Source organism: Streptomyces sp. 3330 (genome assembly GCF_031456635.1).
Classification (GTDB): domain Bacteria; phylum Actinomycetota; class Actinomycetes; order Streptomycetales; family Streptomycetaceae; genus Streptomyces.
The window spans coordinates 1-224,532 of sequence record NZ_JAVDVA010000003.1 but is presented as its reverse complement, the minus strand read 5'-3'; the positions used below and the strand labels follow the sequence as shown (position 1 = coordinate 224,532).

Genomic DNA, 224,532 nt, shown 5'->3' with positions numbered 1-224,532 from the left:
ACGACCCATCCGCCCTGCTCCGAGCCGGTCACTTTGAAGGCCACCACCACGCCCTTCGCTCGCTCTAGCTCGCGGAAAACGGAAGCTGTCCCTTCGCTTCCTTGCAGCGCGGCTGCCCAGCGGCCGTGCCCCGAAACACCGAGGGAAAAACAGAAGCAGAGAGAAAGAGGCTTGTTCCAGTCGTATCCGGTCCGGTTCGATCCCTCTCTGTCGGGTACGCGCCGCCCATACCACCCTCTCGCGGACAGGGGGCGCACATTGAAACAAAGGGGCGTGCGTTGTCGGACGTGCCGACTACATTCGAGGTGACGGTGGACGCACGCTGGACACACGCACGGGCAGAGGCACGCGCACGGGTGAGGGGGCCGCATGGCGAAGAGGGACGCACCGCCCCGCTGGGACCGCAAGATGCAGCAACGACTCGCGCGCGGTGAGGCGGCCGCCCTCGGCGAGCTCTATGACCGGTTCGCTTCGCTCGTGCACGGTCTCGCCCATCGCGTGCTCGGAGACGAACGGGCGGCCGACGGCATCACCCGCGAGGTCTTCGCACACGTCTGGGAACACCCCGACGCCTACGACCCGAAGCAGGGCCCGTTGCGCACCTGGGTCGCCGCGTTGACCCACCGTCTCGCCGTGCAGCGTCTGCGCGCCACCGAGACCGCCGCACTGGCCGAGGCCGGCACCGGCTCCGCCGAGGCGACCGAGGAACTGGAGCGCAGGGTGCGGCACGCGTCCGTCGCCGCCCGCGCCGACTACATCGTCCAGGCCATGCCCGCCCCGCTGCGGGCCGCCCTGGAGCTGGCCTACTTCCAGCGGCGCGACTACCGCCAGACGGCGGCCGACCTCGGCGTCACCGAGGACGAGGCCCGCCGCCGGCTCCGTCTCGGCCTCCAGCTCCTGTCCACCGCCCACGACTCGGCGGCCCCCGGGGCACCGCCCGAATACGGGGGTGCGGCATGAGTGGCGAGACCGTTTTCCCGCCGCCCGAGGACGGCGGAGACGAAGAGGACATGAAGAAAGCCCAGGACAAGGACCAGGACAAGGACCGGGAGAACGACCGGGACCCGGGCCGGGAGAACGACCGGGACCGGGACCGGGGCTGGGAAACAGGCCCGGAGACGGGCGGAGCCGCGGCGCCCGGCGAGGACGGCACCCGACCGAGCGACCCCGGCGGCCCCGGTGACGGCGGTTCCCGTGAGGGCGGTTCCGGGGGCGGCTCGCGTGACGGCGGTTCCGCAGGCGGCCCGCGTGACGGGAGCCGTGCGCCCGTCGGCCGCGGGACCGATCGTGCGGCGCGCATCCCGTTCCCCCGCGCCTCCGTGGAAGACGGCGGGCTGCCGCTGCCGCCCGCGGAGCCGGCCGGTCCGGGGCCGCTCGCGCTCGGGCACCCGGTGCTGAAGTCGCTGCTGGGCGCCTGGGCACTGGCGGCCTGCTCGACCGAGGAGACTGCGGCCGTCGAGGAGCACCTCGGCGACTGCGGAGCCTGCGCGGACGAGGCACGGCGGCTGCGCGAGGCGGTCGGCCTGCTGCAGCGCCCGGAGAGCCTCGACCTCGACCCCGGCCTGCGCACCCGCGTCCTCGACGGCTGCCTGAGCCGGCGTCCGCCCCGGATCCCGGTACCCGTCTGGGCCGCGTCCTACGACGCCGAGACCGCGCGGCTCGACGCCCTGCTCCAGGACTTCGGGGACGCCGAGTGGCACGCGCCGGTGCGCCTGCGCTGGTTCCGCGGCGAGGGGGCCACGAGCCGCCGGACCACCGTCGCCGGGGTCATCGCCCACCTGCTCGCCGTCGACGGGCTGGTGGCCGTCGCCCTGGGGCTGGACGACCCGCTGGCCCCCTTCACCACCGGCGACAGGCCGGGCGGGAGCGACCGGACCGACCGGACCGACCGGGCTCACCCGACGGACGCGGCCGACGGGCGGGAGCGGCCGGCTGCCGGGCCGGGCGGCCCGTCGGACATGCCGGCCCGGCGCACCGAGTCGTTCTGGGCGGGCTCGCACTTCCCGCCCACCCGTTCCGTGCGCGGCCCCTGGCGCGAACAGACCCACGCCCTCGTGCGGACGGTGTCCTTCACGGGCGGGGGCACCTCCCGCGCGGGCGAAGCCGAACGCGGGGGAGGCCCCGGCGCCATGCCGGTGTCGTACGGCGGCTTCGAACTGCCCCTGCGCGACGCGATGCTGGACCGCGCCTTCGAGTGCTGGGTGCACGCCGAGGACATCGCGGAAGCGGTCGACTACCCCTACGCGCCGCCCGCCCCGCGCCACCTGCACGGCATGATCGACCTCGCCGCGCGGATGCTGCCCGAGACCCTGGCGGCCCGTCGCAGGGCGGGGCTCGCCGCCCCCTCGCGCACCCGCCACCTGGTCACCGCGGGCCGTCCCGGCCGCAGCCTGCGGCTGGAGATCGAGGGTTCGGGCGGCGGCGAGTGGCTGATCCCGCTGGACTCGCCGGGCGCGGTGGGCTCCGCCGACCACGAGGTGGCCCACGTCGCCCTGGACGACGTCGAGTTCTGTCGGCTGGCCGCGGGCCACGTCTCCCCGGAGGAGGCCGCGGCGGGCCAGCTGGGCGACCGCGAGGCGATCAGGGACGTCCTGTTCGCGGCGGCGTCCCTGAGCCGGATGTAGCCGCCGGACCGGCCGCGTCCGGCACGGCCGGATAGGCCCGCACGGCCGGATAGGCCCGCACGGCCGGAGGGAGCCCGCGGCGCGGGACCGGCGCCCCGACGGGACGGCTACGCGAAGACGACCGTGCGTCGCCCGTTGAGCAGGATCCGCCGCTCCGCGTGCCACTTCACGGCCCGCGCCAGCGCCTGGCACTCCACGTCCCGCCCGACGGCGACGAGCTGGTCCGGCGTGACGCCGTGCCCCACGCGCTCGACCTCCTGCTCGATGATCGGCCCCTCGTCGAGGTCGGCCGTCACGTAGTGCGCCGTCGCCCCGATCAGCTTCACGCCCCGCGCATGCGCCTGGTGGTACGGCTTGGCGCCCTTGAAGCTCGGCAGGAAGGAGTGGTGGATGTTGATGATCCGGCCGCTGAGCTGCTTGCACAGGTCGTCGGAGAGGACCTGCATGTAGCGGGCGAGGACGACCAGCTCGACGTCCTGCTCGCGGACGAGTTCGAGCAGCTCCGCCTCGGCCTGCGCCTTGTTCTCCCTGGTCACCGGGATGTGGCGGAAGGGGATGTTGTACGAGCCCACCAGCTCGGCGAAGTCGGTGTGGTTGGACACCACGGCCGCGATCTCCACCGGCAGCGCGCCGATGCTGGCGCGGAACAACAGGTCGTTCAGGCAGTGCCCGAACTTGCTGACCATGAGGACGACGCGCATCTTCTCGTCGGCCCGGTTGATCTGCCAGTCCATGTGGAAGGAGTCGCCGATCGCCGCGAAGCTCGCCCGGAGCTTGTCCACGGTGACCGGAGGCTCGGCCGAGAAGTGGACGCGCAGGAAGAACAGACCCGTGTCGTGGTCACCGAACTGCTGACTGTCCTCGATGTTGCAGCCGGTCATGAAGAGATAGCTCGACACGGCGTGCACGATGCCCTGCTTGTCGGGGCACGAAAGGGTGAGGACGTACTGGTCGGCGCCGGTCGCCGCGGCTCGGGTGGGCTGCGCGTTCATGCCCGACAGGGTCGCACACCGGCCGACGCCGTGGGCAATCGTTCCGCAGGGCGGAACACGGCGTCCGCCCGCTCCCCGGCCCGCTCCCGGCCCCGCTCGCGGCCTACGCGGCGCGCGTCATGATGCGCAGCACCTCGAGGGTGCGCGGCGGCGCGTCGGCGTCGTCGCCGTCGCTCGCCGCCATCCGCACGTGCGCGTCCCGCGCCGCCCGTACCGCCTCCGGCCACGCCTCGTGGTTGACGTACGCGGAGACCGGGGCGTCCGGCCCGACCTGGTGCATGATCCGCAGCACCCGCAGCACGGCGGTGTCCACGAGGGCCGCCTCCTGCGAGTCGCGGAAGATCGTGCCGACGTACTTCTCGGCGGACCAGTTGTCGAGCCAGGTGTCCTCGACGAGGCGGTACACGGCGTCGGTGACGTCCCCGTATCCCTCGACGCCGGCCAGCCAGACGTTCTGCTGGAACACCGGGTCGGAGAGCATGTGCAGCGCGGAGCGCACATTGCTGCGCCAGCGCCACCACGGCATGTCGTTGAGTGGCATGCCGCCCATGGTGGAGGAGCGACGGCCGCGACGGGAAGAGTTCTCCGAACCTTGCACGGTCGTAGATCGTACGTTTCCCTTCTTCGCGCACCGCCGGTGCCCCGGTAATTCACCTGGCCGTCACCGCCCGTTGACCGTGGGTCACTCCCGGGTTAGCGATGTGACGGAATCGTGCGTGTCCATGACCGGCAAGCGACGCACATCCACGCGAAGCACCTTCCTCCCCAGGTCCTTCCGCTGCACCAGGTCCGTCAGAGCGACCGCCCTCTCGGCGGGTGCCCTGGCCGCCTGTGCGTCACTCGCCGTCGGCTGCGGGGTCGTCCCCGGTGTCCCGGGGGGTTCCGGGGACGACCCGATCGTCGTCATGACGTGGGCGCCCGAGGGGACGTCCGCCACCAACAAGCCGGGGATGCCCGCCTTCGCGCTCGCCTACGCCCGCTGGATCAACGCGAACGGCGGCCTGAACGGCCGCAAGCTCAAGGTCCTGACCTGCAACGACCACAACGACACCGTGTCCGCGGCGGCGTGCGCCCGGCGCGCGGTCAGGGAGAACGCGGTCGCCGTGGTCGGCTCCTACAGTCAGCACTCCGACGCCTTCTTCCCGCATCTGGAGGGCGCCGGCATCCCCTACATAGGCGGCTACGGCGTCACGAACGCCGAGTTCACCAGCCCGCTGTCCTACCCCGTGAACGGCGGCCAGCCCTCGCTGCTGGCCGGCCTCGGCAAGGAGCTCGGCGCGACCTGCGGTCCCGTCTCGCTCGTGCGCCCCGACACCATCGCGGGCGACGCGCTCCCCACGATGCTCAACGCCGGCCTGACCGCGGGCGGGCACGCCGAGGCCAGGGACCAGCGGGCGCCGGAGGACGCCACCGAGTACGCGACCCAGGCCGAGGCCGCCGTGAAGAACGCGACCGGCGACTCGGCCGGGGACGGGAAGGGCTGCGTGGTGACCGCGCTCGGGGACCGCACCGCCACCTTCATGGACTCCTTCCGGCGCACCCGCGAGGACTACCCCGCCGTCCGCACCGGCACCGTCCTCGGCAGCGTCGACCAGACGGTGATCAACGCCGCCGGCGCCGCCTCCGGCCCCTTCGAAGGGGCTTACGTCACCGGCTGGTACCCGGTGTTGAGCGACCCCGCCTGGGCGCCGATGAACAAGGTGATCAGCGAGGAGGCCTTCTCCGACACCCGGATCGACCCCACGGACACCGGCGTCCAGACCACCTGGATCGCCTACACCGTGTTCCGGCAGGCCGTGGAGTCGCTGGACGGCGGCGAGGTGACCGCCGGCTCCGTGCGGGGCGCCCTCGACGACGGGCTGGAGATCACCACCGGCGGACTGACGCCGACGCTCCGCTGGGAGTTCACCGACCGGCTCGCCTCCATCGGCTTCCCCCGCCTGGTCAACGCCGACGTCACCCTGCAGGCCGTGCGCAAGGGCCGCCTGGTGGCCGCCAAGAAGGGCTTCGTGAACGTGACGAAGACCCTGGAGAAGGCCGACGTCGACTGACCCGTCCGATCCGGCCGGCCCGCCCCCGCGACGGCGCCGGCCGGCCCGCGTCTACAGCTGGGTGGGCTGGCGCTCCGTCAGGCCGTAGGTCCGCGCGATCTTGTTCCACAACTTCGCCGCCTGCGTCTTCTGCGCACTGGCGGTGCCGCTGGCGCGGTTGCCCGCCTGGGTCTCGGACGTGGTGCGGGCCGAGCCCTTCTTGCAGCTCTTGTTCTTGTTGGCGGCGACCTGGTCGGCCCAGGCCGCGTAGTGGTTGTCGGCGGACGCGGAGGCCTGCCACGCCTTGGTGAGGGCGGTGGTCAGCGCGGTGTGGTCGGGCAGCTGGTCGACCTTCAGCGCGGAAAGCCTGGTGACCAGCTCGGAACGCTGCGTCGCCGCGTCCCGCAGGTCCGTGGCGGCCTGGGCGAGATTGCCGCACGCCTTCACGTCGGCCACCGCGCTGATCACGCTGGCCCGGCTGCTGCCGCTGTCCGCGAGGAGCTTGTCGAGTGCGACGGCCTGCTGCTCGGCCGCGCCGGTGGACGCCGACGCGGAGCCCTCGGTCGCGGGGGCCGAAGCGGCGACGGTCTGGTTGTCGTCGCCCTGTCCACCGCCCCCGCCCGCCATCATCGCGCCCGCGCCGACGCCGACGACCGCGAGAGCCACGCCGACCGCCGCGAACAGCGGCAGCCGCGAGCCGGTGCGGCCGCCCCGGCCGCCGCCGTCGTCACGCGCCCCGCGCCGCCCGCCCGTCGCCGGGTCGCCGGGCGGAGTGTGGGCGGCCTGCGGGGAACGGGCGGCGGGCCCGGCGCCGTAGCCGGGTGCGCCCCCGTGACCGCCCGGCCCGCCGCGGCCGCGGCCGGGGGTGTCGGGCTCGGAGAAGCGCGGGAGCTGCTGGGTGGAGCCGGCCTGGCTGTCGCTGCCCGGCCCGCTGCGGAAGAGGTTCTCGAACTCGGCGGGCGGCTGCCGGTCGCCGTCGGCCTGCGCGGCGACGGGCGGGATGTACTGCGTGGGCTCGGAGTCGGAGTACGCGCCGGGCTGCGTTCCGGCGTTCGGCATCGGGCCCGGGGCGTTCTGCGGGGTGCGGCCCAGGTACTGGGTCGACTCGGCCGGAACCTCGGGCGGCAGGGCGCCCGGTGCGACCGGGGGTATGTACTGCGTCGCGCCCTCGTCGACGGGGGCGGCGGGGACGGGCGGCAGGTACTGGGTGGCGCCCTCGTCCGCGGCGCCGGGGGCCGCGAACTGCGGCGGGTACGGGCCCCGGCCGTCGGCGGCCGGACCGGCCGGGACCGGCGGTATGTACTGCGTCGCGGCCTCGTCGGCCGGAGCCGGGGAGACCGGGGGCAGGGGTGCGCCCTGGCCCGGTGCGTTCTCCGGCGGGAGCGGGCCCGCGCCCGCCGGGGCGCCGCCGTTCCACGGAGCCGACTGCCCGCCGTCCCACGAAGCCTGCGGCTGCTGCGGGTACTGCTGGTGCTGCTGGTGCTGCTGGTGCGGGTGCCCCTGGTCCGTCCGGCCCTGGCCGTCCGTCTGGTCCGCCGGAAGCGGCCAGCCCTGGGCGGGCTGCTGCGGGGCGGGCGCCTGCCCGCCGGGACCCCAGGGGTCTCCCCAGGTCTGTCCGCCGGCCGGCGCCTGCCGCCCGTACTCGGGCTGCCCCTGGGACGCGGGCTGTCCCTGGGACGCGTGCTGTCCCTGGGACGCGCGCTGGCCGTGCTGGCCGTGGTCCGGCTGCCCGTACGTCTGCTGCCCGTACTCGTCCTGCCCGTACTGCTGCTGCCCGTACTGCTGAGCGCCGTACCCGCCGGACGGGTGCCCCGACGGCTGGCCGGGCGGCGGTCCCTGGTGGGGCACCGGCCGCGGCGCGTCCGTCGTCATTCCCGGCAGCAGGGGTTCCCCACCGTCGGAGGGCAGCACGATGCCTTCGCGCGCGGGTTGCGCCGAGGGCTCCTCGCCCTGTCCACTCTGCGTCACCGGGACTCCTACGAATGGGGGACCTTCGGAATCGTCGGCTCACGCTACCGGGTCCCCGGAACCCCGTGCCACGCAGCTCAGGTCGTGACCTCCCTCCCACCGGTACGACAGTGACTTCGGTGACAGATCCGGAGCGCCGTGCGCTGTCTATGTCCCTCCCTCGGCACGACCTGGCCGTTCGCCGTGTGTTCACGCGACGGCGCCCCGTCCGTTCACGCCGCGGTCTGCAACTCCAGCCGCGCGCCGAACTCCCTTACCACCGACTCGTCCCGGAACGGATCCAGTCGCTGCTGGAGGTCCTCCAGGTACTCCGCGCCCCGGTTGGAGCGGAGGGTCTCCAGGAGCTCGACCGCCTTCAGTCCGGTGTGGCAGGCCTGTTCGATCTCGCGCTGCTGCACCTGCGCGGTGGCCAGCAGGACATAGCCGATCGCGCGCCGGCGCGCCCGGCTCTCCGGATGGCCGGCCAGGGACTGTTCGGCGCAGCGCGCCGCCGCGTCGGCCTGCCCCAGGTCGCGATGGCAGTGCGCCAACTCGTCGGCCAGATAGGCCTCGTCGAAGTGTGCGATCCACGCGGGATCGTCCCCGGAGGACGGCTCGGCCGCCTCCAGCGCCGCCACCGCCCGCCCGGAGGCCGCCTGGGCTCCCCGCGCGTCCCCGAGCAGCGCGTGACCGCGCGCCTCCGCCGCGAGGAACATCGCCTCGGCCCGCGGCGTGACCCGCCCGCGCGCACCCTCCTGCGCCGCGCGCGCCAACTGCGCGATCTCGCGCGGGTTTCCGAGCTGGGCGGCGAGGTGGCTCATGGAGGCGGCGAGGACGTATCCGCCGTACCCTCTGTCGCCGGCCGCCTGGGCGAGCCGCAGGGCCTGGATGTAGTAGCGCTGGGCGAGGCCGGGTTGGCCGGTGTCGACGGCCATGTAGCCGGCGAGCTCCGTCAACCGGGCGACGGACGCGAAGAGTTCCCGGCCCACCGCCTCCCGGTAGGAGCCGGCCAGCAGTCCCGAGACGACGCTGTTCAGGTAGTGCACGACGACCGGGCGCACATGCCCGCTGCCGTACTGGTGGTCCAGCTCGACCAGCGCCTGCGTCATCGCCTTGACGGCCGCGACGTCGGAGAGGCCCACCCGGGGCCCGGCGGCCCGGGCCACCTGCGCGTCGGGTGAGGAGATCAGCCAGTCGCGGCTCGGCTCGACGAGCGCGGACGCGGCCACGGACGAACCGGAGAGGAAGTCGCGTCGGCCCACGTCGCTGCGCCACAGTTCGCAGACCTGCTCGATGGCCCCCAGCACCGTCGGCGAGAACTGGAGACCCACGCCCGAGGCGAGGTTCTTGCCGTTGGCCATGCCGATCTCGTCGATCGTGACCGTACGGCCGAGCTTGCGGCCCAGCGCCTCCGCGATGATCGCCGGGGCGCGGCCCCGCGGCTGCTGTCCGCGCAGCCAGCGGGCCACGGACGTCTTGTCGTAGCGCAGGTCGAGTCCGTGCTCGGCGCCGCACATGTTGACGCGGCGGGCGAGCCCGGCGTTCGAGCACCCCGCTTCCTGGATGAGCGCCTGCAACCGTTCGTTCGGCTGCCTCGCGACTAGCGGCCTTGCGGCCATGGGCACTACCCCCTGTGGCTGCGGTGACCGGGACGGCGGGTGCCCGTCCACACACCGAGTTGACGTGTCTTCCACCGAAAAGTTCCGGCCGAGAAGATCAATGCCCCACAGCCACAGCGAAAATGCGAGGCATGTGAGGATTGCCAAGACTTGCCGAGGAATAAAGAGAATTGCCGGGTTACCGGCGGATGCCCGCCCCCCTCTTCCTGGTTACCCGCTCCCGCGCCCGTTCCTCCCGCGCGCCCCCGCTCGTGCACCCATGCGCCCCGGACGCGGAATCGATGCTCCTCCCCCGCGCAATGGGGCGGGCGTAACCCCTGGTGACGGCTAGAGTTGTGTTCATCGTGGAAGAGACCATCGCGGGCGCCGAAGCCACTCAAATCCCGAAGCAGCGCGGGGAATCGCTGCTCGAGACCGCTGTTCGTTACGCCGAGGAACGACATTGGGACGTGTTCCCCGGCACCTGGCTCGAACCCGTCGACGGACTGCAGCGCTGCTCCTGCGGCGACGGCGCGTGCGCGGCGCCGGGTGCGCACCCCGCGCGCCCCGACTGGGCGACACAGGCCACCGGCAGCGCGACGGTCGCGCGCCGGATGTGGCAGAAGCAGCCGACCGCCTCGATCCTCCTGCCGACCGGGCGTACGTTCGACGCGATCTCCGTTCCGGAGACGGCCGGGTTCCTCGCGCTGGCGCGGATGGAGCGGATGGAGCTGACCCTCGGTCCCGTCACCTTGACGCCGGACCGGCGCATGCAGTTCTTCGTGCTGCCGGGGGCGTCGGCGAAGGTGCCGGACCTGGTGCGCAAGCTGGGCTGGTCGCTGGGCGCGCTCGATCTGCTGACGCTCGGCGAGGGCCTGTACGTCGCCGCGCCGCCCACGCGCTTCGGCTCCCGGGGCGCCGTGCAGTGGGCCTGCCGGCCCACCGCCGCGAACCGGTGGCTGCCGGACGCGGAGGAGCTGATCTCGCCGCTCGCCTACGCCTGCGGGCGGGATCGCTAGCGGCGCCCCCGGTAGGGGCGCTCTTCTCGCCGTAGGGTTCCTGCATGACGTCCGTACGCGTGCGCAACCTCTGGAAGCGGTTCGGCCAGCAGGTCGCCGTCGCCGGGATCGATCTCGATCTGCCGTCCGGAAAGTTCATCGGGCTCGTCGGGCCGAACGGCGCCGGGAAGACCACGACCCTGTCGATGGTGACCGGGCTGCTGCGGCCCGATCAGGGGTCCGTCGAGGTGGTCGGGCACGACGTGTGGCGGGATCCCGTCGAGGTGAAGGCGCGGATCGGGGTGCTGCCGGAGGGGCTACGGCTGTTCGAGCGGCTCTCGGGGCGTGAACTTCTCGGCTACAGCGGGCGGTTGCGGGGGCTGCCCGGCCCGGAGGTCGACAAGCGGGCCACGCAGTTGCTCGACGTCCTCGATCTGGCCGGGGCCCAGCACAAACTCGTCGTCGACTACTCGACCGGCATGCGAAAGAAGATCGGGCTCGCGGCCGCGCTGCTGCACAACCCCGAAGTGCTCTTCCTCGACGAGCCGTTCGAGGGCGTCGACCCGGTCTCCGCGCAGATCATCCGGGGCGTGCTGGAGCGGTACACCGCGTCCGGGGCGACGGTCGTCTTCTCCTCCCACGTCATGGAGCTGGTCGAGTCGCTGTGCGACTGGGTGGCGGTGCTGGCGGCGGGACGGATCCGGGCGCACGGGACGCTGGAGGAGGTGCGGGGGTCGGCGCCCTCCCTGCAGCAGGCGTTCCTCGAACTCGTCGGGGCGCAGGGGCGGAACACCGGCTCCGACCTCGACTGGCTGGGCGGCGGGGCGGCCCGGTGAGCGAGCCGACGCCCCCGGGGCTCGTCGCCGTCGTCGTACGGCTGAAGCTGTCGCTGCTGCGCAACGGGCTGCGCCAGTCGGGCGGGCGGCGGGCCGCCTATGTCGCCTCCGCCGTCGTCACGCTGCTGTTCGCCGCGCTTCAGCTGCTCGGGCTGATCGCGTTGCGCGGCCACGACCACGCGGTGTCGCTGGTGGTGCTCCTCGCGGCGGTGCTGGGACTGGGCTGGGCGGTGATGCCGCTGTTCTTCCCCAGCGGTGACGAGACCCTGGACCCGACCCGCCTGGTGATGCTGCCGCTGCGGCCCCGGCCGCTGGTGCGGGCGCTGCTGGCCGCCTCCCTGGTGGGCATCGGTCCGCTGTTCACGCTGCTGATGCTGGTGGGGTCGGTGGTGTCCGTGGCCCACGGAGCCGCCGCGTGGGCGGTGGGCGTGCTCGCCGTCGCCTTGGGACTCCTGGTGTGCGTGGCGCTCGCCCGGGCCGTGGCCGCCGCCAACATCCGGCTGCTGACCAGCCGTAAGGGACGCGATCTCGCGGTGCTGAGCGGGCTGGTCATCGCGATCGGGGCGCAGCTCGTCAACTTCGGGGCGCAGCGGCTCGGGACGTCCGGTCTCGGGCAGCTCGATCCGGCGGCGGACGTGCTGCGCTGGCTGCCGCCCGCCTCGGCGGTCGGCGCGGTGGACTCGGTGAGCGAGGGCGCGTACGGGACGGCCGCCGCGCAGATCGCCGTCAGCGCGGGTGCCCTGGCGCTGCTGGTACGGGTGTGGACGCGGAGCCTGACCCGCTTGATGATCTCGCCCGACGGTTCCACCCTCCAGGCCGCCGAGCCGACCGCGCGGGAACGGCGGAGCTCGACGGGTCTCGGGCGGCTGCTGCCGGGCGGGCGCACCGGCACCGTGATGGAGCGCGGCCTGCGCTACATCTGGCGGGACCCGAAGACCAAGGCCGCCTGGGTGACCTCGCTGGCCATCGGGCTGATCGTGCCCGTCTTCAACGCCCTCCAGGGCACCGGCTCGATCTACTTCGCCTGCTTCGCCGCCGGGATGCTCGGCATCCAGATGTACAACCAGTTCGGGCAGGACACGTCCGCGTTCTGGATGGTGGCGATGACGATCTCCTCGCGCCGGGACGCGTACGTCGAACTGCGCGCGCGGGCGCTGGCCCTGCTGCTGATCACCCTGCCGTACGCGACGCTGGTGACCGTGCTGACAGGGGCGATGCTCGGCGACTGGTCGAAGCTGCCCGAGGCGCTGGGGCTGTCGCTCGCGCTGCTCGGCGCGATGCTGGCGACGGGCGCCTGGACCTCCGCCCGCTTCCCCTACTCGATTCCGCAGGAGGGCTACAAGAACGTCGCTCCCGGCCAGGCAGGTCTCGCCTGGATCGCGATCTTCGGCGGGATGGTCGCGGCGGCCCTGCTGTGCGCGCCCGTCATCGCGGTGACGATCTGGCTGCACGTGACCGAGGGCGGGGACTCCTGGACCTGGCTGCTGCTGCCGGGCGGCGCGGCGTACGGCACGGCGATCACCCTGCTGGGGCTGCGCCTGGCCGCTCCCCGGACGGCGACGCGCCTCCCGGAGATCCTGACGGCGGTGAGCAAGGGCTGATCGCCCGATCTCCCTGGCGCCCTGGCGCCCTGGTCCCCTGGTCCCCTGGTCCCCTGGTCCCCCTGACCCTTCCGACCGCCTGGCCGCCGGACGCCCCGGCCTCCAGGCCCTCGACCCGCCTGGCCGCCGGACGCCCCGTCCTCCAGGCCCTCGGCCCGCCTGGCCGTATGGCTGACTGCCTGAGGCCCTCGGCCCGCATGGCCGCCGGGCCGCCTGCCTGCCGGCCTGGCTGCCTGCCGCCAGGCCTCCCTGCCGCCAGGCCTCCCTGCCGCCTGCCGCCTGGCCGTCGGGGCTGAGCGGCCCCCGTACCCGCCCGGAAGGGCTTCGACGGGGGTCAGGGAGGCTCCGGGGCCACAGGGGTCAGAGAAGGGCGTCGAGAAGCTCAGGGGGCCTCAGAGGCCCCAGGACGGCTCACAAAACCGGGGACGCGGGGACCTCGGGGACTCGGGGAACCCCAGGGGACTCCGGGAACCCAGGGACTCCGGAAACCCCAGGGGACTCAGCAGCCCAGGGGACTCCGGGAACCCCAGGAGACTGCGGGAACCCCAGGGGACTCGGGGACCTCAGGGGATCTCAGGGGCTTCGGGAGTGAGTACGGCGTCCAGGAACGGTTCGATCGCCGTGCGCCATCCCTCCGGCTGGTCGTAGTGCACGAGGTGCCCGGCGTCGGCGACCTCCGCGTACGCGCCGCGCGGCAGGACCCGCACCATCTCCTGGGCCTCGGCGCGGCCGAGCTCGCCGTCCAGGCCGCGCACCACCAGCGCCGGGCACTGGACCTGGGCGAGCTCCTCCCAGTGCGCGTCGTAGACCCAGGTCTCGCGGGACTTGAGCATCTGCTCGGGCTCGAAGACGGGACGCCAGCCGTCGGGCGACTCCTGCATCACCTCGGCGTAGAACTCGCCCCGTGACGGGTTGGGGCGCTCCACCCAGGGGTCGTCCTCGCCGAACCACTTGCGGACGTCGGCGAGCGTCGCGAAGGGGGCGGGCCAGGACTTGAACCAGTCGCCCCACTCGCGCTGCGAGGCCGCTCCCAGCGCGGAGGCCCGCATGTCGCAGACGATCAGGCCCCGCACCAGATCGGGACGCTTCGCGGCGAGCTGCCACGCGGTGAGCGCGCCCATGGCGTGGCCGATGAGGACGGCCGGGGCGAGGCCGAGCTGTTCCAGGGCCGCCTCCGCGTCCTCGACATAGGCCTCACGGGTGAAGGCGGCGCCGGGCGACTTCGCGCTCTGGCCGTGGCCGCGCTGGTCGAGGGCGACCGCCCGGTGCCGCTCGGAGAGCCAGCGGGCGGTGGACGCCCAGTGCGAGGCCCGGCCCATCAGACCGTGCAGTAACAGGACGCCCGGCCTGCTTCCGGTCCCGTCGTCGAGGGGCTCGCCAAGCCGGCCGCCCCTCCGCTTCCGCCCGGACTGGGGCGGAATCACGGGCTCCGTCACCGCGTTCGCCGGGTCGCCCTTGGGCGGGTCACCGAACTCCCAGGCCGCCAGGCGTACGCCGCCCGCCCCGGTCACGTCGATGCGTCGCGCCATAGGTCCTGGCACCCCCTAGCCGTCGTACCACTGCGCTTCCGATGCCTTCGTGCTGCCTTCAATCACCCGCAGGCTATCGAATGGCCTTTCGAGAAATGCACTCTCCGCGCACAACACCCCTCGTTCGAGTGACCACACTCAAGGAATGATCGCCGCAGCCGAGGGGAGACCTTCAGCGGGAGGCGGACCGCTCGGGGAAATCGGTCCGAGGGGAATGACCCTGAGAGCTCGGGGCTCCGGGTCAGAACAGGGGAGGACAGGCCCCGGTGCCGTACGGCACCGGGGCCCTCCACTGCTCGACGGCACGGCATGCGGCCCCCCTCAGGTCATATGCCCCACGCGACAGCCTGGCACGTGAAGCGCCGGAGCGCTGCGATTCGACACAGGCAATCTGCGATTCGACGAGATCGACGGAACAGCCCAACTTCCCCACGCTCCCCAGGAGTTGAACAATGCTCAGCGTTCGGTCGACCGTGAGGGGTCGCCCCGACGACGGCCCGCGCGCCCGGACCGGGCTCAGCGCTTCGCGACGAACACGTGGGACGCGACGTCCGACTCCAGCTCGGCCGCCTCGCCACCGCTGCCCACCAGGACACCGCCCGCGGACTCCGTCACGCTCACCACCGAGCCGGGCTGCACGCCCGCGCGGCGCAGCGTGTACATCAGCTGCGCGTCCGTCTGGATCGGCTCGCCGATCCGGCGCACGACGACCGTCTTGCCCTCCAGGCCCGGGTCGAGGTCGGCCAGCGAGACCATGCCCTCGTCCAGGAACGGGTCGGCGCCGTCCTTCTCGCCCAGCTCCTCCAGGCCCGGGATCGGGTTGCCGTACGGCGACTCGGTCGGGTGCCGCAGCAGCTCCAGGACGCGACGCTCGACGGCCTCGCTCATCACGTGCTCCCAGCGACAGGCCTCGGCGTGCACCTGCTCCCACTCCAGGCCGATCACGTCGACGAGGAGACACTCGGCGAGGCGGTGCTTGCGCATCACGCGCGTGGCCAGCCGGCGGCCCTCGTCGGTGAGCTCGAGGTGCCGGTCGCTGGCCACGGAGACCAGACCGTCGCGCTCCATGCGCGCCACCGTCTGGCTGACCGTCGGCCCGCTCTGGTCGAGGCGTTCGGCGATCCGGGCACGCATGGGCACCACGCCTTCCTCCTCCAGCTCGAGGATGGTGCGGAGATACATCTCCGTGGTGTCGATCAGTCCGGACATGTGTGCCCCTCGATTAGCTCTGCTGGCTCTGCCGAAGGCTGAACGGCTCTCCGGCGCGTGCGCTGGCCCTGGACTCAATTCTGCCGGATACCACTGACAAGCGTGCCGCGCCGTGGGAACGGGGCGGTTACATCGGGGCGCGCGCACCCGCCGCGAGGCCGCCCGGAACCCCGGCCGCCCCACCCTCACCGGGCGTATTGACAGCGCACTGGTCCAGACCGCACGGTGATCCGCGACACGGACATCCGCTACGGCAAAGGGGCCCCTCGGATGAGCGACCGCAAGCTCGCCGCCCAGTTCTTCGACGCCGCGATCGCCCTGCTCCAGCGGGCCCGCGACGAGGAGGCCGGCGCCGTCGAGGCCGCCGGCACGCTCCTCGCCGACACCGTGGCCGCGGGCGGCCGCCTCTTCGCCTTCGGCGCCGGTCACTCCTCCCTCGCCGCCCAGGACGTCGTATACCGCGCGGGCGGTCTGGCCCTGATGAACCTGCTCGCGGTGCCGGGCGTCGTCGGCGTCGACGTCACCCCCGCCACCCTCGGCTCCGCCCTCGAGCGTGTCGACGGCCTCGCGAGCGCCGTCCTGGACACCTCGCCCCTGCGCGCGGGCGACGCCCTCGTGATCGTCTCGCTGTCCGGCCGCAACGCCCTGCCCGTGGAGATGGCCCAGAGCGCCCGCGCGCGGGGCGTCCGGGTGATCGGCCTGACGTCGGTCGCCTACGCCTCGGAGACGACGTCCCGGCACGTCTCCGGCACGTTCCTGAAGGACCACTGCGACGTCGTCCTCGACTCGAAGATCGCGGTCGGCGACGCCGAACTCACCCTCGACACCGTCCCCGCACCCTTCGCCCCCGCCTCCACGGTCGTCACCTCGGCCCTGATGCAGGCCGTGATGGCCACGGCGGCCGGCGTCCTCGCCGAGCGCGGCATCGAGCCCCCGCTGCTGCGTTCCGGCAACGTCGACGGCGGCCACGACTGGAACGGGCGGATCATGGAGGAGTACGGCGACCGGATCTTCTACCGCCGCTGACCGGACGCAGCCGCCCGGCGGACCTGCGGCGACCGTGGCGACCCTTCGTGATCCGCCGCGCTACCGCACGGACGCGCGCGTCAGGCGCCGTCGCCCCGGCCCGCCGCGTCGGCCGCCCCGGTCAGGTCGGCGAGGTCCAGCGCCGCGGCTATCCGGACGGCGACGTCCTCGGCGTAGGTCGCGTCGGAACGCTCGAAGGCGGTGCGGCCGCCGCCGCGGAGGAACGTCACGACCCCCAGGGTGCGGCCCCGGCTGCGCAGCACCGCGCACAAGGCGTGCACCGTGTCCTCGGGCCACAGCCGCGCCCGGGCCCACTCCCGCGCCTCGTCGGCCGGCACGGAGCCCACCCCGGCCCGCACCGAACCGGCCCGTGCCACGCACTGGAGCGCCGGATGCGTCTCGCCGTAGCGCACGGGCAGGCCCGTGTGCCCGGTGAGCGCGCTGGGGCCCGGCCCGCCCGACGGGGTGGCCGCGACCCGCATCAGCCGCAGCGGCCCGGCCCCTTCGGCGTCGGCCGGGGCACCGCCCATCACCCGGTCGACCAGGGCGTGGTCGGCGAACCCGGCGAGCGCGAAGTCGAGGTGCACGGTCGCCGCCTCGGCGGGGTCCTCGCACTCGGCGGCCGCGCGGCCGGCCCGGTGCAGCTGGTTGGCGCGGAAGCGCAGCAGCGAGGCCTCCTGCTCGCCCTGCTTGGCCTCGGTGACGTCCTGGAAGATCCAGCCGACGCCGAGGGGCACGGGCTCCTCGGCGAGCGGCGAGGCGAGGCGTACGAAGCCGCTGCGCCAGCAGCGCCGTTTCTCGCCCTCCGGGGTGCGCACCCCGACCCACAGCTCGGCGGGGGCCGGCGGGGCGCCCTCGGCGAGGACGTGCGTCAGCGCGTTCTCCAGCTCCTCGACGCCCCGCGTGAGCAGATCGCCCAGGGGGCGGCCCAGGGCGGCCGTCCGGCCCGTGCCGAGCGCGCGGGCGGCGTGCGCGTTGACGACGGCGGGGCGCAGATCGGCGTCGACCAGGACCACCCCCCAGGAGGCGTCGTCGAAGAGGGCCTCGCTGAGCGCGATGGAGCGCTCCAGGTCGATCTGGGCGTGCACCTCGCTGAACGCGAAGTACAGCCCCGCGGGCTTGCCGTCGGGCCCGCGGACGGCGGCGGACTGGCTGCGCACGAGGACGCGGCCGCCGTCCTTGGTCAGCAGCGCGAACTCGTGGACCTGGCGGCCCGGCGCGTGCATGGCGGACATCAGCCGGCCCTCGATGTCCTCGGCGTCGGCCTCGCGCACGGCCCATCCCGCGAAGCCGTGCCGGCCGACCGCCTCGGTGGCGCTCCAGCCGAGGACGCGCTCGGCCTCGCGGTTCCAGTGGGTGACGATGCCGTCGCCGTCGAACGCGCAGAGCGCCGCGTCCATGCCGTCGAGCAGTGCGGCGAGCAGATCGGTGCCGTCAGGGCCGACCGGTCCGACCGGCGGCTGCGCGCCTTCCGGGGGCGTGGGGCCGCCGCCGCCCGACCGCTCGGGCTCGTCCGGCCCCAGCTCGTCGGTGGTCCCACTACGTCGGGAAGCACTCACCTGGACCCCCTGCAGGTTCGCTCACTTGCCCTCATTCAACTCGAACGTGACGCAGCCCACATATGGTTCCCGCAAGATTGCAGAGGAATCGTTGTACCGCGCCCCGGTCACCGCGGGGGCACGAGCCGCAGGTCGACCCATTCCGCCGTCCCGCCGTCGAGCACGTACCGCTCGACCTCGGCGAATCCGCGCGCCCGCGCGAAGCGCAGGCCGTCCTCGTTCACGGCCAGCACGCAGGTCTCGACCACCTTGGCGCCGAGCACGCGCGCGTGGGCCAGCGCGTGGTCGTACAGGAGCGCGCCGTGGCCGCGTCCCCGGTAGGCGGGCAGCACGCGCGCGATGACGGTCGCCACCGCCTGCTCGCCCTCGGGCGGCCGCACGGTCGAGCAGCCGACGAGGACGTCACCGACGTAGGCGTTCTCCAGTCGGTAGCGCCCCGCTCTCTCGCGTACCTCGTCGAGGGTCATCGCGGCCGGCGGCACGACCGTGTTGTGGACGTGCCGCCACTGTTCGAGCGCGGCCTCACCGGCCACGACCTCGGTGCGCAGACGAAGATCAGTCACGCGAGCAGGGAATCGTCTCGCGGTCCGCCGAGTCAACATCCCAGAAAAACACTTGAGCGACCGGGGACGGGTTCTTAGTGTGGGCGGTACCGAAGGAAAGGAGGTGGTCCGAAGCATGTATGCACACCGGACGTCGGAGGTGGCTGCGGGCTAGTGGCCCGTCGCCCACTGAGTGCGGTGCCGGACCAGCGTGTGTGAGTGGCACGCAACCGGCCAATTCAACGCAGTCACCCGACCCGCGAGTCGCCGGTACGTCCGGCCGGCCCTCTCCACGAGGACCAGACTCGCGGGTCGCCTGCGTTTTACGGCCCCTCGTACGTCCGAATCTCCGCGGTCCGGAACCTCCGCGGTCCCGGCCCTCCCCCGTCCCTGCCCTCCCCGTGTCCTGCCGTCCCCCGTGTCCTGCCGTCCGGCGTCCGGCGTCCGGCGTCCGGCCGCAGGGTTTCCGGGACGTGATCCGCGCCACGTACGGATCTTTCGTCAAGCAGTACTCTGGGCGCATGCTTTCGCTCGTTCGACGCCGCCACGTGGACTACGTCCGCGTCACGAGCATGGGCTGTCGACGCTCCATCTGAGCTTCCGGCCCCTTCCGCGGTTCTCCTCCGCCTGCGTTCCCTCTCCTCTCTGCCCACTTGGCACCCGTGCGCCGCCCACCCATGGCGGCGGCCGGGCCCCGTACACCTGCGGACGTACCATGACGAACCCGTCGTACCAGCAACTGCCGATCATCGATCTCTCCGCCGCGGACCGCGGTCCCCAGGCGCGGGCGCTGCTGCACGCGCAGCTGCACAGCGCCGCGCACGACGTGGGCTTCTTCCAGCTGGTCGGGCACGGGGTCGGTGAGCGGGAGACCGGCGAGCTGCTGTCCGCCATGCGGGCCTTCTTCGCGCTGCCCGAGGCCGAGCGGCTCGCCATCGACAACGTGCGCTCGCCGCACTTCCGCGGCTACACGCGCACCGGTGACGAGCGGACCGGCGGGCGGCAGGACTGGCGGGACCAGCTCGACATAGGCGCCGAGCGGCCCGCCCGGACACCGGGGCCCGACGAGCCCGCCTACTGGTGGCTGGAGGGCCCCAACCAGTGGCCCGCCGGACTGCCCGCGCTGCGGACCGCCGCACTCGCGTGGATCGATCGGCTGAGCGCCGTCGCCGAGAAGCTGCTGCACGAGCTGCTCGCCTCGATCGGGGCGCCCGTCGACTTCTACGACCAGGCCTTCGGCGAGCGGGCGCATCCGCATCTGAAGCTCGTGCGGTACCCGGGCAGCGCGGGCGACGGCGCGGGCCAGGGCGTGGGGGCGCACAAGGACTACGGGTTCCTCACGCTCCTGCTCCAGGACGAGGTCGGCGGGCTCCAGGTGCAGCGCGCGGACGGGCTGTTCCACGACGTCCCGCCGCTGCCGGGCGCCTTCGTCGTCAACCTGGGTGAGCTGCTGGAGGTGGCGACCGACGGGTATCTCGTGGCCACCAACCACCGGGTCGTGTCGCCGCCGAGCGCCGTCGAGCGGTTCTCCGTGCCCTTCTTCTACAACCCCCGTCTGGACGCCCGCGTCGAGCCGCTGCCCTTCCCGCACGCCTCCGCCGCGCCCGGTGTCACCGACGACCCCGCCAACCCGCTCTTCGCCGAGTACGGCTTCAACGAGCTGAAGGGCAAACTGCGGGCCCACCCGCTGGTGGCCGAACGGCATCACGCGGAGCTGCTCAGCCCCGCGTGACGCCGGATGTGCTGCCGGGTGCGACGTCCTGGGGACGCCGGGCGGACCGGGCCGCCGCGCCTCGGCGGGCCGGTCCGACCTAGCCGCTGATGGCCTCGTAGCCCTCGATCTCCCGGGGGTTGCGGGAGCCCGGGCCGATGTAGCGGGCGGACGGGCGGACCAGGCGGCCGGTGCGCTTCTGCTCCAGGATGTGCGCCGACCAGCCCGCGGTGCGGGCGCAGGTGAACATCGAGGTGAACATGTGCGCCGGGACCTCGGCGAAGTCCAGGATGATGGCCGCCCAGAACTCGACGTTCGTCGCCAGGACCCGGTCGGGGCGGCGGGCGTGGAGCTCCTCCAGGGCCGCCTTCTCCAGGGCCTCGGCGATCTCGAAGCGGGGCGCGCCCAGCTCGCGGGCCGTACGGCGCAGCACGCGCGCGCGTGGGTCCTCGGCGCGGTAGACGCGGTGGCCGAAGCCCATGAGCCGCTCGCCCTTGTCGAGGGCCTGCTTGACGTACGCCTCCGCGTCCCCGGTCCGCTCGATCTCCTCGATCATGCCGAGGACGCGGGAGGGGGCGCCGCCGTGCAGCGGGCCCGACATGGCTCCCACGGCGCCGGACAGGGCGGCGGCGACGTCGGCGCCCGTGGAGGCGATGACGCGGGCCGTGAACGTGGACGCGTTCATGCCGTGCTCGGCGGCCGAGGTCCAGTAGGCGTCGACGGCGGCCACGTGCTTGGGGTCCGGCTCGCCGCGCCAGCGGATCATGAACCGCTCGACGACGGACTGCGCCTTGTCGATCTCCCGCTGCGGGACCATCGGCCGGCCCTGGCCGCGCGCGGACTGGGCGACGTAGGAGAGGGCCATGACGGCGGCGCGGGCGAGGTCCGCGCGGGCCTGCTCGGCATCGATGTCGAGGAGGGGCTTGAGGCCCCAGACGGGCGCGAGCATGGCGAGCGCGGACTGCACGTCGACGCGGATGTCACCGGAGTGGACGGGGATCGGGAACGGCTCGGCGGGCGGCAGGCCGGGGTTGAAGGCGCCGTCGACGAGCAGGCCCCAGACGTTGCCGAAAGAGACGTGACCGACCAGGTCCTCGATGTCGACGCCCCGGTACCGCAGGGCGCCGCCCTCCTTGTCGGGTTCGGCGATCTCCGTCTCGAACGCGACGACTCCTTCGAGTCCGGGTACGAAGTCGGACATCGGGCGGCTCCTCGGGATGTGTGCGACGGGATGTGCGGGACGGGTGTGCGGGACGGAAGCTGTGGGACGGGTGGTGCGGAACGAGGGGTGTGGACGGGAGGTGCGGGCCGAAGGGGGCGGGACGGGTGCGGTGGGACGGGTTCGGCGGGTCGTGGGGGACAGCGGTGGGGGACGGGCGGCGCCGGCGGTTCCGCGGTCCCGTGCACCTGGGGTGCGAAGACTCGCGGTCCTGGGCGGTACTCCACTGATGCCCCGTGCGGCCGTCGGTCACCCGGCCTGCACCCCATCGGGGCGGTACGGCGGCGACGGGTGCCTCTGCACCATATCCCCGAGTGCCACCTTTGGGGAGTGGTTGCGGCACTCAGTGCCACCTTCGGTGGGTCGGTCAGCGGCGGTGGGCCATACGGCAAGATGACCACGTGACCGACGAAGACGCCGTCTCCCCCGGCCCCGTCCCCGATCCCGCCGCCATGCGCAAGCAGTACCGGGCCGAGGGCCTCTCCGAGGCCGAGCTGGCCGCCACGCCCGTGGAGCAGTTCGCCCGCTGGTTCAAGGACGCGGCCGTCGAGGCCCATCTCTTCGAGCCGAACGCCATGGTCGTCTCCACCGCGGACGCCGAGGGCCGGCCCGGCTCCCGCACGGTGCTGCTGAAGCACTTCGACGAGCAGGGCTTCGTCTTCTACACCAACTACGACTCCGCAAAGGCCCGCGACCTCGCCGAGAACCCGCACGTCTCCCTGCTCTTCCCCTGGCATCCGATGGCCCGGCAGGTCATCGTGCGGGGCGTGGCACGGCGCACCGGGCGCGACGAGACCGCCGCGTACTTCCGGACCCGGCCGCACGGCTCCCAGCTCGGGGCCTGGGCCAGCGCGCAGTCCTCGGTGCTCTCCACTCGCGCCGATCTCGACGCCTCCTACGCCGAGCTGGCGGCCCGCTATCCGGAGGGCGAGCAGGTGCCGGTGCCGCCGCACTGGGGCGGCTTCCGGGTGGCTCCCCGGTCGGTGGAGTTCTGGCAGGGCCGGCTCAACCGGCTGCACGACCGGCTGCGGTACGTGGCGGAGCCGGACGGCAGCTGGCGGGTGGAGCGGCTCAGCCCCTGACGGGACCGCCCCCCACTCTTTCGGAACTCCTTCGGGGCACTCAGATCTTGCCCGGCAGGAACGCCGTTCTGTGCCCGTCCAGCAGGCCGGACACGCGGGCGCGGAACTCCTCGCCGAGTCCGGGCCAGTTCCAGAACTCGAAGCCGAGGTGGGCGAAGGCCAGGGAGTCGTCGGCCCACCGCCATCCGGACAGGTCGAGGGACCGGGCGCAGGCCGGGCAGTCGACGGCGGCGGCGCCCGTCCTGTACCAGGCGTCGGTGGCCGCGCCGAACCGCTCCGTGAGGTCTCCCTCCACCACCGTGGACTCCCCGCAGCGCGCGCAGATCACCACCGCCGGGCCGGGACGGTGGTTGAAGTCGCTGTGGAAGATGCGGTGCTCGGTGTACACGGCGAGGCCGTCCGGCGCGCCCCAGCGGGCGTCGGTGACCGCCATGTGCCAGTTCGGGCCGGGCGGGTGAGCCGGCCGCTCGCTCAAGGCCCAGCCGGGCTACGCCTCGGCGAGCACGATGCCGTCGGCCACGAGCCGCTCGACCACACGGGCCGCCGGCCGCGGCGCGTCCTGCGGGCGCGCGTCGAGATCGACGATCGTCTGAAAGGTGTCCCCCATGCCCGCACGGTATCCACGACCACCGACAACGGGCCGGAACCACCGGGCGGAGAGCCGCGCGGACCGGCGCGGACCGGCGGCGGAGAGCCGCTGGCCGTCGGCGGGGAGGCGAGGGGGGCCGTCGCCGGACGGCCAGGTCGGGCCGGCGCCCAACGGCCAGGTCGGGCCGTCGCCCAACGGCCAGGTCGGGCCGTCGCCCAACGGCCAGGTCGGGCCGGCGGCCGTGGGTCAGCCCAGTGCTTCGTCCAGCAGGACCGCCCACTGGGCCACCACGCGCTCGCGGCGGCCCCCGTCGTCGGTGAGGAGGTTGGCGAGGCCGAGGCCGCGGGCCATGTCCAGCAGGCCCTGGACGGTCTCGCGGACGCCGGGCGCGGACTCGTCGGCGCCCAGGAGTTCGACGGCTATGCGGTGGCTCTCGCGGCCCACGCGGGCCTCCAGTTCCGTCACGCGCGGGCGCAGCTGCTCCTCGTTGGAGGCGGCCACCCACAGATGCAGGGCGGCCCGGAAGAGGGGGCCGGTGTAGAGGCCCACGAGGGCGGTGACGACCGCGCGCCGGTCGACCGTCGCGCCCTGCGGGAACAGCGCGCGCAACGCGTCCGAGCGTTCCTCGGCGACGTACTCGACCGCCGCGGTGAAGAGGTCCTCGCGGGTGGGGAAGTGGTGCTGGGCCGCGCCCCGGGAGACGCCCGCGCGCTCGGCGACCACGGAGACCGTGGAGCCCGCCCAGCCGTGTTCGGCGAGGCAGGCCACGGCGGCCGCCAGGAGCCGCTGCCGGGTGGCCCGGCTGCGGTCCTGCTTGGGCACCCGGTCGGCCTGGGCGCGGTCGCCCGACGCGCGGTCGGCCGGAACGCGGTCGTCCGGGGCGCGGTCGTCCGGGGCGCGGTCGTCCGTGGTCACAACACCCATGGAGGATCCCGTCGTTCGAGGAAGGCCGTCATTCCCTCGCGGGCGTCGGGGCCGGCGAACAACGAGGCCGAGAGCTCGGTCATCGCGCCCGCGCCCTCGACGAGGGACTCCAGCACCTTAGCCGTGAGCAGCTCCTTCGTCCTGGCCAGGGCCGTGGGCGCGGCCCGGCGCAGGCCGTCGAGGACGGGCGCGAGGGCCTCGTCCAGGTCGCCGTCGCCTGCCGACCGGGTGACGAGGCCGATCCGGGCCGCCTCCTCCGCGTCGAAGATCTCGCCGGTGAGGCAGTAGCGGGCGAGCGCGCGCGGGTCGACGCGGGGCAGCAGCGGCAGGGAGATGACGGCGGGCGCGACCCCGATGCGCACCTCCGTGAACGCGAAGGTCGCCGCCCCGGAGGCGAGCGCGATGTCGCAGGCGCCGAGCACGCCCAGGCCGCCCGCCCGCACATGTCCGGCGACCCGGGCCACCACGGGCTTGCGCAGTGCGAGGATCCGCTGGAGCAGCGCGGGCACCGCGTGGGGCGGCGGGGGGTCCTTCAGGTCGGCGCCCGCGCTGAAGGTGTTGCCGGTGTGGGTGAGGACGACGGCGCGCACGTCGTCGTCCTTGTCGCAGCTCCCGAGCGCGTCCGTCAGCTCGCTCACGAGAGCGCGCGAGAGGGCGTTGCGGGTGGCGGGCGAGTCGAGGCTGAGCGTCTCGACCCCTCTGACGCGGGTCCGTCCGATCAGGGCGGTCGTCATGCGCGCTCCCTCAGGTGGCGACGCAGGATCTTTCCGGAGGCGGCGCGCGGCACGGCGTCGATGAAGGTGATACCGCGCACGCGCTTGTAGGGGGCGACCCGCTCGGCGACGTACATCGCGACCTCTCCCTCGGAGAGCCCGGGCGACGCGGGCTGCCGGACCACGTACGCGTGCGGGACCTCGTTGCCGTCGTCGTTGTAGACGCCGATGACGGCCGCGTCCGCTATGCCGGGGTGGGTGAGCAGGAGGGCCTCCAGTTCGGCGGGGGCCACCTGGAAGCCCTTGTACTTGATCAGCTCCTTGACCCGGTCGACGACGAACAGCCAGCCGTCCTCGTCGACCCGTCCGACGTCGCCGGTATGCAGCCAGCCGTCGCCGTCGATCATGTCGGCGGTGGCGTCGGGGCGCCCCAGGTAGCCCTTCATGATCTGCGGACCCCGGATGAGGATCTCCCCGGCCTCGTCGGCCTCCAGGTCCTTGTCGGGGTCGTCGAGGGAGACGATCCGCATCTCGGTGCCGGCGACGAGCTTGCCGACGGTGCCCGCGGGGGCGTCCCGCATGGCGTCGAGCGGGACGACGTGGGTGCCCGGGGACAGTTCCGTCATGCCGTAGGCCTGGCCGACCGGGGGCAGGTTCAGGCGCTCGGAGCAGGCGGCGGCGAGCGCGGCGTCCAGGGGCGCGGCCGCGCTGACGACGTACCGCAGGGACGACAGGTCGTACTGGGCGACCGCCGGGTGCTTGGCGAGGGCGAGGACGATCGGCGGCGCGACGTAGAGGCCGGTGATGCGGTGGTTCTGGATGGCCGCGAGGAACGTCTCCAGGTCGAAGCGGGGCAGCACCACGACGGTGGCACCCTGCCGCAGGGGCGCGTTCATCAGGGCGGTGAGGCCGTAGATGTGGAAGAAGGGCAGCACGGCGAGGATGCGCTCGCCGGGGCCCGCGGACATCGCCGACCGGAGCTGGGCGAGGTTGGTGGCGATCTGCCGGTGGGTGAGCATCACGCCCTTGGGGACGCCGGTGGTGCCGGAGGAGTACGGCAGGGCCGCCACGTCCTCCACCGGGTCGATGTCGACCTGGGGTTCCGGGGCCGTCGAGGCGAGCATGTCGACGAGCGAGCGGTGCCCGGGGGCGGTGTCGCAGACGAAGATCTCCTCGACGCCGCCCGCGAGTTCGGCCGCCCGCCGGGCCGTCTGGAGCAGCGGCGAGACGGTCACGATCCAGCGGGCCGCACAGTCGTCGAGCTGTTTGGCGAACTCCTCGGCGGTGGCGAGCGGGTGCACGGTGGTGACCGTGGCGCCCGCGCGCGTGGCCGCGTAGAAGGCGAGCGGGAAGGCGACGGTGTTGGGGCTGTGCAGGGCCAGCACGTCGCCCTTGCGGACCCCGGCGTCGGCGAGCGCGGCGGCGACCCGGCGGTGGAACCGGTCCACCTGGTCGTACGTGAGGGTGGTGCCGTCCGTGCCGTCGACGAGCGCCGGCAGTTCGCCGAACTCGGCGGCGCGGCCCAGCACCGCGTCGTGGATGGGCAGTTCTACGGGCGGGACGTCTGCGAACTCGCTGCGGAACATGGTTCCTCCTCGCGCGCCGGACACGACGGTTGCCGGCTGCGGTCAGTACGACTTGGGCAGGCCCAGGGTCTGGTGGGAGACGTAGTTGAGAATCATCTCCCGGCTCACCGGGGCGATACGAGCCACGCGGGAGGCGGTGATCAGCCTGGCGAGGCCGAACTCGCGCGTCAGGCCGTTGCCGCCGAGGGTGTGCACGGACTGGTCGACCGCCTTCACGCAGGCCTCCCCGGCCGCGTACTTGGCCATGTTGGCGGCCTCGCCCGCGCCGGCGTCGTCCCCCGCGTCGTACAGCTGGGCCGCCTTCTGCATCATCAGGCGGGCCAGTTCGAGGTCGATGTGGGCCTGCGCGAGGGGGTGCGCGATGGCCTGGTGGGCGCCGATCGGGCTCTTCCAGACGGTGCGGTCGCGCGCGTAGTCGATCGCCTTGGACAGCGCGTGGCGGCCCATGCCGATCGCGAAGGCGGCCGTCATGATGCGCTCGGGGTTGAGTCCGGCGAAGAGCTGGAGCAGTCCCGCGTCCTCGTCGCCGACGAGGGCCTCCGCCGGGAGCCGCACCTCGTCCAGGACGAGCTCGAACTGCTTCTCCACGCTGTTCAGTTCCATGTCGATGCGACGGCGGGAGAAGCCTTGGGCGTCGCGCGGGACGATGAACAGGCAGGGCTTGAGGCTGCCGGTGCGGGCGTCCTCGGTGCGGCCGACGATCAGGGTGGCGTCGGCGATGTCGACGCCGGACACGAAGACCTTGCGGCCGGTCAGCAGCCAGTCACCGCTCGCGGGATCGCGGCGGGCGGTGGTGGTGATGCGGTGGCTGTTGGAGCCGGCGTCGGGTTCGGTGATGCCGAAGGCCATGAGGCGGCTGCCGTCGGCCAGCGCGGGCAGCCACTCCCGCTTCTGTGCCTCGGTGCCGAAGCGGGCGATCACCGTGCCGCAGATCGCCGGGGAGACGATCATCATCAGCAGCGGGGCTCCCGCGGCGCCGAGCTCTTCGAGGACCAGGGAGAGCTCGGCGATGCCGCCGCCTCCGCCGCCGTACGCCTCCGGCAGGTTGACCCCGATGTAGCCGAGCTTGGCGGCCTCCTGCCACAGGCCGCTCTTCTCGGCGTCGGAGTCGTGGGCGTGGCTCCTGGCGAAGGACGAGACCGCCGCGCGGAGTGCCTTGTGCTCGTCGGATTCGATCAGCGTGCTCAATGTGACTCCTTCGTCTGCGGATTGGTCATGTCCGGTCGCGCCCTAGGTCTCCTGCACCACCGCCAGCAGGGCGCCGACCTGCACCTGCTGTCCCGTCGTCACCGGCAGCGCCGTCACGGTCCCGTCCACCGGGGCCGAGATGACGTGCTGCATCTTCATCGCTTCGAGCCACAGCAGCGGTTCACCGGCCCGGACACCCGATCCGGTGACGAGGCCGTCCGCGAGCTTGACGACCGTGCCGGGCATCGGGGCGAGCAGGGAGCCGGGGGCGTGCTGGGCCTCCGGGTCGGGGAAGCGGGGCAGCGCGGTGAGGGCGGTGCCGTTGACGTGGACGCGGTCGCCGTAGCGGGCGACCTCGAAGCGGCGCCGTACGCCGTCGATCTCCAGGACGACCAGCCCGGGGTCGGCGTGCACCACCTGCACCCCCTCGGCCGTGAGGCCGCCGCGGGTGTGGCGGTAACGGACCTCCGTCTCCTCGCCGGCCGTCGTGTACCGCTTCGTCTGCGGCTGGGACGGCAGGTTGCGCCAGCCGCCCAGCGGCGAACGGGTGCGCGCGTCCGCGAGGGCGGCGGCGAGCGGGGCGTACGGGTCGGGCCGCGGCACGGTGAGGTCGCCGAGGTGCCGGTCGTAGAAGCCGGTGTCCATGCGGGCGGAGGTGAACTCCGCGTGGCGCAGGGAGCGGACCAGCAGGTCGCGGTTGGTGACCGGGCCGTGCAGGACCGTGCGTTCCAGGGCGCCCGCGAGCTTGCGGATCGCCTCCGCGCGCGTGGGCGCGTGGGCGACGACCTTGGCCAGCATGGGGTCGTAGTGGACGCCGATGTCGTCGCCGTCGCCGAAGCCGGTGTCCAGACGGACGCCCTCGGGGACGGTCAGGCGGTGCAGGGTGCCGGTCTGCGGGGTCCAGTCGTTCGCCGGGTCCTCGGCGTAGAGCCGTGCCTCGACGGCGTGGCCCCGCGCGCGCGGCGGCTCGGGGTCCAGGGCGGCGCCCTCCGCGACCCGGATCTGCTCGGCCACCAGGTCGAGGCCGAAGACGGCCTCCGTGACCGGGTGTTCGACCTGGAGGCGGGTGTTCATCTCCAGGAAGTGCGCGCGGCCGTCGGCGACGAGGAACTCGACGGTGCCCGCGCCGACGTACGAGACGGCCCGCGCGGCGCGCACGGCCAGCGCGCGCAGTTCCTCCGCCGACCGCTCGGACAGACCCGGCGCCGGTGCCTCCTCGATCACCTTCTGGTGGCGCCGCTGGAGGGAGCAGTCGCGGGTGCCGAGCGCCCACACCGTGCCGTGCGTGTCGGCGAGGATCTGCACCTCGACATGGCGGCCGTTCTCGACGTACGGCTCGACGAACACCTCGCCGTCGCCGAACGCGCTCGCCGCCTCGGCCCGGGCGCCCTCCAGCGCGGGGGCCAAATCCGGCAGGCGGCGCACGACGCGCATACCGCGCCCGCCACCGCCCGCGGCAGCCTTCACCAGCACCGGCAGGTCGGCCTCCGTCACCTCGTCCGAGGCGAGCGGGGCGAGCCCCATGAGCTGCTTGGCGCGGGTCTTGGACGCCATCGCCTCGATCGCCTCGGGCGGCGGCCCGATCCAGACGAGGCCCGCGTCCAGGACGGCGCGCGCGAAGTCGGCGTTCTCGGACAGGAAGCCGTAGCCGGGGTGCACGGCGTCCGCGCCCGCGCCGACGGCGGCCTTCACCACCAGGTCGGCGCGCAGATAGGTCTCCGCGGGCGTGCTGCCCGGCAGCCGCACGGCCGCGTCCGCCACGCGCGCGTGGAGGGCGCCGGCGTCGGCGTCCGAGTGCACGGCGACGGTACGGATGCCCGCCTCACGGCAGGTCCGGAAGACGCGGCAGGCGATCTCGCCGCGGTTGGCCACCAGAACGGAAGTAATCATGAGCCTCACATCCGGAAGACGCCGAAACCGCCCCGCGCTCCCTCGAAGGGCGCGGTGTGGACGGCCGACAGGCACAGGCCGAGAACGGTGCGGGTGTCGCGCGGGTCGATGACACCGTCGTCGTACAGCCGCCCGGACAGGAACATGGGCAGCGACTCGGACTCGATCTGCTGCTCCACCATGGCGCGCAGGGCGGCGTCCGCGTCGTCGTCGTAGGGCCGGCCCTTCGCGGCCGCCGACTGCCGGGCGACGATGGACAGGACGCCGGCGAGCTGCTGCGGGCCCATCACCGCCGACTTGGCGCTCGGCCACGCGAAGAGGAACCGGGGGTCGTAGGCGCGCCCGCACATGCCGTAGTGGCCCGCCCCGTACGAGGCGCCCATGAGGACGGACAGATGCGGGACCTTCGAGTTGGCGACCGCGTTGATCATCATCGCGCCGTGCTTGATGATGCCGCCCTGCTCGTACTCCCGGCCCACCATGTATCCGGTGGTGTTGTGCAGGAAGAGCAGCGGGATGTCGCGCTGGTTGGCGAGCTGGATGAACTGGGCGGCCTTCTGGGACTCCGCGCTGAAGAGCACGCCCTGGGCGTTGGCCAGGATCCCGACCGGATAGCCGTGCAGGCTCGCCCAGCCCGTGACGAGGCTCGTCCCGTAGAGGGGCTTGAACTCGTCGAAGTCGGAGGCGTCGACGATCCGGGCGATCACCTCGCGCGGGTCGAAGGGGGTGCGCAGATCCCCGGGGACGATGCCCAGGAGTTCGTCCTCGTCATACTTCGGGGGGACGGCCGGGCCAGGATCGCGGTAGGCCTTGCGGTGGTTGAGGCGGGCCACCACGCGGCGTGCCTGGCGCAGCGCGTCCCGCTCGTCGACGGCGAAGTGGTCGGCGAGGCCGGACACGCGCGCGTGCATCTCCGCGCCGCCCAGCGACTCGTCGTCGCTCTCCTCGCCGGTCGCCATCTTCACCAGCGGCGGCCCGCCGAGGAAGACCTTCGCGCGTTCCTTGACCATGATCGCGTGGTCGCTCATGCCGGGGATGTACGCGCCGCCGGCGGTCGAGTTCCCGAAGACGACGGCGACGGTCGGGATGCCGGCGGCGGAGAGCCGGGTCAGGTCGCGGAAGACGGCCCCGCCCGGGATGAAGATCTCCTTCTGCGACGGCAGGTCGGCCCCGCCGGACTCCACCAGGCTGATGCAGGGCAGCCGGTTGGCGAGGGCGATGTCGTTGGCGCGCAGGGCCTTCTTCAGCGACCAGGGGTTGCTGGCTCCGCCGCGCACGGTCGGGTCGTTGGCGGTGATCAGGCACTCCACGCCCTCGACGACCCCGATGCCGGTGACGAGGGAGGCGCCCACCGTGTACTCGCTCCCCCAGGCGGCCAGCGGCGACAGCTCCAGGAACGGCGTGTCGGGGTCGAGGAGCAGCTCGACGCGCTCCCGGGCGAGGAGCTTGCCGCGCGCGCGGTGCCTGGCGACGTACTTCTCCCCTCCCCCGGCCAGCGCCTTGGCGTGCTCGGTGTCGAGGTCGGCGAGCTTGGCGAGCATGGCCTCGCGGTGCGCGCGGTAGTCGGGGCCCTGGGTGTCCAGGGCGGTCGTGAGAGCCGTCACAGGAGGGCCTCCGGGATGTCCAGGTGTCGGGAGCGCAGCCATTCGCCGAGTGCCTTGGCCTGCGGGTCGAAGCGGTGCTGGGCGGCGACCCCGGCGCCGAGGAGGCCCTCGACGACGAAGTTCAGGGCGCGCAGCCGGGGCAGGAGGTGACGGGTGACGGTCAGCTCGCGGCTCTCCGGGACGAGCTGCCGGAACCGGTCGGCCGTCAGCTCGTGGGCGAGCCAGCGCCATGCCTCGTCCGTCCGGGCCCACACGCCCACGTTGGCGTCGCCGCCCTTGTCACCGCTGCGGGCGCCGGCCACCAGCCCGAGGGGCGCGCGCCGTACGGGGCCCGGGGGCAGCGGCTCCGGCAGGTCCGGTTCCGGCACCTCCTCCAGGACGCGGGCGTCGGCGGCCGGGGGCGGGGCGACGGGCAGGCGGCGGCCGTCGTCGAGGACGGCGATGTGCTCGACGTCCTCCTGCGGCACGTGGGCGGCCTCGAACACCCCGTAGGGAGCGCCCCTCCCGGGTGGCGCGAGCACATGGAAGCCGGGATAGCCGGCCAGCGCCAGCTCCACCGCGGCCCCGCTCAGCGCCCGTCCCACGGCGTCCTGTTCGGGGTCGCGCACGACGAGCCGCAGCAGCGCGCTGGCGGTCTCCTCGGTGTCGGCGTCGGGACGGTCGGTGCGCACCAGCTCCCACCGCACCTCCGCGGGGCGGGACTTGAGGAAGACCTGGGCCATCTGTTCCCGCACGAGCGCGGCCTTCGCCTCGATGTCCAGGCCGGTGAGCACGAACACGACCTCGTTGCGGAAGCCGCCGAGGCGGGTGCGGCCGACCTTGAGGGTCGGGGGCGGGGCCTCCCCGCGCACGCCGTGGATCCGCACCCGGTCCGGGCCGTCCTGGGTGAGCCGCACGGTGTCCAGCCGGGCGGTGACGTCGGGGCCGGCGTAGCGGGCGCCCGTCGTCTCGTACAGCAGCTGCGCGGTCACCGTGCCGACGTCGACGAAGCCGCCGGTGCCGGGGTGCTTGGTGATGACGCAGCTGCCGTCCTCGTGGATCTCGGCCAGCGGGAAGCCGGGCCGCCGCAGGTCACGGCCGCCCTCGGCGAAGAAGGCGTAGTTGCCGCCGGTGGCCTGCGTCCCGCACTCCAGGACGTGTCCGGCGACGACGGCGCCCGCGAGCCGGTCGTACTCCCCGGGCCCCCAGCCGAAGTGGGCGGCGGCCGGACCGGTGACCAGGGCCGCGTCGGTGACCCGTCCGGTGACGACGATCTCCGCGCCCTCGCGCAGACAGGCGGCGATGCCGGAGCCGCCGAGGTAGGCGTGGGCGGTGAGGCTGCCGGGATAGCGGGCGCCGAGGTCGTCGCCCTCGACGTGCGCGACACGGGCCGGGATGCCGAGCCGTTCGGCCAGCTGCCTGACGGCGTCGGCCAGTCCGGCCGGGTTGAGGCCTCCGGCGTTGGTGACGATCCGGACGCCGCGGTCGTGGGCGAGGCCGAGGGACTCCTCCAGTTGCCGGAGGAAGGTGCGGGCGTACCCGCCGGCGGGGTTCTTCAGCCGGTCGCGGCCGAGGATCAGCATGGTCAGCTCGGCGAGGTAGTCGCCGGTGACGACGTCGAGTTCGCCGCCGGTGAGCATGTCGCGCAGGGCGTCGAAGCGGTCGCCGTAGAAGCCGGAGGCGTTGCCTATCCGCAGGACCGTCACCGGGCGGCTCCCTTCGGCGCACGGCCCCCGCCGGGCGGGCCCGCGAAGGCCTGGGCGATGTCCAGCCAGCGGTCGGCGTCGGGGCCCTCGGCGCGCAGGGCGAGGTCGGCGCGGTGGGCGCGCTGGGTGACCAGGAGGCAGAAGTCGAGGGCGGGGCCGGTGACCCGGTCCGTGGCGTTCTCGGGGCCGTACGTCCACAGGTCGCCGGAGGGGCCGCGCAGTTCCACCCGGAACTCCTCGAACGGCGTGGGCAGTCCGTGCACGCCGAAGGCGAAGTCCCGGGTGCGGACGCCGAGGCGGACGATGTGCCGGAGCCGGTCGGTGGGTGCGGGCGTCTCGCCCAGCGCGTCCGCCACGTCCTGGCCGTGGGCCCAGGTCTCCATGAGCCGGGCGGTGGCCATGGAGGCGGCCGACATGGGCGGCCCGTACCAGGGGAAGCGCGCCCCGGCGGGGGCCGCCTTCAGGGCGTCCGCCAGGGCCTCGCGCCCGGCCCGCCAGTCCGCGAGCAAGCGCTCGGGCGGCTTCGCGGCCCCGTCCCGTGCGCCGTTGTCGACGAAGTCCCCGGGCGCGGCGAGCGCCTTCTCGACCTCGCGGGCGAACGCGTCCTGATCGGTCACGGCCAGCACGGAGGAGTGGTCGGTCCAGGCGAGGTGCGCGATCTGGTGGGCGACGGTCCAGCCGGGGGCGGGGGTCGCAAGGTTCCACCGCTCGGGACTCAACTCGGCTACCAGCCGGTCGAGTTCGTCGCTTTCGGCACGGAGGTCGTCGAGCACGGGCGTCGGGTCGGCCATGGGGTGGAGCATGGCAGCGGGGCCAGAAACAAGCAAGCATGCTTGCATTAATTTCCCCGATGCCGCCTGCGGTCCGGGGCGCGAGCGGGCCGCCCCGTCGTCGTCCGGTCAGGCCGCGGGCGCCGACTCCGGGAGGACGCCCGGACCGGCGCCGGAGACGGCCGGCCGCTGCCGTTCCCCGCGCCGGCCCAGCACCGCGAGGGCCGGGCCGCCGATCGTCTGGGCCGCGGCGAAGGCGGCGAAGGCGGCGAAGGAGAGCAGGGAGGGAGTGAACTCCGGGGTGCGGAACAGGGAGCGGTAACTGCGCATGCCCGCAGTCTCGGAGCGGCCGGAGCCTCCTGGTCGCCGCTTCGCCGACACACGGGACGTGGACCGCACGTACGCCCGGACGGCCGCCCCCGAACCGCCCGTCAGGCCTCCGGGACCGCGGACTCGGGACGCCCCACCTGCGTCCGGACCGCGCCCATGCTCGCCGCGACGACCAGGGCGATCGCGGCCGCCTGGACCGTGGTCAGGGCTTGGTCGAGGATGAGGAAGCCCGCGGTGGCGGCGATCGCCGGTTCCAGGCTCATCATGATCGCGAAGGTGGAGGCCGGCATACGGCGCAGGGCGAGGAGTTCCAGGGTGTAGGGCAGGACCGAGGAGAGCAGGGCCACCGCCGCGCCGAGGCCCAGCGTCACCGGGTCGGCCAGCTTGACGCCCGATTCGGCGAGGCCCAGGGGGAGGAAGAGCAGCGCGCCCACCGCCATCGCCAGCGCCAGACCGTCCGCCTGCGGGAACCGGCGGCCGGTGCGGGCGCTGAAGACGATGTACGCCGCCCACATCGCCCCCGCGCCCAGCGCGAACGCGACCCCCAGCAGGTCGAGGCCACCGCCCGGACCGACGCCGTCCCCGCCGCCCCCGCTGAGCAGGAAGACGCCCGCGAGGGCCAGCCCGGCCCAGACCAGGTTCAGCGCGCGGCGCGAGACGACGACCGACAGCGCGAGGGGTCCGAGGACCTCCAGGGTCACCGCCGCGCCCAGCGGGATGCGGTCGACGGCCTGGTAGAAGAGGCCGTTCATCGCGGCCATCGTGACACCGAAGACGACGACCGTGCCCCAGTCCGTGCGGGAGTGGCCGCGCAGCCGGGGCCGGCAGATCACCAGCAGGACCACCGCCGCCACCAGCAGCCGCAGCGCCACCACGCCGAGCGCGCCGGCCCTCGGCATCAGCGTCACCGCCAGCGCGCCGCCGAACTGCACCGAGATGCCTCCGGCGAGCACGAGGCCGACCGGGCCGAGAGTGCCGAGACGGCCCGGGGCCCCGGGATCACCGGCCGGTGGGGCGGTGCGGGCGAGCTGGGGTGTGGCGGCGGTGTCGGGGGCAGTCACGGGCGGTCCAGGGGCTCGGCTCGGTGTGTACATCACGCTGCACTTTCAAGTCCAGGGTAATGGACTCGGTCAGGCGTGTGAACCCGTTATGCCACTGTCTCGGGCTGTGAGACGTCGGCCGGAGGGCCGGACGGGCGGGAGGCAGGCAGCGCGGGCGGGGCGGGAGACAGGGAGCGCGGGCCGGGCGGAAGGCAGGGGGCGCGGGAGGGGCGGGAGACAGGGAGCGCGGGCCGGGCGGAAGGCAGGGGGCGCGGGAGGGGCGGCTAGCGGCGTGACATGTAGAGGTCCAGCGCCTTGTGCAGCAGTCTGTTGAGGGGGAAGTCCCACTCCCCCAGGTACTCCACGGCCTGTCCGCCCGTGCCCACCTTGAAGCGGAGCAGACCCAGCAGGTGGTTGGACTCCTCGAGGGTGTCCGTGATCCCCCTCAGGTCGTAGACGGCGGCGCCCAGTTCATGGGCGTCGGCCATCATGCGCCACTGCATGGCGTTGTTCGGCTGGACCTCGCGCCTGCGGCCGGTGGAGGCGCCGTAGGAATACCAGACGTGCTCGCCGACGGTCAGCATGGTCGCCGCGGCGAGGACCTCCCCGTCGTGGTGGGCGAGGTAGAGCCGCATCCGGTCGGGATGCTCGGCGTTCAGGGCGCTCCACATCCGCTGGAAGTAGGACAGGGGGCGCGGGAGGAAACGGTCGCGTCCGGCGGTCTCGGTGTACAGCCCGTAGAACACCGGGAGGTCCTCCGCACCGCCCCGGACGACCTTCACGCCCGCCTTCTCGGCCTTCTTGATGTTGCGCCGCCACTGCTGGTTGAGACCGCCGTGGACGTCCTCCAGCGTGCGTCCGGCGAACGGGACCTGGAAGACGTAACGGGGCTGACCGGCCGCGAAGCCGTCCTCGCCGCCCGGCTCCGTCTGCTGCCAGCCGGCCCGGCGCAGCCGGTCGGCGACGTCGAGGGCGCGCGGCTCGTACGAGGTAGCCTGCGCGTCCCGCAGCCGGTGGGCGGCCGGGTCGGCGATGGCCGCCTTGACCGCCTCGGCGCTCCAGCGCCGCACGACGACGGGCGGGCCCATCTTCACCGAGAACGCCCCCCGCGCCTTCAGCCACGCGAGCATCGGCTCCAGCCAGCGCTCGACCAGATCCGGCGCGTGCCAGTCGACGAGCGGACCCTCCGGCAGATAGGCCAGATATCTGCGCAGCTTCGGCAACGGCCGGAACAGGACCAGCCCCACCCCCACGAGCGCGCCGCTCGCGTCCGTCCAGCCCAGGCTCTCCGCCCGCCAGTCCGGCTTCACGTCGCCCCACGACGGGATCTGCATATGGCTGGCGGAGGGACGGGCCGCCACGAACGCCAGGTGCTCGTCACGGCTGATGGACTGGACGCGCAGGCTCATACGCGAGGCTCCTTCGAATGACCGTTCGCATCGCCCGTACGCATCGCCGGGCGACCGTCCCGGCCAGCGTAGGAGTCGGCACCGCCGGCCCCGGCTCAGCCACGCCCGTCGCGGCCCCGGCCCCCCCGTACCGGCGGCCTCGGCCACCCCCGCCGCGCCCGTCACCCCCTCCGCCGGTGCGACCCGCCGCCCCGCCGCCCCCTCGCCCAGCGCTCCCGACCGCCGCCCTCCCCCAGCGCTCCTCGGCCCTCCCGGACGCCGCCGCCCCCTCCGTCAGCGCGCCCGGCCGTCGTCCTCCAGGCGCTCGGCCAGCACCTCCGCGAGGTGCCTCCCGCGGGTCCCCGCGAGCTGGTCCAGCTGGGTGCGGCAGGAGAAGCCGTCCGCCAGGACGACCGCTTCCCCGGGGGCGTCCCGTACGGCCGGCAGGAGCTGCTCGCGCGCGCAGGCCGCCGACACCTCGAAGTGGCCCTTCTCGAAGCCGAAGTTGCCGGCGAGCCCGCAGCACCCGCCGCTCAGCTCGCCGGTGAGGCCCGCGGCCTCGCGCAGCCGCCGCTCGGCCGCGTCGCCCAGGACCGCGTGCTGGTGGCAGTGCGTCTGACCGACCACCGGCCGGTCCAGCCGGGGCGGGGTCCAGTCGGGCGCGTGCCGTTCCAGGGCCTGCGCGAAGGTCAGGACGCGGGCGGCGAGACGGGCCGCGCGCGGGTCGTCGTGCAGCAGCTCGGGCAGGTCGGTGCGCAGGGCGGCCGCGCAGCTCGGCTCCAGGACGACGACCGGCGCGGCCGTCTCCAGCACCGGCTCCATCAGGTCGAGCGTGCGGCGCAGCACCACGCGCGCGTGGTCGAGCTGGCCGGTGGAGACGTAGGTCAGCCCGCAGCAGACCCGGCCCCGGCGGGCGGTCAGCAGCGCGGCCGCGCTTCTCGACCGGCCGTCGCCGACCGGCCGGCCCCGCATCCGCAGGGTCGGCGGCAGCGCCACCCGCAGCCCAGCCGCCTCCAGGACCCGCACGGCGGCCCGGCCGACGGACGGCGAGAGATGCTCGGTGAAGGTGTCGGGCCACAGGACGACCAGGTCACCGCCCTGCCCCGGCCCGGTGACGGGCTTCCTGCGCCGCCACCACCCGCTGAACGTCCGCCGGGCCAGCCGCGGGATGTCCCGCTCGGCCGCGATCCCGCCGAGCCGCTTGGCGACGGCCGCCGCCGGGCCGACCGAGGCGAGCGCGTTGAGCGCGGCGGCCGCCCGCAGCCGGCTCGCCCACCGCAGCCACACCGGCAGCCGCCCCATGCTGTAGTGGGCGGCCGGACGCCGGCGGCCCTCGTAGTGGTGATGCAGGAACTCCGCCTTGTACGTGGCCATGTCGACCTCGACGGGGCAGTCCGAGCGGCAGCCCTTGCAGGACAGGCACAGGTCCAGCGCGTCCCGGACCTCCGTGGAGCGCCAGCCGTCGGTCACCAGCTCACCGGCCAGCATCTCGTGCAGCAGCCGCGCACGCCCGCGCGTGGAGTGCTCCTCCCGGCCCGTGGCCCGGAACGACGGGCACATCACCCCCGGCCCCGGCGCCGCGCCCGGCACGGCAGTCGTGCGGCACTTCGCGACGCCTACGCACCGGCGCACCGCCGCCGAGAAGTCCCCGCCGTCCGACGGGTAGCCGAAGGCCACGTCGACCGGCTCGCGCGGAAGGACGGCGAAGCGCAGACCGGCGTCGAGGGGCGCGGGGCGCACCAGCATCCCCGGGTTGAGGAGGTCGTCCGGGTCCCAGACCGCCTTGGCCCGCTCGAACAGGGCGACCATGTCCTGTCCGTACATCCTCGGCAGCAGTTCGGCCCGGGCCTGTCCGTCGCCGTGCTCGCCGGAGAGGGAGCCGCCGTGGGACACGACCAGTTCGGCGAGTTCCTCGGAGAACCGGCGGAAGCGGGCGATCCCGGCCGTCGTCAGCAGGTCGAAGTCGATGCGGACGTGGATGCAGCCGTCCCCGAAGTGTCCGTACGGCGTGCCGCGCAGGCCGTGGTCGGTGAGCAGCGCCCGGAAGTCCCGCAGGTACGCGCCGAGCCGGGCCGGCGGCACCGCGCAGTCCTCCCAGCCGGGCCAGGCCTCCGCTCCGTCCGGCATGCGGGTCGCCGTCCCGCTCGCGTCCTCGCGGATCCGCCACAGCGCCCGCTGCCCGGCGAGATCCCGCACGATCCGGGCGTCCAGCACGTCCGCCGCGCGCACGATGTCCTCCGCACGCGCGCGTGCCTCGCCCTCCGACCCGCCGCCGGTCTCCACGAACAGCCAGGCACCGCCCCGCGGCAGCCCGGCCGCAGCGCCCGGCGGCACCAGGTCGGCGGCCATCCCCTCCACCGTCAGCGGCCCGAACGGCAGCAGCCCGGCGGCGGCCTCGGCGGCGGCGCCCTCGTCGGCGTACCCGAGCACCGCGAGCACACGCGCGCGTGGCGCCTCGACGAGCCGTACGACGGCCTCGGTGAGCACGCCCAGGGTGCCTTCGCTGCCGCAGAAGGAACGGGCCACGTCGGCGCCGTTCTCCGGCAGCAGCGCGTCCAGGGCGTAGCCCGAGATGCGGCGGGGCAGCTCGGGGAAGCCGGTCCGCAGCCGGGCGAGTTCCCCGTCCACCAGGGCGCGCAGGCCGTCCGGCGCGCCCGCCCACCCCTGTCCGAGCCGCAACCGCGCGCCGCGCGCGGTGACGACCTCCAGCTCGCGCACCCCGTCCGCCGTCGTCCCCCACGCCACCGAGTGGGAGCCGCACGAGTTGTTGCCGATCATGCCGCCGAGCGTGCAGCGGCTGTGGGTGGACGGGTCGGGGCCGAAGCGCAGCCCGTGCGGGGCGGCGGCCTCCTGGAGCCGGTCGAGGACCAGCCCCGGCTGCACGACGGCCGTCCGCGCCCCCGGATCGAGGGCGGTCAACCGGTTCATGTGACGCGTGAAGTCCAGCACCACGCCGGTGCCGGTGGCCTGCCCCGCGATGGACGTGCCTCCGCCGCGCGCGACGACCGGCACGCCGTGCGCCCGGCACACCGCGAGCACCGCCGCCACGTCGTCGGCGTCCCGCGGCGCCACGACCCCGAGCGGGACGCGCCGGTAGTTGGAGGCGTCCATGGTGGTGAGCGCCCGGGAGGTCACGTCGAACGCGACCCCGCCCCGGACGACCTTGCGCAGATCGGCTTCGAGATCCGTCATGGGGTCCACCCAACCAGCCCGTCCGGTGTTCGAGGAGGTTGCGGCCGAGGCCGGCGCCGCCGGCCGGAGGGCCCGGAGACGCACTCCCGGGCACCGCGACACGAACCCGTCTCACCCGACGGACCAGGTTTCCTCCAGGTTTCCCCCACCGGCTAACCTCGCTCCCGTGGCTGAGATCCAGATTCCTGCTGACATCAAGCCCGCCGACGGTCGATTCGGCGCGGGCCCCTCCAAGGTGCGGGTGGAGGCGCTGGACGCCCTGGCCGCCACCGGTACGTCCCTCCTCGGCACCTCCCACCGCCAGGCGCCGGTCAAGAACCTCGTCGGCCAGGTGCGCGAGGGCATCTCCGAGCTGTTCTCCCTCCCCGAGGGCTACGAGGTCGTCCTCGGCAACGGTGGCTCCACCGCGTTCTGGGACATCGCGACCCACGGTCTGATCGAGAACAAGTCGCAGCACCTCACGTTCGGCGAGTTCTCGTCCAAGTTCGCGAAGGCCGCCAAGCTGGCCCCGTGGCTGGCGGAGCCGACCGTCGTCGCCGCCGACCCGGGCACGCACCCCGAGCCCGCGGCCGAGGCGGGTGTCGACGTCTACGCCTTCACCCACAACGAGACCTCCACCGGCGTCGCCGCCCCGATCAAGCGCGTGCCGGGCGCCGACGAGGGCTCCCTGGTGCTGGTGGACGCCACCTCCGGCGCCGGCGGCCTCCCGGTCGACATCGCCGAGACGGACGTCTACTACTTCGCCCCGCAGAAGTCCTTCGCCTCCGAGGGCGGCCTGTGGATCGGCGTGTTCTCCCCGGCCGCGATCGAGCGCGCCGAGCGGATCCACGCGTCCGGCCGGCACATCCCGGAGTTCTTCAGCCTGCCGACGGCGATCGACAACTCCCGCAAGAACCAGACGTACAACACCCCGGCCCTCTCCACCCTCTTCCTGCTGAACCAGCAGCTGGAGTGGATCAACGGCCAGGGCGGCCTGGACTGGTCGGTGCGCCGCACCGCCACCTCCGCGCGCACGCTGTACGGCTGGGCCGAGGACGTCAAGTACGCCAACCCGTTCGTCACCGACCCGGCCAAGCGTTCCCAGGTCATCGGCACGATCGACTTCTCCGACGACGTGGACGCGGCCGCCGTCGCCAAGGTGCTGCGCGCCAACGGCATCGTCGACACCGAGCCCTACCGCAAGCTCGGCCGCAACCAGCTGCGGGTCGCGATGTTCCCGGCGGTCGACCCGGCCGACGTCGAGGCGCTCACCAAGTGCGTCGACTACGTGATCGAGAAGCTCTGACCGCCTCCGGTACCGCATGAGTACCCCTCAGGTATGACCACGAAGGGCGCCCGGTGGACACCGGGCGCCCTTCGTCGCGTCTCACGCCGCGCAGCTCACGCCGCCGTGCAGTTCACGCTCGGCGCGCCCCCGCCCCCGGGCGTGCCGCCGAACCCGAAGGTCGCCGAACCGCCCGCCGGGAGCGCCCCGTTGTGCGCGGCGTTCACCGCGGTCACGCCGGCCCCGCTCTGGGTGTACGAGGCGTTCCACATGCTGGTGATCTGCTGCGCGCCGCCGAAGGTCCAGGTCACCTTCCAGGAACCGATCGCCGTGGTCCCGGTGTTGGTGACCTTCACCTCGGCGTTGAAGCCGGATCCCCAGTCGCTGCTGACGGTGTAGGCGGCGGCGCAGGACGCCGTGCCGCCCCCGCCGCCCCCGCCGCCCCCGCCGCCCCCGCCGCCGGTCCCCGGGAAGCCCGGCGCCTTGACGCTCGCCAGGTAGCCGTCCTTCACGGTGTCGACGGTCTGCCAGTCGTCCTTGAGGATGCCTCCGGTGTCACCGGAGTTGGGGTTCCAGGACCAGAAGGTCCAGTGGAAGGAGTCGGCGCCGTACGTCGACGTCGGGCGGAGGTAGCTCACCAGGGCCGCCAGCCACTTCTGGTCCACCGTCGACTGGAGTGTGGTGCCGAACTCGCCCACCCACACGGGCGCGATGTTCTGCTGGAAGATGTAGCCCCAGTACTTGTCCCAGATCCCCGGCATGTTCGCGGGGAACGCCGGGTCGCTGAACCAGCTCTGCTGGGCGACGCTCGTCGCGTAGTCGTGGGCCGAGTACACGACCCGGTTCGCCACGTCGAGCCGCACCGGATACTGGCCGACGCCCATCAGGTTGCCGCCCCACCAGCCGGAGACCCCGTTGAAGGTCTGCACGCCCTCGACGAAGATCAGGAGGGCGGGATTGACGGACAGGACGGCGTTGCCCGCACGTTGCGCGGCCAGCCGCCAGTCGGTCGCGGTGTCCCCGCAGCCCCAGCAGGCGGGATCGTGGGGTTCGTTGTGCAGGTCGATGCCGACGACCGTGTCCTGGCCCTGGTAACGGGCCGCGAGGGCCTTGAGATCGGCGATCCACGTCGATTCGGGGACCGCGGCCGTGTACCAGAGCGCCGACTGCCCGCCCGCGTCCGGCCGGTGCCGGTCGAGGATCACCTTCAGGCCGTCCTGACCTGCGTACGAGACGATCCGGTCCAGGATCTGGAGCGAGTTCAGCCCCTGGAGGTCGGCGTTCTTGCCGCCGCTGAAGTCGATGCTGTCGGGGACGGTCGCACTCTTGAAGATGTCGTCGCTGTAGGGGATGCGGATCGTGTTGTAGCCCAGCGACCTCATCTGGTCGATCATGCTCTTGTAGTCGCGGGACCAGAGGCCGTGGACGACGTGGTTGCCGGTCTCGAAGCCGAACCAGTTGATCCCGGCGACCCGGACCGGCTGTCCTGCGGCGTCCAGGATCTGCCGGCCGCTGGTGTGCCAGTAACCCGCCCCGGCCTCGGCGACGGCGTCCGCCGCGTGGGCCGTCTGCGCTCCGGCTCCCAGTGGGATCAGAAGGGCGGCGGCCAGACCGCACAGCATTCTTCGCAAGCTGCGGAACATCTCGCTGCTTCCTCTCGGGAGGCGCGGGCCCGAAACACATGGGAGCGCTCCCATACTCCGCGCACCCCCCAGGAAACTGACACACCATGACCACGTCAAGAAGCGCGGCAACGGCGACGCGCGGAAGCGCTCAGTCGCGGCGCAGCAGCCGGCGGAGGCCGAAGAAGGCGACGAAGACCGCGGCGACCGCCAGCGCGCCCAGTTCGACGCCGCCGGTGGCCGAGGACCCGTCACCGTCGTCCGAGGCGCCTGAACTCCCCTTCCCGGACGGCGACTCGGCGCCCGGAGCGGAGCCCTCGGGCGCCTTCTCCGCCACCACGGAGCTGCCGGAACCCTCGCTCCCGTACAGGAGCTCGGTGCCGTCTGCGGAGTAGCTGACGGACTCCCCCTGGCGCTGCAGCGGCACGTCGAGCCGCCCCTCGCGCTTGATCTTCCCGCCGTTCCAGGCGTAGGAGATGCCGCCGAAGTAACCGCGGACGGCGAGTCGGGAGCCGTCCGGGGAGAAGGCGGCGTCGGTGGCCCAGAGGTCGACGGCGGCGACGGGCCTGAAGACGTTCGCCCCGGAGGCGGAGAGGTCCGCCGGCCCCTCGTAGAGGTGCCCGCCGTCCTCCTTCTTGTCGATGATGTAGACCCGGCCGGTCCTGGGGTGCACGAGGAGCGACTCGGCGTCCCGCGGGCCGTCGGAGTACTTCACGACGTACTGCGTGGCCCTGACGGTCTGGTCGACGAGCTTCGCGGGCTCGGGCAGCCGGTAGATCCACACGTACTGCCAGGTGCCGCCGAGGTTGTCGCCGATGTCGCCGACCCAGATCTCGTTGCCCGGCCCGATGGAGATCGCCTCGACGTCGCGGGGCGTGCCGACGCCGGTCAGCGTGAGCCGGGCGAGCGTCTTCCCGGTCGCGCCGTCGACGGCGTAGAGGTAGGGGCCGTCGTCGCTGTCGTTGTGGGTCCAGTAGACGCCCGGGTGCCGGCGGGAGGCGGCGAGACCGCTGGACTCGGTGATGCGCGGATCCTCGATGGTGAATCCCTTGTCGCCGTCGGCGGCGGACGCGGCGGGCGCGGCGGACGCGGCGGGCGCGGCAAGCACGGTGAAGGCGCCCGAGAGGAGGACTCCGGCGAGAAGGGCTCCGGCCCGGACGGCGAAAGATCGGCGCATGCCCACAAGCCTGCCATCCCGCCCAGCCGTTCACGGATTCGTGGCCGGTCTCACACGCCCACGGAGGGGGTGATCCCTTTCCCGATCCCTCATCATGAGCGGATGCTCAGGTTCATGCCCGTAGGCGACTCGATGACGATCGGCAGCTCGGGCGAGCACACCTGGCGTTACCGCCTGTGGCGGCACCTGTGCGCCACGTACGACGGCCCGTTCACCCTGTCCGGCCCGCGCGAGACCCTCTACGACAAGGCGACCGACGCCGCCGCCTCGTACGCCTACGCCGACCCCGACTTCCCGCGCGGTCACCTGGCCGGCTGGGGCGAGGGCTGGCTGCACATGGCCCCGCTGATCGGCGACGCGGTCCGTGCGACGGGGGCGGACGTCCTGCTGGTCTCGCTCGGCCTGATCGACCTCGGCTTCTACACGAACGCCGAGCAGACCGCGGAGAACGTCCGCGCCTTCGCCGCCGGGGCCCGCGCGGCGAACCCGCGGATCGCCATGGTGTGGCTGCCGGTCATCCCCAACGTCCGCGCCGCGGACGACGCGCCCTTCGCCACCCAGGTCGCCCGCTTCAACGAGCTCCTGGCGAAGACGGCCGCCGACCTGGACGAGCCGGGCTCCCCCCTCCTCCTGGCCTCGGTCCCGGAGTCCTGGGACATCGGCACCGACACCTACGACGGCACCCACCCGAACGCGAACGGCGAACACCGGCTGGCGTCGGCCTTCGCTGCGGCGCTGCACCAGGGGTGGGGGCTGGGCGGGGAGTACACGGGCTGAGGGCGCGCCCCCGCCCCTCGACCGGCCCGTCCCCGGCCGGTCCCCTTGCCTGGAGCGCACTCGAAGTCGTTGGCTTGTACTCCATGAAGTACACGCAGCTCGGACGTACCGGACTCAAGGTCAGCCGACTCGTCCTCGGCACCATGAACTTCGGCCCGCAGACCGACGAGACCGACAGCCACGCGATCATGGACGCGGCGCTCGGCGCGGGCATCAATTTCCTCGACACCGCAAACGTGTACGGCTGGGGTGAGAACAAGGGCCGTACCGAGGAGATCATCGGCAGCTGGTTCGCCCAGGGCGGCGGGCGCCGTGACCAGGTGGTCCTCGCCACCAAGGTGTACGGCAACATGGCCGCCGACGGCGACGCCTGGCCGAACCACGACAAGCTGTCCGCGCTGAACATCAGGCGGGCCGTCGACGCGAGCCTCAAGCGGCTCGGCACCGACCACATCGACCTCTACCAGTTCCACCACGTCGACCGCAGCACTCCCTTCGAGGAGATCTGGCAGGCCATCGACGTGCTCGTGCAGCAGGGCAAGATCCTCTATGCCGGGTCGTCCAACTTCCCCGGCTACAAGATCGCCCAGGCCAACGAGACCGCCGCCCGGCGGGGCGGCACCATCGGGCTGGTCAGCGAGCAGTGCCTGTACAACCTGGCCGAGCGGCGCGCCGAGATGGAGGTGATCCCGGCCGCCCAGGAGTACGGCCTCGGGGTCATCCCGTGGTCGCCGCTGCACGGCGGTCTGCTCGGCGGGGTCATCAAGAAGCAGGCCGAGGGCGGGCGCCGGGCCTCGGGGCGGGCCGCCGACACCCTGGCCGACCCCACCTCGCGCGCGCAGATCCAGGCCTACGAGGACCTGCTGGAGAAGCACGGCGTGGAGCCCGGCGAGGCCGCCCTGGCCTGGCTGCTCACCCGGCCGGGCGTGACCGGCCCGATCGTGGGCCCGCGCACCGCCGAGCAGCTCGACTCCGCCCTGCGCGCGGTCGACCTGGAGCTGAGCGGGGAACTGCTGGACGGCCTGGACGAGGTCTTCCCCGGGCCGGGCCCGTCCCCGGAGGCCTTCGCCTGGTAGGGGGCGCGCCCGCAGCCGTGCGGGGATCGCGCGACCGGCCGTACCCGGCCGCCACCCGGCGAACGGCGCGCGGTCCCCCGGCGCTCGGCGGCCGGGGGACGGGCCGGGACAGGCCTATCTGCCGACCGCCGCCGCCACGGCCACCACGACGAACATCAGCACAAGCGCACCGGCCATGATCCGGTTCCGGGTCTTCGGGTCCACGGGTCGAGCCTAACCGGCCCCGCCGAGCGCCCAGCGCCCGACCGGCTCGTAACGGGGCTGCTCCCCCGGAACGCCGGACCTCGGCAGGCTGCTGCGCACCAGCGCCAGCTCCCCCACCGTCCAGGTGCGGCCCTCGAAGGCGTCCAGCTCCTCGACGTACGGCCGCACGTCCACCGCGTCGCGGCTGCGGGCCAGCGTGAGGTGGGCCTTGTAGCGGCGGTGCTCGCCCCTGTCCACGCCCGCCTTGCGGGCCGCCGCCTCCGCCCGGCCGGCCAGCAGGCCCAGCGCCGGCACGTCCCCGGCGGCCCCGGCCCACAGCGCCCGCCCGCGCCCGAACTGGCCCCCGCCCCGCACGGACAGCGCGAAGGGCGCGCTGCGGTGCGCGGCCCGGCCGAGCCGCTCCGACAGCTCCGGTACGAGGTCGTCGTCGACCTCGCCGTAGAAGGCGAGGGTGAAGTGCCAGCCGGGGCGGCCCGTCCAGCGCAGCCCGTCGGCGCCGGGCAGGGCGCGCAACCGGGCGACCTCGGCGGCGAGTTCGTCGGCGATGTCGGCCGGGGGGAGCACGGCGGCGAAGAGTCTCATGCCCCCGATTTTCCCGGTCGCCGCGGCCGCGCGCCCGGCATGATGGACGGCATGCGGATCACCATCAGAGAAGGCGGGCCCGACGACGTCCCCGTGATGCTCGCCATGCTCGACAGCAGCGTGGAGTGGCTGGTCGCGCAGGGGCGCCCGGGCCAGTGGGGGACGCGTCCCCTGTCGGAGAGCCGGAAGACGGTGGAGTCGGTCGCCCGGTACCTGGAGGAGGGCCGGGCCTTCATCGCCGAGGCGGACGGCGTGCCGGCCGCGACCCTCACCCTCACCGACGCGCCCGGCGCGTATCTGGCCCACCTCCCGCCGCCCGGGGAGCCCGAGCGGTACATCCACTGGCTCGCCTCCGACCGCCGCTTCAAGGGCCGCGGTGCGGGCAGCGCCCTGCTCGCGCACGCGGCCGAGGAGACCCGGCGGGCGGGCGTCGGTCTGCTGCGGGTGGACTGCTACGCGGGCGACGACCGCAAGCTCGTCGCCTACTACGAGGCCAACGGCTTCACCCCGACCGAGGCGTACACCGTCGGCCCCCACGCGTGGCCGGGCCAGGTGCTGGCCCGGAGGGTGCGGCCCGCGGCCGCGTCCTCCGGGTGACGTCGTACGACGTCAGGCCACCGTGGCGAGTTCCCGGGCCTCCCGGGGCACGAACCGCACGCTCGGGTGGCCGTGGTTCCAGCCCACCGACAGGCGCAGATTGCCCATCCGGGCCAGGACGAGGCCGACGGTGACGGCCGCGGCGGCCGAGACGGCGCCGCCCGCCGCCAGGCCCGCCCGGACGCCGTACGCGTCGGTGATCCAGCCGGCGATCGGCGCGCCGATCGGGGCGCCGCCCATGAACACCATCATGTAGAGGGCCATCACCCGGCCGCGCATGGCCGGGTCGGTGCTCATCTGGACGCTGCTGTTGGCGGTGACGTTGACCGTCATGCCGAACATGCCGATCGGCGCCATGAGCAGGGCGAACAGCCACAGGGAGGGGGCCATGGAGGCCACGATCTCCATGGTGCCGAAGGCCACCGCACCGGCGACCAGCACCCGCATGCGGGCGGTGCCGCGCCGGGCCGCGAGCAGGGCGCCGGCCAGGGAGCCCACCGCCATCAGCGTGTTGAAGAGGCTGTAGGAGCCCGCGCCCGCGTGGAAGACGTCGTCGGCGAAGGCCGAGAGGTACACGGGGAAGTTGAAGCCGAAGGTGCTGACGAACCCGACCAGGACGATCGTCCAGATCAGCTCGGGGCGCCCGGCGACGTACTGGAGGCCCTCGCGCAGCTGGCCCTTGCCGCGCGGGGCACGCCGGACGGCGTGCAGGTCGCGCGAGCGCATCAGCAGCAGACCGGCGAGGGGGGCGACGAAGGACAGTCCGTTGAAGAGGAACGCCCAGCCGGTGCCGACCCCGGTGATCATCACGCCCGCCACGGCGGGGCCGACCAGCCGGGCCGACTGGAAGTTCGCGGAGTTGAGGCTGACCGCGTTCTGGAGCTGGTCGGGACCGACCATCTCGGAGACGAAGGTCTGGCGGGCCGGGTTGTCCAGCACGGTGGCGAGGCCCACGGCGAAGGCGGCGACGTAGACGTGCCAGACCTGGACGTGGCCGGAGAGGGTGAGGGCGGCGAGCGCGATGCCGGTGAGGGCCATCGCGGACTGGGTGAACAGCAGCGTCCGGCGCTTGGGCAGCCGGTCGACGAGCACGCCGCCGTAGAGGCCGAACAGCAGCATCGGCAGGAACTGCAGGGCCGTCGTGACGCCGACGGCGGTCGCGGAGCCGGTGAGGCTGAGGACCAGCCAGTCCTGGGCGATGCGTTGCATCCACGTGCCGATGTTGGACACGACCTGGCCCATGAAGAACAGGCGGTAGTTCCTGACCTTCAGCGAGCTGAACATGGATGACTTGCGGGTGCCCGTGGCGGGCTCCTCGGCAAGGGTCTCGTGGGTGGTCGGTGCGGGGGCGGAGTCTGCTCCGGATCCCGAACTCAAAGGGTCGCCTCCTTGTGGCTGCCTACAGGTGTGCGAGCTTCTCCAGCACGGGGGCGGCGGCGCGCAGCTTCGCCCACTCGTCCTCGTCGAGGCCGTCGACCAGGGTGGCCAGGAAGGCGTTCCGCTTGGCCCGGCTCTCCTCGAGCATGGCCTCGGCCTGCTCGGTCTTCGTGACGACCTTCTGACGCCGGTCCTCGGGGTGCGGCTCCAGCCGGACCAGGCCCTTGGCCTCCAGCAACGCCACGATGCGGGTCATCGAGGGCGGCTGCACGTGTTCCTTGCGGGCGAGCTCGCCCGGGGTGGCACTTCCGCAGAGGGAGAGGGTGCCGAGCACCGACATCTCGGTGGGGCTGAGCGACTCGTCGACCCGCTGGTGCTTGAGCCGACGGGACAGCCGCATCACGGCTGAGCGCAGGGAGTTCACGGCGGCAGCGTTGTCGCCATGGGTGAGGTCAGGCATCTCTTTAGGGTAACTCATTACTCTGGCTAAACAAGCTGGGGGGCGCCGGGATTCCCCGTGAGCCCGGCCACGGAAACCTCGCCATCACTCGAACGAGTGAGTAGGCAGCGAAAGCGACCGGACTGCGGTACGCGGCCGCGACCCTCGTCCCATGGGGACCAGTGTGCTCAGCCTGCGGATAGACGGGGAGCTGCTCGAGCGGCTCCGGCAGCATGCCGCGAAAAGGGGAATGAGCGTCCAGGACTATGTCGTCCAGACGCTCATCCGGGATGACTTCGACGAGCGGTTCCAGACCGCCGTCGAGGAGACGGAGAAGTTCTACGGGCTCACCTGAGCCGCCGCCGCACGGGCGGCGACCAGGTGAGCCCGGGGGGCCGGCATCAGGTGAGGCCGAGGGCCGGCATCAGGTAGTAGAAGGCGAAGACGGCGGCGACCACGTACATCGGCGCCGGGACCTCGCGGCCGCGTCCGGCCACCAGGCGCAGCAGCACGAAGGTGATGAAGCCCATGCCGATGCCGTTGGTGATCGAGTAGGTGAACGGCATCATCACCATGGTGATGAAGGCCGGGATGGCGATGGTGTGGTCCGCCCAGTCGATCTCCTTGACCGAGCCGGCCAGGATCAGGAAGCCCACCGCGAGCAGGGCCGGGGTGGCGGCCTGGGACGGGACCATCGTGGCGATCGGCGTGAGGAACAGCGCGACGGTGAACAGGCCGCCGGTGACGAGGTTCGCGAAACCCGTGCGGGCGCCCTCGCCGACACCGGCCGTGGACTCCACGAAGGCGGTGGTGGCCGAGGAGGAGCTGGCGCCGCCCGCGGCGACCGCGAGGCCGTCGACGAAGAGGACCTTGTTGATGCCGGGCATCTCGCCCTTGGCGTCGGTCAGCCTGGCCTCGTCGCTGACGCCCATGATCGTGCCCATCGCGTCGAAGAAGCACGACAGCAGGACCGTGAAGACGAAGAGGACGCCGGTCAGGACGCCGACCTTGCCGAAGCCTCCGAACAGGCTGAACTCGCCGATGAGCCCGAAGTCGGGGGTGGCGACGGGGTTGCCGGGCCACTCGGGGGTGGTGAGGCCCCAGGACGGGATCGTCGCGACCGCGTTGATGATCAGCGACAGGACGGTCATCGCGACGATCGAGATGAGGATCGCGCCCGGCACCTTGCGGGTGATCAGGGCCAGGGTGAGCAGGGCGCCCAGGATGAAGACGAGGACCGGCCAGCCGTTCAGATGACCGTCGGCGCCGAGCTGGAGCGGGACGGTGGTGTGGGCGGCGTCCGGGATCCGGCTGACGAAACCGGAGTCGACGAGGCCGATCAGCATGATGAACAGGCCGATACCGATGCTGATCGCCTTGCGCAGGCCGAACGGCACCGCGTTCATCACGCGCTCCCGCAGACCGGTGGCGACCAGGAGCATGACCACGAAGCCCGCGAGCACGACCATGCCCATGGCGTCCGCCCAGGACATCCGGGGGGCGAGCTGGAGCGCGACCACCGAGTTCACGCCGAGGCCGGCGGCCAGGGCGATGGGCACGTTGCCGATGACGCCCATGAGGAGCGTGGTGAAGGCGGCGGTGACACAGGTGGCGGTGACCAGCTGACCGTTGTCGAGCTGATGCCCGTACATGTCCTTCGCGCTGCCGAGGATGATCGGGTTCAGCACGATGATGTACGCCATCGCGAAGAAGGTGGCGAAACCGCCCCGGATCTCGCGGGGCAGGGTGCTGCCCCGTTCGGTGATCCTGAAGTGACGGTCGAGGGCGCCGAAGAGGGGCGTGGCTCCCGGCTGTTCAGGGGCGGGGACCTTGGCGGGGGCCGACGTGGGCATCTTTTGGCGTTTCCTACGAAGAGAAGTGGTCAGTACCAAACCGTTTCAGTATGAACATATAACGTTCGGATCGGCCATCTCCGCGCGTAGACCTGATCGCCTCGTAAGCTGAGCACCATGGAGAAGTGGATCCCCGAGCACGAGGCGCCGGAGCCCCTGGAGGGGCCCGTGGTCGCCACCATCACCGGCGGCACGATCCTCTGGTTCGTCCTCTTCCTCGTCCAGCTCCCCTTCTACGGCTGGTTCGACGACCACGGCCGTACCTGGTGGGTGTGGACGTGCCTCGCGGGCGCCGGACTGGGCCTCATCGGCATCTGGTACGTCCGCAAGCGGGACGCCGCGATCAAGCGGGACGCGGCGGGCGAACCGGCCGGGCCCGCGGGCCCCGCCACCGACTAGGGGCTCTCCCCGAGGCGGGTCCCCCGGCACTGCTCCCGAGGTACCGGGCGGCGCGGCACCCGTCCTCCCGAGGTCGGATCTTCGGCCTCCTCAGGGGGTGAACCCCCTGATCCGCACGTACCGTCGAACCCATGGCCCACACCGACGCCCCCGCCTCCGTACCGACGGCGACCGGCCTCACCGCCGCCGAGGTCGCGGACCGGGTCGCGCGCGGTCAGGTCAACGACGTACCCGTCCGCAGCAGCCGCTCCGTCGGCGAGATCGTCCGGGCGAACGTCTTCACCCGGTTCAACGCGATCATCGGCGTCCTCTGGGTGGTCATGCTGTTCGTCGCCCCCATCCAGGACGGCCTGTTCGGCTTCGTGATCCTCGCCAACACCGGCATCGGCATCATCCAGGAGTGGCGGGCCAAGCAGACCCTGGACTCGCTCGCGGTCGTCGGCGAGGCCCGGCCCACCGTCCGCCGCGACGGCACGGCCGTCGCGGTCTCCACCTCCGGACTCGTCCTGGACGACCTCATCGAGATCGGACCCGGGGACAAGGCCGCCGTGGACGGGGTGTGCGTCGAGGCGGACGGGCTGGAGATCGACGAGTCACTGCTCACCGGCGAGGCCGACCCCGTCGTCAAGCGGCCGGGCGACCCGGTCATGTCGGGCAGCTTCGTGGTGGCCGGCGGCGGCGCCTTCCAGGCCACGAAGGTCGGCCGCGAGGCCTACGCCGCCCAGCTCGCCGAGGAGGCCTCCCGCTTCACCCTCGTCCACTCCGAGCTGCGCTCCGGCATCTCCACGATCCTCAAGTACGTCACCTGGATGATGATCCCGGCCGCGATCGGCCTGGTCGTCACGCAGCTCTTCGTCAAGAACAACGACCTGAAGGAGTCCATCGCGCGCACCGTCGGAGGCATCGTCCCGATGGTCCCCGAGGGGCTCGTCCTGCTCACCTCGGTCGCCTTCGCTATCGGCGTCATCCGGCTCGGCCGAAAACAGTGCCTGGTGCAGGAACTTCCGGCCATCGAGGGCCTCGCCCGCGTCGACACCGTCTGCCTGGACAAGACCGGCACGCTCACCGAGGGCGGCATGGACGTGACCGGGCTCAGCACGCTCGACGGCTACGACGAGTCGTACGTACGCCGGGTGCTCGGCGCCCTCGGCGAGTCCGACCCGAGGCCGAACGCCTCCCTCCAGGCGATCATCGACGCCTACCCGGACGCCGAGGACTGGCGCTGCACCGAGTCCCTGCCCTTCTCCTCCGCCCGCAAGTACAGCGGCGCCAGTCTCAGCGAGGGCGACGGGGAGAGCGGCACCTGGCTGCTGGGGGCGCCGGACGTGCTGCTGGCCGACGACGACCCCGCCCTCGCCGAGACGGAGCGGCTGAACGAGCAGGGCCTGCGGGTGCTGCTGCTGGCCCGCGCCGCCCGCGACCTCGACGACCCCGACCCCGCGCGCGGCGCCAAGCCCGCCGCCCTAGTCGTGCTCGAACAGCGGCTGCGGCCGGACGCCGCCGACACCCTGCGCTACTTCGCCGAGCAGGACGTCCACGCCAAGGTCATCTCCGGCGACAACGCGGTCTCGGTGGGGGCGGTGGCCGCGAAGCTCGGGCTGGACGGCCGTGCGGTCGACGCGCGCCGGCTGCCCGCCGAGCCGGAGGGCATGGGCCGGGCCCTGGACGAGGGCACGGTGTTCGGCCGGGTGACGCCGCAGCAGAAGCGGGACATGGTCGGCGCGCTCCAGGCGCGCGGCCACACGGTCGCGATGACCGGGGACGGCGTCAACGACGTCCTCGCGCTGAAGGACGCCGACATCGGCGTGGCGATGGGCTCAGGATCCGAGGCCACCCGGGCGGTCGCGCAGATCGTGCTGCTGAACAACAGCTTCGCGACCCTGCCGTCGGTGGTGGCGGAGGGCCGGCGGGTCATCGGCAACATCACCCGGGTGGCGACCCTGTTCCTGGTGAAGACCGTCTACTCGGTGCTGCTGGCCCTGCTGGTGGTCTGCTGGCAGGTCGAATACCCCTTCCTGCCCCGGCACCTGACGCTGCTGTCCACCCTCACCATCGGCATTCCGGCCTTCTTCCTCGCCCTGGCCCCCAACAGGGAACGGGCCCGGCCGCACTTCGTGCGACGGGTGATGCGGTACTCCGTCCCGGGCGGGGTGGTGGCCGGCGTCGCGACCTTCGCCACCTATCTCCTCGCCCGTCACCACTACACGGGGGCGGGCTCGCTGGAGGCCGAGACCAGCGCGGCGACCCTCACGCTGTTCCTGATCTCGATGTGGGTGCTGGCGATCATCGCCCGTCCCTACACCTGGTGGCGGGTGCTGCTGGTGGCCTCGATGGGTGCGGCGTTCCTGCTCGTGCTGATGGTCCCGTGGCTTCAGGACTTCTTCGCGCTGAAGCTGATCGGGATGACCATGCCGTGGATCGCGGTGGCCGTGGCGGCGGTGGCGGCGGTCGTCCTGGAGTTCTCCTGGAAATGGGTCGACCGCCGCTTCCCGGCCTAGACGCCCTCTTCTCCGTCACGTCGACGAAGTCGCCCGCCGCGCCGACCGCCGGGGTCGTCGTGCGGGACGGCACGGACGGAGCAGGCCGTGCGGCGGCGGCGAGAGCCGCGGAGGAGCGCGAACGGCCGGCCCCCCGGAACAGCGGAGCCGGCCGTTCGCCGCTACGACGTCCTACTTGACGTCGATGAAGTCACCCGCGGCCTTGACCGCCGGGGCGGTCGTGGTGCCGACGAAGCTGTAGCGGTAGTAGCCGTCCACGCTCGCCTTGACGGTGGTCTTCAGACCGCCGGTCGAGGTGGTCTTGACCGACTTCACCGTGGTGTAGGTGGTGGAGCTCTTCTTGCGGAACTGGAGCTGCGCGTAGACGCCGGAGTAACCGCTGTACTTGGCGGTGTCCCAGTTGGCGCGGGTCAGGCTGCCCGTGACGGTGATGGTGGCGCCCTTCTTCACCGGCTCCGGCGCCGCGTTGACCGTCAGCTTGCTCAGCCGCTGGAGCTTGGTGGTGGCCAGGGCGTCGCCCTCGGCGTAGCCGACCTTGGTCCAGTCGATGTCGTCCTCGGTGTACGGGTCGACGTCGTTCCAGTCGATGACGTAGCCCAGCGCCTTCCAGGTGGTGGCATCGGCGTTGTAGAGCTCCTCACCCGGGAGGATGTCGATCGTGCCCTTGCACGAGGCGACCGTGGCCGAGGTGTTGGTGCAGGACGGCCAGTCGTCGCCGACGAGGACGTTGGTCGGGTCGTCGTACGCGCCGCGGTAGATGACCAGGTCCAGCTCGGTGTCGTCCGCGGTGACGTCGACGCCCGCGCCGTGCGTGACCGTGAAGGTCACCGGGGCCGTGACCTTGCCGCTGATGCCGGCGACGATCGGCTTGCCGCCGTTGATCCTGACGTTGCCGAACTTGGCGTCCAGCGCGTACGGGGTGCCGGTGTCGGCGGCGGTGGAACCGGTGAAGGCGCTCTTGCCGGAGGTGGCCGCGTGGAGGGCCTTCAGGGTGTCGACGGGGTTGTGCGAGTCGCTGCCGGTGGCCTGAGCGGCCGGCACGGCGAAGGCGGACAAGGCCAGGGCGCCGGTGACGGCGGCCACGGTGGCTCGTATGCGCATTGCGTTCCCCCTGAGGAGAGGGGCCCGGGACGGTGGCCGTTCGCACGGCTCGTCGTAGCATCCGGGGCCCAAAGTGATCGTGGAGTCTCTTGACTCACGTGATCAGATACCTGCCGGGGGCGGATGGTTGTACGCACCCTGTGAGACTCGTGGAAAAAATCTTCACACCCGTCTCCCTCCGCCCCGCGGCCGGTCGCCGCCCGCCCCCGCCGCCGCGTCAGTCGAACCAGCGGTCGCGGGCCAGTTCCGCGGTCCGGGACGGGTCCTCCAGCAGCGCGGCGACCTCGAAGCGGCGCGGCCACTGCCGTGCCGCCCAGGCGAGCCCGGCGGCGACGCCCTCCAGGGTCGCGGCGTGCAGGACACCGTCGTCGGTCAGCCGCCAGTCGATCTCCACCCCGTCCACGACGAGTTCCTCGTGCTCGACGTACGTGTCCGGCGTGCGCGGCCCGAGCAGCACCCGCACCGGCTCCGGCACGTCGTGCTCGGCGCCCTCGGAGTCGACCCGCCCGGTCACGGACTCGCTCAGCCGCCGCACCTGGAACAGCTCGGCCAGGTCGGCGGCCCGGGACGGCCGTACCGGCAACAGCGGGACGCCGCCGGTGAAGGGCAGCAGATCGGGCGAGTCGACGACGACGGCGTCGGCCGCGTCCACGACCTCGACCCGGCCGTCGACGACCGCCCGCAGCTCGTCCGGCAGCGTCACCTGCTCGGGGTCCAGCTCGGCCAACGCGCCGTAGAGCCCGTGCAATTGAGACGCCGTCACCGGGCGCTCGGGATCGGCGAGCCGGTCGAGGAGTTCGGCGGCGCCGCCGGGCTCCTCCAGCAGCGCGGCCACGGAGGTCCGCACGCCGAGGGCGCGCAGCACCTGCTCGTCGTCGAAGCCGGTGGCGTCGGCCTCCTCGTACAGCCCGTGCAGCAGCGGATCCCCGCCGGCCGCCAGCAGACCGGCCGGACGGCGGCCGTCGAGCACCGGGTGCCCGCGCAGCCACCAGGCGGTGTACGGCCGGACGACCTCGTGGGTGCCGTCGGGCAGCAGGATCCGGACGGGCTGGGTGAGGGCGTCCCGCAGGGGCGGCCGGGCCAGCAGGGCGAGCGCCTGCGGCCAGTGGTCGTCGTCCACGAGATCGAGGTCGCGGACGGCGACCAGCTCCGTGGCGACGGGAGGCACCGGACTGTCGGGGAACCGGTCGAGGATGTCCTCGCACCACACGTCCACGGCGTCCAGCAGGCCGGCGTCGTCGGGTTCGGCGAAGTCCCCCTCGCGGGGCTCCAGTTCGTCCGGGTCGAGGACCACGTCGGTGGCGCGGACGAGCGCGAAGTTCGCCAGGACGCCACAGGCGGCGAGGGGCTGCTCGCCCCACCGGTCCGCCAGCTCACCGTCGACGAAGGCGAGTTCGTCCTCGCGCACGACGGACGCGAACGCGCTGCCCGGCAGCACCAGTTCACCGGCGGGGACGAGTTCCCCCTCCTCGTCGGGCAGCGCGAGGGCGCCGAGCCAGGGTTCGTCGCCGGGGTCCAGGCCCGCGTCGCGGACCAGCGCAAGCACGGTGTCGGCGAGCTCCTCGGCGTCCGGGGTGTCCTGGTCGTCCCAGGCGCCGCGGTCGTCGTCCAGGGACGCGGCGACGGCGGCCCGCACCTGCGGAGTGGTCAGGACGGCGCGGGGCGTGGCGGGCAGCGCGCCGAGCTTCTCCAGGAGGGGATGCGCGGCGTCCGGGTGGGCGACCTTGAGGCCGAGACGGGCGAGGACCTCCGGGTCGGGACCGGCCGCCTCCGCCGTGGGCAGCAGCACCTGGCGGGGGCCGATGGTGGTCCGCACTCCCCCGGCGCCGAACGACCGGGACGAGCCCCCGGCGAGCGGCACGGGCAACCCGGACAGCCGGTCCGGGTCGACGCCGGCCAGGCTGTCGTAGAGCCGGTACCACCACTGCGGGTCCTTCTCCAGGCCGGCCAGCCGGTCCACGGCGTCGGCGAGCGGGATCCGGGCGACGCCGAGCGTGCGCAGCTCTACGCGTCGCTCCAGCCCGGCGGGGAGCAGGGTGGGGAGCACCTCCGCCAGCACCCGCACGGTGTCGGCGCCGGCGCCCTCCACGACCTCGGCGTCCCGGGGACGCAGCGCCTCCGGGAGCTCGACCGCGTCGACGCCGTCACCCCCGTCGCCTTCCGCGGCCTCGGGGCCGGGCCGGACGGCGGGCGGCAGGAACGCGGTCCGCGGCAGCCGCTCCAGGATCGCCTGGCGCAGCGCCCCGTCGAGCTCCCCCTTGCCCAGCGGCCCGGGCACGAGATCGATGATCCCGGCGCCCACCGGCCGCCAGCCGGCGAGGAGTTCGGCGTACGCGTCCGCCGCGCGCTGCACCAGGTGGTCGGTGAGTGGGCCGGGGGCGGCATGGCGGCGGGTGGTGTCGAGCGGGAAGGAGGCGATGAGCAGGGCGGGGACGCCGAGGGGCTCGTCGCTGGGGGTGGGGGCGTGCACGACGGGGGTGGTGCGGGGGCGGGCGGGCGAACCGTCGCCGTCGACCGGCACGGCCCAGGTGACCGACCAGTGGGGGCGCAGCCGCTCCTCCACCGGGCGGTCGACGAGGAGGTCGGGCGTGAGGGGGCCGTGCGCGGCGGCGACCCGCCAGCGGGTGGTCCCGTCCCGGGTGTCCGCCACGACGGTGAGGGCGGCGTCGTCGGCGTCGGTGTCCCGGCGCAGGACGCGGGGCGCCTCGTCGCCGATCTCGATCACGACCTCCTCCAGGCCCGGGAGGGCGAGCAGCAGGGCGTCGTCGACGGCGGTGAGGAGGCGTTCGGCGAGGTCGGCGGCCGCGGCGTCCCGCAGGGGCAGGATGACGGCCGTGTCGTAGGGGTCGGGGGCGGTGCCCTGGGCGGCGAAGGGGAGCCGGAGCAGGGGCACATGACCGTCCCGCCGCCGGATCTCGTCGCCGAGCCCCGGGCTGTGCCGGGCGGTCTCGGAGGCGAGGGCACGGGCCTCGGCCAGGTCCCAGCGGACACCGCCGTGCCGCCCGACGACGGCGGGCTCGTCGGTGACGGCCAGGACGGCGGCGAAGCCGACGCCGAACCGCCCGACGGCCACGGCCGACTGCCGGGCCTCGCGCTTGGCGGAGGCGCGGAGGGTGGCGAGGGACTCCACACCGGCCGCGTCCAGGGGTGCGCCGGTGTTGGCGGCGACGAGGACGCCGTCCCGGAGGGTGAGCCGCAGCCGTCCCGGCACGTCAGCCCTGGCCGCGGCGTCGGCGGCGTTCTGAGCGAGCTCGACCACGAGCCGGTCCCGGTACCCGCCGAGGACGAGGTCCTCCTCGGCGTTGGCGTCCTCCCGGAAACGGGCGGGGCTGGTGGCCCAGGCGTCCAGCACTCCGCGACGCAGGCGGGCCGTGCCGAAGGGGTCCGCGCCCTCGGGTGCCGGCCGCACGAACTTGCTCACGTTCACTCTCCTCATCGGCGTGGGCTCGAAGGTACCGCGACCCGAAGCCCCACCCGCACGTCCCTCGCTCCCGCGCCCGGCCCCCGCCCACCCTCACATCACAATCACACAACAACTCCCCCCGCGCCCCGCCCGCCCCACCCCCGACCCCCCACCCAGCACCCGGTTCCCCACGGACCGGCGCCGCCCTCCGGGACCGGGGGCAGCCCGGAGAGAGCCCCCGGGGGGCACCGCACGGAGTAAGGCGGGCGGGTGGGAGAGCGGCCCGGGCGGGTACGAGAGCGGCCCGGGCGGGCCCGGCAGGGCCGCGGGGTGGCCCCGCAGAGAGCCGAGATCGCCGCCGCACGGAGCGGGACCGGCAGGCCCGGGAGCAGGCCGGGCGGACCCGGCAGGAACCCCTGGGTCCCCCGGAACAGACCGGGATCAGCCCCGCCGGGAACCCGGCAAGCCCCCGGAAAGGGCGAGGTCACCGCACCGAGAGCGGACCGGGGTGGGCCCGGGCCCGGCGGAGGCCCCGGCGTCGCGCCCGGCCCGGCGGAGGCCCGGTGGGGTCGGGAGGGGTCCGGTGGGCTCGGGAGGGGTCCGGTGGGGTCGGGAGGGGTCCGGTGCTACGAGTGGCCCAGTTCCGCCGTGTCCTCGTCCGATTTCTCGGGGACCGAGCCCGAGTCCGGGGACGGGCGGAGGGGGAACGGGTCGACCCGGGTCTCGTCGATCACCGGGGGCGCGGGCCGCGGGGGCGTCGGCATGACCGCCGCCTCCGAGTGGCCGCCGCAGCCGTACGCCAGGGAGACCACGCGGCCGTCGGCCGGGGAGAACTCGTTGGCGCAGACGCCGAAGGCCTGCCCGAGGGAGCCGCCGATGGGAGTGAGGAAACCGCAGCTCACACAGGACGCGGGGGCCGCCTGGGCCATGGGGGTCTTGGGGCCGAAGCCGTCCTCCCAGCGGTCGGCCGCGGTGTGCAGACCGTAGCGGGAGAGGACCCGGGCACGGCGCAGGCCCAGTTCCTCGGCGACCGCGGCGATGGTGCCCCGGCGCGGGGCCGCCGGAAGGGCCGCGGGCGGGGCCTGCGTCACCTCCGCGTCCTCCGCCTCCACCAGCTCGGCCATCTCCTCGGAGAGGGGCGAGTTCGGCGTCGGCTCGTCCGAGTCGAAGTAACCCGGCTGCAGGCGCGGATCGTCCTCGCCGGTGTAGCCGGGCTCCAGACGCAGGTCCTCCGCGTCCGTGGGAAGGAGATCGCCGGGTCCCATGTCGCCTGGGCGCAGGCGGTCGCTCCACGGAACCCACTCGGGGGCCAGGACCGCGTCCGGGCCGGGCAGCAGGACCACCTCGTCGAGCGTGACGATCTTGGCGCGCGAGGCCCGGGCCACCGTCGCCGCCCAGCGCCAGCCGCGGTAGCCCAGTTCCTTGCACTCGAAGTAGTGGGTGACCACCCGGTCGCCCTCGGAGACCAGCCCTGCATGCTCGCCGACCACGCCGGGGGCGGCTGCCTCCTCGGCTGCGGCGCGTGCGAGGTCGACGGCCTCGGCGCACAGGCGGTCGGGGGTGCGGCTTCGCGTGGTCGCTGCGCTCACAGGTATCGCTTCTCTCCTACGCCGTCTCTCGATGCGCCGGCCTGAAGGCGGCGGGTGCGAACGGAGCGGACCGGAGGGCCGCGTCGACGTCCGCGCCCGATCGCGCTCGGGCGCACCTGCTGTCATCCATTCTGCGGGATGGCCGGGAGGCGCGCGGCCGAGAACAATCGCCACGGCGCGCTACGCACGCTACCTGCTCGCGGACGCTCGGCCTACACCGACGGGACGTTTCCCCCTCACAGAAGCCGCCGAACCGCCGCCGAACGCCCTCAGGACCGGCCCGGCGCGGCGACGATCACACGCCCATACGCGCGGTAACCGCACTACGTACCGCTTTTCCGGGGCACTATGACGGGGTGGCAGCCGCAAGGACACCCCAGGGCGCCACCGGGATCGGTGCGACGAAGGGGAACAAGGGGAGGAGCCGGGTGAGCGGTTCGGGCCGGATGAGCGGGTCCGTCCGCGCGATCGGCCGCGCCCTGCACTTCCCGTTCACCGGCACCGCCCGCGGAATCCGGAAGGCCACGCACGCGCACGGCGCCGGCGAGTCCGGCCTCGGCAAGCTGATCGAGCTGCACGGCGTGAACGGCGCCGGCGATGTCATGATCACCATCGCGCTCGCGTCCACCGTGTTCTTCTCGGTGCCCACGGACGAGGCCCGCGGGCGCGTCGCGCTGTACCTGGCCATCACCATGGCCCCCTTCACGGTCCTCGCCCCGGTGATCGGCCCCCTCCTCGACCGGCTCCCGCACGGGCGGCGCGCCGCCATGGCCGGGGCCATGCTGGCCCGGGCGCTCCTCGCGCTCGTGCTGTCCGGCGCCGTCGCCACCGGCAGCATCGAGATGTATCCGGCCGCGCTCGGCGTGCTCGTCTCCTCCAAGGCGTACGGGGTGGTCAGAAGCGCCGTGGTGCCCCGGCTGCTGCCGCCACGGTTCTCCCTGGTCAAGGCCAACTCACGGGTCACCCTCGGCGGTCTCCTCGCCACCGGGATCGCCGCGCCCGTCGGGGCGGGGCTGCAGGCCCTCGGGCCGCGCTATCCGCTCTACGGCGCCTTCCTGATCTTCGTGGCCGGTACGTTCCTGTCCTTCTCGCTGCCCCGCAAGGTGGACTCCGCCAAGGGCGAGGCCGTGGCGCTGCTCGCCGCCGACGAGCAGCATCTGCACGGCCCGCACCGGCAGCCGGTGAAGCGGCCGGGCCTGCGGACCGTCGGCATCGCCGTCACCCACGCCCTGGCCGCCAACGCGTCCCTGCGCTGGCTGTCCGGGTTCCTGACCTTCTTCCTGGCGTTCCTGCTGCGCGAGCATCCGCTGACCGGGCAGAGCGCGGCCGTGTCGCTGGGCATGGTGGCGGTGTCGGCGGGCGTGGGCAACGCGCTCGGCACGGCGGTGGGGGCGTGGCTGCGCTCCAAGGCCCCGGAGCTGATCATCGTGACGGTCGTCGCCGTCGTGCTGGGCGCGGCGATCACCGCCGCGGTGTTCTTCGGGGCGTTCCTGGTGGCGTGCATGGCGGCGATCGCCGGGTTCTCGCAGGCCCTGGCCAAGCTGTCGCTGGACGCGCTGATCCAGCGGGACGTGCCCGAACTGGTGCGCACCTCGGCGTTCGCCCGCTCGGAGACGCTGCTCCAGGTGTGCTGGGTGTTCGGCGGCGCGGTCGGCATCGTGATGCCGCTGAACGGCACGCTGGGCCTGTCGGTGGCCGCCGCGGTGGTCGCGCTGGGCTGGCTGACCACGGTCCGCGGTCTGCTGTCCTCGGTGCGCCACGGCAGCGGTGCGAAGCCCCGCGTGGCCTAACCGCGTGGCGTAACACACAGCCACGCCGCCCCCCGCGTAAAGAGACGGCCGGACGTGCCCGATAGCCTTCCGCCATGACCACGATGCCCCGCGGCGGAGCCGCTGATGTACCTGGCGTTGTGCGACGCCGCCGCGTCGTCGCCGCCGCCGGCGCCGTTTCCGCCGGACTGCTCGTCCTGTCGGCCTGCGACAAGCCGACGCCGCTGTCCACGATCACCGTCGGCCGCACCTCCGTCAGCTCCGAGGCCACCTGCGGCGGGGAGGGCGACACCCTCCAGGCCGCCGCGCTGACCAAGTGCCTCGCCGACAAGGACATCAAGTCGATCACCGTCGACCCGGACGAGACCGTCCGCTTCGGCGTCGACCCCGATGTGGCCGACAAGCGCTGGACGATCCTGATGAACGGTCAGCCGCTCACCGAGGACAGCGACAAGACCTACCGCACCATCCCGGGCAGCGTGTTCTTCAACGCCCAGTACGGCGCCCAGGGCGACTCCACCCTCGTCTCCATCAAGGCCGGCGACGGGAAGAAGGACAGCCAGGCGGTGACCGGCCTGTGGTCGTTCAAGCTCAAGAAGGACGACTGACCACGTCCCGCACCCGTGTCCTCGTGGCCACCGCGGTCCCCGCCGAACGGGACGCGGTGGCCCGGGCGCTGCCCGGGCCCGCCCGCGAGGTACGCGTGCCGGGGGTGACCCTGCACCGCACCGGTGAGGCCTGCGACCTCCTCGCCGCCGGGGTCGGCCCCGCCCTGGCCGCCGCCTCCGTCTCGGCCGCCCTGGCGTCCGCCGCGCTGAGCGGCGACCCCTACGGCCTGGTCGTCTCGACGGGCATCGCCGGCGGCTTCGCGCCCGCCGCACCCGTCGGCTCCCTGGTCGTCGCCGACGAGATCACCGCCGCCGACCTGGGCGCCGAGACCGCCGACGGTTTCCTGCCCGTGACCGAGCTGGGCTTCGGCGCCGTCACCCACCGTCCGCCCGGGTCCCTCGTACGAGAGACCGCGGCCGCCACCGGAGCCCTGACCGGCGTCGTCCTGACCGTCTCGACGGTCACCGGGACCGCCGCCCGGGCCGCCGTCCTGCGCGAGCTGCATCCGCGCGCCCTCGCCGAGGCGATGGAGGGCTTCGGGGTCGCCGAGGCCGCCGCCGCGCACGGCGTGCCCGTGCTGGAGGTCCGCGCGGTCTCCAATCCCGTCGGCCCGCGCGACCGCGACGCCTGGCGCATCGGCACGGCGCTCGCCGCCCTGACCACGGCCTTCGGGAAGCTCACACCCGTCCTGGAGAGTTGGAACCCACATGACCGGTGACGATCTGAGGATCGCGTACTCGCCCTGCCCGAACGACACGTTCGTCTTCGACGCTCTCGCCCACGGCCGGGTGCCGGGGGCGCCCGGCGTCGATGTGACGTTCGCGGACATCGACATCACCAACGGCATGGCCGAGCGCGGCGAGCTCGACGTGCTGAAGGTGTCGTACGCCGTGCTGCCGTACGTCCTCGACGAGTACGCGCTGCTGCCGTGCGGAGGGGCGCTGGGCCGGGGCTGCGGCCCGCTGGTGCTGACGAGGGAGGCCGGCGACGGCTCTCCCGCGGCCGGCGGCGCGGGGCTGACCGGGCGCACGGTCGCCGTGCCGAGCGAGAGGTCGACGGCCTACCTGCTGTTCCGGCTCTGGGCGGCGGAGCAGGTCCCGGGAGGCGTCGGCGAGATCGTCGTCATGCCGTTCAACGAGATCATGCCGGCCGTGCGGGACGGAAAGGTCGACGCGGGGCTGGTGATCCACGAGGCCCGCTTCACCTACCGCGACTACGGGCTGCACAAGCTCGCGGACATGGGCGAGCACTGGGAGTCCACGACCGGTCTGCCGATCCCGCTCGGCGCCATCATCGCCAAGCGCTCACTGGGCGGGCGGGCCCTCACCCGGCTCGCGGACTCGATCCGCGCCTCCGTGCGCGCCGCCTGGGACGCCCCCGAGGTCTCCCGCCCGTACGTCATGGAACACGCCCAGGAAATGGACCCGTCCGTCGCCGACCGGCACATCGGTCTGTACGTCAACGAGTTCACGGCGGATCTCGGCGAGGACGGCTATGCGGCGGTCAGGGGATTGCTGACGCGCGCGGCGGCCGAGGGGCTGTTGCCGCCCCTCGGCCCGGATGCGCTCGATTTCCCGTGACGCTCCGCGCGGATACCGATTTCCGGCCGACCGGTACCGGTCAGACGTCCAACTGATCGGCGACCGCGCGCAGCAGACCGGCGATCTGCTTGCCGGACGTCTTCTCCGGGTAACGGCCCTTCTCGAGCATCGGCGTGATGTTCTCGAGGAGGGTGGTCAAGTCCTGGACGATGGAAGCCAGTTCGTCGGGCTTCTTGCGCTGTGCGGCGGCGACCGAAGGGGTCGGATCGAGAATGACGACGGAGAGCGCCTGGTCACCGCGCTGTCCGGCGACGACGCCGAACTCCACTCGCTGGCCCGGCTTCAGTGCCTCGACTCCGGCAGGCAGGACGGAGGAATGGACGAAGACGTCACCGCCGTCGTCACGGGAGAGAAAGCCGAAGCCCTTCTCGCTGTTGAACCACTTGACCTTGCCGGTAGGCACGTCTGTCCTCGTCCTCGTACTCGTCGGAAAGCTGCTTCTCGACTCCGAAACAGCTCTGAACGGCTCTGGATAGCAGTCGGGCGGGTCGACCACGACCCGCCGGTACCAAGGCTAATGGTCTTCGGGCCGGTGACAAGACGTCCCCCGGTTGTTCCTTCGCGCAGGGAACTACCCTGGTCCGGTGCGTGACAAAACCCAAACGAATTCCGCCGCTCCCGGTGACCGACTGATCCGTGCCGGCGCCATCGTGTTCTTCGTCGGCGCCGTGGCCACACTGGTCACCGTCGCCCCACTCCTCCTCGGTACGACGCCTTTTCCGACGTACATGTTCGGCTTGAGCATGCTCATGGGCGTCGGATTCCTCATCGCGGGCGCCGGCGTCCTGCGATCGATCGGCGCCGGGCGGCGTCAGGCGCGGGGCGCCGCGCGGTAGGTCCCGAGGTGACCGGCGAGCCAGGCCGGGAATTCGGTGAGGTCGGCGAGCACGACATCCGCCCCGGCCGTCCGCAGTTCCTCCGCACCGATCGGCCCGGTCGGCACGGTCACCGACAGCGCCCCGGCGGCGCGCGCGCCGCGGACGTCGCCCACGTGGTCGCCGACGTAGACGCTCGCGCCGTGCTCGCGCAGCGCCAGTGCCTTCTGCTCCGCCCACAGGTCGCCTATGACCTCGTCGGGGCCGAGGCCCAGGTGCTCCACCTGGAGGGTGGCGTTGGGCTGGTGCTTGGCGGTGACGATGATCGCCCGCCCGCCCGCCGCCCGGACCGCCGCGATCGACTCGCGGGCGCCGGGCAGCGCGGTCGCGCCGGTGACGCCGTGCTCGGGGTACAGCGAGCGGTACAGGTCGGCGACGGCCGCGACCCGCTCCGCCGGATACCAGTGGGCCAGCTCGGTCTCGGGCGGCGGCCCGAGCCGGGTGACCACCAGATCGGCGTCGATGTACGTCCCCGTCCGCTCGGCGAGCGCCACATAGGTGGCGCGGATGCCGGGCCGGGAGTCGATGAGGGTCATGTCGAGGTCGAAGCCGACGGTGATCACGGGTGACGTCATGCGGCCCATTCTGCCTGGCCCCCGCAGCCTCCCTACCTCGGCTTCTGTGACCGCCAGACCAGGAACAGCGCTGTCGCCACGGCCGCGCCCCGGATCACCCACGGCCAGGTCTGGGCGACGGCGTCGCTCATGTGCCCGTCCGCGACGGGGTCGCCCCAGCGGCCTTCGGACCGCCCCCAGAGCCACACGAGCCCGGCGGTGAGCGCGAGCCCCGGCAGCCACACGACGGCGAACTTCGTCTCCCGCTCGGTCAGCCGGCGCGAGCCGTAGGCGATGAGCCACCCCAGGATCAGCCCGAACCAGTTCCCGAGCGCCGCGCCGACGACGAGACAGCAGGCGGCGATCAGCAGCAGCGGGTTGCTCCAGCGGGCCCGCTCACCGGAGGGCGCACGCCGCAGGACGCGGAACCGCCGACGGCCCGTCGGGGCGCCGGTCTCGTCCGCCCCCGCCCCTTCCCCGGCCTCCTCGCGCTCCTCCCGCTCCTCCTCCAGCTTCCTGGGCCGCGGGGGCTTGAGCAGGTCGGGGATCTCCACCCCGCCGACGAACCCCGGCACGTCCTCGCCGATCCCCAGCGGGGTCGGCTCGTTCAGCCACCAGTCGGGCGTCTCGCGTGCGTCGCCCAGCTCGTGCGCGGGGGCGCGGTGCGGCGGGGACGCCACGTCGGAGGGGGCGGCGGGGGGCGGGGACGCGCCGGTCCGCGGCCGCGGCACGACCCGCCGGATCCGCTTCGGCCGCTCCGGCTCCTCCCCGCGGTCGCGCTGTGCGGGGACGGAGGGCGCCGGCGTCTGCGGCGGGTCGCCGTCGCGGTCGGCCGCGGCCGCGACGATGTCGTCGGGACTGCCGAGGCGGTCGATGATGCGGCGGACGGCGGCGGGCGAGTCGACGGCCGCCTTGGCCCGGCGCCGGTCGATCTCGTTGCGCAGCTCGGCGACGAGCCGCATCCGCGTGGCCGACGACAACTGCCGCTGCTGCGCGATGTCCCCGACCCGGCTCAGATACTCGTAGACGACTTGGTCGCTCTCGATCCCCACGGGAAGAAGCTACCGCTTCCGCCCGCCCGCACCGCTTCCCCCGACCCGTCCGGCGGCGAGGACGAGAGGGGCCGGACGGGACGCGCGGTCATCGAGCACGGGCCCGGTCGGCCCGGCCCGTCCGGCCCCGTCGGCCGGCCGCGGAGCCGCCCCGCCCGCCCCGCCCGCCCTGCCCGGCCGGCGCAGGCGGCCGGTCGTGCCGGGCGGGTCTCCCGGCACGACCGGCGACCGGGGACGGGGCGCCTTCAGGGCCGGAGCGGAGGTCCGGGGCGCAGCCCCCGGGGGACGCCAACCGCTACCGTGGGCAAGATGAGCACCGAGGACCAGCGGGCCCCCCGCTCCCTAGCGGCAGCGCTCCGCGCCCGGGACGACGCTTCACTTGCCGCACTCCTGCGCGCCCGCCCCGACCTCATCACCCCGGTCCCCACCGATCTCACCCAGCTCGCCACCCGGGCCGGCACCCGCGCCTCCGTCGTGCGCGCGCTGGAGCGGCTCGACCGGTTCGCCCTCCAGACCGCGGAGGCGCTGGCCGTGGCCGGCGACCCGGCGACGTACGCCGAGCTGCTCGGTCTGATGGCGGGCGACGCCCGCGACCAGGCGGTCGCCGACGCCCTGCCCGGCGCCCTCGCGGCCCTGCGCGAGCAGGCCCTGGTCTGGGGCGACGAGGACAGCCTCCGCCTCGTGCGCACCGCCCGTGAACTGCTCGCGCCGTCCGCGCAGCACCCGTCCCCGACGGGGCTCGGGCCGAGCGTGCGGGAGGCGACGGCGGGCATGTCACCTGGCCGCATCCAGGAGTTGGTGGCGGCGGCCGGGCTGCCGTCCACGCACGACTCGGTGTCCGCCGTCGGCGCGCTCACCGCCCTGTTCACGCACCGCAAGAAGATGGCCGCCCTGCTCGCGCAGGCGCCCGCCGACTCCGTCGACGTCCTGAAGCGGCTGATGTGGGGGCCGCCGTACGGGCAGATCACGGCCGATCCGGCGGCCCGGCTGCGCTGGCTGCTCGACCGCGGGCTGCTGCTGCCGACGGCGCCCGGGACGGTCGTACTGCCCCGCGAGGTCGCCCTGCATCTGCGCGAGGGCCGGGCCCACCGTACGGCCGAACCCGTGCCGCCCGGCGTCGAGGCGGTCGCCACGCATCGTCCCCAGGTGGTGGACAGCACGGCGGCCGGGCAGGCGTACACCGCGCTGACGACGGTGGAGGAGCTGCTGAAGGACTGGCACGAGGGCGGCCCCGCGGTCCTGCGGGCCGGTGGACTCAGCGTGCGCGACCTCAAGCGGACGGCCGTCGCCCTCGACGTGTCCGAGCCGATGGCCGCGTTCTGGGTCGAACTGGCGTACGCGGCCGGGCTGCTCGCCTCCGACGGGGAGGCCGACGAGCGGTACGCGGCCACCCCGGAGTACGACGAGTGGCTGGAACGGCCGCCCGCCGACCGGTGGGCGCAGCTCGCGCAGGCGTGGCTGGCGGCGACCCGGACCTCCGGCGTGGTCGGCGGCCGGGACCTCAAGGAGCGGGCCCTGTCGGCGCTGGGGCCGGGCCTCGACCGGTCCGCCGCGCCCGAGGTGCGCCATCGGGTGCTGACGCTGCTGGCCGGGTTGCCCGAGGGCGCCGCGCCGGATCCGGAGGCGGTGCTGGCCCGGCTGCGCTGGGAGCGGCCGCTGCGCGGACAGCAGGGGCAGCCGAGCCCCCAGGCCGCGCAGGGCCCACCGGGGTCCGCGCACACGCAGAGTCCGCAGGGGTCTGCGGGGTCTCCGGCCTCTCAGGGCTCTGCGGGCGACGACGACCTGCGTTCGCGGCTGGCGCGCTGGACCCTGACGGAGGCCGAGCTGCTGGGCGTGACCGGCCGCGGCGCGCTGTCGGCGCACGGGCGGGCCCTGCTCGGGGCCCGGTCGGCGCCGAAGGCGGCCCCCGCCGCCGCGCACACCGGCCCCACCGGCACGATCGCCCCGGCCGGCCCCGGCGACAAGCTGCCCGCGCCGCACCGCGCGGCGGCCTCCGCGTCCCCGGCCACGCCCCTCTCGCCGCCCGAGCAGGCCGCGGCGACCGCGGCCGCCGCCCGGCTGCTCGGTCCGCTGCTCCCCGAGCCCCTGGACCACGTCCTGCTCCAGGCCGACCTGACCGCGGTCGCCCCGGGCCCGCTGCGGCGCCCGCTGGCCGACGTCCTGAGCGTCCTCGCGGACGTCGAGTCCAAGGGCGGCGCGACCGTCTACCGCTTCACCCCCGGCTCGGTGCGCCGCGCCCTGGACGCCGGCCGCAGCGCCTCGGACCTGCACGCCTTCCTCACCGAGCACTCCCGTACGCCGGTGCCGCAGCCGCTGACCTACCTGATCGACGACGTGGCCCGTCGGCACGGCCATCTGCGGGTGGGCGCGGCCTCGGCCTACGTGCGCTGCGACGACGACGCCCTGCTGAACGAGATCGTCGCCGACAAGCGCGCCGCCGGTCTGCGCCTGCGCCGTCTGGCCCCGACCGTGCTCGCGGCCCAGGCCGATCCGGCGACCCTCCTCGACGGCCTGCGGGCGATGGGCTTCGCGCCCGCCGCCGAGTCGGCCGAGGGGGACGTCCTGATCACCCGCGCCCATGCGCACCGCACGCCGCCCCGCACGGCTCCCGAGCCGGTGCCGGACGGCCCGCCGATGCCCGACGCCACCCTGCTCACCGCGGCGATCCGTGCGATCAGGGCCGGTGACCTGGCCGCCACGACGCCCCGCAAACCGACCGAGGACGCCGCCCCGCTCGCCCCCGGCGAACTCCCCCGGACCAGTTCCGCCGAGACCCTCGCCACCATGCAGGCCGCCGTCCTCACCGGCGAGGCCCTGTGGATCGGCTACGTCAACGCCGAGGGCACCGCCAGCCAGCGCGTCATCGCCCCGGTCCGGGTGGAGGGCGGCTTCGTGACGGCGTACGACCACACGGCGGACGAGGTCCGCACGTACCCGCTGCACCGGATCACGGGCGTCGCGGAACTGGCGGACGACTGACCCCGGCCACCCCTGCCGCGCCCCCGACCGGCCCGCCCCTCCGCTCGCCCGGGCGATCCGGGGCCGCCTGACCAGGCCCGACCGCCGGGCCGCAGGCCGCCCGGCGCGGGCCGGCCACCCCACCCGGCCGGCCAGGAGGGCGGCCGGGAAGGCGGCGGTTCAGCACTCGCCGACCGAGGCGTCCTCGGGCAGGCCGAAGTGGGCGCGGGCCGTGGCCTCCAGGGTGCGGGGGGACATCGGGTCCTGGAGGGAGGACCGGGCGAAGACACCGAAGTGGGACTCCGTCCACCGCCCGTACCCGTCGCCGTCCGGCGGCTCCTCCCGGGCGACGACCCGGTAGCCCCCGGCCGCCGCCTCGTCCCGCTCCAACCGCACCACCTGCGGATACTGTCCGGCACCGCACTCGACGAGGCTGTCGTCCTGCACCCCGTACTCGACGCACAGCGTGTTGACGCCGGCCCGCACCTCGCCCGCGTGCTCCTCCAGTTCCAGCGCCTTCGCCTGGCAGAACCAGCGGGACCGGAGCGCGGGCACGGTCTCGCCCTGGCCGCTCCCCCGCGACTCCGCCGCGATCCTCGCCTCGATCACCGGCCGTACCTCGCTCCACAGCCGCCCGTCGATGTCCTCCGGCCACATCACCCAGGTGCCCGTGGCCGCCAGCACCGCCGCGGCTCCCACGCCGACCGCACCTCTGCGGAACGACAGGACCGACATACCGTGACTCCCCACCGCGTCGCGCCCATCGCGCTGCTCCCCCGGTGAGACCGACGAACGCAGGTCAGGGTTGTGCGGGGCCGCCGGGAAGAAGCGGACCGCCGCTACGGCGCGCCGTACGGCACACTGGAGGTTTGGCCCGTGCGGAAGGGATGGCGTACGTGAACGGACCGCTGATCGTCCAGTCGGACAAGACTCTGCTCCTGGAGGTCGACCATGAGCAGGCGGACGACTGCCGTCGCGCCATCGCGCCGTTCGCGGAACTGGAGCGGGCGCCGGAGCACATCCACACCTACCGGCTGACCCCGCTGGGCCTGTGGAACGCGCGGGCCGCCGGGCACGACGCCGAGCAGGTCGTCGACGCGCTCGTGCAGTACAGCCGCTACCCGGTGCCGCACGCGCTGCTCGTCGACATCGCCGAGACGATGGACCGCTACGGCCGTCTGACCCTGAGCAAGCACCCGGCCCACGGCCTCGTGCTCACCACCACCGACCGGCCGGTGCTGGAGGAGATCCTGCGCTCCAAGCGGGTCGCTCCGCTGGTCGGCGCGCGGATCGACCCCGACAGCGTCGCCGTGCACCCCTCCGAGCGCGGGCAGATCAAGCAGACGCTGCTGAAGCTGGGCTGGCCGGCCGAGGACCTCGCGGGGTACGTCGACGGCGAGGCGCACCCGATCGAGCTGGCCGAGGACGGCTGGGCGCTGCGGCCGTACCAGAAGCAGGCGGTGGAGAACTTCTGGCACGGCGGCAGCGGGGTCGTGGTGCTGCCGTGCGGTGCGGGCAAGACCCTGGTCGGCGCCGGGGCGATGGCCCAGGCGAAGTCGACCACGCTGATCCTCGTCACGAACACCGTCTCCGCGCGGCAGTGGAAGCACGAGCTGGTGAAGCGGACGTCGCTGACCGAGGAGGAGATCGGCGAGTACAGCGGGACGCGGAAGGAGATCCGCCCGGTCACGATCGCCACCTACCAGGTGCTGACGACCCGGCGGAAGGGCGTCTATCCGCACCTGGAGCTGTTCGACTCCCGGGACTGGGGGCTCATCCTCTACGACGAGGTGCACCTGCTGCCGGCGCCGGTCTTCAAGTTCACGGCGGATCTCCAGGCCCGCCGCCGCCTCGGCCTGACCGCGACCCTCGTCCGCGAGGACGGCCGTGAGTCGGACGTGTTCTCGCTGATCGGGCCGAAGCGGTTCGACGCGCCGTGGAAGGAGATCGAGGCGCAGGGCTACATCGCGCCCGCCGACTGCGTCGAGGTCCGGGTCAATCTGACGGACTCCGAGCGGCTGGCGTACGCGACCGCCGAGGCGGAGGAGAAGTACCGCTTCTGCGCGACGACGGCGACGAAGCGGAAGGTGACGGAGGCGCTCGTCCGCCGTTTCGCGGGCCAGCAGATCCTGGTCATCGGCCAGTACATCGACCAGCTGGACGAGCTGGGCGAGCATCTGAACGCCCCCGTGATCAAGGGCGAGACCTCCAACGCGCAGCGCGAGAAGCTCTTCGACGCCTTCCGCGAGGGCGAGATCAGCGTGCTGGTGGTGTCCAAGGTCGCGAACTTCTCGATCGACCTGCCGGAGGCGACGGTCGCCATCCAGGTCTCGGGCACCTTCGGCTCGCGCCAGGAGGAGGCCCAGCGTCTGGGCCGTGTCCTGCGCCCGAAGGCGGACGGCCACCAGGCCCACTTCTACTCGGTCGTGGCCCGGGACACCCTGGACCAGGACTTCGCCGCGCACCGCCAGCGCTTCCTGGCGGAACAGGGCTACGCGTACCGGATCATGGACGCGGACGAACTGCTCGCGGGCGAGGCCTGAGTCACCTGCGGCGGCGGACGCCCGCTTCCTCGCCGTACTCGCCCAGGATGATCACGTCGAAGGCGGCGGCCGCGAAGACCTTGACGGCGCGCAGAGCGTCGCCGAGGCGGTGGCGGTGCGCATCGGACAGGGAGGTCGCGCCGGACGGGCGACCGGGGGCCGGGGTCAGGGTCGCTGCACTCATGTCTCCATGATGGGCTCCGGGGCATGAAGCGGGCATCCGTCCCAGGTCCCCGTTCGGCCTACTCCTCGGGTACACCCTCGGACGGGGGTCTCCCCTACGGGACGGAGGGCCGCCGGGCAGGGGTGCGGAGCGGTTCCGGGGGCGCGGGAGGGGTTCCGGCGGGGGCGCGGGAGGGGTTCCGGCGGGGGCGCGGCCGGATAAATGCGTTGGCACGCTCCTCTCCCGTTCACCTACAATCTCCGCTCTTGCCCGCCTCCCTTCCCGGAGTGCCGCCGTCCGGACGGAAACCGGACGGACCACCGCAGCGCCCCCCTCAGCCGGTCCGGAGGCACCCCCTTGTCCACGCCGTCCACGTCGTCCGCGTCGTACCCGCCCGTCGACGACGATCCGCTCGCCCGCGAACGCGCCCACCTCGCCTCCTCCCGGAGCGCCCTGCGTGCCATGCGCGAGGACGTCGAGGCCCTCGACATCAGCGACGTCACCGCGAACTGGGTCAACGCCCAGATCCTGGGGCGCCAGATCGAGGAGCGGATCAAGGCGCTCGCCGACCTCAGCGACACCCCGCTGTTCTTCGGCCGGCTCGACTACCTGCACGCTCCCGGCGCCGAGCGGGCGGAGGGCGCGGAGGGCGAGCAGTTCTACATCGGGCGCCGCCATGTGCACGACGGCGACGGCGACCCGATGGTCATCGACTGGCGTGCGCCGGTCTCGCAGCCGTTCTACCGGGCCTCGAAGAAGGACCCGATGGACGTCGGGCTGCGCCGCCGCTTCGGTTACACCGGCGGCGACCTGACCGCGTACGAGGACGAGCACCTGTCCGACCCGGCGGAGGCGGCACGGACCAGCAAGCTGCTCCAGCGCGAGATCGAGCGGCCCCGCGTCGGTCCGATGCGTGACATCGTCGCCACCATCCAGCCCGAGCAGGACGAGATCGTGCGCAGCGGGCTCGGCGGCACGGTCTGCGTCCAGGGAGGGCCGGGCACCGGCAAGACGGCCGTCGGTCTGCACCGGGTGGCCTATCTGCTGTACGCCCACCGCGAGCGGCTCGCCCGCACCGGCACGCTGGTCATCGGACCGAACCGGTCCTTCCTGCATTACATCGAGCAAGTGCTGCCCGCGCTGGGCGAGTTGACGGTACGCCAGGGCACGGTCGACGACCTGGTGGCCCACGTGGAGGTGCGGGGCACGGACGACGCGGCGGCGGCGGTCGTCAAGGGCGACGCGCGGATGGCGGAGGTGCTGCGGCGGGCCGTCTACGCGCACGTCAGCATGCCGAGCGAGCCGCTCGTGGTCGTGCGCGGCTCGCGGCGGTGGCGGGTTCCGGCGTACGAACTGGAGGAGATGGTCCGGGAGCTGCTGGACCGGGACATCCGTTACGGCGCGGCCCGCGAGGCCCTGCCGCAGCGCATCGCGCACGCCGTCCTGGTGCAGATGGAGCGTTCGGGCGAGGCCCCGGACGACCGGGTGCAGGACGCCGTCGCCCGCAACAGCGCGGTGAAGGCGGCCGTGAAGGAGGTCTGGCCGGCCGTCGATCCGGCGAAGCTGGTGCTGCGGCTGCTCACGGACGCGGACTTCCTCGCCGAGCACGCGGAGGGGGTACTGAGCGAGGACGAGCAGAAGACGATCCTGTGGGCGCCGCCGGGATCCGGCAGACGTCCGGCCCGGTCGGTGAAGGCGGCCAGGTGGTCGGCGGCGGACGCGGTGCTGATCGACGAGGCCACCGACCTCGTCGAGCGCACCCACTCCCTCGGCCATGTGGTCCTGGACGAGGCGCAGGACCTGTCCCCCATGCAGTACCGGGCGGTCGGCCGCCGCTGCACGACGGGTTCGGCGACCGTGCTGGGCGACCTGGCGCAGGGCACCACCCCGTGGGCGACCCGGAGCTGGGAGGAGGCTCTGGGCCACCTGGGGAAGGCGGACGCGGTGATCGAGGAGCTGACGGCCGGTTTCCGCGTGCCGACGGACGTCATCACCTACGCCTCCCGGCTGCTCCCGCACATCGCCCCGGGCCTGACGCCCGTCGCCTCGGTCCGCGAGAACCCCGGCTTCTTCGACCTGCGACCGGTCGCCGGCACCGCCGAGACCGTCGCGGCCTGCGAGGAGTTGCTGCGCAACGAGGGCTCGACGGGCCTGATCGCGGCCGACGCCCGGATCCCGGCCCTGGCCGAGGCGCTGACCGCGTCGGGCATCGGCCACCTCGCCCCCGGCGAGGAGACCACGGCCGAGACCCGCCTCACCCTGGTTCCGGCCTCGCTGGCCAAGGGCCTGGAGTACGACTACGTCGTCCTGGACGAACCGCGGGCGGTGGTCGACGGCGAACCGGACGAGCGGACCGGCCTGCGGCGGCTGTACGTGGCGCTGACCCGAGCGGTGTCGGGCCTGATCGTGACGCACGCGGCCCCCCTGCCGCCCCAGCTCGCCGACTGACCGCCTGGCGCCCGGACCGCCCGACGGCCCGACCGGCGCGCTCGGCCCGCCCGGTCTACGCGGGCCGCTCGCCGTCCACCGCCCGGCGCCACTCCTCGACGGCTCGGGCCGAGACGGGGCCGGCCCAGCCGTCCGGGCGGGCCGCGCCGCCGATGTGGAAGGCGTCGACGCCGCCGGCCCGCAGCACCGGCACATGGTCGAGGCGCAGGCCGCCGCCGACGAGGAGCCGCTGCTCATAGCCCTGTTCCCCGTGCCGTGCCGCCTCCGCGAGCAGGGTGGGCAGACCGGTGTCGACACCGGCGGCGGAACCGGCCGTGAGGTAGGTGTCCAGTCCGGGCAGGCCGTCCAGCTGCTTGCGCAGGGCGTCGCGGTCACCGGCGTGGTCGAGGGCGCGGTGGAAGGTCCAGCGGCAGCCGTCCAGTGCGGCGACGACCCGCTCCACCGCCGCCAGGTCCACCCCGCCCTCCGCGTCGAGGAACCCGAGCACGAACTCGTCCGCGCCGGCCGCCCGCAGCTCGCCGGCGACCCGGACCAGGGAGTCGACCTCCTCGGCGGCGCCCGCCGCGAAGCCTTCGGAGCGCCGGAGCATCACGCGCAGGGAGAGGTCGACGGCGGCCCGGATCCCGGCGAAGACCGCGACCGGCGGGGTGAGCCCGTCGGCGGCCATGTCGGTGACCAGCTCGAGGCGGTCCGCGCCTCCGGTCCGGGCGGCGACCGCGTCCTCGACGTCGAGGGCGATCACCTCCAGAACTGCACGCTTGCTCATGGCACCCCATTCATCGGCTACGTCGGCTTCATCGGGCGACTACAGGTCTAGTCCAATTCAGAATACGCCGGAGAACCCCGTCCGTACGCGCGACAATGGGCCCATGGCCGATCTCGACGCCCTGCGCACCCGTTTCAGCCACACCCTGGACAGGACCCGGGGCCCGGCCGACGGCCCGGACCCGCAGCCGTACGCCGACGACCTCCTCGCCCGCTGGCAGGAGCCGCAGCGGCGCTATCACACGCTCACGCACCTCACCGACGTCCTCGACCGGATCGACGTCCTCGCGGGGCACGCCGCCGACCCGGACGTCGTCCGGCTGGCCGCCTGGTTCCACGACGCCGTGTATCTGCCCGACCGGTCCGAGAACGAGGAGCGCTCCGCCCGTCTCGCCGAGCGGGCCCTGCCCGAGGCGGGTGTGCCGCCGGAGCGGACCGCCGAGGTCGCGCGGCTCGTCCGGCTCACCGTCACCCACGATCCGGCCGACGACGACCTCGACGGCCAGGTCCTGTGCGACGCCGACCTCGCGATCCTCGCCGCCCCGCCGACCGCGTACGCCGCCTACACCGCCGCCGTCCGCGAGGAGTACCACTTCGTCCCGAACGACGCCTTCCGGACCGGCCGGGCGGACATCCTGCGCCGACTCCTCGACCTGCCGAGGCTGTTCAGGACGCCGTACGGGAGCGAGCGGTGGGAGGCGACGGCCCGCTACAACCTGCGGGGCGAACTGGAACTGCTCGCCTCGTGACCGTCTCGCGCATCCCCACCGCACGCCTCACCCTCGAAAGCATCACGCCCAGCGCGGCCGCCGGACTGCGGGCGGGCGGCGGCGGAGGCTTCGTATGGCTCGACGGCGGACCGTTCGAGGGCACGCGGGACGCCGCCGGAATGCTGGTGCGGGCGTACGTGTCCGGCGTGCACCGGCCGGAGTTCGGCCTCTACGTCCTCGTGCGGCGGGAGGACGGCCGGGCCGTGGGCAGCATGAGCTTCCACGCGGCACCCGACGAGGAGGGCCGCACGGAGATCGGCTACGACCTGGTCGAGGCCGCCCGCGGTCACGGCTACGCGACGGAGGCGCTGCGCGCGCTGGCCGACTGGGCGCTGGCGCGGGACGACGTACGCCGCCTGTTCGCCGTCGTCGAGCGCGCCAACGCCCCCTCCCGCGGCGTGCTCGAACGGGCCGGGTTCGTCAGGGTCTCGGCGGGCGACGACGAGGACGCGTACGAGCGGCGCGGGCGGGAGCACCGGACGTAGGCTCCGGGGCCGACGCCCCCGCCCGAGCCTGCCTGCCTGCCCTGCGTGGCTGCCCTGCCCTGCCTGCCCTGCTTGGCTGCCCTGCCTGCCGGCACCGCCTGCGTCGCCCGCACCACCCGCCCTGGCCGCACCACCCGCCCTGGCCGCACCACCCGCCCTGGCCGCCGCACCCGCCCTGGCCGCCGCGCCCTATCCGCCCGCGCCCTTGCGGCGGCGCAGGCCGGCCGCGGTCAGCAGGCGCACCACCTCGCGGCTGCTCACCTCGACCGCCCCGGCCGCCACCATCTCGGCGTGGCGGTGCGACGGGATGTCGTAGTGATCGCGCTCGAAGGCGCGCCGGGGGACGCCCAACCCCTCGGCGAAGGTGTGCAGTTCGCCGTACGAGACATCGCTGACGAGGTGCGACCACATCCGGCCGTGTCCCGGCCAGTCCGGCGGGTCGATGTAGACGGTCACGAGGGCCTCACGAGTGCGGCTCGCCTCCCAGGGCGGGCCCCAGCGAGCCCACCGAGGCGACCTTCACGCCCGCCTTGTGGCACACCCAGTGCGGGTCGGGGCCGAGTTCGGGCTCGACCTCGAGGGCGTGCGGGTCGCCGGAGCCGCAGACCGGGCAGATCGGCCAGCGTCCGTACCGCTCCAGCAGCGCGTCCTGCACGTCCTGCGCCACCAGTCCCGCCACGTACGCCACGCCGTCCGGCCACTGCTCGACCCACCAGCGGCGCTGCACGACGGAGTCCTCGACCAGCGACACCACGTCGGCCGCGGCGACCTCGCCCGAGGCCAGATCGGCCAGCACGAGGGCGCGTGCGGTGTGCAACGCCTGTTCCAGGGGGCTGATGGGGTCCATGCACCCATTGTGCGCACTCTTGACCCCGCGCCCGAACAGAAAATAGCTTTCGGACATGACCAGGGCGGTGAAGGAAACCTTCGGTCCCGATCCTGCCGGGCTCGCGGCCAAGGTCCGCACCCTGGCGCCTTCCCTGACGCGCTCCCTGCGGCGCGTCGCCGAAGCCGTCGTGAACGACCCGGCGGGCTGCGCCGTCCTCACCGTCACCGGCCTCGCCGAACTCACCGGCACCAGCGAGGCGACCGTCGTGCGCGCGGCCCGTCTCCTCGGCTACTCCGGCTACCGCGATCTGCGGCTCGCCCTCGCCGGGCTGGCGGCGCAGCAGCGGTCGGGGCGGGCGCCCGCGCTCACCACCGACATCGCGGTCGACGATCCGCTGGCGGACGTGGTCGCCAAGCTCGCCGAGGACGAGCGGCAGACCCTCGCCGACACCGCCGCCGCCCTCGACACCGGCCAGCTCGAGGCGGCCGTCACGGCCGCGGCGGCCGCGCGGCGCATCGACGTGTACGGCGTCGGGGCGTCCGGGCTCGTCGCCCAGGACCTCGTCCAGAAGCTGCTGCGGATCGGACGCGTCGCGCACGCCCACAGTGACACCCACCTCGCGGTGACCACCGCGGTGCAGCTGGCCCCCGGTGACCTCGCGATCGCCGTCACGCACTCCGGCGCGACGCGGGACGCCATCGAGCCGCTGCGGGTGGCGTTCGAGCGCGGGGCCACCACCGTCGCCGTCACCGGGCGGCCGAAGAGCGCGGTGACGCAGTACGCCGACCACGTGCTGGCCACCTCGACCGCGCGGGAGAGCGAGCTGCGCCCGGCGGCGATGTCCTCCCGGACGAGTCAGCTGCTGGTGGTCGACTGCCTCTTCGTGGGGGTGGCCCAGCGGACCTACGCGACGGCCGCGCCGGCGCTGGCCGCGTCGTACGAGGCATTGGCCCACCGGCACCGGTAGACCGTGGAGGTGCAGACAGTTGTCCCGACCCGCACCGGAAAGAGCCCTCCCCGATGACCACCCAGCCCGACCCCAGTGAGCTGCGCGCCGCGCTCGCATCCCTCACCACCGAGGCGTTCCGTCCCGACCTCGCCGAGATCGACCGCCTCCCCACCCTCGACATCGCCCACCTCATGAACGAGGAGGACGCCGACGTCCCCGCCGCCGTCGGTGTGCGGCTCCCGCAGATCGCCGCCGTCATCGACGCGGTCGCCGCGCGCATGGCACGCGGCGGGCGGCTGGTCTACGCCGGCGCCGGCACCGCCGGGCGGCTCGGGGTGCTCGACGCCTCCGAGTGCCCGCCGACCTTCAACACCGCGCCCGGCCAGGTCGTCGGACTGATCGCGGGCGGCCCGTCGGCCGTGGTCACCTCCGTCGAGGGCGCCGAGGACTCCGCGGAACTCGCCGAAGCGGATCTGGCCGCCCTCGCGCTCACCCCGGACGACACGGTGGTGGGCGTCTCCGCCTCCGGCCGCACCCCGTACGCCGTCGGCGCGGTCCGCTACGCGCGGGCCCGGGGCGCCCTGACCGTCGGGCTGGCCTGCAACCCGGACAGCGCGCTGTCCGCCGCCGCCGAGCACGGGATCGAGGTGGTCGTGGGGCCGGAGCTGCTCACCGGCTCCACCCGGCTGAAGGCGGGCACGGCGCAGAAGCTGGTGCTGAACATGATCTCGACGATCACGATGATCCGGCTGGGCAAGACGTACGGGAACCTGATGGTCGACGTGCGCGCCTCGAACGAGAAGCTGCGCGCCCGTTCACGGCGGATCGTGGCGCTGGCGACCGGGGCGGACGAGCCGGAGATCGAGGCCGCCCTCGCGGCCACCGACGGCGAGGTGAAGAACGCGATCCTCGCCCTGCTGGCCGGGGTGGACGGGCCCGCGGCCGCCCGCCTTCTGGAGGAGTCCGGGGGACATCTGCGCGCCGCGCTCGGTGCGGCGCGCGGCTGAGCCGCACGCTCGGGGGGTGCGCATCGACTCCTCCTCCACAGCCGCCGCGATCCTGCCCCTGGTGGGCGGCCCGGCGAACGTCACGTCCGTCGCCCACTGCATGACCCGGCTGCGGCTGGGCCTCGCCGATCCGTCCCGCGCGGACGAGGAGGCGCTGCGGGCGGTGCCCGGGGTGCTCGGCGTCGTCGTGGACGACGGCTCGTACCAGGTGGTCCTCGGGCCGGGCGTGGTGACGCGGGTGACGGCCGACTTCGAGCAGCTGCTCGCCCGGCCGTCCACCGCCGACGAACTGAGCGTCCGCGGGGCCGCGTTGCGGGAGCGGCGGCGCAGGGACAACGCGACTCCGTTCAAGTCCGCCCTGCGCCGGCTGGCCGCCGTGTTCGTCCCGCTGATCCCCGCCCTGATCGGCTGCGGGATCCTCGCCGGGGTCAACGGTCTGCTGCTCAACGCCGGCTGGCTGCCCGGCCTGAGCCCCGCCCTGGCCGCCGTCGCCTCCGCCTTCATGGCGCTGATCGCCGTCTTCGTCGGCCACAACACGGCGAAGGAGTTCGGCGGCACCCCGATCCTCGGCGGCGCGGTCGCGGCGATCGTCGTCTACCCGGGGGTCGCGAAGGTGACGGCGTTCGGGGTGACCCTCGCCCCCGGACAGGGCGGGGTGCTCGGCGCGCTGGCGGCCGCGCTGCTGGCGACCCGGGTCGAGAAGTGGTGCCGCGGCCGGGTCCCGGAGGCGCTCGACGTCCTCCTCACCCCGACCCTGACGGTCCTCGTCGCCGGGCTCGGCACCCTGTACGGCCTGATGTACGCGGCCGGTCTGGTGTCCTCGGCCATCGGCACGGCGGCGAACTGGCTGCTGGCGACGACGGGCGCGTTCGCGGGGCTGGTGCTCGGCGGACTCTTCCTGCCGCTGGTCATGCTCGGCCTGCACCAGGCCCTCATCCCCATCCACACCACCCTCATCGACCAGCAGGGCTACACGGTGCTGCTGCCCGTCCTGGCCATGGCGGGCGCGGGCCAGGTCGGCGCGGCGGTCGCGGTGTACGTCCGGCTGCGCCACGACACGTCCGTCCGGACGACGATCAGGTCGGCGCTCCCCGCCGGGCTGCTGGGCGTCGGGGAGCCCCTGATCTACGGGGTGTCGCTGCCGCTGGGGCGCCCCTTCCTCACCGCCTGCGCGGGCGGGGCGGCCGGCGGCGCCTTCGTCGGCTTCTTCGCGATGCTCGGCGACAAGGTGGGGGCGACGGCGATCGGCCCGTCCGGCTGGGCCCTGTTCCCGCTGCTGGCGGGGAACCGGGGGCTGGGCCTGACGGCGGCGGTCTACGCCGGCGGGCTGCTGACGGGGTACGCGGTCGGCTTCGCGGCGACCTACGTCTTCGGCGTCACCGACCGCGTGCGGGCCGGTGCTACCGCCCTCGGGAGCCCGGCCGGGAGCGGTGTCCCGGGTGACCCGTCACCTCGCCGATCCAGCTGACGAAGTCGCCCGGGTCCAGGTCGGCGCCATGGCCGGCGTCCCAGTAGTAGGCCGTGTCGACGTGGTCGCCGAGGCCGGTCAGGCGGGTGGCGAGGAGAGCGGCCACGGACAGCGAGGTGTCGCTGTCCTTCGTGCCGAGACGTATCCACCAGTGCTTGGCGCGGTGCGGGTTGACCTTGTCGACGAGGTGGTACATCGGGTTCATCAGGTGGAGGGTGGCGGGGAGGTCGGCGTCCAGGCGGGCGCTGTCGCCGGCCTCGTGGCGGAGGCTGTACAGGGTGAAGTGGCGGGCCCTGGTCGTGCCGGTGCCGAAGAGGTTGCACTCGGGCGTGGACAGGTCGAAGGCGTCGAAGGACGGAGCGTTCTTCTTCCGGGCGCCGACATGGGTGAGGAAGTCCGCCCAGGTGAAGGTCGCCCTGCCCGCGGACCAGGTGATGAACGGGTGCGCGGCGAGGTAGGTGTCGCGGGCGGTGTCGGTCAGGGCCGCCAGGTACCTGGTGGCCGAGGGCTGGATGAACGTCTCCAGCAGATAGGTGTCCAGGTTGCGGGTGGTGAGGGTCCCGTAGCCCCGGGCGCGCAGTTTCAGGGCGGCCAGGTGGTCGGTGAACCGGGCCCGCAGGGCTGCGGAGACCGTGGCGTCGACCGTCGCGCCGGAGGCGAGCGGATTGGCGCCCCAGCACCACTCGTAGGCGGCGTCGGCGTGCTCCAGGTCGGTGATGGGGCACCAGTCGCCGCTGGCGAAGACGGCGTCGGAGGTGTCCGCCGCGCCGATCTCCGCCAGGTAGGGGTCGTACAGCGGGCTGTCGCCGGAGGCGCCGAGCAGCGCGGAGAGGGCGCCGCCGGCGCTGACGCCGGAGGAGACGATCCGCTCGACGTCGCCGGGTACGCGGCCCTTGTTGAACCTCAGGTACCGCACCGCCGCCTTGAGGTCGACGATCGCCGCGGGCGCGGTGCCGTAGAAGACGCCGTTCGCGTCGACGAGGGTGCGGCCGCGGGCGCCGGGCTCCACGACGACGTACCCGGCGGCCAGCGCCAGGGCCTGCCTGCTGGTGCCGCCGCCCATGCCGGACGCGCTGATCCCGGTGGCGTTCGCGACGGAGGACGGCAGGTAACCGCCGACGGCGTTGGCGAGGAGGATGGGCGCGTCGGAGGCGTCGACGGCGGCGCCGTCGACGGACACGGGGACGCTGACGTTCAAGGACTGGTACGCCGCGTTCACCGGTTCGGCCACGTAGGCGGCGACCTTGAAGAAGCGGTAGGTCACGCTGTGCGTGGTCCCGCTGGTGTCCTTGATGCCGATGGTCTGCTCGGTGTAGGCGGTGGGGTCGAAGACCAGGGAGGCGTCGGCCGCCGATCCGGCGGCAGCCCCGCCCCGCGCGGCCGCGGCGGCCTCCTGGGCGGACCCGAGGGCGGGCGCGGCCCCCGCCGCGGTGAGCCCCATGACCACAGTCCTGCGCTTCACTCGATTCACGTCCGTCTCTTGGGTAGGCAGCTCTTGCCGTCGCCCCTTTGCTACCACCCGCACCCCTGAATCGTCACCGAAATTGTCAACAATCACAGCCGGCGGTCGCAGTTTGGCCGAGAGCAGCCGCCCAGCGCGCCGCCCTACCCTTGGAGCCATGAACCACGCCCAGCTCACCGCGCTCGGCCGTGCCCTCCGACTCCTCGGCGAGCACGGCGAAGCGCTCACCGCCGACACCCCGGACGCCCGGCTGCACGAGGTCAAGGCCGATCTGCGGCGTGCCCTGGACCTGCTGGACGACAGCGTCGTCGGCGCCACGCCCACCACCCGCTGCGCCGAGCACCCGCACGGCCCGGTCGACGAGGCGGCCCCCGACCTGTGCCTGCTCTGCGAGACCCGCCGCCGGGCGGCCCGCCGCGCCGAGTTCAACGGCCCCGCCCCGCAGGCTCCTTACACACCCACCCCCTCGACCTCCCGCTACGGCACCCGCGCCGACCGCCCGCAGCCCCAGCAGCGCTGGCTGGCGGAGCTGTGGACCGGCCAGGAGTGGCAGCTCTGCGGGACGCCGCGCAGGGACCGCCGGGAGGCCGAGCTCTACATCGCCGCCCTGCGCCGCGGCTCACGCCCCGCGATGGCCTACCGCCTGGTGCACGAGTTCACCGACTACGAGGTGCTGCGGATCTGGGGCACCCCGGTGAAGGTCGACATCGAGCCCCTCGGCAACCTCTAGCCGCCTCCCCGTCCCTCACAGGCCATCGGGCCCGGTCTCCGACGCTCCGGACAGCAGGGGTAGCGCCGGGAAGCCGTGGCCCTCCCACAGCCGACGGGACGTCTCCTCCGGGTACGGACGCACCTCAGGCTCCGCGTCCAGGACCTGTACCAGCCTCCGCTCCGGGTCGTAGGCCGGCCAGCCCGGGTCCCCCGTCCGCGCGAAGGACGTCCACGACCGGTGGAAGCGGGCCGTCAGGGACCGGGCCTCGTCCGTCACCTCCGCCCCCGCGAACAGCAGGTTCCCGAGGTCCGCCGCGTAGGTGCCGAACAGCAGCGGGATGTCCAGGCCGTGGCATGCGCCCAGGGCGCCGCCGGCCCCCGGGGCCGGCCAGGTCAGTTCATAGACGTGGGCCCGCCCGCCGCCCGCGACCTGCGCCTCGGCCAGGTGCAGGGACGGTACGTGGAACAGCCAGTCCGACTGCACCCGCTCGTACAGCTCGCCCGCGTCCGCGTCCGGGAAGGCCGCCCGGTAGGCCTGTTCGCCCTCCGCTCCCCCGCCCGGGGCGAACAGCCGCAGCACGGCCGTCGCCTGTTCCTCGGTCACCTTGCCCAGCAGCCCGCCCAGCACGAGGAACAGCCGGAATTCCTGCGCGTTGTGACCGACGATCAGCTCGACGTCCCGTGCCGCGCCCGCCGCCAGCGCCTCCCAGGGGGTCACCGGCAGGATCTCGCCGTCGACCACGGGAGAGAACGGGGTGACCGTGGGCGCCACCTTGCCCCACCGGTCCACCCGCTGCGCCATCTTCGCGCCCAGCGCCGCACCGGCCTCGGTCAGCGTGCGCGGGTCCACCGTGCCCAGGTCGGCGGCCGTCGGACGCAGGCCCGCCTCCGCGGCGATCGCGCTCGCCAGGTCGCGGGCCAGTTCGTCGGAGAAGTAGGTGCCGGGCACGCTCTGCGCGATGGCCCGCCCGAACAGGCCCCGGGCGCTCGGCATGGCCAGCAGGGCCGCCACGGAACCGGCGCCCGCCGACTCGCCGAAGACGGTCACCCGGCCGGGGTCGCCGCCGAACGCCGCGATGTTGTCCCGGACCCACTCCAGTGCGGCGACCTGGTCCAGCAGTCCCCGGTTGGCGGGCGCGCCCTCGATCCGCGCGAACCCCTCGATGCCGACACGGTAGTTGAAGGTGACGACGACCAGGTCGCCGGCGCGGGCGAGGTGCTGGGCGTCGTAACCGGGGCTGCCGGAGTGGCCGAGCTTGTAGGCGCCGCCGTAGATCCACACCATCACCGGCCGGGCGTCCGACCGGTCCGGCTCCCGTTCCGGTGTCCAGACGTTGACCGTCAGCCAGTCGTCGCCCGCCGGGACGTCCGCGATCGCCGCCCGGCCCTGGATGCCCGCCTCCTGCGGGGGTGGCGGGCCGAACGCGTACGCCTCCCGTATGCCCTCCCAGGGGCGGGGCGGGCGCGGGGCCCGGAAGCGGGCCTCGCCGACCGGTGGCGCGGCGAAGGGGATCCCGCGAAAGACCGTCAGATCCCCCTCGCGGCGTCCCCGTACGGCACCGGCGGTGGTACGGGCGACGAGCCGGTCGGCGGCGTCGGTGGCGTCGGGTGTCTTCATCGATCACTCCTGAAAGGGCGGCTGCTCGTGGAACGGGCGGTGACCGGGGAAAGTGCCGACGCACACGACCGGAGGCGGGCGCCGGGACACGCGACCTGGACGGATCGGGCGGCCCGGGCGACGAGGCGCCGCCCCGGGTCTCAGCCGTGTCGCGCGATGATCTCCCGGGTCCGCTCCTCGTCCAGTTCGTAGACCGTCTCGTGGGCGCGCGGATCCCGGGCGTGCAGGGTGTGGAACATCGGCCCCGTCGCCCCGCCCAGCTCCACCAGGGACGCGGACGCCCCACGCACCGCCCGCTCGGTGCCGGGCGCGGTGGTCAGGTCGATGCGGTTGACGACCCCGGGCGTCACCCACACCGGTACGGCGGCCAGCAGGCCGAAGAGCTGGAGATGGAAATGTCCGGTGAGCAGCACGCGGACGTCACTCCCGCGGATCACCTCCGCCAGCCCCTCGGGATCGCGCAGCCCGAAGACCCGCTGGGTCGCCGAGAGGTCGAGGCTGATCGGGGGGTGGTGGAAGGCGATGACGGTCCCCAGCTCGGCCGGCGTGCTCAACACCTCACGCAACCAGTCCAGTTGGGCCGCGCCGAGCCTGCCGTACACCTCCCCCGGCACCAGCGAGTCCAGGGTGACGAGCCGCAGGCCGCCCACCGTGCTGACGGCGGCCCGCTCGGCGCCGGGGAAGACCAGGACGGCGTCCGGGTGGCCGCTGCCCAGCACCTTGGTGAAGGCGGACCGTTCGTCGTGGTTGCCGGTGGTGTAGAAGAGCGGCGCGCCGAGAGCGCGCGCGAAACCGCCGATCAGCTCCCGCACGGTCGTGTACGCCTCCACCGAGCCGTCGTCGGCGAGATCGCCGGTGACGACGACCGCGTCCACGTCCCGCAGATGGCGGAGCTCGCCGAGCAGGAGCCGCAGGGAGTCGGCGGCGTCGACACGGCGGCCTTCGGGCCCGTCGACGCGGCCGATATGGGTGTCCGAGAGCTGAAGGATTCTCATCTCCCGGACCCTACCCGCGCGTTGACGCTCAGCTGAGGGTGCGCAGCGCGGCGGCGTCGTACGGCTTCAGCTCGTCGAGACGGCCGGCGAGCACCTTGGCCGCCCACTGGGGGTCCTGGAGCAGCGCGCGCCCGACGGCCACCATGTCGAACTCGTCGCGCTCCAGCCGGTCGAGGAGGTCGTCGATGCCCTTGACCGGGGAACCCTCGCCCGCGAAGGCCTTGAGGAAGTCGCCGTCGAGACCGACCGAGCCGACCGTGATGGTGGGCCTGCCGGTGAGCTTCTTCGTCCAGCCCGCGAGGTTGAGGTCCGAACCGTCGAACTCCGGGAGCCAGTAGCGGCGGGTGGAGGCGTGGAAGGCGTCGACACCGGCGGCGGCGAGCGGGGCGAGGATCGCCTCCAGCTCCTCCGGCGTCTCGGCGAGCCGCGCGTCGTACGCCTCCTGCTTCCACTGCGAGTAGCGGAAGATGATCGGGAACTCGGCCGAGACGGTCTCGCGCACGGCGGCCACGATCTCGACGGCGAACTTCGCGCGGGCCACGGCGTCGCCGCCGTAGGCGTCGGTGCGGCGGTTGGTGCCGGCCCACAGGAACTGGTCCACCAGGTAACCGTGGGCGCCGTGGATCTCCACGCCGTCGAAGCCGATGCGCTCGGCGGCGGCCGCGGCCTCGGCGAACGCGCCGATGACGTCGTCCAGGTCGCGCTGGGTCATCGCCTTGCCGGTGCCCTCGGTCCCGTCGACGCGGATACCGGAGGGGCCGACGGCGGGCGCGTCCGCGAACGGCGGCTCACCCTGCTTGCGCACCATCCCGATGTGCCACAGCTGCGGCACGATCTTCCCGCCGCCCGCGTGCACGGCCTCCGCGACCTTCGCCCAGCCCGCGAGCTGCTCCGCGCCGTGGAACCGGGGCACCCGGTCGCTCTGCCCCGCGGACTCGTGCCCGACGTACGTCCCCTCGGTGACGATGAGGCCGACACCGGCGGCGGCCCGGCGGCCGTAGTACGACACCACGTCCTCGCCGGGAATGCCGTCCGGGGAGAACATGCGGGTCATCGGCGCCATGGCGATGCGGTTCGGGACGGTGAGCCCGTTGAGGGACACCGGGCGGGCCAGGATGTCGGCGGCGCGCGAAGCGGCGGGCGGGGTGATGCTCACGTGGAGGGCTCCTCGGGACGGTGGGACCGGCTGGTATGTGCACATGCATTGAGTGCCTCTTCCACTGAACCCCGCCGGCCCCCCGCGTCATTCCGAACCCGACGGGACAGCTCCTGTGATCCCGGCCACGCGGCCCGGTCGCGCGGCCCGGTCGCGCGGCCCGCGCGCGAGAAAATGACGCCATGCCGAAGCCCTCGCTGCTCGCCCCTCCCGAGCTGGAACGGTCCGCTGTCGTCGCCAACAACGCCATGAACCGCGAGCGCGGCCTCACCGGCGTCAACAGCTACGCCCGGGAACTGGGCGTCGACCTCCTGGCCCAGCTGGCGCACCGTCCCGCGCCCTCCTGGCTGGACCTGTGCAGCGGCGAGGGCCGCGCCCTGCGCGAGGCCGCGTCTGCGCTGCCCGCCGGGGCGGTCCTCACCGGCGTCGACCTGGTGGGCCCGCTCGTCCCGCGGCCGGCGCCGCCCGCCCTGGAGGAGACAGTCGCCTCCGTCTCGTCCTGGACCCCGTCCCGGACGTACGACCTGATCACCTGCGTGCACGGCCTGCACTACGTCGGCGACCAGCTCGGCCTGCTCAGCCGCGCCGCGTCCTGGCTGACCGGGGACGGTCTGCTGGCCGCGCACTTCGACCCGGAGTCGGTGCGCCATGCCGACGGATCGTCCGCGGCACGACCGGCGCTGGCGGCCCTGCGCGCGGCCGGCTGGGAGTACAGCACCCGCCGTCACCGCCTCACCCTCCGGGGCGGCCGGGCGGTGCGGCTCCCGTTCCGCTACCTCGGCGCCGATCCGGCCGCCGGTCCCAACTACACGGGTCAGCCGGCCGTCGCCTCGTACTACGCCGCCGCCTGACCCGCGGCCGCTCCGACCGGTTCCGCGCCGGGAACGCCCGAGGGCGGCACCCCCGTCGAACAGGGGTGCCGCCCTCGGTCTGAAGGACAGGCGATCGACCGGAGTCGATCAGAAGTCCATGTCACCGCCCGGCATGCCGCCGCCGGCGGGCGCGGCGGCCTTCTCCGGCTTGTCGGCGATGACGGCCTCGGTGGTGAGGAACAGCGCGGCGATGGAGGCGGCGTTCTGCAGGGCAGAGCGCGTGACCTTCGCCGGGTCGATGATGCCTTCGGCGATCATGTCGACGTACTCGCCGGTCGCGGCGTTCAGGCCGTGACCGACCTGAAGGTTGCGGACCTTCTCGACGACGACGCCACCCTCGAGACCACCGTTGACGGCGATCTGCTTCAGCGGGGCCTCGAGCGCGATGCGCACGGCGTTGGCGCCGGTCGCCTCGTCACCCTCGAGCTCCAGCTTCTCGAAGACGGCGGACGCCTGGATGAGCGCAACGCCACCACCGGCGACGATGCCCTCCTCGACGGCGGCCTTCGCGTTGCGGACGGCGTCCTCGATGCGGTGCTTGCGCTCCTTGAGCTCCACCTCGGTGGCGGCGCCGGCCTTGATGACCGCGACACCGCCGGCGAGCTTCGCCAGGCGCTCCTGCAGCTTCTCGCGGTCGTAGTCCGAGTCGCTGTTCTCGATCTCGGCGCGGATCTGGTTGACCCGACCGGCGACCTGGTCCGAGGAGCCGGCACCGTCGACGATGGTGGTCTCGTCCTTGGTGATGACGACCTTGCGGGCCTTGCCGAGCAGGTCGATGGTCGTGTTCTCGAGCTTGAGACCGACCTCCTCGGAGATGACCTCGCCACCGGTGAGGATGGCGATGTCGTTCAGCATCGCCTTGCGGCGGTCGCCGAAGCCCGGGGCCTTGACCGCGACGGACTTGAAGGTGCCGCGGATCTTGTTGACGACCAGCGTCGACAGAGCCTCGCCCTCGACGTCCTCGGCGATGATCAGCAGCGGCTTGCCGCCCTGCATGACCTTCTCGAGGAGCGGGAGCAGGTCCTTGACGTTGGCGATCTTGGAGTTCGCGATCAGGATGTACGGGTCGTCGAGGACGGCCTCCATACGCTCCATGTCGGTGGCGAAGTACGCCGAGATGTAGCCCTTGTCGAAGCGCATACCCTCGGTGAGCTCCAGCTCCAGACCGAAGGTCTGGGACTCCTCGACGGTGATGACGCCTTCCTTGCCGACCTTGTCCATCGCCTCGGCGATGAGCTCGCCGATCTGGGTGTCGGCGGCGGAGATGGAGGCCGTGGAAGCGATCTGCTCCTTGGTCTCGACATCCTTGGCCTGCTCGAGCAGCGCACCGGAGACGGCCTCGACGGCCTTCTCGATGCCGCGCTTGAGGGCCATCGGGTTGGCGCCGGCGGCTACGTTGCGCAGGCCTTCCTTGACCAGGGCCTGGGCGAGGACGGTCGCGGTGGTCGTACCGTCACCGGCGACGTCGTCCGTCTTCTTGGCGACTTCCTTGACCAGCTCGGCGCCGATCTTCTCGTACGGGTCCTCGAGCTCGATCTCCTTGGCGATGGAAACACCATCGTTGGTGATCGTGGGGGCGCCCCACTTCTTCTCGAGGACGACGTTGCGGCCCTTGGGGCCGAGCGTCACCTTCACGGCGTCCGCGAGCTGGTTCATGCCGCGCTCGAGGCCGCGCCGTGCCTCCTCGTCGAACGCGATGATCTTGGCCATGTGAAGTGGTCCTCCCGGACTGGGGTGGATTGCTCCGGACCGCGCTGGCGCCCGCGACGGACGGCTCGCCGGCCGCGTGGTTCCTTGCCCCACTTGGCCTGCGGGCCTCACCGACCCGGTCCTTCTTTGTCACTCTCACCTTCAGAGTGCTAACGCCAATGATTAGCACTCGACCCATGAGAGTGCAAGCGCCTCCGCCGGACCCGTGCCCTTCCGGACACCCTCCGCAGGCGTCCGGACGACGCCTCGGCCAGGCCTCGCGGGCGCACCCGGACAGACCGAAGGGCTCGCGCCCCGTGGGGGTGCGAGCCCTTCGTCAGTTGTACAGAAGAACGACGCTTTCAGTCGGCGCGTGCTTCAGCCGGTCGCGAGCCGGACCATGTCCGCCTGCGGCCCCTTCTGACCCTGCGAGATCTCGAAATCGACCCGCTGACCCTCTTCCAGGGTGCGGTAGCCGTCCATCTGGATCGCGCTGTAGTGGACGAAAACATCCGCACCACCGTCGACCGCGATGAAGCCGTACCCCTTCTCCGCGTTGAACCATTTGACGGTGCCCTGAGCCATGCCTAACTCCCCTATTACTGGCCCTTGCACAGATCCACACTTCGCGGATCCGGGTCAGACCTCACCCCCCGGTTGGCTTGGGGGCGTGCGCCGGAACGCGTCGACCGCGGCTGAATGTATCTGTCCAACTGCCGTCTGCAACAGGTCAGTCGGACGAGAATTCCGGACGCACGGGATCCGGAATGTGGCGAGAATTCGCCTGAATTGAGGGCAAGTCGGGCCCTGCATAAGCCTCAAAAGCCACGGAAGCGGCGCGCATATTGGCTGCTTCTTGTCGGGCTCGGGGCAGAAATCAAAGGCTCCGGATCCGGTGATCCGGACCGGGTTCCCCAACTGTACCGCGCTCAACCACGCTGAATTGCCCCCTCCGCTTCTATCGCGGAGAGGGCAATTCGATGAACGCTCGGTAATCGCTGTTACCGACGGTTACTACCGACGGGTACTGAACTACGGTCAGCCGCCGGCGACGGCCGGGATGATGGAGACGCCGGCGCCGTCCGGAGTGGCCGTCTCCAGACCCTGCTCGAAGCGGACGTCGTCGTCGTTCACGTACACGTTGACGAACCGGCGCAGCTTGCCCTGGTCGTCCAGGACGCGCGCCGCGATGCCCGTGTGGTTCTTCTCCAGGTCGGCGATGACCTCGCCGAGGGTGGCTCCCTCGGCCTTCACCTCGGCCTGGCCGCCGGTGTAGGTGCGCAGGATGGTGGGGATGCGGACGTTGACGCTCATGACGCGAGGCCAGCCTCTCGGAAGGAGTCGAGGTTCGGACGGATGGTCGCGGTCAGCCCGGTGCCGGCCACCGCGTCCAGGGTCTTCAGTCCGTCGCCCGTGTTGAGGACGACGGTCGTCTTGGTCGGGTCGAGAAGACCGTTCTCGATCAGCTTGCGCGTCACACCCACGGTCACACCGCCGGCGGTCTCCGCGAAGATGCCCTCGGTCCGCGCCAGCAGCTTGATCGCGTCGACGACCTGCTCGTCGTTCACGTCCTCCACCGCGCCGCCGGTCCGCCGCGCGATGTCGAGGACGTACGGACCGTCCGCCGGGTTGCCGATGGCCAGCGACTTGGCGATGGTGTTCGGCTTCTGCGGGCGGACCACGTCGTGCCCGGCCTTGTAGGCCACGGACACCGGAGAGCAGCCCTCGGCCTGCGCGCCGAAGATCTTGTACGGCTTGTCCTCGACCAGCCCGAGCCTGATCAGCTCCTGCAGGCCCTTGTCGATCTTCGTGAGCTGGGAGCCGGAGGCGATCGGCACGACCAGCTGGTCCGGCAGCCGCCAGCCGAGCTGCTCGCAGATCTCGTACGCCAGCGTCTTGGAGCCCTCCGCGTAGTACGGCCGCAGGTTGACGTTGACGAAGCCCCAGCCCTCGCCCGCCGGGTCGCCGATGAGCTCGGAGCAGAAGCGGTTGACGTCGTCGTAGTTGCCCTCGATGCCGACGAGTTCGCCGCCGTAGATCGCGGCCATGACGACCTTGCCCTGCTCCAGGTCGTGCGGGATGAACACGCAGGACCGGAAGCCCGCCCGGGCGGCCGCGGCGCCGACGGCGCCGGCCAGGTTGCCCGTGGAGGAGCAGGAGAGCGTGGTGAAGCCGAAGGCGCGGGCGGCCTCGATGGCCTGGGCGACGACACGGTCCTTGAAGGAGTGCGTCGGGTTGCCGGAGTCGTCCTTGACGAAGAGCTTGCCGGCGTCGACGCCCAGTTCCCGGGCGAGGTTGTCGGCCTGGACGAGCTTGGTCCACCCGGGGTTGATGTTGGGCTTGTCGGCCACGTCCGCGGGGACGGGCAGCAGCGGCGCGTAGCGCCAGATGTTCGCGGGGCCCGCCTCGATGCGCTTGCGGAGCTCCTCCGTGTCGTAGGAGGAGAAGTCGTAGGCGATCTCGAGCGGGCCGAAACACTCCTCGCAGGCGAAGACCGGGCCGAGGGGCACGCGGTGGCCGCACTCGCGGCAGCTCAACGCCGAGGCCGGACCGAGGTCGACAGCAGAGGACGTCGTGGAGTCGGTGGTGCTTGCAACAGTCTGCGCAGCCATGTGAGGCGAGGCCCTTTCTCCTCATCTTCCTCACGACGCATCTCGCCGTGAGACGGATTTGGCACCTTCCCGAGCCGGGAGCCCCGCGGAGCGATCACCACGTGGATCGGTGATCGTTACGAGACCGGCTGGAGGGTTGCCGGGGCTTCATCGGGCCGTATCCCTCTGCCCCTCTGGATGAGCGGTATGAAGTTGTGAACGGGAGGAGACCTCGGACATGCGATGGTCATCCGCGTTGTTCAAGACTGTAACCGAAGGCCAGGACAGTTGAGATAGTCGTCCGAACCGCGAGATGGATCACACGGTCACCTCCCGTGCACCCGGTGTGATCACGACAGTGAGGAGCCGCAGACTGTGCTTCGAGAAACTGAGCGCTGGCTGGCCACCCGCTCCTGGTCCGTCACCGATCGTCCGCTCCACCGGATCCTGGCCGCGAAGCGCGCCACGAACCAGTCGGTGTCCGTCGTCCTGCCCGCGCTGAACGAGGAGGAGACGGTCGGTGACATCGTCGCGGTCATCCGTCACGACCTCATGCACCAGGTCCCGCTCGTCGACGAGATCGTGGTCGTCGACTCGGGATCGACCGACCGTACGTCCGAGGTGGCCGCGGCGGCCGGCGCGCGGGTCGTCCACCGGGACGACATCCTGCCGCGGATACCGGCCGTGCCCGGCAAGGGCGAGGTCCTGTGGCGCTCCCTGCTGGTCACCACCGGGGACATCGTCTGTTTCATCGACGCCGATCTGAGGGAGTTCTCCTCGGACTTCGTCACGGGGATCGTCGGCCCGCTGCTCACCGACCCCGGGGTGGATCTGGTCAAGGGCATGTACGACCGTCCGCTGGGCGGCGCGGCCGGCCAGGGCGGCCGGGTCACCGAGCTCATGGCCCGCCCGCTGCTCAACATGCACTGGCCGCAGCTGGCCGGGTTCGTGCAGCCGCTCGGCGGCGAGTACGCGGCCCGCCGCAGTCTGCTGGAGCAGCTGCCCTTCCCCGTCGGCTACGGCGTGGAGCTGGGCATGCTGGTGGACGCCCTGCACCTGGTGGGCCTGGACGCCCTCGCCCAGGTCGACATCGGCGTGCGCAAGCACCGTCACCAGGACGGACAGGCACTGGGCCGGATGGCCGCGGCCATCTACCGCACCGCCCAGCTCCGGCTGGCCCGAGGACACCTGATCCGCCCGTCCCTCACCCAGTTCGAACGGAGCACGGACGGCTTCGAGCCGCGCACCTACTCCGTGGACACCGAGGAAAGGCCGCCGATGGCGGAGATCGCGGAGTACGCGACCCGCAAGGTCGCCTGACCGCCGGACGGGCCGTATACGGCAGGGCGCCGCCACCGGCGACACGGCCGGATACGGCCCGTCCACACAGCGCGACCGTACGTTTGAGCGTTTCCCGACCGGGCTAGGTTGAGGCGTATGGCTTCCACGCACGACACTCCCGCCCGGGCCGCCGAGGTGCTGGTCGCGTCCAACCGCGGCCCGGTCTCCTACGAACTGCGCGAGGACGGCTCGCTGCACGCGAAACGCGGCGGCGGCGGGCTGGTCTCCGGCCTGTCGGCCATCGGACCCGAGGCGGGCGCCCTGTGGGTGTGCTCGGCGCTCTCCGAGGGCGACCGGGAGGCGGTCCGGCGCGGGGTCGGCGAGGAGGGCGTGCGCATGCTGGCCGTCCCGGCCGACGTGCACGCCGACGCGTACAACGGCATCGCCAACTCCGTGCTGTGGTTCGTCCACCACCTGCTCTACCAGACGCCGCTGGAGCCCACGTTCGACGCGGAGTTCCGCCGCCAGTGGGCGTCGTACGAGACCTACAACCGGGCGTTCGCGCAGGCGCTGGCCGAGGAGGCGGCGGACGGCGCGGCGGTGCTGGTCCAGGACTACCACCTGTGCCTGGTCCCCGGAATGCTGCGCGAGCTGCGCCCCGACCTGCGCATCGGACACTTCTCGCACACGCCGTGGGCGCCGGTGGACTACTTCGCGCTGCTGCCGGGGGACGTCCGTGAGCAGTTGCTGCACGGCATGCTCGGCGCGGACCGCCTGGGCTTCCTCACCCGGCGCTGGGCGGACGCGTTCACCGCGTGCTGCACGGAGTTCACCGGCGGCCCCGGCAAGACGCAGATCGGCGTGCACGGCCTCGGCGCGGACGCCGACTTCCTGCGCGAGCGCGCGCACCGGCCGGACGTCGACGAGCGCATGGCGTCCCTGCGGGCGGAGATCGGCGAGGGCCGCAAGGCGATCGTCCGCGTCGACCGCACCGAGCTGTCCAAGAACATCGTGCGCGGGCTCCTGGCCTACCGGCAGCTGCTCGACGACCACCCGGAGTGGCGCGAGCGGGTCGTCCATGTGGCCTTCGCCTACCCCTCACGGCAGGACCTCGCCGTCTACCGCGACTACACGGCCGAGGTGCAGCGCCTGGCCGAGGAGATCAACACCGCGTACGGCACGCCCGGCTGGACCCCGGTCCTGCTGAACCTCAAGGACGACTTCGCCCGCTCCCTCGCCGCCTACCGGCTGGCCGACGTGGCCCTGGTGAACCCGATCCGCGACGGCATGAACCTGGTCGCCAAGGAGGTGCCGGTCGTCTCCGACGAGGGCTGCGCGCTGGTCCTGTCCCGGGAGGCCGGGGCCTACTGGGAGCTGCGCGAGGACGCGATCACGGTGAACCCGTACGACGTCCTGGAGACCGCTCGCGCCCTGCACGAGGGGCTGACCATGAAGCCGGAGGAGCGGGCCGCGCGCACGAAGCGGCTGTCCGCTGCGGCGACCGCGCTTCCCCCGGCCCGGTGGTTCCTGGACCAGCTGAACGCCCTGCGGGAGATTCAGCCGAGCTGAGCGGCCAGCTGCCGCAGCAGCCGTACGACGCCGGCGGGCCCGTCGACGACGAGGTCCGCGCGGTCCGCCAGTTCACCGACCTCGGTGCTGCCGCTGCACACCAGCAGCCCGGGGACGCCGTCCGCGCGGAGCTTCTCCACGGCGGCGAAGGCGGGCAGGTCGCCGAGGTCGTCACCGGCGTAGAGGACGGAGCGCGCGCCGGTCTCGCGGACGTGCTCCAGCAGGGCGACGCCCTTGTCCATGCCCGGCGGGCGCAGCTCCAGGACCATCCGGCCGGGTTCGACGATCAGGCCGTGCCGGCCGGCCAGGTCGGTGAGCGGGGCCCGCAGCGCCTCGAAGGCGGCCCGGGGGTCGTCGGCGCGGCGGGTGTGGACGGCTACGGCCCGGCCGCCCTTCTCCTCGACCGAGACCCCGGGGTGGTCCCCCGCGGCGGCCAGGACCCGCGGGAGTTCGGCGCGGACGGCGGCCACGCCCGGGTGCGGGGGCGGGGCGCTCAGGGCGCCGGTGCGGGCGTCCCAGCGCTCGGCGCCGTAGTGGCCGAGGACGGAGAGGTGCTCCAGCCCTTCGGCCCCGGCGAACCCGCCGCGCCGTACGGCGACCTCGGCGGGCCGCCCGGTGATGACGGCCACGGCGGCGACCTTCGGCGCGAGGGCCGTGAGCGCGGGGACGGCGTCGGGGTGCGCCCGGGCGTCCTCCGGGTTCTCTACGATCGGGGCGAGGGTGCCGTCGAAGTCGAGCGCGACGAGCGTGCTGGAGGGCCGGCCGGTGATCGCGTCGAGTGCGGCGCGGCCCGCCGGGGTGACCGGGACGGGAAGGGAGCGGGGTCCGGGTTCCGTGGACTGCGTCTCGTGGGTGCCCATACGCCGACGATAACCAACGCGGGCCCGCGGCTAGCGCTCCCCCCGCCTCGCCTCCCGCACTCTGCGCAGCCTGTTCACCGTGACCGGGTCGTGGGCCAGCGCGCGGGGGTCGTCCAGCAGGGCGTTGAGGAGCTGGTAGTAGCGGACCGGGGAGAGGTCCAGCTCCTCGCGTATCGCCCGTTCCTTCGCGCCGGGGCCGGAGAACCCGCGCCGCTCCAGGGCGAGGACGGCCCGCTCCCCCGCCCCCAGCTCGTCCGCTTCCGCTCGCCGCTCCATGTCCGCACGGTAGCGCCCGGCACCGACAGCGGCCCGGCGGATCAGCCGTCGGAGCCGTCGTCCAGCGTCGTGGCCGTCGTCTGGAGCTCGCCCAGGACGGCGGCCGGGTCGCCGTTCGCGGTCACGGCCCGGCCGATCCGCTTCTTGATCTCGGCGCTGACCTTGGCCCAGGAGGTCCGTCCGACGGGGTAGGTCTCGGAGAGCGGGAGCTGGTCGAGGAACGGCTTGAGGTCGGCGTCCTGCTCGGCCGCGCCCATGACCAGGGAGGCGGAGGTGGTGACCGGCAGCAGGTCGTACTCGCGGGAGAAGGCCAGCACGTTCTTCTCGCTGTAGACGTAGTCGAGGAAATCACCGACCTGCTCGGCGTGCCCGTTCTGCTTGAAGGCGGTCATCCAGTCGGCGACGCCCATGGAGACCTTGGTCGGGCCGGCGACGCCGGGCATCGGCACCATGCCGAACTTCACGCCCTTGCTCTCGGCCGCCTTCATCAGCGAGGGGTGCCCGTTGAGCATGCCCACGTCGCCGGCGGCGAACGCGGCGAACGCGTCGGCCCGGTTCAGCTTGTCCGGCGCGACCGGCCCGGTGAGGCCCTTGCCGACCAGGTCGTCCTTCAGCCAGTCGAAGGTCTCGACGTTCTCGGCGGAGTCGATGCTGTAGGCGCTGACGGTCTGGGTGTAGCCGCCTCCGCCGCTGAGCAGCCACTGAAGCGTCTCGGCCTGCGCCTCCTCGGACCCGAGGGGCAGCGCGTACGGGTACTTCACGCCCTCGTCCTTGAGCGCCTTCGCGTCCTCGGCGAGCTCGTCCCAGGTGGTCGGCGGGGTCAGGCCGGCCTCGGCGAAGAGGGTCTTGTTGTAGAACAGCAGCCGCGTGGAGGAGGCGAACGGCATGCCGTACGGCACGCCCCGCACCTCGCCCGCGTCGGCGAGCTGGGACACGAAGTCGGCCTCGACGGGGATGGAGAGCAGGTCGCTCACCTTGTAGAGCCGGTCGGCGGCCGCGTAGTCGGCGTAGGCGCCGATCTGTGCCATGTCGGGGGCCTTGCCCGCGTCGACCAACGCCTTGACCTTGGCGTCCACGTCGTTCCAGGAGTAGACGGTCACGTCGACGGTGACACCGGGGTGGTCCTTCTCGTACGCCTCGACGAGCTTGTCCCAGTACTTCTTCGAGCTGTTGGCGCTGCTGTCGCCGTAGTCGGCGGCGACGAGTCTCAGCGTGACGTCGTCGGAGTCCCCGGACAGTCCGCAGCCGGTGAGGACCGCCGCCATGCCGAGTGCGGACACCCCCGCGACCGCTCCCGTGATCGTGCCTGACTTCCGTGCCCGCCGCTGCACCGTGACGCTCCCCGATTGATTGATCATACCAATGGACCGTTATCCGGACTAAGGTCTACACCACTCATGTGGACTAGACCTCTTTCGGGTCTCCGGGGCCGCACGGTACCCCCAAGACCCGCGAGTGGACTAGACCTCTCGCGGGTCCGCGGTCCACACTGTCCCCGTGAGACATGTCATCGCCCTCGACGTGGGCGGCACCGGGATGAAGGCCGCCCTGGTCGGCGCGGACGGCGCACTGCTGCACCGGGCCCGCCGGCCCACCGGCCGTGAGCGCGGACCCGACGCGGTCGTCGCCGGCATCCTCGACTTCGCCGTCGAGCTGCGTGATCACGGCGTCCGGCAGTTCGGCGGGCCCGCGGCCGCGGCCGGCGTCGCCGTGCCCGGGATCGTCGACGAGGCGAACGGCGTCGCCGCCTACGCGGCCAACCTGGGCTGGCGGGACGTGCCCCTGCGCGCGCTGCTCGCCGACCGCCTCGACGCACCCGTCGCCCTCGGGCACGACGTGCGCACCGGCGGCCTCGCCGAGGGCCGGATCGGCGCGGGCCGGGGCGCGGACCGGTTCCTGTTCGTGGCGCTGGGCACCGGCATCGCGGGCGCGATCGGCGTCGAGGGCCGGGTCGAGGCGGGCGCCCACGGCTTCGCGGGCGAGATCGGCCACATCGTCGTACGGCCCGGCGGCATCCCGTGCCCGTGCGGACAGCACGGCTGCCTGGAGCGCTTCGCGTCGGCGGCGGCGGTCAGCGAGGCTTGGGCGGCGGCCTGCGGGGACCCGGAGGCGGACGCGGCGGACTGCGCCAAGGCCGTCATGTCCGGCGACCCGAACGCCGTCCGGGTCTGGCAGACGGCCGTGGACGCGCTCGCCGACGGCCTGGTCACCGCCCTCACCCTGCTGGACCCCCGCACGCTCGTCATCGGTGGCGGCCTCGCGGAGGCGGGGGAAACCTTGTTCACACCACTGCGGGACGCGGTCCGCCGACGGGTGACCTTCCAGAAACTGCCGGAGATCGTCCCGGCGGCCCTGGGCGACACCGCAGGCTGCCTGGGCGCGGGCCTCCTGGCCTGGGATCTCCTCGACACAACCGACGGTACGGAGGTAACACCCTGATGGCCACCCCCCTAGGGGCGCGGGGAACTGCGCAACGATCCACGACGCGCCCGCAGGTACTCACCGGCGCCAGGGTGGTACTGCCGACGGGCACGGTCCCCGACGGCCGCCTGACGATCGACGGCACGAGGATCGCCGCCGAGGACCCGCACGGTACCCCGCGGGGTACCGCCCAGGTGATCGACGTGACGGGCCACTGGCTGGTCCCCGGCTTCGTCGACCTGCACAACCACGGCGGCGGCGGAGCCTCCTTCTCCGGCACGGCGGAGGACGTCCAGAAGGCCATCCACACCCACCGTCTGCACGGCACCACCACCCTCGTCGCCTCCACCGTCACCGACGACATGGACTTCCTGGTCCGCCAGGCCGGCCTGCTGAGCGAGCTGGCCGAACAGGGCGACCTGGCCGGAATCCACTTCGAGGGCCCGTTCATCTCGCCGTGCCGCAAGGGCGCGCACTCCGAGGCGCTGCTGCGCGACCCCGACCCGGCGGAGGTGCGCAAGCTGATCGACGCGGCACGCGGCCGGGCCAGGATGGTCACCCTCGCGACGGAACTCCCCGGTGGCCTGGACTCCGTGCGCCTGCTCGCCGAGCACGGCGTGATCGCCGCCGTCGGGCACACGGACGCGACGTACGAGCAGACGGTTCAGGCCATCGACGCGGGAGCCACCGTCGCCACACATCTCTTCAACGCGATGCCGCCGCTCGGCCACCGCGCCCCCGGGCCCATCGCCGCCCTCCTGGAGGACGAGCGGGTGACGGTCGAGCTGATCAACGACGGCACGCACCTGCACCCGGCCGCCCTGGAGCTGGCGTTCCGTCACGCGGGCCCGGGCCGGGTGGCGTTCATCACCGACGCGATGGACGCGGCCGGCATCGGCGACGGCCGCTATCTCCTCGGCCCGCTGGAGGTCGAGGTCAGCGAGGGTGTGGCCCGGCTGGTGGAAGGCGGCTCGATCGCGGGGTCCACCCTCACCCAGGACCGCGCCTTCCAGCGGGCGGTGACGATCGACCGGCTGCCGGTCGAGCACGTGGTCGCCGCGCTGTCCGCCAACCCCGCCCGGCTGCTGGGCATCGACGACACGGTGGGGTCGCTGGAGCCGGGCAAGGACGCCGACCTGGTCCTGCTGGACGAGAACTTCGAGCTCAAGGGCGTGATGCGCAAGGGGAACTGGGTGGTCGATCCCCAACTGGACTGAATCGTCCCCCCGCACAGGAACGGTGGCCGACCCGCGCTCTGGGCCGGTCGCCGTCTCTTTGGCATGATCAGGCCTCCGGAAGCCGCACAGGTCCGGGACCGTTCACGTACGCATGCCATCCGGGGGAGGCCGCCAGGTGATCCTCACCGTCACCCTGAACACCGCTCTCGACCTCACCTATCACGTGCCCGCGCTGCGGCCGCACGCCTCGCACCGGGTGACCCACGTGCGCGAACGGCCCGGCGGCAAGGGGCTGAACGTCGCCCGGGTGCTGGCGGCCCTCGGCCACGACGTGACCGTGACCGGTTTCGCGGGCGGCCCCACCGGCCGCGTCGTACAGGAACGGCTCACCGCCGCGACCGGGATCGTCGACGCGCTCGTGCCGGTCTCCGGGGCCACCCGCCGCACGGTCGCCGTCGTCGACGCCCGCACCGGCGACACGACCCAGCTGAACGAACCGGGCCCGGTCATCGCGCCGGCCGAGTGGTCCGCCTTCCAGGAGGCGTACGAGGATCTGCTGGCCGACGCCGACGCGGTGGCCCTGTGCGGCAGCCTGCCGCCGGGCGTCCCGGTGGGCGCGTACGCGGTCCTGGTGCGCCGGGCCCGGGCCGCGGGCGTCCCCGTGCTGCTGGACACGAGCGGAGAGCCGTTGCGCCGGGGGGTCGCCGCCCGCCCGGACATCATCAAGCCGAACGCCGTCGAACTGGCCGAGCTCACCGGCTCGCACGAACCGTTGCAGGCGACCCGGGACGCCCGCAGGCGCGGCGCGCACGCCGTCGTGGCCTCGCTGGGCGCCGAAGGCTTCCTCGCGGTCACCCCGGAGGGCCGCTGGCGCGCCGCCCCGCCCCGCCGCCTCCACGGCAACCCGGCCGGCGCGGGCGACTCGGCGGTCGCGGGCCTGCTGTCCGGCCTGGTGGAACGTCTGCCCTGGCCGGAGCGCCTGTCCCGCGCGGCGGCCCTGTCGGCGGCGACCGTGACGGCCCCGGCGGCAGGCGAGTTCGACCGCGCCGCCTACGAGGAGCTGCTCGGCCGGATCACGGTGGCCGCGGAGATCACCGCGGCCTGAACCCGGGGGCTCACCGCTTGACTTGGCCCGCCTTCACCCACAACTGGTCCAGCAGGACGTTGCACTTGTCGCCGTCCTGGCAGGACAGGGTGAGCGTGTTGGTGCCCTTGGTGAGCGTGGGATACGTGTAGCTCGTCGTCCAGCCCTTGACGAAGTCTCCGGCGGGCGCCTTGGCGTAGTTCTTGAGGGGGAACTTGCTGCCGAAGGTCTTGCCGTTGACCGTGAGCGTCATCTCCTGGTCCTCACCCGGGACGCTGTAGTGCGCGAAGAGGGTGTAATCGCCGTCCGACGGAACGCCGTTGACCGTCCAGGTGACCGAGTTGCCGACCTGGTTGAGGTTGCCGACGTAGACCCCGCCGTCCGCCTGCGCGCCCTCGACGTCCGAGGCCAGGGCGGCGCTGCCGCCGAGGTTCAGCGCCTTCGCGTCCACCGGCGGGATCTCGGCCTTGTCCTCGTCGCCGGCGGCCGAATCGCTGGGCGAGGGGCTCGCGGAGGCGGAGGCCGAGGCGGAGGGCTGGTTGCCCGCCTCGTCGCCGTCGGAGCCGTCGTCGCCGTTCGCCATGGCGACCGCGATGCCGATCACGACCGCGGCGACCACCGCGACCGCGCCGATCAGCAGACCCTTGGTGTTGGGGCCGCGACCGCGGCCGCCGCCCTGCGGGGCCTGCCGGCCGGTGGAGGGTCCGCCGCCGCCGAAGTTCTCGGGCGCCGCGTAGTGCGCGTTCGGCTGGCCGTACCCGCCCTGCTGCTGAGGCACCGTCGGGGCCTGCCCGTACTGCGCCGTCTGCTGCTGCCCGTACTGGCGCTCGCCGACCGCGCGCACTCTGCTGACGGAGTTGGGGTAGCCGTAGCCACCACCGGAGGGCGGCTGCGCGCCGTTGGCCTGGCCGTCGGCGTAGAGGTAGCCGAACGGGTCGTCGTCCTCGGGCGTACTCGCGCCGTTGTTGCCGGACGTCATCCCTTGGTACTCCTCAGCAAGTGCGGGTCGGATGCGATGGTGCGGTCAGACTGGCGAGCCTACCCGCTTCGGATGGCCCAAACAGGTGACTCTGCTCGCACCGACCCGCTGACCTGGTGATCATCCCGCACGCCGATGCTGTTTGGGACGAGATCGTTTCTCGACGTACATGCGCTCGTCGGCGGACTTCAGCACTTCGTCCGCGGTCATCCCGCAATGTGCCCAGCCGATGCCGAAGCTCGCGCCCACCCGCACGGCCCGGCCCTCGGCGCGGATCGGCTGGATGATCTCGTTGCGCAGCCGTACCGCCAGGTCGGCCGCGTCGGCGCGGCCGAGGCCGTCGGCGAGGATCACGAACTCGTCGCCGCCGAGCCGGGCGACCGTGTCGCCGTCGCGGACCTGCCGGGAGAGCCGGCGGGCGACCTCGATGAGCACCGCGTCGCCGGCGTTGTGGCCGAACCGGTCGTTGATCGACTTGAAGCCGTCGAGGTCGCAGAAGAGGACCGCGAGCCCCTTGGTGCCGTCGTCGCGCCCCTCCTCGGGGGCGGCGGTGTGCACATGGTGGTCGTAGCCGTCGAAGGTCTCGGTGCCGGCGGGCCGGTAGTCGAAGCCGTGCCCGTTGGCGTCGAAGGCGGCGTGGCCGTAGGCCGTGTCCATGGCGTCGACGGCGGCGGGGTGGGTGGACTGGGGGCGCTGACAGAGCCGGGCGGCGAGCCGCGAGCGCAGTTCGGCGGAGTTCGGCAGTCCGGTGAGGGAGTCGTGCGAGGCGCGGTGGGCGAGCTGGAGCTCGCGGCGCTTGCGGTCCTCTATGTCCTCGACGTGGGTGAGCAGGAAGCGCGGCCCGTCGGCGGCGTCGGCGACGACCGAGTTGCGGAGGCTGACCCAGACGTAGGTGCCGTCCCGGCGGCCGAGGCGGAGTTCGGCGCGGCCGCCCTCGGCGGAGGTGCGGAGCAGGGTGCCTATGTCCTCGGGGTGGACGAGGTCGGAGAAGGAGTAGCGGCGCATCGCGGAGGCGGGGCGGCCCAGCAGGCGGCACAGGGCGTCGTTGGTCCGGAGTATTCGCCCGTGCTGGTCGCCGCCCATCTCGGCTATCGCCATGCCGGAGGGGGCGTACTCGAAGGCCTGCCGGAAGCTTTCCTCGCTGGCCCGCAGGGCCTGCTGCTCGCGTTCCAGCCGGACCAGCGCCCGCTGCATATTCGCACGTAGACGCGCGTTGCTCAGGGCGATGGCGGCCTGGAAGGCGTACATCTGGAGGGCTTCGCGCCCCCACGCGCCGGGCCGCCGGCCGTTGCGCGGGCGGTCCACGGACAGGACGCCTATCAGCTCGCCGCAGGCGCCGCCGCTGCCCGGCGCGGCGGGCATGTACATGGGGGCGAAGAGGCGGTCCGAGGGGTGCCACTCGTCCTCGAAGCGGGGCGCGGGCCCGTCGGTGTACCACTGGGGCACGTCGTCGTCGTCGAGGACCCAGCCCTCGGAGTGCGGGATGAAGATCAGGTCGCCCCAGGTCTCCCCCATGGCGAGGCGCCGGTCCCAGGAATCGCGTGAGCCGACCCGGCCGGTGATCAGGGCCTCGGCGGCCGGGTTGCCGGCGAAGGCGGCGACCACGAGATCACCGTCGGGGCGCACGAGGTTGACGCACGCGAGCTCGTACCCGAGCGCCGTGACCACGCCGTCGGCGACGGTCTGCAAGGTGTCGGCCAGACTGCGGGCCGTGTTCATGTCGGCCATGACCTGGTGCAGCTGTCGCAGGGACGCAAGGCGGACGTAAGGCTCCGACTCGGTCTCCATGTGTTTCGCCCTCCCCCCGAGACTTCGCAGCGAATCAAGGGTTGTCTTCGGCGTAACGTCGTTTCTGGTGCTGTGTTGTCGGTGTGTGTCTCCTTGTGACGCCTCCGCCACTGAATCACAGCGCGCTGCCCACTCGGTACACAGGGTCAACAATTAATGCTTCTTGTGACTCAAGTCACATGTGAAGATGAACATTTGAGTAGAGTTTCCGCGTTTTCCTGTGTGTTTCCTGAACACGGACAGACACGAAGACGCCCGGACGGGGACCGGAATCGGCGCCGGAGGTCATCGGTCCAGGGTCCTACGACCCTGTTCGGGCGGAGGTCCGATGCGCCGCCCACCGGACGGACATTAGCGTTTCGGGCATGCCGCCAGACGTACTCGCGCCGACCGCGCCCCAGCCCGTGCCCCCCTCCCTCTCCAGGCATGCTGAGGGAGTGAGCAACGACGAGTTCCGCGCCGCCATGTCCCGGCTCGCCGACGGCGTGGTCCTGGTGACCGCCCGGGAGCCGTCCCTCGACCCGGACGACCCCGGGGCGCCGGACGCCGAGGACGTCGGCATGACCGCGACGGCCTTCATGTCGGTCTCCCTGGACCCGCCGTTGGTTCTGGTCAGCCTGCGCACGGGCTCCCGGATGGACGACCTGCTCGACGAGCAGCCCCTGTGGGCGGTGTCGGTGCTCTCCGAGAGCCAGCGGCAGATCGCCGGCCGCTTCGCCATGAAGGGCCGCATCAGCGACCGGCTGCTCTTCGAGGACCTCCCGTACGCGCGCGGCGAGGTGGCCGGGGCGCCCCTGCTCGACGGCGCCCTGGCGACCCTGGAGTGCCGCACCGAACAGCGGGTCACGGCGGGCGACCACACGCTGGTGATCGGCCGCGTGCTGACCGCCTCGGTGCCGAACGCGGACAGCGGGCCGCTGATGTATTTCCGGGGCCGTTACCGGCAGTTGGGCTGACCCGGAAATGCCGTGGCCGCCGGACCGGCGGCCCGCCTAGGGTGCCCGTATGACGACTTCAGGGCCTCGTCTCGAGGACATCACTCCCGCGAATTTCGAGGCGGCGACCGGCATTCGGGTCCGCCCCGACCAGGAGTTCGCGGTGTCTCCGGTGATGCAGTCGCTCGCGGAGGCCCAGGTGCATCCCGCGGGGGTCGCCTGGCCGCGTCTGATCATGGACGGCGACCGGGCGGTCGGCTTTGTGATGGCCTTCGTCGACATCGACTGGAACGGACGCGGCGACGGCGGCCCGGTGCGTTCCGGACTGTGGCGGCTGAACATCGCAGCCGCCGAACAGGGCCGTGGATACGGCCGGTTCGCCGTGGAGTCCGTCGCCGCGGAACTGCGCCGCCGGGGCGCCGAGGAGATGTACGTGACCTGGCACGAGGGCGAGAACGGTCCCGCGGACTTCTATCTCGGGCTGGGCTTCCGGAAGAACGGCGAGACCAGCGAGGGCGAAACGGTCGGCGTCCTCACCCTGACCTGACCTGACCAGCCGGCCCGGATCCCGCCCGGCCGCCCGGCACGGCATGTCCGGTCCCCGGGACCACCGTACGGCCCCGAGGCCCGCCTCCCGTTCCCGAGCCCGGGACTAGAGCAGGGTCACCTCCAGTTCGGCGATGCGGTCGAGGTCGGCCACGACGTCGATCACGGCGATCCGGCCGCCGCGCACGAACGTGAAGCTCAGCGTCCGCTCCACCCGGTCGTCGCACAGCACCGCCAGTCCGGTGGCGCCGTCGATCAGGGCGGGCCGGGCCACGGCCCCGGCGAAAGCGAAACTGGACGCGCCCGCCACGACCGCCGCCGCTCCCGCCATCACCCCGGCCTCCGAGCGGGCCACGACGTCCGGGTCCAGCACGGCGAGCAGCTTGACGAAGTCCCCGTCCCGGGCGGCGGACAGGAAGGCGCCGACGACCTTGCGCTGCCGGGCGAGATCGACGTCCGGCTCCTGCGCGCCCCGTACCCGGCGCCGGGCCTGGCCGGCGAGCTGCCGGGCGGTTTCCGGGCTCCGGTCGACGATGCTCGCGACCCCCTCGTACGGCACGCCGAACAGGTCGTGCAGCACGAACGCCAGCCGCTCGCCGGGGGTGAGGGCGTCCAGGACGACGAGGAGCGCGACGCCCACGGAGTCGGCGAGCAGCGCGTCCTGCGCCGGGTCGGCCTCCTCGCACGGCGGGACCGGCGCCCAGTTGTCCAGCGGCTCCCGGCCACGGGTACGGCGCGAGCGCAGCATGTCCAGACAGACCCGGCCGACGACGGTCGTCAGCCAGCCCGCCAGGTTGTCGATCTCCCCGCCCGCGCTCCCGCCGCTGCTCCGGCTGAGCCGTACCCACGCCTCCTGCACGGCGTCGTCGGCCTCGGCGGCGGATCCGAGCATGCGGTGCGCGACGGCCCGCAGACGGTTGCGGTGCGCTTCGAAGCGCTCGGCGAGGAAGTCGGCGTCGCCTGTTGCCATCGTTCGTCACATCCCTGGTCGCGTTTGGCTGTCATGTAACTGACGCTTGAAGCGCCCGAGATGTGACACACGCACGCAAGGTGCCGGGAAATTCGTTGAGCACCGATCAGGAACGATCTCGTCCGGTCAGCCCCAGTCCCGACCGTTCCGACCCCGCTTCGTCTGCGCGCGCTGCTTCTTCTCGCGCAGCCGGCGCTCGTTGATCCCGCGCGGGATCCGGGTCGCCCGGCGCGGCTTGGGCGGCGGGGCGGTGGCCTCGGCGAGGAGGGCGGCGAGGCGTACGGCGGCGGTCTCGCGGTTGCGCCACTGGGAGCGGTGCTCGGAGGCGCGGACGGAGACGACGCCGTCGACGAGCCGGCCGGCCAGCCGCTCGAGCGCCCGCGCCTTCCACACCTCGGGCAGCGCCTCGGTGCGCGCGAGGTCGAAGCGGAGCTCCACCTGCGAATCACTGGTGTTGACGTGCTGCCCGCCCGGCCCCGAAGACCGCGAGAAACGCCACATGAGCTCGGCCTCGGGAAGCGAGACGGAGCCGCGGACGACATAGGGACCAGACATGCCGACCATGTTCCCGCTCACGCCGCCCTCACGTCACGCGAATATCCCCGGAAGCCCGCCACGAGCCCGTCCTGGGTAAAGAAAGTAAAGAAACGCGGAGTGGCGGGGAACCTTGAGCACCCTTCGCTGCGTTCATAGGGATAGCTGTAGCTTCGTGCCCGTACGAAGCCCCGTACGAAGCCGTACGCAACGAGGGAAGGACTCCCAACCATGGCTGTAAGCCTGTCCAAGGGTGGCAACGTCTCGCTCACCAAGGAGGCTCCGGGCCTGACCGCCGTCACCGTGGGCCTCGGCTGGGACGTCCGCACCACCACCGGCACGGACTTCGACCTCGACGCCTCGGCGATCGCGGTCAACCCCCAGGGCAAGGTCTACTCCGACGGTCACTTCGTCTTCTTCAACAACAAGCAGACGCCGGACCAGACCATCGTCCACACCGGCGACAACCGCACCGGCGAGGGCGCGGGCGACGACGAGGCGATCAACGTCAACCTGGCCGGCCTCCCGGCCGACATCGACAAGATCGTCTTCCCGGTCTCGATCTACGACGCGGAGAACCGCTCGCAGAACTTCGGCCAGGTCCGCAACGCCTACATCCGCATCGTCAACCAGGCCGGCGGCGCCGAGATCGCGCGCTACGACCTCTCGGAGGACGCGGCCACCGAGACGGCCATGGTCTTCGGCGAGCTCTACCGCAACGGCGCGGAGTGGAAGTTCCGCGCGGTCGGCCAGGGCTACGCGTCGGGCCTCGTGGGCATCGCCCAGGACTTCGGCGTCAGCGTCTGACGTCCCGCGCCCACGCGCACACCTCATCGGAGCCCCCGGCCGGACGGCCGGGGGCTCCGTGGCTGCCCGGCGAGCCCGGCCGGTTCGTCCAGCCGGGTCGGCCGCCGCGGGTTCCTCCTTGGACAGACCCGGATGATCAGCCCGCGGCCGGCGGAATCCCGCACGCGTCGGAGTAGCCCTGCGAGGTGATCCCCTGCGCCGCATTGGTCCTGCTCGACAGGTTGGCGAAGCCGATGAGCACGGTGAGTTCGACCAGCGCCGCCGGGCCGAGCCGGTCGAGCAGACGGGCGGACAGCTCGTCGGTGACGGTCGGCGGGGTGTGCGTCATCGCCTCGGCGTACTCCAGCACGTCCCGCTCCAGCGGCGTGAACACGTCCGCCTCCCGCCAGCGCGGCACCTGACTCGCCTTGGTCAGATCCAGGTGGCGGTTCACCGCCCGGAAGTAGTTGATGTCGAGGCACCAGCTGCAGCCGACCTGCGCGGCGACGGCCATGTGCGCGAAGGTCTTGAGGCTCTCGTCGACGGTGTCCCACTCAGCCGCCTTCGCCCCGAACTCCAGAGCGGCCATGGTGACCTCGGGGTTGTTGAACCCCACCTCCACGGGCTCGGGCAGTGCACCGAACTGCTTGATCAGGTTCTCCCTCAACTCGGTGGGAAGCGCGGCTTTCGGGATACGCGGTGTCATGGTGTTCTCCTTGTCCGGGCGGCCTGTCCGGCGTGTGGGCACGTTCGGCTTGCTGGGCATGAAGACACCGCCCGATGCTCGGATGTGACATCAGGTGGGACCACGGAGGGGACATCCGGTGGGACCACGTCAGCCCGTGGTCGCCCGGCTAGCGTGCTCCCCATGCTTCTCAGCCCCCTCCCCCTCACCGCCGACCACGACATCCCCGCGCCCCTGCTCACCGAACTCACCGCGCTCTACGCCTCGCAGCACGCGTTCCACGCCCTCAGCGGCGACTTCCCGGACCCGGACGACATCCGGCCGGAGCAGGTGGCCGCGGCCCTCGCGCAGGAGCTGGCCCACGAGGGTGCGGAGGTGCTGCTCGCCCGCAGTCAGGGGCGGCTGGCCGGGGTCGTGGTCACGCTCGACCAGCATCCCGACCCGGCCGATCCCGATCCGTGGGTCGGGCTGCTGATGGTGGACGCGGCCTTGCAGGGACAGGGCCACGGCAGGCGGATCGTCCAGCAGGTCGAGGACCGCTTCCGGGCGGCGGGCCGCGACGCCCTGCGGCTCGCCGTGCTCGACACCAACACCGCGGGGCTCGCCTTCTGGACCGCCCTCGGCTACGAGGTCATCGGGCACCGGCCGGACCTCGTGCTCGGCCGTCCGTGCGCGGTGCTGCGCAAGCCGCTGCGCGGCTAGAACCGGGCGGCCCGGGTCGCCGTGCGTCGATCCGCAGGGCGCCGTCCTGCACCGGTGCGGCCGCCCGGCCCCGCCCCTCTGCTCGACGGGTGGGAGGCGATGAGCGGCCGGCGTCGTCCGGGACCGGCGTGACGGCTCACGGGTGGGCGGGCTTGCCCTCCCCGTACAGCCAGTCCGCCCAGATCTCGTCGAAGTCCTCGTCCGGCGCCTGCTTCTCCACGTACGCCGTGAAGTCGGCGGTGCCGGCGCTGCCGTGGCGGTGGGCGGCGGCCCAGCCCTGGACGATGTCGTAGAAGGCGTCGTCGCCGACGGTCCGGCGGATGCGGTGGATCACCATCGCGCCGCGCTGGTAGACGGGCGTGTCGGAGACATGTGCCGCGCTCGTCGGCTTCGCGGGCGGAAACGCCCACAGGTCCTCGTACTCGTCCTCACCGTGGTCGTACAGCTCCGTGAACGTCTCCTCCGCCGTGGCGCCGCCCTCGTCCTCCGTCCACAGCCACTCGGCGTAGGTCGCCAGGCTCTCGTTGAGCCACATGTCCTGCCAGCTCTTCGGCGTGACGGAGTCGCCGAACCACTGGTGGGCGGTCTCGTGGACGAGGATCGCCATGTCGGGGGCGCCGGGATAGACGGGACGGTTCTGCGTCTCCAGGGCGTATGCGGCGTCCTCGTGACGGTCGACGATCGCTCCGGCGGAGGAGAACGGATAGGGGCCGAAGTTGTACTCCGCCCATTCCATGACCTCGGGGAGCCGGGCGAGCACCTTGCGGCTCGCGGCCACCTGGGACGGGTCCACGGCGACGTAGACCGGCAGTCCGCCCCGCGCCACCGGGCCGGCAACGGCGTCGGTATCGGTATCACCGGCGGGAGGGAGAGTGGAGCGGGTGACGGTGTAGTGGCCGATCGCGACGGTGGCGACATAGCTCGCCATCGGTTCGGCGGTGTGCCAGACGAAGGCCGTGCGGCCGTCGTCCGTCGTCCTAGCGCTGCGCAACTCGCCGTTGGAGACGGCCGTCAGGCCCTTCGGGACGGTGACGGCGATGTCGTAGGACGCCTTGTCGGAGGGGTGGTGGTTGCCGGGGAACCAGGCCATGGAACCGGTCGGCTCACCGAGGGCGAGCGCTCCGTCGGCGGTGCGCAGCCAGCCCTCCTTCGAGCCGTCCGGATCGGTGATCGTCCGCGGGCTGCCGGAGTAGCGGACCCGGACCTCGAAGGTCTCGCCGTCGGCCAGGGCGTCGGGCGGCCGGACGATCAGCTCCTGGCCGTCCCGGCGGAACCCGGCCCGGTCGCCCCCGACGGTCACCTCCTCGACCTCCATGCCCGCGAGGTCCAGGTCGAAGGCGGCGAGGTCCTCGGTCGCGCGTGCGGTGACGACGGCGGTGCCGGTGAGCCGGTTGCCCTCGGGGGTGTAGGCGAGGGTGAGGCCGTAGTGGGAGACGTCGTAGCCGCCGTTGCCCGCCTCGGGGAAAAAGGGATCACCGACCCCCGGGGCACCCGAGACGTCCCGGGCCCGGGACCCCGGGGTGTCCGGCGCGCCCGCGTCGTCGCACGCGGTCAGGGCGAGCACGAGAGTCGCGGCGGCCACCGCCGGAACAAGACGCACGGATCGGGACATGTCAGTGATCCTATGGGGACGGCCGGCCCGGGCGCGGAGGCGTGACACCATCGCCTACGTGCTCGACATCGGCTACGCCCTCTCCAACCGCTTCCCGGACCCCCCGCAGAAGGACTACCGGCTCGCGGACGTCCACAGCCTGCGCCACGACCTGTTCTGCGGCGACGTCTATCTCGCCGACACCAAGGCGGACCGCGAGGTGTCCACAGCCTGGGGATGGGTGCCGGTACTGGACTTCGCGTGGGCGCTGTGCGACATCGTGGAGCTGATCGACCAGGATCCGGCGGGCTCGCGCGCCTCCCGCCCGCAGTACGCGGAACTGGACTTCACCGAGTCCACCGACCGCATGCTGTTCGAGCGCCGCTTCGGCTGGGTGGACATCGCGGCCGACTGGATGCCGGTGGATGAGCCGCCGCTCACCTTCTCCCACGCCGAACTCCGCCGCGAGGCACGGGACTTCCTGCACGACCTCCTCGCGGATCTGACCGACCTGCACGAGGACCTGGCCGAGAACCCGGCGATCTGGACGCTGCAGGCCCGCTTCCCCCGCGTGAGCTAGCTCCCCCCGGCTCCCGGGGAGGTGCAGGCCCCCCGGACGCGTCACCCCAGCCTCCGCCCCCGGTCCTGGTCCTTGACGTCTGCCCCTCCCCCTGTCCCCCTCCCCCAGGGGCCCTGGTCCTGACCTCGGGCGGCCCCGGCCCGCCCCTCTCTCTCAGCCCCTCTGCCCCCTCTCAGCCCTCCACTCTGATCCCCAGCTCGGCCGCCAACACGGGTGCCAGATCGAGCAGTTGGGCCGCGCTGATCACCGCGCCGGACAGGCGGTCCACGCCGCCCGCGAGGCCCAGTTCCACCGCTCCGCGCAGGTCCACGTCCGCCAGGGTGGCCGCGGTGAAGTCGGCGGACTTCAGGGCGCAGTCGACGAACTCGACCCGTTCCAGGCGGGCGCCGCCGAAGTCCGGCTCCACCAGGACGCACGACTCGAAGACCACGTCCCGCAGTCGCGCCTGTCGCAGGTTCAGGTAGTCGATCTTGCCGCCGCGGATCACGACCCGTTCCAGGACGGCGCCGTACAACTGGGTGCCTCCCAGCCGGGCGTCGAGCAGCTCGACATCGCGCAGGGTCGCCTCCGCCAGGTCGGTGCCGACGCCCCGGATGCCGGTGAGGACCGAGTCGAGGAAGCGGGTGTGGCGCAGCCGCGTCTCGTCCAGCGCGCAGCCCGTCAGGGCGCAGTCCATGAAGCGGGCGCCCCCGCCGTCCTGCCCGGCGAGGTCCAGCTCACGGAACTCCACGCCGTCGTAGTCGCCGTCGGGCTCCAGCTCCGCGCCCCCGTACGGCTCCAGCGGCGGCAGCCGCAGTTCCGGGCGGCGCGCGCCCTTCACCACCGCACCCGCCCTGCCGCCGGTGCCGCCGCCGGTCCTGCCGGTCCTGCCGGTCCCTGTCCTCGCCATGCCCCCATGCTGCACCCCGCCACTGACAATCCCCCCGCCCGTCCTCCGGCGACCAGAAGACCCTTGACCTCAAGCAAGGTTCAGGTCGGAGGGTGGAAGCGGTCGGGCACGAGCCCGTCCCCGACCCGCCGCCCGCGACCCGCGGCCGGCCGCCGCCCTCGCCCATCACCGACACCCGACACCCGACACCCATGGGGGATCCCTGTGCACGCCATCCGTCTCCATGCCTTCGGCCCCGCCGAGAACCTCCGCCACGAGGAGGTCGCCGACCCGGTGCCCGGCCCCGGCCAGGTCCGGGTCGCCGTCGAGGCCGCGGGCGTCCACCTCCTGGACACGGCCCTGCGCCAGGGCTTCCAGGGCCCCGCGCCCACGCCCACGGCCCTCCCGACCATCCCCGGCCGGGAGATCGCCGGCGTCGTCGAGGCACTCGGCGAGGGCGCGCCCGACAGCTGGCTCGGCAGGCGCGTCGTCGCCCATCTCGGCTTCGCGCCCGGCGGCTACGCCGAACGCGCCGTCACCGACGTCGACCGGCTGCACGAGATCCCGCCGCACCTGGACCCCGCCCAGGCCGTAGCCATGATCGGCACCGGCCGCACCGCACTGGGGATCCTGCAGTTCGCCGAGCTCGGGCCCGCGTCCGTCGCCGTGGTCCCCGCGGCCGCGGGCGGCATCGGCACGCTTCTGGTCCAGTACGCCAAGAACGCGGGCGCGACCGTCGTCGGGCTGGCCGGCGGGCCGGAGAAGACGGCCCGGGTCGCGGCGAACGGCGCCGATCTCGCCGTCGACTACACGGACACCACCTGGCCCGCCAAGGTCCGCGCCCAGCTGGGCGGTCGGCCCGCCGACGTCGTGTTCGACGGGGTGGGCGGCGACGTCGCCCGCGCGGCCGTCGAACTCCTCGGCCCCGGCGGCAGGCACCTCGTCTTCGGCTGGTCCGCCGAAGGCGTCAGCGACGGGAAGGGCTACTTCGTCGAGGGCGTCTCCCGGTCGGTCCTCGGGCCGGTGATGATCGAGAAGGCGGGCGGGCTGCGGGCCCTGGAACTGCGTGCCCTCGCCGAGGCCGCCGCCGGCCGGCTGACCCCGGCGGTGCAGAGGTTCCCGCTCGCCGAGGCCGCCGCCGCGCACCGGGCGCTGGAGACCCGCGGAACGGTCGGGAAGGTCGTCCTGGTGCCCTGACCCGGCGCACCCGGCGCAGCAGGCCGCGGGCAGCTCCCCACGCGGCTCGCCCCGCACCCCGGCACACGGCTCGCCCCGCACCCCGGCACGCAGCCCGGCCGGGGGACCGGCATGCGGTTCGGCGACCGCCCCGGCACCCGCCCCGGCGACAGTTCCAGCCCCTGCTCCCTCCCCGACCCTCCCGCTTCCCAGCCCCTCCCTCACCCCCAAGCTCCAGGGATGCGATACACACCGATTCATGGTGTTCTGTCGGAATGAGTGTCACCCGGACAGGTGAATCCTCCGCCGACACCGCACCCGACCCCCGCCGCTGGTGGGGCCTGGTGATCATCGCCCTCGCCCAGCTCATGGTCGTGCTGGACGCGACGATCGTGAACATCGCGCTGCCCTCCGCACAGGAGGACCTGGGCATCTCCGACGGCAACCGCCAGTGGGTGATCACCGCCTACACCCTCGCCTTCGGCGGCCTGCTGCTGCTCGGCGGCCGCATCGCCGACCTCGCGGGCCGCAAACGGACGTTCGTCATCGGGCTGATCGGCTTCGCCGTCGCCTCCGCGCTCGGCGGGGCGGCCACCGGCGCGGGCATGCTGTTCGGCGCCCGCGCCCTCCAGGGCGCCTTCGCCGCCGTACTCGCGCCTTCCGCGCTCAGCCTCCTGACGACGACGTTCACCGACCCCAAGGAACGCGGCAAGGCCTTCGGCATCTACGGCGCCCTCGCGGGCAGCGGCGCCGCGATCGGCTTCATCGTCGGCGGCCTGCTCACCGAGTACCTCGACTGGCGCTGGTGCCTGTACGTCAACGTGCCCATCGCCGTCGTCGCCGTGATCGGCGCCCTCGTGCTGCTCCACGACCGCCCCGGCCACGCGGGCGCCCGTCTCGACGTGCCCGGCGCCGTGCTGGGCTGCGGCGGCCTGGTCGCGATCGTCTACGGGTTCAGCGAGGCCGAGTCGCGCGGCTGGACCGACCCCCTGGTGCTGGGGCTCTTCGCGGGCGGGATCGTCCTGCTCACGGTGTTCGTGTGGTGGCAGACGAAGGCGCGGATGCCGCTGCTGCCCCTGCACATCATCAAGGACCGCAACCGCGCGGGCTGCTTCCTGACGATGGGCCTCGCCGTCATCGGGATGTTCGGCCTGTTCCTGTTCATGACCTACTACCTCCAGGTCATCCTCGGCTATTCCCCCCTGAAGACGGGCCTCGCCTTCCTCCCGCTCACCCTGGCGATCATCATCGGCTCCACCCAGATCTCCGCCCGGCTGATGCACCGGGTGCCGCCGCGCATGCTGATGGTCCCCGGCATGCTCCTCGCCTCGGGCGGCATGGTGATCCTGACCCAGATGACCGTGGACTCCTCCTACACCAGCGAGATCCTGCCCGCCCTGCTCCTGATGGGCCTCGGCATGGGCCTGACCTTCATGCCGGTCTTCTCCACGGCCACCGCCGGGGTCGCCCCGCACGACGCCGGCGTCACGTCCGCCACCGTCAACACCTCACAGCAGGTGGGCGGCTCCATCGGGACCGCGCTGCTCAACACGATCGCCACCACCAGCAGCACCGCCTACATCACGGCGCATCTCACCGACCCCGCGCGGCGGGCCCAGGTGGTGGCGGAGGGCACCGTGCACGGCTACACGGTGGCCATCTGGTGGGCCGCCGGGATCATGCTGCTGGCGGGTCTGGTGGCGGGCCTGATGGTCACCACCGGGCCCCAGCGACACGCCCCGGCGGAGGCGCCCGTGCCGGAGTCGGTGGGCCCGCCGCCCCCGTCCCCCGACCGCCGCCGCTCCTGAGCCACGACCGGCTGACCGGCCCCTTCTCCCGGGCACCGGTTCCCGAGCATCAGCGCCTGAGCCCCGCCCCCGCCCCCGGCTCGTACGCCAGGGGCCCGGCGCAGCGCTACCCGTCGATGTCGTGGTCGCCGTCAGTGGCGTCCCGCCACCCGGTCCGCGAGCCGCGCCAGCCGTGAGGAGCCCGCCGCGTGCCGCTCCGTCTCGCGGCGGTCCGCCGCCCGGTAGGTCGCGTACATGCCCCGCACCCCCAGCCAGCGCAGCGGCTCCGGCTCCCACCTGCGCACCTTGTGGCCGACCCAGGGGAGGTCGGTGAGGTCGGTGGCGCCGTCCTCACCGGAGTCGAGCCGCACCAGGTCCCGCAGGGTCCGCGCGGCCAGGTTCGCGGTGGCGACGCCGGAGCCGACGTAACCGCCCGCCCAGCCGAGGCCCGTGGCCCGGTCCAGCGTCACCGTCGCGCACCAGTCGCGCGGTACGCCCAGCACCCCGGACCAGGCGTGCTCGACCCGCACCCCGGTCAGCGCCGGGAAGAACCCGACCAGCAGCTCGCGCAGCGACGCGGCGGTCTCCGGCTGCGTGCGTCCGTCGTTGTCCGTCCGCGAGCCGAAGCGGTACGGCACTCCGCGCCCGCCGAGCGCGATCCGGCCGTCCGCCGTGCGCTGGGCGTACATATAGGCGTGCGCCATGTCGCCGAGCGCCTCCCGTCCCGCCCAGCCGACCGCCGCCCACTGCTCGTCGGTGAGCGGCTCGGTGGCGATCATCGAGGAGTTCATGGGCAGCCAGGTCCGCCGCTCGCCCTTCAGCGCGGCGGTGAACCCCTCCGTGCAGCGCAGCACGTACGGCGCCCGCACGGTCCCGTACGGCGTCACCGCGCGCCCCGGGAGGATCTCCGTCACCGGGGTCGACTCTCGGATGTCCACCCCCAGCGCCTCCACGGCCGCCGCGAGCCCCTTGACCAGCTTCACCGGGTGCACGCGCGCCCCGTGCGGGGTCCAGCTCGACCCCACGGCGCCCGCCACCCGCACCCGCTCGGCCGTCTCCCCGGCGTCGTACAGCTCGCGGTCGTGCTCCCCGTACGACAGCTCGTGCGCGTGGAAGTCCTTCAGCCGCGCCAGTTGCGCGGGGGTCCGGGCCACCTCCAGCACTCCGCCCTGGTGGACACCGGCGTCGAAGCCCTCCGCCGCCACCGCCCGGACGACCTCGCCGACCGTGTCGTTCATCGCCCGCTGGAGCCGCACGGCGGCCTCGTGGCCGTGCAGTCTCGCGTATCGGTCCCGGCCCGCGACGCCGTTGTACAGCCAGCCGCCGTTGCGCCCCGAGGCGCCGTATCCGCAGAACCTCTGCTCCAGGACGGTGATCCGCAGAGAGGGCGCGGCCTTCTTCAGGTAGTACGCCGTCCACAGACCCGTGTACCCGCCGCCGACGATCACGACGTCGGCGGAGGCGTCACCGGCGAGCGGCTCCCGCACCGACGGAAGGCCGTCGTCCGCGTACCAGAAGGAGATGCCGCCGTTGACGACGCCGTCCGTGACACCGCTTGCCGAGCTGCTCATGGCCGGACGTTAACCCGGCTGCACGGGCGCTGTCTCCTTCGGATTCCGTTGTCTTTCGCGCCCTCTGACCAGCGGATAGCACGCCAGCCCGATGACGACGGAGACGAAATGACCGAAGTCCGTGAACGTCGGGTCGGAGGTCAGCGGGAAGCCGTAGAAGACCAGCACGGCCGCGAGATACCCGTACCGCCAGGGCGGGCGGATCTGGAAAGCGAGCACCGCGACCACCCCCGAGAGCGCGTAACTCACCCCGACGTCCAGGGTGTCGGCCGCCGACTGCGGTGCGAGCCCGTCCCGGATCGCCTTCGCCAGCACCCCCTGGCTGATCAGCGTCGCCAGCACATGCGCGGCCGCGCACACCGCCAGCCAGCGCGCGGTCCCCAGCCGGCGTTCGGCCTGGGCGTGGAAGACGGAGTACAGCACCACGTACGGCAGCCAGTGCCCGCCGTCGATCCACAGGGCGCTCGCCACCAGCACCCGCACCGGGTGCCGGGACAGCTCGTGGAGATTGGTGGACCGCTGCCGCAGGAACTCCTGCTCGAACTCCGGGGACATGTGGTGCAGGGCCACCGTCGTGACGAACAGGACCGCCAGCCACACATAGGTGCCGGGCGCGCCGCGGACGTACGCCCACACCGCCCGCCGGACGCCGGAAACCCCGCTGAGCCGTCTCACCCGGCCCAGTATCGGCGAAACGCCGGCCGGGGGCATGCGAAAGCCCAGGCCGCACAGAAGCGCTGACCTGGGCTTTTCGTCGAGCCCCCTGTCGGATTCGAACCGACGACCTGCTCATTACAAGTGAGCTGCTCTGGCCAGCTGAGCTAAGGAGGCGCCGCGCGCCACGACACGCGCGCGAGGGCGGGTCCACTGTACACAGACCGGCTTTCCCCGAGCCACGGACTTCCGCGTCCGCGCGGCCCTGACCAGCGGGCCGCTTCGCCGCACTCGAGAATTCCCGCGAAGTTCACATGCCCGCGGGTACTGACAGACCGGGAAACGCCAGGTACCGTCCTGACCCAGTTCGCTCATGTGGACTACACCAACCACCTTCCTACAACGGATCGTCCGGCACGTTCCTGCCGGTAGAAGGGGGCCCTTCACCATGGCCACTGTCACGTTCGACAAGGCGACCCGGATCTACCCGGGTTCCACCAAGCCCGCCGTCGACGCTCTCGAGATCGACATCGCGGACGGCGAGTTCCTCGTCCTGGTCGGCCCGTCCGGCTGCGGCAAGTCCACCTCGCTCCGCATGCTCGCGGGGCTCGAGGACGTCAACGGCGGCGCGATCCGCATCGGCGACCGCGACGTCACGCACCTGCCGCCCAAGGACCGGGACATCGCCATGGTGTTCCAGAACTACGCCCTCTACCCGCACATGTCGGTCGCCGACAACATGGGCTTCGCGCTCAAGATCGCCGGCGTCAACAAGGCGGAGATCCGGCAGAAGGTCGAGGAGGCCGCGAAGATCCTCGACCTCACCGAGTACCTGGACCGCAAGCCGAAGGCCCTCTCGGGTGGTCAGCGCCAGCGTGTCGCGATGGGCCGCGCCATCGTGCGTGAGCCGCAGGTCTTCCTCATGGACGAGCCGCTGTCCAACCTGGACGCCAAGCTCCGCGTCTCGACGCGTACGCAGATCGCCTCGCTCCAGCGCCGCCTGGGCATCACCACCGTCTACGTCACCCACGACCAGGTCGAGGCCCTGACCATGGGCGACCGCGTGGCGGTCCTCAAGGACGGTCTGCTCCAGCAGGTCGACACCCCGCGCAACATGTACGACCGGCCCGCGAACCTCTTCGTGGCCGGCTTCATCGGCTCCCCGGCGATGAACCTCGTCGAGGTGCCGATCGCCGACGGCGGCGTGAAGTTCGGCAACTCGGTGGTCCCGGTCCAGCGTGACGCGCTCTCCGCCGCCACCGACAAGACGGTCACCGTCGGTGTCCGCCCCGAGCACTTCGACGTGGCCGGCGCCGACGCCGACCACGGCCTCGCGGTCGTCGTCAACGTGGTCGAGGAGCTCGGCTCGGACGCCTTCGTCTACGGCACGGCCAAGGTCGGCGGCGAGTCGAAGGACCTCGTGGTCCGCGTCGGCGGCCGTGACGTCCCGGAGAAGGGCAGCACGCTGCACGTCGTCCCGCGCGCGGGCGAGACCCACGTCTTCTCGACGTCGACGGGCGCGCGTCTCTCCGACTGACCCGGACCGGATCCGGGCGATACACCCGGGTTGACGAGAAGGGCCCCGCGGCCTGCCGCGGGGCCCTTTCCCGTGCCCGCGAAAATCCCCGGCACAGCGGACATTCCGGCCGAGGTCCGTCAACCCTTTACCCAAAAGGGAGCACGGCTTCATCCCCCGTCCGGGTGACTCAATGTCGCCGATTCATTACTGCACGCTACCCTCTCACGCGTGAAGCACTCCGCGAACCACTCCACCACCCAGCGCACGCGCCGCGGCCAGGGCGGCCCAGCCCGCCGGATCGGCCGCTCGCTCGCCCTCGTCCTGCCCGTCGTCATGGTGCTCTCCGGGACCCTCGCGGTCACCCGGGTCAACTGGTCGGGGAACCCCTCGGATTCGGTGCTCACCGCCTCCGAGGTCTCCGCCGCGCACCAGTCCTCGCGCGAGGCCGCCAAGGCCCCGCAGGACGTTCTGCGCGACCAGTTGCTGACCGAGCTCCAGGAGAAGGATCCGGGCGTCGCCCTGACCCACCTCCAGGCCGCCGTGAACGGCAAGCCGTCGATGGCGAAGCACTGCTCCTCCATCGCCCGCGCCCTGGGCCGGGCCGCCGTCCGCGTGTACGGCGCCTCGCGCGCGCAGTCGTACTCCCGCCCGGTGTGCGACACGGCCTTCGCCTCGGGCGTCCTGGCGGCCCGGGGCTGAGCCGCCGGGCGTCGGCGCGGCCCGCACCGAAGCCCCGGCCCGTACCGACCGGAGCGTGCGGTTCCCCTCCCGCCGGGGGAGCCGCACGTCCCGGAACGGGCGGCACGTACAGTGCGGGCATGACCGATCCGCACGCCGCGTCCCGCCCCACGCAAGCCGTCATCCTGGCCGGTGGCCAGGGGTCCCGGCTGCGTCCGTACACCGACGACCGGCCCAAGCCGATGGTCGAGATCCCCGGCACGGGGACGCCGATCATCGGCCATCAGCTGGGCTGGCTCGCCGAGGAGGGCGTCACCGACGTCGTCGTCTCCTGCGGCCACCTCGCCGAGGTCCTCCAGGACTGGCTGAAGTCGGCCGACCTGCCCGTCAAGGTCACGACCGTCGTGGAGACCGAGCCCCTGGGCCGCGGCGGCGGCCTGAAGTACGCGGCCGCCCACCTGCCCCACCCCGACCGGCCCTGGTACGCCACCAACGGCGACATCTGGACCCGCTTCTCGCTGCGCGAGATGGCCGACTTCCACACCGAGCGCGACGCCATAGCGACCCTCGCGCTGGCGCGTCCGCGCATCCCGTGGGGTGCGGTGCAGACGGACGGGTTCGGCCACATCACGGACTTCATCGAGGCCCCGCCCACCACGTACGAGATCAACGCGGGCGTCTACGTCTTCTCCCCCGCGTTCGCCGGGCTGCTCCCCGAGCGCGGGGACCACGAGCGGACGACGTTCCCGCATCTGGCCCGCGAACGGCGGCTGGCCGGGTTCCCGCTCCCGCAGGGGGCCTACTGGCGGGCCATCGACACCGCGAAGGACCTCACCGAGGCGGCGAAGGAACTGGCCGCCCTCGGTCGCTGAGAGTCGCTCTCCACCGGGGCGGCCCGTCGCCGGCCGCGCCGCCCGTCCGGACACTCGCGCCCGGACGGGCGCCCGGGCGGCCGCTGGACCCGGCGAGAGACCCTCTCGCCGCCCCCACAGAACCGGATAGACCGGACAGACCGAACAGATCAGGGTGCCGTGTGCTGACGCGCACACGGCACCCTGATCGGTCCGGGGGGGGCGTGGGGAGGAGCGGGATCCGGCCCGCCCTCCCGCACCCCGACGAGCGCCTACCCGAGCAGGCCGCCCACCAGGCCCGGCTGGCCGGAGGACGAGGATCCGCCGTCCGAGCCGCCGCCGCCGCTCGTCGAACCGCCCGACGCGGCCGAGCCGCCGGAGGAGGGGCCCGAGCTGGTCGAGGGGGCCTGCTCCACCGGAGTGGACTGCTCGGGCGGCGCCTCGCCCGCGGTGCCCTGCGTCTGGCTGGGCGCGCCGGCGTCGCCGTCGCCGGAGGTGCCGGAGTCCCGCGCCTCGGAGGGCTCGCTGTCCGCGCCCGCCGTCGGGGCCGCCGAGGCGGCGGCGCCCTGCGTGGGCGAACTGGACGCGGCGGGCTCCCGGGACGCCTTGTGCGTGCCGGACTTCTGCGGCAGCGGCGAACCGGGCAGCTCGTTGCGCGGCGGCTCGCCCGGGCCGGGGACGACCACCCGGTCGGCGTCGCGCACGGCGCCGCCGAGCAGCGAGCCGATGAGCAGGGTGAGACCGACCGCGATCGCGGTCACCAGGGCGCCCCGACGCAGCACGTAACGGCGCAGCTCCCACAGGTCGGAGCGCGGGCCGAGCCGGCGCCACGCACCGGCGGCGAGCCTGCCGTCCACCGAGTAGACGGGGGCGCCCGCGATGATCAGCGGCGACCAGGCGGCGAGGTAGATGATGTCGGGGGTGTCGTAGACCGGGACGGTCTTCCAGCTGACGGTGACGATGAGCGCCGCCGAGAGCCCGGCGCCGACGACCGCGGCGACCCGCTGCCAGCAGCCGAGGACCGTCAGGACGCCCACGACGACCTGCAGGAAGGCGATGACGAGGCCGGAGCCGACGGGGTGGTGCAGGGCGAACTGCCGCAGCGGCTCGGCGACTTCCCACGGATGCAGGGTGTCGAGCCACTTCACCATGGAGCCGCGCTTGCCGCCGTCGAAGTAGACAGGGTCGCACAACTTGCCCATGCCGGCGTAGATGGAGATGAAGCCGAGGAAGACCCGCAGCGGAAGCAGGACCACGCCGAGGTTCATCCGGCGGCCCGGGTAGTAGGCGTGCCGGGCCGGGTCGTCGCCCTGCCGCCGGCTGCGCGGAGCCGGTTCCGGGTCGGCGTCGTCGTCCCCGAAGTCCTCGAACTGGGCGTCGTCGTAGGCGGGTTCGTCGTAGGCGCTGCCGACGCCGCGCATGTTCGGCAGGATCCGCTGCTCGCCGTCCACGGGCATCCGCTGGGCGCCGACGATCGGGGTCTCGAGGGTCTGCGCGGCGAGGTCGCCGTCATAGCCCCGGTCGCCCATGCCGACGCGGGGGATGACCTGGGTGGCTCCGGCGTCGGCGCCGGGCGGTTCGCCGTGGCCGACGCTGCCTGCCCGCACGGCCTGCAGCAGTCGGTGGGCGCCGGTGTCGTCCGGGGCGGACTTGCCGCTCCAGACGACGGCCCGGCGACGGCCACCGGAAGCGGCGCCCGCTCTGCCGGCCGACCCGACGGCGGCCATGCGCGCGGTGTCATCGATGGCGCTCACGTGCCGGGCGATCCGCGGGGATTGGTTACGCCGCGCCGACGCGCCCAGCTGCACGCGGAAGCTCGCGTGGCTGACGATGATCTGCGCCGGATCGCTCGGCACCTTCACCATGCTCAGCGCGGGAGCGTCGTCGAATCCCGACGAGCGGTCCCCCGTGGGTGTGCGGGGTGTTCTGGTGTCCACACTCATCTAACCGAGTGACGTGTGTTTAGGACACTGCTTTGACCCGCCGGATCTGTCCGGACTCCGTCAAGGTTGTACTACGCGCCGGGATTGACCCGTTCGAGTGAACTCCCCGCACACGGGCGCGGGGCCCTCAGCCGCGCCGCCGAGCCGCCTCGTACAGCACGATCCCGGCCGCCACACCCGCGTTGAGGGATTCGGCGCCACCCGGCATCGGGATCCGCACCCGGAAGTCGCAGGTCTCGCCGACCAGGCGGGAGAGGCCCTTGCCCTCGCTGCCGACGACGATGACGACCGGGCCGTCCAGCGCCTTCAGCGTGCTGACCTCGTGCTCGCCGTCGGCGGCCAGACCGACGATCGCGACACCGGCCTTCTTGTAGGCCTCCAGGGCGCGGGTGAGGTTGGTGGCGCGGGCGACCGGGGTACGGGCCGCCGCACCGGCGGACGTCTTCCAGGCGCCGGCCGTCATGCCGGCCGCGCGGCGCTCGGGGACGACCACGCCGTGGCCGCCGAAGGCGGAGACGGAGCGGACGACGGCACCCAGGTTGCGCGGGTCGGTCACGCCGTCGAGGGCGACGATCAGCGGGTCCTCGCCGTTGTCGTAGGCCGCCGACGCCAGGTCCTCGGGGTGCGCGTACTCGTACGGCGGGACCTGGAGGACCAGGCCCTGGTGGTTGAGGCCGTTGGTCATGCGGTCCAGCTCGGGGCGCGGGGCCTCCATGAGGTGGATGCCGCCGCGCTCACCGGCGAGCTGGAGCGCCTCGCGCACCCGCTCGTCGTTGTCGATGAACTGCTGCACGTACAGCATCGTCGCGGGCACGCCCTCGCGCAGCGCCTCGACGACGGAGTTGCGGCCGACGACCATCTCGGACGTGCCCTTGCCGCCACGGCCGCGCGGCGCGGGCCGGCGTGCGGCCTGCTTGGCCTTGGCGGTCGCGATGCGGTTCGCCTTGTGCTTCTTGCGCATCTCGGCGGGCGGGGTCGGTCCCTTGCCTTCCAGGCCCCGGCGCCGCTGGCCGCCACTGCCGACCTGCGCGCCCTTCTTGCCGGACATGCGGCGGTTGTTGGCTGCCATGAGTCTCTCGTCTCCGTGAGCTTTCGTACGTACGTCTTATGCAGTGTGCCGCCCGGAAGGCCGGGCGGCACAGTCGATCAAGGACAGGCCCCGGGGCCGCCCTACCGCGGACCGAGGCTCCAGCGCGGCCCCTGCGGGCCGTCCTCGATGGCCAGACCGGACTGGGTGAGCTGGTCACGGATGGCGTCCGCGGTCGCCCAGTCCTTGCGCCCGCGGGCCGACTCGCGCTGGTCGAGGACGAGTCGTACGAGGCTGTCGACCACGCCGTGCAGGTCCTCGCCCCGGCTCTCCTCGCCGGCCCAGTGCGCGTCGAGCGGGTCCAGGCCGAGGACGCCGAGCATGGCGCGGACCTCGGCGAGGCGGGCCACGGCGGCTTCCTTGTCGTCGGCGGCGAGCGCCGAGTTCCCCTGCCGGACCGTCGTGTGCACGATGGCGAGCGCCTGCGGGACACCCAGGTCGTCGTCCATCGCCTCGGCGAAGGCCGGCGGCACCTCGGCCGCGGGCTCGACGACTCCCCCGGCCTTCTCGACGACGCGCTGCACGAAGCCCTCGATCCGCGCGAACGCCGACTCGGCCTCGCGCAGCGACTCCTCGCTGTACTCGATCATCGAGCGGTAGTGCGGGGTACCGAGGTAGTAGCGCAGCACGATCGGGCGCCACTGCTTCACCATCTCGGAGACGAGGACGCTGTTGCCCAGCGACTTCGACATCTTCTCGCCGGCCATGGTGACCCAGGCGTTGTGCACCCAGTACCGCGCGAACTCGTCGCCGTAGGCCTTGGCCTGGGCGATCTCGTTCTCGTGGTGCGGGAAGATCAGGTCGAGGCCGCCGCCGTGGATGTCGAACACGGGCCCCAGGTACTTGTGCGCCATCGCCGAGCACTCGAGGTGCCAGCCCGGACGCCCGCGACCCCAGGGGGTCTCCCAGCTCGGCTCCCCCGGCTTGACGGACTTCCAGAGGGCGAAGTCGCGCTGGTCGCGCTTGCCGGTCTCGCCGTCGCCCGAGGGCTGGAGCAGGTTGTCCAGCTCCTGGTTGGACAGCCGGAGGTACTCCGGGAACGAGCGCACGTCGAAGTAGACGTTGCCGTCGGCCTCGTAGGCGTGTCCGCGCTCGATCAGCCCGCGCATCATCTCGATCATCTCCGGGACGTGCCCGGTGGCGCGGGGTTCGTAGGTCGGCGGCAGGCAACCCAGCGCCTGGTAGCCGTCGTTGAACGCCCGCTCGTTCTCGTACCCGATCGACCACCAGGGGCGGCCCTGGTCGTGCGACTTGGCGATGATCTTGTCGTCGATGTCGGTGACGTTGCGGATGAACGTGACGTCGTAGCCGCGGTGGGCGAACCACCGGCGCATGATGTCGAAGTTCAGGCCCGAGCGGATGTGCCCGATGTGCGGGGCCGCCTGCACGGTGGCACCACACAGGTAGATCGAGACACAACCCGGCTGGAGCGGGACGAAGTCACGGATCTGCCGGGCACTGGTGTCGTACAGGCGAATGGTCACCACTCCAGGGTAGTGGGCGCGGGGCGATGCCCCGAGCCCCTTCCACCCAAGGGCCACACATTCGTGACATGCCATGGCATATGTCGGGCCGGTGCGGGCGGCGCCGCTCAGCCGGTACGCGCCACCAGCGCCGTCGCGATCGCCATCAGACCCTCGTCGCGTCCCGGGAAGCCGAGCCCGTCCGTCGTCGCGCCCGACACCGACACCGGCGCGCCCGCCGCCTCAGAGAGGATCTTCTGCGCCTCGTCGCGCCGCTTGCCGATCTTGGGGCGGGGCCCGACGACCTGCACGGCGACGTTGCCGATGACGAAGCCGGCCTCGCGGACGATCCGGGCCGCCTCCGTGAGCAGGGTGACGCCCGAGGCGCCGGACCACTCGGGGCGCCCGGTGCCGAAGTGCTGCCCCAGGTCGCCGAGGCCGGCCGCGGAGAAGAGCGCGTTGCAGGCGGCGTGCGCGACGACGTCCGCGTCGGAGTGCCCGGCCAGCCCGGGGCCCTGCCCTTCCCACTTCAGGCCCGCGCACCACAGCTCGCGGCCCTCCTCGAAGGCGTGGATGTCGGTGCCGATGCCGACCTGGGGCAGCACGGGCCGCGTCTCAGAAGCCATCGTTGAGCCTCCTGCGGGCCAGGACCGCCTCGGCGAGGACCAGGTCGAGGGGCCGGGTGACCTTGAAGGCCTCCTCGTGACCGGGGACGACGACGACCGTCAGCCCCAGCTGCTCGACCATGCTCGCGTCGTCGGTGACGTTCTCCGTGACCGACTCGTGGGCGCGGACCAGGGTGGCCCGGTCGAAGCCCTGCGGGGTCTGCACGGCGCGCAGGCGGGCGCGCTCGGGCGTCGCGACGACCGGCTCGGGGTCGCCGGGGACCGCGGCCGGTTCGACCTCCTTGACGGTGTCCGCGAGCGGCAGCGCCGGGACGACGGCGGGAGCGCCCTCCCGTACGGCCTCGATCACGGCGTCCACCGTGTCGACGGGGACGAGCGGCCGGGCGGCGTCGTGCACCAGGACGATGTCGTGGCCGGGCGGCAGCGCGTCCAGGCCGAGCCGCACGGACTCCTGGCGGGTCTCCCCGCCGGGCACGACCAGGAAGTCGGTGCGGTCGGGCAGCGCGTGCGCGTCGAGCAGCGACTTCACCTCGGCGGCGCCGTCCGGCGGGGCCACGACGACGACCAGGGAGACGGCGCGGGAGGCGGCCATGGCGCGTACCGCGTGGATCAGCATGGGCGTGCCGCCCAGCGTGCGGAGCGCCTTGGGGGCGCCCGGACCGAGGCGGACGCCCCGCCCGGCGGCCGGAATCACCGCGGCCGTACGGGTGGGCGCGGGGGAGGGACGCGAATCGTCAGACATCGGTTCCTGTCAGGTTTGTGTTCCGGCCCGGCGTGGGTATGGCCCTGGAAGTGCCGGGCGCGACGCCTTGACCGGACCCTTCCGTGACGTGCCGGTCGAGGCAGCAGCCCGGGCCCGGCACACCAAGTATCGAAGCATCGGTCGCATTATCGGGGGCGGTTCGGGGGCAGTATCGACGGACCACCCCTGCGGGGGTAGGGCGTACGGCTGTTGTCCTGGCGCGAACATGCCGCAGCGCCCGGCGACGGGGAATTCGTCATCGGGCACCGCGGCATTTCGGTGTTCTTCAGTGTGCGTGTTCTTCAGCGTGCCGAGACCGGTCTCGGGCCGGCTTCAGCACGCGAAAAACGCGTCGGACTCAGGACGCGAGCACCTCGTCGAGCAGGGCTTCGGCCTTGTCCTCGTTGGTGTTCTCCGCGAGGGCCAGCTCGCTCACCAGGATCTGGCGGGCCTTGGCGAGCATGCGCTTCTCACCGGCGGAGAGTCCGCGCTCGCGCTCACGACGCCACAGGTCACGCACGACTTCCGCGACCTTGATGACATCGCCGGAGGCGAGCTTCTCCAGATTTGCCTTGTAGCGACGCGACCAGTTCGTGGGCTCCTCGGCGTACGGCGCGCGCAGCACCTCGAAGACCCGGTCCAGCCCGTCCTGACCGACCACATCACGTACGCCGACGAACTCCGCATTGTCCGCTGGCACACGTACCGTCAGGTCACCCTGGGCGACCTTCAGCACCAAGTAGGTCTTGTCCACGCCTTTGATCTGGCGAGTTTCGATGGCCTCGATCAGCGCGGCCCCGTGATGGGGATAGACCACGGTGTCGCCAACCTTGAACGTCATGTGACAGGTACCCCTTCCGTGGCTATCCAGGGTAACACGGAAACTGCGGGTTCTGAATGGCGTTTTCGCAGGTCAGGGCATATCTCGGGGCTTGACAACAGCAACAGGAACGTGCTGCGAAGGGTCGGCGGAAGCAGGTATTCGCAGGTCGGAGGTGCTCTCCGAGGGGGGAGAAACGCGCACGTTACACACATCCGGAGGCCCGCCCGAACGGCCGAACGTCCACATATGTCCGCTTCCAGGAGTGCGACTTCCGCTACTCCGTTCGGTTCACGTGGCCGGATACGAGTCGTTTCCGGAATTGATCATCGACCCCGCGACCCGGGCCGTGATCAATTCCGGGGACCACCTCGCATTCCTTCACCGAAAATCCGCGAGCGGACCTCCGGCGCGGTTATCCGAATGCGCCGGTGAGCCGGGAGAAGCCGGAAGAGGACTGCGAAGACGGCAGGAACACGAGGGGAAGGCGAGGGGAAGGCGAGAGGGAAGGCGAGGGGAAGGCGAGGGGGAAGACGGCGGGTGAAGCCAAGGTGACTCGTGGGTCGCTTGTGGCTCCCGGGACAGGTGGTGCCGGAGGCCGTTCAGCGCGTCCGTCGAGGCACGGGATCGCTCAAGAGGCGGGTCGGGTGCGGCGGCGCGAGAACGGCTCGGTAACCTAAGGCCGCTGACAGACCCTTAGGACGGCTTTATCCAAAGGAAAGCCGCCCGCGTGTACAAGGAGTTGCCGCCGCCGTGAGCAGCAGCCTTCGACGCGGCGCCCTCGCCGCTTCCGCCATCGCGTTCTCGATCGCCTCGCTCGCCGCCTGTGGGGCCGGCAACGACTCCCAGACCCTGGAGATCAAGCCGGACAACGCCGCCACCAGCGTCGGCGACATCAAGCTGCAGAACGTCATCGTCATCACCCAGCCCGACCTGGAGTCGACCGGCCCCGCCGTGATCTCGGCGACCGTCTTCAACAGCGGCAGCGAGGCGCAGACGCTGGAGTCCATCACCCTCGACGGCGGCAAGTCCGCCGAGATCTCGCCCGCCAAGGGCAAGGGCAAGCTGACCGTCCCGGCCGGCGGCTCGGTCGTCATCGGCGGCGAGAACAACGCCTCCGCCGTGCTGACGAACAGCCGCGAGGCCGTCAAGGACGGCGACGCGCAGAAGGTGACCTTCACCTTCAGCGAGACCGGCGAGGTCAGCCTGCGCGCCTTCGTCGTCCCCGCCGAGAGCTACTTCTCCAAGTGGGGCCCGAGCGACATCCCGAGCGCCGCGGAGTCCCCCTCGCAGAGCGCGTCGGCGTCCCCGTCCGGAAGCACGTCGGCGTCCCCCTCCGAGTCGGCTTCGGGCGCGGCCGCCCCCGAGGACGGCTCCACCGAGTCCGGCTCGGCGTCCCCGTCGGAGTCGGCGGCCGGTCGCTGACCCGGCTCACACCCACGCACAGCAGGAGAGGGCGGCGCCCCGGCCGGGGCGCCGCCCTCTCCTGCTGTGCTCGTCCGTCCCTCGGCACGCGTCCGGCCTACGGCTCGAACTTGTACCCCAGGCCACGCACCGTGACCAGGTAGCGCGGGGCCCCCGGGTCCGGCTCGATCTTGGCGCGCAGGCGCTTGACGTGGACGTCCAGGGTCTTGGTGTCGCCCACGTAGTCGGCGCCCCAGACCCGGTCGATGAGCTGCATACGGGTCAGGACGCGGCCGGCGTTGCGCAGCAGCATCTCCAGCAGGTCGAACTCCTTGAGGGGCAGGTCGACCTTGGAGCCGGAGACCGTCACGACGTGGCGGTCGACGTCCATACGGACCGGGCCGGCCTCCAGGGCCGCCGGGGTCACCTCCTCCGGCTCGCCCCGGCGGCGCAGGACGGCCCGGATACGGGCCACCAGCTCGCGCGAGGAGAAGGGCTTGGTGACGTAGTCGTCGGCTCCTATCTCCAGGCCGACGACCTTGTCGATCTCGCTGTCCTTGGCGGTCACCATGATCACGGGGACGTTGGAGCGACCGCGCAGCTGACGGCACACCTCGGTACCGGGCAGGCCCGGCAGCATCAGGTCGAGGAGCACGAGGTCGGCGCCGTTGCGCTCGAACTCGTCGAGTCCGTCGGGCCCGGTGGCCGCGATGGCGACCTCGAAGCCTTCCTTGCGGAGCATGTAGGACAGGGCGTCGGAAAAGGACTCCTCGTCCTCGACGACGAGCACTCGGGTCACGGAAGGACCTCCGGGGCGGAAAGCGTCCGGTACGCGGACGAATCGGGGGATGAGGCGCGGGGTGGTGTGTGGGTCGAGCGGTGCGGGGAGGAGTGACCGACCTCGTCGAGACCGTCGGCGTCGTCGAGGTCGGCGTCGTCGTCGGCCTCGTCCGGGTCGGGGTGCTGCTGCGCGCGGTCGCGGGCCACGCCCGCCTCCGGCAGCCGCAGGGTGAACGTGGAGCCCTGGTTCTCGGCGCTCCACACCGTGACCTCCCCGCCGTGCGAGGCGGCCACGTGCTTGACGATCGCCAGGCCGAGCCCCGTACCGCCCGTCTGGCGGGAGCGGGCCGGGTCGACGCGGTAGAAGCGCTCGAAGATGCGCTCCTTGTCCTTGTCGGAGATGCCGATGCCCTGGTCGGTCACGGCGATCTCGATCAGGTCCCCGCCCGGCGCGCTCACCCGGCGGGCGGCTATGCCGACCCGGGTCCGGGCGGGCGAGTAGTTGACGGCGTTCTCGACCAGGTTGCCGAGGGCGGCGGCCAGCTGACCCCGGTTCCCGAAGACCCGCAGGTCGGCGGTGCCACCGGCGGCCATGGTGATCTGCTTGGTGCCGGCCTGGTGACGGCAGCGGTCGACGGCCTCGGCGACCAGCTCGTCGATGCCGACCGGCTCGGCGTCCTCGAGGGGATCGTCGTTCTGGACCCTGGAGAGGTCGATGAGCTCCTGCACCAGGCTGGTCAGCCGGGTGGCCTCGATCTGCATGCGGCCGGCGAACCGCTCCACCGCCTCCGGATCCTCCGAGGCGTCCATGACGGCCTCGGAGAGCAGGGAGAGCGCGCCGACCGGGGTCTTCAGCTCATGGCTGACGTTGGCCACGAAGTCCCGGCGGACCGCTTCGATCCGACGGGCCTCGGTGAGGTCCTCCACGAGCAGGAGGACCAGCCGGGAGCCCAGCGGGGCCACTCTGGCGGACACGGCGAGAGCCTCGCCGCGCCCGGTCCCGCGCCGGGGAAGGTCCAGCTCGACCTGGCGTATCTCCCCGTCGCGCCGGGTGTCCCGGGCCATCTTGAGCATGGGCTCGACGCTGAGCCGGCCGCCGCGCACCAGCCCGAGGGCGTAGGCGGCGGAGCTGGCCTTCACGACGGCGTCCGCCTCGTCGAGCACGACGGCGGAGGAGCGGAGCACGGAGAGGACGGTGTCCACACCCGGCGGAAGCACCGCGTCCGTGTGCAGCGAGGTGCGCGTGGGGCGCTTCTGCTCCCGCTCGCTCCAGCGGAACGCCAGCATGGCGATGACACCGGTGAGCACCCCGGCGATCGCTGCCGCTGCGGCGACCGCCGCGTTCACGTCCATGCCACCAGGTTAGGCACGCGATCGGTCCTGGCCACAGCTGTCGAGGTGCGACCTCGAACACTCGTCGCCCAGAGTTCACCTTGGAGCCAGTGGCGGTTCATTTGGGGTGCCGGAAATCGACGCGTACGGGGCGGAGCGTGGCACCGTGGGGTTCGCAGCACCGGTTCCACGGCCGGTCGGCGCCGGTGCAGCAGCCGGTGACGACCCGGTTCGCGGCCGGTTCTGGCCCCCGGAACCGAACCCGAACCCCAAGCACGACGTACGAGAGGGAACCCTGATGCGGGACGCGTACCACGAGGAACTGGACTCGATCGGCGACAGCCTGGTGGAGATGGCCCGGCTGGTCGGGTCGGCGATCGGACGCGCCACGACCGCCATTCTCGACGCCGACCTGAAGCTCGCCGAGAGCGTCATCGAGGCCGACAAGAGGGTCGACGAGCTCCAGCACGACCTGGAGGCCCGGGCGATAGCGCTGCTGGCCCGGCAGCAGCCGGTGGCGACGGACCTGCGGATCGTGGTCACGTCGCTGCGGATGTCGGCCGACCTGGAGCGCTCCGGCGACCTGGCCCAGCACGTGGCCAAGCTGGCGCGGCTGCGCTTCCCGAACCGCGCGGTCCCCCAGGACCTGCACGCCACCATCCTGGAGATGGGCCAGCTCGCCCAGCGTCTGATGGCGAAGGCGGCGGAGGTCGTCGTCACCAAGGACGTCGACCTCGCCCTCCAGCTGGAGTCGGACGACGACGCGATGGACCTCCTGCACCGCACCCTCTTCCAGCACCTGCTGGACGACCGCTGGAAGCACGGCATCGAGACGGCCGTCGACGTCACGCTGCTGGGCCGCTACTACGAGCGGTTCGCCGACCACGCGGTGGCCGTGGCCAAGCGCGTGGTGTTCCTGGTGACGGGCGAGCACGCGGACGAGCTCCAGCCGGAGATCCAGCCCGACATCCAGCCGGCGACGGGCACGGGCACGGGAGCGGCGGCCGAGGGAGTCTGAGCCGGGCGGTGACCGGGTGCCCACGGGGTCGTCCGCCAAGGGCGCACCGGGTCTCCTCAGGGCGTGCGCAAGCCGCCGTGCGCCGTTGAGCCGTTGATGCGCCCAGCGGAACGGGCATGCAATGGGCACAGGTCCTACGCCTCCGGGAGGAACCCATGGCCGAGTCCCCCAGCACTCCCACGCCCGACCCCGCGCAGGAACGCCCGACCGAGCAGCCCGCCGAGATCAGGAACCTGATGCTCATCGGCGCGTGCGGCTGCGGCTCCGGGTGCGGCTGCGGGTGCCAGTCGGGCAACCCCTGCCAGTGCGGCTGAAGACGTACGACGAACGCCTGTGGACGAGGGGCCCGGTGCCGTACCGGTACCGGGCCCCCGTCATGCCCGGACGGACCGCCCCTCGTCCGGTCGCCGCGCGGGGAGCGTGAGCGCAGCATGGAAGTGCGGGCGCGCGACATGGAAGTGCGGGCGCGCAAGCGCGGGCAAGGCACAGGCCTGGTCACCAGGGCCCACGGGGCCACAGCGACACGCACCGGCTCAGGCACAGGCTCAAGGCCGGGCACAGGCACAGGCACGGCGATGGGAAGGGGGCGGGCAGTCATGACCCGCTTCATGGACGTCCACCACGGCATGCAGGGCATCACCGCCGATCAGCTCCTCGAGGCCCACCGGGCGGACCTCGCCGTCGAGGGCGAAGAGGGCGTGCACTTCGAACGGGCCTGGGCCGACCCGGAGTCCGGAACCGTCTACTGCCTCTCCGAGGCGCCCTCGGCGGACGCGGTGCTGCGTGTGCACGAGCGCACCGGCCACATGGCGGACGAGATCCACCCGGTGCCACTGACGGTGTGACATCGGCCGGGCGTCCGCCGCGGGGCCTCGACCCGGGTCAGGAGGGCTTGACCGCGGACACGGCGGTGACGGCCACCTTGTTGTCGCACTCCGCGATCTGACCGTCGTCCAGGGCGACTTGGTGCTTGCCCGCGCCCGGCAGCCCGATCACGAGCGTCGGGTGGACGACGGGCTCCGCACCGGATTCGCAGTAGCCGTCGGCCTCCCCCTGCACCTGGACGAAGGTGAGCTTCACCCATGCCTTGCCCTTGGGGGCCAGCGTCACCGTCGAGGCGGATCCGGTCGTCGTGACGGCGAGCGGGGAGTTCTTCCCGGGAGAGCCGTTGCCGGCTCCCGCGACGGTCGGATGTCCCTTGAGGACACAGGCCTTGGCCGAGCTGTTGGTGAACTCGACGATCGCCGCCCCGGTCCCCGTGCCGACCGGCCGCTCGGCTGCCTGACGTGCGGAGACCTTCAGGCTCCCCGCGGTGCAGACCGGCGCCGACACGCCCTGGGAGCTGTCCACTGCGGGCGTCACGACAGCGGCGCTCGCGGCGGGGGAGGCGACGGACGGCGAAGCCGCCGAAGGAGGGGCCGCGGAAGGTGAGGTCACGGAAGGAGAGGTCACGGGGCCGGGTGTCGCCGAGCCCGGGCTGACGGAGGCGGGACCGGCGGAGTCGGGAGTCGTGGCAACGCTGGGGGACTCCCCCGAACCGCATCCCGTCACCACCAGAGCGGCCGAGGCGACGACGGCCGCCATCACGGACCCCCGGATTCCGAACCTGTTCCAGCGCATGTGCACGTTCCCGTTCCTGTTCGCGTTCTCGTCCGTGTGCTCGTACGTGCTCGTGCTCGTGTGCTCGGACGCCCTCGTGCTCGCCCTCGCCCTCGCCCTCGTGTCCGCGTTCGTGGTCGCGTTGCCGTGCCGCATGTCGCCCCCCGGATCCGAATCGCCGAAGGCGTCCGCCCTCGGCGCCCACCCACCGACCCGCCGATCCACTTGCGTGTTGTCCGCCCACACAGACAGAACGGGCAGGCCCGCGGGTTCGCGTGCGGACCGACCTGCGACGCATCGGTGACGATATCCGGCCACTTCGACAGAACCGCGTAAATCGGAAAAACGGTTGCGTGTGGTGGCGGTCCGCCCGCCTCGCCGTCCGACCGCCGCCGGGTGACCATGGGTGCGGGACCGGTCCAGGGGGCGAGCAGCGCACCGGGAGGAACCCGTGGCACACACCGCAACGACCGACGTACTGATCGCGGGCGCCGGACCGGTCGGGCTGAGCGCCGCGGCGGAACTGCGCAGGCAAGGGGTGCGTTGCCGGCTCGTGGATCGCCTGCCCGCCCGTCTCCCGTACGCGAAGGCCGTCGGGATCCAGCCGCGCACCCTGGAGATCTGGGACCGGATGGGCCTGGCCCGCACGTTCCTGGAGGCGGCCGCGGTGCTGCGCGGCCAGGTGGTCTACGTCAACGGCGAGGAACGGGCGCGCATCGAGCTCACGCTGCCGCCCGAGGTGCCCTACGCGTTCGCGGTGCTGCCGCAGTACGAGACCGAGCGCCTCCTGGAGGATCACGTCGCGGGCCTCGGCACGTCCGTGGAACGCGGCACCGAACTGCTGTCGTTCACCCAGGACCCGGACGGGGTCACCGCCCGCCTGCGCACCGCCTCCGGCGCGGAGGAGGAGGTGCGGGCCGGCTACCTGATCGGCTGCGACGGAGCGCACAGCACCGTGCGCAAGGGGCTCGGCCTCGACTACGCGGGGGCGGCCTTCGACGAGGAGTACATGCTGGGCGACGTCGAGACGGACTGGGGCCTCCCCCACGGCTACGGCCTCCGCTCCAGCCACCTCGCCGCGGACGGCTCCACCGACGACATACTGGTCTGCATCCCCCTCCCCGGCCCCGGCCGCTACCGCATGTCGATGCTCGTCCCACCCGAACTCTCCACCCGCGCGGGCGCGGGCGCGGGTGCTGGTGCGGGCGGAGCTGCTGGTGCGGGGACGGATACCGCCGCGGGTGCGGGCACCGACGGCAAGGCGACCGGCGGGAACGCGACGACGCACGACGGGAACGTGCCTGCACACGGAGACGGGGTACACCTCGGCGACGGCGTGCGGCACGAAGGCGACGCGAACGGGGGCGACGGCGGCACCGGTGTGAGGCACGGGGACGATGTGGCGCACGGCCTGGAGGGCGGGCACGCCCCGGAGCTGCACCACCTCCAAGCGGTGGTCGACCGCCTCGCCCCGGAACCGGCGGTCCTCTCCCGACTGCGGTGGTCGTCCGTCTTCCGTATCAGCCACCGCATCGTCGACCGCTACGCCGAAGGCCGCGTCTTCGTCGCGGGCGACGCGGCCCACATCCACCCGCCCACCGGCGCCCAGGGCATGAACACCGGCATCCAGGACGCGTGCAACCTGGCCTGGAAGCTGGCCCTCGTCATCCGAGGGGAAGCCGGGCCCGCCCTCCTGACCACCTACGACGCCGAGCGCCGCCCGATCGGCGAGGAGGTCGTCGGCCGAACGGTCCGTCACGCCACCCAGGGCATCGAAGCCGATCCCGACGACCCGCGCACCATCCTGCTCCGCGAGGCCCAACTCCTCGTCAGCTACCGCGACGGCCCCCTCGCCCCCACCCCGGACGACCCACCCGCACACCCCTCGCCGGACGACCACACACCCGACGCCCCCACGTCGCACGACGGCTCGCCCCTGAGCCTCCGCCCCGGTGACCGCGCCCCGGACTGCGGCGGCCTGACCACCCCCGGATCCACCTACCCCTGGCGCCTGCTCGACGTCCTGCGCGGACGCACGGGCCACGTGGCATTCCTCTACGCGACGGACCCCACCACGGTGGCGACGGCAGCCGAGACCGTACGAGCGACGACGGCACGAGCGACCCCGGCCACCGGCCCCGACCTCCGGCTCATCGCCGTGCTGCCGCACGAATCGGCACCGGCCCCGACCATCCCCACCTACCTCGACACCGCAGGCGAGTTCGCCCGTCTCTACGCCCCCGCCGGCCCGACCGCCTTCGTCATCCGCCCCGACGGACACCTCGCCACCCTCTTCCCCCTCCCCGACGCCGCGACAGCCCTCCCCGCCTACCTGACAGCACTGTCCACCCCACTCCCGACCCGCGAACCCCCGAGAACCTGACCCCTCCCCACGCTCCGACTCCTCCGGATCGGCCCAGCGGGCCCGCCTGGAGTGGGCCCGCCTGGGCGGAATCCCCCGGGCGTCGCTGTCAGCCGCCCTCCGCGTCGCCTCTCCCTTGCGAACCGACCTTCACTCGTGGCGTCCCGGTGTCCGCTGCTCCGTCGGTGTGAGCCGCCGACGCACCTGAAAGCCCACAGACGGCCCAGCCCCACCAAAAAGCCCCCGCCCCGCGAGAAACTCGCAGGTCGGGGGCTTATCGGTGTCGCGTTACTTCTTCTTGCCCTGGTTCTTGACCGCTTCGATGGCCGCTGCGGCCGCGTCCGGGTCGAGGTAGGTGCCGCCCGGGGTGAGCGGCTTGAAGTTCGCGTCGAGCTCGTAGGACAGCGGGATGCCCGTCGGGATGTTCAGGCCCGCGATGTCGGCGTCGGAGATGCCGTCGAGGTGCTTGACGAGGGCGCGGAGCGAGTTGCCGTGGGCGGCGACCAGGACCGTGCGGCCGGACAGGAGGTCCGGGACGATGCCGTCGTACCAGTACGGGAGCATGCGGACGACGACGTCCTTCAGGCACTCCGTGCGGGGGCGCAGCTCCGGGGGGATGGAGGCGTAGCGCGGGTCGGCGGCCTGGGAGAACTCCGAGTCGTCCGACAGCGGCGGCGGCGGGGTGTCGTAGGAGCGGCGCCAGAGCATGAACTGCTCCTCGCCGAACTCCGCGAGGGTCTGCGCCTTGTCCTTGCCCTGGAGGGCGCCGTAGTGGCGTTCGTTCAGGCGCCAGGAGCGGTGGACCGGGATCCAGTGGCGGTCCGCGGATTCCAGCGCCAGCTGGGCCGTGCGGATCGCGCGCTTCTGGAGCGACGTGTGGACCACGTCGGGGAGGAGGTCGGCATCCTTCAGGAGTTCGCCACCGCGGACCGCCTCCTTCTCGCCCTTCTCGTTGAGGTTGACGTCCACCCAGCCGGTGAACAGGTTCTTCGCGTTCCACTCGCTCTCGCCGTGGCGGAGGAGGATCAGCTTGTACGGTGCGTCGGCCATGCGTATGAGCGTAATCCACCGCTCCGATCCCTTGTGCGCCCGCTCGCACAGCGGACACACCCCCTGACGGTTGACGGGATCTGTTAATTGAGTGGCCTCCCGCGCTTCGCCTCTCGTAAGTTCTGAGCGCCGCCTGAGCCACTTACATGAGCCGCTGACATCCCGGGGGATCCGCCATGCCTGTCGCCGTCCTGAGACGTGCCGCCCGCGAGACGCTCTCCGGGCTGCCCCGCGAGTTCTGGTGGCTGTGGACCAGCACCCTCGTGAACCGGCTCGGCGCGTTCGTCGCCACCTTCATGGCGCTGTACCTGACTCTCGACCGCGGGTACTCCGCCTCCTACGCCGGGCTCGTCGCCTCGCTGCTCGGGCTGGGCGGGGTCGTCTCGTCGCTCGGCGGCGGGGTCATGGCGGACCGGCTCGGGCGACGGCCCACCCTGCTCGTCGCGCAGACCTCGACGGCCGCCTCCGTGGCACTGCTCGGATTCGTGGAACACCCCGTGGCCATCGCCGGCGTCGCCTTCCTGGTCGGGATGGCCTCCAACGCCTCCCGGCCGGCCGTCCAGGCGATGATGGCGGACATCGTGCGGCCCGAGGACCGGGTCCGCGCCTTCTCGCTCAACTACTGGGCCATCAACCTCGGGTTCGCCGTCTCCTCCATGGCCGCCGGGTTCATCGCCGAGGTCAGCTACCGCGCCGGGTTCCTGCTCGAGGCCGGGATGACCCTCGTCTGCGCGGTCGTCGTCTTCCTCAAGCTGCCCGAGTCGCGGCCCGAGCAGGAGGACAAGGCCGTACGGGAGGACGGCGTCGGGCTGGGGACCGTGCTGCGCGACGGGCGGTTCATGAGCGTCGTCGGGCTGTCCTTCCTCGTCGCGCTCGTCTTCCAGCAGGGGGCCGTGGGCCTGCCCGTGGCGATGGGCGCGGCCGGGTTCACGCCGGCCGACTACGGCATGGCGATCGCCGTGAACGGCGTGATCATCGTCGCGCTGCAGATCCCCGTCACCCGGTTCATCGAGCACCGGGACCCGCGGCGGCTGCTGGTGGTCTCCTCGGTGCTCGCGGGGTACGGGTTCGGGCTCACCGCCTTCGCCGGGTCGGTCGGCGTCTTCGCGCTCACCGTCTGCGTGTGGACGCTGGCGGAGATCGTCAACGCGCCGACCCAGACCGGGCTCGTGGTCCGCCTGTCCCCCACCCACGGGCGCGGGCGCTACCAGGGCATGTACACGCTCTCCTGGGCCGTGGCCTCCCTGGTCGCGCCGGTGATGTCCGGCTTCGTCATCGACCGGTTCGGGGCGGAGTGGCTGTGGGGGATGTGCGCGGTCGTGGGGACGGCGGCGGGCGTCGGATACGCCGTGCTGATGCGACGCCTTCCGGAGGAGGAGGACGAGGGCACGCGTACGGGTACGGGCACGGGCCGGGGCGGGGGCGCGGAGATCGCCGGGATCAAGGGGGTCGAGGAGGTCGCGGTCGTGGCGGCCGTCCCGGGGGTGAAGGCGGGGGTCGCCGACGGGCCCGCGCGGGTCGTCTGAGCGGCGGCCGGGGTGTCAGGGGTGCATCCGTGCGCCCTTCAGCACCTTGTCCACCGCGTTCTTCGGGCCGTACACCGCCAGGCCGACGACATCCAGCCCGGCCGTCGACACGGCACGCACGGCCGCCCGGTTGTCGCGGTCGTGGCCGGTGGCGAAGAGGTCGCTCGTGAACACCGCGCGCGGGAGGGACCGGGAGAGCGCGCGCGTGTGAGCGGCGGTCAGCGTCTCCTTCGGGCCCTCGAAGACCAGCACCGGCTGGCGGAACATCGACAGGTACCGCACGCCGTCCGCGTCCTCGTACGGCTCCCCGATCACCTCGGGGACCGCCGTGCCGAGGCCGCTGACCAGGAACGCGGTGACGTTCAGGCGCTGCCAGGTCTCCAGGTCGTCGCGCAGCAGGACGGCGATCTTCGTGTCGAAGCGAACGGGAGCGGCGGACGCGGGGGTGGCTGCGGGGGTGGCTGAGGCGGTGGGGGCGGTGGGGGCGGTGGGGGTATCGGCGTTCATGGTTCGAGACTGCCGAGCGACCCGTGGTGCCGTCTTGTACGTTCTTTGCATGGCCCCGCAGCCGACAGCCGACGTCTCCGCCTGGCGCCCGGCCGTCCCGGGCGTCGTGGAGGTCTTCCACGCCCACTTCAGCGAGTACGCGTATCCGATGCACGTCCACGAGGCCTGGACGCTGCTGATCGTCGACGACGGCGCCGTACGGTACGACCTCGACCGGCACGAGCACGGCACGCCGCACGACACGGTGTCCCTGCTGCCGCCGCACGTGCCGCACAACGGCTCACCCGCCACCTCGGGCGGCTTCCGCAAGCGCGTCCTGTACCTCGACGCCGAGGTGCTCGGCGAGGACCTCATCGGGGCCGCCGTCGACGCTCCCGACCTGCGCGATCCCGTGCTGCGCCGACGGGTCGGGCAACTGCACTCCGCACTCGCCCGGCCCGGCGACGAGCTGGAGGCCGACAGCCGGCTGACGCTGATCGGCGAGCGGCTGCGCACCCATCTGCGCGCGGGGCCGCACACCGCCGCCGCGCGCCGCGACCCGGATCTCGCGCGCCGCCTGCGTGAGCTGCTCGACGAACGGATCGTCCCCGGCCTGACGCTGGACGAGGCCGCCGGGCTCGTATCGGCCCATCCGGCGCACCTGGTGCGGGCGTTCAGCACGGCCTACGGCATCGCGCCGCACCAGTACCTCACCGCCCGCCGGGTCGACCTCGCCCGTCGGCTCCTGCTCGACGGGCGGCCGCCGGGCGAGGTCGCGGCGGCGGCGGGCTTCTACGACCAGGCTCATCTCACCCGGCATTTCAGGAAGTTGGTGGGGGTCACACCCGGGCGGTACGGAGACCGGCGGAAGCCAGTCGGCCGGTGACCGGCGCACGGCGTGGCCGCCATGGCACCGCCCTCGCCGACCGGCTCGACACCCCGGCCACCCCCGGCCTCGGCCCCGGCTGGCCGACTCCGGCCACCCTGCCCCGGCCACCCCGACCCCGGCCTTGACCGCACGGGGCCCCGAAGGCCCGGACGCCACCTGCGCGTTCACCGACCGCTGCCGGGCCGGGTCAGATCGGGCCGGGTCGGGTCAGGTCGGGCCGGGTCGGGTCAGGTCGGGTCGGGTCGGCGTCAGTCCGCGGGGCGTTGCGTCAGATGCGCGAACGCGTCCAGGTTGCGCGTCGGCTCGCCCCGGGAGACCCGCCACTCGTACTCCTTGCGGATGGCGCTCGCGAAGCCCAGTTCCAGGAGCGTGTTGAAGGCACCGTCGGCGGCCTCCAGGACCTGGCCCATGAGCCGGTCGATCTCATCGGCGGTGACCGAGGCGAGGGGGAGGCGGGCGGTGACGTAGACGTCGCCGAGCCGGTCGACGGCGTAACTCACGCCGTACAGCTTGAGGTTGCGCTCCAGGAGCCAGCGGTGGACGCCGGACTCGTTCTCGTCGGGGTGCCGGACGACGAAGGCGTTCAGGGAGAGGGAGTGGCGGCCGACGATGAGGGAGACGGTCGTCTTGAGTTTCCGGGTGCCGGGGAGCTGGACCACGTAGTTTCCGGCGCCGGGGCTCTCCCACTCCAGCTCCGCGTCCTTCAGGAAACCCTCGATGACCTGTGCGGCCGTCTTCTCCACGTCACCCATACTCGGAGCGTACGCGACGGCGGTGGGACTGGGCCGCGGCCGCGTAGACGTCGGCGGTGGCGGCGGCCGCGGTGTCCCAGCCGAAGGACTGCGCGTGGGCGGTGGCGGCCGCGCCCATCCGGGCGGTGAGGTCGGGGCCGTCGGCGAAACGCGCGAGCACGCGCGCGTACGCGGCCGGATCGTGGCCCTGCACCAGGAAGCCCGTCTCGCCGTCGCGGACGGCCACCGGGAGGCCGCCGACGGAGGCGGCGAGCACCGGGGTGCCGGCCGCCTGCGCCTCTATGGCGACGAGCCCGAAGGACTCGCTGTAAGAGGGGACGACCAGCAGCGAGGCCGCCCGGAACCAGTCCGCGAGCTGGTCCTGTCCGACCGGCGGACGGAACCGTACGACGTCCGCGATGCCGAGCCGCGCGGCCAGCTTCTGCAGTCCCTCCGGCTTGGCGAGGCCGCTGCCGCTCGGGCCGCCGACGATCGGGACGACGATCCGCGAACGTAGCTCGGGGCGCTCGTCGAGCAGGACGGCCACCGCGCGCAGGAGCACGTCCGGGGCCTTCAGAGGCTGGATGCGCCCCGCGAAGAGGGGGATCAGCGCGTCCTGGGGCAGGTCGAGGCGGGCGCGGGCGGCTGCCCGGCCGTCCGCCGGGGTGAAGCGGTCGAGGTTGACGCCGGGGTGCACCACGGCGACCTTGCCGGGGCCTGCGTGGTAGTGCCGTACGAGTTCGTCGGCCTCCTCCGCCGTGTTGGCGATGAGGCGGTCGGCGGCGGCGACGATCTGCGTCTCGCCGATGACGCGGGCGGCGGGCTCGGGGGTGTCGCCGTCCGCCAGGTTGGCGTTCTTGACCTTGGCCATGGTGTGCATGGCGTGCACCAGCGGGGCGCCCCAGCGCTGGGCGGCCAGCCAGCCGACGTGGCCGGACAGCCAGTAGTGCGAGTGCACGAGGTCGTAGTAGCCGGGACGGTGACCGGCCCAGGCCTGCATCACGCCGTGCGTGAAGGCGCACAGCTGGGCCGGGAGGTCCTCCTTGGCGAGGCCCTCGTAGGGGCCGGCGTCGACATGCCGGACGAGGACCCCGGGGGCCAGCTCGACGGCCGGCGGGAGGCCGCCGGTGGTCGCGCGCGTGAAGATCTCGACCTCGATGTTGATCGCGGCGAGGCGTTGCGCGAGTTCGACGATGTAGACGTTCATGCCGCCCGCGTCGCCGGTGCCGGGCTGGTGGAGCGGAGAGGTGTGCACGGAGAGCATCGCGACGCGGCGGGGGCGGCGGTGGAGCCTGAGCCGCGAGGGTGCCGCCGAAGAGCGACGCCCGAGCCTGTTGGTGTACTGGCTCACGGGGCGTTCCTCCTTGCTGCGGGCATGCCGGAAGGAGGGGTGTGGGGCCCTCCAAGGGGCTGCAACGCCGGAGGAAGGCGTTCCCATTCCGGGCGGGTTTCGAAAAGAGGCGGTTTTTGCTCAGTCATTACCGCTTATCGCTCAACCGTTCGAGGCGGATGGGCGTCCCGAGGAGCGCCGGACGGTCGGCGCCCCGCCGCGCCTCCCCGCCCCGGAGGCCGAAATCCGGGCAGGGCCGAGAGGCCGGGCAGGCCGGGCAGGGCGGGCTGGCTGGCAGAGCCGGGAGGCAGGGCAGGCAGGGCAGGCAGGGCAGGGCAGGCAGGGCAGGGAGCGTGTCGCATTACCCTCGTGGGTATGACATCCCGCGCCCCCGCCCGCCCTGTGGGCACGGTCACGCGCGGGACGACGAATCCCAACCGGCTGCGTCGCATGGACCGCTGGATCGCCGCGACACACGGCGCCGAGCTGCGCCGCGCGGGCGAACCGCTCGCCGTCGACCTCGGGTACGGGGCGGCGCCGTGGACGGCCGTCGAGCTGCTGCGACGACTGCGGTCCGTCGCGCCACGCGCGCGTGTCGTGGGCGTCGAGATCGAACCGGCCCGGGTGGCGGCCGCCAAGCCGTACGAGCGCGAGGGGCTCGACTTCCGGCACGGCGGGTTCGAGATCCCGGTGCCCCGGCGGCCGCACCTCGTACGCGCCGCCAACGTGCTGCGGCAGTACGACGAGGACGAGGTCGCGGCGGTCTGGCAGCGCCTGTGCGCGCGGCTCGCGCCGGCCGATCCGGTGGCCGGGTCCCGCGGCGGCCTGCTCGTCGAGGGGACCTGCGACGAGATCGGGCGGCGGCATGTGTGGGTCGCGCTCGGCCCGGAGGGCCCGCGCACGGTCACCTTCGCGACCCGGCTGGGCTCCCTGGAACGCCCCTCCGACCTGGCGGAACGGCTGCCCAAGGCGCTGATCCACCGCAATGTGCCGGGCGAGCCGGTGCACGCCTTCCTGCGCGACTTCGACCGCGCCTGGGCGGCCGCCGCGCCCTACGCGTCGTACGGCGCGCGCCAGCGGTGGATCCGCACGGTGCGGCAGCTGACGGCCGACTGGCCGGTGACGGACGGGCCGGCCCGGTGGCGGCAGGGAGAAGTGACGGTGCGCTGGGGAGCGTTGGCGCCCTGGAGCCCCGCCGCGGGCTGAACCTCCCCCCGCCCCACGGCCGCCGGGAACGATCTCCGTGAGTCGTTCGTCACATCAGCGGGGAGATCGTCATGGCGGGGTGGCGCAGAGGGGAAGGACCCCTTCGGTCGCCGAGCCGCTCCGTCGTTCCGTCGCCACCTCTGTCGTTTTCGGCCGTGACGTGGCACGATCCCCCGGGCACCGTAAGTTACTGACGGTTAATCAGGGGTGGGGGGACGGGGTATGGGAACCGGGAAGCGCGGCCTGCTCACGGCGGCTGTGACGGTGGTCTGCGCGGTCACCGTGCTGGGCGCGCCCGGCACCGCGTTCGCCAGCCCGAACCCCACGCCGTCGCCGTCGGCGAGTTCCACGACCCCGCCGCTCCCCTCCACCGCGTCCAACAAAGACCTCGAGGCCGTCCGTACGAAGCTCGAAGCGCTCTACCACGACGCCGCGGTGGCCACCGACGCGTACAACGCGGCCGAGGAGGCCGCGAAGAAGCAGTCGGCGGAGATCGTCGCACTGGCCAAGAAGATCGTCGCGGGCCAGGAGAAGCTGGACGAGCTCAAGGACCGCGCGGGCGCCGCTGCCCGCGCCCAGTACCGCACCGGCGGCCTGCCGGACGAGGCGCAGTTGATGCTGACCGACGATCCGTCGGAGTTCCTGGACGGGGCGGGCCGGGCACTCCAGGGCCAGCGCGCGACCAAGGGCCTGATCGGCGAACTCGCGAGCACCCAGCAGGACTTGGAGCAGTACTCCAAAGACGCCTCCACCCAGTGGCAGAAGCTGGAGGCGGGCCGCAAGACGAAGGCCGCGGCCCAGAAGAAGATCGAGAAGCAGATCGCGGCGGCCGAGAAGCTGGAGTCGCGGCTCGAGAAGAAGGAGAAGGAGCGCCTCGAACAACTCGAGGCGCAGGCCGCGCTGGAGGCGCAGACCGCCTGGCTGGACACCGGCGTCCTGGACGAGATCGACAGCTCGGCGTCCGTCCAGGGCAAGAAGGCCGTGCAGTTCGCCACCGCCCAGATCGGCAAGCCGTACGTGTGGGGTGCGGAGGGGCCGGACAGCTTCGACTGCTCCGGACTGACCTCGGAGGCCTGGAGGAGCGCCGGGCAGGCGATACCGCGCACCTCGCAGGAGCAGTGGAAGCAACTGCCGCACGTCGCCGTCGAGGACATGCGTCCCGGCGACCTGATCATCTACTTCGACGACGCCAGTCATGTCGCTCTGTACGTGGGCGACGGCGCGATCATCCACGCCCCGCGGCCGGGCCGCACGGTCACACTCGCGGGGGCGGGCTCGATGCCGATACTCGGGGTGGTCCGGCCGGACGCGTGAGGCCCGTCGGCGGACGGCCGGGCGACGGACGGCCGGACGACGGACGGCCGGACGACGGGTGGCCGGGCGGCTCTCGGGACACCGCCCGACACCGCCGACGGCCGGTCGGCCCGGCGGCTCTGCGGGGCACCGCCCGGCACGTGACCCAGGCCACCCGGACCCCGCCGCCAAACTCCGCGCGGACGTGACGTTCGTCATCCCCGCACCACACCCGCCCTGCCCAAATGCGGGACAGAACGCGGCATATGACAGTGGCCAGAGCTCAAGCGGCCTGTCTCACACCATTCCGTTGCGGCGCCTTCTGCCGCTATGGTCCCCGTCGGTGGGTCGAGGTCCCTCGTCCCCGCCATGCCCTCGGGGGGAGGGAAGGAACTCAAGACGATGCCCGTACCCGTACCGCGGCAGAGAGCGATCCCGGCCGTGGAGAGTGGTCAGGCGCAGGCCGCGCCCGCAGTCGGCGGCCCCTCCAAGGAAGACACCGTTCGCAACGAGGCGACCACGGCCGAGAACCGGAACAACACCGCGCACGACAGCGCGCTCAACGCCACGCCCGCCGACGGCGTCCACCAAGGCGTGAGCACGACCCGTGTGAGCACGACCGACATGAGCACGACCGGTGTGAGCGCCACGGGCGTGAGCGCCGGTGGTGTGGGCACCTCCCACACCACCCTCACCCTGCTGCTGATCGAGGACGACCCCACGGCGGCGCCGATCGTCCACGACCTGCTGGACGCGGACGGCAAGCCGATCCGGGTGCGCACCGCCCGCAACCTCACCGAGGCCGAGCGGCTGCTGACCCATGACGTCCACTGCATCCTGCTGGACCTGGCGCTGCCGGCGCCCGGCAGGGCGGTCGAGTCCGACGACGAGCTCGCCGTCCTGCGGCACGTGCTCCGGCTCGCGCCCCGGCACGCCGTGCTCGCGCTCACCGCGTCCGGCGACGCCGAGCGCGGCGCCGAGGCGGTCCGCGTGGGCGCCCAGGACTACCTCTACAAGGACGAGCTGGACGGCCGGCTGCTGAGCCGCGCGATCCGCTACGCCGTGGAGAGGAAACGTTCCGACACGGCCGAGCGGCGGCTCGCCGAGGGCAAGCTGCGCGCGCAGGAGAACGCCCGTCTGGAGCGCGGTCTGCTGCCCACGCCCCTCCTGGAGGGCTCCCCGCTGCGCTTCGCCGCCCGCTACCGCCCCGGCCGCTCACGGGCGCTGCTCGGGGGCGACTTCTACGACACCGTCCGCACGCCGGACGGCACCGTGCACGCCATGATCGGCGACGTCTGCGGGCACGGCCCGGACGAGGCGGCGCTCGGCGTGGAGCTGCGCATCGCCTGGCGGGCGCTGACGCTGGCGGGCCTGTGCGGCGACGAGCTGCTGAACACGCTTCAGCAGGTGCTGGAGCACGAGCGCGACGACGACGAGATCTTCGCGACGCTGTGCACGGTGGACATCGCGCCCGACGGGCGCCGGGCGGGCCTGTGCCTGGCCGGCCACCCCGCGCCGCTGATCGCCCGCCCGGACCGGCCCGCGCGGCTGCTGCCGTACGACAACAACGGCCCCGCCCTCGGCCTGCTGCCCGGCGCCCGCTGGCCGCGGATGCAGGTCGAGCTGGGCGCCGAGTGGAGCCTGATGCTCTACACCGACGGCCTGATCGAGGGCCGGATCGGCGAGGGCCGGGAACGGCTGGGCCAGGACGGCATGGTGGAGATGATCCGTCGCCAGCTCGCCGAGGGCCTGAGCGGTGAGGCACTGCTGCGGGCCGCGGTGAACGAGGTCCGCGAGCTCAACGGCGGCGAGCTGACGGACGACGTCGCCCTGGTCCTGCTGGACCGGGTCCCGGTCCCGTAACCGAACCCGGACACCGGGGCGGGGACGCCCCGGCCCGGACCTCGGGACCTGGATGCCTGAACGCGGAGCCGGGACGCGGACGCCCCGGCCCGGACACCGGACCCCGGGCACCCGAGCCCGGACGGCCCTCTGAGGGAGGACGGGCCGGGCGCGCGGATGGTGACGCCGGGCCGGTCCCGGGCCGGACGAGAAGCAGGCGGCGCCGGGCGGGGAGCGGGTGGCGCCGGGCCGGGCGGGGAGCAGGCGGCGCCGGACCGGACGAGAAGCAGGCGGCGCCGGACCGGACGAGAAGCAGGCGGCGCCGGACCGGACGAGAAGCAGGCGGCGCCGGACCGGACGAGAAGCAGGCGGCGCCGGGCCGGGCGGGGAGCGGGTGGCGCCGGGCCGGACGAGAAGCAGGCGGCGCCGGACAGTGCTGCGCCCCCGGGCTCCTGGGAGGAGCTGCGGGGGCGCGGGAGATTTCGGGGTCAGCGGCCGCCGTTGTACGGGCCGTACGGGCCGTCGCTGCTGCTGCCGCCGCGCCTGCGGCCCCAGCCGCCGCCACCGCCGACCTGACGGAGGGCGGGCCGTACGTCCACGAAGAAGACGATCGTGGCGACGAGTCCCGCGAGCTGGAGGAAGAGCATCGGCACCAGGAGGTTCACCGCCACCGTGACGCCGAGGATGATCAGCCAGAAGCCCTTGTTCTGCTTGTCGGCGGCCCGGTAGGCGTCATCCCGGAACAGAGCGGCCATCACCAGCGCCACCACGGCGAGGACCAGCATGGCGAGGTAGAGCAGCCACACCAGCCCGGCGAAGCCTTCGATCAGCACAACGTCCACCACCCGACTCGACGCGATTCGACTCGCTCGTCCTTACGCGGTCACCGTACCCGCAACCGCACTCCCGCTACCCGTACAACGGGCCGGGCACCACGTGAGTGCCCGGCCCGTGACTGTATGTCCCTGTCCGCCGTGTCCGTCCCGGCCGTCGGTCTCACTTGGCCGGCGGCGTGGTCTTCTTCGCGACGGGCTTGCGGACCGGAGCCTTCTTCGGCGGCGCGGGCTTCTTCGCCCCGGCGGGCTCGGACGGCGCAGCGGCCGCGGCGGGCTTCGGCTCGTCCTTGACCACGACCGGCTGGACCACGGGCGCCGGCTTGGGCTCCGACTTGGGCTCGACCGCGATGGCGAGCTCCTCGATCTCCTCGGCGGCCTCGCCGCGCCAGGTCCTCACGGCCTGCTCGCCGTGCTCGGCGACCTTCTCGTACGTCTCACGGGCCTTGACGGCGTACTCGGCCGCGACGCCGACCCCGCGCAGCGCGAAGTCCTGGGCGGACTCGCCGAACTTCTTCAGGTCGGCGTCGAGGGTGCTGCCGAGCTTCTTGATGTCCCCGTCGAGGCTGCTGATGAAGTCGGTGACCTTGGCCTGGAGGGTCTCCTGCGCCTCCTTGGCCTTGGCGGTCGCCTCCTTGGCGCGGGCGCCGGCCTTCTCCTGCACCACCTTGGGGTCGGTGTTGCGGACGGCCTCGAAACGGGCCGGGGCCTCGGTGCGCAGCTGCTCCACCAGACCCGGCACCTTCTTCGCCTGCTGGAGGGCCAGATCGGCGGTGCCTGCGGCGAAGTAGAACGGAGTCGGGTCGCTGAAGGTCTTGCGCAGGTCGTCGGTGATGGCCATGGTGAAGGTCCTCCCGGATTCACATACGTCGTATTCGGCTGAGGGTCGTGCAGGTCCGCAGCGGTGCGGCCGGTCCCCTGGTCCGGTCAACCGGCCGTCTGCTGCGGGTCGGCGTCGCTCTCGTGGTTCCGTGGGGCCGCCGCACCGTCGCCGTCCGCGAATCCGTTCTCCTTGCGGAAGGACTCGTAGATCTGGAGCAGCACCTGCTTCTGCTGCTCGGTCAGCGTGGGGTCGGCGAGGACGACCGCGCGGGTCGCCCCGTCCCGGTATTCCTGCCCGTCCCGTTCCGCGTCGAGGATGCCGGCCCGCACGTACAGCGTCTCGGCGGAGATCCGCAGCGCCTTGGCGACCTGCTGGAGCACCTCCGCGCTCGGCTTGCGCAGCCCGCGCTCGATCTGGCTCAGGTAGGGATTGGACACGCCGGCGGCTTCGGCGAGTTGCCGGAGCGACAGCTGCGCGGTGCGCCGCTGCTCGCGCAGGTACTCACCGAGATTGCCGACGTTGAGCGATGCCATGACTCCACTGTGCATCAACCCTGCTAACTATTGCAAGCACCTGCTTGCAATAGTGTGTCGCGCCACTCCAGACCGACCGCCCCATCCCGGTACCCCACCCCCCGTGACCCATCCCGGCGGCCCGCTCCGGCGGGCCGCTTCAGCAGCCCGCCCGATCACTCCGTTCGATCACCCCGCCCGAGCACCCCCTCCCCGCCTTACACCTCACGCCTCCCACGGCAACTCCCGTTCGTGCACCACCTCCAACCGGGAGACCGCCCGGGTCAGCACCACGTAGAGCCGGTTCAGGCCGCGTCGCTCCGCCTGCGCGATGGCCGCCGGTTCGACGGCGACGACGTGGTCGTACTCGAGGCCCTTGACGAGGGTCGCCGGGACCGCCGTCACCCTTGCGGCCGGGTCGTCCGGGCCGGAGGTCGGGATGCCGGCCCCGGTCAGCGCCCCGCGGACCTGGTCGATCTGAGAGTCCGCGGCGATGACGCCGATCGAGCCCTCCCGGGGGAGCGCGTCGCGTACGGCGGCGACGACCGCGGCGCGCAGGTCGCCGTCGGCCCGCCGGACGCGCAGTTCGCCGTCCCCGCGCAGGGAGTCGGCGCGGGGCACGTCGGCGTCGAGGAGGTCGAGCAGGCGGCCCGCGAGGGCGAGGACGGCGGCCGGGACACGGAAGCCCGTGGTCAGCGGGACGATCGTCGCGTCCGGCTTGCCCAGGTGGGCCATCTGCGCCCGCCAGGAGTCCGCCGCCCAGGGTGTGGTGCCCTGCGCCAGGTCGCCGAGGACCGTGAGCGAGCCGAAGCGGACCCGGCGGGCGACCGCCCGGCACTCCATCGGGGACAGGTCCTGGGCCTCGTCGACGACGACATGGCCGTAGCCCTGGGGGTGGTCGAGGAGGCCGGCGATCTCGTCGAGGAGGACGAGGTCGGCGGGCGACCAGCGCGCCGACCTCGGCGAGCGCGGCGGCCGCGCCCAGCGCAGGGCCCGCTGCTCGCCCGGGTCCAGCAGGCCGTCCGCGGCCCGCGCCAACTCCTCCTCGTCCGTGAGGAGTCGGGCCAGCACCTCCGCCGGGCGGGCCTTCGGCCACAGCGCCTCGACGCACGCGCTCACCGGCCGGGCCCGTTCGAGGCGGCGCGTCCAGGAGGCCGGGCGCGGTCCGCTCCGGCGTTCCACCTGCTCCTGGATCCGGCGCACGATCCGGCTGCGCACCCGCTCGCGCCCGATCTCGTACGGCGGCCCCTCGGCGAGCACCCCGGCGACGATGTCCGCCAGCCGCTCGCCCGTGATCCGCCAGCGCTGCGAGCCGTCGGGAACGGAGAGGTCCTCGGCCCGGCCGGCCGTCACCCGCCCGTAGACCGCCCTGCGCAGCACCTCGGCCATCCGGACGTCGTGCTTGACGGCGGCGGTGCGGTCGGGGTCCGTCCCGGTCGCCGGACGGAGGGCGATCTCGTCGTGCAGGGTCGACTGCCGTACGCCGGTCTCGCCGAGAGAGGGGAGCACCTCGGCGATGTAGGAGAGGAAGGTGCGGTTGGGGCCGAGGATGAGCAGGCCGCCGCGCCGGATGCGCCGCGGGTGGGTGTAGAGGAGGTAGGCCGCCCGGTGCAGGCCGACGGCGGTCTTGCCGGTGCCGGGGGCGCCCTGCACGCACACGGATGCGGTGAGTTCCCCGCGGACGAGTTCGTCCTGCTCGGGCTGGATGGTCGCGGCGATGTCCCGCATGGGGCCGACCCGGGGCCGTTCGATCTCGCGGGCGACGATCCCGCCCGGCCGCCCCGCCCCGCCCGGCCCACGAGGCCCGGCCCGTTCCGTGCCGTCGACGTGCCCGCCCGCGTCGAGACACTCGTCCTCCAGGCCCGTGAGGTCGGCGGAGTCGCCGCGGCTGCCGGGGGCCCAGCCGAACCGGCGCCGGACGGCCACGCCCTGCGGGTCGCGGGCGCTCGCCTGGTAGAAGGCGCGGGAGACGGGGGCGCGCCAGTCGACGACGAGGGGCGGGGTGGCCGGGTGCTCGCTGATGCGGAGCCGGCCGATGTGGTGGGCGAGGCCCTCGTGCGCGCCGCCCGTACCGTGTGCGAAGTCCAGCCGGCCGAAGAACAGGGGGCCTTCGGGCAGTTCGTGCAGGGCTTTGGCCCGGCTGCGCAGCCGGTACCCGAGGACTTCGGCGTCGGCGCCGGACGCGGAGACGTCCTCGCCGGTGACGACCTGGAGGTCGGCGCCCTCGACCATCGCGGCGAGGGCGGCTCGGCAGTGGTCGTGGTGCGCGCGTTCGTGCCGCAACGCGGCGCCGAGGTCCGGCGGGCTCTTCGGGTCGCCCTCGGGGACCGGCTCGGATGTCGTCATGCGGCGAGCGTAGACGAATAACGTTACCGAGTAACATTTTCTACTCGGCCTCGAATCCGGCCTCGAATCCTGCGGAGGCCGATCGCCCGGCCGCCTACGGATCGGAGGTCAGGACGGGGGCCCGGCGTCAGGACGGGCCGAGTGCCGGGAAAGCCGCGTCCAGTACCGCGAAGGCCCGTTCCACCGCCGCCTCCGCTTCCCCGCGCACGTCCTCCACCCGCTCCCCCTCCGCGATCCGCCGCCAGTTCTCCTCGGCGAGGATCCGCCGGACGGCGACGATCTGACCGGCGGCGAGACGGGCGTCGAGGGCGTCGGGCAACTCGGCCGCCAGGGCGCCGGCGAGGGCGGTCTCCGAGCGCTCCAGGTAGCCGTACAGGCGGGCGACCAGGGAGGGCGTGCCGTAGAGCAGGCTGTGGAAGGCGCGCACCTGCGGGTGGTCGTTGAGGCCGGTGACGGGATCGGCGGCGGCCAGTCCGTCGAGGAAGTGCCGGCGCAGGGCGGGCAGTGGCGCGACCCCGTCGGCCCGCGCCGCCGTGACCACCCGGGCCGCCTCCTGCTCGTGGTCGGCGATCCGGTGCAGGACCAGGTCCTCCTTGGTCGGGAAGTACCGGAAGAGGGTCGGCTTGGAGATCTCGGCCGCCGCGGCGACCTCGGCGACGGACACCGCGTCGAAGCCGCGCTCGATGAACAGCCGGACGGCGATGTCCGACACGGCCTGGTACATCCGCTGCCTCTTGCGCTCGCGCAGCCCGGTCTCGCTCATGGACCGAGCCTACGGGGACCGGTCACCGACCTCGCTTGACCTCAACCGGGGTTGAGGTCGAAGACTCCATGCACACGCATCGGACGGCACGGCAGTGGAGGTACGTCATGCGAGCAGCACAGGTGAAGGCGTTCGGCGGACCGGAGGTCCTGGCCACGGTGGAACTGCCGGATCCGGTACCGGGCCCCGGCGAGCTCCTGATCGAGGTCTCGCACGCCGACACGATCTTCGTGGAGACCCAGGTCCGCACGGGCCGCTTCCGCGCCCACTTCCCCGTCGAGCCGCCCTACGTCCCCGGTGGCGGCGTCGCCGGCACGGTCACCGCGGTCGGCGCGGGCGTGGACGCCGCGTGGGTGGGCCGCCGGGTGACGTCCTTCGTGGCCGGGAGCTACGCCGAGCGCGTGACGGTCCCGGTCACCGCGCCGACCCCCGTCCCGGACGGCGTGGACCTGCGCACGGCCGCGGCCCTCGTCCACGACGGGGTGACGGCCGCCGGGCTGCTGGAGAAGACCGCCGTGGCCCCGGGTGACCGCGTCCTGGTCCTCGGCGCGTCGGGCGGCATGGGCACCCTGCTGATCCAGCTGGCCCGCGCCCGGGGCGCCCGGGTGGTGGCCGCGGTACGGGGGGCGCGGAAGTCGGCGCTGGTACGGGACCTGGGGGCGGACGCGGTGGTCGACGTGTCGCAGCCGGACTGGGTGGACCGGGCGCGGGAGGCGCTGGGGCGGCCCGGGCCCGGCCGTGCCAGGGATGCGGCCACGGAGGCGGCCGACGCAACCGATGCCGGAGCCTCTGCCGAAGCCGATGCCGACGCAACCGCCCGAGCCACCGCAGCAACCTCCGCCGAAGCCGCCGCCGATGTCGTGCTGGACGGCGTCGGCGGGGAACTGGGCCTCGCGGCCTTCCCGTTGACCGCCGACGGCGGGCGGTTCTCCGCGCACGGGGCGCCCACGGGCGGCTTCGCGGCCGTGGACGCGGCGGAGGCGGAACGGCGGGGCGTCACCCTGTTCGGGATCGGCGACGTGCAGTTCGGCGCGGCCGAGGCGGGCCGCCTGACCGCGCATGTCCTGGCCGAGGCGGCCGCCGGGCGGCTGCGGCCGGTGATCGGCGCTCAGTTCCCGCTGGCCGAGGCCGCCGCGGCGCACGCGGCGATCGAGGGGCGGGAACTGGTCGGCAAGGTCGTGCTCGGGATGTGAACCGGCGCCGGCGTCAGCTCCGCCCCCGGGTGAGGGCCAGTTCCAGATAGGGATTGGCGGTGCGCGAGGCCGGAAGGCCGAGGGAGGCGGTCGCCGCGGCCAGCGTCTCGGCGTAGGAGTCCACGGCGCGGCGGACGTTGGGGGCGTCCAGGCCTGTCCTGGTCACCAGCCGGTCGAGATCGACGTAGGCCGACCGGATGATCTCGATCCAGCGGTACACCGGCCAGTCCAGCCGCCAGTTCGTGCTGTACTCCGGGGGCATGTTCCGCTCCCACCGCCGGAACATGCGGTCCCGGATCTCCGGCCGGGTCGGGGTGAGGTGCATGTGCCGGACCAGGTCGTAGAGCGGGTCGCCGACCAGGGCCATCTCCCAGTCGATGATGGTCAGCAGGTAGCGGCCGCCGCGCACCAGGTTCCACGGGTTGAGGTCACCGTGCAGAAGGGCCGGAGCCCGGTGGGTGAGCGTGTGGCGGGACAGGATCTCCCCCAGCCGCTCGTGGTGGGGGAGCCCGAGGTTCCGGGCCAGCTGCATCGACTCCTTGGGCAGCGTCTGCACCAGCTTCACGAGCTGGTCCCGCAGCCACACGTAGAAACCGTCGCTGCCCGCGACCGGATCGACCAGGGTGTGGTCGACCTTCGTCAGCGCGCACAGCTGGTCGACGAGCGCGTCCGCCTCGCGCGGGCGCAGACCGTGCACCGGGTGTTCGGGGGGCCCGCCGCGCCGCGGTCCGACATAGGTGTGGATGGCGAAGGGGTCCTTGGTGAAGCTCTCGCCCAGGGCCAGGATCCGCGGGGCCTCCACCTTCACCCGCGACTTCTCGATGGCCCGCAGCACGGCGTGCTCACTGAGGATGCTGGGCTCCCTGCGCTGGACGTCGGAGAGCAGTCGGCGCACCACCACGGGTTCGGGGTGGCCGCTCACCCGGACCACCGTGTTGAGGTGCGCGGTGCCCTTGAAGACGTTCCCCGCGGGGGCGGCGCCCTCGGCCAGCAGCGCTTCCCTGACGGCGCTCGCGGGGAACTTCGGGTGCGCGGGGACGCGCCGGTCCGCCGTCCAGGAGATGGCCGGTCCGATCCAGTCCCTGCCGCTGATGTTGCCGTCCGTGCGCGAGGCGAGCCAGCGGTAGAGCGCCCCCTCGATCTCCGCCGGCCTCGGCACCTCCCGCAGCCTGAGCGGCTCGGCGGCCGTCTCCAGCGCCCTGCGCACCTCCGTCGTCGCGTCGTCCAGGCTCTTCTGGGTGAGCGACTGCTCCAGCGACTGCGCGGCCCGCATCACGTCCGGATAGACGGACTGCGCCCGTTCGAAGGCGAGATAGTGGGCGAGGTCCCTGACCAGGCCGTTGGTGGCGGCGGGCCGGACCGCCAGCATGGCCTGCGCCCAGGTGTCGACCACCTCGGCCCACTGGTGGGCCGGGTACTGCATGCGCACCAGGTGGGTGGCCAGGTCGTGCAGGGGGTCGCCGTAGGTGGCGAGTTCCCAGTCGACGCAGACGAGGGGCGGATCGCCGTCGTACGACACGATCAGGTTGTCCCGGTGCAGATCCGCGTGGAGCAGGCTGTACGGCCGCCGCGCCATGACGGGGACCCGCTCGGCGAGCCCGGTCAGGGCGTCGTCGGGGATGCCGAGCGTGTTGAACAGACCGCCGAACTTCTCCCAGTTGGCCTGGCGGATCTGCAGGTCGGCGAGATGGGCCAGCGTCCTCAGGAAGGCCTGGCTGTCGGCCCGGTCCGCGGGCCATCCGGCCGGCAGCCGCGGCAGGGCCGACGGGCGCACCCGGGTCATCCGAGCCAGCAGCCCGGCCAGCTCCCCGATCAGCAGGGAGTCGACAGGCTTACCGTTTCCGCAGACCCGGGCGAGCGGCAGTCCCTCGACATAGCTGTGCACGGCGAAGGCGGGCGGTTCCACCGGTTCCGCGCCCTCCACCCGGCCGGGAACGGCGCCGGCGGGGCGCGTCACCAGGCACCGGGGCACATGCGGCAGCACGCTCTGCACCGCCCTGAGGACGAGGGCCTCGTCCTCCCAGGTCCTGATCACGACCCGCAGGGCGTCGAGGCGCCGGATCCGCACGGTCACCGGGGTTCCGGCCTCCCGGCCCAGCAGGCGCGCCACGGGCTCGGTCAGCGGCAGCACGTGGTTGCGGTTGTGGTGGCCGCCGGACACCTCCCCCTTCTCCTCCGCGGTCCTGACGAAGGCCCGGAAGACGGCGTCGTGCTGGTCGTCAGTGGCTCGCTCCCCGGGACGACACTGGGGAACTAGGGGGTCGCGCACTGGCCACTCCGGTAGTCGCGCAGGGATGGGTAGGGCAAACGGTAAGGGGACCGTACGGTCGGAGCATGGACGAGTGAGCGCAATGGGTTGTCCGCCACTCGGCTGCGTCAGGCCGTTCGAGACCGGCTTGTTCGCCGTCTCATACGTATGGCCGGGAGCGGTTGCTCGCGCGGTGCGGCGCATGCTAGCGCAAGCAACTCGACTATTCGGCGAGATGCTCCCAGACCGAGTCGAACCACTCCTGCCAGCTGTCGACGAACACCGAACCGGGCGCGTCGGGGTCGGCGTCCCTGACGTGACTGGTGAGCCTGGCGCCCAGCCCCAGCACGTCGAGCGCCTCGATCTCCTCACCGGAGTCCAGGGTGATCCGGCGGTCGATCACCTTGTACGGGCCGTGCAGGGCGACGTCACCGTCGAAGAGGTAGAGCTTGAAGGCCGGGGTCAGGGGAGCGTGCCGGATGTGCAGTTCGGCGGAGCGGACGAGGTTCTCGGTCTCCAGGTCCCTCAGCAGGCCGCGCAGCGAGTCCGTGGCCCGGCGGGTGATGGTGTGCAGGCGGTCCCGCAGCCGTACGTCGTCCTGGTCCGCCCTGGCACGCGGGTAGGGCACGCGCAGGTCCTCGGCCGGGAGGATCATGCGCAGGACGATGCGTTCGGGGGCGCGCGGTCGGCGGCGGAGCCGCTCCGCCTGCACCCGGATGTGGGCGTAGAGCGACTCGGCTGTCAACGTGTAGACGTCGAGGACGACTTCGGCGCTGCCGAAGGCCTTGTCGAGGAGGCTTTCCAGCGTCTCCTGGGCCGGCGGTGCGGCCGGCCGGACCGGCCGGCCGCCGAGCACCCGTGACCCGCTGCCCTGCCGGGACTCGATCCGGCCCTCCTCAGCCAGCTCGCGCAGGACCCGCTGGACGGTGTCCCGGGACACCTCGAACTCCTCGGCCAGGTCGCGCTGGGAGGGCAGGAAGGACCGCACCGGATACGTCCCGTCGTCCATCCGCGAGCGCAGCGCTTCGGCGACCCGGTGAAACTCCCTGCCGCCTGTGTCACCGCCCTGCCGTTCACTCACACCGCGACCGTACCGCTCGCCGCCCGCCGGCAAACCACTTTCAGTCAAGTGCCTCCCAGGGAAGGCCTGTTGGTTAAGGGATCAAACAGGCAGGGGAAAACCATTCCAAGTCAACCGGTCCAATTGGACCGCTGGCTGCAGACTTCACCGACAATGGCAGGCAGGTGGAAGGTCATGCTCCTGTTATCGGCGCTCTGGGAGGCCCTCGGGCTCTGCGCGGGGCTGACGGCGCAGAGCAGGCTCGGGGCCGTGGGGCTGATGCTCCTCTTCACACTGGCGGTGGGCATCCGGGCCCGGCACAGCGGCCTCGCGGTCGGAGCCGCCGTCGTGCTCGTGGTCCTCATGACGCAGGCTTGAGCGGGCGTCCACTCAGAAATTCCTGACGGCCCTCAGCACCGTCTCCAGCGAGTTCACCACCGTCGTGGCGCCCGCGCCCCTGAGCAGCTTCTCCTTGCGCTCGTTACGCGCGTAGCCCAGGAAGGGCACACCGGCGTCGCCGGCGGCCAGGAAGTCGGAGGGCGTGTCGCCGATCATCAGGGCGGTGGCGGGCGCCGATCCCATGGCCCGCAGGGCGCGGTTCAGACAGTGCGGGTGGGGCTTGAGGTGGTGCAGTTCCTGGGTGCGGCCGTAGACGTGCGGCGCGAAGCACGAGGTAAGCCCGCGGCCCGCCAGGTACGTGGCCGCCACCCGCGGGGAGTTGTTGGTCGTGACGGCCAGCCGCAGTCCCCGCCCGACCAGCGTGCGGATCAGGGGGTCGGCCCAGGCCGTGGGCATCGCCGTGTCCGTGGCCTTCAGCTCCTCCTGGGTGAGGCGTTCCTCCAGCTCGGTGACCAGGTCGCTGCCCGGGTGCCGGCGGTCCACCGCGCGCAGCACGACGTGCGGGTCCAGCGACTCCCGCTCGGACTCCGTCAGCAGTCCGCGCAGACCCCGCCCCTCGAGCCACTCCACGAGGCCCTCGGCCACCCCTTCCGCCGAGTGGCCGGCGAAGAGCCGGCAGATCGGCCCGTCGAAGTCCCACAGGACGACCCTCGCGCGGGTGATCAACTCCCGCAATTCCTCGGGCCCGTCGTCCGTTCCGCTCCCCGTTCCGTTCCCCGTCCCGGTCCCGGTGCCGGCTGCCGCCTGTTCAGTCCGCGTCGTATCAGAGGTCACTAGGAGAGTGTCAGGTCCGTCGTGATGGTTTCCCAGAGGGCGTCGAACCACTTCTGGGATTCCTCCACGAACGCGGCGTCGCGCTGACCGGCGGCCTTCTCGAAGGAGAAGAGGAGGGACTCGGTGCCCCGCACGTCGTACATGTCGAGGGTTCCGCTGTCGGTGGTCTCCTCCGTGCGCGCGACCATGTAGTACGCGATCAGCGCCTCCTGCCCGTTGAGGAGGTACAGCTTCACCGGCGGGGTGAACGGCAGCGCCCGGAAGGTGATGTTCACGTCCACACCGTGCGAGCGCAGCGCCCGGAGGTTGTAACTCAGCACCTGACCCTGTGCGTTGCGCATCGACAGCCACCGGCTGTGGACCGGGTCCTCGTCCTCGGCACGGCCTTCGACCGGGACCGGGAAGGCGAGGCTGATGTCGCGGGACGGCAGCAGGATGCGGACGTCGATCTTCTGGGGCCGGATGCTGCCGGCGTGGATCAGCCGCAGGGGCTCGCCCAGGGCCGGGATCAGGCTCTCGGCGGTGAGACAGGCCGCGTCGATGCGCACGTGCGGGACCCCGAAGGCGGCGGTGAGGCGCGGGGCCAGGCCCACCATCGTGGGCTGGGGTTCGCCGCGGTCCGGCGCGGGCGGCTCCGCGATCCGCGGCGGGCTGCCCTTGCTCACGTTGGTGAGCAGCCCGTCGTCCTGGAGGGCCCGCAGGGCCTGGCGCACGGCGCCGCGCTCCACGCCGAACTCGTCGGCGAGCTCGGCCTGGGTGGGCAGCCGGTCGCCCGCCCTGAGATCCCCGACGCGGATGCGCTCGCGCAGGACATCGGCGATCTCACTCGGTGAGAGCCTGCTGCCGTTCACTGCCACGTTCTCCTGGGTCACGACCAAACGCTACAACTTAGATCCATCTGGCGGGAGTTGTTTGAAAGTTGTTTAACAGCTACTGCCAAGTGGGGACAACATACTCATAGTTGGCAACCAACTTGAGTGAGTTGGCGGAAGGTTTGCCTCCCACTCCAGTCTCGGAAGGGGGGAACCACCATGCCCGTCCTCGTCCTCCTCTGCGCCGCCTTCGTCGTCGGAGTCGAGCAGACCATCCAGTGGAAGTACGGCACCGCCGGCGCCCTCGGCCTGCTTCTGCTCAGCGTCGGCATCAAGGCCAAGAGCCCGGTCATCAGCTCGGCCGGCGCGGTGATCCTCGCCCTCCTCGCCACCGGGCCCGCCGTCAGCTCGTGAGCACCAGCTCCGAGCTGATCGTCTCCCACAGGGCGTCGAACCACAGGTGGGACTGTTCGACGAACGTCGTGTCCCTCGGTCCGGCGCCCTGCTCGAAGGCGAACAGCACCGACCGGGTGCCCTCGGCGTCGTACATCTCCAGATGCTCGTGATCGATCGTCTGCTCGCGCCGTTTGACCGTGTAGTAGGCGAACAGCGCTTCCGTCCCGTTGAGCAGATAGAGCTTGACGGGCGGGGTGAAGGGCAGTGCGCGAAAGGTGACGTGCACGTCGATCCCGTGCGTGGAGCGCAGGGTGAGCAGGTTGTGCCGCAACACCTGCCCCTGGGCGTTGCGGTGGGCCAGCCAGCGGCGCTGCAGCCGCCCGGTCTCCGTGATGTCCACCGGCGCCGGAAAGGCCAGCTCGATGTTCCGGGACGGCAACAGGACACGGACGTCGATCTTGGCCGGTTTCAGTCGCCCCGCGTGGATCTGCCGCAGGGGTTCGCCGATGGCGGCCGTCAGCGAGACCGCCGTCAGGCACAGGGCGTCGACCTCGACGTGATCGGCCGCGAAGGCCTCGGTGATCCGCGGCGGAAGCGCCACCATCGAGGGCTGCGGCGCCGCCCCGGACCCCGTCGGGAGGCCGACCGCGCCGGGACCCGCGGCGACCGTCGCCGGGCTTCCCTTGGAGACGTTGGTGAGGAGCTGCTCGGACTGGAGGATGCGCAGCGCCTGCCGTACGGCACCCCGCTCGACGCCGAACTCGTCCGCCAGCTTGGCCTGCGTCGGCATGCGCTGACCCGGCCGCAGCACTCCGGTCCTGATCCGGGTGCGCAGCTCGTCGGCCACCTCACGATGTGACCGCTGCGGCCGCACCGCCCTCCCCCGCCCATTGACGGAGGCATGTTCCGGCTCCACGTCCGCACACTACAACTTCCCGCCATCTTTGGGCAGTTCAAAGAGAGATGGTTATAGGACGCTTCCAAGCGGACATAGTTACAGTGAAGTTGGCAGCCAACTTCAACAACATGGTCAAACTTTCAGACGGTTGGCCGGTCGGGCTCCCTTCCGGAGGGGAGCCGGGAGCCCGAGCAGTCGGCACCGACGTACAGCCACAACTGAACATCGCCCGCACAGCCACAACTTCAGATCGCGCGCACAGCCACAACTGAACAGCTACGGATACCCGCATTCACAGCGACACGAACACCGGGACACTCGCGCACGAGGAATCAGGCACGAGAGCACCGCAGCGCCGGTCGGCGACGCCGACCGGCCACACCGGAAGGAGCCGTCAGAAGATGTCCGGGCACCACGGCCGCCCGGACGTACGCAGCAGGGCGTCGGCCTCACGGGCGGCGCCCGCTCGTTCTTCCCGGAGCCGGCCCAGCGCCGCCAGCCGACCCACGGACTGGTCGCCCAGCCACAGCGTCGCCAGCTCGGCGACGTCCAGGGTGAGATCGGCCTCGCGGGTGGTCGGCGTGCAGGAGGCGCCGTCGGGGGTCGCGTCCAGCAGGAAGCGGCCTCCGGCCAGGCCCGCCCGGTCGACGACCTCCAGGACCAGCGCGCCCGACGCGGCGTACGTCCGCGCCTCCAGAGCCCGCACGACGTCCAGGATCCGCACCCACAGCCAGTCCGCCTGCGTGGTGATGCGCGCCGCCCGCGGGTCCGGCAGATGGAGCGGGAGCAGGTCGTCCGGTGAACGCCAGCCCGTCTTCACCCGGGTGATCCAGTCGATGGAGCACAGGTAGTGCCACAGGGCGCGCTCCGCGGCCGGGGTCACCGCGCTCAGCCAGTTCACCGTCGCCGTGTTCAGCGGCTGCTTGCCGTCGCTCCACTCGTCGTCCGCGCGGTAGGAGGCCATGCCCTCCACCACCCCCTCCGCCGAGCGGTACACCACGAAGAACGGCTCGACCCATGGGCTGCCGAACAGCCACAGCCGTCCGGTGCGCGCCGCCCACCAGTGCTCGTCCCGGTCGATCACGCCCGGCTGGACGCTCCGCAGCCGCTCATGCAGCTCGGGGCCGAGCAGGCGGATCTCCTCGGCGTCGGCGAAGTCGATCCGGCCGCCGTCCTGCGGGACCGGCCGGTTCGGGTCGAGGCCGGTGCGCGGCACGTCGATGGACCACTCGGTCATGGTGGTCGCGGGACCGAAGCCGTACCGGCCGTAGATCCGGTACTCGGCCGCTATCAGGGTGGCCACGACGTCCCCGCGGTCCTTCGCCGCCGTCAGGTCGTCGGCCATCAGACGGGTGAGGAGCCCGCGGCGGCGGTGCGTGGGCGCGACGGTGACGTTGGAGATGGCGTCGGCGGGGACCGGGGCGCCGCCGACCGCCGTGAGCTCCTGGTCGAACGAGCGGAAGGTCGCCACGCACCGGCCCGCGTCGAAGGCGCCGGAGAACCGGGAGTCGGCGAACGCGACCCGACGGTCGGCGAGCATCTGGTCGGGGACGGTGGGCGGGCGCAGAAAGCCCGTGTTCACGGCACGGGTCCAGTCGGGAAGCTCCGCATCGGTGATCGTGCGGACTTCGAGGGGCTGCTGGATGGCTCGGCGGGTCATGGGATCACCGTAGGCAGGGGCGGGCGGGCGGCGCGAAGATTTTTCCCGCCCTCGCCGCCCGCCTCCCCCAGGGCTCCCGCGCGGTCACACCAGCAGGTCCTCCACCTGCGCCTCTCCCTCCCGGTAGCGCCGCGTGATCTCCGCGCCCGACTCGTCGGCCGTCCGCTGGAGGAGCTGGCGCCGGCTCGAGACCTGCTGCTCGTAGCGGACCAGGCAGCCCATCGCGTCGTGGAGCTCGGGATCGGTGCGCGCGCCGAGGTCGGAGAGTTCGACGTCGGCGAGCATGTCGGCGGCCAGCCGCCGGTACTCCTCGCTGTGCGGGGTTCCCAGGGTGACGTGGCGGGCCGAGGAACGGTGCCGGGCGGGAGCGTCGGTGAGGATCTCCGACAGCCGCTCCACCACGGAGGCCGCGCCCGTCGGAGAGCGGCGGGCCAGCTCCGCGCGCAGGATGTCGATACGGCCCTGGAGCAGCCGTCGTACATAGCTGAGGTCGGCCTCGTCGCGCTGGGCGTCCCGGCGCAGGGTGCGCAGTTCGGGCAGGCTCAGCCGGGTCAGGTCGTGCTCGGGTCGTTCCGCGGGCAGCACGGGGCTGTCGCTGCGCTGTGCCGGCGGCCGATGTGTCGCAGGCCGCCCGGTACTCGGTGTGCTCATGTCCTTCTACCGTCCCCTCGACCGGCGTGTGGGAAGCATCGTGCCACCCCGATCGACCGCCGGGTTACCGAGTCCCCCCGAACGGCCCCAGATGGGGGCTTAAGGATCAAAAATGGGCCCCTCGCGGGTCCGCGCGGGGGACCCGGCATCATGGTCCGCATGCGAGCGGTGGTGCAGAGGGTGGACGGCGCGAGCGTCGTCGTGGACGGCGAGACGGTCGGGGAGATCAGCGGCGAGGGGCTGTGCGTCCTGGTCGGGGTCACCCACGAGGACACGAAGGAGAAGGCGGCTCAGCTCGCCCGCAAACTCTGGTCGGTCCGTATGCTCCACGACGAGAGGTCGTGCAGCGACATCGACGCCCCGCTGCTCGTGGTCAGCCAGTTCACGCTGTACGGGGACGCGCGCAAGGGCCGCCGCCCCACCTGGAACGCGGCCGCCCCCGGCGACGTCGCCGAGCCGCTCGTCGACGAGGTCGTCGCCCGGCTGCGGGAGCTGGGCGCGACGGTGGCGACGGGCCGGTTCGGCGCGCAGATGCGCGTGTCGCTGACGAACGACGGCCCGTTCACCGTGCTGATCGAGATCTGAACCGCCCTAGGGCTCGACGACCGTCTCCTGAGCGGCCGCGGTCGTCCCGGCCAGCAGCGGCGCGTCCACCGGCACGTTCCGCTTCACCAGGGCCAGCGCCACCGGGCCGAGCTCGTGGTGGCGTACGGACGTGGTGATGAAGCCGATCTTGCGGCCGTCGGGGCCGTCGGCGGCGACCCGGAGTTCGGTGCCCGCGACCGGCAGATGGACCTCGCTGCCGTCGAGGTGCAGGAAGACGAGGCGGCGGGGCGGCTTACCGAGGTTCTGCACCCGGGCCACCGTCTCCTGACCGCGGTAGCAGCCCTTCTGCAGGTGCACGGCGGTGCCGATCCAGCCCAGTTCGTGCGGGATGGTGCGGTGGTCGGTCTCGAAGCCGAGCCGCGGACGGTGGTGCTCGACGCGGAGGGCCTCGTGGGCGAGGATCCCGGCCGGCGGCCCCGCCTGCCCCGCGAAGGCCTCCAGATCGGCGCGGGGCAGGAAGAGATCACGGCCGTACGCGGTCTCCCGGACGACGACACCCGGCGGGACGGGGGCGATGGAACCCGCGGGCAGATGCACGACCGCGATGTCGGCGGTGCGGTCGGCGACCTCGGCCCGGTAGAAGAACTTCATCGACTCCAGGTAGCCGATCAGCGCCTCCTCGGTGCCGGGTTCGACGTGCATCCACACCGTCAGACCGTCGTCGACCAGGTAGAGCGCGTGTTCGATGTGGCCGTTCGCGGAGAGGATCAGCGCTTCGGTGGCCTCGCCGACGCGGAGGTCGGTGACGTGCTGGGTGAGGAGAAGGTGCAGCCAGCTCAGCCGGTCCTCGCCGGAGACGGTGACGACTCCGCGGTGCGAGAGATCGACGAAACCGGCGCCGTCGGCGAGGGCGCGCTGCTCGCGGAACAGGTCGCCGTAGTGACCGGCGACGCCTTCGTCCACACCCTCGGCGGGGACGGCGCCGGGCAGGGACAGCAGAGGGCTCTTCATGGGCCCAAGCCTACGACTTGGTAATTGAACCCTTGAGCGTGCAGTCCTTGCACCGCCCGAAGATCGCGAAATGCTTCATGTCCGTGTCGAAGCCGAAGGTCTCGCGCAGCTTGTCCCGGAACTCCGCGGCCACCTGGACGTCCGCCTCGATGACGTTGCCGCAGTCCCGGCAGACGAGGTGGATGTGATGGTGCCGGTCCGCCAGGTGGTAGGTCGGCGCCCCGTGCCCCAGATGCGCGTGGCTGACCAGCTCCAGCTCCTCCAGGAGCTCCAGGGTCCGGTACACGGTGGAAATGTTGACCCCCGACGCCGTCTTCCTCACTTCCACGAGGATGTCGTCGGGGGTCGCGTGCTCAAGGGTGTCCACGGCTTCGAGGACAAGCTGCCGCTGCGGCGTCAGCCGGTATCCGCGCTGCCGCAGGTCGCTCTTCCAGTCAGTGCTTTCAGTGCTCACCACACCGAAGAGTCTAGAACTACTTGAAGAAGGCGATCCCGTCGTCCGGCATGTCGTCGGGGAGGGCCTTCGCCCAGCGCTCGACGTCCTCCGGGGTGACGACCTTCTTCAGATGCGCCGACATGTAGGGGCGCAGCTCGACCTCGGGGGTCTGCTTCTCGCCGACCCACATGAGGTCGCTCTTGACGTAGCCGTACAGGCGCTTGCCGCCGGTGTAGGGGCCGGAGGCGGCCGTGCGGGCCACCGCGTCGGTGACGAGGTCGATCTGCGGCTTCTTGTCGGCGAGCTCGCCGTACCAGATCTCGACCACGCCGTCGTCGCGGACCATGGTCACCTCGACCTTGCGGTCGGCGTCGACGCGCCAGAAGCCGGACTCCGACTCGAGCGGCCGGATCTTGTTGCCCTCGCCGTCCAGGACCCAGGTGTGGGAGTGGTACTCGAGGAAGTCCCGGCCGTCGTGGCCGAAGGTGACCTCCTGCCCGAAGTTGCACTTCTCCGAACCGGGGAAGTCGTGCACGCCCGCGCCCGCCCAGCTGCCCAGCAGGAAGGCGAGGGGGACGAGGTCCTTGTGGAGGTCGGACGGAATCTCGATCATGGGTGACAGTTCCTGGACGTGGTAGGTCAGCGCTGGCCCTGGTACAGCTTCTTCACGGTCAGACCGGCGAAGGCGAGAACGCCGACGCAGACCAGGACCAGCAGGGCTTCGAAGAAGATCTCCACGGGGTGCTCCTCGGATGAGCGTGCTTCGGGGTACGTACAACGGGGCCGGCCCCCAGCTTACGCGGCCGGGGGCCGGCCCTCCGTGTGAGGTACTCCCTCACGGGGGTCAGCCCAGCAGCTGGCTCTGCAGGGTGACGGTCTGCTGGAAGGGGACGGCCGCGGCGGTGCCCTTGCGGGACTGCAGGACCAGGGCGATGACGTCACCCGCGCGGAGGTAGGACTGCCGCAGGTGCTCCGCGCCGTACGGCTTCACCTCGTCGTAGGAGTACCGCATGACGCTCATGGTGTCGAAGTCGGCGGCGGTGGGGTACTTGTCGTCGAACTCCGCCGTGGTGGCGCCGCGCGCGGCGTACCGGGGGGCGCCGTAGGTGGTGAGCTCGCCGTAGAGGTTGTCGGCCACCGTCCCGGTGTCGAACTGGAGCAGGTAGACGCGGGTGCCGGTGCCGTCCGGGGTGGTCCAGCCGCGGGCCGCGATGTGCCGCAGTCCGTGGTCGGTGAGCAGCCGGCCGACGGCCTCCTGGTCCTCCTTCGACTCGAAGACCGTGAGGAAGTCCTTCGTCGGCAGCCAGCCGTCGGCGCCTCGCAGCGCCTTGTCGTCCGTCGCCCCCTCGGGTGCGGGCAGCAGCAGCGCGCGCAGGTCCGCGTAGTGGGACTGCCCCCAGTTCTTGGTGTCGAACGGGCGCGGGCTGCCGGAGGGCACCGGCGGCATGGTGAGCTCCGGGTACGCCCAGCGGCCGTCCGACTCGGTGGCGAGACCGGGCACGTCGGTGCGTTCCATGCTCGTGATCCCGTACGCCGTCCCGGCCCCGAGCGCCGCGAACACCGTGACGACTGCGGTCCAGCGCAGCATGGCCCGCAGCACCCGGCGGTCCTTCGGGACACCGGTTCCTAGGGCCGCGTTCCCGGGCTCGGCCTCCGCCTGCGTCTCGGCACCCGGTCCGGCACCCGGTTCGGGGAGCGTCTCGGCGGTCGGCGCGGCGGTCGGCGCGGCGGTGGCGGCGTCGGTGGTCACCGCAGGGGCCGGCTCGGCAGCCTCCTCGCCGACCGGCGCCGCGCTCTTGTCCTCGACCGGCGCGGCAGCCTTCTCCTCGACCGGCTCGGGGCGGGGCTCGTCCGTCGGCTCGGGGGGCGTCGCGGCAGGGCTCGGCTTGGGTGGCTGGGCGGTGGTCATACGGCCTGTCCCGGGTCGTCGATGCGGTCGAGTTGTGCGGTGAAGAACGTGGCGACGAACTTCGCGTCGAGCACGCCGGGAGCGTCCGCGGTGACGCTGACCAGCACGTCTCCCACGGAGGCGGAGCAGAGCGCGAAGCCCAGTTCCTCGGCTTTGCCCTTGGGCGTTAGGAAGCACTGGGCGTCCTTGTGCCCCGCGATCTTCGGACCCTTGCGGAAGATGTCCGTGCCGGCGAGGAAGCTGTTGAAGGACGCCGCCGCCTCCCGCACGGCGGTCCGGTTCTCCTGCCGCGACAGCGTCACGTCGAACGTGATCGCGTCCTCGGTGTTGTAGTCCGACGGGCCCACGACATAGCTGCGCATCGCCATGCCCTTGATGCGCTCCTTGTCGATCAGCTTCTCCAGCTGACGACGCGACTTGCTGGGCAGGCCCTTGACCGACTCCTTGCGCAGAGCGGTGGCCTGCGCGCCGCTGAACTCCGCGTCCGCGCCGAACTCGGCGAGGTCGGGGCCGCGCTCGAAGCCGTCGGTGCCGTACGGCACGAGCAGGGCGCTCAGCCCCTTGCCCGCGCCCTGCCGCCCGGCCTTCCCCTCGTCCGGGTCGACCGGCGGCGCGAACGTCCACGTGGGCTTGCCGGGGTCCCGGTCGGCGTCCTGGACGGTCACGACGGTGTAGCCGACACCGCCGACGAGCGCGCAGGCCAGCAGCGCGGATCCCGCCACGGCGGCGACACGGCCGGGGCGCAGGGCCCTGCGGGACGGCTTCGCGACGGCGGGTTCGGCGTCCCCGCCCTCGACGACTTCGACGCCGTCGACGACGGTGTCGGGTGTCTCGGGGGTCCCCGCGCTCTCGGGTGTCCCGGCGTTCTCAGGGGTCGCCGCGTTCTCGGGGTTCTCGGGGTTCTCGGGGTTCTCGGGGTTCTCGCTCACAGCTTTCCCACCTGCCGCTGGGCCAGGTCCATGATCTTCGCCTTGGAGATCGGCTTGCTGTCGCTGACGAAGATCTCCACGTAGATGTCGCCCCGCCAGGCGTGCGCCTCGGCCGTGTACAACGGGAGGTAGCCCGGCTTCCGGTCGGGTGTGTCGTGCACGTAGGCCGTGCCGTTGCCCTCCCCTGTGCCGGGGACGGGCCAACTGCGGGTGTCGTCCTCGTCCTCGGCCCAGTAGTGGCCGTTGTCGGCCCAGTCCGCCGCGGCCGCCGAACTCAGCTGACGGAACTGCACGAGCTCGATCTGGACGTTGTACGTCTCGCCCACCCGCCACGAGGTCTCCGCCGCGCGGCGGAACTCGTCCTCGACCAGGTTGTCGAACGTGGCGCCCGGCTTCTCGTACCGGTCCGCGTAGGTGGCCAGGTCGACCCAGCCGTCGGTCCCCAGCGGGAACAGGCTGTCCTTGGCGCCCTTGGGGCGCGTGATCAGCAGCTTGCGCAGGTCGCCGTCCGTCTTGACCCGCCGGTCCTGCGCCGCCGACAGCGGCTCGACCTCGCCCTTGCCCTGCGCGATCACGGGCTGCGAGAGCGGCGGCAGCGCGGTCGGTTCGCGGTCGGCCTGGACGAGGAAACCGGCGCAGGCCCCGGCGACGACCCCGAGCACGGCGGCTCCGGCGATCATCGCCGTCGTACGTCCGCGGCGGCGGGGGCGGGGGCGGGGAAGGGGCGCTGCGGCCACATCGGCCACATCGGCCACATCGGCCGCTTCTGCCCCGGCGGCCCCGGCGGCCCCGGCGGCCCCGAGCGTGCTGTCCGTGCCGTCCGTGCTGCTCTTGCTGTCCGCGCTGCTCTTGCCGTCCGTGCTGTGATTGCCGTCCGCGCCGTCCGTGTCTGCCGCCTCGACCGTCCCGCTTTCACCAACTACCTCTTCGGCCCTTTCAGGACCTTCCACAACATCCCCCTCAGAAGCGTGAAGCGCGGATTCCGTCTCGCGCTGCACAGGAGACCCATGGTCAACTTCGTGAGTTGTAGTGGAGTTGATTACGATTCAGGCATGGCGAAGAAGCTCGTGATCAAGGTGACGGCCGGGGCCGATGCGCCCGAGCGGTGCTCTCAGGCGTTCACGGTCGCGGCCGTCGCCGTGGCCAGTGGGGTCGAGGTCTCGCTGTGGCTGACCGGGGAGTCCGCCTGGTTCGCGCTGCCCGGCCGGGCCGCCGAGTTCGAGCTGCCGCACGCGGCCCCGCTGCCCGGGCTGCTCGACTCGATCCTGGCCGGTGGCCGTCTCACCCTGTGCACCCAGTGCGCGGCCCGCCGGGACATCACGGAGAAGGACGTCATCGAGGGCGTGCGGATCGCGGGAGCCCAGGTGTTCGTGCAGGAGGCACTGGCCGACGGCGCGCAGGCGCTCGTCTACTAGGGCGGGCTCTGGGGCCGGCGTTTCTTGCCGTCCAGCTCGTCCCACCACTCGTCGGACTTCGGGTCGCCGGACGGGTCGTCCCACCAGCGGTCCTCGGGGCCGCGCCGGTTGGCGACCATCGCGGCGAGCGGCGGGATGAGCATGGCCACCACGCACATGCCCACGGCCACCGGGATCGACCAGAGGCGCACGACCGCCCACGCCAGGACGAAGAGACCGATGCAGGTCCCCATCATGGCGAAGTAGACGTGCCGTCGCCGTGCGTACATACCTCCAGCGTAGGTCCGCGCACGCCGAAGGGCCGCGCCCCCGGTGCCCAGACCCGCGGGGTGCGGCCCTTCAGTGGTTCACGGTGTCGTTCAGACCGCGATCGCGACCTCCGCGAGACCGCCCTGCTGGGCGACGACCGTGCGGTCGGCGGTGGCCCCGGGGACGAGGGCGCGAACGGTCCAGGTGCCCTCGGCCGCGTAGAAGCGGAACTGTCCGGTGGCGGAGGTCGGGACCTCCGCGGTGAACTCGCCGGTCGAGTCCAGGAGACGGACGTAGCCCGTCACCGGCTCGCCGTCCCGGGTCACCTGACCCTGGATCGTGGTCTCACCGGGCTTGATCGTCGAGGCGTCCGGGCCGCCGGCCTTCGCTCCACACATGTGCTTCTCCAGAGGTCGTTCAGGTCGGTTCTTCGGATGGTTACTTGTTGGCGCCGAGCTCGATCGGGACGCCGACGAGGGAGCCGTACTCGGTCCAGGAGCCGTCGTAGTTCTTGACGTTCTCCACGCCCAGCAGCTCGTGCAGCACGAACCAGGTCAGGGCCGAGCGCTCGCCGATGCGGCAGTACGCGATGGTGTCCTTGGCCAGGTCGACCTGCTCGTCGGCGTAGAGCGCCTTGAGCTCGTCGTCCGACTTGAAGGTGCCGTCGTCGTTGGCGTTCTTCGACCACGGGATGTTGCGGGCGGACGGGACGTGGCCCGGACGCTGCGACTGCTCCTGCGGCAGGTGCGCCGGGGCGAGCAGCTTGCCGCTGAACTCGTCGGGCGAACGGACGTCGACCAGGTTCTGCGAACCGATGGCCGCCACGACGTCGTCGCGGAAGGCGCGGATGGACTTGTCCTGCGGCTTGGCCTGGTAGGAGGTCTCGGGGCGCTCGGGCACCTCTTCGACCAGCTCGCGGGCGTCCAGCTCCCACTTCTTGCGGCCACCGTCGAGAAGCTTGACGTTGTCGTGGCCGTAGAGCTTGAAGTACCAGTAGGCGTAGGACGCGAACCAGTTGTTGTTGCCGCCGTAGAGGATCACCAGCGTGTCGTTGGCGATGCCCTTGGCCGACAGGAGCTTCTCGAAGCCCTCCTGGTCGACGAAGTCACGGCGGACCGGGTCCTGCAGGTCCTTGGTCCAGTCGATCCGGATGGCGTTCCGGATGTGGTTCTTCTCGTACGCGGACGTGTCCTCGTCGACCTCGACGATGGCGATGTCGGCGTTGTCGAGGTTGGCCTCGACCCAGTCGGCGTCGACCAGGACGTCACTGCGGCTCATGCTCGTTCTCCTCCGGGGCAGTTGCGGCGGGGGTGTGCAAGAAAGAGGGGTGCGCGGCCGGGTCTCGCCGGCGGCCGGCGCACGGATGCCCTCGAGTGAGGGCGTCGGGAGAACGCGGAAGGCCGGCGGCGCTTCCGCTCAGAAAGTGCGACAGAGCATGGCGGCGACGCGGCACAGGTCTACTGCCCGCCGCTTCGTGAGATCCGCCTGTCGCTGCATCATGTCGACGATCGTAGGGACGGACGGGTGGGCATGTCACCAGCATGCCGAATGGTGAGACGCGATCGTCCGGATGATGGGACACGCAAAGCGCCCGGGCCGTCTCCGCACGGCTTCCGGGCGCTTGTGTCCGTCGTCACCCCTACGGTACGGACTGCGGCGTCTCGCCTGTCGGACGTTCGCCGTCCATCCGGAACCGGTCCCGGGTCTGCCCGGGGGGGGCGGTCCCGGGTCCGTCCGGGGTCCGGGGGTCAGCCCTACCCGGCCAGCCTGACGTTCGAACCCTTCACCGAGATGTCCACCCCGTCGGCCCCCGCCTGGACCTTGTCGAGCTTGATCCCGCCGGGCAGGTCGTCGATCTTCTGCTCGAAGTCGGTGATCGAGCGCACCTCGTTCTCAGCGGCCTGGACCCCGCCGAAGCTGGGCAGCGAGTCGGCGTGCACGCGGACGGTGTCGCCCTCGACGGTGACCGTGCTGAGGACGTACACCGGCTGCGGCAGCTTGGTGCCGAGGACGGTGGCCTCGACGGCGACCTTGATCTTGCCGTTGCCGCCGTCCGAGAGGCCGACCACGTTGGCGGTGACGCCCTGCATCACCCGCGTCGGCTCGGACTTCGCCGTCTTGAGCAGTTCGGCGTAGGTGATGGACGCGGTGCCGGTGGCGCTGGAGGCGGTGGCGGAGCTGTAGTCGCCGGAGAACTCGACGCCCTTCATGTCCGCCTGGAGGTCGTCGATGCGGATCGTCCGGCCGTCGGTGCCGGTCGCCGCCTCGTAGTCCTTGATGCCGACCTCGACGTCGTCGAGCGAGCCGCCGGCGACCTGGGTGAGGAACGGGAAGCCCTTGATGGACACGTCCGGGGTGGTGGCGAGGCCCTCGTTGGCCTTCAGCTTGTCGGCCGCCTCACCCTCCGCGAAGTTCACGGCGAGCCGGTCCGCGAGCACGAACAGGCCGCCGAGGACCACGACGACGACCAGCAGTATTCGAAGCGCACGCATGCGGTAGTTCCCCCACCCGGATGGCCTGAACGGTTCATTGACAACGGTTCAAGGTAACCCCGCGCCGCAGGGGCGCCGGGGAATTGTCGATCACCTGTGACAGACCATCACCGCTCGTCGCCCCTCGCCCGCGCCGCCGACGCCCGCTCGCTCCCGCCGCGGGCGTCCGCACCCTCCCCTAGGCCAGCGCCCGCCCGAGCACGTAGACCGCGGGCGCGGACGCGGCCAGCGGCAGGGCCACACCGGCGGTGAAGTGGACGAAGCGCGAGGGGTAGTCGTAGCTCGCGACCCGGTGGCCGACGAGCGCGCAGACCGCCGCGCCGGCGCCGAGCAGCGCGCCCCCGGCACCCAGGCCGGTCATCTCGCCGACCGCGATGCCCGCGCCCGCCGCGGCGAGCAGGGCCACCACGACGGAGGCCGGGGTGGGCAGCGGCAGCGCCCGGGCCAGGACGGCCACCGCCACCGCGGCCGCGCCGACCGTCACCGCGTCCGGCTCGGCGCCGAGGTGCCCGGTGGCCAGCACGGCCAGCGCGGAGGAGGCGACCGTCGCCATCAGGCCGTACATGCGTTCGTCGGGGTCGGCGTGCGAGCGCAGCTGGAGGACCAGACAGAGCAGGACCCAGACGCCGAGGGTGCCGAAGATCGCGGCGGGCGCGTTCTCCCGGCCCGCCACGAGGAGCGCCGCGTCCGAGACCAGTGCGCCCAGGAAGGCGAGCGCGATGCCCTGACGGGCCGGCCACATGCCGTTCAGCCGGAACCAGCCGGCCGCCGTGACGGCCTGGAGCGCGACGAGCGGGACGAGGAGCGCGTACGAGCCGATGGCCGCCGCGCCGGACAGGAGCAGACCGAGCAGCGCGGTGAGCGCGGCCGGCTGCATCCCCGGCTCGATGATCGGCGAACGCCCCTCCAGGCGGGCCCGCTGGGCGTCGGTGACGCGGGCGTTGCCGGCCAGGGTGGCGGGGCCGTAGGTCATGCCGGTGTCTCCGGTCGCGGGCTCCGGCACGGGGGCGGAAGCGAGGGGGGCGGCGGGCGCGGAGGGCTGGTGGGGGGCGTGCTGCGGCGCCGGGGCCGCGTGCCGGTCTCCCGCCCGGGCGTCCTGGTACGGGGACTGGTGCTGGGACTGGTTGTCGTACGGGAACGGGGACTGGGCGTGGTGCTGGGACCGTGCCTGCGGCTGGACGTGGTTCTCCGGCGGCAGGGGCGCTCCCGCCGTGGGGCCGCCGCCGTAGGCGGAGGTGTCCTGGTACGAGGCGTCGCCGTACGCGGAGGTGTCCCGGTACGAGGCCTCGCCGTACGCGGGGGCCTCGCCGTACGCGGGGGCCTCGCCGTACGCGGGGGCCTCGCCGTACGCGGGCTGTGCGCCGCCATGAACCGGGGCCTCGCCGGTCTGCGGGGGCAGATAGGCGGTCGGGGCCGGATCGGCCGGGGTGACCGGCGCCTGGACGCTCGTCTCCCAGGTCTGGCCCTGCCACTGCTGCGTGTGCTGGAGGTGGGCCTGCGGGTCCTCGTACCCCTGCTGCTGCCCGGGCCATGCCTGCTGCTGCGCGTGCCGGGGCTGATGAGCCGGCTGGGGCTGCTGGGCGTACGGGTCGTAGCCCTCGGAGCCCTCGTAGCCCTCGTACCCTTCACGGCCCTGGTGGTCGTACGGCTGGTCGGTCATCTCACCCTCCTGCGAACGGCGGGAGCACCTCGACCGTGCCGCCGTCGGCCAGCCGTACCGTCTCATGTTCGCGGGTGCCCACGGGGTCACCGTCGACGAGGAACGAGCATCGCTGCAGGACACGCACGAGTTCACCGGGGTGTCGCGCACGTGCGGCGTCGAGCGCCTCGGCGAGGGTGGCCGCTTCGTGCGGCTCCTCGGCGACTCCGGCCGCGGCCTTGGCCGCCGCCCAGTAGCGCACCGTGACCTTGGGCATCAGGTTCCTCTGTCGGTCGGCTGTGTACACGGTCAGGCTAGCCCGCCCGCGCGACCGCCCAGTCCCCGATACGGGCCAGCAGGGCGTCGTCGGCCGCGTGCTCGGCGTGGCCCATGCCGTGCTCCAGCCAGAGTTCGCCGTGGTCGGCGGCCGCCTCCGCCAGCATCCGGGGGTGGTCGAGGGGGAAGTAGCCGTCCCGGTCGCCGTGCACGATCAGCAAGGGGGTGGGCGCGATCCGCGGGACCGCCTCGACCGGGGACAGCGGAACGGGGTCCCACTCCCGGCGGTGGATACGGGTGCGGAAGCCGTAGCGGCCGACCAGGCGGCCCTCGGGACGGGTGACCATCCAGTGCAGCCGGCGCATCGGGGCGGTGCCGCGGTAGTACCAGCGGGCGGGGGCGCTCACCGAGACGACGGCGTCCACCGTCCCCTCGTACAGCGCCGCGTGCCGCAGGACCACCGAGCCCCCCATCGAGAAGCCGACGGTCACCACACGCGCGTGTCCGAGCGAGCGGGCCCAGTCCACGACCGCGGCCAGGTCGAGCACCTCGCGGTCGCCGACCGTCGAGTGCCCGCCGGAGCGGCCGTGGCCGCGGAAGGAGAAGGTGACGACGGCGCCGTACCGGGCGAGGACGGACGCCACGCGCCGCACGTGCGGGCGGTCCACGTCCCCGGTGAACCCGTGCGCGACGACGAACACCGGGTGACGGGCGGATGGCGCGGAGGCGTCGTATACGACCGCACCCGGTTCGTATACGGAATCGACGGTGATCCCGTCGGCAGTGGGCAGAAACGTCCGCAATGGTGCCCACGTGCCCGTCTCGGAATTCGGACGAACGGTGGAACGTGCCACATGACCTGCCGGACCGCTGCTCATGTGGGCTATTCTGCTGGACAGAGGACTCGGGCAGCGTAGCCCCCGGGTCCTTTTGTGCTTTCGGAAGCGTTGTATACGAAATGGGAATCGGGCGGGAAACGCCAGGTGACCGAAGGTGTACGGCCCCCCGGGATCGCAGAGCAGTGCCGCAAAAGCCGCAGTGCCGCAAACGTCCTCGCAGGGACCGAGGAGGAACCAGACGTATGAGTTCTCTGCTGCTCCTGACCAACGCTCTCCAGCCGTCGACGGAGGTGCTGCCGGCCCTCGGCCTGCTGCTGCACAACGTGCGGGTGGCCCCGGCCGAAGGCCCCGCCCTCGTCGACACCCCCGGTGCCGACGTCATCCTCATCGACGGCCGCCGCGATCTCCCCCAGGTCCGCAGCCTCTGCCAGCTGCTGCGCTCCACCGGGCCCGGCTGTCCGCTCATCCTGGTCGTGACCGAGGGCGGCCTCGCCGCCGTCACCGCCGACTGGGGCATCGACGACGTACTGCTGGACACCGCGGGACCGGCCGAGGTCGAGGCCCGGCTGCGACTGGCCATGGGCCGCCAGCAGATCGTCAACGACGACTCCCCGATGGAGATCCGCAACGGCGACCTGTCGGTCGACGAGGCGACCTACAGCGCGAAGCTGAAGGGCAGGGTCCTGGACCTCACCTTCAAGGAGTTCGAGCTCCTGAAGTACCTGGCCCAGCACCCGGGCCGGGTGTTCACTCGCGCACAGCTGCTCCAGGAGGTCTGGGGCTACGACTACTTCGGCGGCACCCGCACCGTCGACGTCCACGTACGACGCCTGCGCGCCAAGCTCGGCCCCGAGCACGAGTCGCTGATCGGAACCGTCCGGAACGTCGGTTATCGATTCGTTACCCCTGAGAAGGGGGAGCGCGCGAGCGAGGACGCGAAGGCCAAGACGGACCGGTCGGAGCGGTCAAACGCGGACGATGCGGACAACGTGGCCGCCCTCGACGCCGCAGAGGTCTCGGCGGAGGCGTAGTACCCGCCGGTAAGCCCGGGACCCGCTCGGAAAGGGCGTTGCGCGCGCACAGGCAAGCTCCTGTACGCCCTGCCCAGAGCGGGTCCATCCGCGTAGACTCCGCGCGTGGCCAAGGTGACTCGGGATGATGTGGCGCGACTGGCGGGGACTTCGACCGCTGTCGTCAGCTATGTCATCAACAATGGACCCCGGCCGGTCGCCCCGGCCACGCGCGAGCGTGTCCTCGCCGCCATCAAGGAGCTGGGGTACCGGCCCGACCGGGTCGCCCAGGCGATGGCGTCGCGGCGCACCGACCTCATAGGCCTGATCATCCCGGACGCCCGTCAGCCGTTCTTCGGCGAGATGGCGCACGCGGTCGAGCAGGCCGCCTCCGAGCGCGGAAAGATGGTGCTGGTCGGCAACACCGACTACGTCGCCGAGCGCGAGGTCCACTATCTGCGGGCGTTCCTCGGGATGCGCGTCTCGGGCCTCATCCTCGTCAGCCACGCGCTGAACGACCTGGCGGCCGCGGAGATCGACGCCTGGGACGCCCGGGTGGTGCTGCTGCACGAGCGCCCCGAGGCCATCGACGACGTCGCCGTCGTCACCGACGACCTGGGCGGCGCCCAGCTCGCCGTACGCCACCTCCTGGAGCACGGGTACGAGTACGTGGCCTGTGTCGGCGGCACCGCGGAGACCCCCTCCGTGGGCGACCCGGTCTCCGACCACGTCGAGGGCTGGCGGCGCGCGATGGACGAGGCCGGCGTCAGCACCGAGGGCCGGCTCTTCGAGGCGCCGTACAACCGCTACGACGCCTACCGCGTCTCCCTGGAGCTGCTGGCGGGCCCGGACCGGCCGCCGGCGGTCTTCTGCTCCACCGACGACCAGGCCATCGGTCTGCTGCGCGCCGCGCGCGAGCTGCGCATCGACGTGCCGGGCGAGCTGGCGGTCATCGGCTTCGACGACATCAAGGAAGCGGCGCTCGCCGACCCGCCCATGACAACGATCGCATCGGACCGCTCGGCGATGGCCCGGGCGGCGGTCGATCTCGTCCTGGACGACGGTCTGCGGGTCGCGGGCTCGCGGCGCGAGCGGCTGAAGGTGTTCCCCTCCCAGCTGGTGGTACGGCAGTCCTGCGGCTGCGCCTAGCCGTTCCGCGGGCCCTCACGGGCCTGCGGGGGCCGTGCATGAGACGCGCCTGAGAGGCTCCGCCGAACTTCGGGACCGCTCTTTATATCGGGCAAACAAGGTTCTGGCGGGCTTCTCAGGGAGCACTCAGGGAGCTCTCATGGTCGGGCGAGAAGCTTCGTTCCATGACCGAGAGCATCCGCCGCAGCGGCGAGTACGAGAACTTCGAGAACCCGTACCAGGCCCCGTACGAGGGCGCCCAGCAGCACGCCTCCGCCCCCGCGGGCTCGTCCCCGGTGAACCCGGAGTGGCCGCCGCCGCCGGCGTACGAGCCGGTCGCGCAGCCCGCCCACCCGCAGTCGGCCCACCCGCAGTCGGCGCAGCAGCAGCCCGTGCAGCAGGCGGCTCTCCACCGGCAGCCGGCCGTCGAGCCCGCCACCGTGTGGCAGACCCAGGCAGCGGCCGGCGGCGCCGACCACGGCGGCCACGGCGGCGGAACCGCTCTCCTCACCCCCGTGGCCTCCGAGCCCGCGCCCGACCGGAGGAAGCGCGCCCGCGGCCCGTTCGCGCTGCTCGCCGCGGTGGCGATCGTCGCGGCGGCCATAGGCGGCGGCACGGCCTACGGCATCCAGGAGCTGACCGGCAAGGAGGAGGTGGTCTCCTCGTCCACCACCACCAGCGTGGTGCCCTCCAGCAAGACGGGGGACGTGGCCACCATCGCGGCCGCGGTCAGCCCGAGCGTCGTCGAGGTCAGCGCCACGCTCAGCAACGGGACGTCCACCGGCTCCGGCGTGATCATCACCAGCGGCGGCGAGATCATCACCAACAACCACGTCATCTCCGGCGCCACCTCGATCAAGGTGTCGACGAGCGACGGCAAGTCGTACACCGCCGAGGTCGTCGGCACGGACAGCAAGAAGGACCTCGCGCTCATCAAGCTGAAGAACGCGTCCGGTCTGAAGGCGGCGACCCTCGGCAACTCCGACGGCGTCAAGGTCGGCGACACGGTCGTGGCGATCGGCTCCCCCGAGGGCCTGACCGGCACCGTCACCAGCGGCATCGTCTCCGCACTGAGCCGGGACGTGACCGTCTCGACCGACGAGAGCCAGAGCCAGGGCCAGGGCGGCCAGGGCGGCGACGGCAACTGGCCGTTCCAGTTCGGCGGCCAGCAGTTCAACGGCGACACGGGGACGTCCACGACGACGTACAAGGCGCTGCAGACGGACGCCTCCCTCAACCCCGGCAACTCCGGCGGCGCGCTCATCGACGCCAGCGGCAACATCATCGGCATCAACTCCGCGATGTACTCCGCCGCGACGGACTCGTCCTCCTCCGCCGACGCCGGCAGCGTCGGCCTCGGCTTCGCCATCCCGATCAACACCGTCAAGGCCGACCTCGCCACGCTGCGGGCCGGCGGCTCCGACAGCTGACCACCCACCACCGAGTCAGGGAGTACGTCATGATCAAGCAGGTTTCGCACACGGTGACCGGTTTCGGTGCGGCCGACCTCGGCCTGGCCCTCGACGTGGCGTACGAGCTGCACCCGCCGGTCGCGCCGGTCCGCGCGCCGGAGGTGGCGGCCCCGCAGCTGATGGGGCTGCGCACCACCGCGGCCCGCCCGCACCAGCGCAAGGTGCCGCTGACCCGGATCGCGGCCATGCGCGGCTGATCTCGTCCCCGAAACCGCTCTTTACGCGCACACCGGGAACCGTGCGAGGCTGAGGACACTCAGCACGTTCAGCAGGTCCAGCCTCCCGTCGTCCCACCGCACCCGAGGAATCCACGCCCATGAGCCCCGCCGAAGGCGACCGTGACACCCAGCGCATCCTGATCGTCGACGACGAGCCGGCGGTGCGCGAAGCACTCCAGCGCAGCCTCGCCTTCGAGGGCTACGACACCCAGGTCGCCGTGGACGGCGCGGACGCGCTGGAGAAGGCGACCGCCTACCAGCCCGACCTGGTGGTGCTGGACATCCAGATGCCGCGCATGGACGGTCTCACCGCCGCGCGCCGGATCCGCGGGGCCGGCGACACCACGCCCATCCTGATGCTCACGGCCCGTGACACGGTCGGCGACCGGGTCACGGGACTGGACGCCGGGGCGGACGACTACCTGGTCAAGCCCTTCGAACTGGACGAACTGTTCGCCCGCGTACGGGCCCTGCTGCGACGCAGCTCCTACGCGGCGGCGGCCGGAGCGGGCGCCGTCGAGGAGGACGAGGCCCTCACCTTCGCCGACCTGCGCATGGACCTCGCGACCCGCGAGGTCACGCGCGGCGGACGCCCCGTGGAACTGACCCGCACGGAGTTCACCCTCCTGGAGATGTTCATGGCCCACCCGCGCCAGGTGCTCACCCGTGAGCAGATCCTGAAGGCGGTCTGGGGCTTCGACTTCGAGCCGTCGTCGAACTCGCTGGACGTGTACGTGATGTACCTGCGCCGCAAGACGGAGGCGGGCGGCGAGCCGCGCCTCGTGCACACCGTGCGGGGCGTCGGGTACGTGTTGCGACAGGGCGGGGCGGAGTGAACAAGCTCGTGCGGCGCTTCCGGACCCTTCCCATCCGGGCCCGGCTGTCGATGCTCGTGGCTGCCGCCGTGGCCTTCGCGGTCGCGGCGGTCTCGGTGACCTGCTGGTTCATCGTGCAGGGGAAGTTGTACGACCAGGTCGACGAGGACCTGAAGCAGTCACGGATGAAGGGGCCGGGCCAGGCCATCCAGATGCAGAACGCACTGGACAACTGCACCCAGACCCCCCAGTCGAGCAACAACCCGTTCCGCAACGACCTCTACACGCAGGTACTCAAGACCGACGGCACCCCCTGCGTCATGGACGAGTCCGAGGGCTCGATCAAGGTCACCCAGGCCGACAAGGACGTGATCAAGAACGCGAGCAGCGGCAGCTTCCTCATCCGGAACGGCACCGACGAGAACGGTGACTCGGTTCGCGTGATGACCTCGCCGATCGCTCTCCAGAACACCGCGACCGGTGAGCAGTCCTACGGGGCCGTCATGGTCGCCGTCCCTCTGAAGGGGACCGAGTCCACCCTCAACGACCTCGCCCTGGTGCTGCTCCTCGTCTCCGGGATCGGAGTCGTGGGCGCCGGCGCCGCCGGTCTGGCGGTCGCGCGGGCCGGGCTCCGGCCCGTGGACAAACTGACCGAGGCCGTCGAGCACGTGGCCCGCACCGAGGATCTGAGCGTGCGCATCCCGGTGGAGGAGGAGTCCGACGACGAGATCGCGCGCCTGTCCCGGTCGTTCAACTCCATGACGTCCTCCCTCGCCAACTCCCGCGAGCTCCAGCAGCAGCTGATCGCGGACGCCGGGCACGAGCTCCGCACCCCCCTCACCTCTCTCCGTACGAACATCGAGCTCCTCACCCGCAGCGAGGAGACGGGCCGTCCGATCCCCCCGGCGGACCGCAAGGCGCTCCTCGCCTCCGTGAAGGCGCAGATGACCGAGCTGGCCTCGCTCATCGGCGACCTCCAGGAACTGTCCCGTTCCGAGGCCCAGCGCGGCGAACGCGTGCAGGTGGTGTCGATGGAGGACGCGGTGGAGTCGGCACTGCGCCGGGCCCGGCTGCGCGGCCCGGAGCTGACCATCACGGCGTCGCTGGAACCCTGGTACACCCGGGCGGAACCGGCCGCGCTGGAGCGGGCGGTCGTCAACATCCTGGACAACGCGGTGAAGTTCAGCCCCGAGGGCGGCACGATCGACGTCCGGCTGAGCCACGGGACGCTGACGGTCCGCGACCACGGGCCCGGCATCCCCACGGAGGAACTCCCGCACGTCTTCGACCGTTTCTGGCGCTCCCCCAGCGCACGGGCCCTCCCGGGTTCGGGCCTCGGTCTCTCGATCGTCGCCCGTACCGTGGAACAGGCCGGCGGCCAGGTCACCCTGGCGCGCGCGGACGGTGGCGGCACCGTGGCGACGGTCCGGCTGCCGGGGGCGCCGACCCCTCCGCCGGAGGATCCCGCCCTCGCCCCGTAGGAGGCGGACGGCTCTCTCCTCGCGCATTTCCGCGAGTTCGGCAACCTTTCCGATCCGGGCGGCGACCCAGCAGCGCACCACCTCCCCCCGCCCCGCACGGAACGGATGGTCGTATGAGCGCGCATCGCAGCAGCAGCAGAGGAACCGGCGGACCCCGTCACCGCAGGCGCGGCACCGCGCTCGCGTTCGGCGTCCCCCTCGCCCTCACCGCCGCCGGCACCCTCGCCTACGGCTCGGACCTCGGGCTCCTGGGCGCGGACGCGCAGGCCAGGGCGTCGGCCGCGACCGCCGCCGCGCCCGCCTGGGCGACCGCCACCGCCGACGGCTTCGCCTCCGTCGACGCGCTGGGCCAGAACGGCACGTACGGCGGCCGGGACGGCACGACCGTCACCGTGAAGACCCTCGCCGACCTCGAGAAGTACGCGACCGCCGCCGAGCCGTACGTCATCGTGGTCGCCGCGACGATCACCATGGACCCGGTCGGGAAAGAGATCAAGGTCCAGTCGGACAAGACGATCGTGGGGTCCGGGACCGCCGGGCACATCGTCGGCGGCGGCTTCTTCCTCGGCCAGGGCGTCCACAACGTCATCATCAGGAACCTGACGATCCGGGATGCCTACCAGGGCGTCTGGAACGACAAGGAGCACGACTTCGACGCCGTCCAGATGGACGGCGCCCACCACGTCTGGATCGACCACAACGATCTGCGTCACATGGCCGACGGACTCATCGACAGCCGCAAGGACACGACCTACCTGACGGTCTCCTGGAACCGACTGAGCCAGGACAACAAGGCGTTCGGCATCGGCTGGACCGACCACGTCACCGCCGACATCACCATCCACCACAACTGGATCCGCGAGACCGAGCAGCGCAACCCGTCCACGGACAACGTCGCCCACGCGCACCTGTACAACAACTTCCTGGAGGACGTGGCGGGGACGGACATCACGTCCTCGTACGGCAACTACGCGCGCGGCGCGACGAACATGGTCCTGGAGAACTCCTGCTTCCAGGGGCTGACCAACCCCGTCGTGCGGGACGCGACCGCCACCCTCGTCCAGCGCGGCAACGTCTTCTCCGGCACGACCGGCAAGAACGAGAGCGGCGGCACGGGCGCGGCCTGGGACCCGAAGACGTACTACGCGTACACCCTCGACAAGGCGGCCGACGTGCCGGCGCTCCTCAAGTCGGGCGCGGGACCGCGCGGTTCCCTCGGCACGGCGGCGCCCGCGACGACAACCGCGACAGCCGCGGCAGCCGCGGCGCAGGCGGCCGCCGCCACGACGCTCACCGTCGCCAAGGACGGCAGCGGGCAGTACACGACCGTGCAGGCCGCCGTGAACGCCGTACCGGCGAACAACGCCTCGCGCGTCGTGATCGCCGTCGCGCCGGGCACGTACCGCGAGCTGGTCAAGGTCCCGTCGAACAAGCCGCACGTCACCCTTCAGGGCACCGGCGGCAGCCGCAAGGACACCACGATCGTCTACGACAACGCGTCCGGTACGCCCAAGCCCGACGGCTCCGGCACGTACGGCACGGGCGGCAGCGCGACCGTCGCCGTCGAAGCGGACGACTTCCAGGCCCGCAACCTGACCCTCTCCAACGACTTCGACGAGGCCGCCCACCAGGACATCGCCCAGCAGGCGGTCGCTCTGCGGACCTCCGCCGACAAGGTGTTCCTCGACAGCGTCATCGTCAGCGGCGATCAGGACACCCTGCTGGTGGACACCGCGGCCAAGGACAAGCTGGGCCGCGTCTACATGACCAACTCCTATGTCGTCGGCAACACCGACTTCATCTTCGGCCGGGCCACCGCGGTGATCGACAAGTCCGTCATCACCCTGAAGAAGCGCTGGAACGGCACCTCGGCCGGCTATGTCACGGCCCCGAGCACGGCCGCGGACCGCAAGGGCATCCTGATCGCCAACTCCACGGTGAACGGCGACGTGTCCGACCGGAGCTTCTTCCTCGGCCGCAACTGGCACGCGGGCGGCGACGCGACCCTCGACCCGCAGGCCACCGTCCGCAACACCTCCCTCAGCGCCGCGATCAGGACCACTCCCTGGTCCGACATGGGCGGCTTCTCCTGGAAGGACGACCGGTTCGCGGAGTACAAGAACACCGGCGCGGGCTCGGGCGCCGCGAGCTCCGACCGCCCCCAGCTGACCGACGCCCAGGCCGCGGCCCAGGAGGTCGCGGACTGGCTGGGCGACTGGACCCCCACGGCCTCCTGACACCCCTCTGCCAGCTCCGACACAGCCCCTCGCCGCACCGTGAAGAAATGGTGATACGAACGGTGAAGGGGACGGCGGGGGCGACGGCGGGCGGGGGCGCGGCAAAGGGATCGGGCCCGGCAAGGGCAACGGCTGTCTCGGGGGGAACGGGTGGGGCGGGGCGGATACTGCTGGCCGACGACGACGCGGAGATCCGCGAGGGGCTCGGCCGGCTGCTCCGCTTCGAGGGCTACGAGACCGTCCTCGCCGGGGACGGGCGGCTCGCGCTCGACCTGGCACTCGACCTCGACCTCGCGGGATCCCCGGGCAGAGCCCCCGACCTGGTCCTGATGGACGTCACCATGCCCGGTCTGGACGGTCTGGCCGCGACCCGGCGGATCCGGGCCTCCGGCTCGACCGTCCCGATCCTGATGATCACCGGCCGGGGCGCGGTGGGCGACCGTATCGTCGCCCTCGACAACGGGGCTGACGACTACCTGATGAAGCCGTTCGCCGTGGAGGAGCTGCTGGCCCGGGTGCGGGCCCTGCTGCGCCGGGGCACGCGATGGGCGTCCCCGCCCGTGAAGGCCGCCGACGCCTCGCTGGCCTTCCACGACATCGCCATGGACCTGTCCTCCCGCGCGGTCACCCGCGCCGGCCGCCCGCTCGACCTCACTCCCACCGAGTACTCCCTCCTGGAGTACTTCCTCCGGCATCCGACGAAGGTCCTCGGCCGCGCCCGGATCCACAAGGACGTCTGGGGCTTCGACTTCGAACCGACGTCCAACACGCTCGACGTCTACGTCATGTACCTGCGGCGCAAGCTGGAGCAGTACGGCGGCACCCGGCTGATCCAGACGGCCCGGGGGCTGGGATACATGCTGCGGGTGGAGTGACACCCCGGGGGCAGCCTTCGCCGCCGCGGCGGGCGGTGCTGCCGGAACCGGCCGGGACGCCCGCGGGGGCCCGGCGGTAGGTGCCGTGGTCGGGGGCGCTGCCGGAACCGGCCGGGACGCCCGCGGGGGCCCGGCGGTCGGTGCCGTGGTCGGGGGGCGCTGCGGGAACCGGCCGTGCGGCCGGGCCGGCTCAGAGCCGCAGCACCAGGGTGTCGTCGGTGAGCCCCGTCTCCCCCGCGCGCGCCGCGGTGTTCTCCCGCGCCCGCTCCGACCACGGTTCGACCAGCCTGGTGTACGCCTCGCAGCGGGCCATCAGCTCGTCGTGCGTTCCCGCGTCCAGCAGCCGGCCGTCGTCCACGACCAGGATGCGGTCGGCGTCGGGGGCGAGGCTCAGATCGTGGGTGATCATGATGGTGGTGCGGCCCGACATGAGGCGGCGCAGGGGCTGGACGATCTGCCGGGCGGCCACCGAGTCGAGCCCGGCGGTGGGTTCGTCGAGGACCAGCACCGGGGCCGCGCGGAGCATCGCGCGGGCGATGGCGATCCGCTGGAGCTGGCCGCCGGAGAGGGCCGCGGTGCCGGGGGCGATGTGGGTGTCGTAGCCGTCCGGGAGGGCGGCGATGAACTCGTGGGCGGCGGCCGACCTCGCCGCTCGCCCGATCTCCCGGTCCGTGGCGCCCGGCCGGCCGCACGCGATGTTCTCCCGGATCGTGCCGTTGAGGACCAGGATCTGCTGGGGGAGCAGCGCCGTGTTCTCGCGGACGAACTCCAGCGGGACGTCCCCGAGCGGGACCCCGTCCAGGCGGACGACCCCCGTGTCCGGGTCGTAGAAGCGGGTGAGGAGCTTGGAGAGGGTGGACTTGCCGGCGCCGCTCGGGCCGGTGACCAGGACCAGCTCGCCGGGGTCGGCGGTGAACGACACGTCCGTCAGTGACGCGCGGGCCGCGTCGGGGTAGCGGAACGAGACCCCGTGCAGGCTGACCCGGCCCCGGACCGGCCAGGCGGGGACGGGGACCTCCGGGTCCCGCACCGACGGCTGCGCGTCCAGGAGTTCCGCGATGCGGTCCGCGCCCGCCGTGGCCGCGGTGACCGTCAGGCCGAGTCGGCCGAGGTTGCGCACCGGCGGGTAGAGGTAGCCGATGAACGCGGCGAAGGCGAGGAGGGCGCCGAGGGTCATCCGGCCGGCCGAGATCTCCCAGACGCCGAGGCCGATCACCGACAGCACGCAGAGGGTCTCGACGACCTCGACGAACTGCTCGTACATCTCGCTGAGCCGCGCCCCGCGCACACTGGCCCGCATCCACGCGCGGGCCTCCGTGTCGAGGCGCCGCTCCTCGTCGCGTCGGCGGTTGTACGCCTGCGTCAGCACGACGTTGCCCAGCGACTCCTCCACCACGGAGGTGATCGCGCCGTCGGCGACGCGTTCGTCCTGGGAGGCCTGCTTGATCCGGCCGGAGAAGCGGCGGGCGGCGAGGAGGAAGAGCGGGGCGAGGACGAAGGTGGCGAGGGCCAGGTCCCAGCGGAGCCACAGGGCCGCCGCCGCGTAGAAGACCGCCGAGAAGGCGGCGGCGATCGTGCCGACCACGCCCGACACCACCAGCTGTTCGATGGCCTCCACGTCTCCCGTCAGACGCTCCACCAGGTCGCCGCGGCGGTGCCGCTGGAAGAAGTGGGGTGGGAGGTCCTGGACATGACCGAAGACGTTCGCGCGCAGCCGGAGGACGAACCGTTCCGCCGTCCAGGTCGCGAGCGAGTTGCCCAGGTAGCCGACGAGGGCGCCCAGCGCGGCGACGCCCAGCCAGGCTCCGGCAGGACCCCAGAAGGCGGAGAGCGAGCCGGCCGCGAGGGCGTTGTCGGTGAGTTCGGCGAACAGCAGGATGGAGGCCGTCTCGGCGAGCGCGGACACCACCACGCACGCCACGATCACCAGCATCCACCCGCGGTCACCGCTGGTCAGCGGCCAGAAGCGGCGGAAGGCCTCGCGGGCTTCCCTCATGTCAGCAACTCCTCGACTCCTGCGTGTACGAAGGCACGGCCGAGGCGGGGTCACCGGCTCTCACCGGTGACCCCGCCTCGTGGCGTGCTGTCAGCCCTTGTGCGAGACCGGGCGGCGCTGCGGGGTGACCTTCTTCGCGGCCTTCTTCTTGGCGGCGGGCTTCGGCGCCGGGGCGGCGGCGGTCTTGCGGGCCTTCTTGACGGGGGTGATCTTGTGGAAGCTCATGGGAATTACCTCTCCATTTATCAGGTGCTGATTATGTTGGTTTTACGCGTGGCTTATTTGTCGCAGGTTTGCAACAGCGCCGACTTCGGCATCAGCCCTTGTGCGAGACCGGGCGGCGCTGCGGGGTGACCTTCTTCGCGGCCTTCTTCTTGGCGGCGGGCTTCGGCGCCGGGGCGGCGGCGGTCTTGCGGGCCTTCTTGACGGGGGTGACCTTGTGGAAGCTCATCGCGTTCTCCATTCGCTCTGTTCGCTTTCGCGTCGTTCGCTTTCGACATGGAAAACACTACGGGACGCCAGAGCCGGAAAAGGCCAATTCCGCTGAGACCTCGATTAATTGCGGCTGAGACGAGTTTTCAGGCGACCGCGGGAACCAACCGAGAACTCACACAGGTCTTCATACGAAGAGGCGGCCCCGTCGGTGACGGGGCCGCCTCTCGGCTGTGCTGTGGGTCGTTCTGCCGACTGTCCTGCCGACGGCGTTACTGCACGATCGCGATCCGGTTCGTGGCCGGCGGGGCGATCGGGGCCGTGGCCGAGGAGTTGGCGAGCAGGTACTGCTCCAGGGCCGTCAGGTCATCGGCGCCGACGAGGTCGTTGGTGCCCTGGCCCAGCGTGGTGAAGCCGTCGCCGCCGCCCGCGAGGAAGCTGTTGGTGGAGACGCGGTAGGTGGCGGCCGGGTCGATGGCCGCGCCGTTGAGCTTGATGGAGTCCGTGACGACACGGTCGGCGCCGCTCTTCGTCAGGTCCAGCGTGTACGTGAGGTTGGCGGACGGCTGGAGGATCTTCGGCGCGCTCGCGTTCGTCCCGCTCACCTGCTCCTTGAGGACCTGGATCAGCTGGGCGCCGGTGAAGTCCTGGAGGTTCACGGTGTTGGAGAACGGCTGGACGGTGAAGCCCTCGGCGTAGGTCACCACGCCGTCGCCCTCGGTGCCCTTGGCCGCGTAGGTGAGACCCGCCCGGACGCCGCCCGGGTTCATCAGCGCGAGGTCCGTCTCCGGGTCGAGCCCCTTGCCGTACCAGAGCTGGGCGTCCGCGATCAGGTCGCCCATCGGGGACTCGGTGCCGGTGCTGGGCACGTCCGCGGAGATGTAGCCGATCGCCCGGTTGCCGACGGGGGCCGCCAGGGTGTTCCACTTGCTGATCAGCTCGGTCATGTCGGGCGCCTTGGCGACGGTCCGGGTGACCACGTGGTTCGCCGTCTTGACCGCCGTCCGCGCGATGTCGCCGGTGAAGCGGTCGTACGTCAGCGTGGTGTCCGTGTACAGCCGGCCGAAGGACGCGGCCGAGGTGACCGTGCGCGGCTTGCCCGACGGGTCCGGGACGGTGCACGCGTACGCGGCGTGGGTGTGGCCCGTCACCAGCGCGTCCACCGACGGCGTGATGTTCTTCGCGATGTCGACGATCGGGCCGGAGATGCCGGCGCCCGCGCCCGGCGAGTCGCAGTTGTAGTTGTACGAGCCCGAGGCCGGCTGACCGCCCTCGTGGATCAGCGCCACGATCGACTTCACGCCCTGCTTCTGGAGCACCTTGGCGTACTTGTTGATCGTCTCGACCTCGTCCTTGAACTTCAGGCCCTTGACGCCCTCGGCGGACACCACACCGGGGGTGTCCTCCAGCGTCACGCCGATGAAACCGATCTTGACGTCCTTCTTCTTCCAGACGAAGTACGGCTTGAGGATCGGCTTGCCGGTCTTCTCGGACAGGACGTTGGCCGCCAGGTACGGGAAGTCGGCGCCCTGGAACCTCTGGTCCGTGTAGCAGCCGGCCGTCGGGTGGCAGCCGCCGTTCTGGAGCCGGGCCAGTTCCCTGGCGCCCTCGTCGAACTCGTGGTTGCCGACCGACGTGACGTCCAGGTCGAGCTTGTTCAGCGCCTCGATGGTGGGCTCGTCGTGGAAGAGGCCCGAGATCAGCGGGGAGGCGCCGACCATGTCGCCGCCGGCCGCGGTGACCGAGTACGGGTTGCCCTTGCGGGCCTCGCGCAGGTGCGTCGCGAGGTACTCCACGCCGCCCGCGTCGATCGTCTTCGTGGTGCCGTCCGCCTGGAGTTCCGTGACACGGCCCGAGGAGCCGGACGGGGGCTCGAGGTTGCCGTGCAGGTCGTTGAAGGACAGCAGCTGCACGTCCTGGTAGCGGCTCGGCAGCGGCTTGGAGTGCCGGGCGTCATGGGCGTCCGCCGGGAGCGCGGCGGCCATCGCACCCGCGGTGGCGAGACCCGCGGCGGCCGCGAGAAGACGGTACGTACGACGTCTGCCGTTCGGATGCGGCTGGGAAGTGGCTGGCATGCGCCCCCCTGAGGTGTCTGCCTGTGGCGTCTGCGCCCCCCGGGTCCGACCGGCCCCGGGGGGCGTATGAGGAAGTGGCCCCGTCCGGCGCAGCCTAGAGTCAACGCGCGTAGCGCGACAGGGGGTTCTTGGTTACATCCTGGTTTCCCTTTGCCCTCCGCCTACCCTCTGCTTCGCCTTTCCGGACCGCAGCCTTCCGCCTCTCCCCTTGCCGCCACTTTGACCCGCCCGAGCCTTACCCTCGTACGCATGACCAGCGACGACATCGCACGGATCCCCGGCTCCCGATCCATCGAGACGTACTCCGAGCTCACCCCCGAACAGACCGAGGCCGTCCTCGAACTGCTCGCGGAGGCCGCCCGGACGGACGGCCAGCAGGCGGTGTCCGAACAGGGCCGCCTGCAACTGCGCGGAGGCGCCCGCGAAGGCGTCTCCCATCTGGTCCTCACCTTCGGCGGCGAACTCGTCGGCTACGCGCAGCTGGAGGACGCCGATCCGGTCGAGGCGCCCGCGGCCGAACTGGTCGTCCACCCCTCGCACCGGGGCCACGGACACGGCCGCGCGCTCGGCTCCGCCCTGCTCGCCGCCTCCGGCAAGCGGCTGCGGGTGTGGGCGCACGGCGGTCACTCCGCGGCCCGGCACCTCGCCCAGGTCCTCGGCCTCTCCCTGTTCCGCGAACTGCGGCAGATGCGGAGGTCGTTGACCGACCTCGAGCTGCCCGATCCGGTGCTGCCCGAGGGCGTGACCGTCCGTGCCTTCGTCCCCGGCAAGGACGATTCCGCCTGGCTCGCCGTCAACGCCGCCGCGTTCGCCCACCATCCCGAACAGGGCTCTCTCACCCAGCGCGACCTCGACGCCCGGAAGTCCGAGCCCTGGTTCGACCCCGCCGGCTTCTTCCTCGCCTTCCGCGGCGAGCAGTTGGTCGGCTTCCACTGGACGAAGGTGCACGCCGAGGAGCAGCTCGGTGAGGTGTACGTCCTCGGTGTCGCCCCCGGCGAGCAGGGCGGCGGCCTCGGCAAGTCCCTCACCACGATCGGTCTGCGGCATCTCGCGGCGCAGGGCCTGCCCACGGCGATGCTGTACGTCGACGCCGACAACAAGGCCGCGGTGTCGGTGTACGAGCGGCTGGGCTTCCTCACCCATGAGACGGACCTGATGTACCGGACCGAGACGTGAGCGGACCGGGCCGAGACGTGAGCGGACCGGGGAGAGCCGGGACCTCACCCGGAGAGACCGCCCCCGGACGCTCCGAGCCGGCCTGACCCAGATCTGCGGGGCCGTCCCCGCAGCGGCTCCGGCGTCCACAGCACGCTCAGCGTGACCGTCGCCGCCAGCAGCAGGGCCCATCTCAGCTGCGTCGCGGCCCAGTAGGGGTCCTCGGGTGTGCCCAGCAGGCCCCACCGGTTCGGGACGAGCACCGCCACCGCGGCCGCCGTCCCCAGCCGGATCGCGGCGCTCCTGCCCGCTTCCGCCGCCGGTGTGAAGCGGACGGCGATCGTCGCGAGGACGAGGGCGGCGCCCGCCGTCCCCGCGGCCTCGAGCGTGGCCGGGCCGAGCGCGGGACGCGTCGGGCCAGGGGTCAGGAGCACCGCCGCGGCCCACCACAGGGCCCACAGGGGGACGACGGCGGCCAGCCGCAGCACGGTCCGCCGCGGGCGGCCCACCGGTGTCGTCGCCGTGGTGTTGCGTGCCGGGTCGTCCAGCAGGAAGGCCAGGCCCAGTGCGCCGGTGAGGGCGGTGAGGCGCAGGACGAGCCGCCCCAGTTCGGCGTCCGGAGCGTGGTCCGGCAGCCGGGTGGCGCCCGCGAGCAGCAGGCCCAGCCCGCCGGCGGTGGCCAGTGCCCGCCGGGGCAGGCCGCGCCACACCGGCGGCGCCAGGGACCGCAGCAGGTCCGGTGAGACCCTCTGCGCTTCGGCTCGCGCTACTCCCCGCACGGATCCGCCTCCTTCGGCACCTCGACACCCAGCAGCTTCGCGGCCTGGGCGGTCGTCGTCCGCGCGGACGTCAGTTCCGCCCAGTGGGCCTTGACCCGGGCCGTCATCTCGGCCCGCGGCCGGTCCAGCAGCTCCCGGATGACGGTCGTCTGCGCGCCCGACAGGCCCAGCCCGTTCGTCGGGGCCAGGACCGCGCCCGAGCCTTCGGTGCTGTCGTCCAGCCGTACGGTGCGGAAGGTGGCCATCGGGGTGGGGTCGTGGCCCAGGACCAGCCACATGATGGTCACGGCGCGGGCGTCGCACATCGGTTCCGTCGTCACGTCCTCCGAGCCGCCGACCAGGACCGTGGCGACACCGACCGCGAACTCGGGGACGCGGTTGCCGCCCCAGCGCGTGCCGACCGTCACCTCGCCGGGAGTGGTGGAGGGGTCCAGGGCGCCGTCCGTCTCCACTCCGCCGTCCGTGTAGACGCGCTGGCGGATCGTCAGCGCGGTCTCCGCGGCCGTGCCGCCGGCTCCGGACCTGACCCGGTCGACGACCTCCGCCCAGTCGTCGCGCACCACGCTCCACTCGGGGAAGGAGCAGTACGTCGAGCCGTCGTGCGCCGTGCACGACTGGACCTTCTCGGGGGTGTGGGACGCCGTCCTGCGCGCCGCGTCCAGAGCCGCCGTGTCGCCCGGGAGCTGGCCGATCACACCGGCCGCGGTCACGGCGAGGGCGAGCCCGGTGGCCGCCTTGACGGCCCGGGTGCGGCCACCGGCCACCAGCAGGGCCGCGCAGGTCAGCACGGCGCACAGGCCCGTCACGTAGAGGGCGTGCCAGCCGGCCGGGCGCCCCAGCAGGTCGGTGGGGACCGGGTCGCCGCCGCTGGACGTGAAGAACTGGACCGGGTCGAGCCCGGCCACCCACCCCCGGTCAGCGTCGAGGAGCCCGGAGACCAGGACCCCGAGCACGTACACGGCGATGACGAACAGTATGGGCACGAAGGGCGAGGGCAGCAGACGGGCCAGCAGCACGCCCGTGACGCCCGCCAGCAGCACGCTCAGCGGCCCGACGGCCAGCTCCCCGAAGGAGCCGTGGCCGATCGCGCCGGGTTTCAGCGCCTCCCGGGTGTACTCGGCCCCGACGACGAGCGCGGTGAGCCCCGCGTAGGGGAGCACGGAGAGCACATGGGCGAGCGTGCGCCGCCAGGGCTCCATGGCCAGAACCCCGAACTGCTGCGCCGTGCCGTGCTTCCGCGAGCGCAGCGCGGCCGCGTTGGCGCAGATGAACACGGCGAGGGCGAACAGCAGCGGCGCCGCCTGGGTGCGGCGGTCGACCGTGTTGAGGACGGGGAAGTCGTCCATGCCGTCCTTGCTCATCAGCCGCAGGACGACGAGGACGACGTACAGCGCGAAGAAGAACAGCACCGGGATCTGCTGGAGCAGTTCGCGGGCCTCGAAGCGGGCGAGGGCGAGAACGGCTCCGGTGCGGCCGCCCTCGCGCGCCGGCTGGCTGGGCGTACGGGGTTCGGTGACCGTCGGGGTCGTGGTGCTCACGCCGTCACCTCCGCGCTCTCGCCGTCGAGGGTGAGCAGGTAGCCGTCCTCCAGGGTGGGTTCGAGGAGCTCGGCGCCGGCCGGCGGATCGCCGATGTTGCGGAAGCTGCCGGTGCCGGTACGCCAGCCCGCCAGGGCGTTCGGATCGCGTTCGGTGCTGCTCCAGACCCGGCCGGCCGCGCGGGCGGTGAGGTCGGCCGGGGTGCCCTCGAAGTGGACGCGGCCGCGGGCCAGCACCACGACGCGGTGGCAGAGCATCGCCACGTCCTCGGTCTGGTGGGTGGACAGCAGGACCGTGCGGCCCTCGCCCGCCTGGGCGATCAACTCGCGGAAGCGCATGCGCTGTTCGGGGTCGAGGCCGACCGTCGGCTCGTCCAGCACCAGGAAGCCGGGTTCGCCGACGAGCGCGGCGGCCAGGGCGACGCGCTGCCGCATGCCGCCGGACAGCCGCTTCAGGCGCGTGCCACGCGCCTCCGAGAGGTCGACGGCCTCCAGCACGCGCCGTACCTCGCGCAGCCGGGCGCCGCGGTCGGTCAGCTCCTTCAGGATGGCCACGTAGTCCACGAACTCGAAGGCCGTGAAGTCCGGGTGGAAGCCGGGGGTCTGGGGCAGATAGCCGAGCGTGCGGCGCAGCGCGAGGCGGCCGGACGCGGTGCCGGGGTCGTGCCCGAGGGCCGTGAACGCGCCCCCGTCGGGCGGCACGGCCGTGGCCAGCACCCGCAACAGCGTGGTCTTGCCGGCGCCGTTGGGGCCGAGCAGCCCGGTGACGCCGCGGGTCAGCCGCAGCGAGACCCCGTCGAGGGCCCGGGTACCGCCGAAGCGCAGGGAGAGGTCGGTGGCCGTCAGGGTGGCGGGGCCGGTGGAGTCGGTGGTCATGTGGAGCTCCTGGAAGTCCGGTGGGCGGGCGGGGCGGGGGCCGGGGCGGCGCACGGTCGCGTCACGCGGTGCCGCCGTCCGGGAAGCCGCCCGGCGGGCGCGCGTCGAAGCGGTCACGCGCCTGGTAGAGCAGGAGGCCGGCGAGGAGGGCCACGGCCGCCGCGGCCGACTGGCCGGCCACCGTGAACGGGGCGAGCGTGTCGTGGGCGTGCACCTGGCTCTTCGCCACCAGCAGGAGCGTCACCCAGGCGCCGCCGACCAGGGCGGGCGCGACGACCGGGCCCAGCCGGGCGGTCAGCGCGAGTCCCGTCGCGGTGAGGGCGAGGGCGGGCAGCAGCCAGGCCAGGGCCAGCAGCCCGTATCCCGGCAGCGCCAGCGTCGCCAGGCCGTTGAACGCCAGGCCCGCGATGAGCACCGCGACCGTGCGGATCATCAGCAGCCGGAAGCCGTGCAGCGGGGCGACGACCGCCATCTCGTACGTCGGGTCGAGAGAGGGGCCGTAGGACAGGGCGACCCCGGCCAGCGGGAGCAGCGGGGCGAGCGCGAGGAACAGCGCGGGCTGGTCCGCCACACGGACCGCCAGCACCGTCATGACCAGCAGGAACAGCACCGACAGGAGCCAGGAGCGGCGCAGCACCGGCGTCGCCGTCAGCAGCCGTGCGGTGTGGTCGGCCACGCCGAGCCGCACCAGCAGCCGTTCGAGCAGTCCCTGCCGCGGCGCGTCCAGCTCGGCGTCCAGCCGCTCCCAGCCGGCGTCCAGCACGACGGGGTCGGTGGTCTCCGCGAGCCGGGCCCGGCACTGCGCGCACCCGGCGAGGTGCGTGTCGGCGGACCACAGCAGCGGCGGCGCCAACGCGCCGTGGGCGTACGCCCGCAGATCCTCTTCATCCACATGCCACGTCATGCCGCGACCTCCCTCGACTGTCCGTCGCCCACGCGCCCGCGCGGGTCTGTTCCGTACGTGTGCCGCCTCATGCCAGCGCCTCCCGCAGTTGCCTGCGGGCACGCTGGGCCCGCGTCTTGACGGTGCCGGGCGGGATACCGAGGAGAACGGCCGCCTCCCGGGTGGTGAGCCCGTCGATGACGGTCGCCTGGAGGACGGCGCGCAGCTCCGGCGAGAGCCGGGTGAGGGCCCCGGCGAGGTCCCCGTGCTCCACCCCCGCGAGCACGCGTTCCTCCGCCGAGGCCTCGTCGCGGTGGCGCAGCCGGTACAGCGCCTGGCGCATCCGGCCGCGGGCCCCGTCCCCGCGCACGGCGTCGACGAGGCGCCGGGAGCCGATGCGCCACAGCCAGCCGGCGGCGTCGTCGGAGAAGCCCTCCTGGCGGTGGCGGGCCGTTCCGCGCCACACCGCGAGGAAGGTCTCCTGCACGACGTCGTCGACCGTCCCGGCGTCCGCGCAGCGGCCGCGCAGGCGGGCGGTCAGCCAGGGCGCGTACCGGCGGTACAGCTCCTCGAAGGCGTGACGGTCCCGGTCTGCCGCGATGGCCCGCAGCAGCTCCCCGTCGCTTCTCGTTTCGCTCACATCTCCTCATCGGACGGGCCGCGTCGATCGGTTCACGGTTCGCCGCGCGATTTTTCCTTGACTTCGCGCACCTCCTTCCACCACCCTTTCACTACTCAATTAGTGAAAGGGTGGTTGTCCAGTGGTCGAATACCGCATCGACCGGCACAGCGGCGTCGCCACCTACGTCCAGATCGTCCAGCAGACGAAGCAGGCCCTCCGCCTGGGCGTGCTGCAGCCCGGCGACCAGCTGCCCACCGCCCGCGAGGTCGTCGAGGCGACCGCCATCAACCCGAACACCGTGCTGAAGGCGTACCGCGAGCTGGAGCGCGACGGGCTGGTGGAGGCCCGGCGCGGCCTCGGCACCTTCGTGCGGCGCGGGCTGAACACCACCCCGGCGGACTCGCCCCTGCGCGCGGAACTGGACGCCTGGGCCGTCCGGGCACGGGAGGCCGCACTGGACCGCGACGACGTGGCCGCGCTCTTCACCGCCGTACTCGACGAGTACTTCGCCGCACCGGACCCGACCGGCCGGACCGACCGGCACAGCCGCACCGACCGGACCGAGCTGACCGGGCTGACCGAGGCGCAGGACCGGCACGACCGGCACGACACGAACCCTGGAGACCCCTCATGACCGACACCGCCCTGGCGGCAACCGCGCTCGGCAAGCGCTTCGGCCGGCGCGGCGGCCGGGCGCTGCGCGACTGCACCTTCCGCCTCCCCGCCGGGCGCGTCTGTGCCGTCGTCGGCCCCAACGGCGCGGGCAAGTCCACGCTGCTCGCCCTCGCCGCGGGCCTGCTGGCCCCCACCGAGGGCCAGGTCAGCGTCCTCGGGACCGATGCCGCGTCCGCACGCGCGCGTGTCGGTTACGTGGCCCAGGACAAGCCGCTGTACCCCCAGCTCTCCGTCGCCGAGACGCTGCGCGTCGGCGCCGACCTCAACCCGGGCCGCTGGGACGCCGGGACCGCCGAGCGGATCGTCGCCGCGGGCGACCTCGACCCGAAGAAGAAGATCCGCTCCCTCTCCGGCGGCCAGCGCACCCGGGTCGCGCTCGCCCTGGCCCTCGGCAAGCGGCCCGAACTGCTGCTCCTCGACGAGCCGATGGCCGACCTCGACCCGCTGGCCCGGCACGAGCTGATGGGCACCCTGATGGCGCGGGCGGCCCAGTACGGCACGACGATCGTGATGTCGTCGCACGTGGTCGCCGAACTGGAGGACTCCTGCGACCACCTGCTGCTGGTCGGTGGCGGCCGGGTGCGCCTCGCCGGTGAGATCGACGACCTGCTCGCCGCCCACGCGCGCGTGAGCACCACCACGGGCTCCACCGGGCCCACCCCCGCGGCCGGCGCCCCCGACGGTCCGCCGGAACTGGCCCCGCACACGGTCGTCGAGTCCCGGGTAACCGGCCGCCAGCTCACCGCCCTGGTGCGGCCCGCGGGCCCGCTCGCCGACGACTGGCGCACCTCGACGCCCTCCCTGGAGGAACTCGTCCTCGCCTATCTGCGCAACCCGCAGGCCGCCCCGCTCACCCCGGCCGAGCCCGAGGAGGCCGCCATATGACCGCACTCGCCCTCTCACCGGCCGGACCGGGGACCGCGGAGCCCACGAAGGCCCCGGGAACGGGCTGGCTGCTGCGCCTGCACCGGCCCGCCCTGTACGTCTGGATCGGCGTCGTCGCCGTCCTCGCAGCCGGTCTGCTGTGGCTGGGGGGTCCGCTGACCGACGCGTCGGCAGCGGCCTGGCGGCAGTACCGGGAGGCGTGCGCCGACTACCGCGACTGCCACTACGACCAGGACTCGATCGTCCGCTACAAGAGCGTGTACATGTACACGACCGGCGCGCTGACCGCGCTTCCCTTCGTCGTCGCCGCCTGGGCGGGCGCTTCGCTGTTCGGCCGCGAGCTGGAGCACGGCACCGCACAGCTCGCCTGGACGCAGGGCCTGTCCCCGGTCCGCTGGCTGGCCACCAAGCTGATCGTGCCCACGGCCCTGGTCACCGCGGGCACCGGCCTGCTCGTCGCGCTGCACCACCTGACGTGGTCCGCGGGCGACGGCCGTATCGACACCGCCAAGAGCTGGTACGACAACCTCACCCTGCACGCCAACGGCCCCACCACCGTCGCCTTCGCCCTGACCGGCCTGGCCGGCGGCGCCCTCGGGGGCGTGCTGCTGCGCCGCACGCTGCCCGCGCTGACGCTCGCCCTCACCTGCGTCGCCGCCGCGCGGTTCCTGGCCGACCGGCTCATGCCGCATCTGTGGCCTGCCGTCACCCGCGTCACCGGCCTCGCCGACGGCTACCGGGGCTCGGGCCTCGGCGTCGACTCGGGCCTGGTCACCTCCTCCGGGGCGCACATCGCCGACCCCGGCTGCGGGGTGACCTCGGCCTCCGGCTGCGACGCGTTCTACGCCGACCTCGACGCCACCGGCTTCTACACGACGTACCACCCCGAGTCCCACTACTGGCCGCTCCAGCTGACCACGACCGCCCTCGTGCTGGCGGTGGCCGCCGCCCTCGCCGTCACCGCGTTCGTCCTGCTCAGGCGCTCGACCGCGACCCCCACGCGCGTCCGCGCGAAGGCCGCCGCGTGACCGCCGTCGCCGCCGGGGACGCGCCCGCCGCACCGGCCCGCCCCGCCGGCGCGGTCGGCCGCACCTCCTGGGGCACCGCCCGCACCGTGCTGCGCCTGCACCGCACCGCCCTCCTCGGCTGGGCCACCGTCGTCCTGGCGCTGAGCGGCTGGCTGGCGTGGCTCACCGAGATCGCCGTCGACGAGGAGGTCGCGGCGCGGGAGGCCTGTGAGCGTGCGGGCCAGGACCTGTGCGACATGACGGTCGGCTGGGTCGGCTACAGCGAGTCGCTCGGCTGGATCGGCCTGCTGATCTCCTACTCCTTCCTCGCCGTGGCCGCCTTCGCGGGCAGCGCGCTGATCGGCCGCGAGCTGGAGAACGGCACCGCGCGCCTCGCCTGGGCCCAGGGCATCACCCCCGCGCGGTGGCTCACCGCCAAGCTCGCCGTCCCCGCGCTCGCCCTGACCGCCGGCGCCACCGTGCTGGTCCTGGTGTACCGCTGGGCCTGGGGCGCCCACCGGACCCTGACGTACACCGGGTGGGCGGGCGACGACGCGTACCTCTCACGCGGCCCGGCCGAAGTGGCGTACATCCTCTGCGCGCTCGCCCTCGGCGTGCTCACCGCGCTGGTGCTGCGCCGCGCGCTGCCCGCGCTGGCCGTCTCCGTCGCCGCGAGCGGCCTGCTCGCCTTCGCCGTGGCGCGGTTCCGCGACTCCTTCCGGCCCGCTGTCACCCGCACCTCCACGGCGGCGCCGGTCGACTTCCCGGACAACGTGTGGGAACTGGACAGCGGTGCGCTGATCCACGGACGCCGCTCCCCGACCGTCGACCACTGGACCTGCGACGGCACCGCCGCCGAGACCCGGCGCTGCCTCGACGACCTGGGCGTCACCGGCTATTACGCGACCTACCACCCCGAGTCCCACTACTGGCCGATCCAGTTCGTGGAAACCGGCGTCGTCCTGGCCGTCGCGGCCCTCGTCACCGCCGCCGCGTTCCTCCTCCTGCGCCGCCGCACGGCCACCGCCACCGCAGCCTGACCCCGCCCGCTCCCGGGGTGGGCGGGTCCCTCCACGGAGGAGGAACCCGCCCACCCCGCACCACCAGCCACACCCGCAACACCACCGGGCGGCACGCGCCCGCACACAGCGGCTCCACGACATCGACCCCCGCGAGCCGCTCCCCGATATCCCGCACGCCATGTCGCCGTAACCATCGGTTCAGACGACCTTGCGACGCTCGGCGAATGAAGCCCGCCGTGCCCGAGCCTTCGCCGCCTCCCGGGGGAAATCAGCCCCGCGGAGAGTCCCCCGCGATCCCGCCCGCACGCTCCGACGCGCCTGTCACGCTCCTGGCGCGGAAGAATGGGTCCATGAGCCAGTCAGACGCCCAGGCCGAGGTCCAGCACGCGCAGCCCTCCGTGGGCTCCATAGCCGCGCACCGCCCGCACACCGTCTCCGCCGTGGTCTCCGATCTCGAGCCCGACATCGACGCCGACCTCGACACCTACGAGGAGGCGCCGTACGACGGCCCGCAGCTGCCGCAGGGCCGCTTCCTCGACCGGGAGCGCAGCTGGCTGGCGTTCAACGAGCGCGTTCTGGAACTCGCCGAGGATCCGGACACGCCCCTGCTCGAACGGGCCAACTTCCTCGCCATCTTCGCCAGCAACCTGGACGAGTTCTTCATGGTCCGGGTGGCCGGTCTGAAGCGCCGTATCGCCACCGGGGTCGCCACCCGTTCGGCCTCCGGCCTCCAGCCGCGCGAGGTGCTGGAGATGATCTGGGCCCGCTCGCGCGAGCTCATGGCCCGGCACGCCGCGACCTATCACGAGGACATCGCCCCCGCGCTCGCGGAGGAGGGCATCCACCTGGTCCGCTGGGGCGAGCTGACGGAGAAGGAGCAGGCGCGCCTGTTCACGCTCTTCCGGCACCAGATCTTCCCGGTGCTGACCCCGCTCGCCGTCGACCCCGCGCACCCCTTCCCGTATATCTCGGGGCTCTCCCTCAACCTCGCGGTCGTCGTGCGCAACCCGGTCAGCGGCCACAAGCACTTCGCCCGCGTGAAGGTGCCGCCGCTGCTGTCCCGCTTCCTGGAGAGCTCCCCCGGCCGCTACGTCCCCATCGAGGACGTCATCGGCGCCCACCTGGAAGAACTCTTCCCGGGCATGGAGGTCCTGGAGCACCACGCCTTCCGGCTCACCCGCAACGAGGACCTCGAGGTCGAGGAGGACGACGCCGAGAACCTCCTCCAGGCCCTGGAGAAGGAGCTCATGCGGCGCCGCTTCGGGCCGCCGGTGCGCCTGGAGGTCGAGGAGTCCATCGACCGTGAGGTGCTCGACCTGCTGGTGCGCGAGCTGAAGATCAGCGAGGCCGAGGTCTACCCGCTGCCGGGCCCGCTCGACCTCACCGGCCTCTTCCGCATCCACGGTCTCGACCGGCCCGAGCTGAAGTACAAGAAGTTCATCGCCGGCACCCACCGCGACCTCGCCGAGGTCGAGTCGGCGTCCCCGCCGGACATCTTCGCGGCCCTGCGCAGCCGGGACGTCCTGCTGCACCACCCCTACGACTCCTTCTCGACGTCCGTGCAGGCGTTCCTGGAGCAGGCGGCGCTGGACCCGGACGTCCTCGCCATCAAGCAGACCCTGTACCGGACCTCGGGCGACTCCCCGATAGTCGACGCGCTCATCGAGGCCGCCGAGTCCGGCAAGCAGGTCCTCGTCCTGGTCGAGATCAAGGCCCGCTTCGACGAGCACGCCAACATCAAGTGGGCGCGCAAGCTGGAGGAGGCCGGCTGCCACGTCGTCTACGGCCTCGTCGGTCTGAAGACGCACTGCAAGCTGTCGCTGGTGGTCCGTCAGGAGGGCGACACGCTGCGGCGCTACTGCCACGTCGGCACCGGCAACTACCACCCGAAGACGGCCCGGCTCTACGAGGACCTCGGCCTGCTCACCGCCGACCCGCAGGTCGGCGCGGACCTCTCCGACCTGTTCAACCGGCTCTCCGGCTACTCCCGCCGCGAGACCTACCGCCGTCTCCTCGTCGCCCCCAAGTCCCTGCGGGACGGCCTGATCGCCCGCATCGACAAGGAGATCCAGCACCACCGCGCGGGACGGCCGGCGCACGTCCGCATCAAGGTCAACTCGATCGTCGACGAGGCCCTCATCGACTCCCTCTACCGCGCGTCCCAGGCCGGCGTCCCGGTCGACGTGTGGGTGCGCGGCATCTGCGCGGTGCGCCCGGGCGTGCCCGGCCTGTCGGACAACATCCGGGTCCGCTCCATCCTGGGCCGCTTCCTGGAGCACTCCCGGGTCTTCGGGTTCGGCAACGGCGGGGAGCCCGAGGTGTGGATCGGCAGCGCCGACATGATGCACCGCAACCTCGACCGCCGTATCGAGGCCCTGGTCAGGGTGACCGACCCGGCCCACCGGGCGTCGCTGAACCGGTTCCTCGAAACGGGCATGTCCGACTCCACCTCCTCCTGGCACCTCGGCCCCGACGGCGAGTGGATCCGGCACTCGCACGACGCGGACGGCGCGCCCCTGCGCAATGTCCAGGAGATGCTCATAGACGCCCGGAGGCGCCGGCGTGGCACAGCGACACCATGATCTGACGGACTCCGCGGCCGGGCCCGTGTCCACCGGAGAGGCCCTCGCGGGCTATCTCCGGGGCCAGGCCACGGAGTTCCTCCGCGCGCTGCGCCTGCACCGGGAGACCGGCGGCGCCGCGTCGAACGGCTCGCCGGGCGCCTCGACGGGCGGTCCGGCGGGCGCGGAGGTGCGGGTCGACGCGGTGCGCGCCCTGCGCCGCTCGGCCCGCCGGATCAGCGGCAGTCTGCACACCTTCCGCCCGCTCCTCGAACCCGAGTGGTCGGAGCAGATCCGCCCCGAACTGGCCTGGTTGTCCGGCACGTTGGCCCTGGAGCACGCGTACGGGGCCCGACTGGAGCGGCTGCTGCTCGCGCTGAACCGGCTGTCGGGCGCCGCGCCGGTCCCCAGCCAGCCGGTCGGCGCGGCCGGCTCGGCGGGCCCGGGCCCGGAGGACCGGCCCGCCGTCCACCCCGCGGCCCCGGACCGCGGCAGCCTCACCGTGGGCGCGGCGAAGGCGGGCGCCCTCCTCGACCGCCAGCTCACCCTCGCCCGCACCCGGGCCCACTCCACCGCCCTGCAGGCCCTCGGCTCCTCCCGCTTCCACGCCGTCGCGGACAAGGTCGCCGTCCTCGCCAGCGAGGTCCCGCTCACCCCCGCCGGCCCCGCCACCGACCTGCGCCCCCTGGCCGCGGCGGCCCAGGAACGCCTCGCCGACGCGGTCACCGCGCTGCCGCTCGTCACCGCGGGCAGCCCCTACAACGCGGAGGCCCTGGTCCACGGCCTCTCCCCGGACCCCGCCCCGCACCCGCAGGACGCGCCCTGGCACCAGGTCCGCCTGCTGCTGCGGCTGCACCGCTACGCCTGCGAGGTCGTGCACGGCCGCAGCACCCCGCTGGACGTCCGCCTGCTCGCCGCGGGCGAGGCGCTCGACCGGCACCGCGACGCCTCGGAGGCGTCCTCCGCCGCCGCCCAGGCGGCCCGCACCCCCAGGATCGCGCCGGCGACGGCGTACGCGCTCGGCGTGCTGCACGCGGACCAGCGGCATGAGGTGGAGGCCGCGCGGTACGCGTTCCAGCGGTCGTGGCAGAAGCAGAAGATCGGCGCACCCTGACCGGACAGGTGGTGAGGACCAGGTGAGCACCGCGGACAACCCCGACGACAACCCCGTCCAGGCGGCGGGATGTGTGCTGTGGCGCCGCTCCCCCGCGGACGGCTCCCTGGAGCTCTGTCTCGTCCACCGACCCAAGTACGACGACTGGTCGCACCCCAAGGGCAAGCTGAAACGTGACGAGGACCCGCTCGCGGCGGCCCTGCGGGAGGTCCACGAGGAGACGGGCTACCGGGCCGCGCCCGGTACCCGGCTGCCGACCATGGACTACGAGGCGAACGGCCGCCCCAAGCAGGTCCGCTACTGGGCGGCCGAGGCGGTGTCCGGCGCGTTCGCCCCGAGCGACGAGGTGGACCGCCTGCTCTGGCTGCCGCCGCCGGCCGCCCGCGACCGGCTCACCCAGCCGAGGGACCGCGCCCTCGTGGACGCGCTGCTCGACGTGCTGCACCTGGCATAACGGGTGGGCGGAAACGGCCGGCCGTCGGAATCGCCTCGTGTCCTCGACGTGAGCGTTCCGTTACCTCACCGCACCGTCCCCAGGGGTTCACCCCCCGTTCACTCGCGCCCGTAGGCGCCTTCACCTGTTCTGCCTAATTTCGGCCTTACGCGGTGCGGCGCGCGACCCGGGTGGTCGTCTCCGTGCCGAGCAGACTTCTCACACTCCGCACGCCGCCGGATTCAGGACGGCGGCTCCTGGAAGGATCTTCCCCAAGTGAAGCTTCAGCGCATGAACCGGCGGGCTCTCTCCCTCGGTGCTCTCGCCGTCTCCGGCGCCCTGGCCCTCACGGCGTGCGGCTCCGACGACACCGGCTCCAGCAGCGGCAGCAGCTCCTCGGCCACCGCGGCCGCCGGATCCATCAAGTGTGACGACGCCAAGGGCCAGCTCCTCGCCGACGGCTCCTCCGCGCAGAAGAACGCGATCGACGCGTGGGTCAAGAACTTCACGCAGGCCTGCTCGGGCGTCCAGGTGAACTACAAGGGCTCCGGCTCCGGCGCCGGCGTCACCGCCTTCACGCAGGGCCAGGTCGCCTTCGCCGGCTCGGACTCCGCGCTCAAGCCCGAAGAGGTCACCGCCTCCAAGGCGGTCTGCTCCGGCGGCCAGGGCATCGACCTGCCGATGGTGGCCGGCCCGATCGCCGTCGCCTACAACGTCGCGGGCGTGGACAACCTCACGCTGGACGCCGCCACGATCGCCAAGATCTTCGACGGCAAGATCACCAACTGGAACGACAAGGCCATCGCCGCGCTCAACCCCGACGCGAAGCTGCCCGACCTGAAGATCCAGCCGTACCACCGCTCGGACGAGTCCGGCACCACGGACAACTTCACCAAGTACCTGATCGCCGCCACCCCGGACAACTGGAAGTACGAGGGCGGCAAGGCCTGGCAGGCCAAGGGCGGCCAGGCCGCGGCCGGCTCCTCCGGTGTCGCCCAGGGCGTCAAGCAGACCAACGGCGCCATCGGCTACATGGAGCTGTCGTACGCCAAGGACGGTCTGGGCACCGTCGCCATCGACACGGGCGCCGCGGCCCCGGTCAAGGCCTCCTCCGACGGCGCCACCAAGGCCGTCGCCGCCGCGCAGGTCGTCGGGACCGGCAGCGACCTGTCGCTGAAGCTGGACTACACGACCAAGGCCGAGGGCGCCTACCCGATCACCCTGGTCACCTACGAGATCGCCTGCGACAAGGGCAACAAGGCCGCCACCCTGCCGGCCACCAAGGCGTTCCTGCGCTACATCGCCAGCGAGGACGGCCAGGGCGTCCTCTCGGGCATCGACTACGCGCCGATCCCCGACGCCATCATCTCCAAGGTCCGCACCACCATCGAGGGCCTGAGCTGATCCCAGCGGTGCGGTCCGGTATCCGGGGAAACCCGGTCCGGACCGCACCCGTCCGGTGCACCGCCGCCAGGGGCCGCCCGCAAAGCGGTCCCACCCGAGCCGCCCCCACACCCGCAGGCGGCTCCGCAGACCGGAGACCTCCATGGACATATCGACACAGCACCCAGACACGGACGACACCCCGCCCCCCATCGCCCCGCCGGCCGTGACCGCCGAGCAGAAGCGCGCGGCGCGCGGCGCCACCCGGCCCGGTGACCGGATCTTCCTCGCCCTCTCCCGCGGCTCGGGCATCTTCCTGCTGGTGATCATGGCCGCGATCGCGGTCTTCCTCACCTACCGGGCGTACCTCGCCATCAGCAAGGACGACGCCAACTTCCTCACCACCTTCGAGTGGAACACCGGCCTCGTCCCGCCGAAGTTCGGCATCGCGGTCCTGGCCTTCGGCACGGTGGTCTCGTCGGTCATCGCGATGGTCATCGCGGTCCCGATCGCCGTCGCGATCGCCCTCTTCATCACGCACTACGCCCCGCGCCGCATGAGCGGCCCCGTCGCGTACGTGATCGACCTGCTCGCCGCCGTCCCGTCCATCGTGTACGGCCTCTGGGGCGCCCTGGTCCTCGTACCGCACATGGACGGCCTGTTCGGCTGGCTGAACGACTACCTGGGCTGGACCGGCGTCTTCTCCTGGGACGACGGCGCCCCGCGCTCGATGCTCACGGTGGGCATCCTGCTGGCCGTGATGATCCTCCCGGTCATCACCAACGTCAGCCGCGAGGTCTTCCGCCAGGTCCCGCAGATGCACGAGGAGGCGGCCCTGGCGCTGGGCGCCACCCGCTGGGAGGTCATCCGCATGTCGGTGATCCCCTTCGGCCGCTCCGGCGTCATCTCCGCCTCGATGCTCGGCCTCGGCCGGGCGCTGGGCGAGACCATGGCGGTGGCCACCGTCCTCTCCCCCGACTTCGACATCCACGCCAGCCTCCTCAACCCCGGTGGCGGCACCTTCGCCCAGAACATCGCCAGCAAGTTCAACGAGGCGACGGAGTTCGGCCGTGACGCGCTCATCGCCTCCGGCCTGGTCCTGTTCGTCATCACCCTGCTGGTCAACGGCGCGGCACGCATGATCATCGCCCGCCGCAGTGAGTACTCGGGGGCCAACGCATGAGCCACGCAGCAGCAGTAGCCGACAAGTCCCCGAGCACGCTCCAGGGCGCCAGCCTCCCGCGGTGGTCGTCCTGGGCGATCGCGGCCGGTTCGCTCGCCCTCGCGGTCGCCATCGGCCTCGCCGGCGGCCTGGACAGCAAGGTCCAGTGGGGCCTGATCGCCGGTCTCCTCTTCGTCTTCGGCACGTTCGTCATCGCCGCGAAGGTGGAAGGCCGCCGCCAGGCGAAGGACCGGGTGGCGACGAGCCTGGTCTGGGTGGCCTTCATCCTGGCCGTGGTCCCGCTGGTCTCCCTCCTCTGGACGACGATCCAGCGCGGCGTGAAGGTCCTGGACGTCTACTTCCTCACCCACTCCATGGGCGTGGTGGCGGACAGCGAGCCCGGCGGCGGCATCTACCACGCGATCCTCGGCAGCCTGGAGCAGGTGGGCCTGGCGACCGCGATCGGCGCCCCGATCGGCATCCTGACGGCGATCTACCTGGTGGAGTACGGCCGGGGCGCCCTGGCGAAGTCGGTCACGTTCTTCGTGGACGTCATGACCGGCATCCCGTCGATCGTCGCGGGCCTGTTCATCCTCAGCCTGATGCTGATGTTCGACATGCAGCCCTTCGGCTTCGCGGGCTCCCTCGCCCTGGCGATCCTGATGATGCCGGTGGTCGTACGCTCAACAGAGGAAATGCTGAAGCTGGTCCCGAACGAGCTGCGCGAGGCGTCCCTGGCCCTGGGCGTCCCGAAGTGGCGCACCATCCTGAAGGTGGTGGTCCCGACCTCGATCGGCGGCATCATCACCGGCGTGATGCTGGCGATCGCCCGTATCGCGGGCGAGACGGCGCCGGTACTCCTCCTCGTCTTCGGAAACCCGTTCATCAACGCGAACCCCTTCGAGGGTGCGCAGGCGTCGCTCCCGCTGTACATCTACCAGCAGTACGCACAGAGCGCGGGGTCGACAGCGGCCTACGACCGCGCCTGGGCAGCCTCGCTCACCCTGATCGCCTTCGTGATGATCCTGAACCTCGTGGCCCGCGGCATCGCCCGCTGGAAGGCCCCCAAGACCGGTCGCTGACGCAGCGATCAGCGGCTGCCGCCGCACGGGGCCCCCTCAGCGACCGACTGGAAGTGAAGTAGAAGAAATGGCGAAGCGAATCGACGTAAGCGGGCTGACCGCCTACTACGGATCCCACAAGGCGATCGAGGACATCTCGATGACGGTCGAACCGCGCTCGGTGACGGCCTTCATCGGCCCGTCCGGCTGCGGCAAGTCGACGTTCCTGCGCACGCTGAACCGTATGCACGAGGTCACCTCGGGCGGCCGGGTCGAGGGCAAGGTGCTCCTGGACGACGAGGACCTGTACGCCGCGGGCGTCGACCCCGTCTCGGTCCGCCGCGAGGTCGGCATGGTCTTCCAGCGCCCGAACCCGTTCCCCACCATGTCGATCTTCGACAACGTGGCGGCGGGCCTGCGGCTGAACGGCAACTACAAGAAGGCCGAACTGGCGGACGTCGTCGAGAAGTCCCTCAAGGGCGCGAACCTCTGGAACGAGGTCAAGGACCGCCTGAACAAGCCCGGCTCGGGCCTGTCCGGCGGCCAGCAGCAGCGGCTGTGCATCGCGCGCGCCATCGCGGTGGAACCGAAGGTCCTGCTGATGGACGAGCCCTGCTCGGCCCTGGACCCGATCTCCACCCTGGCGATCGAGGACCTGATCGGCGAACTCAAGGAGCGCTTCACGATCGTCATCGTGACGCACAACATGCAGCAGGCGGCGCGGGTCTCGGACCGCACGGCCTTCTTCAACCTGTCCGCCGTCGGCCAGCCCGGCAAGCTGATCGAGATCGACGACACGGAGCGCATCTTCTCCAACCCGTCGGTCCAGGCGACGGAGGACTACATCTCGGGCCGCTTCGGCTAGACCGACCCGCCCCCCGAACCCCTCGCGGTGCTGCATGGCGGTGCCACCGCGGGGACGCAGAAGGGCCCGCCCCCCGGTCGGGGGGCGGGCCCATGCGTGATTTCGGGGGGGTGCGCGGTCCCCGCCGGGGACCGGGGCGGCGCCCCGTGACGGGAGCACCCCGCACCGGGTCGGGCGGGTGGGCGGACATCCCCTACAGGAACGCCACGTTCACGACCCAGAACGCGCACGCCGCGACGAACCCCGCCGCCGGCATGGTGATGAACCACCCGAGGACGATGTTCTTGGCGACACCCCAGCGCACGGCATTGATCCGCTTCGTCGCGCCGACACCCATGATCGCCGAAGTGATCACGTGCGTGGTCGAGATGGGCGCCTTGAACAGGAACGCCGTGGTGAACATGATCGACGCGCCGGTGGTCTCCGCGGCGAACCCCTGCGGCGGATCGAGCTCGATGATCTTCCGCCCGAGCGTCCGCATGATGCGCCACCCGCCCGCGTACGTCCCCAGCGAGAGCATCACCGCGCAAGCGATCTTCACCCACACCGGAATCGGATCGTCGGCCCCCTGCACATCGCCGATGACGAGCGCCATCACCACGATGCCCATCGTCTTCTGCGCGTCCTGGAGACCGTGTCCCAGCGCCATGCCCGCGGCCGAGACCGTCTGAGCGATCCGGAAGCCCCGCTTGGCCTTGTGCGGGTTGGCCCGCCGGAACATCCACAGGATGGCCGTCATCACCAGATAACCGGCGATGAGCCCCACGACCGGCGAGAGGAACATCGGAATGACGACCTTGTCGAGGACGCCGGACCAGATGACGTCGGTGCCACCGGCGAGCGCCGCGCCCACCATGCCGCCGAACAACGCGTGCGAGGACGACGAAGGCAGCCCGAAGTACCAGGTGACGAGGTTCCAGACGATCGCCCCGACCAGCGCGGCGAACAGGATCCCCATGCCCTTGGACCCGTCGGGCGTCTCGATGAGGCCCTTGCTGACGGTGTGCGCGACACCACTCCCGAGGAACGCGCCGGCGAGGTTCATCACCGCCGCCATGGCCAGCGCCGCCCGAGGCGTCAGCGCCCGGGTCGAGACGGACGTGGCAATAGCGTTCGCGGAGTCGTGAAAGCCGTTCGTGTAAGTGAATCCGAGCGCGACGCCGATGGTCACGATCAGAGCGAAGGTGTCCATTAAGTGCTCAGGACTCCTTGACCGCGATGGTCTCCACCGTGTTGGCCACGTGCTCGAAGGCGTCGGCGGCCTCCTCCAGCACATCCACGATCTGCTTCAGCTTGAGCACCTCGATGGCCTCGTACTTGCCGTTGAAGAGATGCGCGAGCAGCTTGCGGTGGATCTGGTCGGCCTGGTTCTCGAGCCGGTTGACCTCGATCCAGTACTCGGTGAGGTTCTCCATGGTCCGCAGGTTCGGCATGGCCTCGGCCGTGAGCTCGGCCGCCCGCGCCAGCACCTCGATCTGCTGCTCGACGCCCTTGGGCAGTTCCTCGACGTTGTAGAGGACGACCAGGTCGACGGCCTCCTCCATGAAGTCCATGATGTCGTCGAGGGAGGACGCGAGGTTGTAGATGTCCTCGCGGTCGAAGGGCGTGATGAACGAGGAGTTCAGCTGGTGGAAGATCGCATGCGTGGCGTCGTCACCTGCGTGTTCCGCGGCCCGCATACGCTCTGCGATCTCGGCCCGGCCGGCGGGGTCCGCCCCGAGCAGTTCCATCAGGAGTTTCGAGCCCGTGACGATGTTGTCCGCGGATGCGGCGAACATGTCGTAGAAGCTCGTCTCCCTGGGGGTCAGACGAAAGCGCACGTGGGGTCCTCAGGATGCATCGGTTTCGGTCAGGCTGATGCTAGGCGCATCATCCGGCCACGGCTAATGGGCCGTCCACCAGTGTCGCCCATGGGGCAAGGCGACCGGGAGGGGGGCGGCCGACCGCTGCGCGGCCGGCGAAGTCCCTGCTCGGGCCGTGTACCCACCGAAGTTCGGTACGATATACCCAGTAGGGGTATAGGTGCGGAGCCGGAGCGCTGGAGGACACGATGACGACCACCGAAGCCGGCGAGCCCATCGCCGAGACCGGCGTCGGGGCGGACCACGCGCCCGGGGCCGTGCACGGCTACCACAAGCAGAAGGACGAGCACCTCAAGCGCCTGCGCCGCATCGAGGGCCAGATCCGCGGCCTCCAGCGCATGGTCGACGAGGACACCTACTGCATCGACATACTCACCCAGGTGTCCGCCTCCACCAAGGCCCTGCAGTCGTTCGCGCTCCAGCTCCTGGAGGAGCACCTGCGCCACTGCGTCGCCGACGCGGCCCTCAGGGGCGGCGACGAGATCGACGCGAAGGTGGAAGAGGCGACCAAGGCGATCGGCCGCCTCCTGCGCACCTGATCACCTCCAGGCCCGGGAGCGCGCCCGCGCACCTGGTCGGCGCCCCACCCGGGGGAGCGCCTCCGCGCGGCGGATCAGCTCCGCGCGCCGGGTCCCGCCCCGGGCTCCTCCGCCGTCCGCTCCTCCCCCACCCGCAGCACCTGGTCGATGCTCGCGAGACTGAGCCGTTCCTCCCCTGCCGCCGAGGCCGCGATGATCAGCTCCCCGCACAGCTCGATCTCGGCGAGGGCCTCGTGGTCCTGAACTGCCGTACCGCCGCCCGGAGCCACGCGCATCACCTCGTCCCTGCCGTCACCGACTTCCTAGAGTAGGGAGCGCTATACACCGCGCGCATGGCACGGACGGGCTAGTCCTTGTGTCCACCCTGTGGCCGAAAATGCTCGCCCAGGGCCGCCAGGGGCCGGGTCATTCCTCCGCGATCCGCCCCGCGTAAATGTCGCCGGCGGCCGGCAACCGCACCTCGACGGGCGCCCCGAAGTCGTACAACAGGGTCGTGGAGGCCACCGCGACCGCGTCCTTGCGCTGCCCGTTCACGAAGCTGAAGCGGTGCCGGACCTTGCGGATGCGCCCCTCGTCGTCGAGGTAGACGTCGAACGGCACCCGCGCCGTGGCGAACCCTTTGGCCGCCGCGCGCAGCGCGTCCCGTCCGCCCGCCGAGGCGTCGGCGGCGGCCACCGCCAGATCGGCGGTCCCGCGGTAGTGCCGTACCGCCGTGCCGGCCACCTCGGTCCGCCCCACGTACGTCGCCGTACGCGTCCCCCGCAGCACCTCGGCGGCGGCGAACGGATCGGTGGCCCCGCCGGTCACGAGGTTCCCGTCGGACAGGGCCGCCGTCTCCACCCGCACCCACTTGTCGTCCGGCACCCCGGCGCCCCGGTTCTTCATGAACAGGGCTCCGGGCGCCAGGAGTTCGGTGATGGGGCGGTGCTCGCTGGTCCCGGCCGGATCCTGCGGCAGCAGCACCTTCAACTCACCGAGCTGCTTGCGGTAGTCGTACACACCCTGGCCCCGGATGGTCACCCGGGTCCCGCCGGTGGCCATCTCCATCGAGGTGCTGGCCTTGGACGTGCCCGCCGCGACGAGGGTGTCGGCGGCCCGGTGCAACGTCTCGACGGGGTCGGCCGCCCGGTCGTCCCCCGCGGCGGCCCCGTCGGCGGAACAGCCGGCGGCGCCCGCACAGACCCCCGCCGCGAGCCCCGCAAGGACCATCGCACCCCTCAGCCCGCGCCGACGCTCCGCCATGGCCTGTGCACCCCCAACCGGTACGTCCGTCACGGGTCTCCTGTCGTCCCGGATAACGACGGGTGAGTGCCGCCGTCACGCCGGCCCGAACGCCTGCGACCGCCATACGGGTTTATTGCCGATCCTGGGTACCGTTGTCCTTGTGACGCAGCAGGACGGATCGACCCATCCCCGCGCCGACGGGGAGCACAGCACCACGACCGTCGAACAGGGCAGGTTCTGCCTCGCCCGCTGCACCTGCGGCTGGCGCGGCCCGGCCCGCAGGGCGAGAAGCATGGCGAGAACCGACGGGGAGCTGCACACGGGCGGCTGACCGGCCGACACCGGTCGTCCTCCCGGCGGACGTCACCGTTCCGTCACCGGCGGATCCTGCTGGAACCCGCGGTCCCACGACCCCGTCTCGCTCCATGAAGCCGCGTGCAGCCGACAGCGGCCGAGGGAAGGCGCAAGAACATGGAACGGCGTACGTTCATCGCGGGCGGCACGGCCGCGGTCGCGGTCGCAGCGACCGCGTGCAAGGCGAACGGCGGCAGCGCGGGCGCCCCCGCCCCGGCCACCGGCGGCAGCACCACGGCTCCCCTGACCACGACCAGCGTCGCCGCCCCCGCCAACTGGGCCGCGCTCGCCCGCGATCTGGACGGCACCCTCGTCCGCCCCGGCGAGGCCTCCTGGGCCGCGGCCCGCCAGCTCTACAACACCCGCTTCGACAGCCTCAAGCCGGCGGCGGTGGCGTACGTCGCCCACGCCGACGACATCCGCACGGTGCTGGCGTACGCCCGCGCGCACCGGATCAAGGCCGCGATCCGCAACGGCGGCCACTCCTACGGCGGCTGGTCCTCGGGCGACGGCCGGCTGATCGTCGACGTCTCCAAGCTGAACCGGGTCCGGGCGAGCGGCACTTCGGCGGTGGTCGGCGCGGGTGCGAAGCTGATCGACGTCTACCGGACGCTCGCCGCGAAGGGCGTGACGATCCCCGCGGGCTCCTGCCCGACGGTCGGCGTCTCCGGCCTGGTGCTGGGCGGCGGCCACGGCGTCGTCTCCCGCGCCTACGGCCTGACCTGTGACAGCCTCACCCGGGCCACGATCATCACCGCGAACGGCAAGCAGCTCACCGCCGACGCGGCGACGAACAAGGACCTCTTCTGGGCGCTGCGCGGAGCGGGCAACGGCAACTTCGGCGTCGTCACGGAGCTGGAGTTCACGACCCACCCCGCACCCCAGGCGGTGACGGGCTACCTCACCTGGCCCTGGTCGAAGGCGGCCGCGGTGGTGAAGGCCTGGCAGGAGTGGGGCCCGTCCCAGCCCGACGAGATCTGGTCCTCCCTGCACCTGGCGAACGCGACCGGAGGCACCCCGACCGTCTCCGTCGCCGCGTTCTGCATCGGCACCTACGGCCAGCTCCAGAACGCGGTCGACCGCCTCGCCGACCGGGTGGGCGCCCCCGCGACGAACGTCTCCCTCCGCCGTCGCACGTACGAGGCGGCGATGGAGATCTACGCCGGCTGCTCGTCGTTCTCCTCCGACGCCCAGTGTCATCTGCCGGGCTCGACGCCGGGCCGCTCCCCGCAGGGCGCACTGGGCCGGGAGACCTACGCGGCCCGCTCGGACTTCTTCGACGTCTCGCTCCCGGCGGCGGGCATCCAGACCCTCCTCCGGCAGATGCGGTCGGTCCAGGGCGGCTCGGGCAGCATCGCCCTCACCGCGCTGGGCGGCGCGGTGAACCGGGTCTCGCCGACGGCCACGGCGTTCGTCCACCGCCGCTCGCGCATGCTGGCGCAGTACATCGGCGCGTGGCGGGCCGGCACGGCGGGGACGGCGGCCCAGTCCTGGCTGAACACGGCGCACAAGGCGATGGCCCCGTACGCCTCGGGCGCGGCCTATCAGAACTACGCGGACCCGACGCTCACCGACTGGCGCAAGGCCTACTACGGCGACGCGCTCCCGCGCCTGACCCAGCTGAAGAAGCAGTACGACCCGAACGGCTTCTTCAGCTACCCCCAAGCCCTCTGACGCCTGCCCTCAAGCCCGCTGACGGCCCCCCAGGCCCCGCGGCGGCCCTGCCTAGGCCGCGAGGTCGCGCTCCTCGGCGGCGACCTCGGTCCGCGCGCCGGGGACGAAGCCGTCCCGCTGTCCGGCCCGGGCGTCCCGGCTGCGTACGACCCAGCCGAGCCGGGGCGACCGGTCGACGGCCTTCAGCACCGGGGTGAGCAGCATGGAGGCGATGGGCGACAGCAGCAGGGCCACCGCGGTGCCGAGCGCGAACCCGCCGACGACGTCCGTCGGATAGTGCACCCCCATGTAGATCCGGCAGAACCCTTCGAGCAGGGCGATCCCTATCCCGACGAGCCCGAACCTGCGGTGGGCGACGAACAGCCCCACGGCCATGGCCATCGTGAGGGTGGCGTGGTCGCTCACGAAGGAGTAGTCGGTCTTGCCGGAGACGAGCACCTCCAGCCCCTGATGGTCGAGGAAGGGCCGGGGCCGTTCCACGAAGCCCCTTATGGGCACGTTCACCAGCACGGCGACGCCGGCGGCGAGCGGCGCCCAGACCAGGGCGGCGACGGAGGACGCGGCTTCCTCGGCCCCGCCGGGCCGCCGCCTGACCCCCCACCAGCACCACACGATCAGCAGGACCATGGCGAGCAGCAGTCCGTACTCGCCCACGAACTCCACGGTCCGGTCGAGCCAGTGCGGAGCGTCCTTGGCTAGCCCGTTGATGTCATAGAGCAGGTCGACGTCGGGGTTCGACCCGGATTCGGCGAGTCCAGCCATGGCGCTGCGGCCCCTTCGTCGTGATCTGCTCGGCACACCTCACATGCGCCCGTCCAACAGGAACGCACGGCCCCGGTTGATACGTTCCACTCTCCACTGAATGATCACTCAGACGTTATCGAAGAGAGACAGATCCCCGCAGCTCAGGGGCCGGGTTCGCGGGCCCTTCAGACGGTCGTGGGCAGCGCTTTCGCGCCATCTTCGGTGACGCGCGTGGCCCCGAAGTACTCGGCCGTGTCGATGGGGTCGAACCGGATGACCGCCCCGGTGTAGGGCGCGTTGATCATGTACCCGCCTCCCACGTAGATCCCCACGTGGTGGATGGCCCGCGAGTTGTTCGGATCGGTGGAGAAGAACACCAGGTCCCCCGGCAGCAGCTCGCTGCGCCGCGGATGCGGTCCGGCGTTGTACTGGTCGTTGGCGACCCGGGGCAGCGTGATCCCGACGCTTTCGTACGCGGCCTTGGAGAGTCCGGAACAGTCGAAGCGTCCGCCCTGGTCAGCGGTGCCGTTGCCACCCCAGAGGTAGGGCGTGCCGAGCTTCTTCTGAGCGAAGTAGATGGCCCCGGCGGCCTGCTCGGAGGGGTCCACCCGGCTGACGGGCGCGGCGAAGGACTCCGCCAGCGTCGTGATCGTCTTCACGTAGTTCCGGGTCTCGCTGTACGGCGGTACGCCCCCGTACCTGATGACCGCGTAGGCCCCCGCGTTGTAGGCGGCGAGCATGTTGTGCGTGGCGTCCCCGGGGACGTCCTTCACGTACGAGGCGAGCTGGCAGTCGTACGACGCGGCCGACGGAATCGCGTCATTCGGGTCCCAGACGTCGCGGTCGCCGTCACCGTCGCCGTCGATTCCGTGCGTGGCCCAGGTGCCGGGGATGAACTGCGCTATGCCCTGCGCGGCGGCGGCGCTCTGCGCCCTCGGGTTGAAGCCGCTCTCCTGGTAGAGCTGGGCGGCGAGCAGCGCGGGGCTGATGGCGGAGCACCGATTGCCCCACTTCTCCACGAGCGTCCGGTACGCGGCGGGCACGGCGCCCTGGGCCAGGGCCCGGCCCGCGCCGCCCACCCCGCCGGTGGCGCTTCCGCCGACGAGGTACACCCCGATGACGAGCGCCATCATGAAGGCGGCACCGGCACTGACGGCAGCGGTCGCCACGATCCAGGTCTTACGCACCGTCAACCGCCCCTCACCGCACAGGAGTCCGCCCCCGACAGTGTAGAGGCGGCTCCCGTGCCGCGGGGTGATCACGAACAAGGAGAAACCGCACGTGGCGGCCGCACCCACCACGCACTGGGCCCCGCACCCCGACTCGCCGTCTCCGCAAGGGGGTTACGCGCCGAACCGGCACTTCATCCGGTCAGCACGCCACGCGCCGGGCCCGGGCCGAGGAGGGCGAGGCGTCGAATCGACCGTCGACGCCGACGTACGAGCCGTCCGAGCCGTCCGCTCCCGGCCCGTCCACCGCCTCGCGTGACGTCTCAGGAGCCCGTGGCCGCGTCCCGGTAGAGCTCCGCGGCCTCCGGCCCCAGGACCACGCTGTACGAGGTGTCGGCCGTCGCTCCGCCCTGTTCGTGCCCGCCGAGGACGCCGACCACCTCCCCGTCGCCGTTGACCCAGGGGCTGCCGCTGGTCCCGCCGGTGAGGTCGGGGCAGTCGATGCGCTGCTGGGTGGAGGTGTGGACGGTGGGCCGGTTCGTGCAGCGGACCGGCACCTCGCGGGAGTCGGGGTAGCCGGTGACGGTCACGGCGGTCGCCCCGGTGGCGGTGCGCGGGGCGAGCCGGTTGCCGCCGACCACGTCCTCGACGCCCTCGCCGTCCCGTCCCTCGAGGACGGCGAACGCCACGTCGCTGTCCTCGTCCTGCCCCTGCGCCCACCCGTCGGGCAGGAAGACCCGCTCGACCCGCCAGACCCCGTGGGGCGCCCTGCCGTCCCGGTACCCGGGGACGAAGGCCAGCTCGCCCGTCCCGCCGAGGCAGTGCGCGGCGGTGACCACGAGGTCGCGGTGCGGGCTGTGCACCACGGAGGCGGTGCAGAAGTGCTCACCGGCGAGCCGGCCCGCCTCGGCGTCGGCCGCGGCGAACAGCGCGCCGACCCGCTCGGACTGCGCCGTGGGAGCCGCGACGGCCGTCACCCCCAGGGGGCCGGGCCCGCCGTCGGCGGCCGCCTCGGAGGCCGAGGTGACGGCCAGCAGCACGACCGCACCGAGCAGGGCGTTTCGCTTCATCGGGTTCACTGTGTCCCACGAAGGTGAGAGAAACGTCAGACGCATGCTTCTCCTACGACGCTACCCGCACTCCACCCACGGCACCTGTCCACCGGGGCGGGGATACGGTGGGCGGGTGGCTGACATCCCCTGCGACCTCATCTGGACCCGCGCGGCGACGCCGGACGCGACCGGTCCCGGCCCCTGGATCGAGATCGCCTTCGGCGAGGGCGACGACGGCGAGGCCCCCGTCCATCTCCGGGTGACCGACGACCCGGAGAACGTCGTCACCACGAACCGCAGAAAATGGGACGCGTTCGTACTCGGTGTCCAGGCCGGGGAATTCGACCACTTCGTCGAGGGTGTACTGGAAAACGACCGGAAAGATTAGCGCGGCGGTATACCGCGATATACGGCGCTCTACGACGCCGGGCGGCGGTACACCGAAGGGCCCCGCGGACAACGGCCGACGGGGCCCTTCGTACCGGTGTCCTGATCTACCAGCGGTACCAACGGCCCTTGCGGCCGCCGTGTCCTGCGGGCCGGACCACGAAGCCCACCAGCCAGACCGCCAGGACGATGACGGCGATCCACCACAGGGCCTTGACGGCGAAACCGGCACCGAAAAGGATGAGCGCGAGAAGCAGTACAACAAGCAGGGGAACCATGATTATCAACCTCCGAACAATCATGTGCCCCACGAAATCCCCTTCACTCCCTCAAATCTTGATTGCATGAATACGGTAGGACCGGGAATGCGGATCGGCCTCGAATACGGTCCCGCCGAAGACCCGCCGGAGCCGAACCGAACCGAAGGACGGTCGGAGCCATGCGGAAGGCCTGTTGAGGGCCGACCGAAGGCCGGCCGAAGACCTGCCGGATTCACAGGAAGCGGCGGATGGGCAGGACCGCGGCCTCGCGGGCCCGCTGCAGCGCGGAGCGCCGCTTCCAGCGGCCCTCCCGGATCAGCTCGGCGGACTTCAGGTCGTCGTCGAAGTGGCTGTCCAGCGTGGCCGTGAACTCCTGGTCCAGCACGGCGAGCATGATCTCCTCGTCGTGGTCGAGGGACCGGCGGTTGAAGTTCGTCGAACCCACCAGAGCGGCCACGCCGTCGACGGTGATGACCTTGGCGTGCATCATCGTCGGCTGGTACTGGTAGATCTTCACGCCACAGGCGGTGAGGTCCTCGTAGTAGTGCTGACCGGCCAGCTGGCAGACCCGCTTGTCGGTGTACGGACCGGGCAGCAGGATCTCCACCTCCACCCCGCGCCGCGCGGTGGCACACAGCAGTTCGATGAAGAAGACGTCCGGCGAGAAGTAGGCGGTGGCCAGCCGGAAACGCTCCTCGGCGGAGTCCAGCATCACCCTGATCAGGGTCTGCATGTCCTGCCAGCCGAAACTCGCCGAACCGCGCACCACCTGCACCACCGCGTCGCCCTGCGGGTCGTGCGGCACGAACCGGTCGCAGTCGTCGAAGAGTTCGTCGTGGCATTCGGCCCAGTTCTGCGCGAAGGCGGCGGCGATGCCGTCCACGGCCGGCCCCCGCACCTCGACGTGGGTGTCGCGCCACTCGCGCTCGTTGCGGGCGTTGCCGCACCACTCCTCGGCGATACCGACACCGCCGGTGAAGGCCGCCTGCTCGTCCACGACGAGGACCTTGCGGTGGCAGCGGTGGTTCTGTTTGAAGGGCGACAGGGTCAGGGGTCTGCGGAACCAGGCCACCTGCACCCCGGCCCGCTCCATCTCCTCCAGCAGCTCCTTCTCGATCAGCCGGCTGCCGAACCCGTCCAGCAGCAGCCGCACCCGCACCCCCGCCTGGGCCCGGTCGGCCAGCGCCCGCGCGAACTCGCGGGCGATGTCGCCCCTCCAGTACACGAACGTCATCATGTCCACGGTGTGCTCGGCGGCCCGGATGGCCGCCAGCATCGCCGGGAAGATCTCGTCCCCGTTGCGCAGGGCGGTGAGCGAGTTGCCCTCGGTCGCCGCGATGCCGATCAGCCGCTCCAGGCGGCGGCGTATCCGCACGGCGCGCTCCTCGACGCGTTCCGTGCCCGTTTCGTCGGCACCGGAGGGGGTCAGCTCGGGCCGTTCCTGCGTACTGGTCATGACATCACCTGGCCGGCACCACAGAGGAAAGGGAGCCGCGCCGACCGGTCCGGCACGGGGCGCGGCGAACGGACTGCCGGCCCGCACCACAACCCTCCCGGTGGGGGCGACACCCGCCCGACCACCCCCTGTACCCCCGGCGATGTCCCGTACGCCTGGGCGAGCCCCGGCGTGTCCGCCGTCACCCGCCGGAAGGGAGGGCTCTGCGAGAATGAGTCGTATGACTGCGCGTCGCGCGACCGTACGGAGCGGAACCCGGCCGGTCCCCCCGGACCCGACCGGCCACCGCCCCCGGGTCCCCGCACCGGAGGGAGCGGCTGCCGCGATCACCCGCCTCGTCCCGGCCGCGCGATGATGTCCGGGACCGGCGACGGCGGGAGCGGCGCGCACCCCCCGCCCGTGGAGCGGCCCGGCGGCGACCGGGCGGCGCCCTCCGCGCTGCCGGAGGACAGCGCCGAGGACCTCTACGAGCACGCGCCCTGCGGCTTTCTCTCCACCCTGCCGGACCGCACGATCACGAAGATCAACACGACCCTGCTGGACTGGCTCGGCCACGCCCGCGGCGACCTGGTGGGCCGCCGGACGTTCTCCGAGCTGCTGACCGTCGGGGGCCGGCTCTACCACGAGACCCACTTCGGCCCGCTGCTGAGCATGCAGGGCGAGATCAGCGGGATCGCCCTGGAACTCCGGGCGGCCGACGGCAGCCGGCTGCCCGTCCTCGTCACCTCCACGGTGAAGACCGACGGCGACGGGCAGCCGCTGCTGATCCGCACCACCGTCTTCGACGCCCGCGACCGACGCGCTTACGAGACCGAACTGCTGCGCGCCCGGCAGCAGGCGGAGAGCGAACGCGAGGAGCTCAAGCGCCTCAACGCCACCCTTCAGCGGACCCTGCTGCCCCCGACGCTGGTCAGCGTGCCCGGACTGGACGTGGCCGCGCACTACCACATCGCCTCCCCCGACAAGGTCGGCGGCGACTTCTACGACCTCTTCCCGCTGGCCGCGGGGACCTGGGGGCTGTTCCTGGGCGACGTGTGCGGCAAGGGCGCCGCGGCCGCGGCCGTCACCTCCCTGGCCCGCTACACCCTGCGCGCCGCCGCGGTCTACGACCCCGACCCGGCGGCCGTGCTGCGGAACCTCAACACCGTCCTCAACCACGAGTACAACGGCGACGACCCCCGGTTCTGCACCGTCATCTTCGGGCTGCTCACCCCCGACACCGTTCACGGCGGCTTCCGCGTCACCCTGGCCGGCGGCGGCCACCCCCCGGCCCTGCTCCTGCGGGCGGACGGCAGCGCCGACCACCTGGACACGCCCGGCGGACAGCTCATCGGGGTCCTGCCCGACGCCCATATCGCCACCACCTCGGTCCACCTGGAGGCGGGCGACACCCTGCTGCTCCACACCGACGGCCTCACCGAAGCCCACACGGTGGCGAACAGCGACGACGACCGCTACGGGGACGAGGCCCTCCTCGACTTCGCCCGGGATCTCGCGCCCACCACCGCGACCGACGCCGTCGCCGCGATCCGGAACCTGCTCGACACCTTCGGCGCCGGCGTCGACGACGACACGGCCGTCATCGCCCTCAGCGTGCCCCGGTCCTGAGTCGGCCGCCCACGGCCCCCGCCGCCCCGGCCACCCGGCCGCCCGCACCGGATGACCCTCCGTCAGCGGGGCCGCCCTGAAAGGCCACCCGCGGTGACGGGACGCCCGACCTCGGCGACCGGCCATGGCCCGTTCGCCATCCCCGGTGTGCGCAACGTCATGAGAACATCGAAACGTACGCTCACCCGACCAGCCGTCAGAAACGGTGCGGGGCCGTGAAGTGGGCTAACGACGGAACCACACCACAGGTTCCGCTCCGGCCTCATTGCCCGGCGTGACCTGCCGTGATACACAGAGTGACCATACGAGCTATTCGTACGACTCCCGTCCGCCAATGACGCCAAGTCGACATACGACGGCGACTTTGTCGGCGAGAATGAGGCGTGACCTCTGCACACCCGCAGAGGACTGCGGAACTACCCATCAGGGGCGGTGACTTACATGCTGTTTGCGGCCGACAAAGGCGATATCAACACCATCATCGGTGGGATCGCTCCGGACTGGGGGCCCTTCGGCAGCCTGGGCAACGAGGCCAAGGTGATGATCGAGGTCGTGATGGCGGTCGCCATCCTCCTCTGCCTCGGCATCGCCATCTGGGGCGCGGCCAAGCAGCGCATCGGCGCGACCGCCCTGCGGGACACCTTCAGCGCGGAACAGGGCAAAGGCCTCATCATCGCCGGGCTGACGGGAGTCTTCATCATCGGCTCCCTCGGGACGCTGTTCACCATCGTGTACGGCATGGCCGTGTAGCCGCGGCCGCCGCACCACCCCCAGTCACGTCCGGGCACGCCCGGCCCGCCATCCCCACCCATCTGTCGTGCCCACCGGCTGAGGTTGCGTTTCCCTGATGTCCCTGATGTCGAGTCACCACACCGCGCCCGCGCGGGAACCAGCACGGCTACCGTCGTACTTGTACGCGTCCCGGTACGGCAGCGAGGGGGCCTACGCGGCATGACTCCCGGCGACGAAAACGACTACGGCGATCCCGCACGCTCCGACGAGGGGCACGGCTACGGCCGGACCCGCCTCCGGCTGCCCGAGAACGACCCCTACGGCGGTGCCCGCAGAGGCGGCCGATCGTCCTCGCGGAGCCTGGTCACGGTGGTCGGCGTCGTCGTCCTCCTCATCGCGGCGATCGCCTTCGCGAACCGTGGAGGAGACGATTCCTCCACCACCTCGGCAGGCGGCCCGGCCGGCGACAAGCCGGACGCGACCAGCACGGCGGCCACCGGCACGAAGCCGGTCGACGCGAAGACGGGCGGCATCCCTACGGGATACGCACACGACGCGCAAGGCGCTCAAAGCGCCGCGGCCAACTACGCCGTGGCGTTGGGCTCGGCGGACATGTTCATCACGGACCTGCGGCACCAGATCGTCGACACCGTGTACGCGCCCGCCATCGCCGTCTCGAAACAGACCGCGCTGGACACCGCGTACGCGAGCGAGACCTTCCTCGGCAACATCGGGCTCGACAAGGACGGCACCGCCCCGGACGGCCAGGCCTTCGTGTCCCGGGTCATCCCCGTGGGCACCAAGGTGACGGCATCCACCGCGAGCAACGCCACCGTCGAGGTCTGGTACACCTCGCTCTTCGGTCTCTCGGGCGAAGCCTCGACCAACCCCGTCTCCGAGAGCTGGTTCACCACCACCTACCAGCTCCAATGGACCAGCAACGACTGGAAGGTCACCGACTTCCAGCAGAAGGACGGGCCCGTGCCGGTCGGGCGCGATCAGCAGGCCTCCACCGCCGACGACATGACGAAGGCCGTCGAGGAGTTCGGAGGGTTCACCTATGCGCGCTAAGCACCTCTCCCTCAAGGTCACGGCCGTTCTGGCCGCCGTTCAGACGACCGCGGTGCTGACGGCCACGCGCGCCTTCGCCGCGCCGACGCCCAGCCCGTCCCCGTCCGCCTCCCCGAGTGACAGCGCCTGCAGCGAACTCATCCGGGGCCCCGCCAGGGACTACTGCGAGAAGGGCGAGAACCCCTCGTCCACCACCGACCCCGGCGTCTCCGACACCCTCGACCCGCTCTCCTCGCTCGCCAAGGGCTGTGCCGACGCCGCGTCCTGGACCGTCGACAAGCTCAGCGAGGCCGTCAAGGACACGGCGAACGTCGACTTCACCAACGAGCGGTTCCTCAAGCAGTACGCCGTCGTCTTCGCCGCCTCGACCGTCCTGACCCTCCTGCTGTGGCTGCTGGCCGTCGCCAAGCGGGCGGTGCGCGGAGTCCCCCTCACCACCGCCATCGGCGAAGCCGTCGGCTTCCTCTGGCTGACCGTCCTGGCCTCCGCCTTCACCCCCCTGATCCTCTACACGGTCGTATCCGCCACGGACGGCATCACCGACGTCCTCGCGAAGACCACCGGCAACCAGACCGACACGTTCTTCGGCACCTTCTCCGCGGCCCTCTCCAAGGGCGAGGACATCGGCGGCGGCCCGATCATGCTGATCGTGGTGTCCCTGGTGTCGATCCTCGCGGCCGGGGTGCTGTGGCTGGAGCTCGTCATCCGGGCCGCCCTGCTCTACGTGGGCGCGTTGCTCGGCACCGTGGTCTACGCGGGCCTGGTGGACAAGAACCTGTGGAGCCACGTCCGCCGCTGGGCCGGCATCATGATCGCCGTCATCCTGGTCAAACCGGTGATCGTGATCGTGCTCGGCCTCGCCGGGGCGCTGTCCTCCGCCGACGGCCCGAACGCCTTCTCCGCCGTCGTCTCCGGGCTCTCCATCATCCTGCTCGCCATCTTCGCCAGCGCGATGATCTACCGCTTCGTCCCCGGCTTCGGCGACGAGATCGCGGGCTCCCGCAACAACCGCATCATGCAGGGTGCCGAGGGCAAGGCGGCGGCCGTCATCAGCTCCCCGGCGACCCTCGTCGCCCAGGGCATCAAGGCGCACAGCACCCGTGCGGACAACAACGGCGGTCAGTCCGGTTCCTCCGGCGCCCGCCCCTCCAACCCCGCGTCCGGCGGAGTCGCCGCGCACAGCTCGCGCACCTCGAACGGAGGCGGCGGATCTGTCCCCTCCGCCGCACCCGCCCCCCGCGCGAGCAGCCCGGTCAACACCCCGCACGCGAGCAACACCCGCAACAGCAGCAACAACCGCACGGGAGGTGAAGGGCGTTGACGACCGAGTCCCACGTGTCCCACGCGATCACGCCCCGCCGTACATATCTGATCGGCCGCGCCCGGCCGAACGCGATCGTCGGCCGCAACCGCGAGACCGGCGAGATCGCGCTCATCGTCGTCGGCGCGTTCCTCGGCATGATGTGCGGCCTCCTCGTCCCCGTCCTCGCCCTGCGGATCGTGCTGCTGAGCGGCTTCCCGATGATCGCGCTGGCCGCCGTCTACGTGCCGTACAAGCACCGCACGTTCTACAAGTGGTTCGAGATCAACCGCAGCTACAAGCGCACCCTGCGCCAGGGCACGGCCTACCGCTCGACCGTCATGGAGGCGGGCACCCGGCTCGACGGCCAGGAGATCGAGATCGGCCCGCCCCCGGGCATCGGCCGCATCAACTGGCTGGCCGCCCCGTTCGGCCCCGACGAGATCGCCGTACTCCTGCACGCCGACCGCCGCACGGTGACGGCCGCCATCGAGATCGAGGGCCCGGGCGTCGGCCTGCGCGACAGCGAGGACCAGGAAGCCCTCGTCGACCGCTTCGGCACCCTCCTCAAGCACGTGGCGAACGGCGACGGCTTCGTCACCCGGCTGCAGATGCTCGCCCGCACCCTGCCCGCCGACCCCGACGCCCACGCCAAGGACGTCGCCGTCCGCGGGGACGAGAAGTCCCCCGACTGGCTGGCCCGCTCCTACGACCAGCTCCAGTCCATGGTGTCCACGAGCAGCGAGCAGCACCGCGCCTACCTCGTCGCCTGTATGCACTTCACCCGCGAACTGGCCGCCGAGGCGCACGCCATGGCCCGCGCGGCCCGCCCCCGGTCGGGCCGCAAGCTGGACCGGGACGCGGGCCTTGCGGTGGTCATGGCCCGCGAGCTGACGGACATCTGCTCCCGCCTCCAGGAGGCGGACATCCGCGTCCGCCAGCCCCTGGGCCAGGGCCGGCTGTCCTCCCTCGTCCACTCCATGTACGACCCGGACCACCCCATCGACCACATCCAGGCGATGACCAAGCGCAACGCCTGGCCGGCCGAGCTGGACGCCATGGAGCCGACGTACCTCCAGGCCAAGACCCGCGAGTCGTCCACCCGGGCCCCCTGGTGCCATGCCACGGCCTGGGTGAAGGAGTGGCCGATGACCCCGGTGGGCGTCAACTTCCTGGCACCCCTCCTCGTCCACACCCCGGACGTCATCCGCACCGTCGCCGTGACCATGGACCTCGAACCCACCGAGGTCGCCATCGAACGCATGCTGACGGAGAAGACCAACGACGACGCCGAGGCCAGCCGCGCCGCCAAGATGAACCGCACCGTCGACCCCCGCGACGTGGCCGCCCACTCCCGCCTGGACCAGCGCGGCGAGGACCTCGCGTCCGGCGCGGCCGGCGTCAACCTGGTCGGCTACATCACCGTCTCCTCCCGCAATCCCGAGGCCCTCGCCCGCGACAAACGGACGATAAGGGCCTCGGCCGGCAAGTCGTACCTCAAGCTCGAATGGTGCGACCGAGAGCACCACCGGGCGTTCGTGAACACCCTCCCGTTCGCCACCGGAATCCGAAGGTAGGGGCTGATGAGCTGATGCGGGATCCGCTGTCCGTCCTCACGGACGCCTTCACCTCGTTCCTCTTCGGCAAGGTCGAGACGACCCGGCTGCCGGTGCGCACCTCCACGGGCCAGGCCCAGGCGGTGTACCTGCCCACGGCCGCCCCCGGCCTCGGCGACTCCGGCGTCATCATCGGCCGCGAGGTCTACTCCGGAAAGGGCTACATCTACGACCCCTTCCAGCTGTACGGCCAGCAGCTCCCCGCCCCGCACTGGCTCGTCCTCGGCGAGTCCGGAAACGGCAAGTCGGCGCTGGAGAAGACGTACGTCCTGCGCCAGCTGCGCTTCCGCGACCGTCAGGTGGTCGTCCTGGACGCCCAGGGCGAGGACGGCGTCGGCGAATGGAACCTCATCGCGCAGGCGCTGGGAATAACTCCCATCCGCCTGGACCCGACGGCCGCCCTGGACCACGGGATCCGCCTCAACCCGCTGGACCCGTCGATCACCACGACCGGCCAGCTCGCGCTGCTGCGCACCATCATCGAGGTGGCGATGGGCCACGGCCTGGACGAGCGCTCCGGTTTCGCGCTCAAGGTCGCGCACGCCTACGTCAACGAGACGATCGTGGAGCGCCAGCCGGTCCTGACCGACATCGTCGAACAGCTGCGTCACCCCGAGCCGGAGTCGGCGGAGGCGATGAACGTCGCCATAGACGATGTACGGGCCTGGGGCCTGGACGTGGCACTGGTCCTGGACCGCCTGGTCGACGGCGACCTCAGGGGCATGTTCGACGGCCCCACGACGGTGGGCATCGACCTGGACGCTCCGCTGATCGTGTTCGACCTGTCCCACATCGACCGCAACTCGATCGCCATGCCGATCCTGATGGCGATCGTCGGGGTCTGGCTGGAACACACCTGGATCCGCCCCGACCGGAAGAAGCGCATCTTCCTGGTCGAGGAGGCCTGGCACATCATCAACAGCCCCTTCGTGGCCCAGCTGTTCCAGCGCCTGCTGAAGTTCGGCCGACGCCTCGGTCTGTCCTTCGTGGCGGTCGTCCACCACCTGTCCGACGTCGTGGACGGAGCCGCGGCGAAGGAGGCGGCGGCCATCCTGAAGATGGCGTCGACACGGACGATCTACGCCCAGAAGGCGGACGAGGCGAGAGCGACGGGCCGGGTCCTCGGCCTGCCGCGGTGGGCGGTGGAGATCATCCCCACCCTCACACCGGGCATCGCGGTCTGGGACGTCAACGGCAATGTGCAGGTGGTCAAGCACCTGATCACCGAGACGGAACGGCCACTCGTCTTCACCGACCGGGCGATGACGGAGTCCTCCACCGACCGCACCATGTCCGACGACGACGCCCTGCTCGCCGCGGAACTGGAACAGGAACGACGGGCGGCGGCCTTCATGGAACAGCACCTGGCCGACCTGGACGGCTCGTCCGAGTCGACGGTGGCGTAGCGCGGAAGAGGGGGTCGTCATGAGACCGGGAGACGAGCAGCGCCGCGACCACCCGGGCCACGGCCAGGGAGGCGTCCCCGACGGCCTGCTGGTCGGCATACTCGCGTTCCTGCTCGGCATGGCCCTGCTGGTCTGGACGGCGACCGGCCTGGCGGCCCTCTTCGCGCACGGCTCGTGGCCCGCGGGCGTGACCTTCACCCGCACCCCGCCGGCCATGCGCCATCTCATCGCCAGGCCCCACGACATCCCCGGCGCCTGGCCGGACGCGGAGCCGGCCGACCTCTCGGGCTACGGGCTGTTCTGGGGCCTGTTCATCGGCCAGGTCATGATCCTGCTCGTCCTCACGGTGTTCGTGATGGGGACACTCGCCCGGTGGCGCGCGGTACGGGCGAGCAAGCGCGTCGCCCTGGCCCGGACGCCGGCGCCCGCGCAGGAGGCCGTGCCGCCGCCGACGCACCAAGAGGTACCGACCCAACGCGTCGAGACGACCGGCCACAGGCCCGAGACCGAGCCCCCGGCGCCGACCCAGCCTCTGCAGCCGACGGCGGCCGCGCCGCACATCACCCCGCCCGCACCGCCTCTCCACCCCCAGCAGGCACCACAGACACAGCAGCCCCACGGGTCCTCGACATCCGCTGCCGCCGCCCTGTTCCCGGCCGCGGCGGGTGAGCGGGCGGTCGGATGGGAAGCCAACCGCCTGGAAGGCGCGGTCCGCTACGCCCCGCCGGAGATCCGCACGGCGACGGCGATCCAGGCCGTCCGGGACGCCGAGGGCCCCGCCCTCATCCTCACCTCCAGCCCCGCCCTCTGGACGGAGACCAAGGACGCCAGAGCCAAACTGGGCCCGGTCCACCTCTACGACCCCGGACACCTCTGCGACACCCCGGCCCGCCTCCACTGGTCCCCCACCACGGGCTGCGAGGACAAACAGACGGCGACCGCCCGCGCGACGGCACTCCTCGCCCCCGTGCGCCCCGCCTCACGCCTCGACCAGGCGGTCAGCGACACCGCCGAGACCCTGCTGCGCAGCTATCTGCACGCCGCGGCCATCGACGGCCGCACCATCCGCCACGTCCACCGCTGGTCCCAGGGCACCGGCATCCAGGAAGCCGTCCGCACCCTCCGGACCAACCCCAAGGCCGCCCCGGGCGCGGCGGGCGAACTCGAGGCCGCCCTCACCGCCCACCCCGAGCGCCGGGACATCGCCCAGGAACTGACCTCCCGCGCCCTCTCCGCCCTGTCCACGGTCAACATCCGCGAAGCGTGCACTCCCAACCGAACTGACGCCCTCGCCTTGGATTCCTTCGTGGACGAAGGGGGAAGTCTTTATGTGCTCGGTGAATCAATCGAGGACCCCAGGAGCAGTCCCGGCGCGATGCCGCTCCTGACGGCCCTCGTCTCCAGCGTGGTCGAGCGCGGCCGGCGCATGGCCGAACGGTCATCCTCCGGTCGCCTCGACCCACCAATGTCCCTGGTGCTCGACGACGTGGCGGCCGTGGCCCCCATCCCCCAGCTCCCGGACCTGCTGGCCACCGGCGCCGACCGCGGCCTGCCCACCCTGGCCCTGCTCCGCTCCCGTGAACAGGCCAAGGCCCGCTGGCCGCACCACGACCTACCGGTCTGACGCCTCGGGACGCTCGAGCACGAACTCGTACTCGTCCTCCCCGTTGTCCTGCCCCAACGGCACGGTCCGCCCGCTCGGTATGAACCCCGCCTTGCGGTACGCCCGCTGCGCCCGCAGGTTCTTCTCGTGGACGATGAGCCGCACCCGCCCGAGCCCGAGCTCCCAGGACCAGTTCACGGCGGCGTCGAGAAGCGCTCGCGTCAGCCCGCTGCCGCGCCACTCCTCCCGCACGAAGACCCCGACCACGTGTCCCTGCCGACGCTCCACGGGGAAACCGGCCCAGTCGTCGGTCCCCGCCTCCTCCACGAGCACGGTGGCCGTCCCCACCCACTGTCCGCCCTCGGACTCCGCGACGAACTGCCGTACGCCGGTACCCCCCTCGGCCGCGCCGGCCGCCCGCTCCTGCCAGAAGGAGTCGGGCCGCGCCGCGGCGGCCTCGTACGTCTCCAGAAAGGCGAGCGGTGCCACCGGATCCCTGAGGGCCAGCAACCGCAGGTCCTTCACCGAGGCCCACTCGTCGGCGCGTACGACCCGAACCGCATACGTGTACATAGAATGCACCGTAACGCAGAAAACCCCCGCACCGTGAGGTGCGGGGGTTTCCCGTAATATTTGTTCGGCGGTGTCCTACTCTCCCACAGGGTCCCCCCTGCAGTACCATCGGCGCTGTGAGGCTTAGCTTCCGGGTTCGGAATGTAACCGGGCGTTTCCCTCACGCTATGACCACCGAAACACTATGAAACTGTCCAGCCGCACCATGTGTGGCACATGGGGCTGTTCGTGGTTTCAGAACCAACACAGTGGACGCGAGCAACTGAGGACAAGCCCTCGGCCTATTAGTACCAGTCAGCTTCACCCATTACTGGGCTTCCACATCCGGCCTATCAAC

Annotated in this window: 208 protein-coding genes, 1 tRNA gene, 1 rRNA gene, 2 pseudogenes and 1 riboswitch (1 of these 213 only partly in view); of the genes and pseudogenes, 92 read left to right on the top strand and 120 right to left on the bottom strand. The window is 72.4% G+C overall.

The window, feature by feature from the left end; genetic code table 11:
• Positions 1 to 50, bottom strand: partial view of an STAS domain-containing protein gene (locus J2X68_RS06940; protein ID WP_310431553.1) — the 5' portion only. The gene continues 331 nt to the left of window position 1, outside the view; only the first 50 of its 381 coding nucleotides appear in the window; it begins with the start codon at positions 48 to 50; its stop codon lies beyond the left edge, outside the window.
• 319 nt (positions 51 to 369) lie between these two features.
• On the opposite strand from J2X68_RS06940, the gene J2X68_RS06935 reads away from it, so the two are divergent.
• Entirely contained in the window at positions 370 to 960 is a 591-nt protein-coding gene (locus tag J2X68_RS06935) for a sigma-70 family RNA polymerase sigma factor (RefSeq protein ID WP_310431552.1), read from the top strand.
• A 50-nt stretch (positions 961 to 1,010) separates the two neighbouring features.
• On the top strand, positions 1,011 to 2,624 hold the full coding sequence (locus tag J2X68_RS06930) for a zf-HC2 domain-containing protein (protein ID WP_310431551.1): 1,614 nt from the start codon (positions 1,011 to 1,013) through the stop codon (positions 2,622 to 2,624).
• Between the two features lie 107 nt (positions 2,625 to 2,731).
• Here the strand turns inward: J2X68_RS06930 and purU are convergent, their stop codons facing one another.
• Entirely contained in the window at positions 2,732 to 3,616 is an 885-nt protein-coding gene (gene purU / locus J2X68_RS06925) for a formyltetrahydrofolate deformylase (protein ID WP_310431550.1), read from the bottom strand.
• Between the two features lie 103 nt (positions 3,617 to 3,719).
• Positions 3,720 to 4,166, bottom strand: coding sequence for an SCO4402 family protein (locus J2X68_RS06920; protein ID WP_310431549.1), 447 nt, complete (start codon positions 4,164 to 4,166; stop codon positions 3,720 to 3,722).
• A 172-nt stretch (positions 4,167 to 4,338) separates the two neighbouring features.
• Here J2X68_RS06920 and J2X68_RS06915 point away from each other — a divergent pair, with 172 nt between their 5' ends.
• Entirely contained in the window at positions 4,339 to 5,667 is a 1,329-nt protein-coding gene (locus J2X68_RS06915; protein WP_310431548.1) for an ABC transporter substrate-binding protein, read from the top strand.
• Between the two features lie 51 nt (positions 5,668 to 5,718).
• Here the strand turns inward: J2X68_RS06915 and J2X68_RS06910 are convergent, their stop codons facing one another.
• Positions 5,719 to 7,614, bottom strand: coding sequence for a hypothetical protein (locus J2X68_RS06910; RefSeq protein ID WP_310431547.1), 1,896 nt, complete (start codon positions 7,612 to 7,614; stop codon positions 5,719 to 5,721).
• Between the two features lie 212 nt (positions 7,615 to 7,826).
• Entirely contained in the window at positions 7,827 to 9,212 is a 1,386-nt protein-coding gene (locus J2X68_RS06905; RefSeq protein ID WP_310431546.1) for a transcriptional regulator, read from the bottom strand.
• 335 nt (positions 9,213 to 9,547) lie between these two features.
• On the opposite strand from J2X68_RS06905, the gene J2X68_RS06900 reads away from it, so the two are divergent.
• Genes J2X68_RS06900 through J2X68_RS06890 form a run of 3 tightly spaced genes read left to right on the top strand, consistent with a single transcriptional unit; the run spans position 9,548 to position 12,626 of the window.
• A complete protein-coding gene (locus J2X68_RS06900) occupies positions 9,548 to 10,210 on the top strand; it encodes a bifunctional DNA primase/polymerase (protein WP_310431545.1) in 663 nt (220 codons plus the stop codon).
• Positions 10,211 to 10,254: 44 nt separating this feature from the next.
• Positions 10,255 to 11,025 carry an ABC transporter ATP-binding protein gene (locus J2X68_RS06895; RefSeq protein ID WP_310431544.1) on the top strand — a complete coding sequence of 257 codons (771 nt, stop codon included), beginning with the start codon at positions 10,255 to 10,257 and terminating at the stop codon, positions 11,023 to 11,025.
• Positions 11,022 to 12,626 (top strand): transporter, encoded by a 1,605-nt coding sequence (locus J2X68_RS06890; protein WP_310431543.1) that lies wholly within the window; start codon positions 11,022 to 11,024, stop codon positions 12,624 to 12,626. Before J2X68_RS06895 ends, J2X68_RS06890 begins: the two co-directional genes overlap by 4 nt.
• A gap of 563 nt (positions 12,627 to 13,189) precedes the next feature.
• Here J2X68_RS06890 and J2X68_RS06885 read toward each other — a convergent pair.
• Together J2X68_RS06885 and J2X68_RS06880 are read right to left on the bottom strand one after the other, a co-directional pair.
• The gene (locus tag J2X68_RS06885) at positions 13,190 to 14,155 is read right to left on the bottom strand and encodes an alpha/beta hydrolase (protein WP_310431542.1); all 966 of its coding nucleotides are present in this window, start codon (positions 14,153 to 14,155) and stop codon (positions 13,190 to 13,192) included.
• A gap of 516 nt (positions 14,156 to 14,671) precedes the next feature.
• A complete protein-coding gene (locus tag J2X68_RS06880; RefSeq protein WP_020130217.1) occupies positions 14,672 to 15,364 on the bottom strand; it encodes a metal-dependent transcriptional regulator in 693 nt (230 codons plus the stop codon).
• A 270-nt stretch (positions 15,365 to 15,634) separates the two neighbouring features.
• On the opposite strand from J2X68_RS06880, the gene J2X68_RS06875 reads away from it, so the two are divergent.
• The gene (locus tag J2X68_RS06875; protein ID WP_310431541.1) at positions 15,635 to 16,390 is read left to right on the top strand and encodes an SIS domain-containing protein; all 756 of its coding nucleotides are present in this window, start codon (positions 15,635 to 15,637) and stop codon (positions 16,388 to 16,390) included.
• An 80-nt stretch (positions 16,391 to 16,470) separates the two neighbouring features.
• On the opposite strand, the gene J2X68_RS06870 is transcribed toward J2X68_RS06875, so the two are convergent.
• Both J2X68_RS06870 and J2X68_RS06865 read right to left on the bottom strand, forming a co-directional pair.
• Positions 16,471 to 17,949 carry a PAS domain-containing protein gene (locus tag J2X68_RS06870; protein WP_310431540.1) on the bottom strand — a complete coding sequence of 493 codons (1,479 nt, stop codon included), beginning with the start codon at positions 17,947 to 17,949 and terminating at the stop codon, positions 16,471 to 16,473.
• A gap of 107 nt (positions 17,950 to 18,056) precedes the next feature.
• The gene (locus J2X68_RS06865) at positions 18,057 to 18,512 is read right to left on the bottom strand and encodes a GNAT family N-acetyltransferase (protein WP_310431539.1); all 456 of its coding nucleotides are present in this window, start codon (positions 18,510 to 18,512) and stop codon (positions 18,057 to 18,059) included.
• A gap of 694 nt (positions 18,513 to 19,206) precedes the next feature.
• On the opposite strand from J2X68_RS06865, the gene J2X68_RS06860 reads away from it, so the two are divergent.
• Positions 19,207 to 20,223, top strand: a complete 1,017-nt coding sequence (locus J2X68_RS06860; protein WP_310431538.1) for a 2-oxoglutarate and iron-dependent oxygenase domain-containing protein — start codon at positions 19,207 to 19,209, stop codon at positions 20,221 to 20,223.
• Between the two features lie 79 nt (positions 20,224 to 20,302).
• Here the strand turns inward: J2X68_RS06860 and J2X68_RS06855 are convergent, their stop codons facing one another.
• Entirely contained in the window at positions 20,303 to 21,403 is a 1,101-nt protein-coding gene (locus J2X68_RS06855) for a citrate synthase 2 (protein ID WP_310431537.1), read from the bottom strand.
• Between the two features lie 419 nt (positions 21,404 to 21,822).
• Here J2X68_RS06855 and pdxH point away from each other — a divergent pair, with 419 nt between their 5' ends.
• Positions 21,823 to 22,503, top strand: coding sequence for a pyridoxamine 5'-phosphate oxidase (gene pdxH, locus J2X68_RS06850; protein ID WP_310431536.1), 681 nt, complete (start codon positions 21,823 to 21,825; stop codon positions 22,501 to 22,503).
• A 40-nt stretch (positions 22,504 to 22,543) separates the two neighbouring features.
• On the opposite strand, the gene J2X68_RS06845 is transcribed toward pdxH, so the two are convergent.
• The 13 genes from J2X68_RS06845 to J2X68_RS06785 all read right to left on the bottom strand — a co-directional run bounded on the left by J2X68_RS06845 (position 22,544) and on the right by J2X68_RS06785 (position 39,402).
• The gene (locus tag J2X68_RS06845) at positions 22,544 to 22,936 is read right to left on the bottom strand and encodes a hypothetical protein (protein ID WP_310431535.1); all 393 of its coding nucleotides are present in this window, start codon (positions 22,934 to 22,936) and stop codon (positions 22,544 to 22,546) included.
• Between the two features lie 402 nt (positions 22,937 to 23,338).
• Positions 23,339 to 24,016 (bottom strand): TetR/AcrR family transcriptional regulator, encoded by a 678-nt coding sequence (locus J2X68_RS06840; RefSeq protein ID WP_310431534.1) that lies wholly within the window; start codon positions 24,014 to 24,016, stop codon positions 23,339 to 23,341.
• A complete protein-coding gene (locus J2X68_RS06835) occupies positions 24,004 to 24,750 on the bottom strand; it encodes an enoyl-CoA hydratase family protein (protein ID WP_310431533.1) in 747 nt (248 codons plus the stop codon). The genes J2X68_RS06840 and J2X68_RS06835 overlap by 13 nt, the downstream gene beginning before the upstream one ends.
• Positions 24,747 to 26,315, bottom strand: coding sequence for a 4-coumarate--CoA ligase family protein (locus J2X68_RS06830; protein WP_310431532.1), 1,569 nt, complete (start codon positions 26,313 to 26,315; stop codon positions 24,747 to 24,749). Before J2X68_RS06830 ends, J2X68_RS06835 begins: the two co-directional genes overlap by 4 nt.
• Before the next feature lie 42 nt (positions 26,316 to 26,357).
• Entirely contained in the window at positions 26,358 to 27,503 is a 1,146-nt protein-coding gene (locus J2X68_RS06825) for an acyl-CoA dehydrogenase (RefSeq protein ID WP_310431531.1), read from the bottom strand.
• Between the two features lie 42 nt (positions 27,504 to 27,545).
• On the bottom strand, positions 27,546 to 29,393 hold the full coding sequence (locus J2X68_RS06820; protein WP_310431530.1) for a biotin carboxylase N-terminal domain-containing protein: 1,848 nt from the start codon (positions 29,391 to 29,393) through the stop codon (positions 27,546 to 27,548).
• Positions 29,394 to 29,398: 5 nt separating this feature from the next.
• On the bottom strand, positions 29,399 to 30,997 hold the full coding sequence (locus J2X68_RS06815; RefSeq protein ID WP_310431529.1) for a carboxyl transferase domain-containing protein: 1,599 nt from the start codon (positions 30,995 to 30,997) through the stop codon (positions 29,399 to 29,401).
• Positions 30,994 to 32,682, bottom strand: a complete 1,689-nt coding sequence (locus tag J2X68_RS06810; protein ID WP_310431528.1) for an acyclic terpene utilization AtuA family protein — start codon at positions 32,680 to 32,682, stop codon at positions 30,994 to 30,996. The genes J2X68_RS06815 and J2X68_RS06810 overlap by 4 nt, the downstream gene beginning before the upstream one ends.
• Entirely contained in the window at positions 32,679 to 33,473 is a 795-nt protein-coding gene (locus tag J2X68_RS06805) for a TIGR03084 family metal-binding protein (protein ID WP_310431527.1), read from the bottom strand. The genes J2X68_RS06810 and J2X68_RS06805 overlap by 4 nt, the downstream gene beginning before the upstream one ends.
• 108 nt (positions 33,474 to 33,581) lie before the next feature.
• On the bottom strand, positions 33,582 to 33,782 hold the full coding sequence (locus J2X68_RS06800; RefSeq protein WP_310431526.1) for a hypothetical protein: 201 nt from the start codon (positions 33,780 to 33,782) through the stop codon (positions 33,582 to 33,584).
• 101 nt (positions 33,783 to 33,883) lie between these two features.
• Positions 33,884 to 34,876: an EamA family transporter gene (locus tag J2X68_RS06795; protein WP_399039421.1), complete on the bottom strand. Its 993-nt coding sequence runs from the start codon at positions 34,874 to 34,876 to the stop codon at positions 33,884 to 33,886.
• Between the two features lie 230 nt (positions 34,877 to 35,106).
• Positions 35,107 to 36,231, bottom strand: coding sequence for a peptidoglycan bridge formation glycyltransferase FemA/FemB family protein (locus J2X68_RS06790; protein WP_310431524.1), 1,125 nt, complete (start codon positions 36,229 to 36,231; stop codon positions 35,107 to 35,109).
• A 273-nt stretch (positions 36,232 to 36,504) separates the two neighbouring features.
• Positions 36,505 to 39,402, bottom strand: a complete 2,898-nt coding sequence (locus J2X68_RS06785; protein WP_310431523.1) for an FAD-binding and (Fe-S)-binding domain-containing protein — start codon at positions 39,400 to 39,402, stop codon at positions 36,505 to 36,507.
• 166 nt (positions 39,403 to 39,568) lie between these two features.
• Between J2X68_RS06785 and serC the strand changes: the two genes are divergently transcribed.
• Positions 39,569 to 40,687: a phosphoserine transaminase gene (gene serC / locus J2X68_RS06780; protein ID WP_310431522.1), complete on the top strand. Its 1,119-nt coding sequence runs from the start codon at positions 39,569 to 39,571 to the stop codon at positions 40,685 to 40,687.
• Positions 40,688 to 40,782: 95 nt separating this feature from the next.
• Here the strand turns inward: serC and J2X68_RS06775 are convergent, their stop codons facing one another.
• On the bottom strand, positions 40,783 to 42,309 hold the full coding sequence (locus J2X68_RS06775; RefSeq protein WP_310431521.1) for a cellulase family glycosylhydrolase: 1,527 nt from the start codon (positions 42,307 to 42,309) through the stop codon (positions 40,783 to 40,785).
• Between the two features lie 130 nt (positions 42,310 to 42,439).
• Complete coding sequence (locus J2X68_RS06770; protein WP_310431520.1) at positions 42,440 to 43,465, bottom strand: WD40 repeat domain-containing protein; 1,026 nt, start codon at positions 43,463 to 43,465, stop codon at positions 42,440 to 42,442.
• A gap of 102 nt (positions 43,466 to 43,567) precedes the next feature.
• Here J2X68_RS06770 and J2X68_RS06765 point away from each other — a divergent pair, with 102 nt between their 5' ends.
• Both J2X68_RS06765 and J2X68_RS06760 read left to right on the top strand, forming a co-directional pair.
• Positions 43,568 to 44,242, top strand: coding sequence for a GDSL-type esterase/lipase family protein (locus J2X68_RS06765; RefSeq protein WP_310431519.1), 675 nt, complete (start codon positions 43,568 to 43,570; stop codon positions 44,240 to 44,242).
• An 83-nt stretch (positions 44,243 to 44,325) separates the two neighbouring features.
• On the top strand, positions 44,326 to 45,318 hold the full coding sequence (locus J2X68_RS06760; protein ID WP_310431518.1) for an aldo/keto reductase: 993 nt from the start codon (positions 44,326 to 44,328) through the stop codon (positions 45,316 to 45,318).
• A gap of 213 nt (positions 45,319 to 45,531) precedes the next feature.
• On the opposite strand, the gene thpR is transcribed toward J2X68_RS06760, so the two are convergent.
• Positions 45,532 to 46,104 (bottom strand): RNA 2',3'-cyclic phosphodiesterase, encoded by a 573-nt coding sequence (gene thpR, locus J2X68_RS06755; RefSeq protein ID WP_310431517.1) that lies wholly within the window; start codon positions 46,102 to 46,104, stop codon positions 45,532 to 45,534.
• A gap of 51 nt (positions 46,105 to 46,155) precedes the next feature.
• Between thpR and J2X68_RS06750 the strand changes: the two genes are divergently transcribed.
• Positions 46,156 to 46,701, top strand: coding sequence for a GNAT family N-acetyltransferase (locus J2X68_RS06750; protein ID WP_310431516.1), 546 nt, complete (start codon positions 46,156 to 46,158; stop codon positions 46,699 to 46,701).
• Between the two features lie 12 nt (positions 46,702 to 46,713).
• On the opposite strand, the gene J2X68_RS06745 is transcribed toward J2X68_RS06750, so the two are convergent.
• Both J2X68_RS06745 and J2X68_RS06740 read right to left on the bottom strand, forming a co-directional pair.
• A complete protein-coding gene (locus tag J2X68_RS06745) occupies positions 46,714 to 48,078 on the bottom strand; it encodes an MFS transporter (protein WP_310431515.1) in 1,365 nt (454 codons plus the stop codon).
• Between the two features lie 22 nt (positions 48,079 to 48,100).
• Positions 48,101 to 48,538, bottom strand: coding sequence for a MarR family winged helix-turn-helix transcriptional regulator (locus J2X68_RS06740; protein WP_057600790.1), 438 nt, complete (start codon positions 48,536 to 48,538; stop codon positions 48,101 to 48,103).
• A 151-nt stretch (positions 48,539 to 48,689) separates the two neighbouring features.
• On the opposite strand from J2X68_RS06740, the gene J2X68_RS06735 reads away from it, so the two are divergent.
• On the top strand, positions 48,690 to 48,872 hold the full coding sequence (locus J2X68_RS06735) for a ribbon-helix-helix protein, CopG family (protein ID WP_057600791.1): 183 nt from the start codon (positions 48,690 to 48,692) through the stop codon (positions 48,870 to 48,872).
• 46 nt (positions 48,873 to 48,918) lie between these two features.
• Here the strand turns inward: J2X68_RS06735 and J2X68_RS06730 are convergent, their stop codons facing one another.
• Positions 48,919 to 50,370, bottom strand: coding sequence for an NCS2 family permease (locus J2X68_RS06730; protein WP_310431514.1), 1,452 nt, complete (start codon positions 50,368 to 50,370; stop codon positions 48,919 to 48,921).
• A gap of 117 nt (positions 50,371 to 50,487) precedes the next feature.
• On the opposite strand from J2X68_RS06730, the gene J2X68_RS06725 reads away from it, so the two are divergent.
• A complete protein-coding gene (locus J2X68_RS06725) occupies positions 50,488 to 50,769 on the top strand; it encodes a DUF2530 domain-containing protein (protein ID WP_310431513.1) in 282 nt (93 codons plus the stop codon).
• Positions 50,770 to 50,900: 131 nt separating this feature from the next.
• Positions 50,901 to 53,267 (top strand): HAD-IC family P-type ATPase, encoded by a 2,367-nt coding sequence (locus J2X68_RS06720; RefSeq protein WP_310431512.1) that lies wholly within the window; start codon positions 50,901 to 50,903, stop codon positions 53,265 to 53,267.
• 171 nt (positions 53,268 to 53,438) lie between these two features.
• On the opposite strand, the gene J2X68_RS06715 is transcribed toward J2X68_RS06720, so the two are convergent.
• The 3 genes from J2X68_RS06715 to J2X68_RS06705 all read right to left on the bottom strand — a co-directional run bounded on the left by J2X68_RS06715 (position 53,439) and on the right by J2X68_RS06705 (position 59,360).
• Positions 53,439 to 54,368, bottom strand: a complete 930-nt coding sequence (locus J2X68_RS06715; RefSeq protein WP_310431511.1) for a hypothetical protein — start codon at positions 54,366 to 54,368, stop codon at positions 53,439 to 53,441.
• Positions 54,369 to 54,585: 217 nt separating this feature from the next.
• Entirely contained in the window at positions 54,586 to 57,789 is a 3,204-nt protein-coding gene (locus tag J2X68_RS06710) for a sacsin N-terminal ATP-binding-like domain-containing protein (RefSeq protein ID WP_310431510.1), read from the bottom strand.
• A gap of 608 nt (positions 57,790 to 58,397) precedes the next feature.
• Positions 58,398 to 59,360, bottom strand: coding sequence for a DUF3027 domain-containing protein (locus J2X68_RS06705; RefSeq protein WP_310431509.1), 963 nt, complete (start codon positions 59,358 to 59,360; stop codon positions 58,398 to 58,400).
• Positions 59,361 to 59,716: 356 nt separating this feature from the next.
• On the opposite strand from J2X68_RS06705, the gene J2X68_RS06700 reads away from it, so the two are divergent.
• The 4 genes from J2X68_RS06700 to J2X68_RS06685 all read left to right on the top strand — a co-directional run bounded on the left by J2X68_RS06700 (position 59,717) and on the right by J2X68_RS06685 (position 63,318).
• A complete protein-coding gene (locus J2X68_RS06700) occupies positions 59,717 to 61,150 on the top strand; it encodes an MFS transporter (protein WP_310431508.1) in 1,434 nt (477 codons plus the stop codon).
• Positions 61,151 to 61,224: 74 nt separating this feature from the next.
• Complete coding sequence (locus tag J2X68_RS06695; protein ID WP_199825032.1) at positions 61,225 to 61,737, top strand: DUF2771 domain-containing protein; 513 nt, start codon at positions 61,225 to 61,227, stop codon at positions 61,735 to 61,737.
• Positions 61,707 to 62,456 (top strand): futalosine hydrolase, encoded by a 750-nt coding sequence (locus tag J2X68_RS06690; RefSeq protein WP_310431507.1) that lies wholly within the window; start codon positions 61,707 to 61,709, stop codon positions 62,454 to 62,456. The genes J2X68_RS06695 and J2X68_RS06690 overlap by 31 nt, the downstream gene beginning before the upstream one ends.
• On the top strand, positions 62,446 to 63,318 hold the full coding sequence (locus tag J2X68_RS06685; protein ID WP_310431506.1) for a 1,4-dihydroxy-6-naphthoate synthase: 873 nt from the start codon (positions 62,446 to 62,448) through the stop codon (positions 63,316 to 63,318). The genes J2X68_RS06690 and J2X68_RS06685 overlap by 11 nt, the downstream gene beginning before the upstream one ends.
• 40 nt (positions 63,319 to 63,358) lie before the next feature.
• Here the strand turns inward: J2X68_RS06685 and J2X68_RS06680 are convergent, their stop codons facing one another.
• Positions 63,359 to 63,742: a cold-shock protein gene (locus tag J2X68_RS06680; RefSeq protein ID WP_020130260.1), complete on the bottom strand. Its 384-nt coding sequence runs from the start codon at positions 63,740 to 63,742 to the stop codon at positions 63,359 to 63,361.
• Between the two features lie 181 nt (positions 63,743 to 63,923).
• Between J2X68_RS06680 and J2X68_RS06675 the strand changes: the two genes are divergently transcribed.
• The gene (locus J2X68_RS06675; RefSeq protein ID WP_310431505.1) at positions 63,924 to 64,175 is read left to right on the top strand and encodes a hypothetical protein; all 252 of its coding nucleotides are present in this window, start codon (positions 63,924 to 63,926) and stop codon (positions 64,173 to 64,175) included.
• Here J2X68_RS06675 and J2X68_RS06670 read toward each other — a convergent pair.
• Positions 64,151 to 64,798, bottom strand: coding sequence for an HAD family hydrolase (locus J2X68_RS06670; RefSeq protein ID WP_399039412.1), 648 nt, complete (start codon positions 64,796 to 64,798; stop codon positions 64,151 to 64,153). The genes J2X68_RS06675 and J2X68_RS06670 overlap by 25 nt on opposite strands.
• A 23-nt stretch (positions 64,799 to 64,821) precedes the next feature.
• Positions 64,822 to 65,820 carry a hypothetical protein gene (locus tag J2X68_RS06665; protein ID WP_310431503.1) on the bottom strand — a complete coding sequence of 333 codons (999 nt, stop codon included), beginning with the start codon at positions 65,818 to 65,820 and terminating at the stop codon, positions 64,822 to 64,824.
• Between the two features lie 309 nt (positions 65,821 to 66,129).
• Between J2X68_RS06665 and J2X68_RS06660 the strand changes: the two genes are divergently transcribed.
• Entirely contained in the window at positions 66,130 to 68,799 is a 2,670-nt protein-coding gene (locus J2X68_RS06660; RefSeq protein ID WP_310431502.1) for a helicase-associated domain-containing protein, read from the top strand.
• Between the two features lie 159 nt (positions 68,800 to 68,958).
• Here J2X68_RS06660 and J2X68_RS06655 read toward each other — a convergent pair whose 3' ends face one another.
• Positions 68,959 to 69,513 carry a hypothetical protein gene (locus J2X68_RS06655; RefSeq protein ID WP_310431501.1) on the bottom strand — a complete coding sequence of 185 codons (555 nt, stop codon included), beginning with the start codon at positions 69,511 to 69,513 and terminating at the stop codon, positions 68,959 to 68,961.
• 161 nt (positions 69,514 to 69,674) lie between these two features.
• On the opposite strand from J2X68_RS06655, the gene J2X68_RS06650 reads away from it, so the two are divergent.
• Positions 69,675 to 71,321: a DNA repair helicase XPB gene (locus J2X68_RS06650; RefSeq protein ID WP_399039409.1), complete on the top strand. Its 1,647-nt coding sequence runs from the start codon at positions 69,675 to 69,677 to the stop codon at positions 71,319 to 71,321.
• 1 nt (position 71,322) lies between these two features.
• On the opposite strand, the gene J2X68_RS06645 is transcribed toward J2X68_RS06650, so the two are convergent.
• Complete coding sequence (locus J2X68_RS06645; RefSeq protein WP_310431500.1) at positions 71,323 to 71,505, bottom strand: hypothetical protein; 183 nt, start codon at positions 71,503 to 71,505, stop codon at positions 71,323 to 71,325.
• A gap of 336 nt (positions 71,506 to 71,841) precedes the next feature.
• Between J2X68_RS06645 and J2X68_RS06640 the strand changes: the two genes are divergently transcribed.
• On the top strand, positions 71,842 to 73,932 hold the full coding sequence (locus tag J2X68_RS06640) for a UvrD-helicase domain-containing protein (RefSeq protein ID WP_310431499.1): 2,091 nt from the start codon (positions 71,842 to 71,844) through the stop codon (positions 73,930 to 73,932).
• A 55-nt stretch (positions 73,933 to 73,987) separates the two neighbouring features.
• Here the strand turns inward: J2X68_RS06640 and J2X68_RS06635 are convergent, their stop codons facing one another.
• A complete protein-coding gene (locus J2X68_RS06635; protein ID WP_310431498.1) occupies positions 73,988 to 74,698 on the bottom strand; it encodes a copper homeostasis protein CutC in 711 nt (236 codons plus the stop codon).
• 103 nt (positions 74,699 to 74,801) lie between these two features.
• On the opposite strand from J2X68_RS06635, the gene J2X68_RS06630 reads away from it, so the two are divergent.
• Complete coding sequence (locus J2X68_RS06630) at positions 74,802 to 75,446, top strand: hypothetical protein (protein WP_310431497.1); 645 nt, start codon at positions 74,802 to 74,804, stop codon at positions 75,444 to 75,446.
• A gap of 11 nt (positions 75,447 to 75,457) precedes the next feature.
• A pseudogene (locus J2X68_RS06625) lies at positions 75,458 to 75,952 on the top strand (GNAT family N-acetyltransferase); the annotation flags it as partial.
• A 189-nt stretch (positions 75,953 to 76,141) separates the two neighbouring features.
• Here J2X68_RS06625 and J2X68_RS06620 read toward each other — a convergent pair.
• Both J2X68_RS06620 and J2X68_RS06615 read right to left on the bottom strand, forming a co-directional pair.
• The gene (locus J2X68_RS06620; protein ID WP_310431496.1) at positions 76,142 to 76,408 is read right to left on the bottom strand and encodes a DUF4031 domain-containing protein; all 267 of its coding nucleotides are present in this window, start codon (positions 76,406 to 76,408) and stop codon (positions 76,142 to 76,144) included.
• 7 nt (positions 76,409 to 76,415) lie between these two features.
• Positions 76,416 to 76,799, bottom strand: a complete 384-nt coding sequence (locus tag J2X68_RS06615) for a hypothetical protein (protein WP_310431495.1) — start codon at positions 76,797 to 76,799, stop codon at positions 76,416 to 76,418.
• 55 nt (positions 76,800 to 76,854) lie between these two features.
• Here J2X68_RS06615 and J2X68_RS06610 point away from each other — a divergent pair, with 55 nt between their 5' ends.
• The 3 genes from J2X68_RS06610 to J2X68_RS06600 are packed head-to-tail and all read left to right on the top strand — an operon-like array spanning position 76,855 to position 80,205.
• A complete protein-coding gene (locus J2X68_RS06610; protein WP_310431494.1) occupies positions 76,855 to 77,748 on the top strand; it encodes a MurR/RpiR family transcriptional regulator in 894 nt (297 codons plus the stop codon).
• Positions 77,749 to 77,801: 53 nt separating this feature from the next.
• Positions 77,802 to 78,737, top strand: coding sequence for an N-acetylmuramic acid 6-phosphate etherase (murQ, locus tag J2X68_RS06605; RefSeq protein WP_310431493.1), 936 nt, complete (start codon positions 77,802 to 77,804; stop codon positions 78,735 to 78,737).
• Positions 78,738 to 78,753: 16 nt separating this feature from the next.
• Positions 78,754 to 80,205 (top strand): PTS transporter subunit EIIC, encoded by a 1,452-nt coding sequence (locus tag J2X68_RS06600; RefSeq protein ID WP_399039405.1) that lies wholly within the window; start codon positions 78,754 to 78,756, stop codon positions 80,203 to 80,205.
• Here J2X68_RS06600 and J2X68_RS06595 read toward each other — a convergent pair.
• Complete coding sequence (locus J2X68_RS06595) at positions 80,138 to 81,646, bottom strand: subtype B tannase (protein WP_310431492.1); 1,509 nt, start codon at positions 81,644 to 81,646, stop codon at positions 80,138 to 80,140. The genes J2X68_RS06600 and J2X68_RS06595 overlap by 68 nt on opposite strands.
• Positions 81,647 to 81,824: 178 nt before the next feature.
• Here J2X68_RS06595 and J2X68_RS06590 point away from each other — a divergent pair, with 178 nt between their 5' ends.
• Positions 81,825 to 82,397, top strand: a complete 573-nt coding sequence (locus J2X68_RS06590) for a hypothetical protein (protein WP_310431491.1) — start codon at positions 81,825 to 81,827, stop codon at positions 82,395 to 82,397.
• 15 nt (positions 82,398 to 82,412) lie between these two features.
• Here J2X68_RS06590 and J2X68_RS06585 read toward each other — a convergent pair whose 3' ends face one another.
• The 3 genes from J2X68_RS06585 to J2X68_RS06575 all read right to left on the bottom strand — a co-directional run bounded on the left by J2X68_RS06585 (position 82,413) and on the right by J2X68_RS06575 (position 86,192).
• Positions 82,413 to 83,996 (bottom strand): carboxylesterase family protein, encoded by a 1,584-nt coding sequence (locus J2X68_RS06585; RefSeq protein ID WP_310431490.1) that lies wholly within the window; start codon positions 83,994 to 83,996, stop codon positions 82,413 to 82,415.
• Positions 83,997 to 84,136: 140 nt separating this feature from the next.
• The gene (locus tag J2X68_RS06580; RefSeq protein ID WP_310431489.1) at positions 84,137 to 84,991 is read right to left on the bottom strand and encodes a metallophosphoesterase; all 855 of its coding nucleotides are present in this window, start codon (positions 84,989 to 84,991) and stop codon (positions 84,137 to 84,139) included.
• A gap of 28 nt (positions 84,992 to 85,019) precedes the next feature.
• The gene (locus J2X68_RS06575) at positions 85,020 to 86,192 is read right to left on the bottom strand and encodes an NADH:flavin oxidoreductase (protein ID WP_399039402.1); all 1,173 of its coding nucleotides are present in this window, start codon (positions 86,190 to 86,192) and stop codon (positions 85,020 to 85,022) included.
• 137 nt (positions 86,193 to 86,329) lie between these two features.
• Here J2X68_RS06575 and J2X68_RS06570 point away from each other — a divergent pair, with 137 nt between their 5' ends.
• On the top strand, positions 86,330 to 86,998 hold the full coding sequence (locus J2X68_RS06570) for a methyltransferase domain-containing protein (RefSeq protein ID WP_310431487.1): 669 nt from the start codon (positions 86,330 to 86,332) through the stop codon (positions 86,996 to 86,998).
• Positions 86,999 to 87,106: 108 nt separating this feature from the next.
• Here the strand turns inward: J2X68_RS06570 and groL are convergent, their stop codons facing one another.
• The 4 genes from groL to thrC all read right to left on the bottom strand — a co-directional run bounded on the left by groL (position 87,107) and on the right by thrC (position 91,320).
• Positions 87,107 to 88,729 (bottom strand): chaperonin GroEL, encoded by a 1,623-nt coding sequence (gene groL / locus J2X68_RS06565; RefSeq protein WP_310431486.1) that lies wholly within the window; start codon positions 88,727 to 88,729, stop codon positions 87,107 to 87,109.
• A 357-nt stretch (positions 88,730 to 89,086) separates the two neighbouring features.
• Complete coding sequence (locus J2X68_RS06560) at positions 89,087 to 89,293, bottom strand: cold-shock protein (RefSeq protein WP_007493268.1); 207 nt, start codon at positions 89,291 to 89,293, stop codon at positions 89,087 to 89,089.
• A gap of 453 nt (positions 89,294 to 89,746) precedes the next feature.
• Complete coding sequence (locus J2X68_RS06555) at positions 89,747 to 90,022, bottom strand: ubiquitin-like small modifier protein 1 (protein WP_171397997.1); 276 nt, start codon at positions 90,020 to 90,022, stop codon at positions 89,747 to 89,749.
• On the bottom strand, positions 90,019 to 91,320 hold the full coding sequence (thrC, locus tag J2X68_RS06550) for a threonine synthase (RefSeq protein WP_310431485.1): 1,302 nt from the start codon (positions 91,318 to 91,320) through the stop codon (positions 90,019 to 90,021). The genes J2X68_RS06555 and thrC overlap by 4 nt, the downstream gene beginning before the upstream one ends.
• A gap of 18 nt (positions 91,321 to 91,338) precedes the next feature.
• Positions 91,339 to 91,504: riboswitch (SAM riboswitch) on the bottom strand.
• A 170-nt stretch (positions 91,505 to 91,674) separates the two neighbouring features.
• On the opposite strand from thrC, the gene J2X68_RS06545 reads away from it, so the two are divergent.
• Positions 91,675 to 92,619 carry a glucosyl-3-phosphoglycerate synthase gene (locus J2X68_RS06545; RefSeq protein ID WP_310431484.1) on the top strand — a complete coding sequence of 315 codons (945 nt, stop codon included), beginning with the start codon at positions 91,675 to 91,677 and terminating at the stop codon, positions 92,617 to 92,619.
• Between the two features lie 117 nt (positions 92,620 to 92,736).
• Complete coding sequence (locus J2X68_RS06540) at positions 92,737 to 94,149, top strand: trehalose-6-phosphate synthase (RefSeq protein ID WP_310431483.1); 1,413 nt, start codon at positions 92,737 to 92,739, stop codon at positions 94,147 to 94,149.
• On the opposite strand, the gene otsB is transcribed toward J2X68_RS06540, so the two are convergent.
• From otsB to J2X68_RS06525, 3 genes are read right to left on the bottom strand one after another with little or no spacing between them, the layout of a single operon-like run.
• Complete coding sequence (gene otsB / locus J2X68_RS06535; protein ID WP_310431482.1) at positions 94,137 to 95,009, bottom strand: trehalose-phosphatase; 873 nt, start codon at positions 95,007 to 95,009, stop codon at positions 94,137 to 94,139. The genes J2X68_RS06540 and otsB overlap by 13 nt on opposite strands.
• A gap of 30 nt (positions 95,010 to 95,039) precedes the next feature.
• Positions 95,040 to 95,285: a DUF3263 domain-containing protein gene (locus J2X68_RS06530; RefSeq protein WP_310431481.1), complete on the bottom strand. Its 246-nt coding sequence runs from the start codon at positions 95,283 to 95,285 to the stop codon at positions 95,040 to 95,042.
• A gap of 41 nt (positions 95,286 to 95,326) precedes the next feature.
• Positions 95,327 to 96,550, bottom strand: a complete 1,224-nt coding sequence (locus tag J2X68_RS06525; RefSeq protein ID WP_310431752.1) for an extracellular solute-binding protein — start codon at positions 96,548 to 96,550, stop codon at positions 95,327 to 95,329.
• Positions 96,551 to 96,782: 232 nt separating this feature from the next.
• Between J2X68_RS06525 and J2X68_RS06520 the strand changes: the two genes are divergently transcribed.
• The 3 genes from J2X68_RS06520 (at position 96,783) to J2X68_RS06510 (ending at position 99,989) form a co-directional block, all read left to right on the top strand.
• A complete protein-coding gene (locus J2X68_RS06520; protein WP_310431480.1) occupies positions 96,783 to 97,724 on the top strand; it encodes an ROK family protein in 942 nt (313 codons plus the stop codon).
• Positions 97,724 to 98,923, top strand: coding sequence for an N-acetylglucosamine-6-phosphate deacetylase (gene nagA, locus J2X68_RS06515; protein ID WP_310431479.1), 1,200 nt, complete (start codon positions 97,724 to 97,726; stop codon positions 98,921 to 98,923). The genes J2X68_RS06520 and nagA overlap by 1 nt, the downstream gene beginning before the upstream one ends.
• A gap of 136 nt (positions 98,924 to 99,059) precedes the next feature.
• A complete protein-coding gene (locus J2X68_RS06510; RefSeq protein ID WP_310431751.1) occupies positions 99,060 to 99,989 on the top strand; it encodes a 1-phosphofructokinase family hexose kinase in 930 nt (309 codons plus the stop codon).
• Between the two features lie 10 nt (positions 99,990 to 99,999).
• On the opposite strand, the gene J2X68_RS06505 is transcribed toward J2X68_RS06510, so the two are convergent.
• Together J2X68_RS06505 and cdgB are read right to left on the bottom strand one after the other, a co-directional pair.
• The gene (locus J2X68_RS06505) at positions 100,000 to 100,947 is read right to left on the bottom strand and encodes a carbohydrate-binding protein (RefSeq protein WP_310431478.1); all 948 of its coding nucleotides are present in this window, start codon (positions 100,945 to 100,947) and stop codon (positions 100,000 to 100,002) included.
• Positions 100,948 to 101,067: 120 nt separating this feature from the next.
• Positions 101,068 to 102,735 (bottom strand): diguanylate cyclase CdgB, encoded by a 1,668-nt coding sequence (gene cdgB / locus J2X68_RS06500; RefSeq protein WP_310431477.1) that lies wholly within the window; start codon positions 102,733 to 102,735, stop codon positions 101,068 to 101,070.
• A gap of 365 nt (positions 102,736 to 103,100) precedes the next feature.
• Between cdgB and J2X68_RS06495 the strand changes: the two genes are divergently transcribed.
• Both J2X68_RS06495 and J2X68_RS06490 read left to right on the top strand, forming a co-directional pair.
• Positions 103,101 to 103,691: a flavin reductase family protein gene (locus J2X68_RS06495; protein ID WP_310431476.1), complete on the top strand. Its 591-nt coding sequence runs from the start codon at positions 103,101 to 103,103 to the stop codon at positions 103,689 to 103,691.
• A gap of 49 nt (positions 103,692 to 103,740) precedes the next feature.
• Positions 103,741 to 104,217 (top strand): GNAT family N-acetyltransferase, encoded by a 477-nt coding sequence (locus J2X68_RS06490; protein ID WP_310431475.1) that lies wholly within the window; start codon positions 103,741 to 103,743, stop codon positions 104,215 to 104,217.
• 105 nt (positions 104,218 to 104,322) lie between these two features.
• Here the strand turns inward: J2X68_RS06490 and J2X68_RS06485 are convergent, their stop codons facing one another.
• Both J2X68_RS06485 and arfB read right to left on the bottom strand, forming a co-directional pair.
• Positions 104,323 to 105,186 carry a sigma-70 family RNA polymerase sigma factor gene (locus J2X68_RS06485; protein ID WP_310431474.1) on the bottom strand — a complete coding sequence of 288 codons (864 nt, stop codon included), beginning with the start codon at positions 105,184 to 105,186 and terminating at the stop codon, positions 104,323 to 104,325.
• A 126-nt stretch (positions 105,187 to 105,312) separates the two neighbouring features.
• Positions 105,313 to 105,750 (bottom strand): alternative ribosome rescue aminoacyl-tRNA hydrolase ArfB, encoded by a 438-nt coding sequence (gene arfB / locus J2X68_RS06480; RefSeq protein ID WP_310431750.1) that lies wholly within the window; start codon positions 105,748 to 105,750, stop codon positions 105,313 to 105,315.
• Positions 105,751 to 105,951: 201 nt separating this feature from the next.
• Between arfB and J2X68_RS06475 the strand changes: the two genes are divergently transcribed.
• Positions 105,952 to 106,527: a TerD family protein gene (locus J2X68_RS06475; protein ID WP_020130301.1), complete on the top strand. Its 576-nt coding sequence runs from the start codon at positions 105,952 to 105,954 to the stop codon at positions 106,525 to 106,527.
• A gap of 136 nt (positions 106,528 to 106,663) precedes the next feature.
• Here J2X68_RS06475 and J2X68_RS06470 read toward each other — a convergent pair whose 3' ends face one another.
• The gene (locus J2X68_RS06470) at positions 106,664 to 107,212 is read right to left on the bottom strand and encodes a carboxymuconolactone decarboxylase family protein (RefSeq protein ID WP_310431473.1); all 549 of its coding nucleotides are present in this window, start codon (positions 107,210 to 107,212) and stop codon (positions 106,664 to 106,666) included.
• A 162-nt stretch (positions 107,213 to 107,374) separates the two neighbouring features.
• Between J2X68_RS06470 and J2X68_RS06465 the strand changes: the two genes are divergently transcribed.
• On the top strand, positions 107,375 to 107,893 hold the full coding sequence (locus tag J2X68_RS06465) for a GNAT family N-acetyltransferase (RefSeq protein ID WP_310431472.1): 519 nt from the start codon (positions 107,375 to 107,377) through the stop codon (positions 107,891 to 107,893).
• A 136-nt stretch (positions 107,894 to 108,029) separates the two neighbouring features.
• Here the strand turns inward: J2X68_RS06465 and J2X68_RS06460 are convergent, their stop codons facing one another.
• The gene (locus J2X68_RS06460; protein ID WP_310431471.1) at positions 108,030 to 109,505 is read right to left on the bottom strand and encodes a M1 family metallopeptidase; all 1,476 of its coding nucleotides are present in this window, start codon (positions 109,503 to 109,505) and stop codon (positions 108,030 to 108,032) included.
• A gap of 58 nt (positions 109,506 to 109,563) precedes the next feature.
• On the opposite strand from J2X68_RS06460, the gene J2X68_RS06455 reads away from it, so the two are divergent.
• Positions 109,564 to 110,064: a hypothetical protein gene (locus J2X68_RS06455; RefSeq protein WP_310431749.1), complete on the top strand. Its 501-nt coding sequence runs from the start codon at positions 109,564 to 109,566 to the stop codon at positions 110,062 to 110,064.
• Positions 110,065 to 110,236: 172 nt separating this feature from the next.
• Here J2X68_RS06455 and J2X68_RS06450 read toward each other — a convergent pair whose 3' ends face one another.
• On the bottom strand, positions 110,237 to 110,953 hold the full coding sequence (locus J2X68_RS06450) for a pentapeptide repeat-containing protein (protein ID WP_310431470.1): 717 nt from the start codon (positions 110,951 to 110,953) through the stop codon (positions 110,237 to 110,239).
• A gap of 204 nt (positions 110,954 to 111,157) precedes the next feature.
• On the opposite strand from J2X68_RS06450, the gene J2X68_RS06445 reads away from it, so the two are divergent.
• Positions 111,158 to 112,129 (top strand): zinc-binding dehydrogenase, encoded by a 972-nt coding sequence (locus tag J2X68_RS06445; RefSeq protein WP_310431469.1) that lies wholly within the window; start codon positions 111,158 to 111,160, stop codon positions 112,127 to 112,129.
• Between the two features lie 254 nt (positions 112,130 to 112,383).
• Positions 112,384 to 113,916, top strand: a complete 1,533-nt coding sequence (locus J2X68_RS06440; protein ID WP_310431468.1) for an MFS transporter — start codon at positions 112,384 to 112,386, stop codon at positions 113,914 to 113,916.
• 131 nt (positions 113,917 to 114,047) lie between these two features.
• On the opposite strand, the gene J2X68_RS06435 is transcribed toward J2X68_RS06440, so the two are convergent.
• From J2X68_RS06435 to J2X68_RS06425, 3 genes are all read right to left on the bottom strand, one after another.
• The gene (locus J2X68_RS06435) at positions 114,048 to 115,466 is read right to left on the bottom strand and encodes an FAD-dependent oxidoreductase (RefSeq protein ID WP_310431467.1); all 1,419 of its coding nucleotides are present in this window, start codon (positions 115,464 to 115,466) and stop codon (positions 114,048 to 114,050) included.
• A 9-nt stretch (positions 115,467 to 115,475) separates the two neighbouring features.
• A complete protein-coding gene (locus tag J2X68_RS06430) occupies positions 115,476 to 116,177 on the bottom strand; it encodes a rhomboid-like protein (RefSeq protein WP_310431466.1) in 702 nt (233 codons plus the stop codon).
• Positions 116,178 to 116,223: 46 nt separating this feature from the next.
• Positions 116,224 to 116,297: transfer RNA gene (locus J2X68_RS06425), tRNA-Thr, on the bottom strand.
• Between the two features lie 271 nt (positions 116,298 to 116,568).
• Here J2X68_RS06425 and J2X68_RS06420 point away from each other — a divergent pair.
• The 3 genes from J2X68_RS06420 to J2X68_RS06410 all read left to right on the top strand — a co-directional run bounded on the left by J2X68_RS06420 (position 116,569) and on the right by J2X68_RS06410 (position 119,189).
• Positions 116,569 to 117,657 (top strand): sn-glycerol-3-phosphate ABC transporter ATP-binding protein UgpC, encoded by a 1,089-nt coding sequence (locus J2X68_RS06420; protein WP_310431465.1) that lies wholly within the window; start codon positions 116,569 to 116,571, stop codon positions 117,655 to 117,657.
• 210 nt (positions 117,658 to 117,867) lie between these two features.
• The gene (locus J2X68_RS06415; protein WP_310431464.1) at positions 117,868 to 118,338 is read left to right on the top strand and encodes a hypothetical protein; all 471 of its coding nucleotides are present in this window, start codon (positions 117,868 to 117,870) and stop codon (positions 118,336 to 118,338) included.
• A 119-nt stretch (positions 118,339 to 118,457) separates the two neighbouring features.
• Complete coding sequence (locus J2X68_RS06410) at positions 118,458 to 119,189, top strand: nucleotidyltransferase family protein (RefSeq protein ID WP_310431463.1); 732 nt, start codon at positions 118,458 to 118,460, stop codon at positions 119,187 to 119,189.
• A gap of 251 nt (positions 119,190 to 119,440) precedes the next feature.
• Here the strand turns inward: J2X68_RS06410 and J2X68_RS06405 are convergent, their stop codons facing one another.
• From J2X68_RS06405 to J2X68_RS06380, 6 genes are all read right to left on the bottom strand, one after another.
• Positions 119,441 to 121,111, bottom strand: a complete 1,671-nt coding sequence (locus tag J2X68_RS06405; protein WP_310431462.1) for a DoxX family membrane protein — start codon at positions 121,109 to 121,111, stop codon at positions 119,441 to 119,443.
• Positions 121,112 to 121,238: 127 nt separating this feature from the next.
• Entirely contained in the window at positions 121,239 to 122,180 is a 942-nt protein-coding gene (rlmB, locus tag J2X68_RS06400) for a 23S rRNA (guanosine(2251)-2'-O)-methyltransferase RlmB (protein ID WP_310431461.1), read from the bottom strand.
• Positions 122,181 to 122,281: 101 nt separating this feature from the next.
• Entirely contained in the window at positions 122,282 to 123,682 is a 1,401-nt protein-coding gene (gene cysS, locus J2X68_RS06395; protein ID WP_310431460.1) for a cysteine--tRNA ligase, read from the bottom strand.
• A gap of 107 nt (positions 123,683 to 123,789) precedes the next feature.
• Positions 123,790 to 124,287 carry a 2-C-methyl-D-erythritol 2,4-cyclodiphosphate synthase gene (gene ispF, locus J2X68_RS06390; protein ID WP_062645494.1) on the bottom strand — a complete coding sequence of 166 codons (498 nt, stop codon included), beginning with the start codon at positions 124,285 to 124,287 and terminating at the stop codon, positions 123,790 to 123,792.
• Positions 124,277 to 125,029: a 2-C-methyl-D-erythritol 4-phosphate cytidylyltransferase gene (gene ispD, locus J2X68_RS06385; protein ID WP_310431459.1), complete on the bottom strand. Its 753-nt coding sequence runs from the start codon at positions 125,027 to 125,029 to the stop codon at positions 124,277 to 124,279. Before ispD ends, ispF begins: the two co-directional genes overlap by 11 nt.
• Positions 125,030 to 125,387: 358 nt before the next feature.
• A complete protein-coding gene (locus tag J2X68_RS06380; RefSeq protein ID WP_003953493.1) occupies positions 125,388 to 125,870 on the bottom strand; it encodes a CarD family transcriptional regulator in 483 nt (160 codons plus the stop codon).
• Between the two features lie 732 nt (positions 125,871 to 126,602).
• On the opposite strand from J2X68_RS06380, the gene J2X68_RS06375 reads away from it, so the two are divergent.
• Positions 126,603 to 127,274, top strand: a complete 672-nt coding sequence (locus tag J2X68_RS06375) for a DUF461 domain-containing protein (RefSeq protein ID WP_310431458.1) — start codon at positions 126,603 to 126,605, stop codon at positions 127,272 to 127,274.
• Between the two features lie 97 nt (positions 127,275 to 127,371).
• Here J2X68_RS06375 and J2X68_RS06370 read toward each other — a convergent pair whose 3' ends face one another.
• Positions 127,372 to 128,052: a response regulator transcription factor gene (locus J2X68_RS06370; protein WP_007382946.1), complete on the bottom strand. Its 681-nt coding sequence runs from the start codon at positions 128,050 to 128,052 to the stop codon at positions 127,372 to 127,374.
• Positions 128,049 to 129,386 (bottom strand): ATP-binding protein, encoded by a 1,338-nt coding sequence (locus tag J2X68_RS06365; protein WP_310431457.1) that lies wholly within the window; start codon positions 129,384 to 129,386, stop codon positions 128,049 to 128,051. The genes J2X68_RS06370 and J2X68_RS06365 overlap by 4 nt, the downstream gene beginning before the upstream one ends.
• 277 nt (positions 129,387 to 129,663) lie before the next feature.
• On the opposite strand from J2X68_RS06365, the gene phoU reads away from it, so the two are divergent.
• From phoU to J2X68_RS06350, 3 genes are all read left to right on the top strand, one after another.
• Complete coding sequence (gene phoU, locus J2X68_RS06360) at positions 129,664 to 130,383, top strand: phosphate signaling complex protein PhoU (RefSeq protein WP_310431456.1); 720 nt, start codon at positions 129,664 to 129,666, stop codon at positions 130,381 to 130,383.
• 155 nt (positions 130,384 to 130,538) lie between these two features.
• Positions 130,539 to 130,697, top strand: a complete 159-nt coding sequence (locus tag J2X68_RS06355; protein ID WP_307029045.1) for a hypothetical protein — start codon at positions 130,539 to 130,541, stop codon at positions 130,695 to 130,697.
• Between the two features lie 282 nt (positions 130,698 to 130,979).
• Positions 130,980 to 131,228, top strand: a complete 249-nt coding sequence (locus J2X68_RS06350) for an SCO4226 family nickel-binding protein (RefSeq protein ID WP_310431455.1) — start codon at positions 130,980 to 130,982, stop codon at positions 131,226 to 131,228.
• Positions 131,229 to 131,265: 37 nt separating this feature from the next.
• On the opposite strand, the gene J2X68_RS06345 is transcribed toward J2X68_RS06350, so the two are convergent.
• Positions 131,266 to 131,745, bottom strand: a complete 480-nt coding sequence (locus J2X68_RS06345) for a DUF4232 domain-containing protein (RefSeq protein WP_310431454.1) — start codon at positions 131,743 to 131,745, stop codon at positions 131,266 to 131,268.
• Positions 131,746 to 132,433: 688 nt separating this feature from the next.
• Here J2X68_RS06345 and J2X68_RS06340 point away from each other — a divergent pair.
• Positions 132,434 to 134,365: an FAD-dependent monooxygenase gene (locus J2X68_RS06340; RefSeq protein ID WP_399039386.1), complete on the top strand. Its 1,932-nt coding sequence runs from the start codon at positions 132,434 to 132,436 to the stop codon at positions 134,363 to 134,365.
• Positions 134,366 to 134,632: 267 nt separating this feature from the next.
• Here the strand turns inward: J2X68_RS06340 and J2X68_RS06335 are convergent, their stop codons facing one another.
• Positions 134,633 to 135,394: a phosphoglyceromutase gene (locus J2X68_RS06335; RefSeq protein ID WP_310431453.1), complete on the bottom strand. Its 762-nt coding sequence runs from the start codon at positions 135,392 to 135,394 to the stop codon at positions 134,633 to 134,635.
• A gap of 176 nt (positions 135,395 to 135,570) precedes the next feature.
• On the opposite strand from J2X68_RS06335, the gene J2X68_RS06330 reads away from it, so the two are divergent.
• Positions 135,571 to 136,920, top strand: a complete 1,350-nt coding sequence (locus tag J2X68_RS06330) for an MFS transporter (RefSeq protein ID WP_310431452.1) — start codon at positions 135,571 to 135,573, stop codon at positions 136,918 to 136,920.
• Between the two features lie 15 nt (positions 136,921 to 136,935).
• On the opposite strand, the gene J2X68_RS06325 is transcribed toward J2X68_RS06330, so the two are convergent.
• Positions 136,936 to 137,427 carry a DUF2000 domain-containing protein gene (locus J2X68_RS06325; RefSeq protein WP_310431451.1) on the bottom strand — a complete coding sequence of 164 codons (492 nt, stop codon included), beginning with the start codon at positions 137,425 to 137,427 and terminating at the stop codon, positions 136,936 to 136,938.
• Positions 137,428 to 137,476: 49 nt separating this feature from the next.
• Between J2X68_RS06325 and J2X68_RS06320 the strand changes: the two genes are divergently transcribed.
• Positions 137,477 to 138,292: an AraC family transcriptional regulator gene (locus tag J2X68_RS06320; protein WP_310431450.1), complete on the top strand. Its 816-nt coding sequence runs from the start codon at positions 137,477 to 137,479 to the stop codon at positions 138,290 to 138,292.
• A gap of 251 nt (positions 138,293 to 138,543) precedes the next feature.
• Here J2X68_RS06320 and J2X68_RS06315 read toward each other — a convergent pair whose 3' ends face one another.
• Positions 138,544 to 139,047, bottom strand: coding sequence for a YbjN domain-containing protein (locus J2X68_RS06315; protein ID WP_310431449.1), 504 nt, complete (start codon positions 139,045 to 139,047; stop codon positions 138,544 to 138,546).
• The gene (gene mshA, locus J2X68_RS06310) at positions 139,040 to 140,377 is read right to left on the bottom strand and encodes a D-inositol-3-phosphate glycosyltransferase (RefSeq protein WP_310431448.1); all 1,338 of its coding nucleotides are present in this window, start codon (positions 140,375 to 140,377) and stop codon (positions 139,040 to 139,042) included. The genes J2X68_RS06315 and mshA overlap by 8 nt, the downstream gene beginning before the upstream one ends.
• Before the next feature lie 354 nt (positions 140,378 to 140,731).
• Here mshA and J2X68_RS06305 point away from each other — a divergent pair, with 354 nt between their 5' ends.
• The 3 genes from J2X68_RS06305 (at position 140,732) to J2X68_RS06295 (ending at position 144,718) form a co-directional block, all read left to right on the top strand.
• Positions 140,732 to 141,562, top strand: a complete 831-nt coding sequence (locus J2X68_RS06305; protein ID WP_310431447.1) for a class I SAM-dependent methyltransferase — start codon at positions 140,732 to 140,734, stop codon at positions 141,560 to 141,562.
• A 222-nt stretch (positions 141,563 to 141,784) separates the two neighbouring features.
• Positions 141,785 to 142,876, top strand: coding sequence for an NlpC/P60 family protein (locus J2X68_RS06300; protein WP_310431446.1), 1,092 nt, complete (start codon positions 141,785 to 141,787; stop codon positions 142,874 to 142,876).
• 381 nt (positions 142,877 to 143,257) lie between these two features.
• Positions 143,258 to 144,718 (top strand): fused response regulator/phosphatase, encoded by a 1,461-nt coding sequence (locus tag J2X68_RS06295; protein ID WP_310431445.1) that lies wholly within the window; start codon positions 143,258 to 143,260, stop codon positions 144,716 to 144,718.
• Between the two features lie 467 nt (positions 144,719 to 145,185).
• Here J2X68_RS06295 and J2X68_RS06290 read toward each other — a convergent pair whose 3' ends face one another.
• From J2X68_RS06290 to J2X68_RS06270, 5 genes are all read right to left on the bottom strand, one after another.
• Positions 145,186 to 145,530: a DUF2516 family protein gene (locus J2X68_RS06290; protein WP_028806934.1), complete on the bottom strand. Its 345-nt coding sequence runs from the start codon at positions 145,528 to 145,530 to the stop codon at positions 145,186 to 145,188.
• Positions 145,531 to 145,693: 163 nt separating this feature from the next.
• Positions 145,694 to 146,371, bottom strand: a complete 678-nt coding sequence (locus J2X68_RS06285) for a hypothetical protein (protein ID WP_310431444.1) — start codon at positions 146,369 to 146,371, stop codon at positions 145,694 to 145,696.
• A gap of 86 nt (positions 146,372 to 146,457) precedes the next feature.
• Positions 146,458 to 146,886: a helix-turn-helix domain-containing protein gene (locus J2X68_RS06280; protein ID WP_020130339.1), complete on the bottom strand. Its 429-nt coding sequence runs from the start codon at positions 146,884 to 146,886 to the stop codon at positions 146,458 to 146,460.
• A 204-nt stretch (positions 146,887 to 147,090) separates the two neighbouring features.
• On the bottom strand, positions 147,091 to 149,211 hold the full coding sequence (locus J2X68_RS06275; protein WP_310431443.1) for an AAA family ATPase: 2,121 nt from the start codon (positions 149,209 to 149,211) through the stop codon (positions 147,091 to 147,093).
• A gap of 127 nt (positions 149,212 to 149,338) precedes the next feature.
• Positions 149,339 to 149,974: a TetR family transcriptional regulator gene (locus tag J2X68_RS06270; RefSeq protein ID WP_310431442.1), complete on the bottom strand. Its 636-nt coding sequence runs from the start codon at positions 149,972 to 149,974 to the stop codon at positions 149,339 to 149,341.
• 107 nt (positions 149,975 to 150,081) lie between these two features.
• Between J2X68_RS06270 and J2X68_RS06265 the strand changes: the two genes are divergently transcribed.
• A complete protein-coding gene (locus J2X68_RS06265) occupies positions 150,082 to 151,167 on the top strand; it encodes a zinc-binding dehydrogenase (RefSeq protein WP_310431441.1) in 1,086 nt (361 codons plus the stop codon).
• A 13-nt stretch (positions 151,168 to 151,180) separates the two neighbouring features.
• On the opposite strand, the gene J2X68_RS06260 is transcribed toward J2X68_RS06265, so the two are convergent.
• Together J2X68_RS06260 and J2X68_RS06255 are read right to left on the bottom strand one after the other, a co-directional pair.
• A complete protein-coding gene (locus J2X68_RS06260; RefSeq protein ID WP_399039380.1) occupies positions 151,181 to 153,436 on the bottom strand; it encodes a phosphotransferase in 2,256 nt (751 codons plus the stop codon).
• A gap of 202 nt (positions 153,437 to 153,638) precedes the next feature.
• Entirely contained in the window at positions 153,639 to 154,496 is an 858-nt protein-coding gene (locus J2X68_RS06255) for a winged helix-turn-helix domain-containing protein (RefSeq protein ID WP_310431439.1), read from the bottom strand.
• A gap of 174 nt (positions 154,497 to 154,670) precedes the next feature.
• Here J2X68_RS06255 and J2X68_RS06250 point away from each other — a divergent pair, with 174 nt between their 5' ends.
• Positions 154,671 to 154,853, top strand: a complete 183-nt coding sequence (locus J2X68_RS06250; protein WP_310431438.1) for a hypothetical protein — start codon at positions 154,671 to 154,673, stop codon at positions 154,851 to 154,853.
• Positions 154,854 to 154,865: 12 nt separating this feature from the next.
• Here the strand turns inward: J2X68_RS06250 and J2X68_RS06245 are convergent, their stop codons facing one another.
• Together J2X68_RS06245 and J2X68_RS06240 are read right to left on the bottom strand one after the other, a co-directional pair.
• Positions 154,866 to 155,699 (bottom strand): HAD family hydrolase, encoded by an 834-nt coding sequence (locus J2X68_RS06245; RefSeq protein ID WP_399039378.1) that lies wholly within the window; start codon positions 155,697 to 155,699, stop codon positions 154,866 to 154,868.
• Positions 155,648 to 156,526 carry a GntR family transcriptional regulator gene (locus tag J2X68_RS06240; RefSeq protein WP_310431436.1) on the bottom strand — a complete coding sequence of 293 codons (879 nt, stop codon included), beginning with the start codon at positions 156,524 to 156,526 and terminating at the stop codon, positions 155,648 to 155,650. Before J2X68_RS06240 ends, J2X68_RS06245 begins: the two co-directional genes overlap by 52 nt.
• Positions 156,527 to 156,679: 153 nt before the next feature.
• On the opposite strand from J2X68_RS06240, the gene J2X68_RS06235 reads away from it, so the two are divergent.
• A complete protein-coding gene (locus J2X68_RS06235; RefSeq protein ID WP_020130348.1) occupies positions 156,680 to 156,874 on the top strand; it encodes a hypothetical protein in 195 nt (64 codons plus the stop codon).
• On the opposite strand, the gene J2X68_RS06230 is transcribed toward J2X68_RS06235, so the two are convergent.
• The 3 genes from J2X68_RS06230 to J2X68_RS06220 all read right to left on the bottom strand — a co-directional run bounded on the left by J2X68_RS06230 (position 156,864) and on the right by J2X68_RS06220 (position 160,065).
• The gene (locus J2X68_RS06230) at positions 156,864 to 157,730 is read right to left on the bottom strand and encodes a GntR family transcriptional regulator (protein ID WP_310431748.1); all 867 of its coding nucleotides are present in this window, start codon (positions 157,728 to 157,730) and stop codon (positions 156,864 to 156,866) included. The genes J2X68_RS06235 and J2X68_RS06230 overlap by 11 nt on opposite strands.
• Before the next feature lie 418 nt (positions 157,731 to 158,148).
• Positions 158,149 to 159,414, bottom strand: coding sequence for a GNAT family N-acetyltransferase (locus J2X68_RS06225; RefSeq protein ID WP_310431435.1), 1,266 nt, complete (start codon positions 159,412 to 159,414; stop codon positions 158,149 to 158,151).
• 84 nt (positions 159,415 to 159,498) lie between these two features.
• Entirely contained in the window at positions 159,499 to 160,065 is a 567-nt protein-coding gene (locus tag J2X68_RS06220) for an aerial mycelium formation protein (RefSeq protein WP_310431434.1), read from the bottom strand.
• Between the two features lie 159 nt (positions 160,066 to 160,224).
• Between J2X68_RS06220 and dtd the strand changes: the two genes are divergently transcribed.
• Positions 160,225 to 160,650: a D-aminoacyl-tRNA deacylase gene (dtd, locus tag J2X68_RS06215; protein ID WP_310431433.1), complete on the top strand. Its 426-nt coding sequence runs from the start codon at positions 160,225 to 160,227 to the stop codon at positions 160,648 to 160,650.
• Positions 160,651 to 160,656: 6 nt separating this feature from the next.
• Here dtd and J2X68_RS06210 read toward each other — a convergent pair whose 3' ends face one another.
• The 6 genes from J2X68_RS06210 to J2X68_RS06185 all read right to left on the bottom strand — a co-directional run bounded on the left by J2X68_RS06210 (position 160,657) and on the right by J2X68_RS06185 (position 165,846).
• A complete protein-coding gene (locus tag J2X68_RS06210; RefSeq protein ID WP_310431432.1) occupies positions 160,657 to 161,622 on the bottom strand; it encodes a folate-binding protein in 966 nt (321 codons plus the stop codon).
• A 10-nt stretch (positions 161,623 to 161,632) separates the two neighbouring features.
• On the bottom strand, positions 161,633 to 162,079 hold the full coding sequence (locus tag J2X68_RS06205; RefSeq protein ID WP_020130354.1) for a Fur family transcriptional regulator: 447 nt from the start codon (positions 162,077 to 162,079) through the stop codon (positions 161,633 to 161,635).
• Positions 162,080 to 162,095: 16 nt separating this feature from the next.
• Positions 162,096 to 162,671, bottom strand: a complete 576-nt coding sequence (locus J2X68_RS06200) for an FABP family protein (RefSeq protein ID WP_310431431.1) — start codon at positions 162,669 to 162,671, stop codon at positions 162,096 to 162,098.
• A gap of 231 nt (positions 162,672 to 162,902) precedes the next feature.
• Positions 162,903 to 163,967 carry a hypothetical protein gene (locus J2X68_RS06195; RefSeq protein WP_310431430.1) on the bottom strand — a complete coding sequence of 355 codons (1,065 nt, stop codon included), beginning with the start codon at positions 163,965 to 163,967 and terminating at the stop codon, positions 162,903 to 162,905.
• A complete protein-coding gene (locus tag J2X68_RS06190; RefSeq protein WP_310431429.1) occupies positions 163,964 to 164,896 on the bottom strand; it encodes a hypothetical protein in 933 nt (310 codons plus the stop codon). The genes J2X68_RS06195 and J2X68_RS06190 overlap by 4 nt, the downstream gene beginning before the upstream one ends.
• Entirely contained in the window at positions 164,893 to 165,846 is a 954-nt protein-coding gene (locus tag J2X68_RS06185; RefSeq protein ID WP_310431428.1) for a hypothetical protein, read from the bottom strand. The genes J2X68_RS06190 and J2X68_RS06185 overlap by 4 nt, the downstream gene beginning before the upstream one ends.
• A 102-nt stretch (positions 165,847 to 165,948) precedes the next feature.
• Between J2X68_RS06185 and J2X68_RS06180 the strand changes: the two genes are divergently transcribed.
• The gene (locus J2X68_RS06180) at positions 165,949 to 166,311 is read left to right on the top strand and encodes a DsrE family protein (RefSeq protein WP_310431427.1); all 363 of its coding nucleotides are present in this window, start codon (positions 165,949 to 165,951) and stop codon (positions 166,309 to 166,311) included.
• Here the strand turns inward: J2X68_RS06180 and J2X68_RS06175 are convergent.
• The 8 genes from J2X68_RS06175 to J2X68_RS06145 all read right to left on the bottom strand — a co-directional run bounded on the left by J2X68_RS06175 (position 166,308) and on the right by J2X68_RS06145 (position 171,845).
• A complete protein-coding gene (locus J2X68_RS06175; protein ID WP_310431426.1) occupies positions 166,308 to 166,580 on the bottom strand; it encodes a DUF3099 domain-containing protein in 273 nt (90 codons plus the stop codon). The genes J2X68_RS06180 and J2X68_RS06175 overlap by 4 nt on opposite strands.
• A 90-nt stretch (positions 166,581 to 166,670) precedes the next feature.
• Entirely contained in the window at positions 166,671 to 166,958 is a 288-nt protein-coding gene (locus J2X68_RS06170) for a DUF1416 domain-containing protein (RefSeq protein WP_010351646.1), read from the bottom strand.
• A gap of 40 nt (positions 166,959 to 166,998) precedes the next feature.
• The gene (locus J2X68_RS06165; RefSeq protein ID WP_310431425.1) at positions 166,999 to 167,838 is read right to left on the bottom strand and encodes a sulfurtransferase; all 840 of its coding nucleotides are present in this window, start codon (positions 167,836 to 167,838) and stop codon (positions 166,999 to 167,001) included.
• Positions 167,839 to 167,976: 138 nt separating this feature from the next.
• Positions 167,977 to 168,057, bottom strand: a complete 81-nt coding sequence (locus tag J2X68_RS40255; RefSeq protein WP_351007875.1) for a putative leader peptide — start codon at positions 168,055 to 168,057, stop codon at positions 167,977 to 167,979.
• Between the two features lie 257 nt (positions 168,058 to 168,314).
• On the bottom strand, positions 168,315 to 169,052 hold the full coding sequence (locus J2X68_RS06160) for a DUF2993 domain-containing protein (protein WP_310431424.1): 738 nt from the start codon (positions 169,050 to 169,052) through the stop codon (positions 168,315 to 168,317).
• Between the two features lie 178 nt (positions 169,053 to 169,230).
• Positions 169,231 to 170,712 carry a hypothetical protein gene (locus J2X68_RS06155; RefSeq protein WP_310431423.1) on the bottom strand — a complete coding sequence of 494 codons (1,482 nt, stop codon included), beginning with the start codon at positions 170,710 to 170,712 and terminating at the stop codon, positions 169,231 to 169,233.
• A 1-nt stretch (position 170,713) separates the two neighbouring features.
• A complete protein-coding gene (locus tag J2X68_RS06150) occupies positions 170,714 to 170,968 on the bottom strand; it encodes a MoaD/ThiS family protein (RefSeq protein WP_310431422.1) in 255 nt (84 codons plus the stop codon).
• A 37-nt stretch (positions 170,969 to 171,005) separates the two neighbouring features.
• Complete coding sequence (locus J2X68_RS06145; protein ID WP_310431421.1) at positions 171,006 to 171,845, bottom strand: alpha/beta fold hydrolase; 840 nt, start codon at positions 171,843 to 171,845, stop codon at positions 171,006 to 171,008.
• 203 nt (positions 171,846 to 172,048) lie between these two features.
• Between J2X68_RS06145 and J2X68_RS06140 the strand changes: the two genes are divergently transcribed.
• The 8 genes from J2X68_RS06140 (at position 172,049) to J2X68_RS06105 (ending at position 181,042) form a co-directional block, all read left to right on the top strand.
• Positions 172,049 to 172,837 carry a response regulator transcription factor gene (locus J2X68_RS06140; RefSeq protein ID WP_310431420.1) on the top strand — a complete coding sequence of 263 codons (789 nt, stop codon included), beginning with the start codon at positions 172,049 to 172,051 and terminating at the stop codon, positions 172,835 to 172,837.
• A gap of 105 nt (positions 172,838 to 172,942) precedes the next feature.
• Positions 172,943 to 173,965, top strand: a complete 1,023-nt coding sequence (locus tag J2X68_RS06135) for a LacI family DNA-binding transcriptional regulator (protein ID WP_310431419.1) — start codon at positions 172,943 to 172,945, stop codon at positions 173,963 to 173,965.
• A 164-nt stretch (positions 173,966 to 174,129) separates the two neighbouring features.
• The gene (locus tag J2X68_RS06130) at positions 174,130 to 175,374 is read left to right on the top strand and encodes a trypsin-like peptidase domain-containing protein (protein ID WP_310431418.1); all 1,245 of its coding nucleotides are present in this window, start codon (positions 174,130 to 174,132) and stop codon (positions 175,372 to 175,374) included.
• 29 nt (positions 175,375 to 175,403) lie between these two features.
• Complete coding sequence (locus tag J2X68_RS06125; protein ID WP_310431417.1) at positions 175,404 to 175,613, top strand: hypothetical protein; 210 nt, start codon at positions 175,404 to 175,406, stop codon at positions 175,611 to 175,613.
• 119 nt (positions 175,614 to 175,732) lie between these two features.
• Positions 175,733 to 176,470: a response regulator transcription factor gene (locus J2X68_RS06120; protein ID WP_054243830.1), complete on the top strand. Its 738-nt coding sequence runs from the start codon at positions 175,733 to 175,735 to the stop codon at positions 176,468 to 176,470.
• Positions 176,467 to 177,930, top strand: coding sequence for a HAMP domain-containing sensor histidine kinase (locus J2X68_RS06115; RefSeq protein ID WP_310431416.1), 1,464 nt, complete (start codon positions 176,467 to 176,469; stop codon positions 177,928 to 177,930). Before J2X68_RS06120 ends, J2X68_RS06115 begins: the two co-directional genes overlap by 4 nt.
• Positions 177,931 to 178,043: 113 nt before the next feature.
• A complete protein-coding gene (locus tag J2X68_RS06110; protein ID WP_310431415.1) occupies positions 178,044 to 180,167 on the top strand; it encodes a pectinesterase family protein in 2,124 nt (707 codons plus the stop codon).
• Positions 180,168 to 180,214: 47 nt separating this feature from the next.
• On the top strand, positions 180,215 to 181,042 hold the full coding sequence (locus tag J2X68_RS06105) for a response regulator transcription factor (protein ID WP_310431414.1): 828 nt from the start codon (positions 180,215 to 180,217) through the stop codon (positions 181,040 to 181,042).
• A 190-nt stretch (positions 181,043 to 181,232) separates the two neighbouring features.
• Here the strand turns inward: J2X68_RS06105 and J2X68_RS06100 are convergent, their stop codons facing one another.
• From J2X68_RS06100 to J2X68_RS06085, 4 genes are all read right to left on the bottom strand, one after another.
• On the bottom strand, positions 181,233 to 183,038 hold the full coding sequence (locus tag J2X68_RS06100) for an ABC transporter ATP-binding protein (protein ID WP_310431413.1): 1,806 nt from the start codon (positions 183,036 to 183,038) through the stop codon (positions 181,233 to 181,235).
• Positions 183,039 to 183,128: 90 nt separating this feature from the next.
• Positions 183,129 to 183,263 carry a hypothetical protein gene (locus J2X68_RS06095; RefSeq protein ID WP_310431412.1) on the bottom strand — a complete coding sequence of 45 codons (135 nt, stop codon included), beginning with the start codon at positions 183,261 to 183,263 and terminating at the stop codon, positions 183,129 to 183,131.
• A gap of 91 nt (positions 183,264 to 183,354) precedes the next feature.
• The gene (locus J2X68_RS06090; protein ID WP_310431411.1) at positions 183,355 to 183,489 is read right to left on the bottom strand and encodes a hypothetical protein; all 135 of its coding nucleotides are present in this window, start codon (positions 183,487 to 183,489) and stop codon (positions 183,355 to 183,357) included.
• 253 nt (positions 183,490 to 183,742) lie between these two features.
• A complete protein-coding gene (locus J2X68_RS06085) occupies positions 183,743 to 185,545 on the bottom strand; it encodes a bifunctional metallophosphatase/5'-nucleotidase (RefSeq protein WP_310431410.1) in 1,803 nt (600 codons plus the stop codon).
• Positions 185,546 to 185,794: 249 nt separating this feature from the next.
• On the opposite strand from J2X68_RS06085, the gene mshD reads away from it, so the two are divergent.
• Positions 185,795 to 186,721, top strand: coding sequence for a mycothiol synthase (gene mshD / locus J2X68_RS06080; RefSeq protein WP_310431409.1), 927 nt, complete (start codon positions 185,795 to 185,797; stop codon positions 186,719 to 186,721).
• 44 nt (positions 186,722 to 186,765) lie between these two features.
• On the opposite strand, the gene J2X68_RS06075 is transcribed toward mshD, so the two are convergent.
• From J2X68_RS06075 to J2X68_RS06055, 5 genes are all read right to left on the bottom strand, one after another.
• Positions 186,766 to 187,479 carry an ABC transporter gene (locus tag J2X68_RS06075; protein ID WP_310431408.1) on the bottom strand — a complete coding sequence of 238 codons (714 nt, stop codon included), beginning with the start codon at positions 187,477 to 187,479 and terminating at the stop codon, positions 186,766 to 186,768.
• The gene (locus tag J2X68_RS06070) at positions 187,467 to 189,017 is read right to left on the bottom strand and encodes an ABC transporter permease (RefSeq protein WP_310431407.1); all 1,551 of its coding nucleotides are present in this window, start codon (positions 189,015 to 189,017) and stop codon (positions 187,467 to 187,469) included. Before J2X68_RS06070 ends, J2X68_RS06075 begins: the two co-directional genes overlap by 13 nt.
• Positions 189,014 to 189,892, bottom strand: a complete 879-nt coding sequence (locus J2X68_RS06065) for an ABC transporter ATP-binding protein (protein ID WP_310431406.1) — start codon at positions 189,890 to 189,892, stop codon at positions 189,014 to 189,016. The genes J2X68_RS06070 and J2X68_RS06065 overlap by 4 nt, the downstream gene beginning before the upstream one ends.
• A 61-nt stretch (positions 189,893 to 189,953) precedes the next feature.
• On the bottom strand, positions 189,954 to 190,796 hold the full coding sequence (locus J2X68_RS06060) for a zf-HC2 domain-containing protein (protein WP_310431405.1): 843 nt from the start codon (positions 190,794 to 190,796) through the stop codon (positions 189,954 to 189,956).
• 67 nt (positions 190,797 to 190,863) lie between these two features.
• Positions 190,864 to 191,415 carry an RNA polymerase sigma factor gene (locus J2X68_RS06055; RefSeq protein WP_310431404.1) on the bottom strand — a complete coding sequence of 184 codons (552 nt, stop codon included), beginning with the start codon at positions 191,413 to 191,415 and terminating at the stop codon, positions 190,864 to 190,866.
• A gap of 121 nt (positions 191,416 to 191,536) precedes the next feature.
• Here J2X68_RS06055 and J2X68_RS06050 point away from each other — a divergent pair.
• The 11 genes and pseudogenes from J2X68_RS06050 to pstB form a co-directional block, all read left to right on the top strand.
• A pseudogene (locus tag J2X68_RS06050) lies at positions 191,537 to 191,905 on the top strand (GntR family transcriptional regulator); the annotation flags it as partial.
• Positions 191,906 to 192,027: 122 nt separating this feature from the next.
• Positions 192,028 to 192,957, top strand: a complete 930-nt coding sequence (locus tag J2X68_RS06045; RefSeq protein WP_310431403.1) for an ABC transporter ATP-binding protein — start codon at positions 192,028 to 192,030, stop codon at positions 192,955 to 192,957.
• Complete coding sequence (locus tag J2X68_RS06040; protein WP_310431402.1) at positions 192,954 to 193,985, top strand: ABC transporter permease; 1,032 nt, start codon at positions 192,954 to 192,956, stop codon at positions 193,983 to 193,985. The genes J2X68_RS06045 and J2X68_RS06040 overlap by 4 nt, the downstream gene beginning before the upstream one ends.
• Positions 193,982 to 195,004, top strand: coding sequence for a hypothetical protein (locus J2X68_RS06035; RefSeq protein WP_310431401.1), 1,023 nt, complete (start codon positions 193,982 to 193,984; stop codon positions 195,002 to 195,004). The genes J2X68_RS06040 and J2X68_RS06035 overlap by 4 nt, the downstream gene beginning before the upstream one ends.
• Positions 195,005 to 195,210: 206 nt before the next feature.
• Positions 195,211 to 197,568 (top strand): RNA degradosome polyphosphate kinase, encoded by a 2,358-nt coding sequence (locus J2X68_RS06030; RefSeq protein ID WP_310431400.1) that lies wholly within the window; start codon positions 195,211 to 195,213, stop codon positions 197,566 to 197,568.
• Positions 197,549 to 198,661, top strand: coding sequence for a CHAD domain-containing protein (locus tag J2X68_RS06025; protein WP_310431399.1), 1,113 nt, complete (start codon positions 197,549 to 197,551; stop codon positions 198,659 to 198,661). The genes J2X68_RS06030 and J2X68_RS06025 overlap by 20 nt, the downstream gene beginning before the upstream one ends.
• A gap of 22 nt (positions 198,662 to 198,683) precedes the next feature.
• Positions 198,684 to 199,115, top strand: coding sequence for an NUDIX hydrolase (locus J2X68_RS06020; protein WP_310431398.1), 432 nt, complete (start codon positions 198,684 to 198,686; stop codon positions 199,113 to 199,115).
• 255 nt (positions 199,116 to 199,370) lie between these two features.
• A complete protein-coding gene (gene pstS, locus J2X68_RS06015; RefSeq protein WP_310431397.1) occupies positions 199,371 to 200,498 on the top strand; it encodes a phosphate ABC transporter substrate-binding protein PstS in 1,128 nt (375 codons plus the stop codon).
• Positions 200,499 to 200,640: 142 nt separating this feature from the next.
• Positions 200,641 to 201,660: a phosphate ABC transporter permease subunit PstC gene (pstC, locus tag J2X68_RS06010; RefSeq protein WP_310431396.1), complete on the top strand. Its 1,020-nt coding sequence runs from the start codon at positions 200,641 to 200,643 to the stop codon at positions 201,658 to 201,660.
• Complete coding sequence (gene pstA / locus J2X68_RS06005; RefSeq protein WP_310431395.1) at positions 201,657 to 202,721, top strand: phosphate ABC transporter permease PstA; 1,065 nt, start codon at positions 201,657 to 201,659, stop codon at positions 202,719 to 202,721. The genes pstC and pstA overlap by 4 nt, the downstream gene beginning before the upstream one ends.
• A gap of 67 nt (positions 202,722 to 202,788) precedes the next feature.
• Positions 202,789 to 203,565, top strand: a complete 777-nt coding sequence (gene pstB, locus J2X68_RS06000) for a phosphate ABC transporter ATP-binding protein PstB (RefSeq protein ID WP_310431394.1) — start codon at positions 202,789 to 202,791, stop codon at positions 203,563 to 203,565.
• Between the two features lie 193 nt (positions 203,566 to 203,758).
• Here pstB and J2X68_RS05995 read toward each other — a convergent pair whose 3' ends face one another.
• Both J2X68_RS05995 and J2X68_RS05990 read right to left on the bottom strand, forming a co-directional pair.
• Complete coding sequence (locus J2X68_RS05995) at positions 203,759 to 204,757, bottom strand: inorganic phosphate transporter (RefSeq protein WP_310431393.1); 999 nt, start codon at positions 204,755 to 204,757, stop codon at positions 203,759 to 203,761.
• Positions 204,758 to 204,764: 7 nt separating this feature from the next.
• Complete coding sequence (locus J2X68_RS05990) at positions 204,765 to 205,385, bottom strand: DUF47 domain-containing protein (RefSeq protein WP_057579445.1); 621 nt, start codon at positions 205,383 to 205,385, stop codon at positions 204,765 to 204,767.
• A 230-nt stretch (positions 205,386 to 205,615) separates the two neighbouring features.
• On the opposite strand from J2X68_RS05990, the gene J2X68_RS05985 reads away from it, so the two are divergent.
• A complete protein-coding gene (locus J2X68_RS05985) occupies positions 205,616 to 205,966 on the top strand; it encodes a metal-sensitive transcriptional regulator (RefSeq protein WP_310431392.1) in 351 nt (116 codons plus the stop codon).
• A 74-nt stretch (positions 205,967 to 206,040) separates the two neighbouring features.
• Here J2X68_RS05985 and J2X68_RS05980 read toward each other — a convergent pair whose 3' ends face one another.
• The gene (locus J2X68_RS05980; RefSeq protein WP_310431391.1) at positions 206,041 to 206,241 is read right to left on the bottom strand and encodes a hypothetical protein; all 201 of its coding nucleotides are present in this window, start codon (positions 206,239 to 206,241) and stop codon (positions 206,041 to 206,043) included.
• A gap of 130 nt (positions 206,242 to 206,371) precedes the next feature.
• Positions 206,372 to 207,208, bottom strand: coding sequence for a hypothetical protein (locus J2X68_RS05975; protein WP_310431390.1), 837 nt, complete (start codon positions 207,206 to 207,208; stop codon positions 206,372 to 206,374).
• A 142-nt stretch (positions 207,209 to 207,350) separates the two neighbouring features.
• On the opposite strand from J2X68_RS05975, the gene J2X68_RS05970 reads away from it, so the two are divergent.
• Positions 207,351 to 207,521, top strand: coding sequence for a hypothetical protein (locus J2X68_RS05970; protein WP_310431389.1), 171 nt, complete (start codon positions 207,351 to 207,353; stop codon positions 207,519 to 207,521).
• A 140-nt stretch (positions 207,522 to 207,661) separates the two neighbouring features.
• Positions 207,662 to 209,218, top strand: coding sequence for an FAD-binding oxidoreductase (locus J2X68_RS05965; protein ID WP_310431388.1), 1,557 nt, complete (start codon positions 207,662 to 207,664; stop codon positions 209,216 to 209,218).
• 51 nt (positions 209,219 to 209,269) lie between these two features.
• Here the strand turns inward: J2X68_RS05965 and J2X68_RS05960 are convergent, their stop codons facing one another.
• The 3 genes from J2X68_RS05960 to J2X68_RS05950 form a co-directional block, all read right to left on the bottom strand.
• Entirely contained in the window at positions 209,270 to 209,980 is a 711-nt protein-coding gene (locus J2X68_RS05960; RefSeq protein WP_310431387.1) for a phosphatase PAP2 family protein, read from the bottom strand.
• Between the two features lie 167 nt (positions 209,981 to 210,147).
• Positions 210,148 to 211,155, bottom strand: coding sequence for a bifunctional lytic transglycosylase/C40 family peptidase (locus J2X68_RS05955; RefSeq protein ID WP_310431386.1), 1,008 nt, complete (start codon positions 211,153 to 211,155; stop codon positions 210,148 to 210,150).
• Positions 211,156 to 211,454: 299 nt separating this feature from the next.
• Positions 211,455 to 212,201 carry a trypsin-like peptidase domain-containing protein gene (locus J2X68_RS05950; protein WP_310431385.1) on the bottom strand — a complete coding sequence of 249 codons (747 nt, stop codon included), beginning with the start codon at positions 212,199 to 212,201 and terminating at the stop codon, positions 211,455 to 211,457.
• Positions 212,202 to 212,316: 115 nt separating this feature from the next.
• On the opposite strand from J2X68_RS05950, the gene J2X68_RS05945 reads away from it, so the two are divergent.
• Positions 212,317 to 212,571 carry a DUF397 domain-containing protein gene (locus J2X68_RS05945; RefSeq protein ID WP_310431384.1) on the top strand — a complete coding sequence of 85 codons (255 nt, stop codon included), beginning with the start codon at positions 212,317 to 212,319 and terminating at the stop codon, positions 212,569 to 212,571.
• Between the two features lie 106 nt (positions 212,572 to 212,677).
• Here J2X68_RS05945 and J2X68_RS05940 read toward each other — a convergent pair whose 3' ends face one another.
• Together J2X68_RS05940 and J2X68_RS05935 are read right to left on the bottom strand one after the other, a co-directional pair.
• Positions 212,678 to 212,848, bottom strand: a complete 171-nt coding sequence (locus J2X68_RS05940) for a hydrophobic protein (RefSeq protein ID WP_310431383.1) — start codon at positions 212,846 to 212,848, stop codon at positions 212,678 to 212,680.
• Between the two features lie 214 nt (positions 212,849 to 213,062).
• Complete coding sequence (locus tag J2X68_RS05935) at positions 213,063 to 214,286, bottom strand: phospholipase D-like domain-containing protein (RefSeq protein ID WP_310431382.1); 1,224 nt, start codon at positions 214,284 to 214,286, stop codon at positions 213,063 to 213,065.
• A 354-nt stretch (positions 214,287 to 214,640) separates the two neighbouring features.
• Between J2X68_RS05935 and J2X68_RS05930 the strand changes: the two genes are divergently transcribed.
• The 7 genes from J2X68_RS05930 (at position 214,641) to J2X68_RS05900 (ending at position 223,643) form a co-directional block, all read left to right on the top strand.
• Positions 214,641 to 215,894 carry a SpoIIE family protein phosphatase gene (locus J2X68_RS05930; RefSeq protein ID WP_310431747.1) on the top strand — a complete coding sequence of 418 codons (1,254 nt, stop codon included), beginning with the start codon at positions 214,641 to 214,643 and terminating at the stop codon, positions 215,892 to 215,894.
• Between the two features lie 441 nt (positions 215,895 to 216,335).
• Positions 216,336 to 216,644, top strand: coding sequence for a hypothetical protein (locus tag J2X68_RS05925; protein ID WP_003991275.1), 309 nt, complete (start codon positions 216,336 to 216,338; stop codon positions 216,642 to 216,644).
• 201 nt (positions 216,645 to 216,845) lie between these two features.
• Positions 216,846 to 217,697 (top strand): hypothetical protein, encoded by an 852-nt coding sequence (locus J2X68_RS05920; RefSeq protein WP_310431381.1) that lies wholly within the window; start codon positions 216,846 to 216,848, stop codon positions 217,695 to 217,697.
• On the top strand, positions 217,687 to 219,018 hold the full coding sequence (locus tag J2X68_RS05915; RefSeq protein ID WP_310431380.1) for a hypothetical protein: 1,332 nt from the start codon (positions 217,687 to 217,689) through the stop codon (positions 219,016 to 219,018). The genes J2X68_RS05920 and J2X68_RS05915 overlap by 11 nt, the downstream gene beginning before the upstream one ends.
• Positions 219,015 to 220,574 (top strand): SCO6880 family protein, encoded by a 1,560-nt coding sequence (locus J2X68_RS05910; protein WP_310431379.1) that lies wholly within the window; start codon positions 219,015 to 219,017, stop codon positions 220,572 to 220,574. The genes J2X68_RS05915 and J2X68_RS05910 overlap by 4 nt, the downstream gene beginning before the upstream one ends.
• A gap of 14 nt (positions 220,575 to 220,588) precedes the next feature.
• Positions 220,589 to 222,019 (top strand): ATP-binding protein, encoded by a 1,431-nt coding sequence (locus J2X68_RS05905; protein ID WP_310431378.1) that lies wholly within the window; start codon positions 220,589 to 220,591, stop codon positions 222,017 to 222,019.
• 19 nt (positions 222,020 to 222,038) lie between these two features.
• Complete coding sequence (locus tag J2X68_RS05900; RefSeq protein WP_310431377.1) at positions 222,039 to 223,643, top strand: type VI secretion protein; 1,605 nt, start codon at positions 222,039 to 222,041, stop codon at positions 223,641 to 223,643.
• On the opposite strand, the gene J2X68_RS05895 is transcribed toward J2X68_RS05900, so the two are convergent.
• Together J2X68_RS05895 and rrf are read right to left on the bottom strand one after the other, a co-directional pair.
• Positions 223,632 to 224,195 (bottom strand): GNAT family N-acetyltransferase, encoded by a 564-nt coding sequence (locus J2X68_RS05895; RefSeq protein ID WP_310431376.1) that lies wholly within the window; start codon positions 224,193 to 224,195, stop codon positions 223,632 to 223,634. The two genes, J2X68_RS05900 and J2X68_RS05895, sit on opposite strands and share 12 nt — an antisense overlap.
• A 62-nt stretch (positions 224,196 to 224,257) precedes the next feature.
• Positions 224,258 to 224,374, bottom strand: a 5S ribosomal RNA gene (gene rrf / locus J2X68_RS05890).
• Positions 224,375 to 224,532 lie beyond the last annotated feature (158 nt).

Coding starts and splice junctions, on each gene's coding strand:
- J2X68_RS06935 (WP_310431552.1), top strand. CDS start 370: ATGGCGAAGAGGGACGCACCGCCCCGCTGGGACCGCAAGATGCAGCAA.
- J2X68_RS06930 (WP_310431551.1), top strand. CDS start 1,011: ATGAAGAAAGCCCAGGACAAGGACCAGGACAAGGACCGGGAGAACGAC.
- purU (WP_310431550.1), bottom strand. CDS start 3,616: ATGAACGCGCAGCCCACCCGAGCCGCGGCGACCGGCGCCGACCAGTAC.
- J2X68_RS06920 (WP_310431549.1), bottom strand. CDS start 4,166: ATGGGCGGCATGCCACTCAACGACATGCCGTGGTGGCGCTGGCGCAGC.
- J2X68_RS06915 (WP_310431548.1), top strand. CDS start 4,339: ATGACCGGCAAGCGACGCACATCCACGCGAAGCACCTTCCTCCCCAGG.
- J2X68_RS06905 (WP_310431546.1), bottom strand. CDS start 9,212: ATGGCCGCAAGGCCGCTAGTCGCGAGGCAGCCGAACGAACGGTTGCAG.
- J2X68_RS06895 (WP_310431544.1), top strand. CDS start 10,255: ATGACGTCCGTACGCGTGCGCAACCTCTGGAAGCGGTTCGGCCAGCAG.
- J2X68_RS06885 (WP_310431542.1), bottom strand. CDS start 14,155: ATGGCGCGACGCATCGACGTGACCGGGGCGGGCGGCGTACGCCTGGCG.
- J2X68_RS06880 (WP_020130217.1), bottom strand. CDS start 15,364: ATGTCCGGACTGATCGACACCACGGAGATGTATCTCCGCACCATCCTC.
- J2X68_RS06875 (WP_310431541.1), top strand. CDS start 15,635: ATGAGCGACCGCAAGCTCGCCGCCCAGTTCTTCGACGCCGCGATCGCC.
- J2X68_RS06860 (WP_310431538.1), top strand. CDS start 19,207: ATGACGAACCCGTCGTACCAGCAACTGCCGATCATCGATCTCTCCGCC.
- J2X68_RS06855 (WP_310431537.1), bottom strand. CDS start 21,403: ATGTCCGACTTCGTACCCGGACTCGAAGGAGTCGTCGCGTTCGAGACG.
- J2X68_RS06845 (WP_310431535.1), bottom strand. CDS start 22,936: ATGGCGGTCACCGACGCCCGCTGGGGCGCGCCGGACGGCCTCGCCGTG.
- J2X68_RS06840 (WP_310431534.1), bottom strand. CDS start 24,016: ATGGGTGTTGTGACCACGGACGACCGCGCCCCGGACGACCGCGCCCCG.
- J2X68_RS06835 (WP_310431533.1), bottom strand. CDS start 24,750: ATGACGACCGCCCTGATCGGACGGACCCGCGTCAGAGGGGTCGAGACG.
- J2X68_RS06830 (WP_310431532.1), bottom strand. CDS start 26,315: ATGTTCCGCAGCGAGTTCGCAGACGTCCCGCCCGTAGAACTGCCCATC.
- J2X68_RS06820 (WP_310431530.1), bottom strand. CDS start 29,393: ATGATTACTTCCGTTCTGGTGGCCAACCGCGGCGAGATCGCCTGCCGC.
- J2X68_RS06805 (WP_310431527.1), bottom strand. CDS start 33,473: ATGGCCGACCCGACGCCCGTGCTCGACGACCTCCGTGCCGAAAGCGAC.
- J2X68_RS06800 (WP_310431526.1), bottom strand. CDS start 33,782: ATGCGCAGTTACCGCTCCCTGTTCCGCACCCCGGAGTTCACTCCCTCC.
- J2X68_RS06795 (WP_399039421.1), bottom strand. CDS start 34,876: ATGTACACACCGAGCCGAGCCCCTGGACCGCCCGTGACTGCCCCCGAC.
- J2X68_RS06790 (WP_310431524.1), bottom strand. CDS start 36,231: ATGAGCCTGCGCGTCCAGTCCATCAGCCGTGACGAGCACCTGGCGTTC.
- J2X68_RS06785 (WP_310431523.1), bottom strand. CDS start 39,402: ATGACGGATCTCGAAGCCGATCTGCGCAAGGTCGTCCGGGGCGGGGTC.
- J2X68_RS06775 (WP_310431521.1), bottom strand. CDS start 42,309: ATGTTCCGCAGCTTGCGAAGAATGCTGTGCGGTCTGGCCGCCGCCCTT.
- J2X68_RS06770 (WP_310431520.1), bottom strand. CDS start 43,465: ATGCGCCGATCTTTCGCCGTCCGGGCCGGAGCCCTTCTCGCCGGAGTC.
- J2X68_RS06765 (WP_310431519.1), top strand. CDS start 43,568: ATGCTCAGGTTCATGCCCGTAGGCGACTCGATGACGATCGGCAGCTCG.
- J2X68_RS06760 (WP_310431518.1), top strand. CDS start 44,326: ATGAAGTACACGCAGCTCGGACGTACCGGACTCAAGGTCAGCCGACTC.
- thpR (WP_310431517.1), bottom strand. CDS start 46,104: ATGAGACTCTTCGCCGCCGTGCTCCCCCCGGCCGACATCGCCGACGAA.
- J2X68_RS06750 (WP_310431516.1), top strand. CDS start 46,156: ATGCGGATCACCATCAGAGAAGGCGGGCCCGACGACGTCCCCGTGATG.
- J2X68_RS06740 (WP_057600790.1), bottom strand. CDS start 48,538: ATGCCTGACCTCACCCATGGCGACAACGCTGCCGCCGTGAACTCCCTG.
- J2X68_RS06735 (WP_057600791.1), top strand. CDS start 48,690: ATGGGGACCAGTGTGCTCAGCCTGCGGATAGACGGGGAGCTGCTCGAG.
- J2X68_RS06730 (WP_310431514.1), bottom strand. CDS start 50,370: ATGCCCACGTCGGCCCCCGCCAAGGTCCCCGCCCCTGAACAGCCGGGA.
- J2X68_RS06725 (WP_310431513.1), top strand. CDS start 50,488: ATGGAGAAGTGGATCCCCGAGCACGAGGCGCCGGAGCCCCTGGAGGGG.
- J2X68_RS06720 (WP_310431512.1), top strand. CDS start 50,901: ATGGCCCACACCGACGCCCCCGCCTCCGTACCGACGGCGACCGGCCTC.
- J2X68_RS06715 (WP_310431511.1), bottom strand. CDS start 54,368: ATGCGCATACGAGCCACCGTGGCCGCCGTCACCGGCGCCCTGGCCTTG.
- J2X68_RS06695 (WP_199825032.1), top strand. CDS start 61,225: ATGACCACGATGCCCCGCGGCGGAGCCGCTGATGTACCTGGCGTTGTG.
- J2X68_RS06685 (WP_310431506.1), top strand. CDS start 62,446: ATGACCGGTGACGATCTGAGGATCGCGTACTCGCCCTGCCCGAACGAC.
- J2X68_RS06670 (WP_399039412.1), bottom strand. CDS start 64,798: ATGGGCCGCATGACGTCACCCGTGATCACCGTCGGCTTCGACCTCGAC.
- J2X68_RS06660 (WP_310431502.1), top strand. CDS start 66,130: ATGAGCACCGAGGACCAGCGGGCCCCCCGCTCCCTAGCGGCAGCGCTC.
- J2X68_RS06655 (WP_310431501.1), bottom strand. CDS start 69,513: ATGTCGGTCCTGTCGTTCCGCAGAGGTGCGGTCGGCGTGGGAGCCGCG.
- J2X68_RS06645 (WP_310431500.1), bottom strand. CDS start 71,505: ATGAGTGCAGCGACCCTGACCCCGGCCCCCGGTCGCCCGTCCGGCGCG.
- J2X68_RS06635 (WP_310431498.1), bottom strand. CDS start 74,698: ATGAGCAAGCGTGCAGTTCTGGAGGTGATCGCCCTCGACGTCGAGGAC.
- J2X68_RS06630 (WP_310431497.1), top strand. CDS start 74,802: ATGGCCGATCTCGACGCCCTGCGCACCCGTTTCAGCCACACCCTGGAC.
- J2X68_RS06615 (WP_310431495.1), bottom strand. CDS start 76,799: ATGGACCCCATCAGCCCCCTGGAACAGGCGTTGCACACCGCACGCGCC.
- J2X68_RS06610 (WP_310431494.1), top strand. CDS start 76,855: ATGACCAGGGCGGTGAAGGAAACCTTCGGTCCCGATCCTGCCGGGCTC.
- murQ (WP_310431493.1), top strand. CDS start 77,802: ATGACCACCCAGCCCGACCCCAGTGAGCTGCGCGCCGCGCTCGCATCC.
- J2X68_RS06595 (WP_310431492.1), bottom strand. CDS start 81,646: ATGGGGCTCACCGCGGCGGGGGCCGCGCCCGCCCTCGGGTCCGCCCAG.
- J2X68_RS06590 (WP_310431491.1), top strand. CDS start 81,825: ATGAACCACGCCCAGCTCACCGCGCTCGGCCGTGCCCTCCGACTCCTC.
- J2X68_RS06585 (WP_310431490.1), bottom strand. CDS start 83,996: ATGAAGACACCCGACGCCACCGACGCCGCCGACCGGCTCGTCGCCCGT.
- J2X68_RS06580 (WP_310431489.1), bottom strand. CDS start 84,991: ATGAGAATCCTTCAGCTCTCGGACACCCATATCGGCCGCGTCGACGGG.
- J2X68_RS06575 (WP_399039402.1), bottom strand. CDS start 86,192: ATGTGCACATACCAGCCGGTCCCACCGTCCCGAGGAGCCCTCCACGTG.
- J2X68_RS06570 (WP_310431487.1), top strand. CDS start 86,330: ATGCCGAAGCCCTCGCTGCTCGCCCCTCCCGAGCTGGAACGGTCCGCT.
- groL (WP_310431486.1), bottom strand. CDS start 88,729: ATGGCCAAGATCATCGCGTTCGACGAGGAGGCACGGCGCGGCCTCGAG.
- J2X68_RS06560 (WP_007493268.1), bottom strand. CDS start 89,293: ATGGCTCAGGGCACCGTCAAATGGTTCAACGCGGAGAAGGGGTACGGC.
- J2X68_RS06555 (WP_171397997.1), bottom strand. CDS start 90,022: ATGAGCGTCAACGTCCGCATCCCCACCATCCTGCGCACCTACACCGGC.
- thrC (WP_310431485.1), bottom strand. CDS start 91,320: ATGGCTGCGCAGACTGTTGCAAGCACCACCGACTCCACGACGTCCTCT.
- J2X68_RS06540 (WP_310431483.1), top strand. CDS start 92,737: ATGGCTTCCACGCACGACACTCCCGCCCGGGCCGCCGAGGTGCTGGTC.
- otsB (WP_310431482.1), bottom strand. CDS start 95,009: ATGGGCACCCACGAGACGCAGTCCACGGAACCCGGACCCCGCTCCCTT.
- J2X68_RS06530 (WP_310431481.1), bottom strand. CDS start 95,285: ATGGAGCGGCGAGCGGAAGCGGACGAGCTGGGGGCGGGGGAGCGGGCC.
- J2X68_RS06525 (WP_310431752.1), bottom strand. CDS start 96,550: ATGGCGGCGGTCCTCACCGGCTGCGGACTGTCCGGGGACTCCGACGAC.
- nagA (WP_310431479.1), top strand. CDS start 97,724: ATGGCCACCCCCCTAGGGGCGCGGGGAACTGCGCAACGATCCACGACG.
- J2X68_RS06505 (WP_310431478.1), bottom strand. CDS start 100,947: ATGACGTCCGGCAACAACGGCGCGAGTACGCCCGAGGACGACGACCCG.
- cdgB (WP_310431477.1), bottom strand. CDS start 102,735: ATGGAGACCGAGTCGGAGCCTTACGTCCGCCTTGCGTCCCTGCGACAG.
- J2X68_RS06495 (WP_310431476.1), top strand. CDS start 103,101: ATGCCGCCAGACGTACTCGCGCCGACCGCGCCCCAGCCCGTGCCCCCC.
- J2X68_RS06490 (WP_310431475.1), top strand. CDS start 103,741: ATGACGACTTCAGGGCCTCGTCTCGAGGACATCACTCCCGCGAATTTC.
- J2X68_RS06485 (WP_310431474.1), bottom strand. CDS start 105,186: ATGGCAACAGGCGACGCCGACTTCCTCGCCGAGCGCTTCGAAGCGCAC.
- arfB (WP_310431750.1), bottom strand. CDS start 105,750: ATGGTCGGCATGTCTGGTCCCTATGTCGTCCGCGGCTCCGTCTCGCTT.
- J2X68_RS06475 (WP_020130301.1), top strand. CDS start 105,952: ATGGCTGTAAGCCTGTCCAAGGGTGGCAACGTCTCGCTCACCAAGGAG.
- J2X68_RS06470 (WP_310431473.1), bottom strand. CDS start 107,212: ATGACACCGCGTATCCCGAAAGCCGCGCTTCCCACCGAGTTGAGGGAG.
- J2X68_RS06465 (WP_310431472.1), top strand. CDS start 107,375: ATGCTTCTCAGCCCCCTCCCCCTCACCGCCGACCACGACATCCCCGCG.
- J2X68_RS06460 (WP_310431471.1), bottom strand. CDS start 109,505: ATGTCCCGATCCGTGCGTCTTGTTCCGGCGGTGGCCGCCGCGACTCTC.
- J2X68_RS06450 (WP_310431470.1), bottom strand. CDS start 110,953: ATGGCGAGGACAGGGACCGGCAGGACCGGCAGGACCGGCGGCGGCACC.
- J2X68_RS06440 (WP_310431468.1), top strand. CDS start 112,384: ATGAGTGTCACCCGGACAGGTGAATCCTCCGCCGACACCGCACCCGAC.
- J2X68_RS06435 (WP_310431467.1), bottom strand. CDS start 115,466: ATGAGCAGCTCGGCAAGCGGTGTCACGGACGGCGTCGTCAACGGCGGC.
- J2X68_RS06430 (WP_310431466.1), bottom strand. CDS start 116,177: ATGCCCCCGGCCGGCGTTTCGCCGATACTGGGCCGGGTGAGACGGCTC.
- J2X68_RS06420 (WP_310431465.1), top strand. CDS start 116,569: ATGGCCACTGTCACGTTCGACAAGGCGACCCGGATCTACCCGGGTTCC.
- J2X68_RS06410 (WP_310431463.1), top strand. CDS start 118,458: ATGACCGATCCGCACGCCGCGTCCCGCCCCACGCAAGCCGTCATCCTG.
- J2X68_RS06405 (WP_310431462.1), bottom strand. CDS start 121,111: ATGAGTGTGGACACCAGAACACCCCGCACACCCACGGGGGACCGCTCG.
- rlmB (WP_310431461.1), bottom strand. CDS start 122,180: ATGGCAGCCAACAACCGCCGCATGTCCGGCAAGAAGGGCGCGCAGGTC.
- ispF (WP_062645494.1), bottom strand. CDS start 124,287: ATGGCTTCTGAGACGCGGCCCGTGCTGCCCCAGGTCGGCATCGGCACC.
- ispD (WP_310431459.1), bottom strand. CDS start 125,029: ATGTCTGACGATTCGCGTCCCTCCCCCGCGCCCACCCGTACGGCCGCG.
- J2X68_RS06380 (WP_003953493.1), bottom strand. CDS start 125,870: ATGACGTTCAAGGTTGGCGACACCGTGGTCTATCCCCATCACGGGGCC.
- J2X68_RS06365 (WP_310431457.1), bottom strand. CDS start 129,386: ATGGACGTGAACGCGGCGGTCGCCGCAGCGGCAGCGATCGCCGGGGTG.
- phoU (WP_310431456.1), top strand. CDS start 129,664: ATGCGGGACGCGTACCACGAGGAACTGGACTCGATCGGCGACAGCCTG.
- J2X68_RS06355 (WP_307029045.1), top strand. CDS start 130,539: ATGGCCGAGTCCCCCAGCACTCCCACGCCCGACCCCGCGCAGGAACGC.
- J2X68_RS06350 (WP_310431455.1), top strand. CDS start 130,980: ATGACCCGCTTCATGGACGTCCACCACGGCATGCAGGGCATCACCGCC.
- J2X68_RS06335 (WP_310431453.1), bottom strand. CDS start 135,394: ATGGCCGACGCACCGTACAAGCTGATCCTCCTCCGCCACGGCGAGAGC.
- J2X68_RS06330 (WP_310431452.1), top strand. CDS start 135,571: ATGCCTGTCGCCGTCCTGAGACGTGCCGCCCGCGAGACGCTCTCCGGG.
- J2X68_RS06325 (WP_310431451.1), bottom strand. CDS start 137,427: ATGAACGCCGATACCCCCACCGCCCCCACCGCCCCCACCGCCTCAGCC.
- J2X68_RS06320 (WP_310431450.1), top strand. CDS start 137,477: ATGGCCCCGCAGCCGACAGCCGACGTCTCCGCCTGGCGCCCGGCCGTC.
- J2X68_RS06315 (WP_310431449.1), bottom strand. CDS start 139,047: ATGGGTGACGTGGAGAAGACGGCCGCACAGGTCATCGAGGGTTTCCTG.
- J2X68_RS06305 (WP_310431447.1), top strand. CDS start 140,732: ATGACATCCCGCGCCCCCGCCCGCCCTGTGGGCACGGTCACGCGCGGG.
- J2X68_RS06300 (WP_310431446.1), top strand. CDS start 141,785: ATGGGAACCGGGAAGCGCGGCCTGCTCACGGCGGCTGTGACGGTGGTC.
- J2X68_RS06295 (WP_310431445.1), top strand. CDS start 143,258: ATGCCCGTACCCGTACCGCGGCAGAGAGCGATCCCGGCCGTGGAGAGT.
- J2X68_RS06285 (WP_310431444.1), bottom strand. CDS start 146,371: ATGGCCATCACCGACGACCTGCGCAAGACCTTCAGCGACCCGACTCCG.
- J2X68_RS06280 (WP_020130339.1), bottom strand. CDS start 146,886: ATGGCATCGCTCAACGTCGGCAATCTCGGTGAGTACCTGCGCGAGCAG.
- J2X68_RS06275 (WP_310431443.1), bottom strand. CDS start 149,211: ATGACGACATCCGAGCCGGTCCCCGAGGGCGACCCGAAGAGCCCGCCG.
- J2X68_RS06270 (WP_310431442.1), bottom strand. CDS start 149,974: ATGAGCGAGACCGGGCTGCGCGAGCGCAAGAGGCAGCGGATGTACCAG.
- J2X68_RS06265 (WP_310431441.1), top strand. CDS start 150,082: ATGCGAGCAGCACAGGTGAAGGCGTTCGGCGGACCGGAGGTCCTGGCC.
- J2X68_RS06250 (WP_310431438.1), top strand. CDS start 154,671: ATGCTCCTGTTATCGGCGCTCTGGGAGGCCCTCGGGCTCTGCGCGGGG.
- J2X68_RS06235 (WP_020130348.1), top strand. CDS start 156,680: ATGCCCGTCCTCGTCCTCCTCTGCGCCGCCTTCGTCGTCGGAGTCGAG.
- J2X68_RS06225 (WP_310431435.1), bottom strand. CDS start 159,414: ATGACCCGCCGAGCCATCCAGCAGCCCCTCGAAGTCCGCACGATCACC.
- J2X68_RS06220 (WP_310431434.1), bottom strand. CDS start 160,065: ATGAGCACACCGAGTACCGGGCGGCCTGCGACACATCGGCCGCCGGCA.
- dtd (WP_310431433.1), top strand. CDS start 160,225: ATGCGAGCGGTGGTGCAGAGGGTGGACGGCGCGAGCGTCGTCGTGGAC.
- J2X68_RS06210 (WP_310431432.1), bottom strand. CDS start 161,622: ATGAAGAGCCCTCTGCTGTCCCTGCCCGGCGCCGTCCCCGCCGAGGGT.
- J2X68_RS06200 (WP_310431431.1), bottom strand. CDS start 162,671: ATGATCGAGATTCCGTCCGACCTCCACAAGGACCTCGTCCCCCTCGCC.
- J2X68_RS06195 (WP_310431430.1), bottom strand. CDS start 163,967: ATGACCACCGCCCAGCCACCCAAGCCGAGCCCTGCCGCGACGCCCCCC.
- J2X68_RS06180 (WP_310431427.1), top strand. CDS start 165,949: ATGGCGAAGAAGCTCGTGATCAAGGTGACGGCCGGGGCCGATGCGCCC.
- J2X68_RS06175 (WP_310431426.1), bottom strand. CDS start 166,580: ATGTACGCACGGCGACGGCACGTCTACTTCGCCATGATGGGGACCTGC.
- J2X68_RS06170 (WP_010351646.1), bottom strand. CDS start 166,958: ATGTGTGGAGCGAAGGCCGGCGGCCCGGACGCCTCGACGATCAAGCCC.
- J2X68_RS06165 (WP_310431425.1), bottom strand. CDS start 167,838: ATGAGCCGCAGTGACGTCCTGGTCGACGCCGACTGGGTCGAGGCCAAC.
- J2X68_RS40255 (WP_351007875.1), bottom strand. CDS start 168,057: ATGCAGCGACAGGCGGATCTCACGAAGCGGCGGGCAGTAGACCTGTGC.
- J2X68_RS06160 (WP_310431424.1), bottom strand. CDS start 169,052: ATGCGTGCGCTTCGAATACTGCTGGTCGTCGTCGTGGTCCTCGGCGGC.
- J2X68_RS06155 (WP_310431423.1), bottom strand. CDS start 170,712: ATGACCGACCAGCCGTACGACCACCAGGGCCGTGAAGGGTACGAGGGC.
- J2X68_RS06150 (WP_310431422.1), bottom strand. CDS start 170,968: ATGCCCAAGGTCACGGTGCGCTACTGGGCGGCGGCCAAGGCCGCGGCC.
- J2X68_RS06145 (WP_310431421.1), bottom strand. CDS start 171,845: ATGAGCAGCGGTCCGGCAGGTCATGTGGCACGTTCCACCGTTCGTCCG.
- J2X68_RS06140 (WP_310431420.1), top strand. CDS start 172,049: ATGAGTTCTCTGCTGCTCCTGACCAACGCTCTCCAGCCGTCGACGGAG.
- J2X68_RS06130 (WP_310431418.1), top strand. CDS start 174,130: ATGACCGAGAGCATCCGCCGCAGCGGCGAGTACGAGAACTTCGAGAAC.
- J2X68_RS06125 (WP_310431417.1), top strand. CDS start 175,404: ATGATCAAGCAGGTTTCGCACACGGTGACCGGTTTCGGTGCGGCCGAC.
- J2X68_RS06120 (WP_054243830.1), top strand. CDS start 175,733: ATGAGCCCCGCCGAAGGCGACCGTGACACCCAGCGCATCCTGATCGTC.
- J2X68_RS06110 (WP_310431415.1), top strand. CDS start 178,044: ATGAGCGCGCATCGCAGCAGCAGCAGAGGAACCGGCGGACCCCGTCAC.
- J2X68_RS06105 (WP_310431414.1), top strand. CDS start 180,215: ATGGTGATACGAACGGTGAAGGGGACGGCGGGGGCGACGGCGGGCGGG.
- J2X68_RS06100 (WP_310431413.1), bottom strand. CDS start 183,038: ATGAGGGAAGCCCGCGAGGCCTTCCGCCGCTTCTGGCCGCTGACCAGC.
- J2X68_RS06095 (WP_310431412.1), bottom strand. CDS start 183,263: ATGAGCTTCCACAAGATCACCCCCGTCAAGAAGGCCCGCAAGACCGCC.
- J2X68_RS06090 (WP_310431411.1), bottom strand. CDS start 183,489: ATGAGCTTCCACAAGGTCACCCCCGTCAAGAAGGCCCGCAAGACCGCC.
- J2X68_RS06085 (WP_310431410.1), bottom strand. CDS start 185,545: ATGCCAGCCACTTCCCAGCCGCATCCGAACGGCAGACGTCGTACGTAC.
- mshD (WP_310431409.1), top strand. CDS start 185,795: ATGACCAGCGACGACATCGCACGGATCCCCGGCTCCCGATCCATCGAG.
- J2X68_RS06065 (WP_310431406.1), bottom strand. CDS start 189,892: ATGACCACCGACTCCACCGGCCCCGCCACCCTGACGGCCACCGACCTC.
- J2X68_RS06060 (WP_310431405.1), bottom strand. CDS start 190,796: ATGACGTGGCATGTGGATGAAGAGGATCTGCGGGCGTACGCCCACGGC.
- J2X68_RS06045 (WP_310431403.1), top strand. CDS start 192,028: ATGACCGACACCGCCCTGGCGGCAACCGCGCTCGGCAAGCGCTTCGGC.
- J2X68_RS06040 (WP_310431402.1), top strand. CDS start 192,954: ATGACCGCACTCGCCCTCTCACCGGCCGGACCGGGGACCGCGGAGCCC.
- J2X68_RS06030 (WP_310431400.1), top strand. CDS start 195,211: ATGAAGCCCGCCGTGCCCGAGCCTTCGCCGCCTCCCGGGGGAAATCAG.
- pstC (WP_310431396.1), top strand. CDS start 200,641: ATGGACATATCGACACAGCACCCAGACACGGACGACACCCCGCCCCCC.
- pstA (WP_310431395.1), top strand. CDS start 201,657: ATGAGCCACGCAGCAGCAGTAGCCGACAAGTCCCCGAGCACGCTCCAG.
- pstB (WP_310431394.1), top strand. CDS start 202,789: ATGGCGAAGCGAATCGACGTAAGCGGGCTGACCGCCTACTACGGATCC.
- J2X68_RS05995 (WP_310431393.1), bottom strand. CDS start 204,757: ATGGACACCTTCGCTCTGATCGTGACCATCGGCGTCGCGCTCGGATTC.
- J2X68_RS05985 (WP_310431392.1), top strand. CDS start 205,616: ATGACGACCACCGAAGCCGGCGAGCCCATCGCCGAGACCGGCGTCGGG.
- J2X68_RS05980 (WP_310431391.1), bottom strand. CDS start 206,241: ATGCGCGTGGCTCCGGGCGGCGGTACGGCAGTTCAGGACCACGAGGCC.
- J2X68_RS05975 (WP_310431390.1), bottom strand. CDS start 207,208: ATGGCGGAGCGTCGGCGCGGGCTGAGGGGTGCGATGGTCCTTGCGGGG.
- J2X68_RS05965 (WP_310431388.1), top strand. CDS start 207,662: ATGGAACGGCGTACGTTCATCGCGGGCGGCACGGCCGCGGTCGCGGTC.
- J2X68_RS05960 (WP_310431387.1), bottom strand. CDS start 209,980: ATGGCTGGACTCGCCGAATCCGGGTCGAACCCCGACGTCGACCTGCTC.
- J2X68_RS05950 (WP_310431385.1), bottom strand. CDS start 212,201: ATGAAGCGAAACGCCCTGCTCGGTGCGGTCGTGCTGCTGGCCGTCACC.
- J2X68_RS05940 (WP_310431383.1), bottom strand. CDS start 212,848: ATGGTTCCCCTGCTTGTTGTACTGCTTCTCGCGCTCATCCTTTTCGGT.
- J2X68_RS05935 (WP_310431382.1), bottom strand. CDS start 214,286: ATGACCAGTACGCAGGAACGGCCCGAGCTGACCCCCTCCGGTGCCGAC.
- J2X68_RS05930 (WP_310431747.1), top strand. CDS start 214,641: ATGTCCGGGACCGGCGACGGCGGGAGCGGCGCGCACCCCCCGCCCGTG.
- J2X68_RS05925 (WP_003991275.1), top strand. CDS start 216,336: ATGCTGTTTGCGGCCGACAAAGGCGATATCAACACCATCATCGGTGGG.
- J2X68_RS05920 (WP_310431381.1), top strand. CDS start 216,846: ATGACTCCCGGCGACGAAAACGACTACGGCGATCCCGCACGCTCCGAC.
- J2X68_RS05915 (WP_310431380.1), top strand. CDS start 217,687: ATGCGCGCTAAGCACCTCTCCCTCAAGGTCACGGCCGTTCTGGCCGCC.
- J2X68_RS05905 (WP_310431378.1), top strand. CDS start 220,589: ATGCGGGATCCGCTGTCCGTCCTCACGGACGCCTTCACCTCGTTCCTC.
- J2X68_RS05900 (WP_310431377.1), top strand. CDS start 222,039: ATGAGACCGGGAGACGAGCAGCGCCGCGACCACCCGGGCCACGGCCAG.
- J2X68_RS05895 (WP_310431376.1), bottom strand. CDS start 224,195: ATGTACACGTATGCGGTTCGGGTCGTACGCGCCGACGAGTGGGCCTCG.